The following is a 178693-nucleotide window of genomic DNA, read 5'->3' as shown; positions in this document are numbered from 1 at the left end:
CCCCCCCCGCCCGCGCCCCCCCGCTCCTGCCCCCCCCCCCCCCCCCTCCCCCCACCGCCCCCCCCCAACCACCCCCCACCCCCCCCCCCCCCCCCCCCCCCCCCCGCTCCTACAGGAAATACACTTTACCGTTACGCCACATCCTCAGCCCGACGCCCCTGACTGCGACGTCCGCCAGTGACCAGCTCGCTGAATTTCTGAGCACTTAGCGGCCTGGCGAATAACCAGCCTTGCCCGTACTTCACACCTTCGCTCATCAGTAGCCGAGCCTGAGACTCGAACTCGATACCTTCCGCAATTACCCGCAATTGAAGGGCATGGGCCATGCGAATGATGTGGGGGGCCACACCACTGCTGGCAGCGTCGTGACCAAGGGCGTCGATGAACGCCTTGTCGATCTTCAAACAATCCACCGGCAAGGTCTGCAAGTAAGCCAGGCTGCAATAGCCTGTGCCGAAATCATCGATCAGCACTGGGTGCCCCTTGTCGCGCAAGGCCTGCAGGTGGTTTCGCGCGATAACAACGTCGATCAGTCCACGCTCGGTCACCTCAAAGGCAATCTGCCGGGCGGAGACTTTATGCATCGCCAACAGCTTGGCCGTCACTCGCCCGATGCGAGGCGCCATCACGTCGCAGGCAGCGAGGTTAACCGAGATGTACAGCTGCGGATTGGCACGCAACAGCGGGCCTAATTGCTCAAGCGACTGCTGCAGAACGAAATCAGTGATCTGCCGGATCTGGCCGGTATTTTCTGCCAAGGGGATGAACAGATCCGGACTGGTCAGCGTACCGTCAGGCCGGCGCCAGCGCACCAGTGCCTCGGCGCCCACACAGAGTCGCGTACCCAGATCAAAAATGGGCTGATAGAGCACTTTAAGTTCGTCGCGCCGCAACGCGCCATTCAGCTCCCCCCCTAATGACTGCTGCTGACGTACCAGTTGCAGCACCAACCCCCCAATGCACAAGGCAACCAGCAAACTGGCCGGAACCAATAACCACCAGGCTCCGGTTACCTTCTCCTGGAGGCCGGCGCGCGGAGCAATCATCACAAGCTGATATTCAGGGCTTTCAGTTGGCATGCGATAGATCAACCGGGTGTCGGTGATCATCAGCTTCTCAGTGCCGGTCGCAGACCAAGGGATACTGGGCGGCCAGGACTGATCCGGCCCCAGCACCGTGACGGCCTTGGCACCATGGTTGAGAACGACCAGCAAGCTACCACCGCTGGGCAAATCCACCACGTCGGTCAAATGCCCCCGAGAGGTTGAAACTCTGAAGCCGCCCAGCCCCAGCACCAGCGATGCAAGATTGTCGTCCGGCTGGGCCGCGGTATTGAGCCAGTAATCGTAGGTGGGGCCGCGAATGTCAGGCTCCCGGGACTGAGCGAGAGCGATATCGCGCGCGCCACTGGAACACCCCCTGATATCGCCAACGAAAGCGGCTTCATAAATGAACCGGTAACTGGAGGTGACCTGACGCAGGCGCTCCACCATCTCCGGACTGCAACGACGCAGAGGCTGGGCCTCCAACTGATCGAGCCCGGTACGCAACTGACCAAACAGCTGCTCCATACGCACCAGAAAACGCCCACCCTGAGCATTCATCTGCTCGCTTTCGTTCTGTCGCGCCTGATGCACAGCCAGGGCAAAGCTGCCCGCCAACAGCACAGCCGCACTTATCAAGGCGGCGAGCAAAGCCATCAGCCAAGGACGATAGAAGGTCAAACGAAAGGGTGTTGCCGTGTCGCGCATCAGGTTGTTATCCGCAGGGATCCCTGTAGGTATAGCAACAAGCGCGGAAATAGCCCGTTTGATCAGGGCTACGGCAACAATTTAGTGGGATTAACGCTGACGGTTAAGCACCTTGAGAATCGCGGCGCTCTGAACGTCTGGCTGCCCGTCAAAGCGCGCCGGCCGATAATGCATCTGGAACGCCGCTAATACGTCCCGCGTCGCAACATCCAGCTCGCCGGTTTGTGGCGTCGAGTAACCCACCTTGGCGAGTTGCTGCTGGAACCAGACAATGTCTGGCACGGTGTCCAGCATCAACGCCTGCTGTTCCGCAACCAGTCGCTGATCCGGCCACACACCCAGGCCTTCTTGCGCCAGTCGCTTCCAGGGAAACAGCGGCCCCGGATCAAGCTTGCGCGCTGGAGCAATGTCACTGTGACCGATGATATGGCGCGGGTCGATGTGGTTGCGTTTGACGATGTCCTTGAGCAGCACGATCAGCGCCTGAATCTGACCTTCGGTGTAGGGATACCACAGCCTGCCAGTGGGCGTGTCGCGGTACCCCGGATTGACGATTTCAATGCCAATCGAGGCAGAGTTCAACCAGGTGCGCCCGTCCCATTCGCTTTCACCCGCATGCCAGGCGCGGGCGTTCTCGTCGACCAGCTTGTAAACGGTTGGCGGGATGTCGCCAATCAGATAATGCGCACTGACCTCACCATGGGTCAGCAACTCAAGGGAGCGCTCCAGCGTCGCGGAGGTGTAGTGCACCACAACAAACTGGATACGATTGTCGTAATTCACCGAAGGGTGGCTGGTATCGAGCCGCGGCCCGCTGGTGCAGGCCGTTAACGTAATGAGCAGCAGGGCAGATAAAAACAGCTTCATGAAAACCTGAACACATGGACAGTAAAGGAGGGAGCATAACGCACTGTCGTGGAATCGTTCATTGCAATCAAGTCCTCGCTCAACCTTGCTCGACCCGGTTCCGGCCGTTTTCCTTGGCGCGGTACAGGGCCTGATCTGCGCGTTTGAGCGCCACGTCGCTTCGCTCTCCGGGACGTAGCGCGGTCACGCCGCTGGAAACGGTGATCGTTACTGGCTCGCTTTTAAAATGGAACGGGCACTGCTCAACAGCGCCTCGTAGCTGTTCCAGTAAAGCCAGACCCGCCGTCACTTGAGTGGCCGGTAGCAGAATCACAAACTCCTCCCCACCAAAGCGGGCGATGAAATCAGTGGGACGCAGCTGCTTCTTCAGTACCTTGGCAACTATTTTGAGGACCCTATCACCGGCCAGATGCCCGTACCCGTCGTTAATGCGCTTGAAGTGGTCCAGATCCAGAATGCAGACCAGCAGGCTGGTTTTGTTCTTTTGCCAGACGGCCAGTTCGTGCCCGAGACGCTCTTCCCAGGCTGCCCGGTTGGGTAAACCAGTCAAAGGATCAATCAACGCCTTTTGCCGCTGCTCTTCCAGATTGGCCCTGAAACCCAGCGCTTCCTGTTCCATGGTCGCGACCCGGCTGGCCAGACTTTGCAGACGCGCCGCCACATCCTGTTCTCGTTCATCACGGGTCTTCTGGTGCTGATCCATAGTCCCCAGCAGACCTTCCAGCCGGTTCTCGAGAATCTTTTTCAGGCTGGGCAAGTCAGCAGCGTCCTGAACACTGCTTTGCAATCCATCCACCTGAAGACGCAGCTCGTTGTTCAGCTCTCGCGAGGCTGTCTGCTGATCAACGTAATCCTCGCTGGCTGCCTGGAGATTGCTCTGAAATGATTCCAGTCTCTCATTCAACTGCTTTAGATAAATCTCGAACTCATGCTGGCCGCTGTCGGTAATAGCGAGCATCAAGACTGCAAGATCGTCGAGAATAGGCAGCAATTCGTACCAGTTCAGACCATGTTCGAGACGCTGACGCATCGCCTCGGCCTGTGGGCGATGATGCTCAGGCAAGGTCAGATCGTTGAGGAGCCCCAGCAGAGTGTCCTCGATATGAGCCGCTACCGAGCTGTAGCTGGGCTCGGGAGAACTGGGCAATGCATACGCGGAATCCTCTCCATCGCCTTCTGCCTCCCCAGGCACCGCTTCTTCATCGGTAACAGCAGCCACTGGCGCCGGAACATACTCATAAGGCACCGCCGGGGTCGGCGTCAGCAGATCCTCAATCGGTAGAGCTTCTGGCGCGGGAGCGGCCTTGGGTTCGACAGGCGCTGATTGAACAGGAACAGGAACGGGTCGAGCGTCCACCTCAGCAACGGCAACTGCGAGGGTTTGGACCGCCGGGGTCTGCACGTCCGGCAGCGGGGCTTGCGGTGGCGGAGCAGAAGGCGCAGGCGGCGATACCTCCAGCGGAGCCTTCACTGCGGCTAATGGCGGATTATCGGTTGCGCCTGCTTGCTGTTGAGTATCGGAAGGCTCGTCCCAATCATCCACCTCGGCTGCGTCGGGCGCGCGATCGGCTCTGACGGCGGTCCCAGGCTCATCAACGGCCGCAGGCCCTTCAGCCTCTTTAGCGGCTGAATCACCTGTTTCATGCCCGCCAAACAAGCGCTGCAATAATCCCGGCCGGTGCGGCTCTTCTGGCCGTTCTATCACGGTCAGTGCCTGCCCCTGCAAACCGCTGAGCTCGCCCAGCAGAAGAGGCAGTTCCCGAGCCTGCGAGGCGCGCTCTTCAAGGTCCTTGGCGAAACGCTTCAGTGGCTTGCGCACGTCCTTGGGCAATTGCAGAGACTGCAACTGCGTCACCAGCGACACCAATGCACTGCTGACCTGGGCAGCGCGCTCTTCGCGGCGTTGCTCTGAGTCCAGCACGGCTTTTTCCAGCTTGGGAATCAGTGCAGCAAGGCCTGCGTCCATGTCGTCTTTACGGACGATTTCACGCATTTCCTTCATGCATTGGTCAACCGCCCGGTCCGAGCCTTCTGCCGCCAGACTGCTGCGCACCAGACCCCGGCGCAGCAAGTCGAGACGGGCGTTCCAGCGTTTTTCAAGCTTGTCTTGTTGCTCGATGCCTTTGAGGTATTTCTCTCGCCAGCGTTCGGCTTCGTCACTCATGCAGGAGGTCCGGGATGACTGAGGGCAGGCAGCGAGTCGCCACTTAATGAAGCAGGCAGGCGGATCTCTACTGCAACAGGCAGGTGATCGGAAATAGGCTGAGCCAATACCTGAACCCGCTCCAGGGTGAGTGTAGGACTGAGCAGGATATGATCAAGGCAGCGTTGCGGTCGCCAGCTTGGGAAGGTGGCTTCGACCTGTGGCGCCAGCAAACCCAGGTCGCGCAGGGGTGAGTTTTCCAGCAGATCCAGGGCGTGGGTATTCATGTCGCCCATCAGCACCTGATGGCGATAACCACCGATCAACTCGCGGATATACGCCAGTTGCCGCGTCCTGGTGCGTGCGCCAAGGGCCAGGTGCATCATCACCACGACCAGCGCATCCTCACCCTCGCCGAAACGAAGCAGAATCGCGCCGCGCCCACTGGGCCCCGGCAGCGGATGATCCTCGATAGCCCACGGCCGCAGGCGGCTCAGCACACCATTGCTGTGCTGACCAAAACGACCAAGGTTGCGATTGAGTTGCTGATACCAGTACGGGAAGGCGCCCAACTGAGCAAGGTGTTCCACCTGGTTGACGTAGCCTGAGCGCAAGCTGCCGCCATCGGCCTCTTGCAAGGCAACCAGATCGAAATCACCCAGCAAGTCACCTATCTTGCGCAGGTTACCGGCTCGCCCCACGTGCGGCAGCAAATGTTGCCAGCTGCGCGTGACGTAATGGCCATAGCGGCCGGTGCTGATGCCGACCTGAATGTTGAAGCTGAGCAAGCGAAGCCGACCATCAGCCGGCAGACCGCTTGCTTGCAGGTGATGTTCGTTGACCCGCGGATCATGCAGGCCAACGCTTCTTACCTCTTTCCTGCGCAGCATGGCAGGCGCTGCTTACTTGGCTGCAGCCGCTCGCTCTTTGGCGATAAGTTGATCAGCCACTTGCAGGGTTTGCTCTGGACCACCGGCAGAACCCAGATCGAAACGGTATTTACCGTTGACGATCATGGTCGGTACGCCAGTGATTTCATACTTCTTGGCCAGTTCCTTGTACTGGGCGATCTTGCCCTTCACAGCGAACGAGTCGAAAGTCTCGAGGAACTTGGTCTTGTCGACACCTTGAGTGGCGACGAAATCAGCCATGTCATTCTTGTCGGTCAGACGCTTGCCACCCTTCTGGATAGCATCAAAGACTGCTGCGTGAACCTTGTGCTCTACGCCCAGAATATCCAGGGTGATGAACAGTTGACCGTGTGCGTCCCAAGGGCCGCCGAACATGGCAGGGATGCGGACGAAATGAACGTCAGCTGGCAGCTTTTCAACCCACGGGTTGATGGTCGGCTCGAAAGCGTAGCAGTGCGGGCAGCCGTACCAGAACATTTCCACAACTTCGATTTTGCCAGGCTCGGAAACAGGAACGGCGCTGCTCAGCTCGGTGTACTGTTTACCGGCTTCGATTGGTTCGGCAGCTTGTGCCGTAACACCGAAAAGACTGGCGGCAACCAGTGCGGCGCTGAGGATCAGATTACGCATGCTTTACTCCTGAGGCTGATTTGAGTCGCCTTCAAACGACCGGACTTCGACCGGTCGGCAAGGCGCGAGTTCGCTAGTGTAACGCTGGCACGAACAAAAAAGGGTAGCCGAAGCTACCCTTTTTAAGTTGAAAAGCTGTTGGAGCCGGGCCTGCCCGCGAAGAACGGTAACGGGGTGTGTCTGGAGTTGCGCGGTGACGTTGCAGGCGATGCATGCGACGCGCCCGGAAGACATACCGCGTTATCGATTATCGCGAGCAAGCTCGGCTCCCACAGGATCAGCGTCTGGCTCAAATCCTGGGTGCCACAGCATTAGCGTCCGCCAACCCTGTTAATGCAGCCCCTGAATGTACTGCGACAGCGCCTCGATATCCTTGTTGCTCAGCTTGGCAGCAATCGAGCGCATGACCATCGTGTCGCCGTCATTGGTGCGATCACCTTCGCGGAAAGCTACCAACTGCTTCTTGATGTAATCCGCATGCTGGCCGCCCAGGTGCGGGAAACCCGCGGCCGCGTTACCGACACCGTTAGGTGAATGGCAGCCTGTACAGGCAGGCATACCTTCATTCAGCTTCCCGCCTCTAAACAGCGCCTCACCGCGAGCAACAAGCTTCTCGTCAGCGGCCCCGACACTACCTTTCTGGCCGGCATAATACGCAGCGATATCGTTCAGATCCTGCTCATTGAGGTTGGCCAGCAAGCCAGTCATCTCCAGCACGACGCGTTTGCCGTCCTTGATTTCGTTGAGTTGCTTGAGCAGATAGCGCTCCCCCTGGCCTGCCAGTTTGGGGAAGTTCGGCGCCAGGCTGTTACCGTCAGGACCATGACAAGCGCCACACACAGCGGTTTTGGCCTGACCGGCAGCCGCATCGCCGACTACGGTCTCAGCCGCCTGAGCCATGCCGCAGATGCCCAGGATCAACAGCAGACTCACGCAAATTTTGTTCATCAGGAAATCCAAATCGGCTAAAGGTGAATAGTTATATAGAGGTGGACTCGCTCATCCAGACGGACGAAGGTTCACGAATCCCCGCTATTGCGGTCCCTGCACAATCCACGCAACGGCATCGCTTTGAACTCCTGAACACAGGCGGCTCCAAAGCCTTCATACTCAGCAACCCTTTCAGGTTAAAAGCGGACTGCGTTCTAATGCGCTTATAGTTCTCGCTTGGCTGATGTAGCTTCCCGTGACCGGGACAAAGCACACACAAAATCTGCGGTAATTATATACTGGCCTCACTGAAACGGAAACGACACCTCTTGCCGCACCCCTTGCAGGCACCGCTCTTACCGGAAATCACATGCAACTCAAGAACCCCATCCTCGGCTTGTGCCAACAGGCAACCTTCATGCTCAGCGCTGCCAAAGTCGACCAGTGCCCGGACGACGAAGGCTTTGAAGTGGCCTTCGCAGGGCGCTCCAACGCAGGCAAGTCGAGCGCGCTGAACACCCTGACGCACGCCAGCCTGGCCCGTACATCGAAGACGCCAGGTCGTACGCAACTGCTGAACTTCTTCAAACTGGACGATGAGCGGCGCCTGGTCGACCTGCCGGGTTACGGCTACGCCAAGGTACCCATCCCGCTAAAGCTGCACTGGCAGCGTCACCTTGAGGCTTATCTGGGCAGCCGGGAGAGCCTGAAAGGTTTGATTCTGATGATGGATATCCGTCACCCGATGACCGACTTCGACACCCTGATGCTTGACTGGTCGATTGCCAGCCATATGCCAATGCATATTTTGCTGACCAAGGCCGACAAGCTGACTTACGGCGCAGCCAAGAACACGCTGCTCAAAGTTCAGTCAGAAATCCGCAAGGGCTGGGGCGACGCAGTCACTATCCAGCTGTTCTCTGCGCCAAAACGCATGGGCCTGGAAGAAGCCTATACCGTGCTGGCAGGCTGGATGGAGTTGGAAGACAAGGCACCTGCCGAGTAAATCGCAGGCAAAAAAAACCCCGGACTTCATATGGGGGAGGGGAAGTTCGGGGTTCAAGTTCCAGACTTCCAGGGAGGGAAGCCGGATATCTGCCAACACTTAACACAACTAGGAGCATGACTGGCTTCTCAGCCAATCGAGTTCTCTGACCGGCATTTCGAGGCGTAAGTTCCTGGCCTGCGGAAATTCTCCGAACGGTCCATCTGGCACACCACGTTACCGTTCTTCGTCGGAATGCCGCCCAGACCAAGCCCGGCTCCCACAGACAGCGTGATTCCTGTAGGAGCCGAGCTTGCTCGCGATGCAGTCGCCTCGGTCTGGCAGGCACAGCAAGCCTCGCTCCAACAGGATTTGGATCGACTCAGCGCCCCGGTCAGTGCGCCTCGTCCCAGTTATTGCCCACGCCGACTTCGACTAGCAGCGGCACATCCAGCTGCGCAGCGCCGCTCATGTACGGACGAATTTGCTCGCTGATCTGCTCGACCAGGTCTTCGCGAACCTCCAGCACCAGTTCATCGTGCACCTGCAGGATGACCCTTGCGTCTAGCTTCGACTCTTCCAGCCAGCCATTTACCGCCACCATGGCCTTCTTGATGATGTCTGCCGCCGTGCCCTGCATCGGCGCGTTGATCGCCATGCGCTCGGCGCCTTTGCGCAAGGCCTGGTTCTTGGCGTTGATGTCCGGCAGATACAGACGACGGCCGAAGATGGTTTCCACGAAACCCTGTTCAGCGGCCTGCGTGCGGGTACGCTCCATGTAATCGAGCACACCTGGGTAGCGGGCGAAATAACGGTCCACGTAAGCCTGGGATTGCTTACGATCAACACCGATCTGCTTGGCCAGGCCAAATGCGCTCATGCCGTAGATCAGGCCGAAGTTGATTGCCTTGGCGCTGCGGCGCATGTCGGTGGTGACGTTTTCAAGCTCGACACCGAAGACTTCCGCAGCGGTTGCCCGGTGCACGTCCAGGTCATTACGGAAGGCGTGCAACAGACCTTCATCCTTGGCCAGATGGGCCATGATGCGCAGCTCGATCTGCGAGTAGTCCGCCGCCAGCAGCTTGTATCCCTTGGGCGCGACAAACGCCTGACGAATACGACGCCCTTCAGCGGTACGGATCGGGATGTTCTGCAGATTCGGGTCGCTTGAGGACAAACGACCTGTCACCGCTACTGCCTGGTGATAGGAGGTGTGAATACGACCAGTGCGTGGATTGATCTGCTCGGGCAGGCGGTCAGTGTAAGTGCTCTTGAGCTTGCTCATCGAGCGGTACTGCATCAACACCTTGGGCAGCGGGAATCCTTGCTCGGCCAGTTCAGCGAGCACCGCTTCGGCAGTCGAGGCCTGCCCTTTGGCAGTTTTGCTCAGGATCGGCATGCCGAGTTTTTCATACAGGATCACGCCCAACTGCTTCGGCGAACCCAGATTGAATTCTTCACCGGCAATCTCGAACGCCTCGCGTTCAAGGGCAACCATCTTGTCGCCCAGCTCAACGCTCTGAATGCCCAGCAGCTTGGCGTCCACCAGCGCACCCTGGCGTTCGATACCAGCCAACACGGGCACCAGCGGCATTTCAATTTCGTTGAGCACCGGGGCCAGGCTTGGGATTGCAGCGAGCTTCGCCTGAAGCGCTTCGTGCAAGCGCAGCGTTATGTCAGCTTCCTGAGCAGCGTACTGCGCGGCCAGTTCCAGAGAAATCTGGTCGAACGTCAGCTGTTTCACGCCTTTGCCAGCGATGTCCTGGATATTCCCGGCGGCATGCCCCAAGTATTTCAGCGCAAGGCTTTCGCGGTCATGGCGGGTTGCGGTGGAATCCAGCACATAGGATTCAAGCATGGTGTCGTACAGCAACCCCTGAACTTCAATGCCCTGACTCTGATCGCCATCAATGGCGCAGTTAGCGAGGATATTGATATCAAACTTGGCGTGCTGACCGACTTTGATTTTGCTCGGGTCTTCCAGCAGCGGCTTGAGCTGCTTGAGTACGTGATCACGGTCCAGTTGCTGCGGCACGCCCATGTAAGAGTGAGTCAGCGGGATGTAAGCGGCTTCGTGAGTCTGCACGGCAAACGACAAACCCACCAATTGCGCACGCTGGGCGTCCAGGCCATTGCTCTGGGTCACGAACGCCACCAGCTTCGCATCGCTGAGCTTCTTCAGCCACACGTCGAGCTGGCCCTGCTCAAGGATGGTTTCATAGCGTGACTCTGCTGGAACCGGGGCTTCTTCGATAGCGATTTCCAGACCGACACGCTTGGCATCACGGTGCAGGTCTTCAATCCAGCTTTTGAATTCCAGCTCGGCATACAGCTCAAGCAACGCTTCACGATCAGGCTCGGTGCAGTGCAGTTGATCCAGTTCGATATCCAGCGGCACATCAATCTTGATCGTGGCCAACTCGTAAGACAGGAACGCCATGGCACGGTGCTCTTCGAGCTTGGCAGCCAGGGTTTTCGCGCCACGGATCGGCAGCGTCGCGACCATTTCGAGGTTTTCGTACAGTTCTTTGAGACCACCGCCCACGCCCACCAGCAAGCCCACCGCAGTCTTTTCGCCAACACCCGGCACGCCTGGAATGTTGTCGACCTTGTCACCCATCAGTGCCAGGTAATCAATGATGTGCTCAGGGCCGACGCCGAATTTCTCTTTCACGCCTGCCACGTCCTGCACGCTGCCGGTCATGGTGTTGACCAGCGTGATGTGCCCGTCGACCAACTGCGCCATGTCCTTGTCGCCGGTGGAAATGATGACCGGTCGGTCCGCCGCCGCGCTGCTGCGTGCCAAGGTGCCAATCACGTCGTCGGCTTCAACCCCATCCACGCACAGCAATGGGTAACCCAAGCCTTTTACGCAGGCATGCAACAGGTCGATCTGCACACGCAAGTCGTCCGGCATGCTCGGGCGATTGGCCTTGTATTCGGCATACAGGTCATCACGGAACGTGCCGCCCTTGGCGTCGAACACCACCGCAAACGGGCTGTCCGGATATTGCCGACGCAGGCTTTTGAGCATATTCAACACGCCCTTCACGGCTCCGGTAGGCAAACCTTTGGACGTGGCGAGTGGCGGCAGCGCGTGAAAAGCGCGGTACAGGTAAGAAGAACCGTCCACCAGGACGAGGGGAGCTTGGCTCATGAGCAGAATCAACCTTTTCGGCGGGGTCGGCGCTAGAATGCGAGGACCATTGACGACAAAGGGACAAGGTTATCATGCGCACAACAAATCGCCTGTTGCTGGCTGGCCTGTTTGCACTCTGCCCGCTGATTGCTGTTGCTGCCGATGACGCACCGTCAGGAGACCCGGAGGTTACAATCCGCACCGAAGGTGACAAGACGATTCAGGAGTACCGCCAGAATGGCTTCCTGTATGCCGTCAAAATCACCCCGAAGGGCGGTAAGCCTTACTTCCTGGTGCGCGCCGATGGTACAGACGCCAATTTTATTCGTTCAGACCAACCGGATATGCTGATTCCGTCGTGGAAAATATTCGAGTGGTAAGGTCCCACATTCACTTTTTTTGCTGGCAGCCCTGATATGTCCGTATTTACCCCCCTGGCTCGGCCCGAGCTGGAAACATTTCTCGCCCCTTACGGGCTAGGCCATCTACGTGACTTTCAAGGCATTGCCGCTGGAAGCGAAAACACCAACTACTTCATTAGCCTGGAGCAGGGTGAGTTTGTGCTGACGCTGGTGGAGCGTGGTCCGGTTCAGGAAATGCCGTTCTTCATCGAACTGCTGGACACCCTGCACGACGCTGATTTACCCGTGCCATATGCGCTGCGCACCACGGACGGCAGCGCATTGCGCGAGCTGGCGGGTAAACCGGCGCTACTGCAGCCACGCCTGCCGGGCAAACACATCAGCGACCCGAATAATCAGCACTGCGTGCAGATCGGCGAGCTACTGGGTCATCTGCATCTGGCAACACGCGACAAAGTGTTGGAGCGCAAGACCGATCGCGGCCTGGACTGGATGCTGGCAGAAGGCGCAACGCTGATTTCTCATCTGGATGCTGTGCCGAGTGCATTGCTCAAAGCGGCGCTGGAGGAAATCGAGCGCCTCAAGCCGAAGATCATGGCATTGCCCCGGGCGAACCTGCATGCCGATCTGTTCCGCGACAACGCGCTGTTCGAAGGCACGCACCTGACCGGGCTGATCGACTTTTACAACGCCTGCTCCGGGCCAATGCTTTATGACCTGGCTATTGCGCTGAACGATTGGTGTTCGGACGAAGAGGGCAAGATCGACGCACCTCGCGGACGGGCCCTGCTGGGCGCTTACGCAGCACTGCGCCCGTTCACCGCTGCCGAGGCCGAATTGTGGCCAACCATGCTGCGCGTTGGGTGCGTGCGTTTCTGGCTGTCACGGCTGATTGCTGCGGAGTCCAACGCAGGCCAGGACGTACTGATCCATGACCCGATGGAATTCCAGAAGCGCCTGGAACAACGGCAGGAAACGCACCTGCCGCTGCCGTTTGCGTTGTAACGGGGATCTGTAGGAGCGCGCTTGCCCGCGATAAAGACGACGCGATGTGAAGGATACACTGCGGTGCTCTTATCGCGGGCAAGCACCGCTCCCACATAAAAGTCGTATTTATTCAGCGACGTGAACTCTATTTGATGAGGGTGGACCTGCTCGCGATGGTAGGCCGCCGCCGTCGGTAGGAGCGAACTTGTTCGCGAGGCGACAGACCTGAGTCGCTGCTTCAAGCCTTCTCGCCAACAAGTTGCCTCCTACCAGATCGAGCCACTACAAGTCAGTTACAGACTCTCCAGGCACCCCACCAGATCATCGCCCAGCTTGTTCAGTAGTTGCTCATACCCCGTCGCGTTCGCCGGGGTTTCACCGCCCAGCGCATCCAGCTCAGCCAGTTTTGCAGGCAGCCCGGCCGTCAGGGTTTCGGCAAGACGCGGACGCAATGGCGGCTCGCTGAACACGCAGGTCTTGCCCACTTCCGTCAGCCGTGCACGCATCGCCGCAACGTGCTGAGCGCCCGGCTGTACCTCGGCAGCAACGCTGAACACGCCCGCATGCTTGAGGCCGTAAGCGTCTTCAAAGTAATCAAAAGCCTCGTGAAACACGAAGTACGGCTTGCCCGCGATGCCAGCTACCCGGCTCTTGAGGCGCGCATCAAGCGCATCAAGACGCGTATTGAATGCCTTGGCATTGCTCGCATACCGCGCAGCGTTAGCCGGATCGGCAGCACTTAAATCACTCGCCATTTTTGCCGCAATCACCCGGGCGTTTACTGACGACAGCCACAAGTGCGCGTCCAGACTTCCAGGACGATGGTCATGATCATGCTCGTCATGGCCGTCTTCATCGCCTTCTTCGTGAGACGCGCTGTCCGCACCGAAGTGACGCAACTTCAGTCCCGGCAACGATTGCACGGCCACGACCGGCAACGTCCGGCTTTTCAGGACACGAGGCAGGAAGCCTTCCATGTCCGGCCCGATCCAGTAGAGCAAATCGGATTGCTGCACGCGCCGTACGTCGGATGGTCGCAAAGCATAGTGGTGAGGCGAGGCGCCCGGAGGCAAAAGCACCTCTGGTGTACCGACGCCGTCCTGCACAGCCGCCGCAATCAGCTGCAGGGGCTTGATGCTGGTAAGGACTCGGACTTCGGCCTGAACCGGGGAAATTGTCAGCAAACTGGCGGTTAAAACGATAAAAAGAGCAAAAAGACGATGCACGTGGGCCACTCATTGAAGGCGGGAACGGGTAACATAATAACGTCTCTAGCAAATATCGTCGCCGCCCATGCCTATTACACCGTTGGCCAGTCGCCCTCACGACCACTCCCATTGCGTGCATACCGCGCTCTCCGAAGCCGATGTGCTTTGCGCCCAGAAAGGCTTGCGCCTGACCGCTTTGCGCCGTCGCGTACTGGAACTGGTCTGGCAAAGCCATAAACCGTTGGGTGCCTATGACATCCTCGCCGTACTCAGCGAAGAAGACGGCCGCCGCGCCGCACCGCCTACTGTTTACCGGGCCCTGGATTTCCTCCTGGAAAACGGCCTGGTACACCGCATTGCTTCGCTGAACGCCTTCACTGGCTGTAACCACCCGACTCACGCGCATCAGGGTCAGTTCCTGATTTGCCGTGAATGCCACGCGGCCATCGAGCTGCAAAGCCCGACCATCAGTGACGCCGTGACAGGCGCCGCCGCCGAAGTTGGTTTCGCCGTTGAAGGCCAGACTGTGGAAATCATCGGGGTATGTTCCGGCTGCAAGGCGGCCTGATGAGCAACGCGTTAATCAAACTTGAGCGCGTCGGCGTCGCCCTTTCCGGGCAGAACGTGCTGGAAAACATTCACCTGAGCGTCAAGCCCGGGGAAATCGTCACCCTGATCGGGCCTAACGGCGCGGGTAAAACAACGCTGGTGCGCGCCGTGCTTGGCTTGCTCAAGCCGGATTCCGGCAGCGTGTGGCGCAAACCGAAGCTACGTGTTGGCTACATGCCGCAAAAGCTGCATGTTGACCCGACGCTACCGCTGTCCGTGTTGCGTTTCCTGCGTCTGGTTCCCGGCGTAGATCGAGCGGGTGCGCTGGCAGCCCTGGTTGAAGTGGGTGCCGAGAAAGTCATCGACAGTCCGCTACAGGGGATTTCCGGCGGTGAAATGCAGCGCGTTCTGCTGGCTCGCGCCCTGTTGCGCGAACCGGAACTGCTGGTCCTGGATGAGCCCGTGCAGGGCGTCGATGTAGCGGGGCAGGCTGAGCTATACAGCTTGATCACCCGCCTGCGCGATCGCCATGGTTGCGGCGTGTTGATGGTTTCTCACGATCTGCACCTGGTGATGAGCACAACGGATCAAGTGGTATGCCTCAATCGCCACGTCTGCTGCTCCGGCCACCCGGAACAGGTCAGTCACGATCCTGCGTTTGTCGAGCTGTTCGGCAAGAACGCACAAAGCCTGGCGATTTATCACCACCATCACGACCACGCTCATGATTTGCATGGCGAAGTCGTCGAGGACGCCGCCGATTCGGCCGGCTCTACCCACACACACATTCACGGAGACAGCTGCAAGCATGGCTGATTTTCTTCTTTACGCCTTGCTTGCTGGCCTGGCTTTGGCGTTGGTTGCCGGCCCTCTGGGCTCGTTCGTGGTCTGGCGACGCATGGCCTATTTTGGCGACACCCTTTCCCACGCGGCTTTGCTGGGTGTGGCGCTAGGGTTTCTACTGGATGTCAGCCCGACGATTGCAGTGACAGTCGGCTGCCTGCTGTTGGCGATTCTGTTGGTTACGTTGCAGCAACGTCAGCCGTTGGCGTCGGACACTCTGCTCGGGATACTCGCACCCAGCACTTTGTCCCTCGGGCTGGTGGTGCTGAGTTTCATGCATGACGTACGCATCGACCTGATGGCCTATCTGTTCGGGGACTTGCTGGCGATCAGCGCCAATGATCTGGTCTGGATACTCGGCGGCTCGCTGGCAGTGCTAGGGTTACTGGTAGTGCTCTGGCGTCCACTGCTGGCAATCACGGTGCATGAAGAGCTGGCAAAGGTTGAAGGCCTGCCGGTCGCGGGCCTGCGCATGGCGCTGATGCTTTTGATCGCTGTCGTGATCGCTGTGGCAATGAAAATCGTCGGCGTTTTGTTAATTACTTCGCTGCTGATCATTCCAGCAGCTGCGGCACAGCGTCACGCCCGTTCGCCGGAGCAAATGGCGCTGGGTGCGAGCGTGCTGGGCGTAGTAGCTGTGTGCCTTGGGCTGTCGATGTCCTGGTTCAAGGACACCCCGGCAGGGCCATCAATTGTGGTTTCAGCAGCGGCTTTGTTTCTGCTGAGTTTTGTCCTACCCAAACGAGCGGTGTAGACTTGCTCGTTTTTTGCGCAATTAGAGAATCGCAGGAATGAAGCCGTTCGCATCCCGTTATCTGCTGCTTGCCGCATTTTCCGTCCTGTTGGCTGCCTGTCAAGGCGCACCAACGGTAGACACGCCTGTGCCCGCAACCGAGCCAGACGGTTTCGCCCAGCTTGAGCAGAGCATTACCACCAATGAACTGGCCACCGCCGAAGATCAGTTGGCAAAGCTGCAAGCAGCAGCGCCGACAGATATTCGTCTTGAGCCGTTCCAGCGTCGCCTGGCTGAGGCCTATTTGAGCCGCAGCCAGATTGGCCTGCAAAAGGGTGACGTCAACGCCGCCGCGACGGCTCTGAGCCGCGCCCGAGCCTTGATGCCCAAGGCACCTGCATTGACCAGTGGCGTCAATGGCGCCATCGCCCATGCTCGTAAAGCCGAGCTGGACAAAGCCGAAGCAGAATTGAAGGCAGCTGAAGCGAAGCGTGTTGCCAAGTTGATCGATCCATCGGCAGAAAGCACCACCATCGAGTTGAAGATTGGCGATATGGCGCAACTACGTCGCCAGCTGGATGCTATCGCAGCCGATACTGTCGCATTCAATTGCGTCGTCCTGCTGCAAGTACCACGCACGGATGACTACCCATGGCTGGCCACATTGCTGACCAAACGGGTGAACAAGATCAATCCGGATTTCGAGCTGGAACTGCGCCGCAAGATCGAGCGCAATGAGAAGGCGACAGTGGTTCTGAAGCCAGCACAGCAATAGTCTGTAGGAGCGCGCTTGCCCGCAATGGCGCCTGGTCAATCGATACATTTGTCGACTGATCCACCGCCATCGCGAGCAAGCTCGCTCCTACAGGATTTACGCTGGAATCGCTTTAGCCTTCGGCTCGCGATCCCAGACCCGGTGCTGGGCTATCGCAGCGAAGAAAGACTTGAAGGATTTGCTGTCAGACACTTCCAGCAGCCCGGCATCCTTGTCCAGATGCAGCAGATCAATGATCTGCTTGGCCTCACCGCTCACAGAAATTGCCTTCAGGTGTTTGTACGCTTCGAGCACGTAGTGCAGCGCGACACCGTCGCCACTCAATGCTTTCACCGAAGCAGCGCCCCCCGGAATGAATACCGCGTCAAACGCTACTGACGGCAAACCTTCCATGGATGCATCAACTGGCAGGCTCGCACCGCTAGCCGTTTTCACCGGCGCGGAGGTCGGGCCGAGCACCTTGGCGTGGGCGCCTTCAGCTTCCAGCGCCGCTTTCATAGCCGCTACAGCCTTGTCGTCCACACCATTGGCTACCAGGATCGCTACTTTGCGCGACACGATGTCCCCGGCGAGCAAGTTCATCTGGCTGAGCAGAGGCGACTCTTTGAGCGATTGCTGTTTGGCTGGCACGGTCGGTGCGGTGGGCGCAGGCAGACCCAGGTTGGCGGCAACACGGCCAGCCAGCTCCAGATCGATATTGGCCAGGATCTCGTTCACCTGACGCGCACGAATGTGTTCGCGCTCAACCTTGCCCAACTCGAAGCTGTAAGCCGCAATGATGTGCTCTTTCTCGGCATGGCTCATGCTGTTGAAGAACAGCGTCGCTTGCGAGAAATGATCGGAGAACGACTCGCTGCGCTGACGAACCTTGTGCGCCTCGATACGCTCTGGATAGCTCTCGAAGCCGCCATCCACCGGGCCGGCAGGGGTTTCCTTCGGCCAGCCGCCATCAATCGAGTTCGGCTCGTATGAAGCACGGCCTTTGTCGATAGTCGTGCGGTGCTGAGCATCGCGCTGACCGTTGTGATTAGGCGCCACAGGACGGTTGATCGGGATCTCGTGGAAGTTAGGCCCACCCAGACGGCTGATTTGTGTGTCGGTGTAGGAAAACAGACGACCTTGCAGCAACGGATCATTGGAGAAGTCGATACCAGGCACGACATGACCAGGGCAGAACGCGACCTGCTCGGTTTCCGCGAAGAAGTTATCCGGGTTGCGGTTAAGCACCATCTTGCCCAGCGGCGTCACCGGTACCAGCTCTTCAGGGATAATTTTGGTCGGATCGAGAATATCGAAGTCGAACTTGTGCTCGTCTTCTTCCGCCACAATCTGCACGCCCAGTTCCCACTCAGGGTAGTCACCGGTTTCGATGGATTCCCACAGGTCGCGGCGGTGGAAGTCGGTATCTTTACCGGCCAGCTTCTGCGCCTCGTCCCACACCAGGGAGCACACGCCAAACTTGGGCTTCCAGTGAAATTTCACGAAGGTCGATTTGCCTTCAGTGTTGATCATGCGGAACGTGTGTACGCCAAAGCCTTGCATGGTGCGCAGGCTTTTAGGAATAGCACGGTCGGACATGGTCCACAGCACCATGTGCGCCGACTCAGGCACCAGCGAGACAAAGTCCCAGAACGTGTCGTGCGCCGAGCCACCGGTAGGAATTTCGTTGTGCGGCTCAGGTTTCACCGCGTGAACGAAATCCGGAAATTTGATCGCATCCTGAATGAAGAACACCGGCATGTTGTTGCCCACCAGGTCGTAATTGCCTTCATCGGTGTAGAACTTCACCGAGAAGCCACGCACGTCGCGGACGGTATCGCCTGAGCCACGCGGACCTTGCACGGTGGAGAAGCGCACGAATACCGGGGTTTTCTTGCCGGGATCACGCAAGAAGCCCGCCTTGGTCAGTTCGGCGTGGTCTTCGTAAGTCTGGAAATAACCATGAGCCGCCGTGCCGCGCGCGTGGACGATGCGCTCCGGGATACGCTCGTGGTCAAAGTGCGTGATCTTTTCACGCATGATGAAGTCTTCGAGCAGTGACGGGCCGCGGTCACCGGCCTTCAAGCTGTTCTGGTTGTCGGAGACTTTGACACCATGGTTGGTGCGCAGCGCTTGCTGGGTAGCATCGGAGCGAAACTGCTCCAGGCTTTCCAGCTTGGCGTTGGTGTTGCCGCGATCCAGAGTGTCGGTTCCTGCTAGTTCGCTTTTAGATCCATCGGGTGCATTCGTTGGTTTCTTCGTAGCCATCAGACAAAAACTCCTCAGTAACAGGCTGCCCTTTAGCCAGGAACGGCATGGGGCTTATAAGCAGAATTCCCTGGCAAGGGCCTCAGGGAAGTCACGGCGCTAAGAAAGTGACTGAGAAGAAAAACAGGCGTTCCGTTTTTTTTCTGAAGAACTGGCGGGTGGCACTCCCACTGGAGCGATTTTCTGTGGGAGTCGCCCCGGTGTCCCTGACACATCGCTCTCGCGCACCAAACTTGGTTCTATGTGAGAGCGTGGGCGGCATTCCAACGATAAAAGCGACGCAGTTTGAAGGATAAACCGCGGTGTTCTTATCGTCGGAATGCCGCCCAGACCAAGCACCCACATAAAAACCTCATTTAGTCAGTGAGTTATATTTTGTTTGATGGGAGCAGGGCTTGCCCGCGATAAGACTGAATGCGATATGCCTGATATTGGCGGTGCCTTTATCGCGAGCAGGCCTCGCTCCAACAGGCTCCTGCGCGAATCACCTACACCAACACGATCTGATTCTTGCCCTGACGCTTGGCTTGATACATCGCCGCGTCAGCACGGGCGTAAAGGATTTCCAGGCTCTGGTCATCCTCTCCCATGTTGGTAAGGCCCTGGCTGGCCGTGATACCGAAGGTTTTGTCGCCGCGCTGGAAACTCAGGCGCTGGATTTCCCGCTGCAGGCGTTCGGCGATCTGTTTGGCCATGTCTGGCGCGCAACCCGGGAACACTGCGGCAAACTCCTCACCGCCAATACGGCCGAACAAATCTCCACGCCTTAACGTCGTTCTGCCGCACTCAGCGATTTTCTGCAGCACCAGATCGCCTTCCTGATGCCCGTAGGTGTCGTTGACCAGCTTGAAGTCATCGATGTCCAGCAACAGAAACGCCAACGGCGTGCCATGCAGGCGCGCCAATTCAAACTCGCGCTGGGCGCATTCGAAGAAATGCCGGCGGTTGCTGCTTTGTGTCAGCACGTCGGTTGTCGCCAGACGCTGCAGTTCGCTTTCCAGCTCTTTCTTTTCGGTGATGTCTTCTGCGATGCCCACCACGACGAGACGCTGCTCGGCGTCGGTCTGGTGACTCACGAAGCATTTGTCGCTGATCCAGCGGACTTCGCCGTCGGCACGGATGATTCGGTATTCGCGATCTTCCACAGCGCCTTTCTCGATAACTTCGTTGAGGCTGCGCTCAGCGTAGTTGAGGTCATCGGGATAAATGCTGTCGCGCCATTCGCCGTAGTCGGCCAGCAACAGACCTGCAGAGCGGCCGAAGATGCGCTCGTAAGCCGGGCTGACGTAGATCATTCGTTGGGTGGCCCAGTCGAAGGCCCAGAGCACAGCATTGACGCTGACCAGCAGCGAGCTGAACAGTTGCTCACGTTCACTCAGGCGTGCGACTTCTGCCTGGGCGTGCATCAGCGCCAGTAGCGTCTCGGCAGCGGCGGGATTGTCAGTATGGGGTGTCAGTAGATTTTTGTTGTCCATGGCACTGCATCTCAGAATAAGGTGCGGCGCACAGCCACAACATTCCCCGCACGGGGTCGCGGGCTGTTGTTCTGAGTGGATTTAGGGGATGAAGTTCAAATCAGGCGCGCCCGAAATCGGGCGCGCTGATCAGTGGCTTCAAGCGTGCGCAGGGCGCAGCGAGTAGGTTTTGAGCTGGTCGGCGAAGTCGCGCAGGGACTGAATACCACTGGCTTCGGCTTCGTGAATCCAGTCTTTCATGGCGGCCAGCATGTCGTGACCATTGCTGCTGGTCTTGACCCAGATCTGCTGCAGGGCCAGGCGTTTTTCGTAAATCACTTTGAGCGCGTGGCTGTGTTCCAGCATGGTCTGAATGCGCAAGTGATGCTTGTCATCCAGCAGGCTGGTTTCACGGGACAACAGCCGTTTGGCGCGATGGAATTGATGGCGTACCGAAGCGTCGGCCTTGGCCAGTTCCTGAGCAACCAGTGGGCCGATCACCAGCTTGCGGTACTGGGCCATGATCTGGAAACGGTTGTTGAGAATCGCCATGGCGGTATCCATGTCGATACTGCCTTTGCCCTCGACGCGGTGGGCGATAGGTGCAACCCGCTGCACTTTGGCCAGACGCAGAGCGCTGAATACCTTGATCCACGCCCAACCCATGTCGAACTCCCACTTCTTGACCGACAACTTCGCCGAGTTCGGGTAGGTGTGATGGTTGTTATGCAGTTCTTCGCCGCCAATGATGATGCCCCATGGCACCAGATTGGTTGCTGCATCACGGCATTCGAAGTTGCGATAACCGACGGCATGGCCCAGGCCATTGACGACGCCAGCCGCCCAGAAAGGAATCCACATCATCTGAATCGCCCAGACGGTGATGCCCAGCGCGCCGAACAAGAGCAGGTCAATGACAGCCATGATCGCCACGCCCAGCAACGGATAAGGCGTATAGATTTTGCGTTCGATCCAGTCTTCCGGGCAGTTTTTGCCGTAAATGCGCAAAGTGTCCGGATTTTCCGCCTCGGCCCGGTACAGTTCTGCGCCCTTGCGCAGTACAGTAGAAAGCCCTTTTACAACCGGGCTGTGCGGGTCATCGACGGTTTCGCATTTTGCATGGTGTTTGCGATGGATAGCGGTCCATTCGCGAGTGTTCTGCGCAGTGGTCAGCCACAGCCAGAAACGGAAGAAGTGTTTGAGGCCCGCATTCAGCTCCAGCGAGCGGTGGGCGGAGTAGCGGTGAAGGTAAATAGTGACGGCGACAATCGTCACATGGGTCATGGCAAGAGTGACTGCCACTAACTGCCAGACTGAAAGGTCGAGCAAACCGTTGTACCACATAGGCTGTTTGGCCCTCGAAAAGACACTTTGAATAAAAAAACAACAGTGCGCATTATCACTGAGCCACCAGATAAAACCAGTCGGGCTTAGAGATAAGAGTCGCCAGATGTTTCCTAATCTTTAATCCCGCATTTCATAAGGTTTTTAGTTTTCTTATGACCGACTCCTCTCGTGACGCACTGCGAACAGCCCTATTTTATGGGGTTTTGTCGATTTTTTGGTTTGTCGTGTGTGATCACTGGCTGCCCAGGATGATCGAAAATCCGGCTCGATTGGCGTTTGCCCAGCAGATGAGCGGTTATGTCTGGGTGGCGATCAGTGCCGTTTTTATCTTCATCGTTCGCAGCCAGCTGCTGCGTTTCATGGGGGTCGATCTTACCCTGCGCCATCAACGCGAAGATCATGACCGTCTGCGTCTGGCGGCGGCGGTGTTCGATAGCACCCTCGAAGGGGTAGTCATCACCGATAGCCAGGGGCAGATCGTCCACGTCAACCGCGCCTTCATGGAGATCACCGGTTATCAGCTGGACGAGGTTCTGGGCGTCAACCCGAGCAAGTTCAAATCCGGCCGTCATGGGCCCGAGTTCTACCGACAAATGTACCGCTCGATTCTTAGTGCGGGGCAGTGGAGCGGCGAAATCTGGAACCGCCGCAAAAGCGGTGAAATATACCCCCAGTGGCAAAGTATCCGCAGCGTGAAGGGTGACAGTGGCGAGATAAAGCACTTCGTCGCAGTGTTTTCCGATATCACCGCCATCAAGCGCTCAGAGCAGGATTTGTTGCAGCTGGCGCATTACGATCCCCTGACGGATTTGCCCAACCGCTTGCTGTTCATCGACCGCACGACGCAGGCACTTACCTATGCCCGCTCGAACAAGCGCGGCTGCGCGCTATTGCTGATCGATCTGGATCATTTCAAGAACATCAATGACAGCCTGGGGCATAACGTCGGCGACGAAGTGCTCAAGGCGGTGGCCGAGCGCCTTAAATCGTTGTTCGATGCTGATATGACCCTGGCGAGACTGGGCGGTGATGAGTTTGCGCTGCTGATCGAAAACTGCCAGCAAGTGGTGCAGGTGGCCGGTTATGCACAGCGCATTCTGGATGGCTTCAAGACGCCGTTTTTACTGGGCAACCAGCAGTTGTTCATCAGTGCCAGTGTCGGTATCAGCCTGTTCCCTGGTGACGCCTCCAACCCGGCACAGCTGTTACGCAACGCTGACTCGGCGTTGTTCAAAGCCAAGAGCGACGGGCGCGAAGCGTATGCGTTGTACACCGAGGAGCTCACCGCGCACGCTCAGCAGCGGGTGCATCTGGCCAGTGAATTACGTCGCGCTATCGAGCGTCATGAGCTGCGGGTTTTTTATCAGCCGATTCACAACCTGCACACCAGCCGTATTCTGGGCGTCGAGGCACTGGTGCGATGGCAACACCCCGAACGTGGGCTGGTGCCACCGGGGGAGTTCATCCCCATCGCCGAACAAAGCGGTCTGATTGCCGATATTGATGCCTGGGTATTGAACACGTCCTGCCAGCAGATGTGTGACTGGTTGGCGGCAGGCGTGGATATTTCCTTTGTGGCCGTCAACATTTCCAGCCGCCTGTTTGGCAGTGGTCATCTGGTTGAGCAGGTCGCCAAAGTGTTACGCGATACCGGGCTGGATCCGGCGCATCTGGAGCTGGAGGTGACCGAAAGCGCAGTGATGGAAGACCCTGATCAGGCTATCGAGCAAATGCACCGGTTGCGTGATCTCGGGCTGAGCCTGGCCATCGACGATTTTGGCACGGGTTATTCGTCGTTGTTGCGACTGAAGCGCATGCCGGTGCAAAAGCTGAAGATTGATCAGGGTTTCGTCGCCGGTCTGCCTGGCGATGAAGATGATATCGCCATCGTGCGAGTGATTATTGCCCTGGCGCAGAGCATGGGCATGCGGGTACTGGCTGAAGGCATTGAGACGGTCGAACAGGCGGCGTTCTTGCTGGCCAACGATTGCGCGATGGGCCAAGGCTATTGGTTTGCGCGGCCAATGCCGGCTGAGCAGATTGATTGGGCGCATGCGCCGGGTTTTTGATGAGCCGGTGATCTGCTTTGCTCCGTTGGAGCGAGGCTTGCCCGCGAAAAACGATCACGCGGTCCACCTGATCCACCTCAGCGTCTGATTCGCGGGCAAGCCTCGCTCCAACAGGTCACATGCACCTAAATTCATTTTGGTTATATGTAGATTCTTAAATAGTCTTTTTAAGAATATCCGCGCATCTCTAAGATTGCCTCCACGCCACAAGTGGAAACCTCGCGAACAGGTTCTTCAGGCCAATCTATTTCAAGGAGCACGATCATGAGCGCATCTCTGCGTAGCGTTGACGGTCAGGACGAAGCAGCGATTCTGCGCGAGATTCAGAGCGCGCTGCGGGATCTGCGTTTCGGGGCGGTGGAAATCACTGTGCATAACGCGCAGGTCGTCCAGATCGAGCGCAAGGAAAAGTTTCGTTTGCAGAACCCGGGTAATAAACCGAGCTGAAACATGCAAAAAACTCTGTAGGAGTGAGCTTGCTCGCGATAAGGGTTGGTCAGGCGCCAAGTGAGTTGACTGTTCTAGCGCCATCGCGAGCAAGCTCACTCCTACAGAGTCCGCCAAAACCTAAGAATTAGAAAAAGCCAACAACACAACCAGATTTTCCAGGAGCTTGACCCATGTCCATTCGCCGTTATGCGCTGGCCGCACTCGCCAGTGCCGTGTTTGCCGGTTCCGCTGTTGCCAAGGATTACGAGCTGTTGAACGTCTCGTATGATCCGACGCGCGAGCTGTATCAGGAATACAACGCTGAGTTCATCAACTTCTGGAAGAAGTCCCATCCGGACGACAAAGTTGAAATCAAACAGTCCCACGGCGGTTCCGGCAAGCAAGGTCGTTCGGTAATCGACGGTTTGCGTGCTGACGTTGTAACCCTGGCGCTGGCCGGTGACATCGACGAAATCGCCAAATTGGGCAAAACCCTGCCGGAGAACTGGCAAACCCGCCTGCCGGACGCCAGCACGCCTTACACCTCGACCATCGTGTTCCTGGTGCGTAAAGGCAACCCGAAAGGCATCAAGGACTGGGGCGATCTGATCAAGAAAGACGTTTCGGTGATCACGCCAAACCCGAAAACCTCCGGCGGCGCTCGGTGGAACTTCCTGGCGGCTTACGGCTACGGCCTGAAAACCGGCGGCAGTGAAGCCAAAGCCAACGAGTACGTGAAAGAGCTGTTCAAGCACGTGCCGATTCTGGACACCGGCGCTCGCGGTTCGACCATCACGTTCGTCAACAACGGTCAGGGCGATGTGTTGCTGGCGTGGGAAAACGAAGCGTTCCTGGCGCTGAAAGAAGATGGCGGCGCGGACAAGTTCGACATCGTCGTACCTTCGCTGTCGATCCTTGCTGAGCCACCTGTCGCTGTTGTCGACAAGAATGCCGAGAAGAAAGGCAATACCGAAATCGCGACTGAATATTTGAAGCACCTGTACAGCAAAGAAGGTCAGGAAATCGCCGCGAAAAACTTCTACCGTCCACGTAACGCTGAAGTCGCTGCGAAGTACGAAAAACAGTTCCCTAAACTGGATCTGCTGACTATCGACAAAGACTTCGGCGGCTGGAAAACTGCGCAACCGAAATTCTTTAACGACGGCGGCATTTTCGACCAGATCTACACGCCTCAGTAATGCAGGCGATTGCACCGTTGACCCGGTAGGAGCGAACTTGTTCGCGAGGCGGTGAGCTTGACACACCTCGCACGCCATCTCGCGAACAAGTTCGCTCCTACCGGACATGCATTTGAAGTCGGTTGTATTCGCTGAACAATAGGACCCGCACTCGTTTGCGGGTTCCGTGTGTTAACCAAGGACTTTTATGTCGCGACGTATCTCCCCCGTCATACCCGGCTTCGGGCTGACGCTGGGTTACACCTTGGTGTACCTCAGTCTGATTGTGTTAATCCCGCTGGCGGCGATGTTTATCCACGCCGCGCAGCTGACCTGGGATCAATTCTGGGCAATCATCACTGCACCTCGCGTGCTGGCAGCTCTCAAGCTGAGCTTCAGTACGGCGTTCTACGCCGCTGTTATCAATGGCGTGATCGGTGTTTTGCTGGCGTGGGTGCTGGTGCGTTACACCTTCCCCGGTCGCAAGATCATCGATGCAATGATCGACCTGCCGTTCGCCCTGCCCACCGCTGTTGCCGGTATCGCCTTGACCGCCCTGTACGCCCCTAACGGCCTGGTCGGGCAATTTGCTACGGACCTGGGCTTCAAGATCGCTTACACGCCGCTGGGTATCACCCTCGCGCTGACCTTCGTCACGTTACCCTTCGTGGTGCGTACCGTGCAGCCCGTGCTGGCCGATATCCCGCGTGAAGTCGAAGAGGCTGCTGCCTGCCTGGGCGCCCGGCCTCTGCAAGTGTTCCGGCACATCCTTGTGCCTGCACTGTTGCCTGCGTGGCTGACCGGTTTTGCATTGGCGTTTGCCCGAGGTGTGGGCGAGTACGGTTCGGTGATTTTCATCGCGGGCAACATGCCGATGAAAACCGAGATCCTGCCCTTGCTGATCATGGTCAAGCTCGACCAGTACGATTACACCGGTGCCACGGCAATCGGCGTGATGATGCTGGTGGTTTCTTTCATTCTGTTGCTGCTGATCAACTTGCTGCAGCGGCGTATCGAAACCCCATCCTGAGGAGGCGCAGGACATGTCCCATTCATCTGTTTCAGCCGCCTCAGCCAACGCCGCCCGTCGTGGCAGCGCGGTCTCGCGCCGGATTCTGATCATCTTGTGCTGGCTGGTGTTCCTGCTGTTCCTGGGCTTGCCGCTGTTTATCGTGGTGTCTCAGGGACTGAAAAACGGCCTCGGCGCGTTTTTCACCGCGATCCTCGAACCCGACGCTTTGTCAGCCCTCAAGCTGACGGTTATCGCCGTGTTGATCTCGGTCCCGCTCAATCTGGTGTTCGGCGTCAGTGCCGCCTGGTGCGTGAGCAAGTACTCGTTCCGTGGCAAAAGCATCCTGGTGACGCTGATCGACCTGCCGTTCTCGGTTTCGCCGGTCATTGCCGGTCTGGTCTACGTGCTGATGTTCGGGGCTCAGGGCTTCTTCGGCCCTTGGCTGCAGGATCACGACATCCAGATCGTGTTCGCCTTGCCGGGGATTATTCTGGCGACCATCTTCGTCACCGTGCCTTTCGTGGCCCGTGAACTGATCCCGCTGATGCAGGAGCAGGGCACCCAGGAAGAAGAAGCGGCCCGTCTGCTGGGCGCCAATGGCTGGCAGATGTTCTGGCATGTGACCGTGCCTAACATCAAATGGGGCCTGATCTATGGCGTGGTGCTCTGTACCGCACGGGCCATGGGTGAGTTCGGGGCGGTGTCGGTGGTTTCCGGGCACATCCGCGGCGTCACCAATACCCTGCCGCTCCACGTCGAAATTCTCTACAACGAGTACAACCACGTTGCAGCCTTTGCCGTGGCGAGCCTGTTGCTGATCCTTGCGCTGTTTATCCTGCTGCTCAAGCAGTGGAGCGAAGCGCGCATTAACCGTCTGCGCCAAAGTGCGGCGGAGGAATAATTCATGTCGATCGAAGTCCGTAATGTCAGCAAGAACTTCAATGCCTTCAAGGCCCTGAGCAGCATCAATCTGGATATCCAGAGTGGCGAGCTGGTGGCGTTGCTAGGCCCGTCCGGCTGCGGCAAGACTACCTTGCTGCGCATTATTGCCGGCCTGGAAACACCCGATGACGGCAGCATCGTTTTCCATGGTGAAGACGTGTCCGGCCATGACGTGCGTGATCGTAATGTCGGTTTCGTGTTCCAGCACTACGCGCTGTTCCGCCACATGACCGTGTTCGACAACGTCGCGTTCGGTCTACGCATGAAACCCAAGAATCAGCGCCCGAACGAAAGCCAGATCGCGGTCAAGGTTCACGAACTGCTGAACATGGTCCAGCTGGACTGGTTGGCTGATCGCTATCCGGAGCAGTTATCCGGTGGTCAGCGTCAGCGTATCGCTCTGGCCCGCGCCTTGGCGGTAGAGCCTAAAGTGCTGCTGCTGGACGAGCCGTTTGGTGCGCTGGATGCCAAGGTGCGTAAAGAGCTGCGTCGCTGGCTGGCCCGTCTGCACGAAGACATTAACCTGACCTCGGTTTTCGTGACCCACGACCAGGAAGAAGCCATGGAAGTGGCCGACCGCATCGTGGTCATGAACAAAGGTGTGATCGAGCAGATCGGCTCGCCGGGCGAAGTGTACGAAAACCCGGCCAGCGATTTTGTTTACCACTTCCTGGGCGATTCCAACCGCCTGCACGTGGGTGAAGAACACGTGCTGTTCCGTCCGCATGAAGTGTCGCTGTCACGCTCCGAGCTGGAAGGCCACCACCCAGCCGAAGTCCGGGACATTCGGCCGCTGGGCGCAACCACCCGTATCACTCTTAGAGTCGAAGGGCAGAGCGAGCTGATCGAAGCCGAAGTGGTGAAAGATCACGACAGCCTGACCGGTCTGGCGCGGGGTGAAACGCTGTTCTTCAAGCCGAAGGTCTGGCAGAAGGTTGCAGATATTTAAGACTGCAGAAGATCTTATGTGGGAGCAGGGCTTGCCCGCGATAAGGCTGGACGCAATTCACTTTAGATCGCGTCCAGCCTTATCGCGGGCAAGCCCTGCTCCCACAAATGTTCAGGGTGTTGTTAAACCGCCTGCTTCAAATCCCGCTTGCGCACCGGCCCGACTCTTTCTTCAATCGCATGCTGCAACGGCTTGCGTATCCCCATCAGAAACGCCAACTCCGCCACCACAAACAACGGGCCTATGATCAGGCCGCTCACGTCATCGATGAATGCTGGTTTGCGGCCTTCGTAATAGTGGCCGACAAACTGGATGATCCAGCCCGCCACAAACAAACCCACTCCGGCGCTGAGCCAGACCATGGTCGCCTGCTGCGCAAGACTTGCTCCGGCCCACAGGCATAGCCCCAGTAATACGCCCATCAACACACCCAATGGCCGGTCAAGGCGCAGGTAGAAGACGATAGATGCCAAGGCGACCAGCGTCGCGGGTGACAGCCACAGGCCGCCGATCATCCAGCCGGGGCGTGAGAGCAATATCGTCACCGCGATGACGATCAACGGAATTCCTACAAAGTGTGTCGCAATATTCCGCGAGTCGCGGTGGTAGGCGGCGTATTGACTGAGATGGTCCGTGAGGTTTTTCATTATTATTCCTCTTTGAGCGATAAACGATTCTGCTACGGTTTCGTCTTTAACGCGATGCGATCAGTAATAACAGGGAGCAATAGATGACAAATGGAGCTGGATGGCGCTCGCGTTTGATGAGCGACTCATGGTTTGGGCATCTGCCTGCCGCTTTGCAGGATAGCTTGTTGGACGCAACCCGCCAGACGCGTAAGACACCGGGCAGATTTCTGTTCGAAAAGGGCGATGAACCCTGCGGTCTTTACGCCTTGGTAGAAGGCTCGGTTCGTGTCGGCGCCCCTGCTGATCAACGCCTGGTGCCACGTCTTGAGCATGTCCGCACACCTTACTGGTTTGGCGAGGTCTCATTGTTCGATGGCATGCCGCGCCGGTTCGATGTCTATTCCATGGAGCAGAGCATCTTTCTCCATGTTCCGCAGTCGGTGCTTAACGACCTGCTAGAGGAAAACCCGGCTCACTGGCGTCCCTTCGCCGACCTCCTCAGCCAGAAAATGGGCATTAACCTGCTGCGTCCTGACCGCATCAAATTGCTGACTCCCAAGGCGCGGGTGGCGTGGCGCTTGTTGATGCTTGCTGAAGGCTATGGTCATCTCAGTCACGCGCGACGCCTGATCAGTTTTGATGAAATAGACGCGCAACGCACGGCAGATCTGTCACCGTCAGAGTTGCTCGACGTGTTGCAGGACCTGCATCAACGCAAGATTTTGCGCATGGGTGACGAGCAGGTAGAGATCTTCGATGTGATCAAACTGCGCAAGGCGGCCAACACCCTGCGTGCCAAGTCGTTATGCTTAGCGCCTTAATGACCGAGGTGAGCCATGCGGCTGCTGTTAGTGGAATACGATGCCAGGACGGCGAACGAGCTGGCTGAAGGCTTCGCCGAGTCGGGCTTTACGCTGGATGTGGCACTCAATGGCCTGGACGGTCGCCACTTCGTAGAAGAGCAAAACTACGACCTGATCATTCTTGATGTGATGCTGCCAGGCCTTAACGGCTGGCAGCTGTTGCAACTGATCCGTCAGCGCGGCGCAACGCCGGTGCTGTTCCTGACCGCTCCGGATGCCATCGAAGACCGACTGCGTGGCCTGGAGCTCGGAGTCGATGATTACCTGCTGAAGCCCTTCAATTACGAAGAGCTGCTGGCCCGCGTGCGCAAACTGCTGCGTCGCGGTCCGACGGGCGATGCCGCCAGTATCAACATTGCCGATCTGGAAATAGACATGGCACTGCAGCGCGTCAGCCGTGGCGGCCAGCGTATTTCCATGGGCGAAAAGGAGTTTGCCTTATTGCAGTTGCTTGCCCGCCGTCAGGGTGAAGTCATCTCCCGAGGGCACATCGCAGCAGAAATCTTCGACAACGACCTGCGGCCGGTCACTGTTGCCATCCAGCGCCTGCGCTCCAAAATCGACGAGCGCTACCTTCCCAAGCTGATTCATGCCGTAGGCGATGACGGTTATCAACTGGCATTGCTGGATGTCGAGGCGTTTGATTTGCGCTGAAGGCTGATTTCGTCTCCCTGACAGAATGCTTCGCACAGCAAGCCGTGGATCTGTGGAGTTCCCCCGTCGTCCAGCGCGTCGCGCTGTCGCGCAGCAAACATATACCTGTGGGAGTGACCGGGGTGGCGATCCACATTGCGCGCGATAGCGGTAGGTCTGTTGAGAAGATAACCTCTGACCTGACGCTATCGCGAGCAAGCTCACTCCTACAGAAGCAGAATCCGCTAGTCATTAGTCATCTGATGACATTTTAGAAAACTCCCTCCCCTGAAAGTCTTTAGTAACCCCATATCCAATGGTCTAACCCCACCTTCATCCCATTGACAGTGTTACAAGGTGTGTCTATAAATCGCTTAGTCATACGACGACTAGGCGAAATTTCGATTTTCGCAACTATAAAAATAATACAAAGAGTAACAGCCCGATGAGCACGTACCCGTGTGGACAACCGCTCCCGCACTTCGCTTCCCCCAGCGTTCCCCGACGACCCCGCGCCTGCTCGCAAGGGGTGTCTCTGCGCACCTCACTCACGGCCGTCTCGCCATAACACCGCTTCTCGCACGCTGACTCGCCGCCACTCCAATAACAAAGGTGAAGAGATGAAAATAAAAGGAATTCGCTGGTGGATGGTCGGGCTGGTCACAGCCGGCCTGATCGTTAACTACCTGGCCCGTAACACGCTGTCCGTGGCTGCGCCGACGCTAATGAGCGAGCTCAGCATCAGTACCGAGCAGTACTCGCACATCGTCGTTGCCTGGCAGGTGTGTTACGCGCTGATGCAGCCGGTTGCCGGGTACATCATCGACGCCATTGGTACCAAAATGGGCTTCGCGATTTTTGCCGTCGCCTGGTCGGCCGCTTGTGCTGCTGCGGCTTTCGCCACGGGCTGGCAGAGCCTGGCGATTTTCCGGGGCATGCTCGGTCTCACCGAAGCGGCGGGCTTACCTGCAGGTGTCAAAGCCACCACCGAGTGGTTTCCGGCCAAAGAGCGCTCGGTGGCCATCGGCTGGTTCAACATCGGTTCTTCCATAGGTGCGCTGCTGGCGCCACCTCTGGTGGTCTGGGCGATTCTGCAAAGCGGCTGGGAACTGGCGTTCCTGATCGTTGGCGGGCTGGGTATTTTCTGGAGCGGCCTGTGGCTAGTCCTTTATAAGCATCCGCGTGATCAGAAGCGTTTGAGTGAAACCGAGCGCGACTACATCCTCAGTGGCCAAGAGTCGCACTTCAAAGACGTACCGACGCAGAAGGGCAGCTGGAAAAAGATCATCACCAGCCGTAACTTTTATGCGATCGCTTCGGCGCGGATTCTGTCCGAGCCGGCCTGGCAGACCTTCAACGCCTGGATCCCTTTGTACTTGATGACTGAGCGGCACATGAACATCAAGGAAATCGCCATGTTCGCCTGGCTGCCTTTCCTCGCCGCCGATATCGGTTGTGTGCTGGGTGGCTACCTGAGCCCGTTTTTCCACAAGCACCTCAAGGTTTCGCTGTTCACCTCGCGCAAGCTGGTGTTGCTGTTCGGCGCGTCCTGCATGATCGGCCCCGCGTGTATTGGCCTGGTTGAAAGCCCTTACACGGCAATTGCCCTGCTCTGCATTGGGGGCTTTGCGCATCAAACGCTGTCCGGCGCGCTTTACTCCATCACTTCGGACTCGTTTGGCAAAAACGAAGTTGCGACGGCGACCGGCATGGGCGGCATGTTCGGCTATCTCGGCGCGGCGGCGTTTACCCTGGTATTTGGCGTGCTCGTGACCAAAATCGGCTACAGCCCTCTGTTCGTGGTGCTGGCGATTTTCGACATCGTAGCGGCCATCGTGGTCTGGAATGTGGCCCGGGAACTGCCCAAGCAGCCACAGCAAGCTGAAACCGTTCATCCGGAAGGTGCGCCGTTGTTGCCGACGGCTTGATCCGTCCTTCTGCAAACCAATATCTGTAGGAGCTGCCGCAGGCTGCGATGGCGATGTATCTGTCCCGCTACCCTCGCAGCCTGCGGCAGCTCATACAGATAAGCCTCCGTCGCCTATCTGTAACAAACTTTGAGTACCTTCAACCGTGCCCACTGATGGAGGGCACGCATACAGCAGTTTTTATCGGGGTTGTTCCTTAGGCAGGGGACGACCCCTTTTTTTATCCTATATATTCTTTTTGGCTATTGCTTGATAGCTTCTTATTCCTTAACGGATATATGTCGCCTCCTTATACTGCGCTCAATGAATGCATCCATGCAGGAGGCCGACCCTATGCATAAAGAATCGATCCGCTATTTGATCGTGCCAGGCTGGCAAGGGTCAGGCGATGAGCATTGGCAAACCCATTGGCAAAACAGCCTGCCCAATAGCGCTCGCGTTGAACAAGCCGATTGGCTCAAGCCGCGTCGCGAAGACTGGGTCGGAGAGCTGCAACGCAGTATCTCGGCGGACAGCACGCCGGTGATTCTGATTGCTCACAGCCTGGGGTGCATCACCGTCGCGCATTGGGCGCGGCTGGCTCCATTGGAGTCGCTACGTCAGGTGCAGGGCGCCCTGTTGGTCGCGCCTGCTGATGTCGAGCGGCCTGCCTGCTCGCCTGCGTTGCGCAACTTCGCGCCGATCCCGAAGGATCTGCTGCCATTCCCGACCCAGATCGTCACCTCGGATAACGATGCTGCGGTCAGCACCCAGCGTGCCCTTGAGATGGCCCGCGACTGGGGCGCCGAAACCGGCATTCTCAGCGAGGCCGGGCACATCAACGTCAAGTCAGGGCATCGCCGCTGGGAACAAGGCTTCGCTTACCTGTATCGCCTGCAGAGCCGAATGGAACATCACGCACGGCGTCGCGCATGAACTTATGCAGCGCGAAACGTATCGCGCTTGCTTCCACGATCCATTTTATTTTTTAACGTTTGAGCCGTCGCAAAGGCTCAGGCGGGAGTTTGCCATGAGCCTGAATGAATCCTTCGGTCAGCCCTTGCTGACCTTCCCCGATGCAGAAAAAAGCCCGCTGAGCATCCGTGCCAAGGCGTTGGTGTTCATCGATCCGCGTTCCCGCCAGCTTCGTGAAGAAATGGAACAGCTGGCGCCCCGTGCGTTGCCAGTGTTGATTCGTGGCGAGTCCGGGACGGGTAAAGAATTGCTTGCGCGACACATCCATCGCGGGAGTGACCGAACGGGGTTGTTCGTCTCGGTCAACTGCGGCGCGATCAGCCCGACCTATGCCGACGCCGAGCTATTTGGCTATGCCGCTGGTGCCCACAGTGGTTCGGCCAGCAGTCGCGCGGGATGGTTTGGTTCAGCCAATGGCGGCACGCTTTATCTGGATGAGATAGGCGACTTGCCGTTACCGATCCAGATCAAGTTACTGGCCGCCCTGGAGAATCACGAAGTCACTCGCGTCGGCGCGCATCAACCGAGCCCGGTAGACGTGCGGCTGGTTGCCGCCACCAGCATCGATCTGGCCCAGGCCGTGGCCGCTGGCAAATTCCACGAGCGGCTTTTTCACTACCTCAGTGAAGGTCATCTGGAACTGCCGCCTTTGCGCGAGCAGCCGGGCAACATCCTGCCGTTGGCCGAATATTTTCTCGGCATCTATAGCCAGCGTTTGAATCTGGCCGTGCCGCTGATCAGCGATGCCGCGCAACACGTTCTGGAAGCCCACAGTTGGTCGGGCAATACCCGCGAGCTGGAAAACGTCATTCACTTTGCGCTGCTGGTCAGCAGCGGTGACGAGATTTTGCCGGAGCATTTGAATTTGCCTGTTGGCATTGACCCGGTTGCACAAATCGCCGCGCAGTTGAAGCGGTTGCTGAGCGAACCCAAGGCCGGGCAACTTGATGAGCTCAAACGAGTACTGGCAAGTCTCGATCTGGCTTGAGGCTCCGCGATGGGCTCATGTCTGGCAGCGATGCGTGACTTCACACACTTACATCGCGAGTAAGCAGGCATTCACAGCAAACATTGGGCTGCCTTTCTAAAAAGGCATAAGTACTTGATAAAAAAGTATTGTATTGGAATAAAAAATATCGGTAATGTCCGCTCCACGCCCCCGACCGCACCAGCAGTCCGGGGGCAACTCATTGAAGAGCTGTCGTACAGACCGACCTCGATTTTCTCTAAGGACATTGCATGAAAAAGACATTGCTGTTGACCGCTCTGGCGGCCGTATTTTCGGTAAGCGTGGCTCAAGCAGCCGAGAAACTGGTAGTCGGTGCTACGCCAGTTCCTCACGCGGAAATCCTCGAGCTGATCAAGCCTGACCTGGCTAAAGAAGGCGTGGACCTGGAAATCAAGGTGTTCACCGACTACGTGCAGCCAAACGTACAACTCAATGAAAAGCGTCTGGACGCCAACTACTTCCAGACCAAGCCTTATCTGGATGGCTTCAACAAAGGTAAAGGCGCGACGCTGGTGACCGGTGTTGGCGTTCACGTTGAACCGTTCGGTGGCTACTCCAGCAAGTTCAAGAAAATCGCTGATCTGCCAGAAGGCGCAACCATCGCCATCCCTAACGAAGGCAGTAACGCAGGTCGCGCCCTGCTGCTGTTGCAGAAGAATGGCCTGATCACGCTGAAAGATCCGACCAACGCGCTGGCGACCCCGAAAGACATCGCCACCAACCCTAAGAAGTTCAAGTTCCGCGAGCTGGAATCGGCCGTACTGCCACGCGCACTGGGCCAGGTTGATCTGGCACTGATCAACACTAACTATGCGCTGGAAGCCAAGCTGAACCCGACTAAAGATGCGCTGATCATCGAAGGTGCTGATTCGCCTTACGTGAACTTCCTGGTGACCCGTTCCGATAACGCTCACACCGACGCGGTCGAGAAACTGTCCAAGGCGCTGACCAGCCAGAAAGTAAAAGACTTCATCAACAAGAAGTATGAAGGCGCGGTACTGCCAGCGTTCTGATTGCTGAGTTGAACAGGTAATACCCAACGCCGACGCTGGCAACAGCGTCGGCGTTTTTGTGCGTGGGTTATCGCGCCGGGCACAAATCTCTGTGGGAGCGAGGCTTGCCCGCGATAAGGGCACCGCAGATATCAGGTCTACCGCGTTCAGCCTTATCGCGGGCAAGCCTCGCTCCCACAGGGATTGGCGCCAAACCCGGCGTCTCAAATACCCCTAGCTCAATCCGGACTATCCATATGCAATAAAGATATTTAAATTTCGATTCTTATACCTATAAAGTCATGGCTCATTACCACCAGTCTTCTGGAGTCCGAGCCATGTCAGCAGCCTCTCTCGCGTCATCACCCGTTCAAGCTGCACCTCAACAATTTGAGGTGCGTCCTTTTGCCGAGAAAGTGGGCGCTGAAATCGTTGGGCTTGACCTGTCCCGGCCGCTGAATGACGCCGACTTCGCTCGCGTACACCGCGCGCATCTGGATTACCACGTGGTGGTGTTCCGCGATCAACAGATCACCCCGCAACAGCAGATCGACTTCAGCCGCCGTTTTGGCGTGCTGCAGATCCACGTGCTCAAACAATTCCTGCTGGCCAACCACCCGGAAATCCTCATCGTTTCCAACATTGTGGAGAACGGTCAGCCGCTGGGTCTGGGCGACGCGGGAAAGTATTGGCACTCCGATCTTTCCTACAAAGAACTGCCGAGCCTGGGCTCGATGCTCTACGCGCAGGAATTGCCAAGCGAAGGCGGAGACACCTTGTTCGCCGACATGCACCAGGCTTGGGACACCCTGCCGGAGCATCTGCGCAAAGCCGTTGAAGGCCGTTCTGCCGTGCACAGCTACACCTCGCGCTACCGTGACGGGCACAACGCGCAAAACTGGCGGCCAACCCTGACCCCGGAGCAACTGGCGCAAGTGGTTGTGGTCAGCCATCCGATCGTGCGCACGCACCCTGAAAACGGTCGCAAAGCACTTTTTGTCAGTGAAGGCTTCACCACGCATATCGTTGGCCTGCCGGAAGACGAGAGTCAGCAGATTCTCAACGAGCTGTACGCACACAGCGTTCGTCCTGAAGCGGTGTATCGCCACAAGTGGGCACCCAATGACATGGTCTTCTGGGACAACCGCTCGCTGATCCACTTGGCGGGCGGTACGCCTGACCATCTGCGTCGCCGCCTGCATCGCACAACCATCCAGGGCGATGCGCCGTTCTAATTCCGGGAGCTTTTAATGACTGTTCTGCAAAGCCACACGGCTAGCGCAAACTCGCTTGCGCAACAGGTCGATCAGCCCGCTGCTGAAGCCCTGCTGCAAGTCCAGAATGTAAGCCTCGAATACCGCACGCCCGAGCGTGTGGTGCGGGCCACCCATAAAGTCAGTTTTGAAGTGGATCCGGCGGATCGCTTCGTATTGCTCGGCCCTTCGGGGTGCGGCAAATCCACCTTGCTCAAGGCTGTGGCGGGTTTCATCAAGCCCAGCGAAGGGCAGATCCGTCTGGCGGGCACTGAAGTCCACGAGCCAGGCCCGGACCGCATCGTGGTGTTTCAGGAGTTCGACCAACTGCCGCCCTGGAAAACCGTGATTGAAAACGTGATTTTTCCGCTGCTGGCCTCGCGCACCTTGAAACGCAAGGAAGCATTGGAGCGTGCGCATTACTACTTGGCGAAAGTCGGTTTGAGCGCCTTTGCCGATGCCTACCCGCACACCTTGTCTGGCGGCATGAAAGCCCGAGTGGCGATCGCCCGCGCCTTGGCAATGCAACCAAAAATCCTGCTCATGGATGAGCCGTTCGCTGCTCTCGACGCTTTGACCCGTCGCAAGATGCAGGAAGAGCTGCTGGAGCTGTGGGAAGAGGTGCGCTTCACCCTGCTGTTCGTCACGCACTCCATTGAAGAAGCGCTGGTGGTCGGTAATCGCATCCTGTTGCTGTCGCCGCATCCGGGCCGCGTTCGCGCTGAAATCAACAGCCATCAATATGACCTGAAGAGCCTCGGCGGCGTTGGTTTCCAACACACCGCCCAGCGCATTCACCGCTTGTTGTTCGATGAAGGCGAAGAGCAGGCGGTCGACCGCGAACTGAACTTCCAGGACATCCGGATCGCTTATTAATTTCTGCTTGCTGGCGCTGTTCCGTGTGGGAGCCGGGCTTGCCCGCGATAAGAACACCTCGGTTGCAGATCAATCACCGAAACCTTATCGCGGGCAAGCCCAGCTCCCACAGGAGAGCAGGGCCAACAGATATCAAGAGAGCCACACCATGAGCCTTTCACCACCAATTCGTGAAGAATACGAAGTCACGCTGGAGCCTTTCACTCAGGAAGACCTTGCCCGTGACATCCCGCTGGTGCAACGCATTTGGCAAGTGAGCTGGGTGCGTAAAACCGTGATCCTGATCGTGCTGGCTATCCTCTGGGAAATCGCCGCGCGGATTCAGAACAACGACCTGTTGCTGCCCAGCTTTCTGCAAACTGCTGCTGCTTTTTACGACGGCATTCTGTCGGGTGAGCTGATCAGCAAAGTCTGGATTTCCCTGACCGTGCTCATTCAGGGCTACCTGATTGGCATTGTGCTGGCCTTTGCCCTGACCACTCTGGCGGTGTCTACCCAGCTGGGTCGTGACCTGCTCGGCACCCTGACCGCGATGTTCAACCCATTGCCTGCTATTGCGCTGCTGCCACTGGCACTGCTGTGGTTTGGCCTGGGTCAGAACAGCCTGATTTTTGTGCTGGTGCACTCGGTGCTGTGGGCGTTGGCGCTCAATACCTATGCGGGTTTCCTCGGCGTCTCCGAAACCCAGCGCATGGCCGGTCGCAACTATGGCCTCAAAGGCTTGCGCTTTGTCTGGCACATCCTGATTCCTGCGGCACTGCCGTCGATTCTGGCGGGCCTGAAAATCGGCTGGGCATTTGCCTGGCGGACCTTGATCGCGGCCGAACTGGTGTTCGGCGCATCGTCCGGCAAAGGCGGTCTGGGCTGGTACATCTTCCAGAACCGCAACGAGCTGTACACCGACAAAGTTTTTGCTGGCCTGGCTGCCGTCATCATGATTGGCCTACTGGTGGAAAACCTGCTGTTCGCCAACGTCGAGCGCCTGACCGTCAAGCGCTGGGGTATGCAGCGATAGATGAGTTGGAACATTGCTTCTGTGGGAGCTGGGCTTGCCCGCGATAAGGTCCACGCGATCTAAAGTGAACCGCGTCCAGCCTTATCGCGAGCAAGCTCTGCTCCCACAGAGATCAACAACATTTTTGATGTGGGGTTTCAAATGGCAATTCCTTTCAAGCGCTCAGCCATCATTGCGCTCGCCGCAACCATCGGCCTGCTCAGCGGCGGCGCACAGGCCGAAGGCAAGATCAGCATCGCTCAGCAATTCGGTATCGGTTACCTGATTCTGGACGTGGTCCGTGATCAAAAACTGATCGAAAAGCACGGTAAAGAGCAGGGCCTCGACATCAAGGTCGACTGGAACAGCATTTCTGGCGCGACCGCCATGAACGAAGCGCTGCTGGCTGGCGCGCTGGACGTGGTGTCCGCAGGCGTACCGCCAATGCTGACCATCTGGGACCGCACCAAGGGCAAACAGAACGTCAAAGCCATCGCGTCGCTGGGCTCGATGCCCAACTACCTGCTGACGAACAACCCGAACGTGAAAACCCTCAAGGACTTCACCGATAAAGACCGCATCGCCGTGCCTGCTGCGGGCGTGGGCTTCCAGTCGCGCACCTTGCAGATCGAGACCGCCAAAGAGTTCGGTAACGAGAACTTCAAGAAATTCGACAACATCTCGGTAAGCCTGCCGCACCCGGACGCCACGTCGGCGCTGATTTCGGGCGGTTCGGAAATCACTTCGCACTTCTCCAGCCCGCCGTTCCAATACCAGGCGCTGGAAAACAAGAACGTGCATAAAGTGCTGAGTTCGTACGACGTGCTGGGCGGTCAGGCGACGTTCAACGTGCTGTACACCACCGAGAAATTCCACGACGAAAACCCGAAAACCTACAAAGCGTTTTATGACGCACTGGCTGAGGCCGAGAAAATCATCAAGGCCGACAAGCCTGCCGCCGCCCAGACCTACATCCGCGTAGAACAATCCAAGCTGGCGCTGCCATTTGTAGAGAAGATCGTTTCCGATCCGGAAATCGACTTCACCATCACTCCGCAGCGCACCTTTATTTATGCTGAAAAACTGCAAGAGCTGGGCGTGCTGAAAAACAAGGCGGCGAGCTGGAAGGATTACTTCTTCGAAGAAGCCCATGGTGGTGCGGGTAGCTGATGGAATAGCACATCTCGCGGTATGCGCTGATCCTGTGGGAGCTGGGCTTGCCCGCGATAAGGCTGAATGCGATCTAAAGTGAATCGCGTCCAGTCTTATCGGGGGCACGCCCAGCTCCCACATGGGAACTCGTTCCGGCTGGGCAATTTTGTAACTTCAACTCACGAAAAACCCGCCTTTGAAGGCCGTTTCCTGCGGCCGTTTCCCTTTCTTCTGTGTGAAGTTTCCTAGAAAATCCTGAGCCCTTGCGCGTGCCAAATTCGGACACTAGGCTGCGTCCGTCACTGACCAATCAGTGATCGGGTTTAGCAGCCTGTCTGGGTTTACACGATATGCAAGTACCGCTACGGCGGCTTTGCGTGGGGCATCTTCGGGTGCGCCGGTAAATCGTGTCTCCACCGGTCTGCTAACCCGCGACAAAGCCGCCACCCTTTTTTCGTTTAGCAGCGATTATCCGGTGGTCTCACTTGTAAGGAGAGCACGATGATCAAAGTAACGCCGGATCCACCACATCCATCCCTCGAAGAATCGCTGCTCCACGTCAGCGACCTACTACGCTGCGCAGCCGCCACCGCGTACGAAACCGGCGACACCCTCAACGGCCCCAAGCGCGACCTGGCCTTCTCGGTTGTCCACCTGATCGCCATGGCCAAAGCCGAACTCGACCGCTCACTGGAACGCGTCGAACCCCGCTGATTTCAGGGTAGCGCAATAAAACTGTCAACATACCCGCCATGCCTATGGTGGCCTCGGTCACTACGCACAAATCGTGCGGGTTTTTAATACTAATGATTGGTCAAACCGCCGATGTGCCCTGCAAACGTTGGACCTGCAGGAGCCGCCCCGGTGTACTTGGCATCACGCTTTCGCGCAGCAAACAAGGGTTCTGTAGGAGTGAGCTTGCTCGCGATAGCTTCAGCACAGGCGATATATTTCTCGGCTGACAGACCGAATCGCGAGCAAGCTCACTCCTACAGAAGCCTCCCTCCAGATCAGATAGTTAATCGTTGTTTGAGAGAGTCAACCCGGCGAGGCGACGTACCAGATCAAGCAGACCCAATGTCTCGCCAACAATTTGGTCCCAGGTAATGTGCGGTTAAACCTCAAGTCCCGCCCTGTTCTGCACAACCAATCACGCACCCCAAGGAACCCTGATCTACGCTTAGAGTCGCATAGTCACGGCGCCACCCACTGTTTACAGCGAGGCACGCGCACGGCATCCGCATAAGGAGTCTGCATGCCCGCTTTCCCCCCAAGATTGGCGTTGTTTGGCCTGACGTTGTCGCTGGCGATTCTGACCGGCTGCGGCGAGGAAAAACCTGCTGACGCCAACCTGCCACGTGTCTATGTGCAGGAAGTCGCATCCGCTGATTACGCCGCTCAGGTCGCATTGACCGGTGATGTTCAGGCCCGGGTGCAGACTCAGCTTTCATTCCGCGTGGGCGGCAAGATCATTCAGCGAATGGTGGATGTGGGCGATCGCGTCACGGCCAGGCAAGTGCTGGCGCGGCTTGACCCCAAAGACTTGCAGACCAACGTCGATTCCGCCGTGGCTGCTGTCGCCGCAGAACAGGCCCGTGTGACGCAAACCCGAGCAGCATTTGTGCGACAGGAAAAACTGCTGCCCAAGGGTTACACCAGCCGCAGCGAATACGATTCCGCACAGGCCGCATTACGCAGCAGCCAGAGCGCGCTCAACGCGGCGCAGGCTCAGTTGGCGAATGCCCGTGAGCAATTGAGCTACACCGCGCTGGTGGCTGATGCACCGGGTGTGATTACTGAGCGTCAGGCGGAAGTCGGGCAAGTGGTCCAGGCCACCGTGCCGATTTTCGGCCTTGCCCGGGATGGTGAGCGTGACGCGGTGTTCAATGTCTATGAGTCACTGTTCGCGCAGGCGTCCGGTGATGAGCCGGTGGTGGTGACGCTGCTTGATAACCCGCAAATCAAAACGATCGGCAGAGTCCGTGAAGTGACCCCGGCTGTGTCAGCCGAAACCGGCACCGTGCAAGTCAAAATCGCCCTCGAGAAATTACCCGATGGCATGGACCTTGGCTCGGTGGTCAGCGGGGCGTTGACTACACGGGGCAAAGCCAGCGTCGAACTGCCGTGGGCCGCTTTGACCAAAGGCTTGGGCGATCAATTGGGCAAGCCAGCGGTGTGGGTGGTGGACGATCAAGGCAAAACCAATTTGCGCGCCGTCACGGTCGGCCGCTACCTGACCGCCAAAGTCATCATCACCGATGGCTTGAAGCCCGGTGAAAAGGTCGTGGTGGCGGGTGGGCAGTTGTTGCACCCGGACATGCAGGTGGATATTGCTGCTCTTGAACAACAGAAAACCGAGAAGGTGCAACCATGAAGCGCCTGTCGTGGTTGTTATTGCTACCGCTGTTGAGCGCGTGCAGTAAGGAAGAGCCCGCGCCGGAGCCAGTGCGCCCCGTGCTTCATGTCGAAGCCAATGCGATTTCTGAGGAAAGCCTTGGACGTTTCGCGGGCAACATCGAAGCGCGTTATGAAAGCACGCTCGGTTTCCGGGTGGGCGGGCGAATTGCTCAACGCAATGTCGACGTTGGCAGTGAGGTCGCTAAAGGTGCCTTACTTGCCACGCTGGACCCTACCGATCAGCAGAATAACGTGCGCGCTCGCCAGGGTGATCTGGCGCGTATTCAGGCGCAGTGGATCAACGCGCAAGCCAGTGCCCGACGCCAGCAGGAGTTGTTTGACCGGGGCGTGGGTGCCCAGGCGAACCTGGATGTCGCGCAGACCGATCTTAAAACCACCAACTCATCGCTGGAGCAAGCCCGCGCAGCCTTGAGTCAGGCTCAAGACCAACTGGGTTACAGCGAATTGCGCTCTGATCACGCCGCGATCGTTACGCGCTGGCAGGCCGAAGCCGGTCAGGTGGTCACCGCCGGGCAAGAGGTCGTGACCCTGGCTCGTCCGGACGTCAAAGAGGCGGTGATCGATTTGCCGGGCTCGCTGGCTGATCAGTTGCCTGAGGGCGTCGAGTTCAAGGTCGCCAGCCAGCTTGATCCGCAGATCAATACAACAGCAACGTTGCGCGAAATCGAGCCGCAAGCCGAGCGCTCCACCCGCACCCGCCGTGCTCGACTGACCCTGAAAGAGACGCCGGAAGCCTTCCGCTTGGGTACCGCCATCAGCGTCAGCCTCAGTTCGGCTATCGCTTCGCGCACAGAGTTGCCGATCAATGCGCTGCAGGAAGTCGATGGCAAGGCGCAGGTGTGGATCATCGACAGGCAAAACCAGACGGTTAATCCTCGGGCGGTGCACGTCATCAGCCGTACGGGCGACAGTTTTGTATTGAGCAACGGGATCAAGCCCGGCGAGTGGGTGGTGAGTGCCGGGGTCAACAGCCTCAAGCCGGGCCAGAAAGTTAAAGTCGATGAGGAAAGCCCGCGATGAAAGGGAGTTTTAACCTGTCCGAATGGGCCATCAAACACCAGTCGTTTGTCTGGTACCTGATGTTCGTCGCGCTGCTGATGGGCGTGTTTTCCTACATGAATCTTGGCCGTGAAGAGGATCCGTCCTTCACGATCAAAACCATGGTCGTACAAACCCGCTGGCCGGGTGCGACGGTGGACGAAACCCTTGAGCAAGTCACCGACCGCATCGAGAAGAAACTCGAAGAACTGGACTCCCTGGACTACGTGAAAAGCTACACGCGTCCGGGGGAGTCAACGATCATGATTTTCCTGCACGACACCACTTCTGCCGGCGACATTCCGGAAATCTGGTATCAGGTGCGCAAGAAGATCGACGACATCCGCGCGCAATTCCCGCAGGGCACCCAAGGGCCGTTTTATAACGACGAATTCGGTGATGTGTACGGGTCGATTTACGCGTTCACGGCGGATGGTTTTTCCATGCGTCAGCTGCGTGATTACGTCGAGCAGGTACGCACGGAAATCCGCGAAGTGCCTGGGCTGGGCAAGGTCGAAATGATCGGCCAGCAGGACGAAGTGGTGTACCTGAATTTTTCTACCCGCAAGCTCGCGGCGCTGGGCCTGGATCAAAGCCAGGTGGTGCAAAGCCTGCAATCGCAAAACGCGGTCACGCCTGCGGGTGTGATCGAGGCCGGGCCGGAGCGGATTTCGGTGCGGACTTCGGGGCAGTTTGCCTCGGAGAAGGATTTGGCTGAGGTCAACCTGCGTCTCAATGATCGCTTCTATCGTTTGAGTGATATCGCCGACATCACCCGTGGTTATGTCGATCCACCGAAACCGATGTTCCGCTTCAACGGCAAGCCAGCCATTGGTCTGGCCATCGCGATGAAGAAGGGCGGAAATATTCAGGAATTTGGTAAAGCGCTGCACGGGCGCATGGATGCTGCGACGGCCAACCTGCCGGTGGGTGTGGGCGTACACAACGTCTCGGATCAGGCCGAAGTGGTTGAGAAGGCGGTCGGCGGCTTCACCAGCGCGCTGTTTGAGGCGGTGGTGATTGTATTGATCGTCAGCTTTGTCAGCCTTGGCGTGCGCGCCGGGCTTGTCGTCGCCTGTTCAATCCCGCTGGTGCTGGCCATGGTCTTTGTGTTCATGGAATACAGCGGCATCACCATGCAGCGGATTTCCCTCGGCGCTTTGATCATCGCTCTCGGCCTGCTGGTGGATGACGCGATGATCACGGTGGAGATGATGGTCACGCGCCTGGAAATGGGCGAAACCAAGGAGCAGGCCGCCACTTACGCCTACACCTCGACGGCCTTCCCGATGCTGACCGGTACGCTGGTGACTGTCGCCGGGTTCGTGCCCATCGGCCTCAATGCCAGCTCGGCGGGGGAGTACACCTTCACGCTGTTTGCGGTGATTGCCGTGGCGATGCTGGTGTCGTGGGTGGTTGCGGTGTTGTTCGCGCCGGTCATTGGCGTACATATCCTGAGCGCCAACATCAAGAAAAAGGACGAGAAAGAAAAGGAAGGGCGCATTGCCCGCGGCTTCAACAACAGCATGTTCTGGGCGATGCGTCATCGCTGGATCACCATCATTTTCACCATCCTGCTGTTTGTGGCGGCGGTGTTCTCCATGCAGTTCGTGCAGAACCAGTTCTTTCCTTCCTCGGACCGCCCGGAAATCCTCGTTGACCTGAACTTGCCACAAAACGCTTCGATCAATGAAACCCGCAAGGTGGTGGACCGATTTGAAGCGACGCTCAAGGACGACCCGGACATTGAGCGCTGGAGCACTTACATCGGCCAAGGCGCTCTGCGCTTCTACCTGCCGCTGGACCAGCAACTGGAAAATCCGTACTACGCGCAGTTGGTGATCGTCAGCAAAAGCCTGGAACAGCGCGCCGGGTTAAGTGAACGCCTGAACAAGCGCCTGCGAGAAGAGTTTGTCGGCATCGGCAGCTTTGTTCAGCCGCTGGAAATGGGGCCTCCGGTGGGGCGTCCGCTGCAGTATCGGGTGAGCGGTGAAAACATCGACAAGGTCCGCCAGCACGCCATTGAACTGGCCACTCTGCTGGACGCCAACCCTCATGTTGGCGAGATGATTTACGACTGGAACGAGCCGGGCAAGGTTCTGCGCATCGACATCAATCAGGACAAGGCGCGGCAGTTGGGCTTGTCGTCTGAGGACGTGGCCAAGCTGATGAACAGCATTGTCAGCGGCTCGCCGGTGACTCAGGTGCGCGATGATATTTACCTGATTGATGTGGTCGGTCGTGCCGAGGACGCTGAACGTGGCTCGCCGGAAACCCTGCAGAACCTGCAGATCGTGACACCGGGTGGCACTTCCATTCCGCTGCTGGCGTTTGCGACGGTGCGTTATGAGCTGGAGCAGCCGTTGGTCTGGCGTCGTGATCGCAAGCCAACTATCACGGTTAAGGCAGCGGTGGCGGATGACATGCAGCCAACGGATCTGGTCAAGCAGCTCAAACCTGAGATCGACAAGTTTGCTGGCGGTTTGCCCGCTGGCTACAAGGTCGCTACGGGCGGCACCGTTGAAGAAAGCGGCAAGGCTCAAGGACCGATTGCCAGCGTCGTGCCGCTGATGATCTTCCTGATGGCGACGTTCTTGATGATTCAACTGCACAGCGTGCAGAAGATGTTCCTGGTCGCCAGCGTTGCGCCTTTGGGCCTGATTGGTGTGGTGTTGGCGCTGATACCCACGGGTACGCCGATGGGCTTTGTGGCGATCCTCGGGATATTGGCGCTGATCGGTATCATCATCCGTAACTCGGTGATTCTGGTGACGCAGATTGATTCCTATGAACGCGATGGATACCTGCCGTGGGATGCCGTGGCCGAAGCGACCCAGCATCGCCGTCGCCCGATTCTGCTCACCGCAGCGGCCGCCAGCCTGGGCATGATCCCCATCGCCCGGGAAGTATTCTGGGGCCCGATGGCCTACGCCATGATCGGCGGCATCATCATCGCCACCTTGCTGACGCTGCTGTTTCTGCCAGCGCTGTATGTGGCGTGGTATCGGATTAAAGAGCCGAGTGACGCGGAGCGGGAGCAGGCTGAGAAGGGTGGTGAGCCAGTGCAATCGAGTTGAGTTCTTCGCGGGCAAGCCCAGCTCCCACAGTTAATGCAAGCACCGTGGGAGCTGAGCTTGCTCGCGATGGCCGCGACTCAGCTCTAATGCCAGACACATCCAGCCAATTAATCCAGAGCAGCAGATCACCCGCGTGATCTACCTTTTGAGTTCCACTAGAGCTCAAAGGCAATGGAATGCGATCTCTTCATCGATCTCGAACGCTACGTATTGGCCGCCACAGCGAAGAAGGTCGGATCTATCTAATCACCGTCAATACTAAAGACCGCCAGCCAATATTCGGTGACTGGCGAGTAGGTCGTCTTGCTGCAAAGCAGTTCGTGTTGGCAGAGCGTGATGGCTTGGCTCATTCACTTGCCTGGGTAGTCATGCCTGATCATTTTCACTGGTTGCTGGAGCTCAAGAGTGGTTCGCTGAGCCGAGTGGTTGCGCGTACCAAATCTCGTGCCTGCGTGCTGGTGAATGCGGCCCAAGGCCGAACCGGAAGTATCTGGCAGCGCGGCTTTCATGATCATGCGGTTCGGCAAGAGGACGATTTGAAGGGCTTGGCCCGGTATCTGATCCTCAATCCTGTAAGAGCGGGACTGGCCCACCGGGCGGGGGACTATCCGCTTTGGGATGCTGCTTGGGTTTAACCTGGCCTTCGATAGAGTCGAGGCTATCGCGAGCAAGCTCTGCTCCCACAGGACGCGTTTGTCTGGCTGGAATGCGGTTTCTGTGGGAGCCGGGCTTGCCCGCGATAAGTGCGACTCGGTGTTAAGCCTTGCGCCAAACACTCGCTAACCAGGGCTGTTGTTTCCGAGGTAGTCCAGCAGGGCGGTAATAGTGTTCCAGTTCAACAAACCCCGAAGCAGTGAGTGATTCATACCAGAGTTCAGGAATTCGTAGGTCGAGTCGCCTTTATCGCGAGCAAGCTCTGCTCCCACAGGAATCGCGTTTATCTGGCTGGAATGCGGTTACTGTGGGAGCCGGGCTTGCCCGCGATAAGGGCGACTCGGTGTTAAGTCTTACGCCAAGCACTGGCCAACCAAGGCTGCTGTTCCCGAGGCAATCCAGCTGGGCGATAGTAATGCTCCAACTCGACAAACCCTGCTGCATTGAGCAGTTCGCGCCAGGATTCCAGGTTGTGATACGAGCCATACCGTGGGCCGTTCCAGCCTTCGCGGTTGTCGCCTCTCGGGTTGGAGCTGAACAGTACGCCGCCGGGTTTTAGCGTGGCGTGGAGTTCTTTCAGTACGCGGGGCAGTTCCTGTTTGGGGATGTGAAACAGCACGGCGTTGGCGAAAATGCCATCGAAGCGCTCAGCAGGCAGATCCAGCTCAAGGAAGTTCTGCTGCCACACTTCACAGCCCGTTTCAGCCCTGGCCATTTCAGCGAAGCGCTCGGAGCCGTCCAGGCCAACCGGCACATGACCCATACTGCTGAAAGTTTTCAGATCACGGCCCGGCCCGCAGCCGAAATCCAGAATCTTCCACGGCGCTACACCCTCAATATGGCGCAGCAACGCGGCGATGTTCTGGCTTACATCGTGGTCACGGGTGCCTTCGCGGAAGTCCTCGGCCACTTGGTTGTAGTGGCCGAGGGTTTGGTCGGTGATCTGTGCGAGGTCTTGCGCTTGGAGCTTCATGGCGAGTCTGTCTGAGCAGTAAGGTGCCAAATATAACTCACTCAGCGCTTATTCAGACCTCTGGCCAGACGATCGCCGCCCAGTTGAATGACGGCCACCAGAATCACCAGCAACACGATCACGGTCAGCATGATCTGGGTATCAAAGCGCTGATAGCCGTAACGGTAAGCAATGTCACCCAACCCGCCCGCGCCAATCGCACCGGCCATGGCCGAGGAGTTGATCATGGTCACCAGCGTGATGGTGAAACCACCGACGATGCCCGGCAGTGCTTCAGGCAGCAGCACGTGCCAGATGATGTGCCAGCGGCGGCAACCCATGGCCTGCGCTGCTTCGATCAGTCCGTGATCGACTTCACGCAAGCTGACTTCCGCGATGCGCGCGAAGAATGGCGTGGCCGCGATGGTCAGCGGTACGACCGCAGCCCAGACGCCATACGTGGTGCCGACGATCATCCGGGTGAAGGGGATCAGCGCCACCATCAGGATCAGAAACGGAATCGAGCGGAACAGGTTAACGAAGCCGCCTAGTACCTGGTTGAGTGCGGGCGCTTCATAAATTCCGCCTTTGCCGCTGGTGACCAGAATCACGGCCAGCGGAATGCCCAGCACTAAAGCGATAAAAGACGAAACACCGACCATCAGGAAGGTATCAATGGCGCCTTGCAGCAAACGATCAAACCACATAGCCCAGTACCTCCGCGTGTTGCGCCTGTTTGCGCGCCTGATTCAACAGCGTGTCGATGCTGTGCGGTGAGCCTGCCACTGACAGCAGCAAGTGGCCCAGCGCGTGTCCCTGAATCCGTTCAACGCCGCCTTGCAGCAAACTGACGCGGCCACCCAACGCTGCAAATAACGCAGCCAGGTCGGGTTCTTCACCGCTGTCGCCGGTGAAGTGCAGGTCCAGCACGACTTTGGCGTCCTGCGTTTGCGGGTCGGCAGCTAGCCGCGCTTGCAGGTCGTCGGGCAAACCATGTTGCAGCGGGGCGAGCAGGGTTTTACTCACCTCATGCTGCGGGTTGCCGAATACTTGCCAGACAGGCCCTTGCTCGACAACGCGGCCCTGCTCGAGGACCACGACGCGGTCGCAGATATCGCGAATCACGGCCATTTCATGGGTGATCAAAATGATTGTGAGGCCGAGGCGCTGGTTGATCTCGCGCAGCAGACCGAGGATCGATTGTGTGGTCTCCGGATCCAGCGCTGAAGTGGCTTCGTCGCAGAGCAGAATCGCCGGGTCATGCACCAGTGAGCGGGCAATGCCGACGCGCTGTTTCTGGCCGCCGGACAATTGCGCCGGGTACGCCTTGTGCTTGTCCTGCAGGCCCACCAGTTCCAGCAGCTCAGTGACTTTGCGCTGACGCTGCTCCTTGGGTACACCGGCAACCTTGAGTGGCAGCTCGACGTTTTGCCACACAGTCTTGGCTGACATCAGGTTGAAGTGCTGGAAGATCATGCCGATGCGTCGGCGCAGCTCCACCAGCTTGTCTTCGTTAAGCTCACCAATGTCCGTTTGTTCGATCAGCACCCGACCGCTGCTGGGTTGCTCCAGGCGGTTAATGGTGCGGATCAGCGACGATTTGCCTGCGCCGCTACGGCCTATGATGCCGAAAACTTCGCCTTTCTGGATCGCCAGATCGATGTTCTGCAGGGCATCGACTGGGCCTTGCTGACCTTGGTAGGTCTTGCCCAGGTTGATGAACCGCACGTGCGCGCGGTTCAGGTCGGCGTGCAATTCTGATTGCTCTGCCGAATGCGCTGCGCCCGTCGGTTCAGGTGGCAGTTTGTGTTGCACGGATGCATTCATATCAACCTTCCCAGCCGGCTTGGTAGAGCTTGCCGTTGACCTTGTCCAGGGTGGCGCGCACGACTGGCGAGTGCTGGTAGATGTCGATGAATTTGGCCAGGCGTGGATCGTTTTTGCTCTGCGGCTTGATCACGAACTGGATGACGTATTCCGGGTGATCAAGGCCATCAAAGAGGATCGCTGATTCGGCATCGAAGGTTTTCGACAGGCGGATATAGGCCGGATAACCCTGAACCAGATCAGCGTCGTCGTAGGCGCGAACCAGTTGCACGGCCTCGACCTGAATGATCTTTATCTTTTTCGGGTTAGCGACAATGTCTTCTTCGGTGGCTTTGTAACCCACGCCTTGCTTGAGGGTGATCAAACCAGCCTTGGCCAGCAGTTGCAGACCGCGACCGCTGTTGATCGGGTCGTTGGCGATGGCCACGGTGGCGCCGGTTGGCAGTTCATCGAAGCTTTTGTACTTCTTGGAGTACAAGCCGACGTTATTGATGATCCCCGGCGCGTAAGGCACCAGATCAAACCCGGCGGCTTCTTTGGCGTTGGTCAGAAACGGAATGTGCTGGAAGTAGTTCACGTCGATATCGCCCGCCGCGAGGCTGACGTTAGGCGCGATCCAGTCGGTGAACTCCACCAGCTCGACCTTCAGGCCTTGCTTGGCGGCTTCCTGAACAGCGGCTTCGAGCGGAATGGCGAACGCCGCGGTGGTGCCGACTTTCAGCGGCGCGTCGGCGGCATGGGCGGTGAGGGTCAACAGGCTCAGGGCCAGGGTGCTGATGAGTTTTTTCATGGTAGATGTCCGGTGTGTTGCAGGGGTTAGTTGTGTTGTTTGTTGGTTTGATCGCATTCCATTGTGGGAGCGAGGCTTGCCTGCGATTGGGTTTCCACGCCATCGCGGGCAAGCCGCGCTCCCACAGGATCTACGCCCTCAGCGGGATCGGTAACTGGCCCCGACATGCCGTTCTGGCAACCGCGCGCCACCTTCTGGAAATAACTTCTCGCGCAGGCTGCCGGTGTCGTAAGCGGTTTTGTATGAGCCGCGGCGTTGCAGCTCGGGGATCACCAGGTCGATGAAATCCATGTAGCTTTCCGGGGTGACGATGCGGGTCAGGTTGAAGCCGTCCAGACCGGTTTCGGCGATCCAGGATTCCAGTTCGTCCGCGATGTGTTCAGGCGACCCGACCAAGGTGATGTAGCGTCCGCCCAACGCGTGTTGATCGAGCAGTTTCTGCCGGGTCCAGTCGTTGTTCTTGAGGTTCTTGGTCGCCGATTGAATGGCGTTGCTCTTCACGTACTGAATAGGCTCATCCAGCTCGTACTGAGAGAAGTCGATACCGGTTGAAGCGGCAAAATGTGCAACACCGGCTTCGGCGCTGGCGAATTCGCGATACTCCGCAAGCTTGGCCCGCGCCTCGGCTTCGGTCTTCCCGACAATCACGTTCAGGCCCATGAACACTTTGATGTCTTCAGGATTGCGTCCGGCTGCTGCGGCGCTGTCACGCACCTTGTCGACCTGCTCCCGGGTCGCGGCCTTGTTCTGGCCGCTGATGAACACGCACTCGGCATGTTGCCCGGCGAACTGCAGGCCGCGATCCGAACTGCCCGCCTGAAACAGCACTGGCGTACGTTGAGCGGAGGGCTCGCACAGGTGATAACCCTCAACCTGATAGAACTCGCCTTCGTGGCGGATCTTGTGGACCTTGTCCGGCTGGGCGTAAACCCGCTGCTCGCGGTCGTTGATGACCGCGTCGTCTTCCCAACTGCCTTCCCAGAGTTTGTAGAGCACTTGCAGGTATTCGTCGGCCTGATCGTAGCGCCGGTCATGCTCGACTTGCTCGGTCAGGCCCATGGCCCGCGCAGCGCTGTCCAGATAACCGGTAACGATGTTCCAGCCCACCCGGCCCCGGCTCAGGTGATCCAGCGTCGACATGCGTCGGGCAAACAGATAAGGCGCTTCATAAGTCAGGTTGGCGGTCAGGCCGAAGCCGAGGTTTTTGGTGACGGCGGCCATGGCTGATACCAGCAGCAGCGGATCATTGACCGGCAACTGGATGGACTCTTTGAGCGTCACATCCACCGAGTTCTGATAGACGTCATACACGCCAACGATATCGGCGATGAACAAGCCATCGAACAGTCCACGCTCCAGCAATTGCGCCAGTTCGGTCCAGTATTCGAGTGTGTTGTATTGGGTCGAGTTATCCCGTGGGTGAGTCCACAGACCATGATTGATATGGCCAATGCAGTTCATGTTGAAGGCATTGAGCAGGATCTTTTTCTTCGCCATTAAATCGTCCCCCGCAGCGGAGGGTTTTTGTCGTTCAGGTAGTAATTGCCGATGGCGTGGTACTTCCAGCGCACCGGGTCGTGCAGCGTGTGGACGCGCGCGTTGCGCCAGTGCCGGTCCAGACCATGCTCGGCCAGAGTGGCCTGGCTTCCCGCCAGTTCGAACAACGTGCTACCTGCCGCGAGTGAGATTTCAGTGCTGATGGCGCGGGCTTCGGCAACGGCGATTGACGCGGCGGCGACGTTCTCGGCGTTGCTGTCGGCCTGGGCGATATCCAGATATTCCCCGGCACGATCCAGCAGCGCTTCTGCGGCATACAGACGAATGCTCAGTTTGCCGAAGCTGCTCAAGGTCAGCGGGTCGTCCACGGCCTTTTCGATGCCCGAGTCGATCCAAGGGCGGGTGCGCGTACGAACGAAGTGCAGAGCGTCTTCGAAAGCTGCCCGGGCGATGCCGGTGTCGATGGCTGCATGGAGGATTTGTGCCAATGGCCCGACGGTGGTGGGCCGTTCAAAAGCGCTCTGGAAGGGCACCACATCAGCAGCATCCACATAGACGTTCTCAAAGACCACCGAACCGCTGCCGGTGGTGCGCTGACCGAAGCCGCTCCAGTCGTCGATAACGCTCAGGCCTTTACTGTCGGCCGGGACGAACGCCAGCTGCTGGACACCATTTTCGTCGATCACTGAAGTGGGAATACGCTGCGCATACAGTGCGCCAGTGGAGTAAAACTTACGGCCGTTGATGCGATAGCCTTCGCCGTCTCGGCTCAAGCGAGTGGTGCGGTCGTGGGCTGTTTTGGTACCCAGCTCTGCCAGCGCATTACCGAAGCGCAACCCGGCCAATGCTTCGGCATACAGACGTTTTTGCTGTTCCGGACTGCCGTTGACGCGCAGGACTTCCAGAGCATAGAAGTGGTTTTGAGGGATTTGCCCCAAAGATCCATCCGCCTCGGCGATAAGGCGGATGACTTTTGCCAGGGTGACGTTCGAGACGCCTGCGCCGCCAAACGCCTTGGGCACACTGATGCCCCACAGGCCGGAGGTGCTGAAAAGATCCAGTTCGGCATGGGGTAGCCGACGCTGCTGATCACGTACCGCGCTTTCCCGTTTGAAGTGCGTGGCCAGTTCCTGGGCAATGTGCAGGGCTTGCTCATCGTTTTCGATGAGTGCAGCACGGTCCCGTAGTGGGGAATGCAAACTCATGACGCTGTACTCCAGTGGTCTGGTTTAAATCCACGAATGGCGGGCAGGCAAGGTGCCGTTAAGGTGCCACGCGCCGATGGCGTGGTATTTCCAGCGCACAGGGTCATGGAGGGTGTGCACGCGAGCGTTGCGCCAGTGCCGGTCGAGGTTGAATTCGGCCAGGGTGGCGCGGCTGCCCGCCAGTTCGAATAGCTTTTCACTGGCAAGCAACGACACTTCGGTGGTGAGCACTTTGGCGCGGGCCACGGCTATCGAGGCGCGGGCAGCGGAGAATTCGTCGATGGCACCGGCGTTGACCTCATCAAGGACTTTTGCTGCTTCGCGTAGCAGTGCTTCAGCCGCATGCAATTCCAGCTTGAGTTTGCCGATGTCGGCGATCACGTAGAGGTCATCGCTGGCACGCTCTACCTGAGCGTCAACCCAAGGGCGCGAACGTTCGCGCACAAACTCGATGGTGTCGTCGATGGCGCCACGGGCAATGCCTGCGTCGATCGCTGCCTGGATCAATTGCGAGACTGCGCCCTGAATATTGGGTGTCAGTGACAGGCGCCAGTTTTCGACAACCAGTTCGCTGTGTACCTCTACGTTTTCCAGCAGGACCGTGCCGCTGGCTGTGGTGCGTTGGCCGAAGCCAGACCAGTCGTCGATGATGCGCAGGCCCGCGCTGCCGCGTGGCACAAAAGCCATGATTTGCCGGCCTTGATCGTTCAGTGCTTTGACTGCAACCCAGTGGGCGAACAATGCGCCGGTGGAGTAGAACTTCTGGCCGTTGATAACCAGGCGTCCGTTGTGTTGACTGAGGCGCGCCTTGAGCTCCAGGGTATTTTTGGTTCCCCGCTCAGGCCCGGCATTCCCGATCCGCCAGCCGTCGAGCACGCTTTTGAGCAAGGTTTTTTTCTGCTGCTCGTTAGCGCTGCCCAGCAACAGGTGAATGATGCCGAACTGGTTCTGTGGGATTTGGCCCAAGGCGGGATCAGCCGCAGAGATGATTTTGAATACTTCAGCGATGGTGACGAACGAGACCTGCGGGCCGCCGTAAGCGCGGGGAATGGAGATACTGCCCAGTCCGCTACGGGTGAACGCTTCGATCTGCGACCAGGGAAGCTGACGTTGCGCATCACGCTCTGCAGCGTTTAAGCGCGCTTGCGCAGCCAGTGCATGCGCGGCGTCTATGGCCTGTGCGTCATTGTGCAGTATCCGCGCAGGATGAAGCGGCGGTGCGATGTCCGAACCGAACTCGATCAAGGGGGTGTGAGACGTTGAAACGACCATTCAGACCTCGCAAAAACGCCCTGTAGAGAGCGATAAAAAAACACGATGTCCGGTGGTCCGGTGCATATACCCTAAAGCGACAAAAAAATTAAATATACGAATATTTTGGAATAAGCATAGAAGACGAACAGCTCGGCTGTTCAGACGGTTTGTGCATAGGTCAGGCATGTTCCGAGCAGCACAATGAGGATGCAGATTTTGACAGGTTTACTGACGTTCATGAAAGCGGTCCCGAGTGGTGAAAGGTCACTCAGAAAGCCTAGTCAGTCGCGGGGTCATTTAATTAGGTGCAGTTGTAGGCAGGTATGAAAAATTTTGTAGGAATAATCTTGAGAGGTCCTTCTTTGTGAGCGAGTTGACATTTAACAACGTCAGCCAATACGCGAAGTTATAGTCACTTCGCATATTGGCGTGGTTTGAAAAGTGTTCAGTTTTACCCAATATGATTATCCAGGGTGCTGACACTGATTTCTCGCGGCGGGGCCCATCGAGAGTTATTGCCAACTCGATCAATAACGCAATAGGTCACCTCCAGTTTCGGTTCATCACCGGCCTCGCGAATCAATGTTGCGGGCACGAGTAGCTTGATGGGCTTGCCAACGTTGTCTGCATCCAGCGGCTCCAGATCCATGCGTAGATCGCCCCAGCGCAGAGTGATTTCATCCCAGGGCGCCATATTCAGATAGGGTTCAATCGACAGTGGCAGGCCTTTTTTGACATCGCTGGTGAACAGACCATTGCGGATGACAGTATCCGGCAGAGAGACCGGAGCCAGCCCTTGGTTCTCCTCGCAGCTGTCATTGATCAACAGGCCACCGGGCATGTCCAGCTTCACCCTGAGCCTGCGGCAGGGCGAGTTGATGGGGATGCCGCCGATTTTCATAAGTCGGTAGTAGGTCTTGATCGTGCCGCTTTGCAGGAAGCTTTCCGGTACGCGCAGGACCATGGTGTAGCCAACGTCAGACCTGTCCAGAACTTTGGATGCCACGTAACTGCCACCCCAGAATAATTCGATCAGATCGCCTGCCTCCATGTTCGGGTAGGGATCAATGTTGACCAGCAAGTGGGCGGCCGCACGGATGCCGACGCCGTGCCTGTGGGCTTGCGGAACGTAAGGTGGGAACAGTTTTTGACTGCCTGGTTTGCCGATAGTGTGAGTCATGTCTGAATGCCCGTCATTATTGAATGGGTTATTGTTAGTTGTAACAAAATCAGTGATCGGATCATTGGAAGTTTCCCTAAGTCAGCCGGTAGATAGTTAACGTATAGTTCGGGCTTATGGGAAGCATTACAAAGTGTCGGGAAATCCCTCTTGCAACTACTTCGGGGTGTTGAACGTTTCTGTTGTTCTTGAGCTAATGTGGTTTACGCATAACTGTCAAGGCGCGAATGAGTTGAATGTTGGGCATGCGAATAAATAAGATTATTCCTACGTGATTTATACGAACTGTTTACCGTCGCGGCTTGGTCAGTCCTACCTGCAGAAATATAAGGTTATGTTTGTCGTGAATAAAAACCTGCTAGCTGACAAAGCGGACAAAAGTCCGCGCGAGCGAAGGCCGCGCCTTCACTCTTATTGAGGGTAATGAAGGAGAGGGTTACGTTCGGTTTTCTTGATGGTTTTTCGGCGGCGAGGCGAATGGATCAGCGGCGAGTTTGATCGATTGATTGATGTACAAATGTAAGGTGAATAGAAACAGCGCCAGAGGGCGCTGGTTTCTGGGTATTACTCTGTAGGATCAGGTGCGGCTTCGCTCCAGAAACTGCCTTGTTCTTTCTTCGCGAGGGTTTTCGAACAACTCTTTCGCGTCACCCTGTTCAACAATTACGCCTTTGTCGATAAACACCACGCGGTTGGCTACGTCCCGGGCGAAGTTCATTTCGTGGGTGACGATAACCATCGTGCGCTTTTCTTCCGCCAGGGCGCGAATGGCCGTCAGCACTTCACCCACCAGCTCAGGGTCCAGCGCTGAAGTGGGTTCGTCGAACAGAATCACTTCCGGCTCCATGGCCAAGGCACGGGCGATAGCCACGCGTTGCTGTTGACCGCCCGACAAGCGCCGTGGGTAGGCGTCTTCCTTGCCTGCCAATCCTACTTTGGCCAGCAGTTGCCGACCCAGTTCGGAGGCTTTTTCACGCGGCATCTTCTTGACCACGACCGGGCCTTCAATGACGTTCTCCAGCGCGGTGCGGTGCGGGAACAGATTGAAGTTCTGGAACACAAAACCGACATGCTGGCGCAATTCACGGATCAGGTTTTGCTGCTTGCTCAGCGGGCGGTTGCTGTCGATTTCGATGTTGCCCACGACGATCTTGCCGCTGGTGGGCTCTTCGAGAAAATTCAGGCAGCGCAGCAGGGTGGTTTTACCCGAACCGCTAGGGCCGATGATCGCCACGACTTCGCCGGCCTCGACCTTCAGGTCGATGCCTTTGAGCACTTGTTGACCCTTGAATTCCTTGGTGAGTTTTTCAACCACGATCATGCTTCAAGACTCCACATCATGGCGGTTGACTCTCTCTTCCAGACGGTTCTGCAGGTATGAAAGCGCCGTGGCCAGGATCCAGTAGATCAAGGCGGCAGCCAGGTACATGGTGAAAATTTCGAAGGTGCGGGCGGTGATCAGTTGTGCCTGACGGAACAGTTCCGGCACCTGAATAGTGGCCGCCAGGGCGGTGTCTTTGACCAGCGAGATAAAGCTGTTGCCCAGTGGCGGCAACGCGGTCCGCGCGGCTTGAGGCAGGATGGCCCGACGCATGATTTGCGCGCGGGTCATACCGATACTTGCACCGGCCTCCCATTGGCCACGATCAACCGAGGCAATGGCAGCGCGCAGGATTTCACAGGCATAAGCGCCCATGTTCAGCGAGAAGCCGATCAGCGCAGCGGTCAGCGGGTCCAGCTCAATGCCCAGTTCCGGCAAGCCGTAATAGATCATGAACAGTTGAACCAGCAGCGGCGTGCCGCGAAAGAACGACACGTAAACCCGGGCGATGCCCCGCAGTAACATCAGCGGTGACAGGCGCATGAGCGCCAGACCGAAGCCCAGCAGCAGGCCGAAAAACATGCCGCCCAGGCTCAGGAATATCGTGTAGTACGCGCCCTTTATGAGAAAGGGCGCGGAGTCCAGCGCAAGCTTCAGACCCTCTTCAATCATTTGGTCACGTCAGCCTGGAAGTACTTTTGCGACAACTTGGCGAGAGTGCCGTCAGCGCGCAGTTTGTCGATGGCCTTGTTGATGGCCGCAACCAGTTCAGGCTCGCCCTTGCGGATGGCAATACCGGATTCCTGACGGGAGAAAGGTTCGCCGGAAACAGCCAGGCTGTCCTTGGTCTTGGCGATCAGCTCCAGCGCGGCCAGGCGGTCAACCAGAATGGCGTCGATACGGCCTACGCGCAGGTCCTGATATTTGGTCGGATCATCGTCGTAGGTTTTAACGATGGCGGCTGGCACGTTTTCCTTGAGCCATTGCTCGTAGTTGGTGCCCAGACCTACACCTACTTTGGCGCCTTTGAGGTCGGCTGCGGTTTTGAACTTGTCTGCATCTTTCTTCTGCACCAGCGCCTGAATACCGGAGATGGTGTACGGCTCGGAGAAGTCATACTTCTTCTTGCGCTCTTCCGAGATGGTGACCTGGTTGATCACCACGTCCAGACGCTTGGACTCCAGAGCGGCCAGAATACCTGCCCATGGGGTTGCCTGCAGTTGCACCTTGACGCCCAATTCTTTGGCCAGCGCTTCGGAGAACTCGACCTCGAAACCGGTCAGCTTGCCGCTTTCATCCTGGAAGCTGAAAGGAGGGTAGGTGCCTTCAAGGCCTACTTTGATCGTGCCGGCTTTTTTGATCTGATCCAGTTGCTCACCGGCAACCGCTTGGCCCATCAAGCCAGAACCGAGCACCAGGCCCAGGGTGGAAAGTAGAACGGTGCGCCGAATGGCAGAAATAATCATGACGAGCCCCATTTAAGTTGTTTGGTTTCAGGCAAGAATCGGACCTGACGAACGCTACGTTGGCAGCGGATGTTTATCCAGCTTTTTCAGCGCTTTGATCCGTGCTGGCGCGATCATAGAAGCAGCTGGTTATGGTTCAAAATAACTAAAAAATAGTTTTATAGTCTTTTATGGAATATGCATCTGATTCGGTAGGAGCCAACTTGTTCGCGAGCCGCTTGACGCGATGTGTCAGGCAACAGCTCGCCAACAAGTTGGCTCCTACCGATCTTCTTCAGTCGCGCAATTGCGTCAGATCCCAAGCCTTACGCAAACACATCCGGGTAAGCAAACAGCGCAGGCGCACCACCGGTGTGCAGGAAAATCAGCGGGCCGTCATCGAATCGACCACGTCCCAGGCCGTCGAGCAGACCTGACATTGCCTTACCGGTGTAGACCGGGTCCAGCAACAGGCCTTCCTGACTGGCGACCAATTTAATAGCAGACAAGGTACCGGCATTCGGCTCGCCATAGCGCGGGCCGAAATACTCGTCCCATAGCTCCACGTTAAAGGCGTCGGGCAGCGCTACACCCAGTAGCTCGGCGGTGCGTTCGGCAAGGCTCTGCACTTTCGGGCGCTGAGTTTCTTCAGGGCGCGACACCGTTACGCCGATCACGGGCAACTGCGGCAACGCTTCCGCCAGTGCAAGGCCCAGCCCGCTGTGAGTACCGGCACTACCGGAGGCCAGCACGACCGCGGCGAAATCCAGACCGGTCTGTTTGATTTGCTCCGCCAGCTCAAAGCCCGCACGCACATAGCCCAGCGCCCCGACAGGGCTGGAACCGCCGATCGGTACCAGATAAGGCTTTTTGCCGCTGGCCCGCAGGCGGGCGGCGAGTGCGTGTAACTGCTCGTCGGCGTTGTCGAGGTTTTCGACCATCTCGACCTTGGCGTCGAACAAGTCCAGCAGCAGCCTATTGCCGTTGTGCAGATAACTGCTGTCTTCGGTGGCGATCGGGTTTTCCAGCAGCGCCACACAGCCCAGACCCAAACGAGCGGCCAGAGCCGCAGTTTGGCGCACGTGATTGGACTGGATCGCGCCAGCTGTGATCAACGTGTCTGCACCTTGCGCGAGCGCATCGGCGGCGAGGTATTCCAGCTTGCGAACCTTGTTGCCGCCCATCGCGAGCGTCGTGGTGTCGTCGCGCTTGATATAGATGTCGCGGCCCGCCCAGACCGACAGGCGCTCCAGTTTTTCCAGTGCGGTTGGGGCACCGATCAAGTCCAGGCGATTAAATTGAGCGAGCTGTTGTTTGATCATGAGAATTAGTAAGCCGTACAGAGAGTCGCAGGACTATAAGCAGACGCTTCCTACAGGGCAACTTCTTGCTGCTTATGCCCTCAGAGCAGATGTCCTACTCAAATTGTTATTTTTTTGCCTGAAATGTTTGCCGTAGAGTGGCCGCATCAGCGGCCAGCGCTATTGAGGCCGTACCCTGAACCGAGGAGAAGTCAGCGTGAGTGATATCCCAGAGGCATCCGCCGAAGGCCGATCCAGTCACTGGCAGTTACAGCAGATCGTCAGTGAGTTGCGCACTGCACGTGATGACTGGCGTGCACGTAACAAGCGCGTCAGCGGCGAGCATGGCGGCCGAGAGCTGCCCTCCAGGGCGGCCATGCGCGACATTCTTGAGGCGCTATGCGGGGCGCTGTTCCCGATGCGTCTGGGGCCGGTGGACCTTCGCGAAGAGAGTGAGGACTTCTACGTCGGCCATACCCTCGACGTGGCGCTCAACGCGCTGCTGGCTCAGGCTCGACTGGAACTGCGCTACGTCGCGCACCAACGCTCCGAAGACGTTCGTGCGCTGGATAAACAGGCACTGGACCTGATTCAGGGTTTTGCCCGTGCCTTGCCCCAGATGCGCACGCTGCTCGACAGCGACGTGCTGGCCGCATACCACGGTGACCCGGCGGCCCGCAGCGTTGACGAAGTGCTGCTGTGCTATCCCGGAATCCTCGCCGTCATCCACCACCGCATCGCCCATCATCTATACCGCGCAGGCCTGCCATTGCTGGCGCGTATCAGCTCGGAAATCGCCCACTCCGCCACCGGCATCGACATCCACCCCGGCGCGCAGATCGGCCCGAGCTTCTTCATCGATCACGGCACAGGTGTCGTCATCGGCGAAACGGCCATCATCGGCGAGCGAGTGCGCATCTACCAAGCCGTCACCCTGGGCGCCAAACGCTTCCCGGCGGACGAAGACGGCCAACTGCAAAAAGGCCACGCTCGCCACCCCATCGTTGAAGACGACGTGGTCATCTACGCGGGCGCGACGATTCTAGGCCGCATCACGATTGGTAAAGGCTCAACTATTGGCGGCAACGTCTGGCTGACGCGCAGCGTGCCAGCGGGTTGTAACCTGACGCAGGCGAATTTGTTGCAGCAGGATGATGGGAGTCAGAAGTAGCTGTCGGCCTCTGATTGTTCTGTCGGGTGTTAATAGGGATAAATCCTACGGATGCTGTTTGCAGCATCCGACTTCTTGTTGCTGTGCGTTAGTGCAAAGTCCTGCCTTTTACTCAGGCCAAGGACTCGCCAATGTTCAACCCCGCCAATCGCGCCTCGTTCACGCTGGAAATCGCCGGGGTTGAGCATGAATTGCGAGTGCTGGCCTTTACCGCCAAGGAATCCATCAGCCGTCCGTTCAGCGTACGCATTGAGCTGGTCAGCGAACGCGCCAATCTCAAACTGGAAGACCTGCTGCACCGCCTGGCATTTCTGAGGTTCGACGCCGACGGTAAAGGCTTTCATGGGCAGATTGGCGAAATCGCTCAGGGTGATTCAGGCAAGCGCTTCACCCACTATTTCATCCAGTTGGTGCCCAGCCTCAAGCGTCTGGACTACCGCAGCAATCATCGGATCTTTCAGGGCAAGACCGTCCCGGAAATCATCGCGCTGGTCCTTAAGGATCACGCCATCTTCAGCAATGGGTTTGCGTTCAGGTTGCGCGAGCCCTGCAAACCCCGCGATTACTGCACCCAGTATCAGGAAACCGATCTGCATTTTGTGCGCAGGCTTTGTGAAGAAGAGGGCATCTACTTTCACTTCCAGCACAGCCCTGACGAACATTTACTGGTGTTTGCAGACGACCCTATTCAATTGCCGGTGCTCAAGCCAGCAGTCACCTATGTGCAAAGCAGCGGACAGGTTGCAGACGCTTCGGTTATCAACAGATTCAACGTGCGCCTCGCCACGCGCTCGGGCAAGGCCAGCCACCAGACTTATCACTTTCAGTTACCTGAGGTGGACCTGCTCAGCAGTGCGGGCGGTGATGGGCGTAAGGAGCTGGAGGATTACCAGTATCCGGCGCCGTTCACTGATCTGAGCATCGGCATGCGTCAGGCGCAAAAGGCTTTGGAGCGAAACCGCAGTGACGTTCAGATGGCCAGTGGCAACAGCGATCAGAGCGCTCTGATCAGTGGCCACTTGTTTACCTTGGAGCATCCCAATCCGCAGTGGAGCCAGCAATGGCTGCTGACTTCGGTGTTCCACGAGGGCAAACAGCCGCAGGTGCTGGAGGAGTCGATGCCTCGAGTATCTGGAGCGTTCATCCAAGGCTATCGCAATCGCTTTGAAGCCATCCCCGGAAAAGTGCCGTTTCGTCCTCCTCTCAGGCACCGCAAACCAAGGGTCTTAGGCAGCCAGCACGCGGTGGTCACTGGCCCGCAGGGCGAAGAGATTTATTGCGACGAGTACGGGCGGATCAAGGTCAAGTTCTTCTGGGATCGCGAAGGTAGCCGTAACGAGCATTCCAGCTGCTGGCTGCGAGTCGCCACCGGTTGGGCCCATGAGCAATACGGCACGGTGATGATTCCGCGAGTTGGCATGGAAGTGATCGTCGGTTACTTCGAAGCCGATCCCGACCAGCCTTACGTGCAGGCCTGTTTGCCCAATGCCGGCACGCGAGCGCCGCTGAACCTGCCTGTGCAGAACACCCAGACCGTGCTCAAGACCCAAAGCAGCCCAGGCGGCGCAGGTTTCAACGAACTGCGCATCGAAGACCGCAAAGGTGCCGAATCCATTTCCATCCGCGCTCAACGCAACTGGTCTGAGCATGTACTGAACGATCAGTCGATTCAGGTGGATAACCAGCGCAAGGTCAACGTCACCGGGCTGTCCAGCCACGAGCTGTATGGCGAAGAACACCACCTTACGCATGGGGCACGCAAAACCCAGGTGCTGGCCGATGACTCATTGACGGTGGTCGGTAATCAGCACATCAGCACGGCTAATCATCTGGTCAGCGCCGTGCAGGAAATACACCTGGCCGCCGGGCAGAACATGGTCATAGACGCAACGCTGAGTACGACGATCAAGGCGGGTGGTCACTGGATATCGATTACCCCGGCGGGGATTTTTACCAGCGTGCCGATTTTGTTGGGTGGGGTTCCGTTGCCGGGGATGCCTGCGGTTCCGGTCCCGCCCGTGCCTCTCGAAAAGCAAGTGGCAACTCCCGGTGGGCCGTCCACATCAGTGCTGGACGTTTCGGTGCAAGCCCTTCGTGACGAGTTCGAATTTCTTCCCGTGCGCTGTGAGGCCTGCGAAGCCGCCAAAGCTGAAGAACTGGCGCAGGGAGGCCAGCCATGACCACCCCCTCCCAGGCAAATTATTTATTGATTGACGGCGCGTTAAGGCCCGGCGCACTGGTCAGGCTCTATGAGCGTCATGAAGCGTTTGAAATCGACCCGCTGTATTTGGGTACTCGTTGGAAAGACCTTTACGACCTCGGGCCAATTCTGGTCAAGCCTATGTCGGGCAGTACGCTTCTGTCGGACTGGCTCGTTGATGAGGCGCTATGGGCAGACTCCACGCTGATTTTTAGCGAGGCTTCGATTCAGGAAGTCGCCACTCACCTTCGTCGGCTCATCAGCCCGCTCGACTGTAACGGTGGGAGCGGTTTACTGCGCTTCGCCGATCCGCTGGTGGTGCACTTTTGGCTGTCGAGTTTTTCTGGATTGGAAAACCTGCATCTGGGACCCATCCAGCATTGGTGGGTAGCCCAGCCAAAGCAGACTTGGTCGTCACGTTCGCAGTTGCCGTGGCAGACATTCAGTGGACGCCATACCGGATTGCCTTGGGACAACCACTGCGCACTCTTGGGCCCCGATCAGATACTCGGGCTTGAGCGAACCCAACACTGGCGGTTTCTTGGGCGTGTCCACGCCTGGATCAGTGAGCGAACCCCTTCGTTCTTTCTCGACATGAGCAGCCCGCAGATCACTGAGTGGTTGGACTCAAGCCTGGCAGCAGGCCTGGAATGGGGACTTGTCAGCGAGCGAGGGCTGGTTATCTGGATCGAGGCCTGCGTCGACGGTGGTCAGGATTTCGCCACTCGTCCGCATGGCCATTACCAAAACTGGCTGACCCTCGATCCGGCACACGCCCGCCTGTCTCCCGAAGCACGAATCAAAGCTTTCGACGCGCACCGCTATGCGCAAAAGGATAACGCTCATGGCTGATAAAAACGGCAACCCTCAGCAGTGTCGCAACGCTCGGTTCTCCAATAGGCCCATGGCTAATCCGGGCGTCTGCCCGTTCAAAGGTCCGGACATCGCCATTGTGCCCATGCGCTATGCGCTGGATCGCTCCCGCTATGACGTCGATCCCGGTCGGCTCACGCCTTTGAGTGCCGAGGGTAAATGGAAATGCCCTCCCAAACTGCAAAGCCGCAGCTACACCTTGCGACAGCTGCGCGATGGTTTTGTGTACGTCTACGACGAAACGGATGAAGTGCTGCACGAGTATCGCTTTCAGGCGAAAGACGCGAGTCTGACGCGGATTGTCTGGGGCGACGCTGCATCGCTCCCGGACATCCGCTCTGCTGAGGGTGAAAGCCGAACGCATCTGTTGTATCCCCGCACTCATAAATTGCGCATGGCCTTTTCGCCATATCAATGGACCTGGCGCATGTGCCAGCTGATGAGTGCCAGCGGCGTGAAGCGCGCATCGTGGCTGCGGGAGCTGGACTTACGCGACTACAGCCGACAGATGACCGCCTGGCATGCGCTGCCGTTAACCCGCCTGAGCAAGCGGGTAGTGGCAGACGTGGATCCCCATCCCATCAACCATGACGGCCGGTTTGCTGATTCTGCCCATCCTCCGGTGGCGTACGAAGAAGGCAAATATCCATCTGTTGCCCTCGCGGCCGATGTGCTCTGGACCGGTAGCGTCGAGGACAAATTCAGTTCGGTACTGATCGCGCTGGACGATCCGTTGGCGATGCTCGAAGACCTCGGCATGCAGCTCGCAACGGATCAAGCGGCGCTTCATGAATTTCAGCTGGAGCACGAACACGCACTGAATATCGCGGGCGTCGTAGAAAAGCTATGCGGTGCAGCGGGTGACAAGTCGCTACTGCCCGCCTCGGTACTCAAGGATGAAGCGAAAACCCGGCAGTACATTCGGGATATCGAAGCGTACTTCGAGCAGCTTCAGGTGGAAGATGACCTCAAACAAAGTGCTGACGGTCAGGTTTTAGGGCTCATTGAATTGCCCTCTGCCGCCTTGGGTGATGAGCTCAAGGCTAATTACGGCAGTTTGCCGAATCCCGACCTGCGCCAAAGCTGGCAGGACCGCAGCAAGTGGCGTCGCGAGGTCGATCTGGAAGCAGCGCGGGAATACTCCGACGCTCAGAACGCGCAACTGAAGACCCTTCGTGCGCAAGTCACTGAAACCCAGAATGACATCAAGGCATTAGTCGGCTATATCGGCACCGATCCGATTCGGCTGTTCATCGACACCACTCATTCAACCTCGCTGCTGTGGTTGCTGGAAGTGGTGTCCGACCTGCTTCGCAACCTGAGTCAGGACCTCAGTTTCTCTCGCTGGCTGCAAGAGGAGGAAGAGAACAGCAAAACCCTGTTCGGCCATGCTCGTTTCGGCTTCTCCCATGTGATCAAAGATGCCATGACCAATGAAGCCAATCGCGTGATGCAGGGCATTTCCGATGTCACGGCATTGGTAGGGCGGGCAGGAGAACTGAACGGATTCCTCACCCACGATGCCTTGGCAGAAAAACCGTGGATCAAGGCGCTGAGCGAACCGGCGCAAATGACCCTGAATGCCTTGGTTGATCTGGCAAAAGGTGCAGGCAAGGCGACCTTGGAAAACATCCAGCTGGCGTTCTTTCCGGTCGACAGTCGCTTGGCCGGCGGTGCAGTCAATCAAAACGCTGCCTTGATGCTGCGCAACCTGCTCATGGGGCATGTACTGCTCAACCACCCCGAGAAACTGCAAATCGACGAGGCTTTCACCAAACAACACGCCGCCTGGAAGGCTGAACTCGACAAGGGGCGTGATCTTTACAAAACGGCTCAATACCGCTGGCTCTACCAAGCCAAACAATACGACCGCCGTGCTCTTGCTTCGATCATGCAAGACATCCAGCACCGGTTGACACAGCACAGGCTCAACGAGCCGCTGCTGTTTGACTATCGCAGCAAACGCTACGGTCAGGTCATGCAGGCCAAAATCGCGAACTTCTCCGCCAAACACGGCCAACTCACGCAGGAATGGAGCAAACAGGCCAAAGCCTGGAGCGCCGAACACGGTCTTAACGCTGGCGCCATCACCTGGGGTGTCGCCGCCATCAACCTGCTTAACACCTTCGTTACTTACGAGACCGCAAGCCGGGATGGTGAGTTGAGCAAGAAGGATTGGGCCAAGGTAGCGTCAGCTGCGGCGTATACCGGGAATGCGTTGATGGCAGTGTTTGTTGAGACTGGGTGGGGGGCGATGAAGGATTTGGCGGTTTCTGGTAGCGACTCGAAACCCATCAAAATTACCCAGCAGTCTGCAGTTCAGTGGACTCGAGCGGGTAAATCCGACTGGGGGAAATTAATAAAAGGATTTGGTGCGAGGTTGGTTGGGTTGGGCGGGTTTGCTGTGATAGCTGCGTTTTTGGAGTGGTGGGATATCGATGATGATTACCTGAATACGGACTCAGCGTTGGATAAAGATGTAATGGATATAAAGAAGATCTCAGTCCTTGGATTTGCAGTGGTGGGTGGGGCTCAATTGTCAGCTGGCATTGCAGCACTAATGGGTTATGGAGCACTAGCTGCCTTGGTCATGAACCCTTGGTTCATTGGTTTCACAGCAGTGATTGGGGTGGTGTACCTTTTATCAACTCTGGCTCTCAACTATTTGAAGCGTGATGTAGTCGGCCATTGGCTGCACAAGTGCCGCTGGTCCCGCTACCCGGATGAACGTTTTAAAGATCAAAATGAGGAGAATCAGACATTCCTCGAAATTCAACTGGCTCCGGCTATTTTCATAAAGCCCACATTCCATGCCAGCCAACATTACTTCCCGGACATTGGTTACCTACCGACTGAGACCCAAAATGGCGCCTGGGTGCAACTGCGATTGCCCGGCGCCACTCGAGGCGAGTTGGCGCATGTGAATCTGACTGCAACCGGCCGACCACTTCCTGGTTTTCCGGTAGAGAGAGTTGGCGACAGCCTGAAGGACTGCTTCAGTGGTTACGGCACAGTTGAGGCTGTTGCTCAGTGGCGAAGAGTCTCGCCGCTCAAAACTCATACCCGCTTCAATGAGCCGCGGCAAACCATTTCGCCTCCAGCAGACGAAGACGTTATCTGGCAAACCTGGGTTCCGCTGACTGAAAGCGCGAAATACCTGGAGCTGCAAGTTTGGTATCCGGAACACATTTTGACCATTCGAGAAGGCGACCAAGGTTATCGCTATCAGATTGAACTGACCCGAGAGGGAGAGAGTGATGGCAGTGAGAGTCGAGTGGTGGGTTCAAGTAAAAACTCTCTGACGGTTGAATCATTAGGCGGTCGCGCGGACGCTTTGCAGCTACCCGTTCCGCTGTAGTGATTACGAGTGCGTACTAGGAACGAGCAAAAACTTTCTCTCGGGAAGCACCCTGTCTTTCACAAAGTTCGATGGCTGGTCAGGCCTGCCCCACTTGGGGGGAATTCGAATACTGAAGTTTTCTTACATGAGAGTGGTTAAGTAAATGAGTGCGAAAGAGAATGCACAAGTACCTGAAGCTTCCATCGGCACAGATGTACCTCTGGAGACGGAAGCCAGCTCGATTTTCATGCGCTGGGAGATAAAGGCCCATGCACATCCTACGTTATATGGGGACGTACCCATGATTGCGCTTGGCGCATTTCCGTTTATGTTTTTTCTCTACGGTGTTTTTTTTCATGAGAACGAAAATACAAGGCACTCATTTATAAATTCAGGTGCGTTTGGCATGGCACTGGTTTTTTTCTTATGGATTACAATCGCCCGCCAAAAAACCTTCTACTCTTATCGCATTTCTGAGAAAGGCGGGGTAGTCGACTATTGGTTGTACTTTCCAAAATGCGCCGGTTGGATATTCAAAGGCATTGCGATTTTTGCATTGGTCATCGTGCTGGCCATAATCTCAATCATGCCAATGATGATTTTTGCTTTGGTCGGCGTCGGCGCTATTACCATCCCGGCTGCCTTGAAGCTGCTGGCCTGGGAGAATGAGATTGATAGCGACAGTTTTGAGTGGGATAGAGTGCAGTTGATAGTGGCGGATCGAAAGAGAAGTCTCGTGGTTCTTCAGCGAAGATACCATCCCGATATTCCGTTTGAACAAAACTATATGTATTTCAAAGTTTTTTTGCCCAAGCAGCGGTTTGATGAGTTTATTGAAGCTTGCAAACAATACGCACCTTCCACCGTGGATTTTGAAGAGGGTGATGCTGGGTATTAGTCCTCTTCACTAAGATGCTACCGCTCTGTGCTACATCTGGCATATCTGCATAGAATTGCACGATTATTTCGCCTTAACGATGTCGCTGTGTGCACTGCATTAGGTTGTGGTGAAAATTCAAGGTGGATTGAGTTGATGAGGAGGTATTGAATTGTCTAGTGAGTTGGCAAGTTTTACCGTTGTGTCTAGATTTCAGCTTGACACCATTCTGATGAGTTGGGAGATAAAAGCGTTTCCATATCCGACGATTTATATCGAATTTGGCGTTGCTGTTCTTATGTTTGCTTTTGGATGTTTTTATTTTTATGGATGGTCTCACGACGATGAGAACACCAAAAATCTAATTCTAGCTTCAGGTCCGGTACCCATGATTATGTTATTTATTTTCTGGATAGGTATCGTGCGCCAAAAAACATGCTACCACTATCGCTTTACTGAGCAGGGTGGAGAGGTAGATTACTGGCTGCACTTTCCAAAATGGGCGCCGTGGGTTTTTAAAGGGGTTTCCATATCGGTTTTCATTGTCGTAACGACCATATTCGGGATATTTCCGATCTCATTACTCTCACTGGTTGGCCCGGCAGGCGGTATGTTGATTGCTGCCCATTTACTATTCAGCTGGAAAAATGAAATCAAGCATCGGAAGTTTGAATGGAGCCGCTTTCATTACGTAGTCATCGATCGTAAAAGGAAGAAAATCGTTTTTGAGGGATTCCCATTTTTCTTTGAAGTTTTTCTCGCAGAAGATCAGATGGAGTGTTTTTTAGAGGTGATGCGGCCACGTATGCCTGCAGATACTACTTATGTCGAAGGAATCTGGAAGCGCTAGGTGCTTTGGAGTGCACTAAGCAGGCGTGGTCTATGGGTATCATTCATATACGCACGTTATCCCCCTTCGCAAGCAAGGTGATGAGTTCTGTTTACATAGAGTAGTGAAGTAAAATGAGCACGAAAGAGAATGCACAAGTACGTGAAGCTTCCATCGGCGCAGATGTACCTCTGGAGAAGGAAGCGAGCTCTATCTTTATGAGCTGGGAGATAAAGGCTCATGCGCATCCGACAATGTTTATGGATGTTGGAATGGCGGTCCTTGGAACATTTCCGTTCATTTTTTGTATCTACGGCGCTTTTTTTCATGAGAACGAAAATACAAGGCACTCATTTATAAATTCAGGCGCGTTTGGCATGGCGCTGGTTTTTTTCATGTGGATTCTAATCGTTCGACAAAAGACCTTCTATTCCTACCGTATTTCTGAGAAGGGTGGAGAAGTCGACTATTGGCTGTACTTTCCAAAATGCGCCGGTTGGATATTCAAAGGCATTGCCATTTTTGCTTTAGTCACCGTGCTAGCCATTGTCTCAATCATGCCAATGATGATTTTTGCTTTAGTCGGCATTGGCGCTATGACTATCCCGGCTGCCTTGAAGCTGCTGGCCTGGGAGAACGAGGTTGATAGCGGCAGTTTTGAGTGGGATAGAGTGCAGTTGATAGTGGCGGATCGAAAGAGAAGTCTCGTGGTTCTTCAGAGAAGGTACGACCCCGATATTCCGTTTGAACAAAACTACATGTATTTCGAGGTTTTTTTGCCCAAGCAGCGGTTTGATGAGTTTATTGAAGCTTGCAAGCATTACGCCCCTTCCACGGTGGATTTTGAAGAGGGTGATGCTGGGTATTAGCCCATTACTCCGCATATTTTGGAGGTCAATGGAAGGGGGAAGGTATGGTCGTAGTAGTCTGTCTAAATATGCTATTGGATACCTATATGTCAAATTCAAGTGAAGTTGTTGAGGATGAAGTTGGTCTCCGCAGAACGTTTGTGGCTTGGGAAATAAAAGCCTACCCACACCCGACGTTGCCGATGGATATCGGAATGGCAGTTTTGGGAGCTTTTTTCTGCGGTTTTTTGGTATGCGAGGGGGTTTTCTACTCTGAGGAAAGTACAAGGCATGTGATGTCGCTGACAGGTTGGGTGGGGTTAGCCATCACGATATTTTTTTGGATTACTGTTGTTCGGCAAAAAACAGTTTACAGCTACCGCTTTACCGAATCCGGCTGCGAAGTCGAGTACTGGCTGAATTTCCCCAAGTCTGGATCCGTATTCTTCAAAGGCCTCGCCATCTTCGCCTTCGTTGCCATCCTCTCCATGATCTCAATAGACCCAAGCCTGATCTGGATCGCTGCGGGGCCAGCGGGTATTTCCATCGCTGCGGCATTAAAGCTTCTCAACTGGGAAAACCCCGTTGAGCATCACGCCACTGACTGGGCGCGCTATGACCTCGTCTTCATCGATCGCAAGCGGAAAATGGTTGTCCCCAGCTTTCACGCCGATCCCTTGGCAGGCTTCGAAGTCCACCTCGAAAAAGCCAGAATCGATGACTTTGTTGCCTTCCTGAAGACCGTAATTCCACACGCTGAATTCCGCGAAGCTGAATGGAAATGGTAACCCCTGAGCTACCTCGAATGCCCCAGTTCGGGGCGGTCTCTGGGCATCGCTCATATGCGTAGGTCATCGCCCCTTCGCAAGCACGGTGATGAATTCAGTTCGGATACTTATGTGTTTTTACATAGAGTAGTAAAGTAATGAGTTTTAAAGAGAATGCACAGGCGGATGAAGCTTCCATCGGAGCAGATGTACCTCCGGAGACGGAAGCCAGTTCGATTTTGATGCGCTGGGAGATAAAGGCCCATGCGCATCCGACGTTATACATGGATATAGGATTTGGGTTGCTTACGTTATTTTTTATGTGTTTTTACCTGTATGGATATTTTCATGAGAATGAGAATACACGTGAGTTAGTTACGTTCTCCGCGCCAGTACCACTAACCATCATTTTAATTTTTTGGATGGGGATCGTTCGGCAAAAGACTTTTTACTCTTACCGCATTTCTGAGAAAGGCGGGGAAGTCGACTACTGGCTGTACTTTCCAAAATGCGCGGGTTGGATATTCAAAGGCATTGCCATTTTTGCTTTAGTCACCGTGCTAGCCATTGTCTCAATTATGCCAATGATGATTTTTGCTTTGGTCGGCATTGGCGCTATGACTATCCCGGCTGCGTTGAAGCTGCTGGCCTGGGAGAACGAGGTTGATAGCGGCAGTTTTGAGTGGGATAGAGTGCAGTTGATAGTGGCGGATCGAAAGAGAAGTCTCGTGGTTCTTCAGCGAAGATACCATCCCGATATTCCGTTTGAACAAAACTACATGTATTTCAAAGTTTTTTTGCCCAAGCAGCGGTTTGATGAGTTTATTAGAGCTTGCAAGCATTACGCCCCTTCCACGGTGGATTTTGAAGAGGGGGATGCTGGGTATTAGTATTTTGGTCTGCATATTTTGGGGGGCAATGGAAGGGGAGGTATGGTCGTAAGTTACTAGTCTAAGTATCGATTTTGGATAGCTATATGTCGAAGTTGAAAAAACGGGTTAAGAGCAAGCCTGGTGTTCGCAAAGCTCCTCTGGTCTGGAAGGTAAGAACGCACGCACGACCTACTCTGCCTGCGGATATCGGAATGGGTGTGCTGTTTGTGATTCCGATAATCTTATTTGCTTATGGGTGGCAAGGGGATGTTAGTGATGAAGCGAGAGAGACCCTTATTAGTGGTGGTATAATCTCCGTTTTTATCTACTCATATCTATGGTCCTTTGGTGTTAGGCAAAAGACAGTATTTGAATACCATGTAAATGAGTTAGGGGGAAGTATGGCCTGCCAGCTATATTATCCAAAATACGCGGGACGCTTTTTCAAAGGCCTCGCCATCTTCGCCTTCGTTGCCATCCTTTCCATGATCTCAATAGACCCAAGCCTGATTTGGATCGCAGCAGGCCCGGCGGGAATTTCCATCGCTGCGGCATTAAAGCTTCTCAACTGGGAAAACCCCGTCGAGCATCACACCACTGACTGGGCGCGCTATGACCTCGTCTTCATCGATCGCAAGCGAAAAATGGTCGTCCCCAGTTTTCATGTCGATCCCTTGGCAGGCTTTGAAATCCATCTCGAAAAAGCCAGAATCGACGACTTCGTTGCCTTCCTGAAGACAGTGATTCCACATGCTGAATTTCGCGAAGCGGATTGGAAATGGTGACCCCCGAGCCACCTCGAATTCCCTAACCCGACAAGCGGTCCCACCACGGAACGATTCCCATGAACCGGGCGTCATAACCTCCCTTGAGCCAGCATTCATCGGCCTCGCGATTAGTCTCTGCGGGGCTTCCATGTTTTAATTGAACGCTTGTTCAATTAAAACCGGTGGTTCGCTGCCCGCTCATAACAGGAGGCTTACCCTTGCTTAATCCGTTTGTTGCCGTCTTTTCCTACGACCTTGAGGTGTACGGCTCATGAGTGCACCTGCTAGCCAATCCAGCGGTATGGTTCGTATGAATCCGCCGGTGTTTTATTTCGCGGCGACGGTTATTTTGCTGTTCGGTGTGTCAGTCATTTCTTTCCCGGAGGCCGCTGGCCAGTGGTTGCTGGCGGCGCAGAACTGGGCGGCCAATACGGTCGGCTGGTATTACATGCTGGCGATGACGATTTATCTGGTCTTCGTGGTGGTCACCGCCTTGTCTGGTTACGGCAAGATCAAGCTCGGTGCCGACCACGACGAACCCGAATTCAGTTATCTGTCCTGGGCGGGGATGCTCTTCGCCGCCGGGATCAGTATCACGTTGTTCTTCTTCTGTGTGTCGGAACCCCTGACGCACTTGTTGCAGCCACCACAAGGCGAAGCGGGTACGTCTGAAGCCGCGCGCCAGGCGATGCAGTTGCTGTTTCTGCATTGGGGTCTGCACGGCTGGGGTGTGTTTGCGTTTGTGGGTATGGCGCTCGCGTATTTCGCTTATCGCCATAATTTGCCCTTGGCGCTGCGCTCGGCGCTGTATCCGCTGATTGGCAAACGCATCAACGGCCCTATCGGTTATGCGGTGGATGGCTTCGGCATCATCGCGACTATTTTCGGTCTGGGTGCTGACATGGGGTTTGGGGTCTTGCACCTGAATTCCGGGCTGGATTATCTGTTTGATATTCCCCATACCCAATGGATTCAGGTCGGGTTGATCACGCTGATGATGGGCGCGGCGATTCTGGTGGCGATCGCAGGTGTCGATAAGGGCGTGCGTGTCATGTCCGACATCAACATGTTGCTGGCCTGTGCGCTGTTGCTGTTTGTGTTGTTTGCTGGTCCGACGCAGCACCTGCTCAACACCTTGGTACAGAACATCGGTGATTACCTCGGGGCGATCACCACCAAGAGTTTCGATGTGTATGCCTACGATGAGCCGAGCGAATGGCTGGGCGGCTGGACGGTGTTTTACTGGGCTTGGTGGATTGCCTGGTCGCCGTTTGTAGGCCTGTTCATTGCGCGTATTTCCCGTGGCCGGACCATTCGTGAGTTCGTGTTCGGTGTACTGCTGATTCCGTTGGGCTTCACCCTGGCGTGGATGTCGATTTTCGGTAACAGCGCCATCGATCAGGTGCTCAATCACGGCATGGTCGCGTTGGGGCAGTCGGCGATTGATGATCCGTCGCGCACGCTTTACTTGCTGCTGGAAACCTATCCGTGGAGCAAGACTGTCATTGCAGTGACGGTGTTCATCAGCTTCGTGTTCTTCGTCACTTCGGCGGACTCGGGCACCGTCGTGCTTTCGACGCTGTCGGCCAAAGGCGGTAACCCTGATGAAGACGGCCCGAAATGGCTGCGTGTGTTCTGGGGTGTGGCGACTGCGCTGGTGACCAGTGGTTTGCTGTTCTCTGGCAGCATCGATGCGCTGAAATCAGCGGTGGTGCTGACGTCGTTGCCGTTCTCGCTGATCCTGCTGTTGATGATGTGGGGCCTGCACAAGGCGTTCTTCATGGAGTCCCAGCGACAGATCGCGCAGTTGTACTCGCTCGCACCGGCATCCGGGGCGCGGCGCGGCGGCTGGCGTCAGCGCTTGAGCCAGGCCGTGCATTATCCGTCGCGAGACGAGGTGTACCGCTTCCTGGATCAAACCGTACGCCCGGCTATCGAAGACGTTACGGCGGTGTTTGCCGAAAAAGGTCTGAACGTTATCACTCAGCCTGATCCGGCTAACGACAGCGTCAGTCTTGAGATTGGCCATGGCGAAGAGCGGCCGTTCATTTATCAGGTAATGATGAAGGGCTTCTTCACGCCGTCGTTTGCGCGTGGCGGCATGGGCTCCAAACAGCTGAACAACCGTCGCTATTACCGCGCCGAAGTGCACCTGAGCGAGGGCAGTCAGGATTACGACCTGGTGGGTTACACCAAAGAGCAGGTTATCAACGACATCCTCGACCAGTACGAACGGCATATGCAGTTCCTGCATTTGGTGCGGTAGGCCAGTGAGACCATCTAACCTCGGTCCCACAGGTTTGCGTAGATTCTGTGGGAGCCGAGCTTGCTCGCGATGAACGATGACACGGTGTCTCTGAGTGACCGGGTCGACAGTATCGCGAGCAAGCTCGGCTCCCACAGGGATTTGAGTCAGCAGACCAACGTGGAATGCCCCTCGGTCATACCGATCTACGCCAACCCACCGTTGGCACGCAGGATCTGCCCGTTGACCCAGCCTGATTCCGGCCCGGCCAGAAACGACACGACATTGGCGATGTCTTCTGGCTGACCCAAGCGTTGCAGCGGCGGCATGTTTGCGAAGTTCTTGATCTGCTCTTCAGTTTTGCCATTCAGGAACAGCTCGGTAGCCACTGGACCGGGCGCTACTGCGTTGACGGTGATGCTGCGCCCGCGCAGTTCCTTGGCGAACACATGAGTGAATGATTCAACCGCAGCTTTGGTGGCGTTGTAGATTGCGTAGCCGGGAATGTTCAGTGCCAGCGCCGAGCTGGAGAAGTTGATGATCCGCCCGCCATCGTTCATTCGCCTCCCGGCTTCACGTAGCGTGTTGAAGGTGCCCCGTGTGTTGATGGAAAAAGTCTGTTCGAACAGTTCGTCGCTGGTGTCGACGATGGGCATGGTTTTCATGATGCCGGCGTTGTTCACCAGCACATCGACTTTACCCAATTGTTGCTCGGTCAGATCAAACAGGGTGCGCACATCGGCTGTGCTGGCGACGTCGGCCTTGATGGCGATCGCCTGACCGCCGTCGGCTATGAGGCTGGTGACCAGCGTCTCGGCTTCGGTTGCGCTGTTGGCGTAATTGACGGCGACGGCAAAACCGTCGGCTGAAAGACGCTTGGCGATTTCAGCGCCGATACCGCGTGAGGCTCCGGTGACAATGGCGACTTTGCGAGGGTTATTCTGAGTCATGGTCCACCTCCGTTCTGAATGTGTCGTTACTTTCACATGTTGAGCGCGGGGGATAAACAGGCGGGAATTGGCATGATTGTTCGGTAAATCTGAACAAAGGCGTTCGCATCGGCAGCTCCTACAGGGCCATGCGTTTCAATGCAGTAAGGAGGTGGGCCAGTGAAATCGCAATCGCGAGCAAGCTCGGCTCCCGCAGAATCAAATCGGGTCGGTATCCAGTGGTGTGGATGCAAAAAGCCCAGAGCTGCTCGCGCAACGCTGGGCTTTCGGGAGAACGAAAGGCTTGATCAGCCTTCATCGCCCTCGTCATCGTCACCACCATCGATCTTCATGCCCAGCTCCTTGATCTTGCGAGTCAAGGTGTTACGGCCCCAGCCCAGCAACACAGCGGCGTCGCGACGACGGCCAGCGGTATGCTTGAGGGCGGTTTCGATCATGATCCGTTCAAAGGTCGGCACGGCACTGTCCAGCAGGCTGGATTGACCGCGAGCCAGTGCCTGATCGGCCCATTGGCGCAATGCCTGTTCCCAGTTGGTCACTGGCGCTGCATCTTGCGGCAGGCTCAGCAGCTCGGGCGGCAGGTCGCTGATGTGCACTTCACGGCCCGAGGCCATGACGGTGATCCAGCGGCAGGTGTTTTCCAACTGACGCACGTTACCCGGCCACGGCAGGTGCTTGAGGTATTCCTCGGTTTCCGCCTTGAGCAGTTTCGGTTCAACAGCCAGTTCCTGAGCCGCACGGCTGAGGAAGTGTTTGGCCAGGGTCGGAATGTCTTCGCGACGATCCGACATGCGCGGGATATGGATGCGAATCACGTTCAGACGATGGAACAAGTCTTCCCGGAATTTGCCGGCCTGCACCAGAGTTTCAAGATTCTGGTGGGTCGCCGCGATGATGCGCACGTCAACTTTGACCGGCGTGTGACCGCCCACGCGATAGAACTCGCCATCAGCCAATACTCGCAGCAGACGGGTTTGGGTGTCGGCAGGCATGTCGCCGATTTCGTCGAGGAACAGGGTGCCGCCGTCCGCTTGTTCGAAACGACCGCGCCGCAGGTTTGCTGCGCCAGTGAACGCGCCTTTTTCGTGGCCGAACAGTTCCGATTCCATCAAGTCTTTTGGAATGGCTGCCATGTTCAGTGCAATGAACGGCGAGGCCGAACGCGGGCTGTGGCGATGCAGGGCGTGAGCAACCAGTTCTTTACCGGTGCCCGACTCGCCGTTGATCAACACGGTGATATTGGAGTGGCTGAGACGACCGATGGCGCGAAACACTTCCTGCATCGCTGGCGCTTCGCCAATGATTTCGGGGGTGCGGGTCAGTGTCGGCGCAACGTCCATGCCTTGCTGTTCCTGAGCGTGCAGGTTGGCACGCTTGACCAGAGAAACGGCTTCATCGACGTCGAACGGTTTTGGCAGGTACTCGAACGCGCCGCCTTGATAAGAGGCAACAGCGCTGTCCAGGTCTGAATGGGCGGTCATGATGATGACGGGCAGGCGCGGGTGTTGTTCGCGGATTCGCGCCAGCAGGTCCAGGCCACTGGCACCCGGCATGCGGATGTCAGAGATAATCACGTCCGGTTGCTGACGAGCCAGGCGGCTCATCACGCCATCGGCGCTGTCGAAGCTTTGTGTGGTCATGCCTTCTTGCTGCAAGGCTTTTTCCAGAACCCAACGAATGGAACGATCGTCATCTACGATCCAGACAGTTTCACTACGGCTCATGTCGAAGCTGCTCCTTGTTCCAGCGGCAGGAAGATCGAGAAGGTGGTATGGCCAGGATGGCTGTCACACTCGATCAGCCCCTGGTGCTGACTAATGATGTTCTGCGTGATCGCAAGACCGAGTCCAGTGCCGTCGGGGCGGCCACTGACCATCGGGTAGAAAATGGTTTCCTGAAGCTCGGCCGGAATTCCGGGGCCGTTGTCGATGATTTCGATTTTGCTGACCAGCCGGTGACGCACATGGCCGATCGTGAACTGACGCATCGCACGAGTACGAAGGCTAATTCGGCCCAGGCGAAGCTCGTTCTGGCTGCTGATGGCTTGCATCGCATTACGCACGATATTGAGCACGGCCTGAATCATCTGTTCACGGTCGATCAATACATCGGGAATACTTGGATCATAGTCGCGCACCAGAGTGATGCACCCTTGGCTTTCCGCTTCGACCAGACTGCAGACACGCTCAAGCACTTCGTGCACGTTAGTCATGGCCAGCGATGGCAGCTTGTTTGATCCGAGCATGCGATCCACCAGATTTCTCAGGCGATCGGCTTCCTCGATGATGACGTTGGTGTAGTCCTTCAAACTCTCTTCAGGCAGCTCCCGCGCCAGCAGTTGCGCTGCGCCGCGAATCCCGCCAAGTGGGTTCTTTATTTCGTGAGCCAGGCCACGCACCAGCATTTTGGTGGTCTCCTGCTTGGACAACTGCGCTTCTTCTTTGGTGATGCGTAGCAGGCGGTCACGCGGATGGACCTCCAGCAGCAACAAGGTCTCGCCCTGGCTGAGGATGGGCGTTACCGCGTAATCAACTGTCAGTGTCTGGCCGGTAAGGGCGGTGAGCATGGCTTCGCGTTTGGTAAACGGGTGCGCTTGCTCCACTGCCTGGCGCAGAGAGCTCAGGGCTTCTGCAGACTCGGTGAACAGCTCGCTGATGAATTGCCCATGGCTGCGCTGACCGCTGATGGCCAGCAGCATTTCCGCTGCCGGGTTCATGTACTCAAGGCGCAGGTCAGCATTGAGCAGAATGGTGGCAGTGGTCAGGTTGTCGAGTAACAAACGGTGCAGCGCGTCGCTGATAGTCATTAAAGTCTTTGACCTCTTTTGGCTCATTGCGATTCCAGGTGAGCCTCGAATCACAGGCGCTGGTTGGTCTTCTCCAGCGTGGGTAACGCCACTGATACGTTTGTATCCAGTGCAGATAGGGTGCTGTTATAGCCAAGTTGCAAAAACCAAACCAAGGCTCCGAAAAGAAGCGTTTAAACTGCAAAACCGGGCTTTTTTTGGACAGTGCGTTTGAATGGTTCATCGAAGGGTAGCGTTTTCGAACCAAAATGGGGTTCTCGGCCGACTTGCTTGCAATATCTTGCACCAATATAGGGCTTTGATGTTTGGGGGAGAGGTGCTGTATCAAAAGAAAGGCAGGATGCTGCTTTTTTCTTTGGGTTTGTCTTTGAGGGGGCACTCGGGACGCACGCCGTACTCGGCGTTTTCGCAGGGGTTTGCCAGACGCTTCTGTGCCAGTGAAATGCGTTGCATGTGGAAGGGCTGGTTGGGCGTCTTTTCCAGCACTCGCCCATTTTCGTCGAGAATCTGCGCAGCGATCTGATGCGTGCCCCTGTCGATGTTCTTCAGCGGAACAACAGGGCTACGCCCGGCTTGGGCGACTGGCTTGCCATCTAGCAAAAGCTGATAGGTATGACCAGGCTGCAGCGCGGGATCGCTGGTGATGGTGGCAATCAGATCCCCTTCGGTGCTGCGTATGGTTGCATCAGGTTCCGGCACAAGAACCCGAAGCAGGTCGTAGCGAAACATCGGGCGGGGCTTGGCTTTGGTGGGTGTACTTTTTTGCACGGTGCGCGGTGGGGGCGAGCCGCTGGTGCTGTTGCTGGGCAGAATTTCGACACGCTTGGCGTTCTTGTGAGGCTGGTCCGTGAAGACTTTATTCCCCTGCGCGTCGGTGTAGGTGTAGACGTCTGCCAGCACCGCAGCAGGCAGTGTGATCAGTAAGCCCAAAAGCGCGCAGACCCATGTCCGTGATTTAAGGTTTGCCGACATGAACGCGCTGCACCGTCAGTGTGATGGTAGGACTCTGCTGGATGATGCGGCCTTTATCCAGCACGACTACGGCAAAGCTGTGTTCGCCGCGATCAATGTTGACGACTTGCAGGCGCGGCACATTCCCTGGCTGACCATAGAGATTTCCATCGACCAGTAATTGCAGCAAGTGCCCCGGTAGCAGTCTTGGCTGGATAGCGACCCCGACGGTAAACGTACCATTGTTGGCGCGCAGTGCTTCATCAGCGGGCAAGTCGGTCAGCGCCAAAGTCGGGTAGGCCACTTGTGGCTGTGCCGAGGGTGACGGGTTTTGCGCGGGGGCTACCGGACTCGCCATTTTCTGAGTGTCGACACTGTTGAGTGGCGGCAGCTCTACCACCTGAGCCTTGACGCCATCGGGCGGTGTATTGCTGAACGCGGCATTACCGTTGGCGTCGGTGTATTTGTAAATCTGCGCCGCTGCGGGCAACGCGATCAACAGCAGCAGACAGATGAGGCTTCGGCGCATGCAGGCTCCATGGCTTGGCTGCGGTGGTGGTAGGTTGCGCGCAGCATAGAACATAAATCAGCTTGAGCGGTTGATGATCATTTGCCAGTCACGCACAACTCGCCGACTGCTCGTGTAAGCGCCAGGTCATGAGTCGGATCCTTCGCTTGTAGTCGGGACTGTTGAATCACCCAGTTCGGGCATTGTGGGTCCTGACGGTACATCGCAAAGGCTGAGTATTCGCGCAGCAATCGCGTTTGCAGTTGATCCAGCTGTGGGCGAATTTGCCCGACCAGATCCGGCCTTGGCGTGTCTGGCGCCTTACCCGCTTCGTGCCATTTGGCGAGCAGTGCGTACTGCACCAGCTTGTTCGCTTCAATTTGTGCGGCGAGGAATTGGCTGACTTCCGGTGCATCCAGGTTGTAGCTAGGTGCGAGCTTTGCGGCGGCTGCGATGACCTGCGCTTCGCGAGGGCTGTCCTGAATCGGTTTTCCGCTGTCCCATTTGGTCAGTGCGACCTGATCTGCGATGGCGAGGCGTTCGCTGATCGTTGTCAGTAAAGGTGCAAGCGGCGCGGGTGCGGGCGAAGTCACGGGTGTGCTCGCGCAGGCGGTCAGGCTGGTGAGCGCAGCGCAGAAGAAAAGCAAGCATGCTGGATTGGACATATCTCTTTTTTCTCTCAAATTAATCGGAGCATTGATGCTGAATAAGGAGCGAGCTTGCTCGCGATGACGCACTCAAAGCCACACATTGTCCCAAAGCGGGTAGTCCTCAATTCGCGCCGCCAAACGACTGGCCTTGATGCGTAACGGCCGCTGACGCCATCGCGAGCAAGCTCGCTCCTATAGTTGGAACCGGGTCATCTGTAGGAGCGAGCTTGCTCGCGATGACGCACTCAAAGCCACACATTGTCCCAAAGCGGGTAGTCCTCAATTCGCGCCGCCAAACGACTGGCCTTGATGCGTAACGGCTTCTGACGCTATCGCGAGCAAGCTCGCTCCTCCAGGGGGGGGGTGTGCGCGAAATGACAGCATGCACCTGCTGGCGGCGTGCGTGGCAACAAATAGATATCGCATATTAAATCCCGCCCATAAAAAAGGCCTCCCGAAGGAGGCCTCTTTAGTGCGTCAGAATGCCTGACGCGACTGGATTAGCAGCTGTAGTACAGCTCGTATTCCAGTGGGTGTACGAAGGTGCGTACTTTGATTTCTTCTTCGCTTTTCAGAGCGATGTAAGCGTCGATGAAATCGTCGCTGAAAACGCCGCCTTTGGTCAGGAACGCACGACCTTTGTCCAGCTCTTCCAGTGCTTCTTTCAGGCTGCCGCAAACTTGTGGGATCTCTTTAGCCTCTTCAGGCGGCAGGTCATACAGGTTTTTGTCAGCTGCATCGCCAGGGTGGATCTTGTTCTGGATGCCGTCCAGGCCGGCCATCAGCAGTGCTGCGAAAGCCAGGTACGGGTTGGCAGCTGGATCCGGGAAGCGAGCTTCGATACGGCGGCCTTTAGGGCTGTTGACGTAAGGAATACGGATCGAAGCGGAACGGTTACGAGCCGAGTAAGCCAGCATTACTGGAGCTTCGAAGCCTGGAACCAGACGCTTGTAGGAGTTGGTTGCCGGGTTGGTGAAGCCGTTCAGTGCTTTACCGTGCTTGATGATGCCGCCGATGAAGTACAGGGCGGTGTCGGACAGGCCGGCATAGCCTTCACCTGCGAAGGTGTTCTTGCCATCTTTGGAGATGGACATGTGAACGTGCATACCCGAACCGTTATCGCCGTACAGAGGCTTAGGCATGAAGGTAGCGGTGCGGCCGTAAGCGTCAGCAACGTTGTGAACAACGTATTTCAGGGTCTGAACTTCGTCAGCCTTCTTAACCAGCGTGTTGAATTTCACGCCGATTTCGTTCTGACCTGCAGTGGCCACTTCGTGGTGGTGAACTTCTACGGTCTGGCCCATTTCTTCCAGAGCGTTGCACATTGCGGTGCGAATTTCGTGGTCATGGTCAAATGGCGGAACCGGGAAGTAACCACCTTTGATACCTGGACGGTGGCCTTTGTTGCCGCCTTCTACGTCCTGGTCGGACATCCACGAACCTTGTTCAGAGTAGATCTTGAACATGGAGCCGGAGATATCGGATTTGAACTTCACTTCGTCGAAGATGAAGAATTCTGGCTCTGGACCGGCGAATACAGTGTCACCGATACCGGTCGACTTCAGGTATTCCTCGGCGCGGTGAGCGATAGCGCGTGGGTCGCGATCGTAACCTTGCATGGTCGATGGTTCGATGATGTCGCAAACCAGGATCAGGGTTGGGTCTTCGGTGAACGGGTCGAGAACAGCAGTTTCGTCGTCCGGCAGCAGGATCATGTCGGAGGCTTCGATGCCTTTCCAGCCAGAGATGGAGGAGCCGTCGAACATCTTGCCGACTTCGAAGAAGTCGTCTTCCAGAGCATCGCGAGCCGGCATGGTCACGTGGTGCTGTGTACCTTTAGTGTCCGTGAAGCGCAGATCAATCCACTTAACGTCATGATCTTTGATGAGTTGAACCGACTTCGACATGGTGTCCTCCGGGTGGCTTCGGGCCTATTTAATGGTTTGGGCCCTTAGAATTTGGGTGATGCCGGCGCAGATACTCTGCCAAGGCAACCTGCCTCACAAGGGAGCAAATTGCATGCCAGTGCCCCGAGATGGGTTTTGTGCCCGAAACGCTCGCGTTTTCAGGCATAAATTCGATTATTTGAAAAAATAGCGCACCACAATGATGCTTGATATTGCGGCCGAGGTCTTTTTTGGTGCGCTGATGATTGGTTGCACGATAACTGGTTAAACCTTGAGCAATTTCCGCTATAATCCCGCCCCCTCTTTTTCGGCTGGCACCTCGCGCGCTGTTTTCATGAAACTAATCGTAAAAGTCTTCCCCGAAATCATCATCAAAAGCCCGCCGGTGCGTAAGCAATTCATCCGCCAGCTGGCCAAGAACATCCGCACCGTGCTCCGTGATCTGGACCCGGTACTGGTGGTGGATGGCTCGTGGGACAACCTCGAGGTTCAGACGAAACTGACCGACCCCAAGGTCCTGCAGGACATGACGGACCGCTTGAGCTGCATGCCGGGCATCGCCAATTTCCTTCAGGTGGCTGAATACCCGTTGGGCGACATGGACGACATCGTTGCCAAGTGCAAGCTGCACTACGCCGATCTGCTGCCGGGCAAGATGTTTTCGGTGCGCTGCAAGCGAGCGGGCAAGCATGCATTCAGCTCCATGGATGTCGAAAAATACGTCGGTAGCCAGTTGCGCAAGCAGTGCGGTGCGGCCGGTATCGAGCTGAAAAAGCCGGAAATCGTGGTGCGAATGGAAATTCGCGACAAACGGTTGTTTGTCATCCACAGCCAGCACAATAGTGTCGGCGGATACCCGTTAGGCGCCCTCGAACAGACCCTGGTGTTGATGTCCGGTGGTTTCGATTCGACCGTGGCGGCCTATCAGGTCATGCGTCGCGGGCTGATGGCGCATTTCTGCTTCTTCAATCTGGGCGGTCGCGCCCATGAGCTGGGCGTGATGGAAGTCGCGCATTTCATCTGGAAGAAGTACGGCAGCTCCCAGCGCGTGCTGTTTATCAGCGTGCCTTTCGAGGAAGTTCTCGGAGAAATCCTGCAGAAAGTCGATAACAGTCATATGGGTGTAGTTTTGAAGCGTATGATGTTACGCGCTGCATCCTCTATCGCTGACCGTCTTGATATCGATGTGCTGGTTACCGGCGAAGCGATTTCACAGGTTGCCAGCCAGACGTTGCCGAACCTGTCGTTGATTGACGCCGCGACTGACAAGCTGGTCTTGCGTCCGTTGATCACCAGCCACAAGCAGGACATCGTCGATCAGGCGGTTGAAATCGGTACTGCCGATTTCGCCAGGCATATGCCTGAGTATTGCGGGGTGATTTCGATCAACCCCAAGACCAACGCCAAGCGCAACCGCGTTGAGTACGAAGAGCAACAGTTCGACATGGCAGTTCTCGAGCGCGCGCTTGCGAACGCCAAACTGGTTTCGATCGATCGGGTGATTGACGATCTGAGCCGGAGCATCGAGATAGAAGAAGTCAGTCAGGCACTGGCAGGGCAGGTCATCGTCGACATCCGTCACCCGGATGCCCAGGAAGATCAGCCGTTGGTGTTGCCTGGCATTGAAGTACAGGCGTTGCCGTTCTATGCATTGAACAGCCGCTTCAAGGAACTGGATAACACGCGCCAGTACCTGTTGTATTGCGACAAAGGCGTCATGAGTCGCCTGCATGCTCACCATTTGCTCAGTGAGGGGTATGCCAATGTGCGCGTTTATAGACCGAGCTAAGTGCCCGGGGCTGTTTGCCTGTGGCTTGCGTCACCGGCCCCCCGACGCCAGTCGTCTAGCCGTAACGGCTTTGGCCGACTCTGACGTTATAAATAGCTGTTTAGCAGTATTCAGCTAACCGAATCCTCTGATCGAGATACACAAGTGATCGAAAATCTACGCAACATCGCCATCATTGCTCACGTTGACCACGGTAAAACCACCCTGGTAGACAAACTCTTGCGTCAATCCGGCACTCTGGAGCGTAACGAGCTCAACGACGAGCGCGTGATGGACTCCAACGACCAAGAGAAAGAGCGCGGTATTACCATTCTGGCGAAAAACACCGCCATCAACTGGAACGGCTACCACATCAACATCGTGGACACCCCGGGCCACGCCGACTTCGGTGGTGAAGTTGAGCGCGTAATGTCGATGGTTGACTCCGTGCTGCTGCTGGTTGACGCTCAAGACGGCCCTATGCCGCAAACCCGTTTCGTGACCAAGAAGGCTTTCGAAGCCGGCCTGCGTCCGATCGTGGTCATCAACAAGGTTGACCGTCCAGGCGCGCGTCCGGACTGGGTTCTGGACCAGATCTTCGACCTGTTCGACAACCTGGGTGCTACCGAAGAACAGCTGGACTTCAAAGTCGTCTACGCCTCGGCCCTGAACGGTATTGCCGGTCTGGACCACACCGACATGGCTGAAGACATGACCCCGCTGTACCAGTCGATCGTCGACAACGTACCTGCGCCGGCTGTTGACCGTGACGGTCCTTTCCAGATGCAGATCTCTGCTCTGGACTACAACAGCTTCCTGGGTGTTATCGGCGTTGGCCGTATCGCTCGTGGTCGCGTCAAGCCGAACACTCCGGTTGTGGCTATCGACGTTGATGGCAAGAAGCGCAACGGCCGTATCCTGAAGCTGATGGGTCACCACGGTCTGCACCGCATCGACGTTGAAGAAGCAGCAGCGGGCGACATCGTCTGCATCAGCGGTTTCGAAGAGCTGTTCATCTCCGACACGCTTTGCGATCCAAACAACGTTGAGGCGATGAAGCCACTGACCGTTGACGAGCCAACCGTTTCCATGACCTTCCAGGTAAACGATTCGCCTTTCTGCGGTAAAGAAGGCAAGTTCGTCACCAGCCGTAACATCAAGGAACGTCTGGACAAAGAGCTGCTGTACAACGTTGCTCTGCGCGTTGAAGAAGGCGACTCGGCTGACAAGTTCAAGGTTTCCGGTCGTGGTGAGCTGCACCTTTCGGTTCTGATCGAAACCATGCGTCGCGAAGGCTTCGAAATGGCCGTAGGTCGTCCGGAAGTGATCATCCGTCGCGTAGGTGACGTGAAGCACGAACCGTACGAAAACGTGACCATCGACCTGCCTGAAGAAGCGCAGGGCGCGATCATGGAGCAGATGGGTCTGCGTAAAGGCGACCTGACCAACATGGTTCCGGATGGCAAAGGCCGTGTACGTCTCGAGTACAACATCCCTGCTCGTGGTCTGATCGGTTTCCGTAACGAGTTCCTGACCCTCACCTCCGGTGCTGGCATCCTGACCTCGATCTTCGACCGTTACGACGTGATGAAGTCCGGCGACATGTCCGGCCGTCAGAACGGTGTTCTGGTTTCGGTTGAAACCGGCAAGGCGCTGACTTACTCCCTGGAAACCCTGCAGGCTCGCGGCAAGCTGTTCGTTGAGCACGGTCAGGAAATCTACGGTGGTCAAATCGTTGGCTTGAACAGCCGCGACAACGACCTGGGTGTTAACCCAACCAAAGGCAAGAAGCTCGACAACATGCGTGCTTCGGGTAAAGACGAGACCATCGCTCTGGTTCCACCGGTCAAGTTCACCCTTGAACAGGCTCTGGAATTCATCCAGGACGACGAGCTGTGCGAAGTGACTCCTAAGTCCATCCGTCTTCGCAAGAAGATCCTGGACGAAAGCGAGCGTACCCGCGCTGCCAAGAAAGCCAAGAACTGATTAGTTTTTAATCAGGCTTGAAAAAACGCCCCCGACCGCAAGGTCGGGGGCGTTTTTGTTTGTGTGGTGCGATGGACTAGCGTTTGTCTTGGTAGGAACCAACTTGTTGGCGAGGCTTTGGTCCTGCCTGATCAGAAATATTGCCTCGCGAACAAGTTCGCTCCTACCAGGAATCCGCGTACAGACGCCTTAAAACTTCGGAAACGGCGTGCTGGTGTTGTTCTTCAGCGTGCCGGTGTCCTGACGCACTACGGCCTTGGGCTTGTAAGCGCAGTAACCCGGACGTGGACCAATCTTGGGATGGTTGCGGCACGTATCCGGACGTTTGTCGTAGATGGTGCACAGGCGGCTCTTGCGATCCAGATACAGGCAGTCGTTATTGCTCATGCGCTGCAAAGTGAAGATTTCGGACTTCTGGTTATAGCGCTCGACAATCCCTTCCTTCTGCAAGCGCTTGGCGATGTTCTTCGCTGGTTCGCCGCGCTCAAAGTCATCGACGATGCCGATGCGGATCAAGTCCTTGATCTTCACTTCAACAGGCAGCGTGCAGCAGCTGGAGATGCAGCCTCCGCACATATGGCTGGAGTATTTGGCCCAGGTATCGATACGGTCGATTTCTGCGGCGGCGATCAAGGTCGGTTTCATGAGCAATACGGTTCCGGGTGTATCGGGCGCGCGATGATACCGGTGTCCGGGGAAATCGAGTAATCAAAAATTACCGAGGCGACTGCCGGACATTTGCAGGCGGTGCTGGACCTCTGTGGGAGCCGGGCTTGCCCGCGATGAAGGCAACCTTTTTATCTGATGCACCGCGGCGCCTGTATCGTCGGAATGCCGCCCAGACCAAGCCCAGCTCCCACAAAGGCAGCGGCGTTATCTCCAAGCATCCGTACAATCAGGTTTGCGCCAACACTTTCGCCAGCTCCTCAATCTGCTCCTGCCGCTCCGCCTGATTCAGTTTCGCCCCCGGATTGAGCGACGACCATTGCGGATGGGCGCGGGCTTTATGCAGGGCCTCGGGGAGTTTGCCTTCGCGCCAGGTTTTATCCTGCGGGGTGGTCAGCTGGATGCTTTCCATCGCTGCGTGGCCCCGTGCGCCGAGGGCCAGCAGCAGGTGGCGTTGACGCAAGGCGAGCAAGCGCAGTACGGCATCGTCCACCGTCAGTTCGCGTTGGCCTTTGATCTTGCCGAGTAACCGTCCGCCGTAACTGCGTGCAGTCTGTAATGCGCCACCGGCAATCGCACCGGCCAAAGCCGCTGCGCCCATGGTGAGGCCGCCCACCAGCAAGTCGACTCCAGCACCCGCTGCTGCGCCTGCCGCAATGCCACCGCCGACTCGCACGCCCAGTTGCTTGAGGGTTTCTGGATTGAACAAGTCGTCGCCCCAACGCCCGTCCAGCAGTGGTAGATCACTGGCCGCAGCGTCTTGAACGCGAAACGCGTAAAGCTTGAGCAGCTCCTCGACGCAGCGCTGTTCGCGCTGGCGAACAGCTTTGCGCAGTTCATCGATGGCTCGTTGTTCGTGGCCTGATTCGGTAGACACGCTGCGGCGGCAGGCTGCACAGTCGATGAGTAACTGCGCGATCAAGCGGCTTGCGCTTTGCTGACGCGATTCGCGCTGGGCCTCTAGATCCAGAATCAGTCGTTCCAGTTGATTTCGAGCGTTTTCCAGCAACAGGGCAAGGCTTTCATAAAGGCGACGCTCGCCATCTTCTGGCGGCGCGACGCTGTCAAAGCGCACCAGTGCATGCAGACCCAAGCGTGCGAGCGCTTCACGCCACGCGGGCTCCCGGTGTTCTGCACTGCTGACAAAATTCAGGACTGGCAGCAGCGGTTTGCCGCAACTGGCGAGGATTGACAGCTCATCACGGTACTTGGCCAGTACCGGTTCGCGGGCGTCGATCACGTACAGACCTGCGTCCGAAGCCAGCAATTGGCGCATAACCTTGGCTTCCTGCTCAAAGCGCTGTCTCGCTTCACTGCCTTCCAGAAAGCGTGCCAGCCGTGCCGGGCCGTCCAGCCGCTCGCCCGGTCGATCCTGGCGTTCGAGAAAGTCCAATAACGCAATGGCGTCTTCCAGCCCCGGGGTGTCGTACAGTTCAAGCAGAGCCTGCCCGTCCACGGACAACCGTGCCCCTTCCACATGGCGTGTGGTGCTTGGACGATGGGATACCTCGCCAAAGCCCACATCGCGAGTCAGAGTTCGCAGCAGCGAAGTCTTGCCGACGTTGGTGTGGCCGACTACCGCCAGCTTCAGCGGGCGGATGTTGTCCTTGTCAGTCATTGCCTGTCTCCAGCCACTTCAGTGGCGCACTGTCGCTCCACACAAGATCCAGTTGCTGCAGTGCTGCATGCCAATCACTGACTCGCTCAGCATTCAGATTTTGCCCGGCAGGGGCCGATAGCAACCAGACCCGCGTTGCGCCCGCACAGCGAGCCAGTTCGGCAATCAGAGCAAGGCTGCCTCTATCCGGTGAGCGCCGTGGGTCGCAGGCGATAAGCAATCGCGCGGGCGGGAAACGGGTCAGTTGATCGAGCAGTTTTTGTCGGGACTCACGGCTGTCGAGGATGCCTGCATCGACGACACCTTCCGGTAATAACGGTGGCCATGGCTGTTCATCGTCCAGTTCGATAGCGACCAACAATGCGCCGTCGCTGTGTTGTGCTGCGCTGTTGGGCAGTATTTGATGCAGTTGTTCTGGCGCAGCGTCGCTGACCCCCAGCCGTTCGCTGCTGGGCATCAGCCGTTCGCGTAGTTGGCTGTAGCCGGGCAGGGTAAGGTCCAGGCTCAATGCCGACCGACCACTGCGCCAGCGCCACAGACAGAGTAATGTCAGAAGCAGGCGCGGCGCGATGCCGTAAACCAGAAGTACGCCAACCAGCCAGGCGGCCCAGGCTTGACGACCGGACTCCAGGACCAGTGCGCTGTCACCGCTGGCGCGAATCATGGATTCGTCGGGCACTGTGAAACCCAGCAAGGCGGGGAGTATGCCGAGCGTCTGAGTCAGGCTGACGAAGGTGTCGCTGCCTAAAATAGTGGTTTCCCACACAAAGCCATAACGTCGCGTCGCCATCAGCATCAATAGCAGCACCAGCGCGCTGACCAATGCCAGCAGCCATAAACCATGTATCGCCGCACCCAGTACCCATCGATTCAGGCGTTTGCGCTGCAACAGCACAATCAGCGCAGGGGCAAGTTGGGCGGCCTGAGCATCGCGAGCGAGCTTTTCGCTGAGCCATAGCCAGAGACGTCCAAGGCTGGCGGTGTTTTGCCCGGCGACGCTGAAACTCATTGCCCAGCTGAACAACATAATCAGGTTCAGCCCGAGCAGGCTGCCGAGCGCCCAGAACACATTGACCGGCGTCTGGCCGTCGCCCAGCGCTGCGAATGCCAGCCCGGCACCGCTGAGCACCGAGAAAATCGCCAGTGCAATCAGGGCCAGTCGGGCGCCTTGTTTCCAGTGTGGCAGCGCGGCGCGCATGCCATCGCGTTCGGCCAGCCACAGGGCACGACTTTGTACGCGGTTCGTCAGGTCGCCACCGTTGGCCCGCGCGCGACGGTTGGCTTCAAGGTCTTCCAGCGGGCCGGCCTGTTCTTCGCGCAGGCGCACGGCTTCGGTCAGCCAGAGGGTATCGAGGGGAGTCAGAGCAGTCACACAGCGTCTCGTCGATTGAGTCAGAAAAGGAGCATAACCTCTGCGCCCAGCATTCGAGCAGATTGGCCGCTACGAATTCAGTGTCAGCGTCTGTTATTCTCGCCGCCATGAAAAATCAACTTCCGCTCAGCCTGATTGCCGCCCTTGGTGAGAACCGAGTGATTGGCGTCGACAATTCCATGCCCTGGCATTTGCCGGGGGATTTCAAATATTTCAAAGCCACGACCTTGGGCAAGCCGATCATCATGGGCCGCAAGACCTGGGATTCGCTCGGTCGGCCGCTTCCGGGGCGTTTGAATCTGGTTGTTACGCGTCAGGCGGATCTGCAACTGGAGGGCGCAGAGGTGTTTACGTCGCTGGAGTCCGCTGTTGCCCGCGCTGAAGAGTGGGCGCAGGAGCAGGGCGTTGCGGAGGTGATGCTGATCGGCGGCGCGCAGTTGTACGCCCAGGGTCTGGCTCAGGCAGATCGTTTGTATCTGACCCGTGTGGCGTTGAGTCCCGAAGGTGATGCCTGGTTTCCGGAATTTGATCTGGCTGAATGGGCGTTGGTGTCCGAGGTGTTGAACCCGGCGGTGGATGATAAGCCTGCGTATAGCTTTGAGGTTTGGGAGCGCCGTTAAATTACTATCGCGAGCAAGCTCACTCCTACAGAAAAATACGGTCAGCTGTAGGAGTGAGCTTGCTCGCGATAGCGGTTTGAAATCCTCCACAAAAGTGTCGTAATCGGAAATCTGCGTCGCGAATCGCTTCCAGTGTGACGCCCTCGGAACGTACACAGTCGCTGGCATCCCCAATCAGTCATCATAATTTGTTACGGTCGATCCTCTTAACTTTCAGGGGGATACCACGATGAAGTTCGCTCCACGATTGCTTGCCGCCGCACTCTGCCTTGGTCTGGCCGGGCAGGCGTTTGCTGCCACCGAGTTGAAACACTGGCCTGAGCCCGCCGCAAAAGCACTCGACGCGATGATTGCCGCCAATGCCAACAAGGGTAATTACGCGGTTTTCGACATGGACAACACCAGCTATCGCTTCGACCTCGAAGAGTCGCTGCTGCCGTACATGGAAAGCAAAGGGCTGATCACCCGTGAAAAACTTGATCCGTCCCTCAAGCTGATGCCCTTCAAAGATACGGCTGACCACAAGGAAAGCCTGTTCAGCTATTACTACCGCCTGTGTGAAGTGGACGACATGGTTTGCTATCCGTGGGTTGCACAGGTGTTCTCGGGCTTTACCCTTAAAGAGCTCAAGGGTTATGTCGATGAGCTGATGGCTTCGGGCAAGCCGATCCCGGCGAGTTATTACGATGGCGATGTGGTCAAGAAGCTCGACGTTGAGCCACCACGCATCTTCTCCGGTCAGAAAGAGCTGTTTAACAAGCTGATGGAAAACGGCATTGAGGTCTACGTGATGACCGCCGCGTCTGAAGAACTGGTGCGCATGGTCGCCTCTGATCCCAAGTACGGCTACAACGTCAAACCGCAAAACGTAATCGGCGTGACCATGCTGCTCAAAGACAAGAAGACCGGCGAGCTGACTACTGCGCGCAAGCAGATCACGGCGGGCAAGTATGACGAGAAGGCCAACCTCGGTCTGGAACTGACGCCTTATCTCTGGACACCAGCGACCTGGATGGCAGGTAAGCAGGCGGCGATCCTGACCTACATCGACCAGTGGAAGAAACCGGTGTTGGTAGCGGGTGATACGCCAACCAGCGATGGCTACATGCTGTTCCACGGCGTGGATGTCAGCAAAGGCGGCGTGCATTTGTGGATCAATCGCAAAGACAAGTACATGACCCAATTGAACGGCATGATCAAAAGCAACGCCGAGGCCCAGGCCAAAGAGGGGTTGCCGGTAACGGCGGACAAGAACTGGGTGATCGTCAAACCGGATGAGATTCAGTAAGCGCGTCATCTCGTAGGAGCGATCTACATACACTAACTGATGTGCCGAGGTCTTCAGTTGGAGCGAGGCTTGCCCGCGAAGTAGGCAACTCGGCAGGGCAGGTTCACCGCGTTATCGTTTTTCGCGGGCAAGCCTCGCTCCAACAAAAATCAGCAACAAAAAAACCCGGCATCGCTGCCGGGTTTTTTGTGGTCACTGAAAAAGCTTACGGTACCAGCTTGTCCAGCAACGCCTTGTCGCGCACTGCGCCTTTGTCGGCGCTGGTGGCGAGCAGGGCGTAGGCTTTCAGGGCGGTGGTCACTTTACGTGGACGCACTTCCACCGGCTTCCAGCCTTTCTGATCCTGCTCTGCGCGGCGTGCGGCCATCTCTGCGTCGTCGATCAACAGATTGATCGAGCGATTCGGGATGTCGATCAGGACTTTGTCGCCGTCGCGTACCAGGCCAATCGCGCCGCCAGCGGCTGCTTCCGGGGAAGCATGACCGATGGACAGGCCTGAAGTACCACCCGAGAAACGACCGTCAGTGAGCAAGGCGCACGCTTTGCCCAAGCCTTTGGATTTCAGGTACGACGTCGGGTACAGCATTTCCTGCATGCCCGGGCCGCCTTTCGGGCCTTCGTAGCGGATGATCACGATGTCGCCTGCCTGAACTTCGTCAGCGAGGATGCCGCGCACGGCGCTGTCCTGGCTTTCGAAGATCTTCGCGTTGCCTTCGAATACGTGGATCGATTCGTCAACGCCTGCGGTTTTCACGACGCAGCCGTCCAGCGCGATGTTGCCGTACAGCACGGCGAGGCCGCCTTCTTGCGAATAGGCGTGCTCGAAACTGCGGATGCAGCCGTTTTCACGGTCGTCATCTACGGTTTCCCAACGGGTCGACTGGCTGAAGGCCGTCTGGGTCGGGATACCGGCAGGGCCTGCACGGAAGAAGGTGTGCACCGCTTCATCGTCAGTCTGGGTAATGTCCCATTTAGCGATCGCTTCTTCCATGGACGGGCTGTGTACGGTCGGCAGGTCGGTGTGCAACAGACCACCGCGGGCCAGTGAGCCGAGGATGCTGAAGATACCGCCAGCACGGTGCACATCTTCCATGTGGTACTTCTGGATGTTCGGCGCCACCTTGCACAGCTGTGGAACGGTGCGTGACAGACGATCGATGTCGCGCAGGTCGAAGGGAATCTCGGCTTCCTGAGCGGCTGCCAGCAAGTGCAGGATGGTGTTGGTCGATCCACCCATGGCGATGTCCAGCATCATGGCGTTCTCGAACGCCTTGAAGTTGGCGATGTTGCGCGGCAACACGGCCTCGTTGTTTTCGATGTAGTACTGACGGCACAGGTCGACGATGGTGCGGCCGGCTTGCAGGAACAACTGCTCGCGGTCGCTGTGAGTGGCCAGTGTCGAACCGTTGCCCGGCAGTGCCAGGCCCAGCGCTTCGGTCAGGCAGTTCATCGAGTTGGCGGTGAACATGCCGGAGCATGAACCGCAGGTCGGGCAAGCGCTGCGCTCGTATTCGGCAACTTTTTCGTCGCTGGCGGTCGAGTCGGCCGCGATGACCATGGCGTCGACCAGATCCAGGCCGTGGGAGGCAAGCTTGGTCTTACCGGCTTCCATCGGGCCGCCGGAAACGAAGATCACCGGGATGTTCAGGCGCAAAGCAGCCATCAACATGCCTGGGGTGATCTTGTCGCAGTTGGAGATGCAGACAATGGCGTCGGCACAGTGGGCGTTGACCATGTATTCCACGGAGTCGGCGATGATCTCGCGGCTCGGCAGCGAATACAGCATGCCGTCGTGGCCCATGGCAATGCCGTCATCCACGGCAATGGTGTTGAATTCCTTGGCTACGCCACCGGCACGTTCGATTTCACGTGCAACCAGTTGGCCCATGTCCTTCAGGTGCACGTGGCCCGGTACGAACTGGGTGAACGAGTTGGCAACGGCAATAATCGGTTTTTTGAAGTCCGCGTCCTTCATCCCGGTAGCGCGCCACAAGGCACGAGCGCCGGCCATGTTGCGACCGTGGGTGGACGTTTTCGAGCGGTAATCAGGCATGGAGCACTCCGGGCGGCTAATCAGGTAAATAAGAGGGAGTGAGCTTCTGATGTCTTCACGGACAAACGGCAGTAACCGCCTGCTGCAAAGGAAACCGACACACCACGGGATCACCGTGCGCTCGGCCTGAGCTCATAAACCCGCCGGGGATGAATGGCGATGAATAGCGCCGATTCTACACCTGTGAAGGGGATAAGGGATGTTAAGGGTGGGATTTATGGATGAATGTCTCCTTGAAAGATCTGGCAGCAGTTGAGCTGCAATGATGTTGAAACCCTCGACTAGCCTTTTATTTTTTTGCGGGGGGCAATGGATTGCCGGATTTACATCGTAGTAAACAAGCTCGCACCGGAAGGTACTCGGAGCCTGGTCGCATCTATTTACTCACCTCTGTAGCTCGGGGCCGCCAGCCTGTTTTCGCGGATTGGAGGCTTGGACGCTGTGTTGTAGAAGAGTTTCGAAATGCTCAGGAACAGGGTTTGATCCATTCACTTGCGTGGGTGGTGATGCCGGATCATTTTCATTGGCTTGTCGAGCTTCAGTCTGGAACTTTGCAAGCGTTGATGCAGGGCACAAAATCCCGTAGTGCGATTGCGGTCAATCGTATGAGGGGATGTAGCGAACAGCTTTGGCAACGAGGATTTCACGACCGCGCCCTGCGCTACGACGAGGATTTGCTGACGGCCGCCCGCTACATCATCGCGAACCCGTTAAGAGCAAGGCTGGTAAAGCGCGTTGGGGATTATCCGCTTTGGGATGCTGTCTGGCTTTGAGTACGTCATCGCGAGCAAGCTCACTCCTACAGTTGGAATGCGCTCCCCTGTAGGCGTGAGCTTGCTCGCGATGACGTCATGTGCCGCAACGCAAAATCAAGGTTGATAACGCGGTCCTATCCTGTAGGCGTGAGCTTGCCCGCGATGACGTCAGTTGTCGTTACGCGAATTCAAACCCAACCATCATTCTTCTTACGGCCGCGGGTCATGGCCGGGATGATCAGGCCAACCAACAGGCCTGCGCCAGCGATGCTGCCGCCGTAGACCATGTAGCGCATGAGCACGAGGTTGTTTTCGTCGCCTAGTTTGGCCTGGGTAGTGCGCAGCTCTGACTGGGATGCGCTGAGCTGCTCGTTGAGGTCTTTACTGCGGGCTTCCAGCTCATCGATCAGCTTTTTACGGGTATCCAGGGTTTCCTGCATGCCTTGCACGCGCACCTTCCAGCCATCGTCGATGGTCTTGAGCTGGCCGCTCAGGTCTGCGACTTGTTGAACCAGTTCCGGCAGACGTTCGGCCTGGCCGGGTTCGCTTTGCAGGTCGGCGGTCGGAATCCATACCGAGTTGCCGCCCTCGCGCACCTGGCTGTATTCGCCTTGAGTGCTGATCAACTCAACCTTCTGGCCTGACTTGAGGGTGCCGACAATCCGGTAACCGTCGGTGGGGCCGCTGCGCACATAGGTATTGAGGCTGTCACTGACCCAGCGATCACTGGCTTTGGTGTCGGCAGCATGGGCTGTACTGCAAGCAGCGATCAGCAATCCAGCGCCTAGAGTGCGGTAGTTGAAAACACGAGGAAGACGAGAAATGAATGCTGAAAGATGACGAGACATAGACATGGTTATCTTCGATAAAAGGAAAGATAAAGGCGCCGATGGTCGGGCCGGTAAAGATGGGGCAGTGACCTGCAGGGCAAAAGCGCCGCAACTGCGATGGATGATCGGCATAGGCGAAAAGGGGAATACATGAGCCTTTTGGGGCTCAACGCCAGCAACGCCATCCTTTTTTATCCCCACACACTGACCGTCAGAAATCGTTCGGGTTCATTACGGGGGTGTGACGGTGACGGAATTCTGACTTGCGGTAGGGGGCGCAGCGAGTGGGGAAGAGAATCGAAGATCAGCTCGTGGGACCGGCTTTAGCCGGGAAGGCTGCAGTTCCGACCACAAATTTGTAGTGGATGTACCTGCCTCTTCCCGGCTAAAGCCGGTCCCACGATTTTGAACCGCCCTCCAAAGCTGGGCACTTGCTCCAGACTTTGGAGGGGTGCTCAGCTTAGCTGTTAGGCAACAACCGGCACGTGATGCTCTTGATGTAACGTGTTTCTGCGATTGCCGGGTGAACCGGGTGATCCGGGCCCTGGCCGCCGCGCTCGAGCAGCTGAATGTTGCGATCCAGATGGCGGGCGCTGGTCAGTAGAATGTTTTGCAGGTCATCTTCCGGCAAGTGCATCGAGCATGACGCGCTGATCAGAATGCCATCCTTGCTCAGCAGGCGCATGGCTTGCTCGTTCAGACGACGGTATCCGGCTTCACCGTTTTTCAGGTCTTTCTTGCGTTTGATGAAGGCCGGTGGGTCGGCAACGATCACGTCAAAGCGCTCTTCGCCCGCTTTCAGCTCTTTGAGGGCTGCGAATACATCACCTTCGATGCACGTGAGCTTTTCTGCAAAACCGTTCAGGGCAGCGTTACGTTCCACGCCATCCAGCGCAAATGCAGATGCGTCAACACAGGTCACGTCAGTAGCGCCGAATGCCGCTGCCTGAATGCCCCAGCCGCCGATGTAGCTGTAGAGATCCAGAACACGTTTGCCTTTGACGTAAGGAGCAATACGTGCGCGGTTCATGCGGTGGTCGTAGAACCAGCCAGTTTTCTGACCTTCCATGACCGGTGCTTCGAACTTCACGCCGTTCTCTTCCAGCGCTACCCACTCCGGTACCAGCCCGAAGACGGTTTCGACGTAGCGATTCAGGCCTTCTGCATCACGGGCAGCCGAATCATTCTTGAACAGGATGCCGCTTGGCTTGAGCACTTGAACAAGTGCCGCCACCACGTCTTCCTTGTGATTTTCCATAGTGGCAGAAGCCAGCTGGACCACCAGAATGTCGCCGAACCGGTCAACAACCAAGCCAGGCAGCAAGTCAGAGTCACCGTAGACAAGGCGATAGAACGGCTTATCAAACAGGCGATCACGCAGAGACAGCGCCACGTTCAGGCGATGCACCAGCAACGACTTGTCCAGCGGCAGCTTGACGTCGCGTGACAGCAAGCGTGCGCAGATCAGGTTGTTCGGGCTCATCGCGACGATACCCAGTAGCTTGCCGCCTGCAGCTTCCAGTACGGCTTGGTCGCCTGCGGCAAAGCCGTGCAGCGGGGTCGCGGCTACGTCTATTTCGTTGCTGTAGACCCACAGGTGACCGGCGCGCAGGCGACGGTCGGCGTTGGCTTTAAGGCGCAGGCTAGGCAGGGACATGACGTCGCTCCGGAAAAAAGAGCGGGATTATAGCGCGTCATCCCCGCTCAAGGGCGCGCTGGCGTGAATTAACCGGCTAGCGGTTGCGGGATCCAGGGCTCAGTTGCACACGGTGCACGATTATCGCATTTGAAATGAATTTCTACAGAATCTTCACCGAAGAAAATCGCTGCATATATCGATATCTTTTAAAGGTTTGCGAGGTCTGCTGCCTGAGCGGTGGATTAATTGACGCTCTGAAAGCGCCTGCCGTATGCGTCGGTGACTGTAAAGCGACAGGTATGAAGGAGTAGAATCCAAGTCTGTCCTTGAGTGTTTACCTATGTCCGAAGAGCTTACGTCCGAGCAGATCCAGAAGGCCTTGCAAGGCATCAGTGTGCCGCCGCAGCCGCAAATCATGGTGGATTTGCAGATGGAGCAGTACATGCCTGAGCCGGATCTGGACGTGATTGCGAAGTTGATTTCACAGGATCCGGGCCTTTCCGGTGCGCTGCTGAAAATCGTCAACTCGGCGCATTATGGCCTTGCCAACAAAATTGCTTCGATTCAGAAGGCAGTCAATCTGCTGGGTATTCGCTCGGTCATCAATCTGATCAATGCGCAGTCGATCAAGGGTGAAATGAGCGATGAAACCATCGTCACTTTGAACCGATTCTGGGATTCGACTCAGGATGTGGCGATGACGAGTTTGACGCTGGCCAAGCGTATCGGCTCGCAGACAGTCGACGAGTCCTACGCGCTGGGTCTGTTTCATGACTGCGGCATCCCGCTGATGCTCAAGCGGTTCCCGGACTATATGGACGTGTTGGAGCGGGCGTACACCAACGCAAGCCCGGAAAATCGCATTGTCGACACCGAGAACGAGGCGTTTGATACCAATCACGCCGTTGTCGGTTACTTCACTGCCAAATCCTGGCGCTTGCCTGAACATGTGACCAACGCCATTGCCAATCACCATAACGCGCTGGCGATTTTTCAGGATGACTCCAATCGCAATGCACAGCTGAAAAATCTCCTGGCGGTGCTGAAAATGGCCGAGCATATTTGTGCGTCCCACAAAGTGCTCGGCAACGAGGATGAAGATCATGAATGGGATGCCATCGGGCACCTGATCCTCGACTATGTCGGTCTGTCGGACTACGACTTCGAAAACCTCAAAGAAAGCATTCGCGAACTCTCTGCGCGCTGATTACGCGTGCTGTTGTATCGCTTCGCGCATCACCGAGTTACCCATGCCTGAATTACCAGAAGTTGAAACCACCCGCCGGGGCATCGCGCCTCACCTCGAAGGCCAGCGGGTCAGCCGCGTCATCGTGCGTGATCGGCGTCTGCGCTGGCCGATCCCCGAAGACCTCGATGTGCGCCTGTCCGGCCAGAAGATCGTTGTCGTTGAGCGACGCGCCAAGTACCTGCTGATCCAGGCTGAGGTCGGAACCTTGATCAGCCACTTGGGCATGTCAGGCAATTTGCGGCTGGTCGAGGCTGGTTTGCCCGCGCTCAAGCATGAACACGTGGATATCGAGCTAGAGTCCGGCCTGGCACTGCGTTATACCGATCCTCGCCGGTTTGGCGCGATGCTGTGGAGTCTGGATCCGCTTAACCATGAGCTGCTGGTTCGTCTTGGGCCGGAGCCACTGACTGACTTGTTCGATGGCTTGCGCCTGTTCGAGCGCTCGCGGGGTAAGTCCATCGCGGTGAAACCGTTCATCATGGACAACGCGGTCGTAGTTGGCGTCGGTAATATCTACGCCACTGAAGCGTTGTTTGCGGCCGGGATTGATCCGCGTCGTGAAGCCGGAACCGTCTCGCGTGCCCGGTACGTGAAACTGGCGGTTGAGATCAAGCGCATTCTCGCCGCCGCCATCGAGCGTGGCGGTACGACCCTGCGTGATTTCATAGGTGGCGATGGTCAGCCCGGTTACTTCCAGCAAGAACTGTTCGCCTATGGCCGGGGTGAGCTGCCGTGCAAGGTCTGCGGTACCACCTTGCGGGAAATCAAACTGGGGCAGCGGGCGAGCGTGTATTGCCCCAAGTGTCAGAAGTGATGCGGGTAAATGCTCGGCAGGTGGGCGATTCGATGTTTGCCTGCAGGCGCTGATTCCGCCTTTTAGGACTGCCCGGGCGGTAGCCGGGAGGGGCGGTATTTCTTCCGAAGGATATTTAGCGAATGCCCCGATGTTCTCCCGGCTAAAGCCGGTTCTACGGGAGCGTGCAGGTATCAGCTGGATCGCGTCGCTCGTATCGCGGGCAAGCCCGGCTCCCGCAAAGATGGGTAGCTTCAACATGCTGTTGTGTTTGCCCTACTTGCTTAACCGACATCCCTGTTTATAGTTAACCAACCCCAACCCGCTGTACGTGAAGGACCATGCCATGAAGCCGTTTCGACTGATCGCCGCCAGCCTGGCTTTGATTTTTGGTTTGCAGGTGATGCCAGCAATGGCTAATGAAACTGTGAATCACGGCAGTGGTGATCCGGTTTACAGCATCCAGAATCCCCCGGCCTACGCCATGATTGGCGACTTGCTGGTTGCGCGGCCGTTGCTGATCGCCGCCACTATTGTGGGTGCAGGCCTGTTTGTTATTGCACTGCCGTTTACCGCAATGGGCGGTGGTATTGGTCGAACGGGCAAGGCGTTGGTGGTCGACCCCGGTAAAGCCGCTTTTGTGCGCTGCCTCGGTTGCACCGGCGATGGCTACAACAAGCAGGAATAACCTCTGCGTACTGCGCCCATTCAGGGCGCAGTTTGTATGACCTTCGGATCGAACGTTTCTGACACGCCAAGGCCTCTCGGGTCGCTGGCGGCCTCGACGTGTTTGCCTGCTTTGTCCCACCGTAGCACTTGCTGGTTCCCATAGCCGCGCGGGACTTCTTTGAACTGATAACCGCGAGATCGCAGCGCGTTCATTTCTTCCAGAGTGAATGCATCTGCCTCGTGCTCAACGACATCCGGCAAATACTGATGGTGATAGCGCGGCACTGCTGGCCAGTTCGCAATGGGCTGACCGTCCAGGTATTGCAGCATCGAGAGCAGCACCATGCTTGGGATGCGGCTACCACCCGGCGTACCGAATGCGGTGAACTCATCAGGGCTTTCAAGGAAGCTTGGGCTCATGCTCGACAATGGCCGCTTGCCTGCAGCAATCGAGTTGGCCTTGCTGCCTGCCAAGCCATACGCATTGCTGCCTTGGGGATCGGCGGCGAAGTCGTCCATTTCGTCGTTCAGCACTACGCCGGTGCCCGGGACGGTGAAGGCCGCGCCGAATGGCAAGTTGACCGATAACGTCGCCGCAACCGCGTTACCGTCACTGTCCAGAATGGCAAAGTGGGTTGTGTGCTCGCCTTCACGCCAGCGCGGTGCCGGCTCAAGGCTGGCGCTTGGCGTCGCATCATTAGGCGCAGTGCTCTGCGCCATTCGCACCAGATAGTGCCGGTCCAGTAGGCGGTCGAGAGGGTTGACGACAAAGTCAGGATCGCCCAGCAAACCCCGGTCGCGATAAGCGCGCCGCAGCACCTCGAGCACGTAGTGGGCGCGTTGGACCTTGTCCGACGCCTGCCATGGGAGTTGCTGCAGCATCATCAGACTTTGAGCCAGCGCCACGCCGCCAGCAGAAGGAGGCGGCGCGCTGATCAGTTCTCGCTGGTCATCCAGGCGAAAGCGCAAAGGGGCGCGGGTCGCGATCTGATACTGGTCCAGATCCTCTCGTTTCCAGATGCCCCCGGCTGCCCTTACTCCGTGGACCATTGATTGAGCGGTGAGACCCGCATAGAAGCCGTCGCGGCCGCTGTCAGCCAGACGATTGAGCGTCACGGCCAGCTCCGGCTGCCGGATGATCGTGCCCGCCGCTGGAACGTCACCGTCGCGCAGGAAGAGACGTGCGCTTTCAGGGTCCTTTCGTAGGGCCGTCAGGCGAGCAGTGGCGCGTTGCTGATAAATCCTGTCGACCGGAAAGCCTTGATAGGCCAGGCGAATGGCTGGCGCCATGGAAGTCTTCAGCGACAGCTTGCCGTAGCGCTCAGCCAGTTCGACCAGAGCAGCAGGCAATCCCGGAATGGCGGCTGCAAGCGGGCCGTTCAGAGACAGAGTAGGTACTACTTTGCCGTCACGGCGATAGAGATCATAAGTTGCGTTGAGCGGGGCTTTTTCCCGGGCATCCAGAAATACATAGCCTGTCTCTGGTCCGCCTTGGCGTAACAGGAAGAAACCGCCGCCGCCCAACCCTGAACCGTAGGGTTCCACCACCGCCAATGCGGCGCTGACGGCCACGGCCGCATCAAAAGCGTTTCCGCCCGCCACCATGATTTCCCGACCAGCGGCAGTCACTTGCGGGTGCGGGCTGGCAATAGCAGACCGCTCCGGACGCGAAGACGGTGTTTCAGCTGCGATGGATAGCTGCGCGGACAACGCGCAAAGCAGCAACAGAATGCTGGATAGACAGTGGTGCTGATGGTGTTCTGGGATCATGCCGGGCTCGCTTTGGTCGGCAGGCACAAGCCTGTCAGCGATGCCGAAGGATCAAGCCTTGCCGGTAATGATCAGGTATTTGCTCATCAACTCGTCTTTGCTTTCGACGCGGTTTTCATCCAGTGGGATGCAATCCACAGGGCAGACTTGCTGACATTGCGGCTCATCGTAGTGGCCTACGCATTCGGTGCACAGGCTCGGGTTGATCACGTAGATCTCCTCGCCTTGAGAAATCGCCTCGTTCGGGCACTCGGGTTCGCAGACGTCGCAATTGATGCAATCGTCAGTGATGATCAGGGACATGAAACACTCCTGCCGCGGTCGATGCCGGGGCATATGAAATCCAATGCGGCGAATTGTGCCGCATTAGTCGTTTCGATGCACCCGGGCGTTGCCGAAAAGCTCAGCGTTTGAAGCGTTCGGTCAGCGCCTCAGCGACGGCTGGATGCACGAACTTGGTGATATCGCCGCCTAATGCCGCGATTTCGCGAACCAGCGTCGATGAAATGAACGAGTACCGTTCGGATGGCGTGAGGAACAGACTTTCGACGTCCGGTGCCAGTTGGCGGTTCATGTTGGCCAGTTGGAACTCGTATTCGAAATCGGAGACGGCGCGTAGACCACGCAGAAACACATTGGCGTTCTGTTCCTTGGCAAAGTGCGCCAGCAGCGTCGAAAAACCTACCACTTCGACGTTTGGCAGGTGTTTGGTGACCTCCCGGGCCAGCTCCACACGCTGTTCCAGGGGGAAAAGCGGGTTTTTCTTGGGGCTGGCGGCAACGGCAATGATCACATGATCGAACAAGCGCGATGCGCGCTCGACCAGATCGCCGTGTCCCTTGGTAATAGGGTCGAAGGTGCCTGGATACAACACTCGGTTCATCGCGTCGTCCTGGTCGGAGTCCTTTGGGGAGTCGGATGGTAGCGCAGCATTCCCGGTGGGCCAAGTCGGCGTGCCGAAGGTAAAGGTCGTATTGTCATTGAAATTGAGTTAACCAATGGGTAAACCGTATCTCTGTAGGAGCTGCCGAAGGCTGCGAAAGCGATGTCCCTGATGCACCGCCATCGCAGCCTTCGGCAGCTCCTACAGGGCGCAATCAGTTCAGCAATCGGTTACCCAGCGCCGTCGCCAGTTTCGCGGTCAGTCCGTAGACCGACAATTGCGGATTTGCACCAATACTGGTCGGGAACAGCGAGCCGTCATGAATCGATAGATTCTGCAGGTGATGATGACGACCCAGGCTATCGCATACCGCTTGTCGGGGATCTTCGCCCATCGCGCAACCGCCCATCACATGAGCGCTGCCAAGCCGTGTGCGAAAAATTTCCAGGCTCAGGCTGTCGATCATCATCCGCGCTTCGGCAAAGTTTTTGGCATGGCGGGCGTCCGCGTGCATCGGCATGACTGAGCGCGCGCCACCGGCAAACTGGATCTCGGCCATGCTGTGCCACGCGCGGCGGATACCGTCCCAAGTGTAGGGTGAAATCGGGTAGTCCAGCACCGGGCTTGCATCACTGCGCAACTGCACTGTTCCTCCAGCGCTGTCCGGGTGAAAGCCGTCGCGCATTAGAGCCAGCATCATGTGAGTGTGGGGCAATTGCGCCATGCGCTCAGCGTTCTGTTGACCGAAGTCTCCAAGTAAAGTGCTGGCCAGCGCCGGATGCAGTGGTGGCACTTCGAGCTTGTAGGACATACGGCCTGCGATGCCATCTGCCCACTGGAAATGATCTGAATAAATGGACTGCGGTGCGCCGTAGAACGGATTGATGACCTTATCGAACAGCCCTGCCGAGAAGCTCGCCAAGTGCAGAAATGTACGTTTGCCTGCGCGCTCATGCGGGTCGGGCACTTTGGAGCGCATCAGCAGTGCCGGGCTGTTGATGCCTCCACCCGCCAGGACGAAGTGGCGGGCTTTGACGTGGATGGTTCGGCCATTCGGCGAGACACAGCGTTCATCCATGCCCAGGCAAACCAGTCCGGTGATCTTGTCTCCCTGAAGCAATAACCGATCGGCACGCGCCAGATAAAGCAGCTCGCCGCCTTTATCCAGTGTTGCCGGAATGGTTGTCACCAGCATCGATTGCTTGGCGTTGCTTGGGCAGCCCATGCCGCAGTAGCCCAGATTCCAGCAACCCAGCACATTGCGCGGGATTACATGCCAGCTATAGCCCAGATGCTCACAGCCTATACGGATGACGTCGTTGTTGGCATTGGGCGGCATGATCCAGGGCGCGACACTGAGGCGTTGTTCCATTTTTTCGAACCATGGAGCCATCTGCCCTGCGCAGTGATCTTTCACTGCATGCTCGCTGGCCCAGTGCTCCAGCGTGGCCGGCGGAGTGCGGAAGCTTGAGGTCCAGTTGATCAGCGTCGTACCGCCCACTGCGCGGCCTTGCAAAATAGTGATCGCACCATCCTTGCTCATACGCCCGATGCCTTCCTGATACAGCGTTGAGTAAGCCTGGTCTTCGAGCATCTTGAAGTCGCTGCTGGTTTTGAGCGGGCCTTCCTCGATCAGCAATACTTTCAGGCCCATCCCGCTGAGGATTTCAGCCGTAGTCCCGCCACCCGCACCGCTGCCGATAATCGCGACGTCGGCCTCCAGCGTCAGGTCCTTGTCCTGGCGAGACCCGTCGTAGGTTTGCCAGCCACGGGCCAGGCCTTCGCGGAATGGATCAGGTATAGGCATACAACCTCGATTTTTGTTGTTGTTCGGGTGTGGTTGTTTCAGATCCTGGGTGGTCCGGCGTAACCGCAATGCGCCCAGGATTCGGGGTGGCTGTACCACGCCATCAAAGTGAGTTGCAGCAGTGCGGCATGTCCTTGGCGCAGGAGGTCCAGCGAGCTGTTTTGCCAACGATCAAGGAACTGCTGAATCTGCATGTTGCTGGCCTTTTCCCAAGCCGACCACACGCCGGTCAGTGGTCCGCGTGTGAAAGGCAGGGTCAGCACATCGAGCAGTTGCTGAGTCAGCTGGAGTATCGCAGGTGACAGGTGATTCAGACCGCTGTCGATGCAGTGCAGGGTGTTATCGATGGCTTGCGGCAGTAGAGCGGGTTGCACACTGCCATTGATCAGCACCGGGATCAGTGCTCTCAGGAACGGAAGATCGCTTGCGCGCAGGACCACAAAACCGTTAGCCGGTGCGGTCGCAGAGCAGCCACTCAAGCTTGCCGTCAGGCCGACGGTGGACAGAAACGCAGAGGCGCCCAGGCTGACTTGCAGGAAATTTCGACGGCTCAGGTTGGGCTGGGTGTTCATGAGTGAACCGTTATTGAATTGAAATGATCCCTGTAGGAGCTGCCGGAGGCTGCGAAAGCATTCGTTCTGACACACCGCGATCGCAGCCTTTCGGCAGCGCCTACAGATAGGTTAGTCATCACCGGATAAACAGCTTGTAGACCAGCCGCTGAATCGCCTTGCCATACGGAGGATAGATCAGCCGTGCAGCGTTGAAGCGCTGCTTGATCAGCACGCCCTTGGCTTTGCTGAACGTCATGAAGCCTTCATGCCCGTGGTAATGACCCATTCCTGAAGGACCGACGCCGCCGAATGGCAAGTCATCCTGGGCGACATGCAGCAGGGTGTCGTTCAGGCACACGCCGCCGGAGTGTGTCTGCTCCAGCACACGCTGCTGTTCGGCTTTGTCGTAGCCGAAGTAATACAAGGCCAGTGGGCGAGGGCGCTGGTTTATGTAGCTGAACGCCTGATCCATCCGTGAATAGGGCACGATGGGCAGCAGCGGGCCGAAAATCTCGTCCTGCATCACCAGCATGTCGTCATTGACGTTAAGCAACAGGCTGAACGGCATGCGTCGATCCTGGCCAGCCTCGTAAAGGGGAATAACCTTTGCGCCTTTATCAGTCGCATCGGCCAGATAATGGTTGAGGCGCGCGAGCTGGCGTTGATTGATGATTGCCGTGTAATCAGGGTTGTCCGTCAGTGTGGGATAGAACCCGAGTACTGCGGTCTTGTAAGCATCAACGAACGCCTCGACGCGATCTTCCGGTACCAACACGTAATCAGGCGCGACACAGGTTTGCCCGGCGTTGAGCGTCTTACCGAAGGCGATGCGCTCGGCAGCGTCCTTGAGTGGCACGTCATGGGACACGATGGCCGGGGACTTGCCACCAAGCTCCAGCGTGACCGGCGTGAGGTTTTCCGCGGCAGCGCGCATCACATGCTTGCCAACGCTGGTGGCGCCGGTGAACAGCAAATGATCGAACGGCAATGTTGAGAATGCGATACCAACGTCCGCTTCGCCCAACACCACAGCCACCAAGTCCTCCGGGAATACACGAGCGAACAGATGCTTGAGCAGTTCGCCGGTGGCAGGCGTTGATTCGCTGAGTTTGAGCATCACCCGATTGCCCGCTGCCAACGCTCCGATCATTGGGCCGATAGCCAGAAACAACGGGTAGTTCCAGGGCACGATAACGCCGACTACTCCCAGAGGTTGATACACCACCTTGGCCGATGCTGGCTGAAAGGCGATGCCTACCTTGCGTCGCGAAGGCTTCATCCACTTTTTCAGGTTTTTACGGGCGTCTTTTATGCCGAACAGGCTGGGCATCAGTTCGGCCAACAACGTCTCATCAGCGCTGCGATGGCTGAAGTCACTGCTGATTGCTTCGATCAACGCCTGCTGCTCGGCACAGAGCAAATCATGCAGGCTGGCGAGCCATTGCAGTCTCTGGCCAGCAGATGGCATCGGATTGGCGGCGAAGGCTTTACGCTGCTCGGCAAACACCCGCTCAAGTTCGTTGGACGGTTGTGAGCGGTCCGTCAACCAGGCGAGTTCGGCAGGCATGTGGGCAATTCCTTTTAGAGTTATCCACTGGTTTTAGAGTTGTTGCTCTAGAAAGTCAAATTCCGCAGCGTCGAGACATCCGCAGGACTGGCTTTAGTCGGGAGGGTGGCGCTACATTCACAGCATTCAATCCATCAGAAGTATCGTCCTCCCGGCGAAACCAGTCCTACAGTGTTTGGCGTTTGATAATGTCTGGCGGTATCTTTGCCGGTCTAGCGCAGCGGTCCGGAAACACTCATGTCGAAATCATCAGATGGCGTTCCTGCGGGATCTACCATCGCATCCTTGCCCAAAGGCGCGAGCCTGACTCTGATTGATGTCGCCAAGGTGGCGGGCGTTTCGCCGATGACGGTTTCCCGGGCATTGCACCGGCCTGAGCTGGTCAGCGAGAAGACTCGCGACAAGGTGCGCGAGGCTGTGCGTGCGACCGGCTATGTTTCGAACATGTTGGCCGGTGGGCTGGCCAGCAATAAAAGCCGCCTGGTGGCGATCTTCCTGCCGACGATTGCCAACTCGATCTTTGCCGACACGGTTCAGGCGCTGATGGACTCCCTGACCAAAGCGGGCTATCAGACGATGATGGGGCTGACCGGTTATTCCGCCGAGCAGGAAGAGAGGTTGCTTGAGGCGGTACTGGGTCGGCGGCCTGACGGCATTGTGTTAACCGGTACCCTGCATACAGAAGCTAGCCGGATGCGGCTGGCTCAGGCTGGCATTCCTGTCGTGGAAGCATGGGACTTGAGTGAAGCGCCTATCGACATGCTGGTGGGCTTTTCCCATGAGGCGGTGGGCGAGGCCGTGGCGCGGCATCTGCTGGAGAAAAATTATCGGCGTTTCTCGGTAGTCACCATCAGCGACCCCCGCGGTATGCGTCGCTGCAAAAGCCTGCTGGCCGAGCTGGAGCGCCATGGCGTTCGTGATGTGCCGGTTGAAGTGCTTGCGCCGCCAGCCACGCTTGAAGTCGGCCGGGAAGGTTTGCGTCGCCTGCTCGACCAGCAAGAGCGCCCCGAAATTGTTATCTGTAGTTCGGACACCATTGCGCAAGGTGTGCTGGCTGAAGCGGCCAGCCGGGGTTTGCGTGTACCCGAAGACCTGGCGGTGATGGGCTTCGGTGATTTGAGCAGCGCCGCACAGGTTTATCCAGCATTGTCCACGGTCAACGTCGATGGTTTGCGTATCGGCCAACTCGCCGCTCAGGCCTTGCTGGAGCGCTTCGGCTATCCCGCTGGTGCAGGAAATCCCTTGCGCATCGATACCGGTTTCACCCTTATCGACCGCGCCACCACCTGAAGTCACTGGCACCTCAAATGATGAATGGCGCTATTGAATGATTGCGCAATCATAGTAGTATCGGCTCAGTTCTCCCGCCGCATCAGGACGAGGAGATTTTTTGAAGTCTGAATGATTGCGCAATCATTATTCTCTGCATTTGCTCGTGCCTAACCACGAAGCTCTGGTACGAGCCGAACTCAGGAAGTCCCTATGCAAACCCAACAAGAAAACATCAAGTCCTCCGATCACGACCAGATTGCCTGGGTGAAAGTCTCATCGGTATTCCTGCCGCTGGCCAATCCGATCAGCGATGCCAAGGTACTGACAGGGCGGCAGAAGCCGATGACCGAGATCGCCATGCTGTTCGTGGAAATCGAAACCGTTGATGGCCACAGTGGACTGGGTTTCAGTTACTCCAAGCGCGCCGGTGGGCCCGGGCAGTTTGCGCACGCTCAGGAAATTGCTCCGGCGCTCATTGGTGAGAACCCCAGCGATATCGCCAAACTGTGGACCAAACTCTGCTGGGCGGGTGCATCGGTGGGCCGCAGCGGCATGTCGACTCAAGCCATTGGGGCCTTCGATGTGGCGCTTTGGGATTTGAAGGCCAAGCGCGCCAACTTGTCCCTGGCACGCTTGCTCGGCGCGCAACGTGATTCTGTACGTTGCTACAACACCTCCGGCGGCTTCTTGCATACGCCGCTGGATCAGTTGATGAAGAACACCGATCTGTCCCGGGAAAAGGGCATTGGCGGTATCAAACTGAAGGTCGGTCAGCCTGACTGGGCTGTGGATATCGAGCGCGTCAGCACCATCCGCAAGCACCTTGGGGATAACTTCCCGTTGATGGTCGACGCCAACCAGCAGTGGGATCGACCGACGGCCCAGCGCATGTGCCGCAAGTTCGAAGAGTACAACCTGATCTGGATCGAAGAGCCGCTCGATTGTTACGACGCGGAAGGCCATGCCGCACTGGCTCAGCAATTCGACACCCCAATCGCCACAGGGGAAATGCTGACCAGCGTGGCCGAGCATGCCGAGTTCATCAAATTACGCGGCGCTGACTTCCTCATGCCGGATGCCCCACGTGTAGGCGGCATCACGCCCTATCTGAAGGTCGCGGCCATGGCGGAGCATGCAGGGTTGATGCTGGCGCCGCACTTTGCCATGGAACTGCACGTGCATCTGGCGGCGGCTTACCCGACTGAACCCTGGGTTGAGCATTTCGAGTGGCTGGAGCCGTTGTTCAACGAGCGTCTGGAAACCCGTGATGGCCGTATGCTGGTGCCGACCCGACCAGGATTGGGTCTGACGCTGAGCGAGCAGGTCAAGCCCTGGACCGCGCAGCAAGTGGAAATCGGCAAGCGGCCTTGAGGGAAAGTGATGTCCGGGCGGTTGATGCCCGGATATCACGCTTGCGTTAAGATCGCTCGATACCAATAACACTCGAGCGATCAAGTTGAGCATGACCCCGCGTATCAAAACCCGTGAACGGATCGTGCAGAACAGTCTGGAACTGTTCAATCAGCAGGGCGAGCGCAGTGTAAGCACCAACCACATTGCCGCTCATCTGGAGATGTCCCCCGGCAATCTCTATTACCATTTCCCCAATAAACAGGCGATCATCGCCGAACTCTTCAGTGAATACGAAGCGTTGGTGAACACCTTCCTGCGCCCGCCCAAGGGCCGTTTGCCCAGTGTCGAAGACAAGCGGTATTACCTGCTGGAAATTCTCGATGGCATGTGGCGTTATCGTTTTCTGCATCGAGACCTGGAGCATCTACTGGATGCCGATCCTGATCTGGCCGCCCGCTACAGACGTTTTTCCCAGCATTGTCTGATTCAGGCCATGGCCATTTACGGTGGATTCGTCGAGGCTGGCATCCTGCACATGAACAAGGTGCAGATAGAGTCACTAACGCTCAACACCTGGATCATTCTCACTTCCTGGGTGCGCTTCCTCTGTACTACACGGGAAAACAGCACTCATTTGAGTGAAGATGCGATTCGCCGTGGCGTTTATCAGGTACTGATGCTTGAGTCAGGTTATGTGACCCCGCAGGCGCAACAGGAAGTGAGCGCGCTGTGCGAAGAATTTTATGTACCGTTGCATCAAGCGCTGGCGGATGGGGTCTGAACGTCGTCAGCCGGAACGAATTGCAGCAATGCTGAATATTCAAATTTGTCCACAGGAGCCTGTCATGCCCATCGCGCAACTGATCAGCCCACAGCAACTGGCCGCTCGCCAGCAGCAGCCTGGGCTGGTGATTCTCGATTGTCGTTTTGCTCTCGAAGATACTTCCTACGGCCAGCGCAGTTATGCCGACGGGCATATCGATGGCTCGTCGTTCGCCGATCTGGAGCGGGATCTCAGCGGCCCGGTCAGTAAGGGTAAAACCGGCCGCCATCCGCTGCCTGATCCACAAAAACTGGTTGAGCGCTTGCAGTATTGGGGCGTCAACGCCGACAGCGATGTTGTGCTTTATGACGATGGCCCGGGGGCCTACGCCGCCCGGGCGTGGTGGTTGCTGGCCTGGTTGGGCAAACGGGACGGCGTTTTCATTCTCGATGGAGGCCTCAAAGCCTGGCACGCTGCGGGTTTGCCGTTAAGCCTTGATCCTCCAGGCAAAGAGCCGGGAGATTTCAAGGGCCAGCCGGATGACTCGCTGGTGTTGAGCGCCGATCAATTGCTGAAGCGTCTCAAAAAACCAGAACTGACCCTGATTGATGCCCGCGCCGACGCTCGTTTTCGCGGAGAAGTGGAGCCTATCGATCCGGTCGCGGGGCATATCCCTGGCGCGCAATGTGCGGCGTTCAACGAAAACCTTGGCCCTGATGGACGCTTTTTACCACCTGAGCAACTCAAGCAGCGGTTTGCCGAAAAGCTTCAGGGGCGCCCGCCTGAGAGTCTGGTTGCTTATTGCGGGTCTGGCGTGACGGCGTGTCACAACCTGTTTGCGTTGTGTCTGGCAGGTTATCGGCTGGGGGCGTTGTACGCGGGGTCGTGGAGTGAGTGGATTACCGATCCGGACCGTGAGGTTGCTACGGGGGCTGGAGTGTAATCTTCTGCAGTAAGTATGGCACCGCGCTGTGTGGGGCGAATATTTGACCTGTAGGAGTGAACTTGTTCGCGAACGGCTGCGCAGCAGTCGTGAATCTGGCGACCCGATTCCAGCCAATGCACCGAGTCGCGGTCGTTGCTGGCGCTTCGCGCCAGATCGCGAACAAGTTCACTCCTACAGGGGATGTGTTTGCTAAACGAATGTCCCATGCGCGCTCGTCAGCCACAACGGAATCCGTCTTTCGAGGTAATAACCCGGATTCTTTAGCGAGCCGTCGACAAATCCCACATGCCCGCCTTTTTCCTGCAGCTCGAACTCGGTGCTGGCTGACAGTTCGGTCGGTTCCGGCAAGCTGTGCTTGAACACGAAAGGATCGTCTGCTGCCTGGATGATCAGCGTCGGGGTGCTAATTTCTCCCAGGTAATAGCGGCTGGACGCGCGACGGTAGTAGTCCTTGGCGTCGGCAAAGCCATGCAGTGGCGCGGTTACCCGGCCATCGAAATCCCAGAACGTGCGCATATTCTCCAGCGAGCCCAGTGCTGATAGCTCGGCAAGCCCTTCGCTGATGCCCTCGTCCTTGAAGTGGCGTTGTTTGTCCTTCACGTAGGTGACCATCTCGCGCATGAAATGCCGCTGATAGACCTTTGAAAAGCCCATGCCGATGCGGTCGGCGCATTCATCTAGACGGAACGGTACAGACACTGCTACTGCGCCTTGCAGATCGCTGTTGACGCCAGACTCTCCCAGATATTTGAGGAGTACGTTGCCACCCAGCGAGTAACCCACTGCGTACAACGGCGCCAGTGGACGTTTGGCGCGCAGATGGGCGATGACCGAGGCCAGATCTTCACTGGCGCCAGAGTGATAGCTGCGCGATAGCAAGTTTGGCTCGCCGGAGCAGCCTCGCCAGTTGAGCGCGACGCTGGCCCATCCCTCTTGAACGATCGCCTGTTGCAGGCCAACCACATAAGGCGAGTTCGATGAGCCGGTCAGTCCATGCAGGACCAGCACCAGAGGAGTATTCAACTCGTGCGGGCCAAACCAGTCCAGATCAAGGAAGTCTCCGTCGGCCAGCCAGATGCGTTCGCGTTGGCGCTCGATTCGCGTCTTTTTCCGCCACAGCGGACCCCACAAGGTCTGCAAATGAGGATTGCCCAGGCCCGAGGCCGGAATGAAGCGGTTGGCTAAGGAGGATCTAGCAGGGCGTGTAAACACGGTTGTCCTCTCTCGGCAGGTTGCGTATCGATGTACGTTGCCACAAGTGATACGGGCCGCGAGAGCGTTTTTTGCTCAGCGGTAAAAATGGGGGATAGGTGGCGTCCAAAAGTCTCCTGTAGGAGCTGCCGAAGGCTGCGAAGGCGATCTTCAGGTCGACCGCTTCGCAGCCTTCGGCAGCTCCTACAGGAGTTCTGATGTCAGCCTTTGGTTACCCGCGCTGCCATAGAGCGTAATAAACCTGCCCGGCTTTCTTCTCCCGGTGCAGACGCCAGTTGCCTGGCAAGCCGGTGGTCGATGGTGGGGTTTCGCTTTCGGTGTAGATCCAGGCGTTTTCTGCCAGCCAGCCGTGTGACTCAAGCAGCGCACAGGCCGAGGCCAGAAGGTTCTGGTGGAACGGCGGGTCGAGGAAAACCACATCGAATGGCTCGGCGGCCTGGTTTTCCAGGTGGCGCAACGAGTCGGTTTGCGAGACCTGGCCGGTGGTGCAGTTCAACATGCTCAGGTTCTGACGCAGGCTGGTGATCGCTGCGGCACTGTTGTCCAGCGCCAGGCCCTTGCTCGCACCCCGCGACAGCGCTTCGAAAAACAACGCACCGCTGCCGGTGAAAACATCCAGTACCTTGGCACCGGCAATGTCCATTGCCAGCCAGTTGAACAGCGTTTCACGAACGCGATCCGGTGTGGGGCGCAGGCCCGGGGCGTCAGGGAACGTCAGTTTGCGACTGCCCCATTCGCCACCAATGATGCGCAGTTGACCCAGGCCGTTATGGCCCTTCGGGCGTGGATTGGCCATTAATGCTCCGGGACCCCAAGAGGGCGTTCAGCAGGTTTGTCGGTGGGCGGCGGCAACGGCTTTTGCGCTACGGTCGGCCCGGCGGTGACGATGACCATCTTGTCAGCGCTCAAGTGCTTGTTCATCACCTCTTTGACTTGCTCGACGGTCACATCCTGCGACTGGGTCATGAAGTCTTCGAGGAACGTCAGCGGCAAATCATAGAAGCCGATGGCGCCCAGCTGCGCGACGATGGACGAGTTGCTGGCCGCGGTCAGTGGGAAGCTACCAGCCAGTTCACGCTTGGCGTCGTCCAGTTCCTTCTGGGTCGGGCCGTTGGCGAGGAAGTCGCGGACGATGTCCTGCACCAGTTTCAAGGTGTTCTCGCTCAGTTCGGCGCGGGTCTGCAGGCCAATCATGAACGGCCCTTGGGTCTGCATCGGGGTGAAGCCCGATGAAACGCCATAAGTGAGGCCGCGCTTTTCACGGACTTCAGTCATCAGTCGGCTGCCGAATCCGCCACCGCCGAGTACCGAGTTACCCAATGACAGTGCTGCATAATCCGGGTCGTTACGCTTGATGCCCAGTTGCGCGAGCATCAGGTGCGTCTGCTTGGAGGGAAACTCAATGTGAGTTTCGCCCGCTTTGGGTTCAGCAGGCGTTGGCAGTTTGGCCAGCGCCGGGCCTTTAGGCAGCGATGAGGAAACTTGCGCTGCAATTGCCTGCGCTTCGTCCCGGGACAAATCACCCACCAGCGCAATTACAGCGTTACCGGCGGCATAAGCCTTGGCATGAAATGCCTTGAGCTGAGCCTGGGTGATTGGCTTGATGGTTTCAGCCGTGCCTTCGCTCGGGTGGCCATAAGGGTGATTGCCGTACAGGCGCTTGAACAGTTCCTGGCTGGCCAGCGAGCCTGGGTTCTGCTTCTTGTACTCGAAACTGGCCAGCAACTGGTTCTTGATACGAGTCAGCGAATCAGCAGGGAAGGTGGGTTTGCCGACTACTTCGGAGAACAGCTTCAGCGCAGGCTCGCGCTTGTCTGTCGCGCTCAGGCTGCGGATCGAGGCCACTGCCATGTCGCGATAGGCACCGTTGCTAAAATCCGCGCCGAGGCCTTCGAAACCCTGAGCGATAGCAGTGACGTCCTTACCTTTCACGCCTTCGTTGAGCATGGCATTGGTCAGCACGGCGACCCCAGGCAGTGTTTGATCCTGGCTGCTGCCCGCGGCGAAGGTCAGACGCATGTCGAACATCGGCAGCTCGTGAGCTTCGACAAACAGTACCTTGGCGCCTTCGGCGGTTTGCCAGGTCTGAATGTTCAGGGCGCGACGCGCTGGAGCCTTGCCATCGAGTTCTTTCAAAGACTCCAGAGCAGGACGGGCAGGCGCGGCGTTGCTGGCTGCTTCTTCAGCCAGCGTCGATTGTGTAGCAAAAACACTGAGGCTGGTGGTCAACAGCAGGCCAAACAGCATCTTACGTGGGCCGTTGCGCTCACTCATTTTGCTTTCTCCTCAGGCAGAACGTGTGCAACGCTGAGGCGCTCACGGGTGAAGTAAGTGCTGGCGGCTTTCTGGATGTCTGCCGGGGTCACGCTTTGCAGCGCGGCCAGTTCCTCATCGATCAACTTCCACGACAGGCCGACGGTTTCCAGCTCACCGATAGTGCTGGCCTGGCTGGTAATCGAGTCACGCTCGTAAACCAGGCTGGCGATCACTTGAGCACGTACTCGTTCGAGTTCTTCGTTGGTCGGCGGCTTGGTCTTCAGTTCGTTGAGCAAACGCCAGATACCGGCTTCAACGTCGGCGAGGGTTTTCTTCTTCTGGGTGTTGGGCGTGGCGCTGATCATGAACAAGCTGTCACCGCGGGCGAAAGCGTCGTAGTTCGAACCTGCTCCGGAGACCAGTTCCTCGCCGCGCTCAAGGCGCGTCGGGATACGTGCGCTATAGCCGCCATCCAGCAAGGCCGCGATCAGACGTAGCGCATTGACCGAACGTGGGTCTTCGGCGGTGGCCAGACTTGGCACGTTAAAGCCGTACATCAAACTCGGCAATTGAGTCTGTACGTGGAGGGTGATGCGACGCTCACCGGGTTCTGCCAGCTCCAGCGGTTTTTTCGAAGGCGGTACATCGCGGCGCGCAATCGGACCGAAGAAGCGCTCAGCCAGCGCTTTGACTTCATCCGGTTTGACGTCCCCTACCACCACCAGTGTGGCGTTGTTCGGCACATACCAGGATTGATACCAGTGACGCAGCTCTTCGACCTTCATGCGGTCCAGGTCTGCCATCCAGCCAATGGTCGGCGTGTGATAGCCGCTGGCCGGGTAAGCCATGGCCTTGAAGCGCTCGAAGGCTTTCGACGTTGGCTTGTCGTCGGTGCGCAGACGGCGTTCTTCCTTGATCACTTCGATTTCGCGGCTGAACTCGTCGGCGGGCAGTGTGAGGCTGGCCATGCGGTCAGCTTCCAGCTCGAAGGCCACCGCCAGACGATCACGGGCCAGCACCTGGTAGTAAGCGGTGTAGTCGTCGCTCGTGAACGCGTTCTCTTCAGCACCCAGATCCCGCAGGATCAGCGAGGCTTCGCCCGGGCCGGTTTTCGAGCTGCCTTTGAACATCATGTGTTCAAGCGCATGGGACAAGCCGGTCTGGCCCGGGGTCTCGTAGCTGGAACCCACTTTATACCAGACTTGCGACACTACAACCGGCGCGCGATGGTCTTCGCGGACGATGACCTTCAAGCCATTGGCGAGTGTGAATTCATGGGTAGGTTGCGGATCGGCGGCCATTGCACCGAATGGCAGACAAATTGTGCCGAACAGCAGGCCTGCGGCACGGCGGGCTAGAGCATTCATTCGTAATTTGAACCTGTAAGACGGCCCGTTTGAACTTAGCGTCCACGGGCGCGGGGGTGTTAGGATAGCGGGCAGTCTCGCTCCCGACTATGACAAAAGAATCAGATAGGCCTGTACGCAGATTCTTTGCAGACGATTCCGCTGTTTCTCTGACATGGCGCCGTCGCGAAGCAACATGGGCCTCTGTAGGAGCGCGCTTGCCCGCGATGCGATTTTAGAGCCAGCATATTAGTTGCCTGTGCAGACGCTATCGCGAGCAAGCTCACTCCTGCAGGAGACTGCGGATTATGCTCGGCCAGCAGATGAACAAGCAGACTGAAATGTAGTCTGTTTCGCATACCAGAATTTTTCAGAGGCGCCGCTCTGGCGCGTCGCTACCTTGAGATAGCCGTCCTCCATGTTTGGTTCCAACGACGACAAGAAGAACCCAGCCCCGGCTGGCGAGAAGAAAGGCCTGTTCGGTTGGCTGCGCAAGAAGCCGCAGGAAACTACGGTCGAACAACCACAAGACTTGGCCCCAGCAGCCCCGGAGCCGGTTGTTGAACCGACTCCGGAGGCCGCTGAGCTGCAGCAACCAGCTGCACTGGCGCCTGCGCCGGAAACTTTCAGTGCAGAGCCGACAGTCGAGCACGTTCAGCCGGGCGAACCCACGGCAGAGCCATGGCTGACCTTGCCGGTCGCCGAAGAGCCTGTCGCGCTGGTCAATGAGTATGAGCTGCACGTTACGCCGCCGATTGCGCCTGTTGCTGCTCCGTTTGAGCCAGAGCCAGAATTGCCTCGTATTGATGTGCCGATTGCCGAACCGGAATCGACCATCATTCCAGAGCCAGAGCCAGAGCCAGAGCCAGAGCCAGAGCCAGTTGCGGTAGAACCCGAGCCGCAGCCTGAGCCGGTGGTTCCGCCTGTCGTTGCTGCCATGGCCCCTGCCGCTGCTGCAGCCGTTGCGCCGATCATCGAAGCCCCGGCGGCACCGGTTGCTGCCCAGCCTGAAGCCACCAAAGCGGGCTTCTTCGCACGTCTCAAACAAGGCTTGTCCAAAACCAGCGCCAGTATTGGCGAAGGCATGGCCAGTCTGTTTCTGGGCAAGAAAGTCATCGACGATGACTTGCTGGAAGAAATCGAAACCCGATTGCTGACCGCCGACGTTGGGGTCGAGGCAACAGGCGTGATCATTCAGAGCCTGACCCAGAAGGTCGCCCGTAAGCAGCTCACCGATGCTCAGGCGCTGTACACATCGTTGCAAGGCGAGCTGGCCGCAATGCTCAAGCCGGTTGAACAGCCGCTGATCATTGATGCTTCGCGCAAGCCGTTCGTGATTCTGGTCGTCGGCGTCAACGGCGCAGGCAAGACCACCACGATTGGCAAGCTGGCGAAGAAGCTGCAACTGGAAGGCAAGAAAGTCATGCTCGCTGCCGGTGATACCTTCCGTGCCGCTGCTGTCGAGCAGCTACAGGTTTGGGGCGAGCGCAACAAGATCCCGGTTATCGCTCAGCACACCGGCGCAGACTCCGCTTCGGTGATCTTCGACGCCGTACAGGCCGCCAAGGCGCGCGGTATCGACGTTTTGATTGCCGACACGGCCGGTCGTCTGCAAACCAAAGACAACCTGATGGAAGAGTTGAAGAAGGTGCGCCGCGTGATCGGCAAGCTGGACGCGGAGGCACCTCACGAAGTCCTGTTGGTGCTGGACGCCGGTACCGGGCAGAACGCGATCAGCCAGGCCAAGCATTTCCACCAGGCAGTGTCCCTGACCGGCCTGGCACTGACCAAGCTGGACGGTACGGCTAAAGGCGGCGTGATCTTTGCGCTCGCCAAACAGTTTGACCTGCCCATCCGCTATATCGGCGTGGGTGAGGGCATTGATGACCTGCGTACTTTTGAGGCCGAGCCGTTTGTTCAGGCCCTGTTTGCGGAGCGCGAGCGCACATGATTCGTTTCGAACAGGTCGGTAAACGCTATCCGAACGGACACGTCGGCTTGCATGAGCTGAGCTTTCGAGTGCGTCGTGGTGAGTTTCTGTTTGTGACCGGTCACTCCGGCGCGGGCAAAAGTACCTTGCTGCGTCTGCTGCTGGCCATGGAGCGCCCGACTTCCGGCAAGTTGCTCTTGGCAGGTCAGGATCTGGGCCAGATCAGCAATGCACAGATTCCATTCCTGCGTCGGCAGATCGGCGTGGTGTTCCAGAATCACCAGTTGCTGTTTGATCGCACGGTATTCAACAACGTCGCCCTGCCTTTGCAGATTCTGGGATTGTCCAAGCTGGAAGTCACCAAGCGTGTGGACTCCGCTCTGGAGCGCGTAGCGTTGTCGGACAAGGCCGAGCTGTACCCGGGTGACCTTTCCACCGGTCAACAGCAACGGGTGGGCATTGCTCGCGCCATTGTGCATCGCCCTGCTTTGCTACTCGCGGACGAACCCACCGGTAACCTCGATCCACGTCTCGCAGCGGAAATCATGGGTGTGTTTGAAGACATCAATCGCCTCGGCACCAGCGTGCTGATTGCCAGTCACGATCTGGCGCTGATTGCCCGTATGCGTCACCGCATGCTCACGCTGCAACGCGGTCGTCTGATCGGTGACGGGGAGGCTGGGGTATGAGTGCTACACGTTCCCCTAAAGTTTCCGAGCGCGTATCGCCGAAAGCCGCCGATCCTGCTCCGAAAAAGCCAAAAAACAGCCATGACGATGACGGCCCGGATTTCGGTACGCTGTTCAACGCCTGGCTGGAAGCGCACCGCTCCAGTTTGATCGACAGCTTGCGGCGTCTGGGAAAACAGCCCATCGGCAGTTTCTTCACGTGTCTGGTGATGGCGATTGCTTTGAGCCTGCCCATGGGCTTGTCGTTGCTGCTCAACAATGTCGAGCGGCTGGGCGGTTCCTGGCAGCGTGCTGCGCAGATATCGATTTACCTGAAGCTGGATGCTACGGCCAGCCAGGGCGAAAAATTACGGAACGAAATTCGTCTGATGCCGGGTGTTGCCGAGGCTGAATACATCAGCCGCGAACAGGCGCTGGCTGAATTTCAGCAGCAGTCCGGGCTGGGTGAGGCCTTGAAGGAATTGCCGGAAAATCCGCTGCCGGGCGTCGTGCTGGTCACGCCGGACGAGGTAGACAAGCCTGCGCTGGAGGCCTTGCGTACTCAGTTGGCAGGTATGCCTAATGTGGAGCAGGCGCAACTGGATCTGGTCTGGGTTGAGCGTCTTGCCGCAATCCTCAAACTGGGTGATCGGTTTGTCTTTGGTCTGACTGTGCTATTGGTTGCCGCGCTGTTGCTGGTAATTGGTAACACCATACGTCTGCACATCGAGAACCGTCGTACCGAAATCGAGGTCATCAAATTGGTAGGCGGCACCGACAGTTATGTACGTCGTCCCTTCCTTTATATGGGCGCATTGTATGGCCTGGGTGCGGGTTTCCTGTCGTGGGGCGTGCTGGCATACGGCCTGAACTGGCTCAATGACGCGGTTATCGGGCTGGCCGGATTGTACGGAAGTGACTTTTCTCTGGCTGGCGTACCAGCGTCCGATGGTCTATCACTCTTGCTTGGAGCGGTGTTGTTAGGGTATATCGGTGCTTGGATTGCAGTAGCACGCCATTTGAGAGAGCTGGCACCTCGGTAAATTTTTCTTCATGTATTGACTTTTTTATACAGGGAACTTGTTTAGCGGTTCCCGGGTCAATTTCGCAGTGCTGAACTGCACGAGTCATGTGACGGAGGTAACATTTCGTATGACCACTTCTTTGCAACCTGCGTATGCCTTAGTCCCGGGTGCGAACCTGGAAGCCTATGTGCACACGGTGAACAGCATTCCTTTGCTGACCCCTGAGCAGGAGCGTGAACTGGCTGAGAGTCTCTATTATGAGCAGGATCTGGGGGCGGCTCGGCAGATGGTCCTCGCCCACCTGCGTTTTGTTGTGCACATCGCACGCAGCTATTCCGGTTACGGCCTGGCTCAGTCAGATCTGATCCAGGAAGGTAACGTTGGCCTGATGAAGGCCGTTAAACGCTTTAACCCGGAAATGGGTGTGCGTCTGGTTTCGTTCGCTGTTCACTGGATCAAGGCGGAAATTCACGAGTTCATCCTGCGCAACTGGCGCATTGTGAAAGTCGCGACCACCAAGGCCCAGCGCAAGCTGTTCTTCAACCTGCGCGGCCAGAAGAAACGTCTGGCGTGGCTGAACAATGAAGAAGTTCATCGTGTGGCTGAAAGCCTCGGCGTTGAGCCGCGTGAAGTGCGCGAGATGGAAAGTCGCCTGACAGGGCACGATATGGCGTTCGACCCGGCTGCTGAAGCCGACGACGACAGTGCGTTCCAGTCGCCAGCGAACTACCTGGAAGACCACCGTTATGATCCGGCACGTCAGCTGGAAGATTCCGACTGGACTGACAACTCCACCGCCAATCTGCATCAGGCGCTGGAGGTGCTGGACGACCGTAGCCGTGACATCCTCTATCAGCGCTGGCTGGCTGAAGAGAAGGCCACGCTGCACGACCTGGCGCAGAAGTACAACGTCTCCGCCGAGCGTATTCGTCAGCTTGAGAAGAGCGCGATGAACAAGCTCAAGTTGTCGATAGCCGCGTAATAACGGTTCATCGACAAACAAACGCCCTGACCGGGAAACCGGTCAGGGCGTTTTTGTTTCTGGCCCCCTGTAGGAGCCGAGCTTGCTCGCGATGCCGGCGCTGCGGTCCATCAAGCCAATCGAGTTATCGTTCATCGCGAGCAAGCTCGGCTCCCACAGGTACGTGTGCTTTTCCGGCATAAGCTTATGGTTTTTTGATCGTTGCCTTGCATAGGCATAAATACTCAAATGTCTGCTTTTTGGGCGATGAGCAGATGGCTGAGCGGTGTGAAGTAGCGGTACTGGGCCTTGGTGCTATGGGCGCGTCGACCGCGTATCAACTGGCCAAGGCTGGCGTCCGGGTCATTGGCATCGACCGGTACAACCCTCCGCACACCGAAGGCTCCAGCCACGGCGATACGCGCATTACCCGTCTGGCCGTGGGTGAAGGCGCTGAATATGTTCCGATCGTGCACAACTCCCACCGCATCTGGCGTGAACTTGAGGCGCTGACGGGTGAATCGCTGTTTGAGCAGTGCGGCGTCCTGGTGATGACATCCAGCCCTGCTTACGATCCTCAAGACGAAACCGATTTCACCCATCGCACCACCCATCTGGCCAAAACCTACGGCATCGACCACGAAGTACTCGACGCGGCGCAGATTCGACAACGCTTCCCGCAGTTCGCCCCAGTGCTGGACAGCGCGATTGGCTATTTTGAGCCAGACGGCGGTTATGTGCGGCCGGAGCGCTGCATTGATGTGCAGCTCAAACTGGCACGCGAGCATGGCGCGACGTTGCTGACGGGAGAGACCGTCACAGGCATCACCTCGAACGCAGAGGGCGTCAGGATCATTACTGATGAGCGCACGATTCTCGCCGATAAGGTGGTGGTCAGTGCGGGTATGTGGTCTGCGGATTTGCTGGGTGAGCCGTTTAACCGTCTGTTACGGGTCTGCCGACAAAAGCTGTTCTGGTTTGAGCTGGAGGAGGGTGCGACCTTTGCGGCCAAATCGCCTAGCTTCATCCTGACCCACGGTCCGGGCGAAGTCGACATCAATTACGGGTTCCCGCCACTGCCGGGCGAAGGCAGCATGAAGGTCGCCACTGAACAGTATCGCGACGCCTCTTCGGCAGATGCACTTAACAGATCGATCAGTGTTGAAGAAGAGCAGAGCATGTTCGACGGCCAGGTGCGCGACAAGATCGCAGGCGTCACCTCACGGGTGGTCAAGTCCTCTGTCTGCGCTTACACCGTAACGCCCGATTACAACTTCATCATCGACGAACACCCGGCATTGAAAAACGTGCTGGTTGTTTCCGCCTGCTCGGGCCACGGCTTCAAGCATTCCGCCGGTCTCGGCGAGGCGCTCGCGCAGTGGTGCATCAGCGGCAAGAGCGATGTGGACTTGTCGGCCTTTTCCCTGAAGCGTTTTGACGAACAGCGTTAAAACGCCTCAATTCCTGCGTTATCTGCCCACTCTGAAAGGTGATCTATCGTGAAACGTGTTGCCCTGTCCCTGGCGCTATTGGTCGCCGCAGTAGGTTCCGCTTACGCCGACGCCCTGAAAATCGCTGTTGTGCCTGTGCCCCATGCCGAAATCCTGGAGTTCCTCAAGCCGACTCTGGCCAAGGAGGGAGTGACTCTGGACGTGAAAGTATTTTCGGATTACGTGCAGCCGGATCGTCAGGTGGATGAAGGTTTGCTGGACGCCAACTACTTCCAGAGCAAGCCGTATTACGACGCCTACAAGAAGAGCCATCCGGGCAGCGATCAAGTGCCGGTGGTTGCGGTGCACATCGAACCGTTCGGCGCGTACTCGAAGAAGATCAAATCGATTGCCGAGCTGAAGGATGGCGCAACCATCGCCATTCCCAATGACCCGACCAACTCCGGGCGGGCTTTATTGCTGATCGCCAAACAAGGTCTGATCACCCTGAAAGACCCAGGCAACATCATGGCAACCCGTCAGGACATCACCAGCAACCCGAAAAACCTGAAGTTCAAGGAGCTGGAAGCCGCCATGCTGCCTCGCGCTCTGAGTCAGGTTGATCTGGCGCTCATCAATGCCAACTACGCGCTTGAAGCCAAGCTTGAGCCGCATAAAGATGCGCTGTTCATCGAAAGCTCGGAATCGCCTTACGCCAACTACCTGTACGTGCGCCGGGACAAGGCAGATCTGCCTGCTGTGAAAAAGCTGGGTGCTGCGCTGAATTCGCCTGAAGTGAAAGCGTTCATCCTGGAGAAATACCACGGGGACGTTGTGCCAGCGTTTTAATCGGGATTAGTTCGCGTCCTGGGTCGGAGCGAATTTATTCGCGAACTGGCGCGAAGCGGCAGCAATGGGCGCGCCTCAGTTCACATGCTGGCACCGGGTCGCCAGGTTTACGACTGCTGCGCAGCCGTTCGCGAATGAATTCGCTCCTACCGGTTCGGGGCTGCCTGTTAGAGCTTACGGCTGCTGTTTAGCCCTAGCAGATAATCATCCCCACCCAGCTGCTGCATCTGGCGACGAATCCAGCTGGCGCGACCTGCAACATAACTGGTTGGACGGCTGGCGCTCCATTCGCGGGGGTTGGGCAGCACCGCTGCCAGATAGCTGGCCTGCTGCATCGAAAGCGCGCTGGCATTCACGCCGAAGTGATGCTGCGCAGCCGCCTGAGCGCCGAACACACCGTCATCCCACTCGACGCTGTTCAGGTACACCTCAAGGATTCGCTGCTTGGACCAGAGGATTTCAATCAGCCCGGTAAACCAGGCCTCAAGCCCTTTGCGCAGATAGCTGCGACCCGACCACAGGAAGAGGTTCTTGGAGACTTGCTGGCTCAGGGTGCTGGCGCCGCGAATCGAGCCGCCCATCTCGTTGTGGGCAATGGCCGCCTGAATGGCTTCGACGTCAAAGCCCCAGTGCTCGGAGAATTTCTGATCTTCGCCCGCGATGACCGCGACCTTCAGGTCATTGGAAATCTTGTCCCATGGCTGCCAGGTGCGCTGTAGATCAATAGGCTTGCCGTCAGCCCATGATTCAATCTTGCGCTCGACCATCAACGCAGTACCCGGCGGCGGCACGAAACGGAAGATCAGGACCAGCAACACGCTACCCGCAGCAAACAGGAGCAGGGCTTTGATAAGACGACGTACTAATGAACGCAGCATAGAGATGGCTTGGCCGAACCCGTTGAGCGGGCCATTATACAGACCGTGCGCCTTTGGACGATTTTTGAACGGAGTTAGTTATGGTTCGTAGCTTTTTGATGTTGGCCGCGTTTTTTGGCTTTACCGGCGTCGCGCTGGGAGCGTTTGCTGCGCATGGCCTCAAGAACCGCCTGAGCCCTGAGTATCTGGCGATTTTTCATACAGGCGTGCTCTATCAACTGATCCACGCGTTGGCGATTCTGGGCGTAGCGGTGCTTGCCGCTCAGCTTCCGGGCAGGCTCATGACCTGGGCGGGCTTCTCGTTTGCGCTGGGAATTGTGCTGTTTTCGGGCAGTTTGTATCTGTTGACCCTGACCGGTATCAGCAAGCTGGGCATCATTACACCGTTCGGTGGTCTGGCATTTCTGGTGGGCTGGGCGCTGCTCGGTTTGACCGCTTGGCGACTCGGTGGGGTTTGATACTCGATAGACCACGGACCGGTAGGAGCGAAGTCCCACACATCGCTTTACCTTGGTCATCCAGGCTGATCGGGCTAGAATGCTCGCCCCAAAAATGATGGCTGCTCCCGCGCATGCACATTCAGTTGAACGGTGAACCCTTTGAATTGCCTGACGGCGCGACCGTTCTGGCCTTGCTGACCCGCCTTGATCTTGTCGGGCGTCGTGTCGCAGTCGAGCTGAACCTGGATATCGTGCCGCGCAGCCAGCATGAGACAACGGCTCTGCGCGAAGGCGATCAGGTCGAAGTCGTCCACGCGATTGGCGGCGGCTAGGCTTCGACATTTTCTGATTCAACTGCAAGACCTCAACTTCCAAGAGGATTTCCAATGAGCAATGTTCGCAGCGACAAGCCGTTTATCCTGGCCGGTCGGACTTTCGAGTCACGCCTGCTGGTGGGTACCGGCAAGTACGTGGATATGGAGCAGACCCGTCTGGCCATTGAAGCGTCGGGTGCCGAGATCGTCACCGTCGCAGTACGCCGTACAAATCTGGGCCAGAACCCGGGTGAGCCGAACCTGCTGGATGTCCTGCCGCCGGATCGTTACACGATCCTGCCGAATACCGCCGGTTGCTTTGACGCGATTGAGGCGGTGCGCACCTGCCGCCTGGCCCGTGAACTGCTCGACGGCAAGAATCTGGTCAAGCTGGAAGTCCTCGCGGATCAGAAAACTCTGTTCCCTAACGTGATCGAAACCCTCAAGGCCGCCGAAGTGCTGGTGAAGGAAGGCTTCGACGTGATGGTTTACACCAGTGATGACCCGATCATTGCGCGCCAGCTGGCGGAAATCGGCTGCATCGCCATCATGCCGCTGGCTGGCCTGATCGGCAGCGGGCTGGGCATCTGCAACCCTTACAACCTGCAGATCATCCTGGAAGAAACCAAAGTCCCGGTGTTGGTCGATGCCGGTGTCGGCACGGCTTCCGATGCGACCATTGCTATGGAACTGGGCTGTGAGGCCGTGTTGATGAACTCGGCCATCGCCCACGCTCAAGACCCGATCCTGATGGGCGCAGCCATGAAACACGCCGTTATTGCCGGTCGTATGGCTTACCTCGCAGGCCGTATGCCAAGAAAACTCTATGCCAGCGCATCTTCGCCGCTGGATGGGTTGATCCGGTAAAACAGTAACTATGTAGGAGCTCACGAGCAACGCGAGGCAGCGATAGCGGTTTGCCTGACACACCGCTATCGCTGCCTCGCGTTGCTCGTGAGCTCCTACAGGAAAGCATTAATTCAGTTAGTACGCGTTGTTTGATGAGACCCTTTTGATGACTGATCCAGACATTCCAAACCCAGAGCTGCCTGTTGCCGAAGACGGCGAAGAGCGCCAGCACCGCCGTATCAAGAGTTTCGTGATGCGCGCCGGTCGTATGACTGAAGGCCAGCAGCGCGGCCTGGACCAAGGTCGTCCGCTGTATGTGCTGCCTTTGGCCGACGCGCCAGTGGACTACGATCAGGTGTTTGGCCGTTCGGCGCCGCGCACACTGGAAATCGGCTTCGGCATGGGCCATTCGCTGCTGGAAATGGCAGCGGCCGCGCCGGATCAGGATTTCATCGGTGTGGAGGTTCACAACCCGGGCGTTGGCGCACTGCTCAATGGTGTGCTGACCCAAGGCCTGACCAACGTGCGGGTCTACGATTGCGACGCAATTGAAGTGCTCAACCGCTGCATCGCTGACAACAGCCTTGACCGCCTGATGCTGTTCTTCCCGGATCCGTGGCACAAGAGCCGTCACCACAAGCGCCGCATCGTGCAGCCCGCGTTTGCCGAACTGGTGCGCAGCAAGTTGAAAGTCGGCGGTGTTCTGCACATGGCCACCGACTGGGAACCGTATGCCGAGTTTATGCTGGAAGTGATGAATGTTGCGCCGGGTTATCGCAACCTGGCTGAAGACGGCAAGTGCGTGCCACGCCCGGCCGAGCGCCCGATCACCAAGTTCGAACGCCGCGGCGAGCGCCTGGGGCACGGCGTGTGGGATTTGAAGTTCGAGAAGGTGGATTAATCCGCCGATCCCTCGGTAGGAGCGAACTTGTTCGCGAGGCAATATTCCTGTGTTCGCAGGACCAATGTCTCGCCAACAAGTTGGCTCCTACCGTTTCTACTGAGCGTCACTTCCTGTCCGCAACAACCCCGATCAACACCAACACCACCAACAACACGGGCGCCAGGCTGTAGTTGTTGAACTGGCTCAGTCCGCGAATGACCCACGGTGTGGCGTATATCAACGCTGCGCCGCTGCCGATGGTCACCAGCAACGCCATCAGCGGGATGCGCAAGGCTCCTGCAAAGCTACTGATGCGCTGTTCGACCCAGCCCTTGAAGTCCGAGCCAAACAGCACCAGCAAACAGCCCACCAAGGCGAGGGATATTTCCGATAGGTTGCTGCGGCTCCAACGGGAGATGGTGGCGAGCAGGTCGAGTATCAAATCCATGCAGGGTCCTTAGATCAGAAAGTATTGCAGCAGGTCGTTGAGGAACAACTGGCCTTGCGGCGTTGCAACCAGTCGGGCCGGATCCGCTTGCAGCAGGCCACGTTGTTCGGCTTGTCGGCGCGCGCTGGCCAGCGAATCGAGGCTTAGACCCGTACGGTCGCGAAATAATGCAGCGTCCACACCATTTGTCAGGCGCAGGGCGTTCATCAGGAACTCGAAAGGCAGCTCTTCAATGCTCAGCAGCTTCTCGCCAGCCTTGAATGGCTTGGCCGGGTTCAGGTAATCCTTGGGCAAGCGGGTTTTCCAGGTGCGCACGATGTGCCCGTCCGGATGACTGAGCTTGCCATGGGCTCCGGCACCGATGCCGATGAAATCACCGAAGCTCCAGTAATTCAGGTTATGCCGCGCCGGTCGGCCGGGTTGCGCGTAGGCAGACACTTCGTATTGCGCGTAGCCGTTCTGTGCCAGCAGCAACTGGCCTGCCTCCTGGATGTCCCACAGGATGTCGTCTTCAGGCAGCGTCGGCGGCTGATTCCAGAACACCGTGTTGGGCTCCAGCGTCAGCTGATACCAGGACAAATGCGTCGGTTTCAGGTCGATGGCTTGTTGCAGGTCGCCCAATGCATCGTCGGGCGACTGATCCGGCAGGCCGTGCATCAAGTCCATGTTGAAGTTATCGAAGCCCGCCTGACGCGCCATGTCTGCGGCGCGAATCGCTTCGTCACCATTGTGGATCCGGCCCAGTGCCTTGAGTTTGGCTTCCTGGAAACTCTGGATGCCGATGGACAGGCGATTGATGCCCAGCCCGCGATAGGCGCTGAACTTGACCTGCTCGAAGGTGCCGGGATTCGCTTCAAGGGTTATTTCGATGTCGCTGGCAAAGCGAATCCGTTGCTCGACACCCTGGAGCAAGCGGCCCAGCGCATCAGCACTGAACAGACTTGGGGTGCCGCCACCGAAGAAGATCGAGCTCAGCTCACGGCCGTGCACATGGGGCAAATCCAGATCAAGGTCGGCCAGCAGCGCATCGATGTATTCGGCTTCTGGCAACACCGGGCTGGCGGTGTGCGAGTTGAAGTCGCAGTACGGGCATTTGCGCACGCACCACGGGATGTGGATGTACAGCGACAGCGGCGGCAGTTGCGGCAGTGCAGCCCTCGGCCCGGTCGAGGTAAAACCGGTTTCGCCGAGGTACAGCGTTGTTGCAGGCGTTTCCTGGGTCATTTCAGATCCAGGCCCAGACGCTGGCGCAAGATCGTCATAGCGCGGGCGCGATGGCTGAGTTGATTCTTTTCTACAGGGCTCAGATCCGCGCTGGAACAATCGCGTTCCGGCACCCAGAACAGTGGATCGTAACCGAAGCCGTGCTCACCGCTGGCAGCGTTCAGAATGCGCCCGTGCCACAAACCTTCGCAGAGGATGGGCAGTGGATCGTCCGCATGGCGAACCAGCGCCAGCACGCAAACAAACTGGGCACCGCGTTGCTCTTCAGGCACATCTCTGAGCGCATCGAGCAGCTTGGCGTTGTTGGCGGCATCGCCTTGGCCGTCGGCGTAGCGCGCGGAATAGATCCCTGGCGCGCCGCCGAGGAAGTCCACTGCCAGGCCCGAGTCGTCTGCCAGTGCTGGCAAGCCGGAAATCCGTGCTGCGTTGCGTGCCTTGAGGATCGCGTTCTCAACAAACGACAGGCCGGTTTCTTCCGGTTCCACGCTGCTGAATTCCCCGATGGAGCGCAGTTGCACGCTGTCGCCGAGCATGGCCTGGAGTTCTTTGAGCTTGCCAGCGTTGTGGCTGGCCAATACAAGCTGAGGGAAATTCATCATTCGCCTGGGTAAATGTCTTGATTGAAGCTGAAGGAATGGCTTTCTTCATTCCCGGCTTTCACATCAATGTTGAAGGTGTAGGTTTCGGCCTGTTTAACCGGAAACTGCGCGATATAGCTGATCCAGCCTTTGTCCGAGACTTGCTTGAAGGTCAGAGGCTGAGGGCGTCCGGTCAGGTCCTTGTAGGTGCCGTTTACGCTCGATGGTAATGGCTTGCCCGCCTTGAGTACGGTGATGTTCAGCACGCTTAGCTGTTTGCTGCGAGTCAGGTCCGATGCGGCGGCCACTTCCTGTGACAAGGTGCTTGAAGCAAAAGCGTTGTAATAGACCGTTACGTCGCCAAAGGTCTCTTGCCGGTTGGGCTTGGCATAGTCTGCGGCAAACGCCGACAGGCTAAGGGCGCACATCAACATGATTGCCAGGCGACGCATGGTTGTTCTCCTGTCTATGAATTGAAATACGGTCCTGTAGGAGTGAGCTTGCTCGCGATAGCGCCCGTTCAGACGGTAATTTAGCGCCAGTGAAACCGAATCGCGAGCAAGCTCACTCCTACAGATTCCGGTTTTAGGTTTGCTTCAAATCGCGATCTGGTGTTCCTGCAAGCCCGGGCTGCTGACCCGGTAGATACCGATCTCACCTAACAGGTTAGGCCATTGTTTGCTGGCCCAGCCGTGCCGGTGCTGTTGATCCACCGCGAGCCGATCAATGACCTTCGCGTGACGCCCACGGCACAGCTCTTCGAAGTCTTCAAAGGTGCAGAAGTGGATGTTCGGCGTGTTGTACCAGGTGTAAGGCAGAAAGTCAGAAACCGGCATCCGGCCCTTCGTCGCCAGATACCAGCGGCAGCGCCAGTGACCGAAGTTCGGGAAAGTGATGATGCACTGACGGCCCACGCGCAGCATTTCGTCGAGAATCTTGTCCGGGTAGTGCACGGCTTGCAGGGCCTGGGTCATGACTACGACGTCAAAGCTGTTACTGGCGAAGTTGCCCAGGCCCTTGTCCAGATCCTGTTCGATAACGTTGACGCCCTTGGTGATGCAGCGGGCGATGTTATCGGCGTCGTTTTCCAGGCCATAGCCGGTCACTTGCTTGTTGTCGCGCAACCAGGCCAGCAGTTCGCCGTCGCCGCAACCAAGGTCGAGTACGCGACTGCCCGCAGGGATCCATTCTTGGATGATTTCAAGATCGGCTCTCATGGCGTCCTCAAAGTACAATTCGGTTCATGTAACTGGAGAAAGCCTGCAGGTAACGCGGGATCGGGATCAGGAACGCATCGTGGCCCTGGGGTGCATCGATCTCCATGTAGCAGACGTTCTTTTTCGCTGCCATCAGGGCATCCACCAGTTCCCGCGATCGGGCAGGCGAGAAGCGCCAGTCAGTGGTGAACGACATGACGCAGAAGTCTGCGGTCACATTGGCGAACGTCGCGGCCAGGTTGTCGTTGAAAGCACCTGCCGGGTCGAAGTAGTCCAGCGCTTTGGTCATCAACAGGTAAGTGTTGGCATCGAAGCGCCCGGAGAACTCTTCGCCCTGATAACGCAGATAGCTTTCAACCTGAAACTCCACGCTGTGGAAATCGTAGTTGAGCTTCTCGCTCTTCAGCCCGCGGCCAAATTTTTCACCCATGGAGTCATCGGACAGGTAAGTGATGTGCCCGACCATCCGCGCCAGCATCAGGCCGCGTTTGGGGATAACGCCAAATTCCTGAAAGTCGCCGCCGTGGAATTCAGGGTCCGAAAGGATGGCCTGACGCGCAACCTCGTTGAAAGCGATGTTTTGCGCTGACAACTTGGGAGCCGAGGCAATCGCCAGACAGTGTCGCACCCGGTCCGGGTAAGTCATGGTCCATTGCAGCGCCTGCATACCGCCCAGGCTGCCACCGACGACTGCCGCCCACTGTTGCACGCCCAGCAGGTCGGCCAGCCGCGCCTGGCTGTGTACCCAGTCCTCAACGGTCAGGACCGGGAAGTTGGCACCGAAAGGCTTGCCGGTTTCCGGGTCGATGCTGCTCGGGCCTGTTGAGCCATTGCAGCCGCCGAGGTTATTAAGGCTGACGACGAAGAACCGGTTGGTATCGATAGGCTTGCCAGGACCGATACAACTGTCCCACCAACCGGGCTTGCGGTCATCGACGCTGTTGTAGCCTGCCGCGTGGTGGTGACCGGAAAGGGCATGACAAATCAACACGGCGTTGCTGCGCGCTGCGTTGAGTTCGCCATAGGTTTCGTAAATCAGATCGTAGGCAGGCAACGAGCGGCCACAGGCCAGTGCCAGAGGCTCGCTGAAATGTGCCGTTTGCGGCGTGACTAGACCGACAGAATCTTCGGGAAAGACCGTGGACATCGACCCTGCTCTCGCTTAAATGAGGCGTAAGTCTAAAGACCGCGGGGGGGAGGGGCAACAGAGGAATTCGGTGGGCTGTTTGGCGCTCTGGCTCGTTGGAGCGAGGCTTGCCCGCGAATAGGGACAAGCCAGTGTTTGCAGGTACACCGCGTAACCGTTCTTCGCGGGCAAGCCCGGCTCCAACAGAAGCTTTTTATTAAGCAGTACGCCCCGACTCAAACAGGAACCAGATACGACGTTCGGCCTCGTCGATCCAGTTTTCCAGCAGGCTGGCGGTGGCGACATCGTTGTGTTCGTCGCACAGCGCGTGGGTTTCGCGCATGTAGTTGGCCAGTTGCATGTTGTCCTCGCGCAGTTCCGCGAGCATGTCGGCTGGTGTCACGAAGTCAGCGTCGTTGTCGGCAATACGTTGCAGGCGCTGGATGTGGCCGGTCGAGCGCAAGGTGGTGCCGCCCAGTTTGCGGACGCGTTCAGCGATGGCATCGGTAGTGGCGAAAATTTGATCGGCCTGGTCATCCAGCAACAAGTGATAGTCGCGAAAGTAAGGGCCGGACATGTGCCAGTGGAAGTTTTTGGTTTTCAGGTACAGGCCGAAGATATCGGCCAGCAAGGTATTGAGTTCAGCGGACAGATCACGCCGTGCTTCTTCGCCCAGGCTGTTTGGCGTATGCAAATCGGCTTTGCGCAGTTCTTTGGCGGCTTCAAGATTTTTCATCAGACGTTTCCTTCCTCAGTAGTCGGTCGGCGTAACGGGCGATGCCAGTGAGCATCCTGATGACATTGCAGCACTGTGCCTGGCGGCCTTCTTTACCGCTTGTGCTCAAATCTTTATGCACAATGGGGGAGCGAAAATAGCCAAATGGAATGAAATTTATGGAAATCTTCTTGTTTGAGTTTAACTTTATGTTTTATAAGGTTTTTTATTCTTAATTGAGGTTAACTTCTGACCGTTCGGATAAGTAGCTTGCTAAGCAAATCATCCGCCCTTTGATATTTCATCAACAGAGTTATCCACAGGCTATCCAGTTGATCCGCGTCAATGCAGCTCTGCAATCAGCAACAGATTACGTGGGGTGATGTTGCTTTCGCAGAAGGTGCCGACGCTCACACGGTAGTGCTGTTCTTGCAGATAAAGCGCCTGATCAAGCACCAGCCATAACTCCAGAGGCCGACGGAACAAGTTGCGAACCAATTCCAGATTCCGCACCTGTGCCAGGCGTTCCTGGCCCGCAGTTTCAAGGGTGGACCAATGTTGGACGCCAGGGTCGGGCAAGCCTTTGAGTGCTGCCAGGTCACGACAGTAGTCTTCAAAAGACTTATCCAGCCAGGCACTGGGCAGTGAAGGGGTCGGCAGGTAGGTGTCGCTGTTCTGCAGGCGTCTTTGCAGTAAATCAAAGGCCAGTCGGCGAGCCATGGATTGATCGCGCTGGCGACGAACGCGAGCTCCGGCAGTCACGGTCTCGCTCAGAGGTAAGCCGAGATCTTCCCGGGATAGCCTCAAGGCTGATGCCTGTCCTTCGCTGGATACGGGCTGATACTGTTCGGCTTCGATGCGGTTGTAACAACATGGCGCGATAGCCAATTGGTTGCAGCCGACCTGACTGGCAAGACGCATCAACTGAATATGTAAATCTCCACACGCATGCAGAGCGACCGGGGTGTGATGGGCTTGCAGTCGGCGCCAGGCATCGTCGGCCATGACGTCCTGTTGGACGTGCCCGACCTCAAGCTTCAGGCGCTTGCTGAGTTCACTTCCGGCCTTGATCAGAGCGGGGTCGCGCTCCAGACAGGTTAACGCCTGGCCGGTTTCAAGCAAGCGACGGCCCAGATGACCTTTGCCCGAACACCAGTCCAGCCAGTGGGCAGGTTTGCGCTCGAAGCTCAGGCAGCTGGCAAACGCTTCGATCTGCTGCCATTTGCGTCCTGGCACGTCGACACTCATGCGTGGCTCTACGGGGGCAAGTGCCGAAGTGGGCAATGCTTGTACGTGACTCAGCTCCCTTGCTTCGTGCGCCAGTTGCGGGAAGGGGAAAGGTGCTGCCAGTTGCTCGGGGTGGTTGTGAGCAACTTCGGCCTGGCTGAGCGAGCGCTGACGTAGCCAGTCAGCCAGCTCTGGATACTGATGCTCCCAAGGCAACTGCAGGTGAGTGAACGGCTTGGGTCGCCATAGCGGTTGCCAGGCAAACAGGAAACTGTCCAGTGCCCGGAAGCGACTGCGAAGCTGTTCATCGTGCAAATCGGGGTCGTTGGCCATGGTCAACTATCGCGTTCAAGCGTGTAAGGGGCTGGCGGTTTAAAAGCCAGCCCCCTTCATAGCAGCGTGCTGATCAGCCGTCTATGCGTATGAACGTCCGAGGCCTGAAAAATTTACCGCAAAGGCTTGATCCAGAGCCTTCGATCACAAAATGCTGAACGGGAAATACTTGTCGTTGATCTTCTTGTAGGTACCGTCCTCAATGATTTCCTTGATGGCCAGGTTGAGTCTGGCGCGCAATGGATCATTCAGGCGCACGGCAATGCCAATCTTGTCGTTGTCCAGAACTGCATCGCCTTTGTATTCAAAGCTTGAGCCCGGCTGGCCCTTGAGCCATTCATAGCTGACATATTTGTCGGCGAGCAGTGCATCGATATGCCCGGCAGCCAGGTCGGCAAAGGCACTTTCCTGAGTGTCATAGAGCTTCAGAGTAATATCCATGCCCAGGTTTTCCTGCAGCCAGGAGGCTGACAATGTGGACGCTTGTGCACCAATGGTCTTGCCCAGCAGCGAGTCGCGAATCGACGCCTTGTCAGTTTTGATGTCGCTGCCCTTCGGCGCGACAAACTGCAGTTTGTTCGAGTAGTACGGCTCGGTGAAGTCCACCAGTTGGCGGCGCTCCTGGGTGATGGACATTGAGGAAATCAGGAAGTCGAACTTGTTTTCATTAAGTGCGGGGATGATCTGTTCCCAGTCGGATGTCACCACTTCGCATTCGACTTTCATTTTTGCGCACAGGGCATGGCCGATTTCGACATCGAAGCCCACCGCCTGGCCGCTAGCATCCTTACCGTTGAACGGTGGGTAAGCCCCTTCGACACCGAACTTCAATGTCTCCACCGCAAAGGCACTGGTAGTGAACGCCAGTGTGGCGGCTGCGACCAGCAGGAATTTTTTGTACATCTGCATGGGTGTTGCTCCGTTGCAATTGCGGGACTTATTGGGCAGCTGGTGATGACGACGGGTGTTGGACATGAGTTACCGCAAAATGTCGCTGTCGGCTTGAAGCATTTGTTAAGCCATGTATCGGCGAGGTCCAGCATTGTTGACCTGAACCTGTAGGAACTCACCGAGGTTACGAGGCCAGCGACGACGGTTTGTCTGACACTCCGCCATCGCTGGCCTCGTAACCTCGGTGAGCTTCTACAAGTCCAATATTTGCTATGGATGTATTAAGAGAGCAATCAACTGCCTGATCCGTCCTGTCACTTTGTGCTTCTTTTTCTCAGTACGCAGCCAGGCACTCCGATAGTGCGCACCTAAACGCTTTGTGTATTTTTGGTGCATTTTTCTACTGCGGCGCTGTGCACATCGGTAACAAAACGTGTCACTGACTAGCTGAAACGATTCTCCCCAAGACTAATCCGATAGCTCTAGCACTAACGTTTCCATAAGCGACGTCGTTTTTGAACTGTTCTGGCGCAAAACTTGCGTAAAGAATAAAAAACGCCCCGTTTCTTTCCTTTTACGGAGACGGTCAGGCAGTCGCTCCGCACGCAAAGGTAGTTTTATGAGCAGCATCCCTAATGCTTCAGAGCTCAATCAGGGGCTCAAACCTCGGCACATCACCATGCTGTCCATTGCTGGTGTCATTGGCGCCGGTCTGTTTGTCGGTTCCGGGCATGCGATTGCCGAAGCCGGTCCGGCAGTTCTGTTGGCTTATGCGGCGGCCGGTACGCTGGTAGTACTGGTCATGCGCATGTTGGCCGAAATGGCAGTAGCGGCGCCGGATACCGGGTCGTTTTCGACGTATGCCGATCGCGCTATCGGGCATTGGGCCGGTTTCACTATCGGTTGGCTGTACTGGTGGTTCTGGGTATTGGTCATCCCGCTGGAGGCCAACGCCGCCGCAACGATCCTGCATGCGTGGTTCCCGAACATCGCAATCTGGGTGTTCACGTTGGTTATCACCCTGCTGCTCACGGTAACCAACCTGTTCAGCGTGAAGAACTACGGTGAGTTCGAGTTCTGGTTCGCCTTGATCAAAGTGCTGGCGATCATCGGTTTTGTAGCGCTGGGCGTAGCGGCTATTTTCGGTCTGCTGCCCAACAGCCAGGTCAGCGGCGTCAGCCACCTGTTCGATACCCAAGGCTTTTTGCCTAACGGTATGGGCGCGGTGCTGGCTGCGATGCTGACCACCATGTTCTCGTTCATGGGCACCGAGATCGTTACTATCGCTGCCGCGGAATCAAAAAATCCGGAAAAACAGATCACCAAGGCTACCAACTCGGTGATCTGGCGGATCTGCCTGTTCTATCTGGTTTCGATTTTCATCGTTGTCTCGCTGGTGCCGTGGAATGATCCACGCCTGGCTGAAGTGGGCTCTTACCAGACCGTGCTGGACATGATGGGCATCCCGAATGCCAAGTTGATTGTGGATATCGTGGTGCTGATCGCGGTAACCAGCTGCTTGAACTCCGCGTTGTACACCGCTTCGCGCATGTTGTTCTCGCTGGGCAAACGCGGTGATGCCCCAGCGGTTGCGACCCGCACCAGCAAAAGCGGCACACCTCACTGGGCGGTGATCCTGTCTACTGCAGCTGCGTTCCTGACGGTATTCGCTAACTATGTGGCTCCGGCTGCCGTGTTTGAATTCCTGCTCGCCAGTTCCGGTGCAATCGCGCTGCTGGTGTACCTGGTGATCGCGGTTTCCCAACTGCGTATGCGTCAGAAGAGCATCGCAGCGGGGGAGACCCTGTCGTTCCGGATGTGGCTGTTCCCGTACCTGACCTGGGCGGTGATTGTGTTCATCGTCGGCGTGCTGGGCATCATGCTGGTTCAGGAATCGCACCGCGTGGAGATCATCGCGACGGGCTTGCTGAGTATTCTGGTGATTGCCGCCGGTGTTCTGGTTTCCCGTCGTCGCAAGGGCGAGCGGGCTGGCAAGGCAGTACTGAACTGACCGATTGACCTGCTGCAAACAAAACGGCCGCGATCAGCAATGATTGCGGCCGTTTGTATTTGTCCTGTGAGCGTTTCCACCTGTAGGAGTGAGCTTGCTCGCGATCCAGTGCGAAGCGCTGGTAAAAGTTTGAACCTGAATTCGATTTAAGGCCGTTCCGGCCTTATCGCGAGCAAGCTCACTCCTAAAGATTATGCGTGCACGTCTACAGGTTTTTCATTAGTCCCGAACACGCTGCCTTGTACGCCTCGTGCTGATATTTGTTCAGCGAAGCAGGCAGGTCGAAGTTGTGTTTCTTGTTCTGCGCGTTGATGGTTTGCGGTGACAGCAGGGTGACCTCGCAATCACGCAGTAACTGAAAGACTGTCTCGATCTTGAAGGTGGTCGGGCCACCGGCGAATTCGCCTTTTTTACTGCGCTTCTTGATGACGATGTGGCTGATACCGTTTTCGCGCACGAAACTGGCGATCTGAGTCGCGAAAGCTTTGACGTTGGCGGACTCGTCGTCATCTTCGAGTGCCAGCTTCTTGGTCGCCAGGGGCACATGCTCAAGGCCGCCTTGCTGGCGGGTCGCCAATGCAAAAATAGCCTCGCTGCCTTTGATTTCCACACCACAAATAATCATGAGAGAGCCTTTACGTCATTGCCTTGGGTTATAAGGCAGACACCATAGCTCATTGCCGTGTTCATTCCTGCGCAATCGATTCCAGATACTCGGAGCGCTCATCGCTGGTACGTGCCAGGCAGTCGTTCTGGGCGATGTTAAAGGCTTTGCTACCCGCCGCAGCCGGGAATACTTCCACTGCGCAGTCGGCGTCGCGAAGTTTTTCCCACGCTAGCTGGGCAGCCTTGAGTTTTTCGGCAAAGGCGTTGGCCTGCGATTTGTTCGCGCCGAACTGAGTGTTAACCCGCTGCAACAGGTTCTGGAAATTTTCTTTCAGCAATTCCTCGGCCGTGTCGCGGCTGTACTTCGAGCACTCAAGTGTTTGTTGGTCCTCTTCTACGCCGTCGCATGGGGATGCGTCAGGGTTTTGTGCCGCGTGGGCGCTAGCGATGCTGGACGCTAAAAGAAGCAAAGCCAGGAAAACCTTGTTCATCGAGTCTCTCCACTCCATTTGATGAGCTGGATTCTGGCCTAAGCGCGCTCTAAAGAACAGGTTGGCGAGATGCACGTCGGCGGCGTCCTGTCGCCCTTTGTCGTTTCTTGACGCTTTCGGCAAACCCTCTGTCGTTTTTGCACCCGGCTCGCTCGACCCTCAGGCATATGCTGGCCCCAATAGCGCCGGCATACGATTCGACGCACCAGTACCCAATCAGCACTTATATAAAGGGACAGCCTGATGAGCCCAGCCGAATTACACGCCGACAGCATCGTTATTGACGGGCTGATCATCGCCAAGTGGAACCGTGAGCTGTTCGAAGACATGCGCAAAGGCGGTCTGACCATGGCCAACTGCACTGTGTCGGTGTGGGAAGGTTTCCAGGCGACCATCGACAGCATCTGCAAAAGCCAGAAGCTGATGCGCGAAAACAGCGACCTGGTGATGCCGGTGCGGACCACCGCCGACATCCGCAAGGCGAAAGAACTGGGCAAGACCGGCATCCTCTTCGGTTTCCAGAATGCGCACGCTTATGAAGACCAGATCGGCTACGTCGAGATCTTCAAGCAACTGGGCGTGGGTATCGTGCAGATGTGCTACAACACCCAGAACCTGGTGGGCACCGGTTGCTACGAGCGTGATGGCGGACTGTCGGGTTTCGGCCGCGAAATTGTCGCTGAAATGAACCGGGTCGGCGTCATGTGCGACCTGTCCCATGTCGGCTCCAAGACTTCAGAAGAAGTCATCCTCGAATCGAAAAAGCCGGTCTGTTATTCCCACTGCCTACCGTCTGGTCTCAAAGAACACCCGCGCAACAAATCTGACGAAGAGCTCAAGTTCATCGCCGATCACGGCGGTTTTGTTGGCGTGACCATGTTCGCGCCGTTCCTGGCCAAAGGCATTGATTCGACCATCGATGATTACGCCGAAGCCATCGAGTACACCATGAACATCGTCGGCGAAGACGCCATCGGGATTGGGACCGACTTCACTCAGGGTCACGGTCAGGACTTTTTCGAATACCTGACCCACGACAAGGGCTACGCCCGCCGCCTGACCAGCTTCGGCAAGATCATCAACCCGCTGGGCATCCGCACGGTTGGCGAGTTCCCGAACCTGACCGAGACCCTGCTCAAGCGCGGCCATTCCGAGCGCACGGTGCGCAAGATCATGGGCGAGAACTGGGTCAACGTGCTCAAAGATGTCTGGGGCGAGTAACACCCCGGTCACGAGCAAAACCTTAATTGAATTGATCACCCCACTGCCATTTCGCGCAGTGGGCGTAACCCGGACATCTGGAGTTTGACCCCATGGCTAAAATCGCCCCGCAACTGCCTATCGAAGTCGACAGCGAAACTGGCGTCTGGACCTCCGATGCGTTGCCGATGCTGTACGTGCCACGGCACTTTTTCGTCAACAACCACATGGGCATCGAAGAAGTACTGGGCGCTGATGCTTACGCCGAGATTCTCTACAAAGCTGGCTACAAATCCGCCTGGCACTGGTGCGAAAAAGAAGCTGAATGCCACGGTCTGGAAGGTGTCGCGGTTTTTGAGCATTACATGAAGCGTCTGTCGCAGCGCGGCTGGGGTCTGTTCAAGATTCAGGACATCGATCTGGAAAAGGGCACCGCCAGCGTCAAGCTTGAGCACTCCTGCTTTGTGTACGTCTACGGCAAAGTCGGCCGTAAGGTCGATTACATGTTCACCGGGTGGTTCGCCGGTGCGATGGATCAGATTCTGGCCGCAGCAGGCAGCCCGATTCGCACCGTGGCCGAGCAAGTGTATGGCGGTTCTGAAGAAGGCCACGACGATGGCCTGTTCATCGTCAAGCCGCTGTAAGTCGAGGATCGTGTTATGGCTTTCGAAGCGATGTTTCAGCCTATCCAGATCGGCAAACTCACCATTCGCAACCGTGTACTGAGTACTGCGCACGCCGAGGTCTACGCCACCGATGGCGGCATGACCACCGACCGCTACGTGAAGTACTACGAGGAAAAGGCCAAGGGCGGGATTGGCCTGGCGATCTGTGGTGGCTCTTCCAGCGTCGCTATCGACAGCCCGCAAGGCTGGTGGAAGTCGGTCAATCTGGCGACCGACAAGATCATCCCGCACTTTCAGAACCTTGCTGACGCCATGCACAAGCACGGCGCCAAGATCATGATCCAGATTACCCACATGGGCCGTCGTTCTCGTTGGGATGGCGATCATTGGCCGACACTGATGTCGCCGTCGGGTATTCGCGAGCCGGTGCACCGTGCGACCTGCAAAACCATCGAGCCGGAAGAAATCTGGCGGGTGATCGGCAACTACGCCAGCGCTGCGGCGCGGGCCAAAGCGGGTGGCCTGGACGGTGTTGAACTGTCGGCGGTGCACCAGCACATGATCGATCAGTTCTGGAGCCCGCGGGTTAACAAGCGTACCGACGAGTGGGGCGGCAGCTTCGAAAATCGCATGCGTTTTGGCCTGGAAGTGATCAAGGCAGTGCGCAAGGAAGTCGGTCCTGACTTCTGCGTGGGGCTGCGTATCTGTGGTGACGAATTTCACCCTGACGGCCTCAGCCACGAAGACATGAAGGAGATCGCCAAGTACTACGACCAGACCGGCATGATCGACTTCATCGGCGTGGTCGGTTCGGGCTGTGATACCCACAACACGCTGGCCAACGTTATTCCGAACATGAGCTATCCCCCGGAGCCGTTTTTGCATTTGGCCGCCGGTATCAAAGAAGTGGTCAAGGCGCCTGTGCTGCACGCGCAGAACATCAAGGACCCGAACCAGGCGACGCGGATTCTCGAAGGTGGTTATGTCGACATGGTCGGCATGACTCGCGCTCACATTGCTGACCCGCACCTGATCACCAAGATCAAGATGGGCCAGGTTGACCAGATCAAACAATGCGTGGGTGCCAACTATTGCATCGACCGCCAATACCAGGGCCTCGACGTACTGTGTATTCAGAACGCCGCGACCTCCCGTGAATACATGGGCGTGCCGCACATCATCGAAAAATCCACCGGGCTGAAGCGCAAGGTGGTGATCGTCGGTGCCGGGCCTGCGGGCATGGAAGCAGCGCGGGTGTCGGCCGAGCGCGGTCATGACGTGACCTTGTTCGAGAAGAAAGAGTTTATCGGCGGGCAAATCACCACCGCCTCGAAAGCCCCGCAACGTGACCAAATTGCAGGCATCACCCGCTGGTTCCAGCTGGAGCTGGCGCGCTTGAAAGTCGATCTGCGTCTGGGTACTGCGGCGGATCCGGCAACCATCATGGACCTGCGTCCGGATATCGTCGTGCTGGCGGTGGGCGGTCATCCGTTTCTGGAGCAGAACGAACATTGGGGCGCGGCTGAAGGTTTAGTGGTCAGCAGTTGGGACATTCTCGACGGCAAGGTTGCGCCGGGCAAGAACGTGCTGGTTTACGACACCATCTGTGAGTTCACCGGGATGTCGGCGGCTGACTTCCTCGCCGACAAAGGCTGCCAGGTAGAAATCGTCACCGACGACATCAAGCCGGGCGTTGCGATTGGCGGCACTTCGTTCCCGACGTACTACCGCAGCATGTATCCGAAAGAAGTGATCATGACCGGCGACATGATGCTGGAGAAGGTCTATCGCGAAGGCGACAAGCTGGTAGCGGTACTGGAGAACGAATACACCGGTACGAAAGAAGAGCGGGTGGTGGATCAGGTGGTCGTCGAGAACGGCGTGCGTCCTGATGAAGAGTTGTATTACGCGTTGAAAGCCGACTCGCGAAACAAGGGCCAGATTGATATCGAAGCGCTGTTCGCAATCCAGCCGCAACCTTGTTTGAGCGAACCGGGTGACGGGTACCTGCTGTTCCGTATCGGTGACTGCGTGGCACAGCGTAATACCCACGCGGCGATCTACGACGGCTTGCGTCTCTGTAAGGATTTCTGATGGTGATCCTGTAGGAGTGAGCTTGCTCGCGATGAACGATGACGCGGTCTACCTGATAGACCGCAGCGCCTGTATCGCGGGCAAGCCCGGCTCCCACAGGAAACACCGAATCCTCCTGTAGGAGTGAGCTTGCTCGCGATAAGGCCGGAACGGCCTTCAGTCGGCTTTGAATTTGAATCCATTGCCAGCGCTGCGCACTGGATCGCGAGCAAGCTCACTCCTACAGGAGACCGATGACCTCTGTCGGACCGAGCGCCGTAGGAGCTTCACATGCTGAACACACTGCTTCCGATCCTGCTGTTCGCTGCTCTGGGCCTTGCTGTCCTGGGGGCTGTGCGGCGGGTGAATATGTGGCGCAATGGCCGAGCCTCTAACGTCGACCTGCTCGGCGGGCTGTTGGCCATGCCCAAGCGCTATATGGTCGATCTGCACCATGTCGTGGCCCGGGACAAATACATCGCCAATACTCACGTCGCGACGGCGTTGGGCTTTGTGCTGTCGGCATTGCTGGCTATCGTCGTACACGGCTTTGGCCTGCACAGCCGTATCCTCGGTTATGCCCTGCTGCTGGCGTCGACCTTAATGTTTGTCGGCGCGATCTTCATGTTCCTGCGCCGCCGTAACCCACCGGCTCGGCTGTCCAAGGGCCCATGGATGCGCCTGCCGAAAAGCCTCATGGCGTTTTCCGTCAGCTTCTTTCTGGTCACGCTGCCGGTCGCGGGGATTCTGCCGCAGGATTTCGGCGGCTGGGTATTGGTCGCGCTGCTGGGCCTGGGATGCCTGTGGGGCGTGTCGGAAATGTTCTTCGGCATGACGTGGGGCGGCCCGATGAAGCACGCCTTTGCCGGTGCATTGCATCTGGCCTGGCACCGTCGCGCTGAACGCTTCGGCGGTGGTCGCTCAACCGGCCTCAAGCCGCTCGACCTCAATGACAAAACTGCACCACTCGGCGTGGAAAAACCCAAGGATTTTACCTGGAACCAACTGCTGGGTTTTGACGCCTGCGTGCAGTGCGGCAAATGTGAAGCAGCGTGTCCGGCATTCGCCGCCGGTCAGCCACTGAACCCGAAAAAGCTGATTCAGGACATGGTCGTCGGGCTGGCCGGTGGTACCGACGCCAAATTCGCCGGTAGCCCTTATCCAGGCAAAGCCATCGGCGAGCACAGCGGTAACCCCCATCAACCCATCGTCAACGGTCTGGTAGACGCCGAAACTCTGTGGTCCTGCACCACCTGCCGGGCATGCGTTGAGGAGTGCCCGATGATGATCGAGCACGTGGACGCCATCGTCGATATGCGCCGTCACTTGACCCTCGAGAAGGGCGCTACACCCAACAAAGGCGCTGAAGTGCTGGAAAACCTGATCGCCACTGACAACCCGGGTGGGTTCGCACCGGGCGGACGGATGAACTGGGCGGCGGATTTAAACCTCGGTCTGCTCTCCGACAAAAAAGCTGTCGACGTGCTGTTCTGGGTGGGCGATGGCGCTTTCGATATGCGTAACCAACGCACTTTGCGCGCCTTCGTCAAAGTCCTGAAAGCGGCCAAAGTCGACTTCGCAGTGCTCGGTCTTGAAGAGCGGGACAGCGGCGACGTGGCACGGCGTCTCGGTGATGAAGCGACGTTCCAGATGCTCGCCAGACGCAACATTCAGACCCTGAGCAAATACAGCTTCAAACGCATCGTCACCTGCGATCCGCACAGCTTCCATGTGCTGAAAAACGAGTACGGCGCGTTCGATGGCAATTACCTCGTGCAACACCACAGCACTTACATGGCTGAGTTGATTCAAGGTGGCGCGCTGAATCTGGGCCAGCACAAAGGCTCCAGCGTGACCTATCACGACCCGTGTTATCTGGGCCGCTACAACGGCGAGTACGAAGCGCCGCGTGATGTGTTGCGCGCGCTGGGCATCGAGGTCAAGGAAATGCAGCGCTCCGGTTTCCGCTCCCGTTGCTGCGGTGGTGGTGGCGGTGCGCCCATTACTGATATCCCCGGTAAGCAACGTATCCCCGATATGCGCATGGAAGACATCCGCGAAACCGGTGCGGAGCTGGTGGCGGTCGGCTGCCCGCAATGCACCGCGATGCTCGAAGGCGTGGTCGAGCCGCGACCGCTGATCAAAGACATCGCCGAATTGGTCGCCGACGCGTTGCAGGAAGAAGTTATCCCCAGCAAATCTGCGCCAGTAAAACGTGAACCTGCGGAGGTGCACTGATGAGCGACATTATTCGCCGCGATCCGCGTGCCGAGTGGATTGCCCGCAACCGCTTGCACCCACTGCATGCCGCGATGCAGCCAGCGCAAACCAGCTGGATGGGGCCAAATGGCCTGATGCGCAAGAATGTGCACGGCATCGGTTTCATCGGTCCTAACGGCATCAAGAGAATTGACCGCAGCGGTGCCCAGCAAGGCGGGGCGGTGAAGCGCTCGGCCGCAGCCGAAGTGCAGTTGCCGCTGCATCAAGTGCCAGAGCCAGCGTTCTATATCGGTGTGGTGCCGGACATGGTTGGCGGGCGTTTGAGCAGTCACGACCGAGACCTTCTGGGGCTTGCTCATCAGCTCGCTGGCCAGAACGGCGCGGTACTCGCCGTGGTATTTGGCGAGCACAAAGAGAGCGCTTTTGCGACGGCAGGCGTTGATCGCCTGCTGACACTCGAAGGTAACGAATTCAGCGGTTATTCACCGGAGCAACGTGTTCAGGGCCTGCGAGCTGTGGATAACCAGTTCAACCCTAGACACTGGTTATTACCGGATAGCCGCAGCGGTGGTGGTGAGTTGGGTCGCCGGTTTGCCGCTAGCCTGGGCGAGCGCCCCGCCACGCGTGTCTGGCAGGTTAACGATGAACAATGCATAGGCCGGGCAGGAGCTGGGCAGCAGGATCTGGCGAGGCCATTGGCACGCTTGATCCTGGCCGCTGTGGAATGCGCTGAACCGGTCAGTGAAACCCGTCATGAAGCGCTGCCGGTTGAGTTATCCACAAGCGTCGCGCGCAGCCTGCCCCGGATTGAAGACCTGGGCGCTGTCGCCGTCGACCCGTCCATGATTCCGATGGCGGAAGCGGAGTTCATCTTCTCTGGGGGCAATGGCGTCAAGGACTGGAATCTATTCCATCAAACCGCTGCGGCGCTGGGTGCCACTGAAGGCGCCTCCCGTGTAGCGGTGGACGATGGTTTCATGGGCCGCGATCGTCAGGTCGGGGCCAGCGGCACCTGGGTCACGGCGCGGGTTTATGTAGCGGTGGGTATTTCGGGTGCAATCCAGCATCTGCAAGGCATTGGCGCTTGCGATAAGGTCGTGGCGATCAATCTGGACCCAGGTTGCGACATGATCAAACGCGCCGATCTTTCTGTGATCGGCGACAGCGCTGCAATCCTCAAGGCGCTGATCGAAGCCGTGGAAATCCATCGCAATGGAGCAAAACAAGATGCGGCCTGAGCCAACTGCTTCCTCTGTGGATAACGCTGCGCTGCACGTCATCAGCCTGGTATCCATCGGCGCGCACCCTACGTCGGGGCGTTCACGTCGCGCCGAACAGGATGCTCGCGCCGTTGAGTTGGGCTTGCAACTGGCTGGGGATAACTTGCATGTGCTGCATGCAGGAAATGCCGAAGAACCCGCTCTAAGGGCTTACCTTGGTATGGGCCTGAATGAGCTGCATGTGCTGGAGCAGCCGGGAAACGCCGATGCATTGCCTACCTTGACGGATTACATCCGTGAGTCGGGGGTACAAGTGGTGCTCACCGGAAGCCAGGCAGAAACCGGCGAAGGCTCGGGCATGTTGCCGTTCCTGCTCGCGGAAAACCTTGGCTGGCCGTTGGTCGTGGGGCTGGCTGAGGTGGAGTCGCTGGATAACGGCTCTGCCCTTGTTTTGCAGGCATTACCCCGTGGCCAGCGGCGGCGGTTGAAGGTGCGCCTGCCTTTTCTGGCGACTGTGGATAACGCTGCACCGAAACCTCGACAAAGCGCTTACGGCCCTGCGCAACGCGGCACGCTTGCAGCAGAGCAGGTAGAAATTGTCAGCGACGAACTCCTCAGTGGTTCGCCCCTGCAACCGGCCAAACCCCGGCCCAAACGCTTGAAAGTCATCAAAGCCAAAAGCGGCGCAGACCGCATGAAAGCCGCAACGGCCAAAGCCAGCGGTGGCGGCGGACAAGTGCTCAAGGGTGTCACGCCCGAGGCAGGCGCGGAGGCGATCCTCAAGTTACTGATCGAAGAAGGCGTGGTGCGATAAACCCTTCCGCAAGTTGACCCCTATCTTGTAGGCGCTCACCGAGTTACGTGGCCAGCGATCATCCGCTATCGCTGGCCTCGTAACCTCGGTTAGCTCCGACTGAACCGTTATTGCGAGGCATCTCTTCGAATTTATTTTCAGCGCCCCCTGTCACTTTCCACTTTTCATTCGGCACATGGTTACTGAGAATTGCTTCCATTCACGAGTAGCCGCCATGTCCCTCCCGCTAGATACGCTTCTACGCCCCAGTTTGTTGGCCATGGCTATCGCTTTTGGTTCTTCGATAGCCAGTGCACAGTTGATTGCGGCGGAGCAGACTTCCGCCATCCACGCCTATGATTTGCCAGCGGCCCCGTTGGCCAGCACCCTCAACGCTATTGCCAGTCAGGCCGGGCTGGCGCTGAGCGTCGATCCGTCTCTGGTTTCAGGCAAGACTGCGGCGCCCGTCAAAGGTGATCTGGATGCCGGTAGCGCAATGCGTCAGGCGCTGAGTGGCACGGGCCTGCAAGTGCAGCAGAATGGCAACGGCGGCTATTATCTGGAGGCCGCGCAGGAAGGCACGCTGGCGTTGCCGGATGTAAACATCAATGCTGCGGGTGCAGCGGTTTCCGGTTCCGAGGCCGCTGGCTATGTCAGCGAGAATGTCACCAGCGTCGGTGCACTGGGCGGGATGAGGCTTCAAGACACGCCTTACTCGATGAGTGTTACCTCTCAGGCGATGTTGAAAAATACGATGGCCACGTCTCTCGATGATGTGTTCAAACATAACCCGTTCACCCAGCTGTATTCACCGCGCAATGCCGGATACGCCAGTGCGGTCAACATGCGTGGTTTCAGCGCTGCGGGTAATCTCAACATCGCTAACGATGGCTTGCGCTTTACCACCGGTGCTGACGGCGGCAACTACATCGAAGAGAATGAGCAGCTCGAAATCATTACCGGCCTGACCGGCTTCCTGTATGGCCCGGCTTCGCCTGGTGGTCTGGTTAACTATGTGCTCAAGCGTCCGACTTATGAGCGCTATAACAGCGTGACGCTGGGCAATGCGGGTGGCGAAAACTATTACCTGCACGGCGACTTTGGCGGACCCATCGACCCCGAAGGCAAGTTGGCTTACCGGGTAAACGTCCTGACTCAGGACGGCGAAACCGCGGTTGACATGCAGAAGCGTCGACGTGAAATGATCAGCCTGGCGCTGGACTGGAACGTCAGTGATGACTTGCTGGTTCAATTCGACGCATCGCACAAGAAGTCCGAGATGCGCGGCACCACCAGCTACTGGTACTTCAATAACGAGGCGTGGCGGCCAAGCGCGTCATCCCTGAGCAACGACAAGTTGTACAGCCAGAAGTGGAGCTTCGCCGATGACGAAACCGATAAGGCCGGTGTGCGAGCCAAGTGGCGCCTGAACGATGTGTTTACCCTGCGCACTGCATTCTCGGCCCAGCAATACACGACGGAAAACACTTACACCGGCCCAACCGTCACGGGGCCTGGTGTGTATGCGCAGAATCTTTATGCGTTCGCGCCTATCGAGACCGAGGAGAAATCCGGCTACCTGTTCCTTGATGCAGCATTCGATACCGGCCCCATCGGGCACAAGATGACCATGGGCTATCAGGGCAACACCTCGCGCCAACGCCAGTATGAAGACCATGTCCCGTATCCAGGGCCGCAATACACTTCGCCGGTTGGCACCATACCGCTGAGCTCGACTCCGCAAGTCACCAAGCCTGCCTATTCCATCGGCCATGGTGACCAGCGCCTGGCGAATACCTCCGAGACCAATAACTTCCTGATTGGTGATGTGATCACCTTCAACGAACAGTGGTCGACGATTCTTGGCGTCACGAATACGCAAATCAAGACTTACGCCAACGAGTTTGTATACGCGAAAGCGTTTGGTACACCGGAAACAGAAACCAAGTACAACGAAAGCAAGACCTCGCCCAACATCTCCCTGATCTACAAACCACTGCCCTGGCTGACAACCTACGCCACCTACATCGAAGGCCTCCAGTCGGGCGGTGTTGCGCCTTCGAGCACCGTAAACGCCGGGCAGGCTTTTGCACCGGAAATCAGCGAACAGTATGAAATCGGCGCGAAGGCAACGGTTGGCGAGACGCTGCTCACACTGGCTTTCTTCAATATCAAAAAGCCTAACGCCTATACCAACGGTGCCAACGTTTACGTGGTTGATGGGCAGCAGGAAAACAACGGCGTGGAGTTCAGCGTCACCGGTAAGGTGATACCGGAGTTGACCGTGGTCGGGGGCATGACCTTCCTTGATCCACAGGTCAAAAAAACCGAGATTGCAGCGAATGAAGGCAATGCCCCGACCAACGTTGCCAAGCAGTTGGCCAAGGTCTATGCCGAGTACGACATCAACGGAGTACCGGGGCTGGCGCTTACTGGCGGCGCGTTCTACACCGGCAAGCAGTACACCGATGTAAACAACGACTACCAGTTGCCTTCCTTCACGACGTTCGATGCGGGGGCCCGCTACCGGATGCGCCTGTCTGAAAATGATCTGACCTTGCGCATGAACGTCAGCAACCTGACCAATAAAGAGTACTGGCTCAACAGCAGCTACCTGGGCGACCCGCGCACCGTCGCGTTCTCGGCGCAGCTGGAGTTCTGATCCTGCACTTAACCTGAGCTCACGCAGGATTGAATGCATTGTCTGTAGGAGCTGCCGAAGGCTGCGATCGCGCTGTGGCAGGCTAAATGCTTCGCAGCCTTCGGCAGCTCCTACAGGTCCAGTGTGTGCCGCGAGACAGTGCGGTGCCATGGACGCCGGGTCAGCTTCTGCGGGGCGAGGTCGATCCCAAATTCCTGCCACCCAGGCTGCATGCGTCAAACGTTATAAATCCCCATCCGACGGGTGCCATTTGCCACTACCCGTCAGCTCTGAGACAATCGCGAATAGTTCTCGTTATTTAATGCACCTTATTCGAGGTTCGTTTCGTGTCGTCAGCCCCAAGCCCTCAGAGCGAGCTCATTGGCGCCCTCTATCGCGACCACCGCAGTTGGCTGGTCGCCTGGTTACGGCGTAATGTCGCCTGCCCACAACGGGCTGAGGACTTGAGTCAGGACACGTTTGTGCGGTTGCTCAAACGTGATCAGCTCGATTATCCGCGCGAGCCGCGGGCCTTCCTGGCGGCGATCGCTAAAGGACTGTTGTTCGATTACTTCCGCCGGGCGGCGCTTGAACAGGTGTACCTGAGCGAGCTGATGCTGATCCCGGAAGCTGAGCAACCCTCTCTGGAAGAGCAACTGTTGATACTGGAAGACCTGAAAACCATTGACCGCATGTTGGGCAAACTCTCGAGCAAGGCGCGTGCTGCATTTCTCTATAACCGCCTCGAAGGTTTGAGCCACGGTGAAATTGCTGAACGGCTGGGCGTTTCTCCTTCACGCGTACGGCAGTATCTGGCGCAAGGCATGCGCCAATGCTACGTGGCGTTGTACGGCGAGCCGCTATGAGCGCTTTCAGTTCGAAACCGGTTTCAGCGACGGTGCTGGACGCGGCCATCGCCTGGCAGCTTTGCCTGGACTGCGGCAATGGCAGCCAGGACGAGCGCGACGAACACTCCAGGTGGCTGCGCGCCAGTGAGGAGCACTCTCGTGCCTGGGCACAACTGGGCATGCTTGATCATCAGTTTTCCCTGACGTCCGCGCCAGCGAGGTCCGCCTTGCTGCAATCGCACGACAGCGCCTTGCGGCGCATGCGCAAGTTTGGCGGCGGGCTGGCTGGCGTGATGCTGGCCTGCGGCCTTGCGCTGTTCATGGGCAACCGTTTGATGCCGATCGATTACTGGCTGGCCGATCAGCGCACCGCAACAGGCGAACAGCGCATGGTGCGTCTGGCGGACAACACCGTGATCAGGCTCAACACCCACAGCGCAATTGACGTGAGATTCGATGCTACACAACGGCGCGTAATCCTTCAGGACGGTGAGATCTTCGTAGAAACTGGAAGCCATGAGGATCCGCGCCCCTTTATCGTCGAAACCCGCGACGGTCGTCTGCGTGCACTGGGTACCCGGTTTCTTGTGCGCCGTGAAGACGAGGGCACGCTGCTGGGCGTGCTGCAATCGGCGGTAGCGGCTCACGCGCAACGTGATGATCGTGAGCAGATTCTGCGTGAAGGTCAGCAGGTGCTGATGACCCGTGATGGCCTGGGGCCGATGCTGGCGCTCAAGCCTGGGGCCGATGCATGGACGCGCGGCATGCTGGTGGTGGATAACACGCGGCTTTCCGATCTGGTGGCTGAGTTGGGTCGCTATCGAGCCGGTTATCTCGGGGTCGCGTCTGAGGTGGCTGATCTGCGTATTACGGGCAGCTTCCCGCTGACCAACACTGACTTGGCGCTCAAGGCGCTATCGCCGACTCTTCCTGTTCAAGTTGAGCAGCGCACCCAGTGGTGGACGAAAGTGATTGCGAGCGACGTCAAAAAAGCCGTTCCCCAAGTACCTCCGAAACCTGAGACCTAGAGTCGAACAGTCCGTTGTGTTCGCTGGAGGGCTCGCGACGGCTTTCAGCATCAGGGGCTTGCTGGTTCGCAAGTCCTGAAAGCAGATATTGCGGACATCGCTAGCGCTGGCTAGTCTGACGGACTGTCTTATTCGAGGAACGTCCATGTCCGCGCCAACCATGACTTTGTACTACAACCCGGCATCTCCTTTCGCCCGCAAGGTGCTGCTTGTACTGCATGAAACCGGACAGCTGGACAGGGTGACGCTGCAAACCACGATCCTGACGCCTGTCGCCCCCGTTGCGGAGCTGAACAGCGATAACCCTGCCGGCAAGATCCCGGCTTTGCGCCTGGCAGACGGTAACGTTATCCATGACAGCCGGGTCATCCTCGATTATCTCGATCATCAGCATGTCGGCGTACCGCTGATCCCACGCGAAGGCTCGGCACGCTGGCGGCGTTTGACCCTGGCATCCCTGGCAGATGCGTTGCTGGATGCAGCCTTGCTGATTCGCTATGAAACCGCATTGCGCCCGGCTGAGAAGCATTGGGGGCTCTGGCTCGATAATCAGCAGGAAAAAATCGAGCGCACACTCGGTTATTTTGAGCAGGAAGCGATTACCGAACTGAGCTCGTCTTTCGATGTAGCCTCAATGAGCGTCGCCGCTGCGCTGGGCTACATAGACTTCCGCCAGCCGGACCTGGCATGGCGCAGCCGCTACCCGCGTCTGGCCAACTGGTACTTTGAAGTGAGCCAGAGACCGTCGATGCAGGCGACCCAGCCTTCGGTTTGATTTGATAGGTATTCAGGCGCGGCGCAACCTGTTGGAGCGAGGCTTGCCCGCGAATGAGACACCGCGGTGGAGCAGGCATACCGCATGATCGTTCTTCGCGGGCAAGCCTCGCTCCAACAAGTCCCCCGATTGATCACACCTGATCAATCACCTTCCGATAAAACGCCCACTCCTTCGTCAACGCATCCGCCTGGTTAACCGCTTTGCGGAAGCCGTGGCGTTCGTCGGCGTAAAAATGCCCCTCAGCCTCAATGCCTCGTGATTTCAGGGCCATCAGCATGGCGCGGGTTTGTTCGGGGACGACCACTGCATCAAGCTCGCCCTGGAAAAAAATCACCGGCACCTGAATGTCGGCGGCATGCAGCAGCGGCGTGCGGGCGTGATAGCGGTCGATGTCCTCCTCTGGATCGCCGATCAGCCAATCCAGATAGTCGCTTTCGAATTTATGTGTGGCTTTGGCCAGTGCCAACGGGTCACTGACGCCGTAAAGGCTGGCACCCGCGCGGAATACTTTCTTGAAGGCCAGTGCACATAACGTGGTGTAACCCCCTGCGCTGCCACCACGAATGAATGCCTGCTCGGGATTGATCAACCCGCGCTCACCCAGATGCGCGACCACTGCGCAGGCATCTTCCACGTCCGCCACCCCCCAATTGAGGTGCAGGCTTTGACGGTACTCACGGCCGTATCCGGTGCTGCCGCGGTAGTTGAGGTCGGCCACGGCAAAGCCGCGTTGTGTCCAGTACTGGATTTTAGGATCAAGCACCGGGTAGCAGGCTGACGTCGGACCACCGTGCACAAACACCACCAGCGGCGGCGTGCCGACAGCATTCATGGCGGGATAGAAATAACCGTGCGCTTCACCGTCCCCACTCTTGTAGCGCAAAGTTTGTGGACGGCTGATCTGTTCAGGTGGCAGTGGAGCGACGCCACCCGCCAGCACCTGGACGCGGTGGTCTTTACGACTGATAGCCAGCACTGCCGAGGGGCTCGTTGCGGAGGCCGCGATGCAATAAACGTATTGATCGTCGAGCGCCAGGCTGCGGAAGCGGCTGTACTCGCCGCTGAAATCCTCCAGCGTGCCGTGGGTGTCACGCATGCCCAGCACGCCGACACCATTTTCCGACCAGGTGGCGAGGTAGGCGCCATGATGCAATGGCAGCCAACTGCGCCCCCCCAGTTGCCATGGCGCTGGCGCATGGTCGGCGTCGGAAGCTTTGAGGTGGGTCAGGCCGAACGAGCCTTCCACGCATGGCTGCCAGAAACCCCCTTGGTCGCTCAGGCAATACAGCCGACCCGTGGCATCGAAACGCGCTTGCTGGATGGACTCTTCTTCGCGATCGCCCGCCAGGCAGCGCGGCTCGGACCAACCGCCTGCAGCCTGACGCTTGCTGCTCATCAATAAGGTGCTGGTCCAGGGTTGATGCGGCTTCTGCCATTCAATCCAGGCCAGACGCTGACCATCCGCAGTCATGGTCGGCGATGCGTAAAAATCCGCACCTCTGGCCAATACCAGACGCTTGCCATTGGCGACGTCAATGCTGACCAGTTGGTGGATGTCTTTGTCTTCTTCAACGGCCAGAATCTGTCCGTTGGCGAACACCAGATCACCGTAGCGTTTTTTGCCGGTGGTGATGGCTTCGGGCAGACCTTCGCCCTCAAACTCATCAAACACCAGTGGCTGGCGATAGAGCTGCTGATCGCTTTCGTTAACGAACACCAGCGCATCTTCAGTCAGGCAGAACGACCCGCCGCCGTACTCATAAACGCGGCTGCGTACGCTGAAGCCTTGCGGCGTAAGACACGTCTTGTTGTCTTCGAACCAGCGCCAGATGCGGCTTGCGCCATCCTCAGGCCGATATTCATTCCAGAACAAGCCCAGCGGGCTGACCGCCAGCTCGGCGAAGTCGACTCCGGCGGCGACTGCCTGGGCTGCTGTGAATGTGTCAGGATTTGGCGATGAGGCGCGAGTTTCTGTCATTGCGAAAGGCCAGCTGCTCAATTGTTTGGGTAGCATATTCGGCTTCTTTTCGAGCCTGCACAATCATCCCGTGATGAGGCGATTTACTGCACACCGGATCGGCATTGGCGGCATCGCCGGTGAGCATGAATGCCTGACAACGGCAGCCGCCGAAATCCTTCTCTTTTTCGTCGCATGAGCGGCACGGTTCGGGCATCCAGTCGTAACCCCGGAAGCGGTTGAAACCGAATGAGTCGTACCAGATGTGCTGCATCGTGTGGTCACGCACGTTGGGGAACTGCACCGGCATCTGCCGCGCGCCGTGGCAGGGTAGCGCCGTACCGTCCGGGGTCACGGTCAGAAAGATGCTGCCCCAGCCGTTCATGCAGGCTTTCGGACGTTCTTCGTAGTAGTCCGGTGTCACGAAGATCAACTTGCACGGATGATTCTCGGCAGCCAGCTTGTCGCGGTACTCATTAGTGACCCGCTCGGCGCGAACCAGTTGATCCTTGGTGGGCAGCAAGCCCTGGCGGTTCAGGTGTGCCCAGCCGTAGAACTGACACGTGGCCAGCTCGACAAAATCAGCCTCGAGGGCGATACAAAGCTCGATGATTTTATCGATCTTGTCGATGTTGTGCCGGTGGGTCACGAAGTTCAGCACCATCGGATAGCCGTGCTTCTTGACTGCGCGGGCCATCTCCAGCTTTTGCGCGAAGGCTTTTTTGGAACCCGCGAGCATGTTGTTCACTTGCTCGTCACTGGCCTGGAAACTGATCTGGATGTGGTCGAGCCCGGCTTCCTTGAAGTCGATGATTTTCTGTTCGGTGAGACCAATGCCCGACGTAATCAGATTGGTGTAATAACCCAGACGACGGGCTTCACGGATCAGTTCTGCCAGGTCCTGACGCACCAGCGGTTCGCCGCCGGAGAAACCGATCTGCGCCGCACCCATTTGCCGCGCTTCGGCCATCACCTTGAACCACTGTTCTGTGGTCAGTTCCTGGCCCTGTTTGGCAAAGTCCAGAGGGTTGGAGCAATACGGGCATTGCAGCGGGCAGCGGTAGGTCAGCTCGGCGAGCAGCCATAACGGCAGGCCCACTTCGGGCTTGGGCGGAATCTTGATGGCTGAGTCGATCAGTGTCGAATCAGGCAAGTTCGATCCAGTGTTCGCCACGGGCGACCTCCATGAATTGCTCGACGTCGGTGCCGAGCTCGGGAAAGCCTGGGAACTGCTCGTTCAGTGCATCAATAATCGCGGCGACGTTACGTTTGCCATCGATCAGGCCGCCAATAGCACTGGCGCTTTCATTGAGTTTGATCATGCCTTCCGGGTAGAGCAGCACATGGCCGTTCTGCGCGGGTTCGAACTGGTAACGATAGCCTCGACGCCAGCTCGGGACTTGTTGTCTATCGAAGCTCATAGGGCTATCCCCTTATGCCAGACACGCTGGTCGGTCACGCTGTGATACGGCGGGCGGTTCAACTCGTAGGCCATGCTCATGGCGTCCAGCATGCTCCACAAAATGTCGAGTTTGAACTGCAGGATTTCCAGCATGCGCTGCTGGCCTTCGTAGGTGGTGTAGTGCTGCAGTGTAATCGTCAGGCCATGTTCTACATCGCGACGCGCCTGGCCCAGCCGGGTACGGAAATACTCGTAGCCAGCCGGATCGATCCACGGGTAATGCTGCGGCCAGCTGTCCAGCCGGGACTGGTGGATCTGCGGGGCGAACAGCTCGGTCAGCGAGCTGCTGGCGGCTTCCTGCCAGTTGGCGCGGCGGGCGAAGTTGACATAGGCGTCCACGGCAAAGCGCACGCCGGGCAGGACCAGTTCCTGCGAGCGAAGCTGATCAGGATCCAGACCAACGGCTTGTCCCAGGCGCAGCCAGGCTTCAATACCGCCGTCTTCACCTGGCGCTCCATCGTGATCCAGCAGACGCTGAATCCACTCACGACGAATTTCACGATCAGGGCAGTTGGCCAGAATGGCTGCGTCCTTGAGCGGGATGTTCACCTGGTAATAGAAGCGGTTGGCGACCCAGCCCTGAATCTGTTCGCGGGTGGCACGGCCTTCGTACATCGCCACGTGGTACGGGTGATGGATGTGGTAATACGCGCCTTTGGCCCGCAAGGCCTGTTCGAATTCAGCGGGGGACAGCGGCGTTGCTTCGCTCATTTAGACTCCCTCAAAAAACTAACTTTGTTGGAGCGAGGCTTGCCCGCGAAGAGGCCGGTACATTCGACACACCTTTTGCGCCTGAGCCATCGTATTCGCGGGCAAGCCTCGCTCCAACGGATTCGTTGTCATTGCGCTGCTTACAACTCAATACTCATCCCGTCAAACGCCACTTCGACGTTACGTCGCGCCAGATCTGCGCGCTCGGGCGAGTCTTCGTCGAGGATCGGGTTAGTGTTATTGATGTGGATAAGCACTTTGCGCTGCTTTGGCAGGCGCTCAAGTACTTCGAGCATACCGCCGGGGCCGTTTTGTGCCAGATGGCCCATTTCGGTACCGGTCCGCGTGCCTACACCACGGCGCTGCATCTCGTCGTCGTTCCACATCGTGCCGTCTACCAGCAGGCAGTCGGCAGCGATCATTTTCTCCATCAGCGCGTCATCGACTTTGCCCAGCCCTGGTGCGTAGAACAGCTTGCCGCCGGTCTTGAGGTCTTCAACCATCAAGCCGATGTTGTCGCCCGGATGCGGATCGAAACGGTGTGGCGAGTAGGGCGGAGCGGCGCTGCGCAACGGGAATGGAGTGAAGCGCAGGTTAGGGCAGGCAGGAATCACAAAGCTGCCTTCGAGTTCGATCCTGTTCCAGACCAGGCCGCCGTTCCAGTGCTTGAGCATGTTGAACAGCGGAAAGCCGGTGCTCAGGTCTTCGTGAACCATATCGGTACACCAGACTTGATGCGGGCAGCCTTCGCGCAGGCTGAGCAAGCCGGTGGTGTGATCGATCTGGCTGTCCATGAGAATGATCGCGCTGATCCCGGTGTCGCGTAGGGCTCGGCCTGGTTGCATAGGGCCAAAACCGGCCAGCTGCGCGCGGATGTCCGGAGAAGCGTTGCACAGTACCCAGTTAACGCCATCATCGGACAGCGCGATGGACGATTGAGTTCGGGCATGGGCCCGCAGGCTACCGTCGCGGAAACCTGCGCAGTTCACGCAATTGCAGTTCCACTGTGGAAAGCCGCCGCCAGCAGCGGAACCTAGAATCTGGATGTACATGTCAGCTCCATGGGCGAGGCATGAAAAACTTCAAGAAAAAAGACGACTTATCAATAAAAAAAGCCCCGGCGAACCGAGGCTTTGCACCGCGTTGTAATCAACGGCTTGCGAAGTACATGGTGACTTCGAAACCGATACGCAGATCAGTGTAAGCAGGTTTAGTCCACATAAGAGACTCCTTCTGGGTGATTGCAGCGGTGGGTGGTAAATCGTTAGTACACCTGCGAAGGCATACGTTCGATGGTTAGGAAGCTATGTTACTTAATTTAACAAATTCTGGCTGTCGGATTCGTGAACAAAGCTTTTGCAGCTTTGGTAACGATCAAGCTGCGTGCCAAGGGTTTTGCGGGCTGTTTGTCAGGCAGAGCCAGCCGCCCACTGTTTGTTGAAGGCTAGCAGCGGCTTGCAACAAAGTGTGCCTGTCGAGGTTTCGTAATGTTTCATGCAGTGCGGACAGGAACTGTTCGTCACGGCCAGCCAGATGCGCTTGCCAGTGCAACTCGGCTGCTTGCGGGGTTTGCATGACGTTGACGTCCAGCTGCGCGATCAATGCTTCAGTCTGAACGGCAAGGTCGGCGCTATTTAGCCACTGAGGTAAATCGTTCAGGAATTGTTCGATGTGCTCGATCAACTGCGGCACTGAGGTATTAGGCGACTGGACGCCGAAGAGTATTCCCGTTTGTCCGGCGGTTTGCCGCAAGCCGCTGAAAACCGCATAGCCCAATTGCAACTCGACCCTTAGGCGTTGGTAGAACGGACCTTGGGCCAGATGAGCCAGTAACCGCCATGCAGCTTCGTCGGCGATGGAAGAAGAGGGCGTGGGGCAGAACAACAGCACGGCGCTTTCTGAGGACGGCGGTGCGCCCCCTTGCCAGTGTTTACCCGGTGCCAGCGCTGGCGCTCGCAGTGTCTGCTCGTCGCGCTGGCCCGGCGTACTGCGTAAGACGCTGTTCAGCGCAGGGAGCGTTTCTTGTGCAAAGCCTGACGTGAAGCTGATCCACTGCGTTGCTGACCAGAAGGTCTGAACATCGCTGATCTTGTCAGCGGGCGCGGCGTTCAGATAGCAATCTGGCAGGGTTTTGAGCAACTGCCGGATTGGAATCAGGGCAGCTTCATCGCTTGGTTGGCCCAAGCGCGCCAGGTCTGCATCTTCTGGAGCGCTGAGTTTTTGTAACGCATGCTTGAGGATTTCGGGCATCGGTGCGTCGAGGCCGCTGAGCTTGAGTTGCCAGTAATGGCCGTACGCACTGAACTCAAGATTGACGCCTGCTTGCTTCGCATCCTGCGCCAGGGATTTAAAGCTCTGATCAAACATTCGCCACAGCGTGGGTTGTGGGGACGGTAGATGCCAGCGCAGATAGAGCGCCCCTTCGTAGCCGTTACTTGGTACGGTCAGGAACGGGTTGGGTTTCGGGAATTGCCAGTGGATTTCTGAGGTGTGTGTGCCTGGTTGAATCTGCTCAAGCAATGCGATCAGCGCTGTGCAGCCTTGTTCGGACAAGCCTTGCGGCAAGTTGCGGGCGTGGTGGTGCGCCAGTTCCAGTGGGCCGCTGACATCCAGTTGTCGTTGCTGAAGGCGGTTGTAGTCGTCGCGTTGGGATGGCCAATGGGTTTTGAAAGCGCAGATCCAATCCGGAATAAGCGCCGACGCAATCGCGAGCAAGCTCACTCCTACAGGAAATGGTGATTCATCTGTAGGAGTGAGCTTGCTCTCGATTGCGTCGACCTTGATAAAAATCTGACCAGAAAACTGATAAACCACTTCCGCCTTCCACGCATCAACCACGCCCTCCGCCCGGCTGCCATTCAGGCAATGACACAAAAATGCAGCGGCCTCGTCTGCTCCCTCAGGTAAATCCTCACAGGCCACAAGCAGTTGCTGATTGGCACTGACAAGTATTCGATGCTCATCATCTACCAGCTTCGGCGGCTCAGCTTGCGCAACCTTTACGCCACTGGCGAAGCCCGAGCCGTACGTCATCGCCAGCCGTTTTAGCTCCTCCAGCGTCTGAGGCCCCGTCAGGCATAGGGTCATTTGCCCTGCCTGATAAAACCGCTGATAGAAATCCTGCAACGCCAGCTGAAACGCCGGACGCGGCACCGGCAAGCTGTAGCGATTGCCTGCATGAAAGGCGCGCAGTGGATGGTGGGCCGATACGTGCTCCAGCAACTGAATTTGCTGACGCGATGTTGCGTCGCGCGACCAGGCGATGAACTCGGCATGCAGCACTTCGCGCTCGCGCAGTTGATCGGCCATGGTCATCCGCGGGTGAGCGAGCATGTCGCACAGGCGTTCCAGGCCTTGGGCGAAGACCGGTTCTGGCAGTTCGAAGAAAAAATCGGTGGTGCGTTCACGGGTGCTGGCATTGATCTGCCCGCCATGACGCTGGACGAAGGCCATAAGTTTTTCGTCCCCGGCAAACTGCTCGGTGCCGAGAAAGAACAGATGTTCCAGAAAGTGCGCCAAGCCAGGCCATGCAGCCGATACGTCATGACTCCCTGCCGCCACCCGCAATGAAGCGGCGCAGCGCTTGAGCCGTGGCGCATGGCACAGCACGACGTTCAGGCCGTTGGCGAGGGTCAGGTGTCGTGTGACGAGCATGATGGGGCTGCCAGGGGAAGAGCGATCATGCTAACGCGGCAGAGCGGTAGGAGCGAACTTGTTCGCGAGAAGGGCTACGCGGTGTGTCAGGTACGGGCGTCTCGCGAACAAGTTCGCTCCTACCGGTCCTCAATTACCAAGCCGCCATACAACTCCGGCCGTCGGTCATTGAAATAGGTATTGATCGACCGCGACTGCTCCATCACCTGTCGATCCAGCGTGCCCCAGATCAGCACTTCATCCTGTTGCGCCACGGCCATGCGGCTGCCGTCCGGGGCGCAGAGGCTGCTTAGCCCGCAGTAATGAATGTCGCCTTCGCTGCCACAGTAGTTGGCGTAAACCACGTAGCACTGATTCTCGTAAGCCCGCGCACGCACAGTCACTTCGGCGACAAAATCGTAGGGCGCCATGTTAGCCGTCGGCACCAGGATCAACTCGGCACCTTCCAGAGCCAGGCGTCGAGTGTTTTCCGGAAACTCCACGTCGTAACAAATCAGAAAGCCCAACCGCCAGCCGTTCAGTTCCACAACCGGAAAGCGGTCTTCGCCAGGGCTGAACATCGCCTTGTCCAGTTCGCCGTAAAGATGCGTCTTGCGATAGTTACAGAGGGTCTTGCCGTGGCCGTCGATCAGCTGAACTGAGTTGTAGATCAGGTCGTCAGCACCCAACTCTGGATACCCGTAAAGGATCGCAATATCGTAACCCTTGGCTATCGCGGCGATGTCACCCGCCGCAAAGCCATCGCTGGGCTGCGCCAATGCGCGTGCTGCCTCTGCACCAATGTTGTAACCGGTGAGGAACATCTCCGGGCACACCAGTAGCTCTGCCCCAATGGCCGCCGCCTCCCGAGCCTGATCATCCAGACGTTGCAGGTTGCCGCCGATATCCAGTGGCAATGGCGGGCATTGGTAAACGGCGATGCGCATGGTCGAGCCTCTTGTTCAGTCGGCGAGGGCGATGGGGCCAATTTCGTGGAATACATCGCCGGGGCCTGGGTTCTTGGCGTGGGTCTTGCCGCCGAAGTGGGTCATGATGCCCCACACCGCATTCAGTGAGGTCTGTACGGCACCTTCAACCCATGCGGGCGTCCAGGATACGTCGTCACCGGCGATGAACATGCCGCGCTGTTCCACGGGCATGTCCTGCTGCATGAAGTGCGCATACATGCGCTGGTTATAACGGTAATGCCCCGGCAAGGCGCCCTTGAAGGCACCGAGGAAATGCGGGTCCGCTTCCCATGAAACGGTAATCGGGTCGCCGATGATCCGCGCTGCGATGTCGACTTTAGGGTAGATCTTTTTCAGCGCGTCGAGTGCCAGTTTGACCCGCTTGTCGATGGGCTGCGGCAACATCTTCAGCGCATCGCTCATCCACGAGTAGGACAGACAGATCACGCCGGGCTTGTCGTCGCCGTTATCAAACAGATAAGTGCCGCGGGTCAGGCGATCCGTAAGCGTCATGCTCATCAGGTCGCGGCCGGTGTCCGGGTCTTTATCCTTCCAGAATGGACGGTCGACCATCACGAAGGTTTTCGACGATTGCATGTAGCGTGTACGGTCCAGTGCCATCCACATCTTCTGTGAGAACAACGATTCTTCACATTCGATCTGAGTGGTCAGCAACCAGCTCTGGCAGGTGGTCAATACGGCGGCGTAGTGGCGAGTGTCGCCCCAGTTGTCGGTGACGGCCAGAAGACCATCTTCGGCCCGGGCAATACGTTTCACTCCGGTTCGCGGTGCACCATGATGCAAAGACGCAAGGCTGGTGCCTTCGGGCCAGTGGGCGCAGTGCTCCGGTGCGTGACGCCAGATACCCAGTGGTACTTGCTCTACCCCGCCGACGATCAGGTGCTGATGATCGTCGCAGTTGGTCATGACCACTCTGAAGATTTCCAGCATCGAGTTGGGGAAATCCGAATCCCAGCCGCCGGTGCCGAAACCGACCTGGCCGAAGACTTCGCGATGGTAGAACGACAGTTTGGCGAATGCTTTGGAGGTGGCGACGAAGTCATAGAACGTACGGTCGTCCCACAGCGGAACCAAGGTGTTCCACAGTTCTTTGAGGCGCGGCACATCGCGGTCGCGGATGGCTTGCTGAATGTCCTTGAAGCCCGAGCCCTCTTCCAGCGCATCCGCCCAGGCGTCGGCTACTTCCTGAAACATCGCGGGCAAATCAGACAGTTTCTGCGCGTAGTAAGTAACGCCTTCGAGATCGATAACAGTACTGCCCGAGGCGGCAGTGAGGGGGTTGGGAAACGGTTTTGATTCCAGACCGAGCTTATCGACGTAGTGGTAGAAGGCGGTGGAAGACACCGGAAAGCGCATGCCCCCCAGCTCCGCAATAATGCCTTCAGTACCCTCAAAGGCTTGGGAGCGCAAACGGCCGCCCATTTTCGATGCTTCGTAAACCACGGGTTTCAGGCCCAGTTTCATCAGCTCATAGGCTGCCACCAATCCTGCGATCCCGGCGCCCACGATCGCTACTTCCTGACCGTGATTTTCTGCGGGGATACTGCCCAGCCCGGCGGGATGCTCGATCCAGTCGTCGAAAGCGAAAGGAAAGTCCGGACCGAAGATGGTGATCGGCTTCTTGCCGTCTGCGGGGTGGCGATTGTTTTTCATGACTGACCTGGCTGGCACGCGAAAGGGACAGTCTAGACAGGAGCTGAGACGTAAATAAGACGCAAAGTGTCGTCGTTATGCAGTGGTTTTGTGCGATGTGACGAAGTTGATAGTCGCTTTGACTAAAGCTGTCGGGTTGAACGCACACCCCTGTAGGAGTGAACTTGTTCGCGAACGGCTTTGCAGCAATCGTCAATCTGGCAACGCGATTTCAGCAAATGCACCGAGTAGTGGCCATTGCTGCCGCTGCGCGCCAGATCGCGAACAAGTTCACTCCTACCGGGATTCGTCGTTCTAAACAGGCTGCCCGCGATCAATCTTGCTACTCAGGATGATCGACGTCGTGGTCTTTTCGACCCCATCAACGCTGCCGATCAGGTCCAGCAACTGGTCCAACTGCTCGGGTGAATCAGTGCGTAGCCAGGCCACATAATCAAACTCACCACTTACAGCGCAGAGTTGCTGAACCTGAGCCAGGCTGCTCAGGCGGCGCAGCACCTCCTTGCCCGAACGCGGTTGCACGGTGATGCCGACATAAGCCTGCAAACCGCCGTCGACCACGCGCTGACTCAGCCGCACGCCGTATCCGGTGATGACCTTCGTGCTTTCCAGCCTGGCCAGTCTGGACGTCACGGTCGTCCGGGCAATGCCCAACTGCCTGGCCAGCATTGCCACGCTTTCACGGGCATTGAGTTGCAAGGCCGCAATCAATTGGCGGTCGATTTCATCAAGAACTGGCTGGCGCGTCGTGGACAAGAGCATCTCCTTCAAGGCAGCAGGCATATTACCTGTGGTGGCTGCCAATGGGAGCAGCGAGCTAAAACGAAGCAGAAGAATCATTCTGGTGCGCGCCAAATGCGTCGGTAACTGCACTAAAAAAGCCAATGTGTCCGTTAAGCGACGTCTTGTGTCTTGCCAGCGTTAGAGGCATCCGGATTGTAGGCGTAGAGTGAAGGTCGTTAATAAGTTTCCTGCAACTATACTTTAAGCATTGTAATGCCGTTATTTCGACTGCGGCTTCGGAAGTTTAAAGTGTGGGCGATTGTTTTTTATAACGTTGGTCGGCGGGGCAAGTTTCGTGGCTTCTGTTGTGTTCGCTTAAATAATATTGGCATGCCACTTGCTGAGCAAGACACATAACCCACTTGCACAGTGAGATTCGTTATGGTCAGCAAGACGCTTACGCTAGAGCAGTCAGCCGTCGGGGCTTTCAGTTCGCGGTGGTATCAACTGGTTATCGGCATGGTTTGTATGATGGCCATTTCCAGTCCGCAGTATGTGTGGACATTATTTACCGGGCCATTAACGCAGAAGCTGGGTGTTTCATTGGCCCAAGTGCAAATAACGTTCTCGCTGTTAATTATTCTGCAGACCTTCTTTTCACCGGCCCAAGGCTGGTTGATTGATCGCTTTGGCCTGCGCAAGTTGATCGCCACAGGCTGTGTTCTTTCCGGGTTGAGTTGGGTGCTGGCCAGTCAAGCGAGTTCACTGACGTCGCTGTATTTGAGCTATGGCCTGTTGGGTGGGCTCGGGACAGGCATCGTGTATGTCGGGATAGTGGGCTTGATGGTGCGCTGGTTTCCTGACCGTCGCGGTCTGGCGGCGGGCGCGGTAGCGGCGGGCTATGGCATGGGCGCCATGCTCACGACTTTTCCGATCAGCAATAGCCTGAAGGATGTCGGCATGGAGTCGACGCTGATGACCTTTGGCCTGATCCTTGGGGGCGTTGGTTTGCTGGCTTCGCAGTTCTTGCGGCAACCGCCTGCGCAAGTTGCCGAGCAGCCGGTGCCGATTGTAGGCAAAGTTGTGGCCGATATCGCTCCGCGGCAAATGCTCAAGACGCCTATCTTCTGGCTGATGTTTGCGATGTTTACCATGATGTCCACCTCGGGCCTGATGGTCACTTCGCAAATGGCCAGTTTTGCCAAAGACTTCGGCATGACCAATGTGATGGTGATGGGTATGGCCGCATTGCCATTGGCGTTGACGATCGACCGGATCTGCAACGGGCTGACGCGTCCCTTGTTTGGCTGGATCTCGGATCGCTGGGGCCGGGAAAACACCATGGCCTTCGCGTTCTTCTTTGAAGGCGTCGCCATGACATTGTGGTTTTTGACCATCGATAATCCAGTCCTTTTCGTGCTGCTGTCGGGCGTAGTGTTTCTCGGCTGGGGGGAAATTTTCTCGCTGTTCCCGTCGACGCTGACTGACACCTTCGGCAGTAAAAATGCCACGACCAACTACGGCTTCCTGTACATGGCGCAGGGCATTGGCTCTATCTTCGGCGGTCCGGTCGCGGCACTGCTGCACCAATATGCAGACAGCTGGATTCCGGTGTTTGCCGTGGCCATTTGCTTCGACATCATTACTGCGGCACTGGCCTTGTTCGTTCTCAAACGCATGCGCAGTCACTGGCTGGCGAAGAACACTGCACAGCCTGTAACCCAAGGAGTCTGAATGCTTAATACAACGCTCGCTGCCCGAGGCATCGCCGTCGCACCTCATAGCCTTGCTGCGCAATCGGCACTGGCGGTATTACGCGATGGTGGCAATGCCATTGAGGCGATGGTCGCGGCTGCCGCTACGATTGCGGTGGTGTATCCGCACATGAACAGTTTGGGTGGCGACGGCTTTTGGCTGATTGTCCCGCCTGAAGGCGAACCGATTGCCATCGACGCCAGCGGCCCGGCTGGTAGCCTGGCGACAATGGAGCACTACGCCGGGATGACGCGTATTCCAGTTCGCGGCCCCGGCGCTGCGTTGACAGTTGCAGGTACCGTCGGCGGGTGGCAGGAAGCGTTGCAGGTCAGCGCTGAAATGGAAGGGCATCTGCCCCTGTCCCGGCTGTTGTCCGATGCGATTTTCTATGCTGATTCCGGAATCCCGGTCACGCCGTCGCAGCACTTCGCCACGACAAGCAAAAAGGCTGAGCTACAGGGTATTCCGGGCTTTGCCGAAACCTTTTTGCAGGAAGGACAGGTTCCTGCTGCGGGTAGCCTGTTCAAACAGACCCGTCTTGCGGGTACTTTGCGAATATTGGCTGAAGAGGGACTCGACAGCTTTTATCGCGGCGCTCTTGCCGACTCTATTGCCAAAGATCTGCAATCGGTGGCGGCGCCAGTGACGCGCAGTGATCTGGCTGATTATCGCGCCAGGCGTGTACGGGCGTTAACGCTCAAACACAGCGCAGGCACCGTGTTCAACATGCCGCCGCCGAGTCAGGGGTTGGTGTCGCAGCTGATCCTCGGCATTGCCGATCATGCAGGCCTTGGCCAGTGCGCGGCCGACAGTGCCGAGCATATCCATACCCTTGTTGAAGCCACCAAGCTGGCGTTTGCTGTGCGCGACGAGCACATCACCGATCCAGAGCACATGACTATTGATCCGCAGGCCTGTCTTGAGGCGAATTATCTGCACGCTTTGGCCGAACGCATCGACCCACAGCACGCCGCCGCATGGGGTGAAGGTAAAGGGCCAGGCGACACGATCTGGATGGGCGTCATCGACAGCAACGGGATGGCGGTGTCGTTTATCCAGAGCATCTATCACGAGTTCGGCAGCGGTGTTGTGTTGCCCGAAAGCGGCTTGAACTGGCAAAACAGGGGAGCCTCATTCAGCCTCGATCCCCACCACTTGCTGGCGCTGAAGCCGGGCAAGAAGCCGTTCCACACATTGAACCCTGCTGCGGCCCGTCTGGCTGACGGACGCACGCTGGTTTACGGCACCATGGGCGGTGATGGTCAGCCACAGACGCAGGCTGCAGTGTTCAGTCGTTATGCGGTGTTCGGTCAGCCGTTGCAGCAGGCCGTCACGGCACCGCGCTGGCTGCTGGGCAGAACCTGGGGCGACAGCAGCGACACGCTCAAGCTGGAATCACGCATTGCCCCCGAGGTGGTCGAACAACTGGCAGCGTGGGGGCATGAGGTTGAGATACTTGCGCCTTTTACCGAGACCATGGGTCATGCTGCTGCAGCGGTTCGCTTGCCCAATGGTTCTTTCGAGGGCGCGTTTGATCCGCGCAGTAATGGGGCGGCTGCGGGGTATTGAGTGTAGTCGCGCAGCAAACGTGGTCCCTGTAGGAGCTGCCGAAGGCTGCGAAGGCGGTGTGTCAGAATAAATGCATCGCAGCCTTCGGCAGCTCCTACATAAATATGATGACTCGCTACCCCTCTATCGCAGGCAATTGCTGCTCAATGACTCCCAGCCAACCCATTCCGGGATAGGTCTCGAAGCCGGGTGTCATTGAATAGCCCTGGATAAGATTGTTCGGCAGGGTGCTGTAACCGCTTGCCTGACCAGCCTTGACCTGCAAATCGACGTTTTGCCCCAAGTGACTTTGCGCATCGGAGCTGGCGATGACTTTGTGGTTTGCATCGATCAGCATCACCCGGCTGCGCGAGCGCTCTTCGTCACTCAAACGTACGCCGTTGATGATCGAGTCCGCCTGGTTTTTCCAGTCGAAGAAGATTCCGATGACACCAATCACCGGCGTCTGCTTGCCAGCCTTGCTGCGCACAGCGGCACTGAACGCACAGGTCTGGGAGCCGTTGAGCAGTGGCTCGACTGCTACTTCGCCCGCGAAATACTGATCGCCGGATGAGTGGCGTACCGCTTGTTTGAACCACGCTGCTTCAGCCACATTTGAACCGATGACCTTGCCAAACGTGCCCGGCCGACCCGAGGCAATGACGCGCCCTTTGGTGTCCGCGACCCAGATGTCCAGGTAAACGGTGTAACTGTCGAGAATGATCCCCAGGCGCTCACTGGCGTGGTTGCCGGTTTCCGGAGTCGTTGTGGTCAGCGCATCAACCAGCGAGGCATCGGTCGCCCACCAGCGAACATCACACGTGCGTTCGTACAGGTTGCGGTCGATGATCTCGATCATGTTCAGCGAAAGATCGGCCAGCCGCTGACCGCGTACGTCGAAGCACATACCGCGGCCCAGATCGGTCAGTTCGTTGACCGATGCTTGCAGATCCTGAGTCAGGCCGCTCGCGATTTTGGAAATCCGTTCAGAGATGTCTTTTACTTCCTCGGCTACCACAGAAAAACCCAGCCCGGCCTTACCCGCATGCGCCGCTTCAATCAGCGCATTGATCGCCAGCAGTCGCGTTTGACGCGTGATCATCTGTATATCGCTGACACCTCGATTCGCTAACGCTTCCACTTCTCGTGAGAGAGTGACGATCCGTTCGGGTTCGATCATTTTTTGTGTACTTCAAAGAGTTATTAGGCGGCAGCCTTCACATAAAAAATGCGCAAAAAAAGGTATAGAAAAAGGGGCTATTAATTGCCCCTTGGAGTGCGGAAGTTTGAACTTCCTCTCTGGTCATCGGCTGATGTCACCGTGCCTTTAGGCAAGCTATCGCAGTTTCGGGAATCTGTCATCTGCCGGTCGGAAAGTAAGAAGTATTTGTTATTTATGTCGTGAGAACGCCAGTTAATAGTCGTTTTCGGAATAAGCACACGTGTGAATTTGTAGTAGGTGTGTTTATGCCGAGTGAATATTTATGACGATAAGGTGACAGTATTTTAGAGGGAATAAAAAGTACCAAGACTCCAACCGTGACCAGAGCAAAAGCAGCCAACATTGTGATTGGCTGTACTGTTCAGATTTTCCAGCGTCTCGAGGTCTTCGCCAGCCGCTGTTGCAGGCCGTCAATGTTGCTCGCCAGTTGCAGCATCAAAAGGTGGTAACCGGTCAATTGCACAGGTATCGGATAACCCAGATCCGGCAGGCTGGTCTCCGAGGTGCGTTGCAGGCGCTCGGTGGCTCCGGTTTGCAGCGCACGAGCCATGCCGATCAACTGGCGACGGGTCTGACGAAACTCGGTATCCAGACGTGCACGCCATTCCGGACCAGCCGCTTGATCCAGATCGTCCGGCCGGATGTTGGCGAGGATCTCCAGTGTGCTCAGGCACATCCGGAAGTGCCCTTGAATGGCATCCAGTTCGACCATGGAAATTCGCACTTCCTTGGACACTGATGGCAGCAGCGAGCGCAGTTGCAGCATTGTCCCGTTGAGACGCGCCACTAACTTCAAGTGCTCATCAGCGGTAACTGGCTGGCCGTGGATGATGCGGCTATACACCTTGGCGCAGTCACGCAAGCCGCTGGCCAGGTTGTAGCGCCAGGAGAACACTGCGTACAGGGGCAGTGCGAAGGAGAAAGCCAGCGCCAGTGCGATACCGATAAGGATGTCGACTGTGCGCCACAAGCCGTCGCTGATCGGGTTATAACCATGGCCTGCGACGATGAACAACGTAATGGCTGACAGCAGAGCAGTGTACCCGCCCTTGCCGATCGCGTGATACGCGAAGAATCCGCACATGACTGACATCATTGCGTACGTCAGCAGCGGCATCTCCAGATAACCTTGCTGTACCACAACCAGCAATCCGAGCCCTGCGCCAATCAACGTCCCGTAGGCGCGCTCGACCGACTTTTTACGGATGTTGCCGTGGTGCTGAAGGCCACCAATCACGATGAGCATCGTGACCGAAGCCCATTCACCGTGGGGCAAGTTGAGTCCGGTGGTCAACAGAATCGTCACCAGCAGCCCGACCGCAATCCGCGCCGCATGGATCAGGCGTGCGTGGCGATAGCGGCGATAAGGATCCAGTAGGGGACGCAAAACGCGACGCAACCAGAAAGGCAAACGGAGAGAGCGGGAATTCGTCATGCGTTTAAAGACCGCGCGGTTTGGGAATCGATCCCGGAGGAGACGCGGGATGGCGTCAGTAAGCCACAGTTGCAGTGAAATGTTTCATCACATGTGAGGTGTTGCGCCTTGGAATTTTTGAGCGTAGCTTGCTCGGCTATCACATGTGATGTCTTGGAAGGCGCTCGGATGGCTCGAAAAACTTCAACCGACTACATGCGTGAAATGCGTGCACGGCTGACGGCAGCCGGGTACGTCAAAAGAGAGCTGTATGTGCTTCCTGAAAACGCTGAAGTCTTGAGAAACGTCGAAAAAGTGTTACGCCAGCCCTATTTGGGGAACCGCATCAAACTGGAGGAATTCATGAGCGAAAATACCAACTGGACCATCGACACGCTGCACTCGGCGCTCGTCGAACTGGACGTGGTAAAGAGTAATGAAGTCGAGTTGACGCTGGTCCAGGGGGCCGAGCCAAGCTTGAGCGTGACGATGAACAACTTCGGCGGCCTGCCGATCATCATTGCAATCGCTGGCGATCAGATTCTTGTGGATTGCGTACTGGTTTACGCCTCGCAGGTAAAAGACGTCGCTGCATTCAACGATACCGTATTGCGCAGTCGGGACATCTTCCCGCTGTCGTCCATTGGTATCGAAACCATGCCCAATGGCGAGACCGTCTACAGCATGTTTGGCGCACTGAGCGCGGCTTCTTCACTGACCGTCATTGTCCAGGAAGTATTTACCTTGGTAGACAACGTGATCCGCGCCGCTGATGCCTACGAAGATTTTTTAACAGTTGACTCACAGTAATCGGGAGACAAATCAATGAGCCTTTGGAAGAAAATGGTTACCGCTATGCGTGGCGGCGCCTCCGAGGTCGGTGAGGCAATCGTCGACGCTCAAGCACTACGAATTCTGGACCAGGAAATCCGCGACGCCGATGCTTCGATGCTCGCCGCTCGCAATCAGCTGATCCAGATCAAAGCCAAGCACAAGCTGTCCGTACAGCGTGTGGATGAGCACGACAAGAACATTGCTAACTGGGAACAGAAAGCCATTGCCGCCATGAACAAGGGCGAAGAAGGTCTGGCTCTGGAGTGTGCGGAAAAGGTTTCTGAGCTGACCGCACTGCGCGATCAGGAAAAAGCCGCTGCTGATCAGTTCGGCATTCAGGTCACCAAGTTGACGGCTCAGGTCACCAAGGCTGAAAGCCAGATCAAAGGTCTGCGTCAGCAAGCCGATATGGCCAAGGCGCGTGACAGCGTGCAAAAAGCGCAAATCAATGCCGCAGCGGCAACTGGCGGTGCCAATGGGCGCCTGGAAACTGCAGTGGGTTCGCTGGCGCGCATCAAGCAGCGTCAGGACGAGCAGGATGCCAAACTGGAAGCCGCAGAGGAACTCGCTGATGCTGCCAACGGTGGTGATCTCGAACGTCGTCTGCAAGACGCCGGTATTGGTGCGAAAACCGGTGGTGCTGCTGACGTTCTGGCTCGCTTGAAAGCGCAGAACCAAGGCGGTAACCCAGGTCAGTAACATCGTATAAAAAGGGGCAGGCGGAGATCCGTTTGCCCCTTTTTTGTCTGGCTGCATTTGTCGGGTTGTTTTGTCTGGTTCTAACGGTACCTACATGAATGTCGGAAACGGGCTACGCGTTATTCTTGGCCTGGCCGCTGTGATGATCGCAGTTCAGGTGATTAACTCGCTGACCGCAAACAGCCTGCTGAGCCATGGTCTGGTCCCCCGAACCTGGGAGGGGCTGCAAGGCATTATTTTTTCCCCGTTTTTGCACGGCTCTGTTCGGCATCTACTGAGTAATCTACTGCCCTTTATCGTGCTGAGCTGGCTGGTGGCAACTGAAGGCCTGCAGCGTTATGTCCGCGTGGTGTTGCTGGTAACGCTACTGGGCGGCCTGTTGGTCTGGGTCGTGGGCAGGCCGACGATTCATGTGGGGGCCAGCGGACTGATCTTTGGGTTGTGGGCTTATTTGCTGGCGCGCGCGTGGTTTCAGCGCAGCCTGATCAGCTTTGCCGTCGCCTTGTTCACGCTGGTCGGCTACAGCGGATTGGTCCTGGGCTTCATTCCCGTGCCGGGCGTCTCGTTTGAATCACACATTGCGGGTGCACTTGCCGGTATTGTTGTGGCCTGGCTGATGCACGCAAAAGGGCTGGTTGAAAATCCGTAGCGCTGAAACTCCAGACATCGCTCGCGCAAAATGAAAGGAAACGCATTATGAGTTGGATCAAACGAGCTTTAGGCCTGGCACCGCCAAAGCCACCTGCCGGGGCTACGTCATTAAACAGCGCAGCGTTGCTCGCACCGTTTGGCCTGGCGACCGGACGCATGCTGGATCTTGATGACTCGCTCAAGCTGCTGCTGGACGGGCATTCGGAACTGGTCGTCCCCAATGAAGAGGTCGTCTGGTCTGTTGGGCATGTTGACCTCGGACAGTCCATTCGCCTGGTGCGGTTCTACTTCGAAGATGAAGACTACTGGATGCAGGTCATGATGAACGGCCCTGCGGCTGAAGACGTTCAGGACGTTATCCTGTTCGGCTACAGCAGCGTTGTGACCATCAACAGCGAGTCGGAACTCAAACGTCTGGTAGGTCCTGAATCAAAGATCGGTTTGCCGGTGTATGAGCATGACGGCTGGGAGTACGAGCGTCAGTGGGGCACCGAACAAGGTCAGACTGAACTGACCCCGATGACCGAGGAAGTGGCCAACCCTGACGGCAGCTATCGTATCGAGCATCTGAGCATGTTGTACGCTCGCGACACGGGTTTGATTGATCGTCGTGAGTTTCTGCTGCTGTCTGTCGAAGAGGATGAAGAAGGTGTGGTCTCTCTCACTACTTCGGTTGGCGTCACGCTGCAGTCCACTGACTTCACCGTCATCTAAAAGGAAGTAAAAATGCTTGATGCGCTTAGTTTGTCCCTCAGCTTTCAGTCCGTGCTGAGCTTCATTATCTACATCATTGTGGCCGGTGGTTTGTTCGCTCTGTTCCAGATGGCCTACACCCGCCTGACCCCGCACAAAGAGTTCGTGCAGATTCGTGAAGGCAATGTCGCCGCAGCCGTAGCACTGGGCGGTGCATTGATTGGCTTCGCATTGCCTGCCAGCAACGTGATTACTTACAGCATCAGCGTGCTGGACGTAGTGATCTGGGCGGTCATTGCAGCTGTTGTGCAATTGCTGGCGTTCACTGCCACCAACTTTGTTCTCAAGGACCTCTCGGCTCGCATCACCCGTGGCGAACTGGCCGCTGCCATTTACGCGGCCAGCGTTTCGATCAGTGTCGGCTTCCTCAATTCGGCCTGCATGACGCCGTCGACCTGATTGCCCGTGATCGAAAGGAGTATTCGATGAGACGTAGTTCTTTGAAGCTGGTTCTGGCCAGCACGTTGCCGCTGGCACTCAGTGCATGCGGCAAGTCCGATACCGTTGATGTCACCGCGCAACAGACGTTCCCGACGGTACAAGCTTGCGTGGACCAAAAGGTTCCCGTAGACGTTTGCTCGGACGCTTACATGACCGCCTTGGCAGATCACCGTCGCATCGCGCCAACCTACGACAGTGCGTCCGCGTGCGAGGCAGACTTTGTGCCTGATTACTGCCAGCAGAACTCTGATGGCAAGTTCACCCCCAAGCTCGGCGGTTTCCAGCTGGAGCTATCCGGTCAGTTACCCAAAGAGCAGGTCGATGCGGCCAATGCTCAGGCCGGTCAGTCGGGGGGCTCTGGTTTCGCCAGCTCAGGCGTCAATGGATTCCTGATGGGCATGTTGGTCAGCAACATGGTCAATAACATTGGCGGCGGTGGTCGCTACAACTCTCAGCCGGTCTATCAGGAGCGTGACTCGCGCGGCGGCTACCAGTCTTCGACGCTTTCTCGTCAGATCGAGCGCGGCAAGACCTTCGGCAATTCCACTCAGGCGCGTACCAGCTCAACCGGTGCTTACACCAAGAGTACGCTGGGTCGTAACTCGTCAGTCTCGTCCTCGGTTTCCCGTGGCGGATTTGGCAGCCAGGCAACGGCTCGCAGTGGCTGGGGTGGCAAAAGCAGCGGTTTTGGCGGCTGACGGGAGCGCTAGCCATGAAAAAGATCAGTATCGAAGAGCGGCCTGACTGGCGCGCAACCGCCGAGCGTGAGGGGTTCGACTTTCACACTATCGACGGCGAGCGCTACTGGGATGAGCGCGCTTACTATCAGTTCACCGAAGCTCAGATCACTCGGGATATCGAAGCACCGACTCAGGAGCTTCATGCCATGTGCATGGACGCCGTCGAGCGGGTGGTGGAAAGCGAAGAGCTGTTGACCGAGCTGGCGATCCCGCCCGCGTTCTTCGATCTGGTACGGACTTCCTGGAAGGAGGGGCACCCACATTTGTACGGCCGCTTCGACTTCAGTTATGACGGCGTGAACCCGGCAAAACTGCTGGAAGGCAACATGGATACGCCAACTTCTGCTTACGAGGCTGGCGCATTCCAGCTCATCTGGCTGGAAGAGCAGATTGCCCGAGGCCTATTGCCTGCGCATGCCTCGCAGTTCAACTCGCTGGCAGAAGATCTGGTTCGTGCTTTCGCAGCCATCAGAGAGGGCGGGCCGTTCTATTTCTCCTCTATGTCCGGTTCAGCAGAAGACCGGGGCACCACCGAATTCCTGCGCAAGATGGCCGAACACGTCGGCATCGAAACCCGACACATCGACATCGAAGACATCGGCCTCAACTCACAGGGCCGCTTCGTCGACCTTGAAGGCCGCTGGATCGAGCGTATTTTCAAACTGCATGCCTGGGAGCACGTGTTCCACGAACCCCATGGCCAGGCGGTCCCGCAATGCGACACGCAATTCATCGAGCCCGCGTGGAAGTCCATCATCTCCAACAAAGGCATCCTGCCGCTGCTCTGGAAATTCAACGAAGGGCATCCGAATCTGCTGCCGACTTTCGTTGACAAAGACCCTCGAGCCCCTGTCCCGAAAGGCTGGGTACGCAAACCCTACTTCTCCCGCGAAGGCGCCAACATCGAAATCCGTACGCCGGGTGACGAAGTCATTTTCGAAGACGGCCCCTACAACGACGCCCCCTACATCCTGCAACAGTTCGCCCCGCTGCCACGCTTCGGCGACAGCTACACGCTCATCGGTTCATGGGTCGTGGGCGACCTGGCTTCAGGGATTGGCATTCGGGAAGACGATAGCCTGATCACCAAGGACAGCAGCCGGTTTTTGCCGCATGTTGTGGTGGATTGAGAGGAGGGGCGGGCAAATGCTTTCCGGAACTCGGTCTAGTGGATGAAGTCTTCGGCGGACGAAGGAGAGCCGCCGAGTCTCAATGTGCTCCGACAAGATCATAAGGACGTGGGTGGCTGTCGCCATTGATTAGGCGACGAGCTTATTGCGATGCTCTTTTTGAAGAGTGTTACATCCGCGAGAGCAAATCCGCTTTCTTGAGCAAAAACTCCTCCTCGGTGATCACCCCTCGATCTTTCAGGTCAGAAAGTTTTTGCAACGTCGAGGGAATATCATCAGTAGTAGAGAGTGCTCTTGCTGAGGTATGCAAGGCTGCCACGGCCTCCAGGATTATTTTTTTCAAGTGTTCAAAATCTGCCGTACTGCGTTTACCGAAGAGCATTGCATTGTCGTCATGGATGACTGCTTCTGCGCCTCCTCGAATAGCGACATCTCCAGAATGTATGACTTGGAAAAATGCTTTATAGAACAATGATGGAGGTTCCACACGAATGGCTGTGATGGAGGAGATTGGAATGTCTTTATTTCCTCTGCCCTGGCCCGTGAACTGTAGAAGCGCGCCAAGCCAGCCGGTGCGGCGGATGAGAACCTCAGTACCGGTGAAGGTAACCTCACCAGTCGATCCCTTGGCCGTGAAAGGTAAATTGCTCATTGCCGTACTCCCTTACAAAAATAGCGAGATTATCCTAACGGGAACGCGAAGACAGCGTCAGAAGCAGGAACATCGAAAACGAAAAAAGCCGCGCATTAGCGCGGCTTTTTAATTTGGTGGGCCCACACGGACTCGAACCGTGGACCAAGGGATTATGAGTCCCCTGCTCTAACCAACTGAGCTATAGGCCCTCAGTAGGCCGCGGATTATAACGGCGGTTTCGACGCTGTGCTATCCGAAAAGTCCGAAAGAGGCGTACGAAGAAATTTCGTGCTGAATTCATCGGGCGGGAGGGGGAGGCTGACGATGTAGCCCTGGATCTGTTCGCAGCCTTCATTGGCCAGGAATTGCTGCTGTTCGTTGTTCTCCACGCCTTCGGCAATGACGGTCAGTTGCATGCTGCGGCCCAGCGCAATAATGGCGCGGACGATGGCTACGTCGTGCGGGTCATCGGGCAGGCTGCGCACGAATGACTGGTCGATTTTCAGGATGTCCAGCGGTAAACGTTTCAGGTAGCTGAGGGACGAGTAGCCTGTACCGAAGTCGTCGATAGCCAGCTGTACACCAAGTGCCTTGAGCTTGTGCAGCACAGCCAGCGCTTCTTCTGCCTGGCTCATGATGAAGTTTTCGGTGATCTCCAGTTGCAGGCAGTCAGGGGCAAGGTGGTAATCCGAGAGCAGTTGCTCGATACGCGCCAAGAGGTTCGGCTGCCGCAACTGTGCGCCCGCCAGATTCACCGACAGCGCGCCGAAAGGTGCATAGCGTTTGTTCCATTCGTGCATTTGCAGACAGGCCTGCTCAAGTACCCAGTCGCCAATCTGCAGAATCATGCCGTTCTCTTCTGCCAATGGAATGAAGTGCTCCGGTGGCACTTCGCCGAGAGTGGGGTGCGCCCAGCGAATCAAGGCTTCTGCGCCGACCAGTCGTTGGCTGATCAGGCTGATTTTCGGCTGATAACAGAGGCTGAATTCATTACGCTCCATTGCTCTGCGCAACTCATGCTCCAGGGCTATCCGGGCACTGGCCTGGGAGGTGAGGTCTTCCGTATAGCTTTCGACGCGATTGCGGCCCTTGGCCTTGGAGCGGTACATCGCGGCATCGGCGTTTTTCACGACGGTAGCCACATCCTGACCATCTGTGGGGAACAGGCAGCTACCGATGCTGGCGCTCATGAAAAACTCATGTTCGCCCGCCTGGAACGGTGCAGTAAAACAGATCAATATTTTTGTCGCGATGGCTTCCGCATCACTAGGATGCAGCAGGCCAGGCAGCAGAATAATGAACTCATCTCCCCCCAGGCGCGCCACGGTGTCGATATCGCGCAGGTTCTCCTTGAGGCGTTGCGCGATCCCTTTGAGCAGCAGGTCGCCGACGGGATGGCCCAGGCTGTCGTTGATGTGTTTGAAGCGGTCAAGGTCCAGAAACAGGACTGCGCCGAGGCTATTGGATTCCAGGCTGTGGAGAAGGGCGGCTTGCAGGCGGCTCTCGAACAGCGTGCGGTTGGGGAGCCCCGTGAGCGGGTCGTGATGAGCCTGATAGTCGAGGCGTGCCTGAGCATGCTTGAGGCTGGAGATGTCGGCGAACACCGCAACGAAGTGGGTAATGAACTGTTCCTTGTTTCGTACCGCGCTGATCGTCAGCCAGCTTGGGTAAACCTCCCCGTTCTTGCGTCGGTTGCTGATTTCTCCCTGCCAATGTCCTTCTGCTGTCAACTGGTACCACATGGCGGCATAGAACGCGCTGTCATGCAGGCCTGAAGCGAGCAGGCGAGGGGTCTGCCCGAGGGATTCCTGCTCGCTGTAGCCGGTGATCTCGCTAAATGCGCGGTTGACAGCGTTGATACGCTGGCGGGTATCGGTAATCAGAACACCTTCGGCGGTACTTTCGAAAACGGTGGCGGCCAGTTGCAGCTTTTCCTGCATTTGATGGCGTTCGGTAATGTCTCGGGCAATGGTCAGCATGCAATCTTCGCCAGCAATAAGCAGCGGACGTGACGAGATTTCACACAGCCTGATCTGGCCGTCCTTGCGTCTGATGTGGCTGCGGAAATCACGGACGAAACCGTCGCGGTTCAGCAGCTCCAGGAGTTTGCCGCGATCGTTCAGGTTGGCCCAGATCCCCAGGTCCACCGTGGACTGATCAAGCGAGGCGGCGCTGTCGTAGCCGGTCATGCGAATGAACCCCTCGTTGATCTCAACAAGCAGGCCGTCGCGCTGTCGAGTTATCAGAAGGCCGTCAGGGGATGCGTGGAATGACTTGGCGAATTTTTCTTCAGACAGCTGAAGTTGTTGCTGAGCCTGTTTGAGCTGGGTGATATCGCGAACCACTACGACCACGGCTGGAGTGGAGTCCAGATCAAAAGGTTCGGCAGAGACAAGTCCGGAGAATGTGCGGCCGTCTCGTCGTCGAAATGGCATCTCAAGGTTGCGAATACTGCCTTTCTGAAGTCGCTCCAGCATCCCGGGGCCTACACCGGGAACGCCCCAGACGTCGAGTTCGGTGGGCGTCCTGCCAATGATGTCCTCCACCGGCAAGCCTATTTGCTCGACAAATGCGGTGTTCGCTTCCAGAACGGTCCCATCGACCAGGCTGGCTATCAACAGGATGTCCGGACATTGAGCAAAAACAGAGGCGAACTTGCCTTCTGAGAGTCGCAAGGCTTCTTCGATTTGCTTGGTTTCGCTGATGTCGATCATCAACCCGCGCATGACGGGTTCGCGACCGCGCTTTATAAGGCTGACAATGTCGCGCACCCAGAGCGTTCTGCCGTCAGCACTGATGACTCGGTAGTCCACGCTGTGATCGTTACCGGCCTTGGCCGCGTGGTTGCACAGTGCCTCTGTTTTTTGCAGATCCTGAGGGTGGACGATGCTGCGCCAGAAGCCTGGCTCTCGCCATCGTTGGAGCGGATAACCCAGTAAGCTCTCGGCTTGAGGTGACACGTAGTTGTAGCTGTAATCTCCCGGAGTGGCCTCCCAGGCAATAGCAGACAGGCTTTCAACCATGCCGCGATAGTGGTACTCGCTGCTTCGCAGTTGCTGTTCCAGTTCCATACGCCGTGTTATTTCGGAGCTAAGCTGGCGATTAACGCGAATCACGATGATGAGAACGGTGCAGAGCAGCAACAGACCGGGTAAGCCGTAAAGCAGAAAGGTCTCCCTGAACGATGTGCTATCGGCTGTTTGTTTGAAGTCCGGTTCTGGTTCCAGGGGTGTAAGTTGTGCGCCCGATTGGCTGCTTGCGCGTCCAGGTTCTGACTGGGTCATTGTCTCTGCAGACCCCACAAGCAAAGCTCCCGTTATGGATCCGGAACTAAAACCGTGGGTGTGGGGAGCAAACGTCAGCTTTTGCGCAAATGCAGAGAAATCCTCTGTGTGGGCGGTTGCCGGGGAGCCTACGGCGAAAACAAAAAGAATGGCCGGCAGGCGAATCATGGCAGCCTCATGATGGCGGATAGCAATTAGACAGAGTGTAGCCGTACTGAGAAAACCGTCACTCGAAGTTGAAAATTTTTGATCCGGAATGCAAAACCCCCAGCAGGGCCGGGGGTTTTGTGTGCAGCTTGTCTTGCTTACTCGTCGAGGAACGAGCGCAAGTGCTCGCTTCTTGTCGGGTGGCGCAACTTGCGCAGAGCCTTCGCCTCAATCTGACGAATACGCTCACGGGTTACGTCGAACTGTTTGCCCACTTCTTCCAGCGTGTGATCGGTATTCATATCGATACCGAAGCGCATGCGCAGAACTTTAGCTTCGCGGGCGGTAAGGCCTGACAGAACTTCGCGAGTGGCTTCTTTCAGGCTTTCAACCGTAGCGACATCGATTGGCGACTGCATAGTCGAGTCTTCGATGAAGTCGCCCAGATGGGAGTCTTCGTCATCACCGATCGGGGTTTCCATGGAGATCGGCTCTTTAGCGATCTTCAATACCTTACGGATTTTATCCTCAGGCATTTCCATGCGTTCGCCCAGCTCTTCCGGGGTCGGTTCGCGACCCATTTCCTGCAACATCTGCCGGGAAATACGGTTGAGCTTGTTGATCGTTTCGATCATGTGCACCGGAATACGGATGGTGCGTGCCTGGTCGGCGATCGAACGAGTGATTGCCTGACGGATCCACCAAGTGGCGTAAGTCGAGAACTTGTAACCGCGACGGTATTCGAACTTGTCCACCGCCTTCATCAAGCCGATGTTGCCTTCCTGGATCAGATCGAGGAATTGCAGGCCACGGTTGGTGTACTTCTTGGCGATCGAGATAACCAGACGCAAGTTCGCTTCAACCATCTCTTTCTTCGCGCGACGGGCTTTGGCCTCGCCGATCGACATGCGACGGTTGATGTCCTTGATTTCAGCAATTGTCAGACCGGTTTCGGTCTGCAGCGCGGTCAGCTTTTGCTGGCAACGCTGAATATCAGGCTGCAGACGGGCAATGGCTTCAGCGTATTTGCTTTTGCCTTTAGCCAGTGCGTCAGTCCAGCTTTCGTCGACTTCGTTGCCTGGGAACTGGCGAAGGAAATCGGCGCGCGGCATACGTGCATCACGTACACACAGCTGCATGATGGCGCGTTCCTGAGCACGCAAGCGCTCAAGTGCGCTACGAACACGCTCGACCAGACCTTCAAACTGTTTAGGAACCAGTTTGATCGGCATGAACAGCTCAGCCAGCGCAACCAGCTCGGCAATTGCCTGCTTGCTGTCGCGACCATGCTTTTTCAGAGCCTTGCGGGTGATTTCCATCTGATCGGAAACTGCACCGAAACGCTGCTGGGCGATGATTGGATCAGGACCGCTTTCGACTTCTTCTTCGTCGTCAGAAGATTCGTCCTTCTCTTCCTCGTCGTCGTCGCCTTCGGCAGCCTTGGCTGTTTTCGGGTCGGCAGGCGGCGGGACTTCAGCTGGCGGCGCAATGCCGTCATCCGGGTCGATGTAGCCGCTCAGTACGTCAGACAGGCGACCGCCTTCCGTCGTAACACGGGTGTACTCGGAGAGAATGTGGTCAACCGTGCCAGGGAAGTGCGCAATTGCGCTCATCACTTCACGGATGCCTTCTTCGATACGTTTGGCGATTTCAATTTCGCCTTCACGGGTCAGAAGCTCGACCGTGCCCATTTCACGCATATACATGCGCACAGGGTCAGTGGTGCGACCAATGTCGGTCTCAACCGCTGCCAACGCTGCGGCCGCTTCTTCTGCGGCTGCTTCGTCGGTATCGGCGTCGGCCAGCATCAGGGCGTCCGCATCCGGGGCACTCTCGTGTACCGGGATCCCCATGTCGTTAATCATGCGGATGATGTCTTCCACCTGCTCGGGATCTGAAATATCCTCAGGCAGGTGGTCGTTGACCTCTGCGTAAGTCAGATACTTCTGCTCACGACCCAGGGTGATCAACTCTTTGATACGAGACTGCTGTTGCGCTTTTCCGGACATAACACCCTATCCACTGAAGGTCTTGGCGGGCAAAAAACAAGCCGAGGATTATACCCGAGCTATGACCTCACGCGCCAGTTGAGGTCGGGGTTTGTGCAGGAACATTCCGATTTAACAGCTTGAGCAGCAGAAGTTTTTCCTCTGCGTCCAGGCCTGACTGGCGTTCCTTCCTGATTAATTGCTCCAGGCTGCGCTCGCGTTGGCGGGCGGATAACCTAGTTATAGTGTCGAAAAACTGTTGTTCAAGGTTATCGGCCGAGATCAACCATTCCTTTTCCGCTAATGCTCGTAGCAATCGGCCTTGTTCGGTGCCGTGCCAGCGGGCAATCAGTTGCAGCGAGCGCAGCTTCGGATTTTTTTGCAAAGCTTCAAGCAAAGCGACCAATAGCTGCGCATAAGTGTGATCTTCTGCCGCAAAGTGGCTGGCATCTTCGACTTTCTCGGCCAGCTCCGGGTGATGCAGAAGTGTTCTCAACGCCGTTAACGTTGGTGGTTCGACGGTCGT

Annotated in this window: 155 protein-coding genes, 1 tRNA gene and 1 pseudogene (1 of these 157 only partly in view); 81 read left to right on the top strand and 76 right to left on the bottom strand. The window is 57.3% G+C overall.

What is annotated here, in order from left to right; genetic code table 11:
* Positions 1 to 131 precede the first annotated feature (131 nt).
* The 6 genes from ACYASS_RS26540 to ACYASS_RS26515 all read right to left on the bottom strand — a co-directional run bounded on the left by ACYASS_RS26540 (position 132) and on the right by ACYASS_RS26515 (position 7250).
* Positions 132 to 1751 (bottom strand): EAL domain-containing protein, encoded by a 1620-nt coding sequence (locus ACYASS_RS26540; RefSeq protein ID WP_463588283.1) that lies wholly within the window; start codon positions 1749 to 1751, stop codon positions 132 to 134.
* A 90-nt stretch (positions 1752 to 1841) separates the two neighbouring features.
* Positions 1842 to 2618, bottom strand: coding sequence for an N-acetylmuramoyl-L-alanine amidase (locus ACYASS_RS26535; protein WP_463588282.1), 777 nt, complete (start codon positions 2616 to 2618; stop codon positions 1842 to 1844).
* 79 nt (positions 2619 to 2697) lie between these two features.
* Complete coding sequence (locus ACYASS_RS26530; RefSeq protein ID WP_463588281.1) at positions 2698 to 4782, bottom strand: diguanylate cyclase; 2085 nt, start codon at positions 4780 to 4782, stop codon at positions 2698 to 2700.
* A complete protein-coding gene (locus ACYASS_RS26525; protein ID WP_243244589.1) occupies positions 4779 to 5651 on the bottom strand; it encodes an endonuclease/exonuclease/phosphatase family protein in 873 nt (290 codons plus the stop codon). The genes ACYASS_RS26530 and ACYASS_RS26525 overlap by 4 nt, the downstream gene beginning before the upstream one ends.
* Positions 5652 to 5663: 12 nt before the next feature.
* Positions 5664 to 6302 (bottom strand): thiol:disulfide interchange protein DsbA/DsbL, encoded by a 639-nt coding sequence (locus ACYASS_RS26520; protein WP_122667275.1) that lies wholly within the window; start codon positions 6300 to 6302, stop codon positions 5664 to 5666.
* 330 nt (positions 6303 to 6632) lie between these two features.
* Positions 6633 to 7250: a c-type cytochrome gene (locus ACYASS_RS26515; protein WP_243244590.1), complete on the bottom strand. Its 618-nt coding sequence runs from the start codon at positions 7248 to 7250 to the stop codon at positions 6633 to 6635.
* A 352-nt stretch (positions 7251 to 7602) separates the two neighbouring features.
* Here ACYASS_RS26515 and yihA point away from each other — a divergent pair, with 352 nt between their 5' ends.
* On the top strand, positions 7603 to 8238 hold the full coding sequence (yihA, locus tag ACYASS_RS26510) for a ribosome biogenesis GTP-binding protein YihA/YsxC (RefSeq protein ID WP_122667273.1): 636 nt from the start codon (positions 7603 to 7605) through the stop codon (positions 8236 to 8238).
* Between the two features lie 373 nt (positions 8239 to 8611).
* Here the strand turns inward: yihA and polA are convergent, their stop codons facing one another.
* Complete coding sequence (gene polA / locus ACYASS_RS26505) at positions 8612 to 11374, bottom strand: DNA polymerase I (protein WP_463588280.1); 2763 nt, start codon at positions 11372 to 11374, stop codon at positions 8612 to 8614.
* Between the two features lie 74 nt (positions 11375 to 11448).
* On the opposite strand from polA, the gene ACYASS_RS26500 reads away from it, so the two are divergent.
* Positions 11449 to 11736, top strand: a complete 288-nt coding sequence (locus ACYASS_RS26500; RefSeq protein ID WP_122667271.1) for a DUF2782 domain-containing protein — start codon at positions 11449 to 11451, stop codon at positions 11734 to 11736.
* 36 nt (positions 11737 to 11772) lie between these two features.
* Positions 11773 to 12723: a homoserine kinase gene (locus ACYASS_RS26495; RefSeq protein ID WP_463588279.1), complete on the top strand. Its 951-nt coding sequence runs from the start codon at positions 11773 to 11775 to the stop codon at positions 12721 to 12723.
* Between the two features lie 275 nt (positions 12724 to 12998).
* Here the strand turns inward: ACYASS_RS26495 and ACYASS_RS26490 are convergent, their stop codons facing one another.
* A complete protein-coding gene (locus tag ACYASS_RS26490; protein ID WP_463588278.1) occupies positions 12999 to 13931 on the bottom strand; it encodes a zinc ABC transporter substrate-binding protein in 933 nt (310 codons plus the stop codon).
* A gap of 67 nt (positions 13932 to 13998) precedes the next feature.
* On the opposite strand from ACYASS_RS26490, the gene ACYASS_RS26485 reads away from it, so the two are divergent.
* From ACYASS_RS26485 to ACYASS_RS26470, 4 genes are read left to right on the top strand one after another with little or no spacing between them, the layout of a single operon-like run.
* A complete protein-coding gene (locus tag ACYASS_RS26485) occupies positions 13999 to 14481 on the top strand; it encodes a Fur family transcriptional regulator (protein WP_243244594.1) in 483 nt (160 codons plus the stop codon).
* Positions 14481 to 15278 carry a zinc ABC transporter ATP-binding protein ZnuC gene (gene znuC / locus ACYASS_RS26480; protein WP_463588277.1) on the top strand — a complete coding sequence of 266 codons (798 nt, stop codon included), beginning with the start codon at positions 14481 to 14483 and terminating at the stop codon, positions 15276 to 15278. Before ACYASS_RS26485 ends, znuC begins: the two co-directional genes overlap by 1 nt.
* The gene (znuB, locus tag ACYASS_RS26475) at positions 15271 to 16059 is read left to right on the top strand and encodes a zinc ABC transporter permease subunit ZnuB (RefSeq protein WP_122667267.1); all 789 of its coding nucleotides are present in this window, start codon (positions 15271 to 15273) and stop codon (positions 16057 to 16059) included. Before znuC ends, znuB begins: the two co-directional genes overlap by 8 nt.
* 37 nt (positions 16060 to 16096) lie before the next feature.
* The gene (locus ACYASS_RS26470; protein WP_463588276.1) at positions 16097 to 16813 is read left to right on the top strand and encodes a PA5502 family lipoprotein; all 717 of its coding nucleotides are present in this window, start codon (positions 16097 to 16099) and stop codon (positions 16811 to 16813) included.
* A gap of 96 nt (positions 16814 to 16909) precedes the next feature.
* Here the strand turns inward: ACYASS_RS26470 and katE are convergent, their stop codons facing one another.
* The 3 genes from katE to desA all read right to left on the bottom strand — a co-directional run bounded on the left by katE (position 16910) and on the right by desA (position 21858).
* Positions 16910 to 19060 carry a catalase HPII gene (katE, locus tag ACYASS_RS26465; RefSeq protein ID WP_463588275.1) on the bottom strand — a complete coding sequence of 717 codons (2151 nt, stop codon included), beginning with the start codon at positions 19058 to 19060 and terminating at the stop codon, positions 16910 to 16912.
* 488 nt (positions 19061 to 19548) lie between these two features.
* Positions 19549 to 20535 carry a GGDEF domain-containing protein gene (locus tag ACYASS_RS26460; protein ID WP_122667368.1) on the bottom strand — a complete coding sequence of 329 codons (987 nt, stop codon included), beginning with the start codon at positions 20533 to 20535 and terminating at the stop codon, positions 19549 to 19551.
* Between the two features lie 138 nt (positions 20536 to 20673).
* Positions 20674 to 21858, bottom strand: a complete 1185-nt coding sequence (gene desA, locus ACYASS_RS26455) for a delta-9 fatty acid desaturase DesA (protein WP_243244490.1) — start codon at positions 21856 to 21858, stop codon at positions 20674 to 20676.
* Positions 21859 to 22013: 155 nt separating this feature from the next.
* Here desA and dibA point away from each other — a divergent pair, with 155 nt between their 5' ends.
* The 6 genes from dibA to ACYASS_RS26425 all read left to right on the top strand — a co-directional run bounded on the left by dibA (position 22014) and on the right by ACYASS_RS26425 (position 28440).
* Positions 22014 to 23930, top strand: coding sequence for a phosphodiesterase DibA (gene dibA, locus ACYASS_RS26450; protein WP_463588274.1), 1917 nt, complete (start codon positions 22014 to 22016; stop codon positions 23928 to 23930).
* A 264-nt stretch (positions 23931 to 24194) separates the two neighbouring features.
* Positions 24195 to 24377: a sulfur starvation response protein OscA gene (oscA, locus tag ACYASS_RS26445; protein ID WP_003170956.1), complete on the top strand. Its 183-nt coding sequence runs from the start codon at positions 24195 to 24197 to the stop codon at positions 24375 to 24377.
* Between the two features lie 173 nt (positions 24378 to 24550).
* Positions 24551 to 25558: a sulfate ABC transporter substrate-binding protein gene (locus ACYASS_RS26440; RefSeq protein WP_463588273.1), complete on the top strand. Its 1008-nt coding sequence runs from the start codon at positions 24551 to 24553 to the stop codon at positions 25556 to 25558.
* 187 nt (positions 25559 to 25745) lie between these two features.
* A complete protein-coding gene (cysT, locus tag ACYASS_RS26435; protein ID WP_122667372.1) occupies positions 25746 to 26567 on the top strand; it encodes a sulfate ABC transporter permease subunit CysT in 822 nt (273 codons plus the stop codon).
* A gap of 13 nt (positions 26568 to 26580) precedes the next feature.
* The gene (gene cysW / locus ACYASS_RS26430; RefSeq protein ID WP_463588272.1) at positions 26581 to 27450 is read left to right on the top strand and encodes a sulfate ABC transporter permease subunit CysW; all 870 of its coding nucleotides are present in this window, start codon (positions 26581 to 26583) and stop codon (positions 27448 to 27450) included.
* Between the two features lie 3 nt (positions 27451 to 27453).
* Positions 27454 to 28440, top strand: coding sequence for a sulfate/molybdate ABC transporter ATP-binding protein (locus ACYASS_RS26425; RefSeq protein WP_463588271.1), 987 nt, complete (start codon positions 27454 to 27456; stop codon positions 28438 to 28440).
* 122 nt (positions 28441 to 28562) lie between these two features.
* On the opposite strand, the gene ACYASS_RS26420 is transcribed toward ACYASS_RS26425, so the two are convergent.
* Entirely contained in the window at positions 28563 to 29087 is a 525-nt protein-coding gene (locus ACYASS_RS26420) for an Mpo1 family 2-hydroxy fatty acid dioxygenase (RefSeq protein ID WP_463588270.1), read from the bottom strand.
* Between the two features lie 83 nt (positions 29088 to 29170).
* Between ACYASS_RS26420 and ACYASS_RS26415 the strand changes: the two genes are divergently transcribed.
* From ACYASS_RS26415 to ACYASS_RS26345, 15 genes are all read left to right on the top strand, one after another.
* Complete coding sequence (locus ACYASS_RS26415) at positions 29171 to 29890, top strand: Crp/Fnr family transcriptional regulator (protein ID WP_463588269.1); 720 nt, start codon at positions 29171 to 29173, stop codon at positions 29888 to 29890.
* Between the two features lie 15 nt (positions 29891 to 29905).
* Positions 29906 to 30586 carry a response regulator gene (locus ACYASS_RS26410; protein WP_243244484.1) on the top strand — a complete coding sequence of 227 codons (681 nt, stop codon included), beginning with the start codon at positions 29906 to 29908 and terminating at the stop codon, positions 30584 to 30586.
* Positions 30587 to 31212: 626 nt separating this feature from the next.
* The gene (locus ACYASS_RS26405; RefSeq protein ID WP_463588286.1) at positions 31213 to 32493 is read left to right on the top strand and encodes an MFS transporter; all 1281 of its coding nucleotides are present in this window, start codon (positions 31213 to 31215) and stop codon (positions 32491 to 32493) included.
* A 333-nt stretch (positions 32494 to 32826) separates the two neighbouring features.
* Positions 32827 to 33408, top strand: coding sequence for an alpha/beta hydrolase (locus ACYASS_RS26400; protein WP_243244481.1), 582 nt, complete (start codon positions 32827 to 32829; stop codon positions 33406 to 33408).
* Between the two features lie 94 nt (positions 33409 to 33502).
* On the top strand, positions 33503 to 34435 hold the full coding sequence (locus ACYASS_RS26395) for a sigma 54-interacting transcriptional regulator (protein ID WP_463588268.1): 933 nt from the start codon (positions 33503 to 33505) through the stop codon (positions 34433 to 34435).
* 251 nt (positions 34436 to 34686) lie between these two features.
* Positions 34687 to 35469 (top strand): MetQ/NlpA family ABC transporter substrate-binding protein, encoded by a 783-nt coding sequence (locus ACYASS_RS26390; RefSeq protein ID WP_463588267.1) that lies wholly within the window; start codon positions 34687 to 34689, stop codon positions 35467 to 35469.
* Between the two features lie 317 nt (positions 35470 to 35786).
* A complete protein-coding gene (locus ACYASS_RS26385; protein WP_463588266.1) occupies positions 35787 to 36683 on the top strand; it encodes a TauD/TfdA dioxygenase family protein in 897 nt (298 codons plus the stop codon).
* Between the two features lie 15 nt (positions 36684 to 36698).
* Positions 36699 to 37577 carry an ABC transporter ATP-binding protein gene (locus tag ACYASS_RS26380; RefSeq protein ID WP_463588265.1) on the top strand — a complete coding sequence of 293 codons (879 nt, stop codon included), beginning with the start codon at positions 36699 to 36701 and terminating at the stop codon, positions 37575 to 37577.
* A gap of 148 nt (positions 37578 to 37725) precedes the next feature.
* Positions 37726 to 38592 (top strand): ABC transporter permease, encoded by an 867-nt coding sequence (locus ACYASS_RS26375; protein ID WP_463588264.1) that lies wholly within the window; start codon positions 37726 to 37728, stop codon positions 38590 to 38592.
* Between the two features lie 141 nt (positions 38593 to 38733).
* The gene (locus ACYASS_RS26370; protein ID WP_463588263.1) at positions 38734 to 39741 is read left to right on the top strand and encodes an ABC transporter substrate-binding protein; all 1008 of its coding nucleotides are present in this window, start codon (positions 38734 to 38736) and stop codon (positions 39739 to 39741) included.
* Positions 39742 to 40224: 483 nt separating this feature from the next.
* The gene (locus ACYASS_RS26365; protein ID WP_187522974.1) at positions 40225 to 40437 is read left to right on the top strand and encodes a DUF6124 family protein; all 213 of its coding nucleotides are present in this window, start codon (positions 40225 to 40227) and stop codon (positions 40435 to 40437) included.
* Positions 40438 to 40978: 541 nt separating this feature from the next.
* Positions 40979 to 42097, top strand: coding sequence for an efflux RND transporter periplasmic adaptor subunit (locus tag ACYASS_RS26360; protein ID WP_463588262.1), 1119 nt, complete (start codon positions 40979 to 40981; stop codon positions 42095 to 42097).
* Complete coding sequence (locus ACYASS_RS26355; RefSeq protein WP_463588261.1) at positions 42094 to 43161, top strand: efflux RND transporter periplasmic adaptor subunit; 1068 nt, start codon at positions 42094 to 42096, stop codon at positions 43159 to 43161. Before ACYASS_RS26360 ends, ACYASS_RS26355 begins: the two co-directional genes overlap by 4 nt.
* Entirely contained in the window at positions 43158 to 46256 is a 3099-nt protein-coding gene (locus tag ACYASS_RS26350) for an efflux RND transporter permease subunit (RefSeq protein WP_463588260.1), read from the top strand. The genes ACYASS_RS26355 and ACYASS_RS26350 overlap by 4 nt, the downstream gene beginning before the upstream one ends.
* Before the next feature lie 176 nt (positions 46257 to 46432).
* Positions 46433 to 46891 (top strand): REP-associated tyrosine transposase, encoded by a 459-nt coding sequence (locus ACYASS_RS26345; RefSeq protein WP_463588259.1) that lies wholly within the window; start codon positions 46433 to 46435, stop codon positions 46889 to 46891.
* A 365-nt stretch (positions 46892 to 47256) separates the two neighbouring features.
* Here ACYASS_RS26345 and ACYASS_RS26340 read toward each other — a convergent pair whose 3' ends face one another.
* The 12 genes from ACYASS_RS26340 to ACYASS_RS26285 form a co-directional block, all read right to left on the bottom strand.
* The gene (locus ACYASS_RS26340) at positions 47257 to 47883 is read right to left on the bottom strand and encodes a class I SAM-dependent DNA methyltransferase (protein WP_463588258.1); all 627 of its coding nucleotides are present in this window, start codon (positions 47881 to 47883) and stop codon (positions 47257 to 47259) included.
* Positions 47884 to 47924: 41 nt separating this feature from the next.
* Positions 47925 to 48569, bottom strand: a complete 645-nt coding sequence (locus ACYASS_RS26335) for a methionine ABC transporter permease (protein ID WP_027899910.1) — start codon at positions 48567 to 48569, stop codon at positions 47925 to 47927.
* On the bottom strand, positions 48559 to 49689 hold the full coding sequence (locus tag ACYASS_RS26330; protein ID WP_463588257.1) for a methionine ABC transporter ATP-binding protein: 1131 nt from the start codon (positions 49687 to 49689) through the stop codon (positions 48559 to 48561). Before ACYASS_RS26330 ends, ACYASS_RS26335 begins: the two co-directional genes overlap by 11 nt.
* A 1-nt stretch (position 49690) precedes the next feature.
* On the bottom strand, positions 49691 to 50479 hold the full coding sequence (locus ACYASS_RS26325; protein WP_463588256.1) for a MetQ/NlpA family ABC transporter substrate-binding protein: 789 nt from the start codon (positions 50477 to 50479) through the stop codon (positions 49691 to 49693).
* Between the two features lie 138 nt (positions 50480 to 50617).
* Entirely contained in the window at positions 50618 to 51976 is a 1359-nt protein-coding gene (locus ACYASS_RS26320; protein ID WP_463588255.1) for an LLM class flavin-dependent oxidoreductase, read from the bottom strand.
* Positions 51976 to 53181 (bottom strand): SfnB family sulfur acquisition oxidoreductase, encoded by a 1206-nt coding sequence (locus ACYASS_RS26315; RefSeq protein WP_463588254.1) that lies wholly within the window; start codon positions 53179 to 53181, stop codon positions 51976 to 51978. The genes ACYASS_RS26320 and ACYASS_RS26315 overlap by 1 nt, the downstream gene beginning before the upstream one ends.
* Before the next feature lie 24 nt (positions 53182 to 53205).
* Positions 53206 to 54453, bottom strand: a complete 1248-nt coding sequence (locus tag ACYASS_RS26310; RefSeq protein ID WP_463588253.1) for an SfnB family sulfur acquisition oxidoreductase — start codon at positions 54451 to 54453, stop codon at positions 53206 to 53208.
* Positions 54454 to 54886: 433 nt separating this feature from the next.
* The gene (locus tag ACYASS_RS26305; RefSeq protein WP_463588252.1) at positions 54887 to 55615 is read right to left on the bottom strand and encodes a hypothetical protein; all 729 of its coding nucleotides are present in this window, start codon (positions 55613 to 55615) and stop codon (positions 54887 to 54889) included.
* Positions 55616 to 56192: 577 nt separating this feature from the next.
* Positions 56193 to 56936 (bottom strand): L-cystine ABC transporter ATP-binding protein TcyN, encoded by a 744-nt coding sequence (gene tcyN, locus ACYASS_RS26300; RefSeq protein WP_463588251.1) that lies wholly within the window; start codon positions 56934 to 56936, stop codon positions 56193 to 56195.
* Positions 56937 to 56939: 3 nt separating this feature from the next.
* Positions 56940 to 57608: a cystine ABC transporter permease gene (gene tcyL, locus ACYASS_RS26295; protein WP_027899902.1), complete on the bottom strand. Its 669-nt coding sequence runs from the start codon at positions 57606 to 57608 to the stop codon at positions 56940 to 56942.
* Positions 57605 to 58402 (bottom strand): cystine ABC transporter substrate-binding protein, encoded by a 798-nt coding sequence (tcyJ, locus tag ACYASS_RS26290; protein ID WP_095092907.1) that lies wholly within the window; start codon positions 58400 to 58402, stop codon positions 57605 to 57607. The genes tcyL and tcyJ overlap by 4 nt, the downstream gene beginning before the upstream one ends.
* A gap of 305 nt (positions 58403 to 58707) precedes the next feature.
* Entirely contained in the window at positions 58708 to 59703 is a 996-nt protein-coding gene (locus ACYASS_RS26285) for a D-cysteine desulfhydrase (protein WP_463588250.1), read from the bottom strand.
* Between the two features lie 196 nt (positions 59704 to 59899).
* Here ACYASS_RS26285 and epsC point away from each other — a divergent pair, with 196 nt between their 5' ends.
* The 11 genes from epsC (at position 59900) to betT (ending at position 74492) form a co-directional block, all read left to right on the top strand.
* The gene (gene epsC / locus ACYASS_RS26280) at positions 59900 to 60853 is read left to right on the top strand and encodes a serine O-acetyltransferase EpsC (protein ID WP_243244456.1); all 954 of its coding nucleotides are present in this window, start codon (positions 59900 to 59902) and stop codon (positions 60851 to 60853) included.
* Between the two features lie 131 nt (positions 60854 to 60984).
* Complete coding sequence (tssI, locus tag ACYASS_RS26275; RefSeq protein ID WP_463588249.1) at positions 60985 to 63033, top strand: type VI secretion system tip protein TssI/VgrG; 2049 nt, start codon at positions 60985 to 60987, stop codon at positions 63031 to 63033.
* Positions 63030 to 63905 (top strand): DUF4123 domain-containing protein, encoded by an 876-nt coding sequence (locus ACYASS_RS26270; protein ID WP_463588248.1) that lies wholly within the window; start codon positions 63030 to 63032, stop codon positions 63903 to 63905. Before tssI ends, ACYASS_RS26270 begins: the two co-directional genes overlap by 4 nt.
* Positions 63898 to 67284 carry a toxin VasX gene (locus ACYASS_RS26265; protein ID WP_463588247.1) on the top strand — a complete coding sequence of 1129 codons (3387 nt, stop codon included), beginning with the start codon at positions 63898 to 63900 and terminating at the stop codon, positions 67282 to 67284. The genes ACYASS_RS26270 and ACYASS_RS26265 overlap by 8 nt, the downstream gene beginning before the upstream one ends.
* A 145-nt stretch (positions 67285 to 67429) precedes the next feature.
* Positions 67430 to 68164: a hypothetical protein gene (locus ACYASS_RS26260; protein WP_463588246.1), complete on the top strand. Its 735-nt coding sequence runs from the start codon at positions 67430 to 67432 to the stop codon at positions 68162 to 68164.
* A 151-nt stretch (positions 68165 to 68315) separates the two neighbouring features.
* Positions 68316 to 68993: a hypothetical protein gene (locus tag ACYASS_RS26255; RefSeq protein WP_463588245.1), complete on the top strand. Its 678-nt coding sequence runs from the start codon at positions 68316 to 68318 to the stop codon at positions 68991 to 68993.
* A gap of 113 nt (positions 68994 to 69106) precedes the next feature.
* Positions 69107 to 69841, top strand: a complete 735-nt coding sequence (locus ACYASS_RS26250; RefSeq protein WP_463588244.1) for a hypothetical protein — start codon at positions 69107 to 69109, stop codon at positions 69839 to 69841.
* A gap of 86 nt (positions 69842 to 69927) precedes the next feature.
* The gene (locus tag ACYASS_RS26245) at positions 69928 to 70608 is read left to right on the top strand and encodes a hypothetical protein (RefSeq protein ID WP_463588243.1); all 681 of its coding nucleotides are present in this window, start codon (positions 69928 to 69930) and stop codon (positions 70606 to 70608) included.
* Between the two features lie 137 nt (positions 70609 to 70745).
* Positions 70746 to 71477: a hypothetical protein gene (locus tag ACYASS_RS26240; protein WP_463588242.1), complete on the top strand. Its 732-nt coding sequence runs from the start codon at positions 70746 to 70748 to the stop codon at positions 71475 to 71477.
* 86 nt (positions 71478 to 71563) lie between these two features.
* Positions 71564 to 72244, top strand: a complete 681-nt coding sequence (locus tag ACYASS_RS26235) for a hypothetical protein (RefSeq protein ID WP_463588241.1) — start codon at positions 71564 to 71566, stop codon at positions 72242 to 72244.
* Positions 72245 to 72536: 292 nt separating this feature from the next.
* Positions 72537 to 74492 carry a choline transporter BetT gene (gene betT / locus ACYASS_RS26230; RefSeq protein WP_243244781.1) on the top strand — a complete coding sequence of 652 codons (1956 nt, stop codon included), beginning with the start codon at positions 72537 to 72539 and terminating at the stop codon, positions 74490 to 74492.
* Between the two features lie 185 nt (positions 74493 to 74677).
* Here betT and ACYASS_RS26225 read toward each other — a convergent pair whose 3' ends face one another.
* The 7 genes from ACYASS_RS26225 to glnA form a co-directional block, all read right to left on the bottom strand.
* Complete coding sequence (locus ACYASS_RS26225) at positions 74678 to 75421, bottom strand: SDR family oxidoreductase (protein ID WP_463588240.1); 744 nt, start codon at positions 75419 to 75421, stop codon at positions 74678 to 74680.
* Between the two features lie 287 nt (positions 75422 to 75708).
* Positions 75709 to 77145 (bottom strand): nitrogen regulation protein NR(I), encoded by a 1437-nt coding sequence (ntrC, locus tag ACYASS_RS26220; RefSeq protein ID WP_027902131.1) that lies wholly within the window; start codon positions 77143 to 77145, stop codon positions 75709 to 75711.
* On the bottom strand, positions 77142 to 78227 hold the full coding sequence (glnL, locus tag ACYASS_RS26215; RefSeq protein ID WP_027902132.1) for a nitrogen regulation protein NR(II): 1086 nt from the start codon (positions 78225 to 78227) through the stop codon (positions 77142 to 77144). The genes ntrC and glnL overlap by 4 nt, the downstream gene beginning before the upstream one ends.
* A 324-nt stretch (positions 78228 to 78551) precedes the next feature.
* On the bottom strand, positions 78552 to 79199 hold the full coding sequence (locus ACYASS_RS26210) for a DUF4124 domain-containing protein (protein ID WP_463588239.1): 648 nt from the start codon (positions 79197 to 79199) through the stop codon (positions 78552 to 78554).
* Entirely contained in the window at positions 79183 to 79707 is a 525-nt protein-coding gene (locus ACYASS_RS26205) for a DUF4124 domain-containing protein (protein WP_463588238.1), read from the bottom strand. Before ACYASS_RS26205 ends, ACYASS_RS26210 begins: the two co-directional genes overlap by 17 nt.
* Before the next feature lie 77 nt (positions 79708 to 79784).
* Complete coding sequence (locus ACYASS_RS26200; RefSeq protein WP_463588237.1) at positions 79785 to 80351, bottom strand: chorismate mutase; 567 nt, start codon at positions 80349 to 80351, stop codon at positions 79785 to 79787.
* Between the two features lie 485 nt (positions 80352 to 80836).
* A complete protein-coding gene (gene glnA, locus ACYASS_RS26195; protein ID WP_463588236.1) occupies positions 80837 to 82243 on the bottom strand; it encodes a glutamate--ammonia ligase in 1407 nt (468 codons plus the stop codon).
* 334 nt (positions 82244 to 82577) lie between these two features.
* Between glnA and thiI the strand changes: the two genes are divergently transcribed.
* A complete protein-coding gene (gene thiI, locus ACYASS_RS26190; RefSeq protein ID WP_463588235.1) occupies positions 82578 to 84032 on the top strand; it encodes a tRNA uracil 4-sulfurtransferase ThiI in 1455 nt (484 codons plus the stop codon).
* Positions 84033 to 84176: 144 nt separating this feature from the next.
* Positions 84177 to 85997 carry a translational GTPase TypA gene (gene typA / locus ACYASS_RS26185; RefSeq protein ID WP_087268427.1) on the top strand — a complete coding sequence of 607 codons (1821 nt, stop codon included), beginning with the start codon at positions 84177 to 84179 and terminating at the stop codon, positions 85995 to 85997.
* A gap of 189 nt (positions 85998 to 86186) precedes the next feature.
* Here the strand turns inward: typA and ACYASS_RS26180 are convergent, their stop codons facing one another.
* The 3 genes from ACYASS_RS26180 to ACYASS_RS26170 form a co-directional block, all read right to left on the bottom strand.
* Positions 86187 to 86642, bottom strand: a complete 456-nt coding sequence (locus tag ACYASS_RS26180) for a YkgJ family cysteine cluster protein (protein WP_243244445.1) — start codon at positions 86640 to 86642, stop codon at positions 86187 to 86189.
* A 250-nt stretch (positions 86643 to 86892) separates the two neighbouring features.
* Positions 86893 to 88281 carry a GTPase/DUF3482 domain-containing protein gene (locus ACYASS_RS26175; protein WP_463588234.1) on the bottom strand — a complete coding sequence of 463 codons (1389 nt, stop codon included), beginning with the start codon at positions 88279 to 88281 and terminating at the stop codon, positions 86893 to 86895.
* Positions 88274 to 89653: a DUF2868 domain-containing protein gene (locus tag ACYASS_RS26170; protein WP_463588233.1), complete on the bottom strand. Its 1380-nt coding sequence runs from the start codon at positions 89651 to 89653 to the stop codon at positions 88274 to 88276. Before ACYASS_RS26170 ends, ACYASS_RS26175 begins: the two co-directional genes overlap by 8 nt.
* 107 nt (positions 89654 to 89760) lie before the next feature.
* Here ACYASS_RS26170 and ACYASS_RS26165 point away from each other — a divergent pair, with 107 nt between their 5' ends.
* Positions 89761 to 90273: a dihydrofolate reductase gene (locus tag ACYASS_RS26165; protein ID WP_463588232.1), complete on the top strand. Its 513-nt coding sequence runs from the start codon at positions 89761 to 89763 to the stop codon at positions 90271 to 90273.
* A 229-nt stretch (positions 90274 to 90502) separates the two neighbouring features.
* Positions 90503 to 91561, top strand: coding sequence for an HAD family hydrolase (locus ACYASS_RS26160; protein WP_463588231.1), 1059 nt, complete (start codon positions 90503 to 90505; stop codon positions 91559 to 91561).
* A 205-nt stretch (positions 91562 to 91766) separates the two neighbouring features.
* Here the strand turns inward: ACYASS_RS26160 and ilvD are convergent, their stop codons facing one another.
* On the bottom strand, positions 91767 to 93614 hold the full coding sequence (gene ilvD / locus ACYASS_RS26155) for a dihydroxy-acid dehydratase (protein WP_463588230.1): 1848 nt from the start codon (positions 93612 to 93614) through the stop codon (positions 91767 to 91769).
* A gap of 314 nt (positions 93615 to 93928) precedes the next feature.
* Here ilvD and ACYASS_RS26150 point away from each other — a divergent pair, with 314 nt between their 5' ends.
* Positions 93929 to 94387: an REP-associated tyrosine transposase gene (locus ACYASS_RS26150; protein WP_463588229.1), complete on the top strand. Its 459-nt coding sequence runs from the start codon at positions 93929 to 93931 to the stop codon at positions 94385 to 94387.
* A gap of 170 nt (positions 94388 to 94557) precedes the next feature.
* Here ACYASS_RS26150 and ACYASS_RS26145 read toward each other — a convergent pair whose 3' ends face one another.
* Both ACYASS_RS26145 and ACYASS_RS26140 read right to left on the bottom strand, forming a co-directional pair.
* A complete protein-coding gene (locus ACYASS_RS26145) occupies positions 94558 to 95217 on the bottom strand; it encodes a TIGR04211 family SH3 domain-containing protein (RefSeq protein ID WP_243244780.1) in 660 nt (219 codons plus the stop codon).
* A gap of 442 nt (positions 95218 to 95659) precedes the next feature.
* Positions 95660 to 96856, bottom strand: coding sequence for a class I SAM-dependent rRNA methyltransferase (locus ACYASS_RS26140; protein ID WP_463588228.1), 1197 nt, complete (start codon positions 96854 to 96856; stop codon positions 95660 to 95662).
* Positions 96857 to 97232: 376 nt separating this feature from the next.
* On the opposite strand from ACYASS_RS26140, the gene ACYASS_RS26135 reads away from it, so the two are divergent.
* From ACYASS_RS26135 to ACYASS_RS26125, 3 genes are all read left to right on the top strand, one after another.
* The gene (locus ACYASS_RS26135) at positions 97233 to 98045 is read left to right on the top strand and encodes an HDOD domain-containing protein (protein WP_463588285.1); all 813 of its coding nucleotides are present in this window, start codon (positions 97233 to 97235) and stop codon (positions 98043 to 98045) included.
* Positions 98046 to 98088: 43 nt separating this feature from the next.
* Positions 98089 to 98901 (top strand): bifunctional DNA-formamidopyrimidine glycosylase/DNA-(apurinic or apyrimidinic site) lyase, encoded by an 813-nt coding sequence (mutM, locus tag ACYASS_RS26130; RefSeq protein WP_243244437.1) that lies wholly within the window; start codon positions 98089 to 98091, stop codon positions 98899 to 98901.
* 325 nt (positions 98902 to 99226) lie between these two features.
* Positions 99227 to 99568, top strand: a complete 342-nt coding sequence (locus tag ACYASS_RS26125; RefSeq protein ID WP_463588227.1) for a multidrug transporter — start codon at positions 99227 to 99229, stop codon at positions 99566 to 99568.
* A 20-nt stretch (positions 99569 to 99588) separates the two neighbouring features.
* Here ACYASS_RS26125 and ggt read toward each other — a convergent pair whose 3' ends face one another.
* From ggt to ACYASS_RS26095, 6 genes are all read right to left on the bottom strand, one after another.
* Positions 99589 to 101319, bottom strand: a complete 1731-nt coding sequence (ggt, locus tag ACYASS_RS26120; RefSeq protein ID WP_463588226.1) for a gamma-glutamyltransferase — start codon at positions 101317 to 101319, stop codon at positions 99589 to 99591.
* Between the two features lie 51 nt (positions 101320 to 101370).
* On the bottom strand, positions 101371 to 101622 hold the full coding sequence (locus tag ACYASS_RS26115) for a YfhL family 4Fe-4S dicluster ferredoxin (RefSeq protein WP_087268466.1): 252 nt from the start codon (positions 101620 to 101622) through the stop codon (positions 101371 to 101373).
* Between the two features lie 100 nt (positions 101623 to 101722).
* Entirely contained in the window at positions 101723 to 102202 is a 480-nt protein-coding gene (gene coaD / locus ACYASS_RS26110; RefSeq protein WP_087268469.1) for a pantetheine-phosphate adenylyltransferase, read from the bottom strand.
* Between the two features lie 214 nt (positions 102203 to 102416).
* Positions 102417 to 104009, bottom strand: a complete 1593-nt coding sequence (locus ACYASS_RS26105; protein WP_463588225.1) for a GMC family oxidoreductase — start codon at positions 104007 to 104009, stop codon at positions 102417 to 102419.
* Positions 104010 to 104047: 38 nt separating this feature from the next.
* Positions 104048 to 104581 carry a twin-arginine translocation pathway signal protein gene (locus tag ACYASS_RS26100; protein WP_463588224.1) on the bottom strand — a complete coding sequence of 178 codons (534 nt, stop codon included), beginning with the start codon at positions 104579 to 104581 and terminating at the stop codon, positions 104048 to 104050.
* Between the two features lie 118 nt (positions 104582 to 104699).
* The gene (locus ACYASS_RS26095; protein WP_463588223.1) at positions 104700 to 106130 is read right to left on the bottom strand and encodes a coniferyl aldehyde dehydrogenase; all 1431 of its coding nucleotides are present in this window, start codon (positions 106128 to 106130) and stop codon (positions 104700 to 104702) included.
* Positions 106131 to 106367: 237 nt separating this feature from the next.
* On the opposite strand from ACYASS_RS26095, the gene ACYASS_RS26090 reads away from it, so the two are divergent.
* From ACYASS_RS26090 to ACYASS_RS26075, 4 genes are all read left to right on the top strand, one after another.
* Entirely contained in the window at positions 106368 to 107420 is a 1053-nt protein-coding gene (locus ACYASS_RS26090) for a LacI family DNA-binding transcriptional regulator (RefSeq protein WP_463588222.1), read from the top strand.
* A gap of 192 nt (positions 107421 to 107612) precedes the next feature.
* A complete protein-coding gene (locus tag ACYASS_RS26085) occupies positions 107613 to 108773 on the top strand; it encodes an L-talarate/galactarate dehydratase (protein WP_243244428.1) in 1161 nt (386 codons plus the stop codon).
* A gap of 91 nt (positions 108774 to 108864) precedes the next feature.
* Positions 108865 to 109536: a TetR/AcrR family transcriptional regulator gene (locus tag ACYASS_RS26080; protein ID WP_463588221.1), complete on the top strand. Its 672-nt coding sequence runs from the start codon at positions 108865 to 108867 to the stop codon at positions 109534 to 109536.
* Positions 109537 to 109600: 64 nt separating this feature from the next.
* The gene (locus ACYASS_RS26075) at positions 109601 to 110461 is read left to right on the top strand and encodes a sulfurtransferase (RefSeq protein WP_463588220.1); all 861 of its coding nucleotides are present in this window, start codon (positions 109601 to 109603) and stop codon (positions 110459 to 110461) included.
* Positions 110462 to 110653: 192 nt separating this feature from the next.
* On the opposite strand, the gene ACYASS_RS26070 is transcribed toward ACYASS_RS26075, so the two are convergent.
* From ACYASS_RS26070 to ACYASS_RS26055, 4 genes are all read right to left on the bottom strand, one after another.
* Positions 110654 to 111676, bottom strand: a complete 1023-nt coding sequence (locus tag ACYASS_RS26070; protein WP_463588219.1) for a hydrolase — start codon at positions 111674 to 111676, stop codon at positions 110654 to 110656.
* 211 nt (positions 111677 to 111887) lie between these two features.
* Complete coding sequence (rsmD, locus tag ACYASS_RS26065) at positions 111888 to 112472, bottom strand: 16S rRNA (guanine(966)-N(2))-methyltransferase RsmD (protein WP_463588218.1); 585 nt, start codon at positions 112470 to 112472, stop codon at positions 111888 to 111890.
* Positions 112472 to 113950 (bottom strand): M16 family metallopeptidase, encoded by a 1479-nt coding sequence (locus ACYASS_RS26060; RefSeq protein WP_463588217.1) that lies wholly within the window; start codon positions 113948 to 113950, stop codon positions 112472 to 112474. The genes rsmD and ACYASS_RS26060 overlap by 1 nt, the downstream gene beginning before the upstream one ends.
* Positions 113947 to 115299, bottom strand: coding sequence for a M16 family metallopeptidase (locus ACYASS_RS26055; protein ID WP_122663953.1), 1353 nt, complete (start codon positions 115297 to 115299; stop codon positions 113947 to 113949). Before ACYASS_RS26055 ends, ACYASS_RS26060 begins: the two co-directional genes overlap by 4 nt.
* Positions 115300 to 115696: 397 nt before the next feature.
* Between ACYASS_RS26055 and ftsY the strand changes: the two genes are divergently transcribed.
* From ftsY to ACYASS_RS26025, 6 genes are all read left to right on the top strand, one after another.
* Positions 115697 to 117229, top strand: a complete 1533-nt coding sequence (gene ftsY, locus ACYASS_RS26050) for a signal recognition particle-docking protein FtsY (RefSeq protein WP_463588216.1) — start codon at positions 115697 to 115699, stop codon at positions 117227 to 117229.
* Positions 117226 to 117897: a cell division ATP-binding protein FtsE gene (ftsE, locus tag ACYASS_RS26045; protein ID WP_122663955.1), complete on the top strand. Its 672-nt coding sequence runs from the start codon at positions 117226 to 117228 to the stop codon at positions 117895 to 117897. Before ftsY ends, ftsE begins: the two co-directional genes overlap by 4 nt.
* Positions 117894 to 118919, top strand: a complete 1026-nt coding sequence (ftsX, locus tag ACYASS_RS26040) for a permease-like cell division protein FtsX (protein WP_243244421.1) — start codon at positions 117894 to 117896, stop codon at positions 118917 to 118919. The genes ftsE and ftsX overlap by 4 nt, the downstream gene beginning before the upstream one ends.
* A 109-nt stretch (positions 118920 to 119028) precedes the next feature.
* Positions 119029 to 119883: an RNA polymerase sigma factor RpoH gene (gene rpoH, locus ACYASS_RS26035; RefSeq protein WP_027899700.1), complete on the top strand. Its 855-nt coding sequence runs from the start codon at positions 119029 to 119031 to the stop codon at positions 119881 to 119883.
* Positions 119884 to 120137: 254 nt separating this feature from the next.
* Positions 120138 to 121313, top strand: a complete 1176-nt coding sequence (gene solA / locus ACYASS_RS26030) for an N-methyl-L-tryptophan oxidase (RefSeq protein WP_463588215.1) — start codon at positions 120138 to 120140, stop codon at positions 121311 to 121313.
* Positions 121314 to 121361: 48 nt separating this feature from the next.
* Complete coding sequence (locus tag ACYASS_RS26025; protein WP_463588214.1) at positions 121362 to 122141, top strand: MetQ/NlpA family ABC transporter substrate-binding protein; 780 nt, start codon at positions 121362 to 121364, stop codon at positions 122139 to 122141.
* 167 nt (positions 122142 to 122308) lie between these two features.
* Here ACYASS_RS26025 and mtgA read toward each other — a convergent pair whose 3' ends face one another.
* The gene (gene mtgA, locus ACYASS_RS26020; protein WP_463588213.1) at positions 122309 to 123019 is read right to left on the bottom strand and encodes a monofunctional biosynthetic peptidoglycan transglycosylase; all 711 of its coding nucleotides are present in this window, start codon (positions 123017 to 123019) and stop codon (positions 122309 to 122311) included.
* A gap of 80 nt (positions 123020 to 123099) precedes the next feature.
* Between mtgA and ACYASS_RS26015 the strand changes: the two genes are divergently transcribed.
* The 4 genes from ACYASS_RS26015 to trmB all read left to right on the top strand — a co-directional run bounded on the left by ACYASS_RS26015 (position 123100) and on the right by trmB (position 125523).
* On the top strand, positions 123100 to 123477 hold the full coding sequence (locus tag ACYASS_RS26015; protein ID WP_243244419.1) for a DUF423 domain-containing protein: 378 nt from the start codon (positions 123100 to 123102) through the stop codon (positions 123475 to 123477).
* Positions 123478 to 123590: 113 nt separating this feature from the next.
* Positions 123591 to 123791: a sulfur carrier protein ThiS gene (gene thiS / locus ACYASS_RS26010; RefSeq protein ID WP_463588212.1), complete on the top strand. Its 201-nt coding sequence runs from the start codon at positions 123591 to 123593 to the stop codon at positions 123789 to 123791.
* 54 nt (positions 123792 to 123845) lie between these two features.
* A complete protein-coding gene (locus ACYASS_RS26005) occupies positions 123846 to 124640 on the top strand; it encodes a thiazole synthase (protein ID WP_243244418.1) in 795 nt (264 codons plus the stop codon).
* Between the two features lie 235 nt (positions 124641 to 124875).
* Positions 124876 to 125523, top strand: coding sequence for a tRNA (guanosine(46)-N7)-methyltransferase TrmB (gene trmB / locus ACYASS_RS26000; RefSeq protein WP_240350658.1), 648 nt, complete (start codon positions 124876 to 124878; stop codon positions 125521 to 125523).
* Between the two features lie 106 nt (positions 125524 to 125629).
* Here the strand turns inward: trmB and ACYASS_RS25995 are convergent, their stop codons facing one another.
* The 9 genes from ACYASS_RS25995 to ACYASS_RS25955 form a co-directional block, all read right to left on the bottom strand.
* Positions 125630 to 125953: a DUF3392 family protein gene (locus ACYASS_RS25995; protein WP_122663961.1), complete on the bottom strand. Its 324-nt coding sequence runs from the start codon at positions 125951 to 125953 to the stop codon at positions 125630 to 125632.
* Positions 125954 to 125962: 9 nt separating this feature from the next.
* Positions 125963 to 127177: a radical SAM family heme chaperone HemW gene (gene hemW / locus ACYASS_RS25990; RefSeq protein ID WP_463588211.1), complete on the bottom strand. Its 1215-nt coding sequence runs from the start codon at positions 127175 to 127177 to the stop codon at positions 125963 to 125965.
* Complete coding sequence (rdgB, locus tag ACYASS_RS25985; RefSeq protein WP_463588210.1) at positions 127174 to 127776, bottom strand: RdgB/HAM1 family non-canonical purine NTP pyrophosphatase; 603 nt, start codon at positions 127774 to 127776, stop codon at positions 127174 to 127176. The genes hemW and rdgB overlap by 4 nt, the downstream gene beginning before the upstream one ends.
* Positions 127773 to 128207, bottom strand: a complete 435-nt coding sequence (locus ACYASS_RS25980; RefSeq protein ID WP_243244415.1) for a DUF4426 domain-containing protein — start codon at positions 128205 to 128207, stop codon at positions 127773 to 127775. Before ACYASS_RS25980 ends, rdgB begins: the two co-directional genes overlap by 4 nt.
* Before the next feature lie 144 nt (positions 128208 to 128351).
* Positions 128352 to 128972, bottom strand: coding sequence for a methionine biosynthesis protein MetW (gene metW, locus ACYASS_RS25975; protein ID WP_243244414.1), 621 nt, complete (start codon positions 128970 to 128972; stop codon positions 128352 to 128354).
* A 7-nt stretch (positions 128973 to 128979) separates the two neighbouring features.
* Positions 128980 to 130119 (bottom strand): homoserine O-succinyltransferase MetX, encoded by a 1140-nt coding sequence (gene metX / locus ACYASS_RS25970; RefSeq protein ID WP_463588209.1) that lies wholly within the window; start codon positions 130117 to 130119, stop codon positions 128980 to 128982.
* A gap of 196 nt (positions 130120 to 130315) precedes the next feature.
* On the bottom strand, positions 130316 to 130834 hold the full coding sequence (locus ACYASS_RS25965; protein WP_122663966.1) for a Dps family protein: 519 nt from the start codon (positions 130832 to 130834) through the stop codon (positions 130316 to 130318).
* 321 nt (positions 130835 to 131155) lie between these two features.
* Positions 131156 to 132373, bottom strand: a complete 1218-nt coding sequence (locus ACYASS_RS25960) for a methyltransferase (RefSeq protein WP_463588208.1) — start codon at positions 132371 to 132373, stop codon at positions 131156 to 131158.
* Between the two features lie 144 nt (positions 132374 to 132517).
* Positions 132518 to 133282, bottom strand: coding sequence for a transporter substrate-binding domain-containing protein (locus ACYASS_RS25955; protein ID WP_243244410.1), 765 nt, complete (start codon positions 133280 to 133282; stop codon positions 132518 to 132520).
* Between the two features lie 601 nt (positions 133283 to 133883).
* Between ACYASS_RS25955 and gabP the strand changes: the two genes are divergently transcribed.
* Positions 133884 to 135275: a GABA permease gene (gabP, locus tag ACYASS_RS25950; RefSeq protein WP_122663969.1), complete on the top strand. Its 1392-nt coding sequence runs from the start codon at positions 133884 to 133886 to the stop codon at positions 135273 to 135275.
* A gap of 205 nt (positions 135276 to 135480) precedes the next feature.
* Here the strand turns inward: gabP and ACYASS_RS25945 are convergent, their stop codons facing one another.
* A complete protein-coding gene (locus ACYASS_RS25945; protein ID WP_243244408.1) occupies positions 135481 to 135900 on the bottom strand; it encodes a DUF3010 family protein in 420 nt (139 codons plus the stop codon).
* Positions 135901 to 135961: 61 nt separating this feature from the next.
* Complete coding sequence (locus tag ACYASS_RS25940; RefSeq protein ID WP_463588207.1) at positions 135962 to 136372, bottom strand: lysozyme inhibitor LprI family protein; 411 nt, start codon at positions 136370 to 136372, stop codon at positions 135962 to 135964.
* 243 nt (positions 136373 to 136615) lie between these two features.
* Here ACYASS_RS25940 and ACYASS_RS25935 point away from each other — a divergent pair, with 243 nt between their 5' ends.
* The 10 genes from ACYASS_RS25935 (at position 136616) to ACYASS_RS25890 (ending at position 149796) form a co-directional block, all read left to right on the top strand.
* On the top strand, positions 136616 to 137593 hold the full coding sequence (locus tag ACYASS_RS25935; RefSeq protein WP_243244406.1) for a dipeptidase: 978 nt from the start codon (positions 136616 to 136618) through the stop codon (positions 137591 to 137593).
* Between the two features lie 92 nt (positions 137594 to 137685).
* A complete protein-coding gene (locus ACYASS_RS25930; protein ID WP_187521455.1) occupies positions 137686 to 138216 on the top strand; it encodes a DUF5943 domain-containing protein in 531 nt (176 codons plus the stop codon).
* Between the two features lie 15 nt (positions 138217 to 138231).
* A complete protein-coding gene (gene dgcA / locus ACYASS_RS25925) occupies positions 138232 to 140292 on the top strand; it encodes a dimethylglycine demethylation protein DgcA (protein WP_463588206.1) in 2061 nt (686 codons plus the stop codon).
* 270 nt (positions 140293 to 140562) lie between these two features.
* Positions 140563 to 142509 (top strand): dimethylglycine demethylation protein DgcB, encoded by a 1947-nt coding sequence (dgcB, locus tag ACYASS_RS25920; RefSeq protein WP_463588205.1) that lies wholly within the window; start codon positions 140563 to 140565, stop codon positions 142507 to 142509.
* Positions 142509 to 143729: an electron transfer flavoprotein subunit alpha gene (gene etfA, locus ACYASS_RS25915; protein ID WP_463588204.1), complete on the top strand. Its 1221-nt coding sequence runs from the start codon at positions 142509 to 142511 to the stop codon at positions 143727 to 143729. The genes dgcB and etfA overlap by 1 nt, the downstream gene beginning before the upstream one ends.
* Positions 143719 to 144525, top strand: coding sequence for an electron transfer flavoprotein subunit beta (etfB, locus tag ACYASS_RS25910; protein ID WP_463588203.1), 807 nt, complete (start codon positions 143719 to 143721; stop codon positions 144523 to 144525). The genes etfA and etfB overlap by 11 nt, the downstream gene beginning before the upstream one ends.
* A gap of 214 nt (positions 144526 to 144739) precedes the next feature.
* Positions 144740 to 147166, top strand: coding sequence for a TonB-dependent siderophore receptor (locus ACYASS_RS25905; RefSeq protein WP_463588202.1), 2427 nt, complete (start codon positions 144740 to 144742; stop codon positions 147164 to 147166).
* 326 nt (positions 147167 to 147492) lie between these two features.
* Complete coding sequence (locus ACYASS_RS25900) at positions 147493 to 148011, top strand: RNA polymerase sigma factor (RefSeq protein ID WP_463588201.1); 519 nt, start codon at positions 147493 to 147495, stop codon at positions 148009 to 148011.
* Positions 148008 to 149021: a FecR domain-containing protein gene (locus ACYASS_RS25895; protein WP_463588200.1), complete on the top strand. Its 1014-nt coding sequence runs from the start codon at positions 148008 to 148010 to the stop codon at positions 149019 to 149021. The genes ACYASS_RS25900 and ACYASS_RS25895 overlap by 4 nt, the downstream gene beginning before the upstream one ends.
* A 145-nt stretch (positions 149022 to 149166) precedes the next feature.
* Positions 149167 to 149796 (top strand): glutathione S-transferase, encoded by a 630-nt coding sequence (locus ACYASS_RS25890; RefSeq protein WP_463588199.1) that lies wholly within the window; start codon positions 149167 to 149169, stop codon positions 149794 to 149796.
* Between the two features lie 133 nt (positions 149797 to 149929).
* Here ACYASS_RS25890 and ACYASS_RS25885 read toward each other — a convergent pair whose 3' ends face one another.
* The 10 genes from ACYASS_RS25885 to ACYASS_RS25840 form a co-directional block, all read right to left on the bottom strand.
* Complete coding sequence (locus tag ACYASS_RS25885; RefSeq protein ID WP_463588198.1) at positions 149930 to 151777, bottom strand: alpha/beta hydrolase family protein; 1848 nt, start codon at positions 151775 to 151777, stop codon at positions 149930 to 149932.
* Positions 151743 to 152930, bottom strand: a complete 1188-nt coding sequence (pqqE, locus tag ACYASS_RS25880) for a pyrroloquinoline quinone biosynthesis protein PqqE (protein ID WP_422764914.1) — start codon at positions 152928 to 152930, stop codon at positions 151743 to 151745. The genes ACYASS_RS25885 and pqqE overlap by 35 nt, the downstream gene beginning before the upstream one ends.
* Entirely contained in the window at positions 152902 to 153177 is a 276-nt protein-coding gene (gene pqqD / locus ACYASS_RS25875) for a pyrroloquinoline quinone biosynthesis peptide chaperone PqqD (protein ID WP_463588197.1), read from the bottom strand. Before pqqD ends, pqqE begins: the two co-directional genes overlap by 29 nt.
* The gene (gene pqqC / locus ACYASS_RS25870) at positions 153174 to 153929 is read right to left on the bottom strand and encodes a pyrroloquinoline-quinone synthase PqqC (RefSeq protein WP_099268493.1); all 756 of its coding nucleotides are present in this window, start codon (positions 153927 to 153929) and stop codon (positions 153174 to 153176) included. The genes pqqD and pqqC overlap by 4 nt, the downstream gene beginning before the upstream one ends.
* Positions 153930 to 154069: 140 nt before the next feature.
* Positions 154070 to 154981, bottom strand: coding sequence for a pyrroloquinoline quinone biosynthesis protein PqqB (gene pqqB, locus ACYASS_RS25865; RefSeq protein ID WP_463588196.1), 912 nt, complete (start codon positions 154979 to 154981; stop codon positions 154070 to 154072).
* 97 nt (positions 154982 to 155078) lie between these two features.
* Positions 155079 to 155150 carry a pyrroloquinoline quinone precursor peptide PqqA gene (gene pqqA / locus ACYASS_RS25860; protein ID WP_008365141.1) on the bottom strand — a complete coding sequence of 24 codons (72 nt, stop codon included), beginning with the start codon at positions 155148 to 155150 and terminating at the stop codon, positions 155079 to 155081.
* A gap of 153 nt (positions 155151 to 155303) precedes the next feature.
* Complete coding sequence (gene pqqF, locus ACYASS_RS25855; RefSeq protein WP_463588195.1) at positions 155304 to 157583, bottom strand: pyrroloquinoline quinone biosynthesis protein PqqF; 2280 nt, start codon at positions 157581 to 157583, stop codon at positions 155304 to 155306.
* 119 nt (positions 157584 to 157702) lie between these two features.
* On the bottom strand, positions 157703 to 158509 hold the full coding sequence (locus tag ACYASS_RS25850) for a carbon-nitrogen hydrolase family protein (RefSeq protein ID WP_463588194.1): 807 nt from the start codon (positions 158507 to 158509) through the stop codon (positions 157703 to 157705).
* A 15-nt stretch (positions 158510 to 158524) separates the two neighbouring features.
* Positions 158525 to 160204, bottom strand: a complete 1680-nt coding sequence (locus ACYASS_RS25845; protein WP_463588193.1) for a flavin monoamine oxidase family protein — start codon at positions 160202 to 160204, stop codon at positions 158525 to 158527.
* Between the two features lie 294 nt (positions 160205 to 160498).
* Positions 160499 to 160960 carry an Lrp/AsnC family transcriptional regulator gene (locus tag ACYASS_RS25840; protein ID WP_122664219.1) on the bottom strand — a complete coding sequence of 154 codons (462 nt, stop codon included), beginning with the start codon at positions 160958 to 160960 and terminating at the stop codon, positions 160499 to 160501.
* Positions 160961 to 161368: 408 nt separating this feature from the next.
* On the opposite strand from ACYASS_RS25840, the gene oxlT reads away from it, so the two are divergent.
* Entirely contained in the window at positions 161369 to 162661 is a 1293-nt protein-coding gene (gene oxlT, locus ACYASS_RS25835; protein ID WP_463588192.1) for an oxalate/formate MFS antiporter, read from the top strand.
* Complete coding sequence (locus ACYASS_RS25830) at positions 162662 to 164251, top strand: gamma-glutamyltransferase family protein (RefSeq protein WP_463588191.1); 1590 nt, start codon at positions 162662 to 162664, stop codon at positions 164249 to 164251.
* 115 nt (positions 164252 to 164366) lie between these two features.
* Here ACYASS_RS25830 and ACYASS_RS25825 read toward each other — a convergent pair whose 3' ends face one another.
* Complete coding sequence (locus tag ACYASS_RS25825; RefSeq protein WP_463588190.1) at positions 164367 to 165410, bottom strand: methyl-accepting chemotaxis protein; 1044 nt, start codon at positions 165408 to 165410, stop codon at positions 164367 to 164369.
* 403 nt (positions 165411 to 165813) lie between these two features.
* Positions 165814 to 166887, bottom strand: coding sequence for an FUSC family protein (locus tag ACYASS_RS25820; RefSeq protein WP_463588189.1), 1074 nt, complete (start codon positions 166885 to 166887; stop codon positions 165814 to 165816).
* Positions 166888 to 167055: 168 nt separating this feature from the next.
* Here ACYASS_RS25820 and ACYASS_RS25815 point away from each other — a divergent pair, with 168 nt between their 5' ends.
* From ACYASS_RS25815 to ACYASS_RS25785, 7 genes are all read left to right on the top strand, one after another.
* On the top strand, positions 167056 to 167676 hold the full coding sequence (locus ACYASS_RS25815; protein ID WP_463588188.1) for a YjfI family protein: 621 nt from the start codon (positions 167056 to 167058) through the stop codon (positions 167674 to 167676).
* 15 nt (positions 167677 to 167691) lie between these two features.
* Complete coding sequence (locus ACYASS_RS25810) at positions 167692 to 168399, top strand: PspA/IM30 family protein (protein ID WP_463588187.1); 708 nt, start codon at positions 167692 to 167694, stop codon at positions 168397 to 168399.
* Positions 168400 to 168493: 94 nt separating this feature from the next.
* A complete protein-coding gene (locus ACYASS_RS25805; RefSeq protein ID WP_463588186.1) occupies positions 168494 to 169048 on the top strand; it encodes a rhomboid family intramembrane serine protease in 555 nt (184 codons plus the stop codon).
* 47 nt (positions 169049 to 169095) lie between these two features.
* Positions 169096 to 169764: a DUF2491 family protein gene (locus tag ACYASS_RS25800; protein ID WP_463588185.1), complete on the top strand. Its 669-nt coding sequence runs from the start codon at positions 169096 to 169098 to the stop codon at positions 169762 to 169764.
* 12 nt (positions 169765 to 169776) lie between these two features.
* Positions 169777 to 170202, top strand: coding sequence for a DUF350 domain-containing protein (locus ACYASS_RS25795; RefSeq protein ID WP_463588184.1), 426 nt, complete (start codon positions 169777 to 169779; stop codon positions 170200 to 170202).
* Between the two features lie 26 nt (positions 170203 to 170228).
* Positions 170229 to 170942, top strand: a complete 714-nt coding sequence (locus ACYASS_RS25790) for a DUF1190 domain-containing protein (RefSeq protein WP_243244386.1) — start codon at positions 170229 to 170231, stop codon at positions 170940 to 170942.
* Positions 170943 to 170956: 14 nt separating this feature from the next.
* Positions 170957 to 172114, top strand: a complete 1158-nt coding sequence (locus ACYASS_RS25785) for a glutathionylspermidine synthase family protein (RefSeq protein ID WP_463588183.1) — start codon at positions 170957 to 170959, stop codon at positions 172112 to 172114.
* A 169-nt stretch (positions 172115 to 172283) separates the two neighbouring features.
* Here the strand turns inward: ACYASS_RS25785 and ACYASS_RS25780 are convergent, their stop codons facing one another.
* The 5 genes and pseudogenes from ACYASS_RS25780 to dnaG all read right to left on the bottom strand — a co-directional run.
* Positions 172284 to 172766: an SHOCT domain-containing protein gene (locus ACYASS_RS25780; RefSeq protein ID WP_463588182.1), complete on the bottom strand. Its 483-nt coding sequence runs from the start codon at positions 172764 to 172766 to the stop codon at positions 172284 to 172286.
* Positions 172767 to 172880: 114 nt separating this feature from the next.
* Positions 172881 to 172957: transfer RNA gene (locus tag ACYASS_RS25775), tRNA-Ile, on the bottom strand.
* 15 nt (positions 172958 to 172972) lie between these two features.
* Positions 172973 to 175915, bottom strand: a pseudogene (locus tag ACYASS_RS25770) (sensor domain-containing protein); the annotation flags it as partial.
* Between the two features lie 422 nt (positions 175916 to 176337).
* Positions 176338 to 178188: an RNA polymerase sigma factor RpoD gene (rpoD, locus tag ACYASS_RS25765; protein WP_122666922.1), complete on the bottom strand. Its 1851-nt coding sequence runs from the start codon at positions 178186 to 178188 to the stop codon at positions 176338 to 176340.
* Between the two features lie 67 nt (positions 178189 to 178255).
* On the bottom strand, positions 178256 to 178693 hold the 3' end of the coding sequence (gene dnaG / locus ACYASS_RS25760) for a DNA primase (RefSeq protein ID WP_463588181.1). It continues 1521 nt past the right edge of the window; the window shows 438 of its 1959 coding nt (coding positions 1522-1959); its start codon lies beyond the right edge, outside the window — the gene reads right to left on this strand; it ends in the stop codon at positions 178256 to 178258.

It is taken from the genome of Pseudomonas sp. HP_14 (assembly GCF_055283875.1).
This window is presented reverse-complemented; position numbering and strand designations above follow the sequence as displayed.

What these genes read in the sequence shown, in the direction of transcription:
- ACYASS_RS26145 (WP_243244780.1), bottom strand. Translation starts at nt 95,217, where the DNA reads ATGTCTCGTCATCTTTCAGCATTCATTTCTCGTCTTCCTCGTGTTTTC.
- ACYASS_RS26410 (WP_243244484.1), top strand. Translation starts at nt 29,906, where the DNA reads ATGCGGCTGCTGTTAGTGGAATACGATGCCAGGACGGCGAACGAGCTG.
- ACYASS_RS25805 (WP_463588186.1), top strand. Translation starts at nt 168,494, where the DNA reads ATGAATGTCGGAAACGGGCTACGCGTTATTCTTGGCCTGGCCGCTGTG.
- ACYASS_RS25935 (WP_243244406.1), top strand. Translation starts at nt 136,616, where the DNA reads ATGAGCCCAGCCGAATTACACGCCGACAGCATCGTTATTGACGGGCTG.
- pqqC (WP_099268493.1), bottom strand. Translation starts at nt 153,929, where the DNA reads ATGAGCGAAGCAACGCCGCTGTCCCCCGCTGAATTCGAACAGGCCTTG.
- ACYASS_RS26305 (WP_463588252.1), bottom strand. Translation starts at nt 55,615, where the DNA reads ATGACTCACACTATCGGCAAACCAGGCAGTCAAAAACTGTTCCCACCT.
- ACYASS_RS26205 (WP_463588238.1), bottom strand. Translation starts at nt 79,707, where the DNA reads ATGCGCCGAAGCCTCATCTGTCTGCTGCTGTTGATCGCGTTGCCCGCA.
- ACYASS_RS25800 (WP_463588185.1), top strand. Translation starts at nt 169,096, where the DNA reads ATGAGTTGGATCAAACGAGCTTTAGGCCTGGCACCGCCAAAGCCACCT.
- ACYASS_RS26355 (WP_463588261.1), top strand. Translation starts at nt 42,094, where the DNA reads ATGAAGCGCCTGTCGTGGTTGTTATTGCTACCGCTGTTGAGCGCGTGC.
- ACYASS_RS25930 (WP_187521455.1), top strand. Translation starts at nt 137,686, where the DNA reads ATGGCTAAAATCGCCCCGCAACTGCCTATCGAAGTCGACAGCGAAACT.
- ACYASS_RS26500 (WP_122667271.1), top strand. Translation starts at nt 11,449, where the DNA reads ATGCGCACAACAAATCGCCTGTTGCTGGCTGGCCTGTTTGCACTCTGC.
- ACYASS_RS26060 (WP_463588217.1), bottom strand. Translation starts at nt 113,950, where the DNA reads ATGAGTGAGCGCAACGGCCCACGTAAGATGCTGTTTGGCCTGCTGTTG.
- ACYASS_RS26420 (WP_463588270.1), bottom strand. Translation starts at nt 29,087, where the DNA reads ATGAAAAACCTCACGGACCATCTCAGTCAATACGCCGCCTACCACCGC.
- ACYASS_RS25890 (WP_463588199.1), top strand. Translation starts at nt 149,167, where the DNA reads ATGTCCGCGCCAACCATGACTTTGTACTACAACCCGGCATCTCCTTTC.
- ACYASS_RS25945 (WP_243244408.1), bottom strand. Translation starts at nt 135,900, where the DNA reads ATGATTATTTGTGGTGTGGAAATCAAAGGCAGCGAGGCTATTTTTGCA.
- pqqD (WP_463588197.1), bottom strand. Translation starts at nt 153,177, where the DNA reads ATGAGCTTCGATAGACAACAAGTCCCGAGCTGGCGTCGAGGCTATCGT.
- ACYASS_RS26080 (WP_463588221.1), top strand. Translation starts at nt 108,865, where the DNA reads ATGACCCCGCGTATCAAAACCCGTGAACGGATCGTGCAGAACAGTCTG.
- znuB (WP_122667267.1), top strand. Translation starts at nt 15,271, where the DNA reads ATGGCTGATTTTCTTCTTTACGCCTTGCTTGCTGGCCTGGCTTTGGCG.
- ACYASS_RS26335 (WP_027899910.1), bottom strand. Translation starts at nt 48,569, where the DNA reads ATGTGGTTTGATCGTTTGCTGCAAGGCGCCATTGATACCTTCCTGATG.
- ACYASS_RS26525 (WP_243244589.1), bottom strand. Translation starts at nt 5,651, where the DNA reads ATGCTGCGCAGGAAAGAGGTAAGAAGCGTTGGCCTGCATGATCCGCGG.
- ACYASS_RS26285 (WP_463588250.1), bottom strand. Translation starts at nt 59,703, where the DNA reads ATGATCAAACAACAGCTCGCTCAATTTAATCGCCTGGACTTGATCGGT.
- ACYASS_RS26165 (WP_463588232.1), top strand. Translation starts at nt 89,761, where the DNA reads ATGAAAAATCAACTTCCGCTCAGCCTGATTGCCGCCCTTGGTGAGAAC.
- ACYASS_RS25815 (WP_463588188.1), top strand. Translation starts at nt 167,056, where the DNA reads ATGGCTCGAAAAACTTCAACCGACTACATGCGTGAAATGCGTGCACGG.
- ACYASS_RS26440 (WP_463588273.1), top strand. Translation starts at nt 24,551, where the DNA reads ATGTCCATTCGCCGTTATGCGCTGGCCGCACTCGCCAGTGCCGTGTTT.
- ACYASS_RS26495 (WP_463588279.1), top strand. Translation starts at nt 11,773, where the DNA reads ATGTCCGTATTTACCCCCCTGGCTCGGCCCGAGCTGGAAACATTTCTC.
- ACYASS_RS26140 (WP_463588228.1), bottom strand. Translation starts at nt 96,856, where the DNA reads ATGTCCCTGCCTAGCCTGCGCCTTAAAGCCAACGCCGACCGTCGCCTG.
- ACYASS_RS26365 (WP_187522974.1), top strand. Translation starts at nt 40,225, where the DNA reads ATGATCAAAGTAACGCCGGATCCACCACATCCATCCCTCGAAGAATCG.
- ACYASS_RS25940 (WP_463588207.1), bottom strand. Translation starts at nt 136,372, where the DNA reads ATGAACAAGGTTTTCCTGGCTTTGCTTCTTTTAGCGTCCAGCATCGCT.
- ACYASS_RS26330 (WP_463588257.1), bottom strand. Translation starts at nt 49,689, where the DNA reads ATGAATGCATCCGTGCAACACAAACTGCCACCTGAACCGACGGGCGCA.
- ACYASS_RS26235 (WP_463588241.1), top strand. Translation starts at nt 71,564, where the DNA reads ATGTCGAAGTTGAAAAAACGGGTTAAGAGCAAGCCTGGTGTTCGCAAA.
- ACYASS_RS26520 (WP_122667275.1), bottom strand. Translation starts at nt 6,302, where the DNA reads ATGCGTAATCTGATCCTCAGCGCCGCACTGGTTGCCGCCAGTCTTTTC.
- ACYASS_RS26395 (WP_463588268.1), top strand. Translation starts at nt 33,503, where the DNA reads ATGAGCCTGAATGAATCCTTCGGTCAGCCCTTGCTGACCTTCCCCGAT.
- pqqB (WP_463588196.1), bottom strand. Translation starts at nt 154,981, where the DNA reads ATGTACATCCAGATTCTAGGTTCCGCTGCTGGCGGCGGCTTTCCACAG.
- ACYASS_RS26265 (WP_463588247.1), top strand. Translation starts at nt 63,898, where the DNA reads ATGGCTGATAAAAACGGCAACCCTCAGCAGTGTCGCAACGCTCGGTTC.
- ACYASS_RS25995 (WP_122663961.1), bottom strand. Translation starts at nt 125,953, where the DNA reads ATGGATTTGATACTCGACCTGCTCGCCACCATCTCCCGTTGGAGCCGC.
- ACYASS_RS26540 (WP_463588283.1), bottom strand. Translation starts at nt 1,751, where the DNA reads ATGCGCGACACGGCAACACCCTTTCGTTTGACCTTCTATCGTCCTTGG.
- ACYASS_RS26105 (WP_463588225.1), bottom strand. Translation starts at nt 104,009, where the DNA reads ATGCCTATACCTGATCCATTCCGCGAAGGCCTGGCCCGTGGCTGGCAA.
- rsmD (WP_463588218.1), bottom strand. Translation starts at nt 112,472, where the DNA reads ATGGCCAATCCACGCCCGAAGGGCCATAACGGCCTGGGTCAACTGCGC.
- trmB (WP_240350658.1), top strand. Translation starts at nt 124,876, where the DNA reads ATGCGCGCCGGTCGTATGACTGAAGGCCAGCAGCGCGGCCTGGACCAA.
- ACYASS_RS26180 (WP_243244445.1), bottom strand. Translation starts at nt 86,642, where the DNA reads ATGAAACCGACCTTGATCGCCGCCGCAGAAATCGACCGTATCGATACC.
- ACYASS_RS26535 (WP_463588282.1), bottom strand. Translation starts at nt 2,618, where the DNA reads ATGAAGCTGTTTTTATCTGCCCTGCTGCTCATTACGTTAACGGCCTGC.
- ACYASS_RS25820 (WP_463588189.1), bottom strand. Translation starts at nt 166,887, where the DNA reads ATGACGAATTCCCGCTCTCTCCGTTTGCCTTTCTGGTTGCGTCGCGTT.
- ACYASS_RS26015 (WP_243244419.1), top strand. Translation starts at nt 123,100, where the DNA reads ATGGTTCGTAGCTTTTTGATGTTGGCCGCGTTTTTTGGCTTTACCGGC.
- ACYASS_RS25955 (WP_243244410.1), bottom strand. Translation starts at nt 133,282, where the DNA reads ATGCAGATGTACAAAAAATTCCTGCTGGTCGCAGCCGCCACACTGGCG.
- ACYASS_RS26310 (WP_463588253.1), bottom strand. Translation starts at nt 54,453, where the DNA reads ATGGTCGTTTCAACGTCTCACACCCCCTTGATCGAGTTCGGTTCGGAC.
- katE (WP_463588275.1), bottom strand. Translation starts at nt 19,060, where the DNA reads ATGGCTACGAAGAAACCAACGAATGCACCCGATGGATCTAAAAGCGAA.
- ACYASS_RS26250 (WP_463588244.1), top strand. Translation starts at nt 69,107, where the DNA reads ATGAGCACGAAAGAGAATGCACAAGTACGTGAAGCTTCCATCGGCGCA.
- tcyJ (WP_095092907.1), bottom strand. Translation starts at nt 58,402, where the DNA reads ATGATTATTTCTGCCATTCGGCGCACCGTTCTACTTTCCACCCTGGGC.
- ACYASS_RS25895 (WP_463588200.1), top strand. Translation starts at nt 148,008, where the DNA reads ATGAGCGCTTTCAGTTCGAAACCGGTTTCAGCGACGGTGCTGGACGCG.
- hemW (WP_463588211.1), bottom strand. Translation starts at nt 127,177, where the DNA reads ATGACCCAGGAAACGCCTGCAACAACGCTGTACCTCGGCGAAACCGGT.
- polA (WP_463588280.1), bottom strand. Translation starts at nt 11,374, where the DNA reads ATGAGCCAAGCTCCCCTCGTCCTGGTGGACGGTTCTTCTTACCTGTAC.
- ACYASS_RS26405 (WP_463588286.1), top strand. Translation starts at nt 31,213, where the DNA reads ATGGTCGGGCTGGTCACAGCCGGCCTGATCGTTAACTACCTGGCCCGT.
- ACYASS_RS26340 (WP_463588258.1), bottom strand. Translation starts at nt 47,883, where the DNA reads ATGAAGCTCCAAGCGCAAGACCTCGCACAGATCACCGACCAAACCCTC.
- tcyN (WP_463588251.1), bottom strand. Translation starts at nt 56,936, where the DNA reads ATGATCGTGGTTGAAAAACTCACCAAGGAATTCAAGGGTCAACAAGTG.
- ACYASS_RS26260 (WP_463588246.1), top strand. Translation starts at nt 67,430, where the DNA reads ATGAGTGCGAAAGAGAATGCACAAGTACCTGAAGCTTCCATCGGCACA.
- ftsY (WP_463588216.1), top strand. Translation starts at nt 115,697, where the DNA reads ATGTTTGGTTCCAACGACGACAAGAAGAACCCAGCCCCGGCTGGCGAG.
- ACYASS_RS26400 (WP_243244481.1), top strand. Translation starts at nt 32,827, where the DNA reads ATGCATAAAGAATCGATCCGCTATTTGATCGTGCCAGGCTGGCAAGGG.
- ACYASS_RS26360 (WP_463588262.1), top strand. Translation starts at nt 40,979, where the DNA reads ATGCCCGCTTTCCCCCCAAGATTGGCGTTGTTTGGCCTGACGTTGTCG.
- oscA (WP_003170956.1), top strand. Translation starts at nt 24,195, where the DNA reads ATGAGCGCATCTCTGCGTAGCGTTGACGGTCAGGACGAAGCAGCGATT.
- metW (WP_243244414.1), bottom strand. Translation starts at nt 128,972, where the DNA reads ATGAGAGCCGATCTTGAAATCATCCAAGAATGGATCCCTGCGGGCAGT.
- ACYASS_RS26225 (WP_463588240.1), bottom strand. Translation starts at nt 75,421, where the DNA reads ATGACTCAGAATAACCCTCGCAAAGTCGCCATTGTCACCGGAGCCTCA.
- ACYASS_RS26460 (WP_122667368.1), bottom strand. Translation starts at nt 20,535, where the DNA reads ATGGACAACAAAAATCTACTGACACCCCATACTGACAATCCCGCCGCT.
- ntrC (WP_027902131.1), bottom strand. Translation starts at nt 77,145, where the DNA reads ATGAGCCGTAGTGAAACTGTCTGGATCGTAGATGACGATCGTTCCATT.
- ACYASS_RS26095 (WP_463588223.1), bottom strand. Translation starts at nt 106,130, where the DNA reads ATGCCTGCCGAACTCGCCTGGTTGACGGACCGCTCACAACCGTCCAAC.
- ACYASS_RS25785 (WP_463588183.1), top strand. Translation starts at nt 170,957, where the DNA reads ATGAAAAAGATCAGTATCGAAGAGCGGCCTGACTGGCGCGCAACCGCC.
- cysW (WP_463588272.1), top strand. Translation starts at nt 26,581, where the DNA reads ATGTCCCATTCATCTGTTTCAGCCGCCTCAGCCAACGCCGCCCGTCGT.
- glnL (WP_027902132.1), bottom strand. Translation starts at nt 78,227, where the DNA reads ATGACTATCAGCGACGCGCTGCACCGTTTGTTACTCGACAACCTGACC.
- ACYASS_RS26320 (WP_463588255.1), bottom strand. Translation starts at nt 51,976, where the DNA reads ATGGCGAAGAAAAAGATCCTGCTCAATGCCTTCAACATGAACTGCATT.
- ACYASS_RS26425 (WP_463588271.1), top strand. Translation starts at nt 27,454, where the DNA reads ATGTCGATCGAAGTCCGTAATGTCAGCAAGAACTTCAATGCCTTCAAG.
- dibA (WP_463588274.1), top strand. Translation starts at nt 22,014, where the DNA reads ATGACCGACTCCTCTCGTGACGCACTGCGAACAGCCCTATTTTATGGG.
- ACYASS_RS26090 (WP_463588222.1), top strand. Translation starts at nt 106,368, where the DNA reads ATGTCGAAATCATCAGATGGCGTTCCTGCGGGATCTACCATCGCATCC.
- ACYASS_RS26085 (WP_243244428.1), top strand. Translation starts at nt 107,613, where the DNA reads ATGCAAACCCAACAAGAAAACATCAAGTCCTCCGATCACGACCAGATT.
- ACYASS_RS26380 (WP_463588265.1), top strand. Translation starts at nt 36,699, where the DNA reads ATGACTGTTCTGCAAAGCCACACGGCTAGCGCAAACTCGCTTGCGCAA.
- ACYASS_RS26055 (WP_122663953.1), bottom strand. Translation starts at nt 115,299, where the DNA reads ATGAATGCTCTAGCCCGCCGTGCCGCAGGCCTGCTGTTCGGCACAATT.
- ACYASS_RS26345 (WP_463588259.1), top strand. Translation starts at nt 46,433, where the DNA reads ATGCGATCTCTTCATCGATCTCGAACGCTACGTATTGGCCGCCACAGC.
- dgcB (WP_463588205.1), top strand. Translation starts at nt 140,563, where the DNA reads ATGCTGAACACACTGCTTCCGATCCTGCTGTTCGCTGCTCTGGGCCTT.
- ACYASS_RS26175 (WP_463588234.1), bottom strand. Translation starts at nt 88,281, where the DNA reads ATGACTGACAAGGACAACATCCGCCCGCTGAAGCTGGCGGTAGTCGGC.
- ACYASS_RS26240 (WP_463588242.1), top strand. Translation starts at nt 70,746, where the DNA reads ATGAGTTTTAAAGAGAATGCACAGGCGGATGAAGCTTCCATCGGAGCA.
- ACYASS_RS26075 (WP_463588220.1), top strand. Translation starts at nt 109,601, where the DNA reads ATGCCCATCGCGCAACTGATCAGCCCACAGCAACTGGCCGCTCGCCAG.
- ACYASS_RS26005 (WP_243244418.1), top strand. Translation starts at nt 123,846, where the DNA reads ATGAGCAATGTTCGCAGCGACAAGCCGTTTATCCTGGCCGGTCGGACT.
- ACYASS_RS26350 (WP_463588260.1), top strand. Translation starts at nt 43,158, where the DNA reads ATGAAAGGGAGTTTTAACCTGTCCGAATGGGCCATCAAACACCAGTCG.
- mutM (WP_243244437.1), top strand. Translation starts at nt 98,089, where the DNA reads ATGCCTGAATTACCAGAAGTTGAAACCACCCGCCGGGGCATCGCGCCT.
- ACYASS_RS25825 (WP_463588190.1), bottom strand. Translation starts at nt 165,410, where the DNA reads ATGATCGAACCCGAACGGATCGTCACTCTCTCACGAGAAGTGGAAGCG.
- ACYASS_RS26100 (WP_463588224.1), bottom strand. Translation starts at nt 104,581, where the DNA reads ATGAACACCCAGCCCAACCTGAGCCGTCGAAATTTCCTGCAAGTCAGC.
- tcyL (WP_027899902.1), bottom strand. Translation starts at nt 57,608, where the DNA reads ATGATTGAAGAGGGTCTGAAGCTTGCGCTGGACTCCGCGCCCTTTCTC.
- ACYASS_RS26315 (WP_463588254.1), bottom strand. Translation starts at nt 53,181, where the DNA reads ATGAGTTTGCATTCCCCACTACGGGACCGTGCTGCACTCATCGAAAAC.
- metX (WP_463588209.1), bottom strand. Translation starts at nt 130,119, where the DNA reads ATGTCCACGGTCTTTCCCGAAGATTCTGTCGGTCTAGTCACGCCGCAA.
- ACYASS_RS25905 (WP_463588202.1), top strand. Translation starts at nt 144,740, where the DNA reads ATGTCCCTCCCGCTAGATACGCTTCTACGCCCCAGTTTGTTGGCCATG.
- ACYASS_RS26270 (WP_463588248.1), top strand. Translation starts at nt 63,030, where the DNA reads ATGACCACCCCCTCCCAGGCAAATTATTTATTGATTGACGGCGCGTTA.
- gabP (WP_122663969.1), top strand. Translation starts at nt 133,884, where the DNA reads ATGAGCAGCATCCCTAATGCTTCAGAGCTCAATCAGGGGCTCAAACCT.
- ACYASS_RS25790 (WP_243244386.1), top strand. Translation starts at nt 170,229, where the DNA reads ATGAGACGTAGTTCTTTGAAGCTGGTTCTGGCCAGCACGTTGCCGCTG.
- ilvD (WP_463588230.1), bottom strand. Translation starts at nt 93,614, where the DNA reads ATGCCTGATTACCGCTCGAAAACGTCCACCCACGGTCGCAACATGGCC.
- ggt (WP_463588226.1), bottom strand. Translation starts at nt 101,319, where the DNA reads ATGATCCCAGAACACCATCAGCACCACTGTCTATCCAGCATTCTGTTG.
- ACYASS_RS25795 (WP_463588184.1), top strand. Translation starts at nt 169,777, where the DNA reads ATGCTTGATGCGCTTAGTTTGTCCCTCAGCTTTCAGTCCGTGCTGAGC.
- dgcA (WP_463588206.1), top strand. Translation starts at nt 138,232, where the DNA reads ATGGCTTTCGAAGCGATGTTTCAGCCTATCCAGATCGGCAAACTCACC.
- rdgB (WP_463588210.1), bottom strand. Translation starts at nt 127,776, where the DNA reads ATGATGAATTTCCCTCAGCTTGTATTGGCCAGCCACAACGCTGGCAAG.
- ACYASS_RS26375 (WP_463588264.1), top strand. Translation starts at nt 37,726, where the DNA reads ATGAGCCTTTCACCACCAATTCGTGAAGAATACGAAGTCACGCTGGAG.
- ACYASS_RS26325 (WP_463588256.1), bottom strand. Translation starts at nt 50,479, where the DNA reads ATGAAAAAACTCATCAGCACCCTGGCCCTGAGCCTGTTGACCCTCACC.
- ACYASS_RS25830 (WP_463588191.1), top strand. Translation starts at nt 162,662, where the DNA reads ATGCTTAATACAACGCTCGCTGCCCGAGGCATCGCCGTCGCACCTCAT.
- ACYASS_RS26160 (WP_463588231.1), top strand. Translation starts at nt 90,503, where the DNA reads ATGAAGTTCGCTCCACGATTGCTTGCCGCCGCACTCTGCCTTGGTCTG.
- rpoH (WP_027899700.1), top strand. Translation starts at nt 119,029, where the DNA reads ATGACCACTTCTTTGCAACCTGCGTATGCCTTAGTCCCGGGTGCGAAC.
- glnA (WP_463588236.1), bottom strand. Translation starts at nt 82,243, where the DNA reads ATGTCGAAGTCGGTTCAACTCATCAAAGATCATGACGTTAAGTGGATT.
- ACYASS_RS25845 (WP_463588193.1), bottom strand. Translation starts at nt 160,204, where the DNA reads ATGAAAAACAATCGCCACCCCGCAGACGGCAAGAAGCCGATCACCATC.
- ACYASS_RS26245 (WP_463588243.1), top strand. Translation starts at nt 69,928, where the DNA reads ATGTCAAATTCAAGTGAAGTTGTTGAGGATGAAGTTGGTCTCCGCAGA.
- ACYASS_RS26370 (WP_463588263.1), top strand. Translation starts at nt 38,734, where the DNA reads ATGGCAATTCCTTTCAAGCGCTCAGCCATCATTGCGCTCGCCGCAACC.
- ACYASS_RS25965 (WP_122663966.1), bottom strand. Translation starts at nt 130,834, where the DNA reads ATGAAAAATCTTGAAGCCGCCAAAGAACTGCGCAAAGCCGATTTGCAT.
- ACYASS_RS26200 (WP_463588237.1), bottom strand. Translation starts at nt 80,351, where the DNA reads ATGTCCAATCCAGCATGCTTGCTTTTCTTCTGCGCTGCGCTCACCAGC.
- thiI (WP_463588235.1), top strand. Translation starts at nt 82,578, where the DNA reads ATGAAACTAATCGTAAAAGTCTTCCCCGAAATCATCATCAAAAGCCCG.
- mtgA (WP_463588213.1), bottom strand. Translation starts at nt 123,019, where the DNA reads ATGCTGCGTTCATTAGTACGTCGTCTTATCAAAGCCCTGCTCCTGTTT.
- coaD (WP_087268469.1), bottom strand. Translation starts at nt 102,202, where the DNA reads ATGAACCGAGTGTTGTATCCAGGCACCTTCGACCCTATTACCAAGGGA.
- ACYASS_RS26390 (WP_463588267.1), top strand. Translation starts at nt 34,687, where the DNA reads ATGAAAAAGACATTGCTGTTGACCGCTCTGGCGGCCGTATTTTCGGTA.
- ACYASS_RS26385 (WP_463588266.1), top strand. Translation starts at nt 35,787, where the DNA reads ATGTCAGCAGCCTCTCTCGCGTCATCACCCGTTCAAGCTGCACCTCAA.
- ACYASS_RS26515 (WP_243244590.1), bottom strand. Translation starts at nt 7,250, where the DNA reads ATGAACAAAATTTGCGTGAGTCTGCTGTTGATCCTGGGCATCTGCGGC.
- znuC (WP_463588277.1), top strand. Translation starts at nt 14,481, where the DNA reads ATGAGCAACGCGTTAATCAAACTTGAGCGCGTCGGCGTCGCCCTTTCC.
- betT (WP_243244781.1), top strand. Translation starts at nt 72,537, where the DNA reads ATGAATCCGCCGGTGTTTTATTTCGCGGCGACGGTTATTTTGCTGTTC.
- cysT (WP_122667372.1), top strand. Translation starts at nt 25,746, where the DNA reads ATGTCGCGACGTATCTCCCCCGTCATACCCGGCTTCGGGCTGACGCTG.
- ACYASS_RS25780 (WP_463588182.1), bottom strand. Translation starts at nt 172,766, where the DNA reads ATGAGCAATTTACCTTTCACGGCCAAGGGATCGACTGGTGAGGTTACC.
- ACYASS_RS25980 (WP_243244415.1), bottom strand. Translation starts at nt 128,207, where the DNA reads ATGCGTCGCCTGGCAATCATGTTGATGTGCGCCCTTAGCCTGTCGGCG.
- thiS (WP_463588212.1), top strand. Translation starts at nt 123,591, where the DNA reads ATGCACATTCAGTTGAACGGTGAACCCTTTGAATTGCCTGACGGCGCG.
- etfB (WP_463588203.1), top strand. Translation starts at nt 143,719, where the DNA reads ATGCGGCCTGAGCCAACTGCTTCCTCTGTGGATAACGCTGCGCTGCAC.
- ACYASS_RS26115 (WP_087268466.1), bottom strand. Translation starts at nt 101,622, where the DNA reads ATGTCCCTGATCATCACTGACGATTGCATCAATTGCGACGTCTGCGAA.
- etfA (WP_463588204.1), top strand. Translation starts at nt 142,509, where the DNA reads ATGAGCGACATTATTCGCCGCGATCCGCGTGCCGAGTGGATTGCCCGC.
- ACYASS_RS26530 (WP_463588281.1), bottom strand. Translation starts at nt 4,782, where the DNA reads ATGAGTGACGAAGCCGAACGCTGGCGAGAGAAATACCTCAAAGGCATC.
- ACYASS_RS25810 (WP_463588187.1), top strand. Translation starts at nt 167,692, where the DNA reads ATGAGCCTTTGGAAGAAAATGGTTACCGCTATGCGTGGCGGCGCCTCC.
- ACYASS_RS26485 (WP_243244594.1), top strand. Translation starts at nt 13,999, where the DNA reads ATGCCTATTACACCGTTGGCCAGTCGCCCTCACGACCACTCCCATTGC.
- yihA (WP_122667273.1), top strand. Translation starts at nt 7,603, where the DNA reads ATGCAACTCAAGAACCCCATCCTCGGCTTGTGCCAACAGGCAACCTTC.
- ACYASS_RS25885 (WP_463588198.1), bottom strand. Translation starts at nt 151,777, where the DNA reads ATGACAGAAACTCGCGCCTCATCGCCAAATCCTGACACATTCACAGCA.
- ACYASS_RS25960 (WP_463588208.1), bottom strand. Translation starts at nt 132,373, where the DNA reads ATGGCCAACGACCCCGATTTGCACGATGAACAGCTTCGCAGTCGCTTC.
- desA (WP_243244490.1), bottom strand. Translation starts at nt 21,858, where the DNA reads ATGTGGTACAACGGTTTGCTCGACCTTTCAGTCTGGCAGTTAGTGGCA.
- ACYASS_RS26125 (WP_463588227.1), top strand. Translation starts at nt 99,227, where the DNA reads ATGAAGCCGTTTCGACTGATCGCCGCCAGCCTGGCTTTGATTTTTGGT.
- ftsX (WP_243244421.1), top strand. Translation starts at nt 117,894, where the DNA reads ATGAGTGCTACACGTTCCCCTAAAGTTTCCGAGCGCGTATCGCCGAAA.
- ftsE (WP_122663955.1), top strand. Translation starts at nt 117,226, where the DNA reads ATGATTCGTTTCGAACAGGTCGGTAAACGCTATCCGAACGGACACGTC.
- ACYASS_RS26415 (WP_463588269.1), top strand. Translation starts at nt 29,171, where the DNA reads ATGACAAATGGAGCTGGATGGCGCTCGCGTTTGATGAGCGACTCATGG.
- rpoD (WP_122666922.1), bottom strand. Translation starts at nt 178,188, where the DNA reads ATGTCCGGAAAAGCGCAACAGCAGTCTCGTATCAAAGAGTTGATCACC.
- pqqF (WP_463588195.1), bottom strand. Translation starts at nt 157,583, where the DNA reads ATGCTCGTCACACGACACCTGACCCTCGCCAACGGCCTGAACGTCGTG.
- solA (WP_463588215.1), top strand. Translation starts at nt 120,138, where the DNA reads ATGGCTGAGCGGTGTGAAGTAGCGGTACTGGGCCTTGGTGCTATGGGC.
- oxlT (WP_463588192.1), top strand. Translation starts at nt 161,369, where the DNA reads ATGGTCAGCAAGACGCTTACGCTAGAGCAGTCAGCCGTCGGGGCTTTC.
- tssI (WP_463588249.1), top strand. Translation starts at nt 60,985, where the DNA reads ATGTTCAACCCCGCCAATCGCGCCTCGTTCACGCTGGAAATCGCCGGG.
- ACYASS_RS26210 (WP_463588239.1), bottom strand. Translation starts at nt 79,199, where the DNA reads ATGTCGGCAAACCTTAAATCACGGACATGGGTCTGCGCGCTTTTGGGC.
- ACYASS_RS25850 (WP_463588194.1), bottom strand. Translation starts at nt 158,509, where the DNA reads ATGCGCATCGCCGTTTACCAATGCCCGCCATTGCCACTGGATATCGGC.
- ACYASS_RS26470 (WP_463588276.1), top strand. Translation starts at nt 16,097, where the DNA reads ATGAAGCCGTTCGCATCCCGTTATCTGCTGCTTGCCGCATTTTCCGTC.